Here is a 224,204-nt window from a genome sequence, read left to right as displayed (position 1 = left end):
GCACGGAGTCGGTGAGCGTCTTCGAGAGCGTCGCAGTGTCTGTGTCGGAAGATGCGCCGAGCGTCAGCACGGGGAGCGCATCGAGCGAGAACGTGTTGAGCTCTGCCGTGGAGGACTCGGGGCGGAGCGACTTCGTCGACTCGACGGCGGATCGGAGCTCGGCCTCGACCTGCGTCTTGTCAGCGTCGAAGCTCCAGGCGACGATGATCTGGGCGAAGCCCTCCGATGTCGTCGACGTCACGGACTGCACCTCGGAGACGCCGCGGAGTGCGTTCTCGATCGGCTCGGTCACCTCGGTCACCATGACGTCGGGCGAGGCCCCGGTCAGTGTCGCCGTCACGAACCCCTGCGGGACCTCCACCGACGGCATGAGCTCCTGCTTGAGCTGCGCCGTCGAGATGATCCCGGCCGCCGCGATTGCCGCGGTCAGCAGTCCGATCAGAATTCGATACTTGAGACTCAGACGGGTGAGCACAGACACAGAGGGACCTTTCGACGCGACAGGGCGCCGGGTGACAACCCGGCGCCCTCCCATACTGTCGACCGTGAAGATCCTCGGAATCACCCGAAAGGACTGGTTCCGGGAGTTTCATGCCCTACTCGAGACTGATCTTTGCTCGCAGAGCTGTCTTCTCGCGACGAGGTCAGCGCCTCGTCTCGATCACGTGTTCACGACGACGAGACGTCAGCCGTTCGGCCTGGGTTCGCGAGTGTCACGCGGTGTACCGCCCACATCTCTCGAACGCGCTCGACGATGCTCCTGCCGTCGTTCAGGTCCTGCATGAGCATCTGGATGCCGACCAGGTTCGCGAGCACCTGCCAGGCGGCCGCGTCGACGTCGATGTCGTCGCGGAGCACCCCCGATTCCCGCGACGCCTGCAGGGCTTCCTTGGTCACTTCGAGCCAGGCGTCGAACGGCCTCGGAAGCTCTTCCTCGATGAGCTCGCGCTCGCGCACCAGACGGATCGTGGCCCGCATGAGCGAATCGGACTGGAACCGCTCTGCGATCCGGATCATCAGGGACTCGAGCTCGTCGAGCGAGAGCCCGCGGTCGCGGGAGCGAGCGATCTCCGCATCCCACATCTCAGTCCAGGTCGCCGAGACGGCCTTGGCGAGGAGCGCCTTGGTCGGGAAGTGGAAATAGACCGTTCCCTTGGTCATGCCGAGTCGGTCCGAGATATCACTGAGGACCGTGGCGGCATAGCCATTGGCCTCGAACTCGAGCGAAGCCGCTTCGAGCAGCGCCTGCCTCGTCTGGGCTCGCTGTTCAGCTCGCTTCATCATCCCCTGCTTTTCATGCATCCGAGGTCGGCTCCGACCCCGCTTCTGGGGCATCAGTCTAGACCTGCGCCCGCCGAGCCCGTCGCCCACCGCACGTGTGCGCGAATTCTGGATACAATCGACAGCGCTTGGGGCGGTAGCCAAGCTGGTTAAGGCATCCGGCTCATAACTGGACGATGCGTGGGTTCGAGTCCCACCCGCCCTACTCACGTCTCGATTGCAGGCCAGTTCGAGGCCCCCTCGTGGCACGATGGTCAGCATGATCGTTGCCTTCTCCGTCGCTCCAAGCGGCACCCCGAGTCCAGACGCCCCCTCTCCGGGAGAGGGCGACGCCTCACTGCACAACGCGGTCGCCGCGGCGGTCGCCGTCGTGCGCGCCTCCGGCCTCCCGAACCGCACCGATTCGATGTTCACGACCATCGAGGGCGAGTGGGACGAGGTGTTCGCCGTCGTCAAGGCCGCAACCGATGCGGTCGGGCAGTTCGGGAGCCGCGTCTCATTGGTTCTGAAGGCCGACATCCGCCCGGGCCACAGCGGCGAGCTCGACGGCAAGGTCGAGCGTCTGGAATCCGCGCTCGAAGCGCGTTCCGCCCAGTCGAGCTAGGAGCCGTCAGCCGGCGGCGCGGATCTGCACGCCCGTGTCCGGTGCGTCGCCCGCGGCATCCGGTGCGCTGATCTGAGCCCAGACGTCGTCCAGCGAGACGCCGAGCACACCGGCTATCGCGGCGATCGTGGAGAACGCAGGCGTCGCGACTCGTCCGGACTCGATCTTCCTCAGGGTCTCGGGCGATACGCCCGCGTCGAGCGCCACGCGCAGCATGGCGCGGTCGCCTCGTGATCGTCGGAGGAGGAGACCGAGGCGTTCCCCTCGTTCGATCTCCTCGGGGCTGAGCGGGAGTCTGACCATGACCCGATACTAATCCGGTATATCTTTACCGGGATACTTATTGGCAGAGTCAGCACCTCCGGAAGGACGTCCCCCGATGATCGAGATCCTCAACGAGGCTGAAGTCGAGCGCGCCGCACGAACGGGCCGACTCGTCGGCACGATCCTGCAGGACCTGAAGGCTCGCGTCCGAGTCGGCACCGATCTGCTCGAGATCGACAGCTGGGCCAAGGCGATGATCCTCGACGCAGGCGCCACCTCCTGCTACGTCGACTACGAGCCGTCCTTCGGGCGTGGCCCATTCGGCCATTACATCTGCACCGCGGTCAACGATGCGGTCCTCCACGGCAAGCCTCACCACTACCGCCTCGCAGACGGCGACCTCCTGACGCTCGACCTCGCGATCATCACCGAGGGCATCGCCGCGGATGCCGCGATCAGCTTCATCGTCGGGCCCACCCGCGACGCTCGCGATGAAGCCCTCATCGAGACCACCGAGCGTGCACTCGAGGCCGCCATCGCCGTCGTGAGACCCGATGCTCGCATGGGCGACATCTCGCACGCGATCGGCTCGGTGCTCTCGAGCGCGGGCTACGCGATCAACATGGAGTTCGGCGGGCACGGAATCGGCTCGACGATGCATCAGGACCCACACGTCGCGAACGACGGCCGCCCCGGCCGCGGCGTTCGCCTCCGCCAGGGAATGCTGCTCGCGATCGAGCCCTGGGTCATGGCCGACACTCGCACGCTCGTCACCGACGACGATGGCTGGACGCTTCGCAGCGCCACCGGATGCCGCACTGCGCACACCGAGCACACCATCGCGATCACGGCGAACGGGGCGCGCATCCTGACCCTACCCGCGCAGCAAGAGGCCCCGGCGCCGGAAACGGCGTGAGGCAGACGGGCGTCGACGGAGAGCCGTCGCCCCGGGTCAGTCGAGCGAGTGGTCCTGCTCGTTGACGGAGTCGCGGGCGACGTCCTTGACCGAGGCCCCGCGGTAGAGGCGCTCGAAGAGCTCGAGCGTGCGGTCGATGTCGTGCATGCGCACGAGGTCGAGTCCGGCGCGTCCCAGCTCTTCCCGCTCGGAGTGGGAGAGGGAGAGCACTCTCGAGAGCTTCTCCGAGAGGTCCCGCTCGTTGTTGGGCTCGAACAGGAAGCCGTTCTCGCCATCGTGCACCAGGTGGGGCAGCGCCATCGCGTCGGCCGCGACGACCGGCAGCCCGGAGGCCATCGCTTCCATCGTCGCGATCGACTGCAGCTCGGCGATCGACGGCATCGCGAACACGGAGGCGCGCGTGTACATGCGGCGAAGCTCCTTGTCGCTCAGGTAGCCGTGGAATCTCACCCGGTCGGCGAGCCCGAGCTGCTTCGCGAGCGACTGCAGGTTCTTCTTCTGGTCGCCGCCTCCCACGATGTCGAGGTGCACGTCGCCAGGGAGCAGCGTGAGGGCACGCAGGAGCACGTCGATCTTCTTCTCACCGGTCACACGACCGACGAAGAGGATGCGCTTCGCCTCGCGCGGTGAGAAGTCGAAGGTGTAGTCGGAGGTTCGGATGCCGCACGAGATCGCGAGCACATCGGAGATGCCGCCGTTGGCCTCGAGGAAGTCCGCGGCGCGACGTGTCGGCGTCGTGATGGCCGTCGCACGGCCGAGCGTGGAACGCGCGTCCTTCCACCAGATGCTCGCGGCGAGCCCGCGCAGGGCCTGCGGGAGGAGCGAATGATCGACGAGGTTCTCGATCATGAGGTGATTCGTGCCGATGATCCGGATGCCGCGCTTCTCAGCCTCGATCGCAACACCGCGGCCGATGATGACCGCCGACTGGAAGTGCACGACATCGGGGCGCACATCGTCGACCACCCGCTGCGACTCTGCGCGGATGCGCCACGGCGGCGCGTAACGCAGCCAGTCGTGTGCCCACCAGCGGTGCGAACGGAGACGGTGGGCGGTGATGTTCTGGCCGTCGTACTGCTCGGTCCACGTGCCGTGACGCCTGCTGGCGGCAGGGACCATGACGTGCACGTCGTGCCCTCTCGCGGCCATTCCGGAGGCGAGGTGCTCGGTGAACTTGGCGGCACCGTTGACGTTGGGCGTGAAGGTGTCCCCCGCGATCAGGATCTTGAGCGGCCGCTCGCCATCTGCTGCGACGGCGGTGCTGCTTGGTGAACGACCTTCATTCGGCACGGGGTGGTGACCTCGATCTCATCTGGGCTCGCGACAGGTGGTGGTCGTCGCTCACGGAATCTCACGTCATGCTACTGGCCGAGCGCTGAGGCGGAGCCGCAGCACACGCTGAAGCTCTGCTATTGGTCGATGGTGCGTGCGGGCCCGTGCTTCGAGGCCGCGCCACGGCCCGGCGCCTCGATCCGCTGCTCGACTCGGTCCCCATCGTCGGACGGCGTGCCCGCAGCTCGGCCCTCGGCGTCGTGGCGGCGACCCTCGAGATCGAGTGCACCACGGCCCTCCACTGCGCTCCGACGGACCGCCTCGACCTCATCCTCGGTCTGCCCCCGCTCGAGCACGAACACACCAGTCACGGCGATGGCGCCAGAGACGATGAACATCACGAAGGCGTACCAGGGTGCAGCGCTCGCCTCGCCAAGCACGGCGATGGCGATGGCCACGGCGATGATCGGGTCGATGACCGTGAGTCCCGCGATGACCATGTCCGGCGGTCCCGAGGCATAGGCGTTCTGCACGAAGTAGCCGCCGACGCCCGTCGCGACGAGCAGCGCGACGAGGCAGATGAGCGTGAGCCACTCGAAGTTGTCGTGCTGGATGCGGTTGATCGTGATCTTGGCCAGCGTCGCGACGAAGCCGTAGATGATGCCGGCGCCCAGCACGTAGATGAGGGCCTTGAAGCGCTTGCGGAGCAGGAAGAACGCCGTGCCGAAGACGACCACGACGACCGCGAGGAGCACAAGCACCGTCGAGACCTGCTCATCCGAGATCGCCCCCTCCTTCGCGAAGAGCGCCGCCACGGTGACAAACGCGCCGACGCCGATGATGCACAGCGCCACCGCGAAGATCTTCACGTTCGGGAGCCGCTGGCGGATCGCCCGCGCCGTCAGCAGCGTCGTCAGCAGCAGGGAGACGACTCCGAGCGGCTGCACCACGATGATCGGCGAGAAGACGAACGAAGCGAGTTGCATGACCACTGCGAGACCGAGCATCACGGTGCCGATGACCCAGGAGGGTCGGCTCAGCAGCGCCAGGAGGTGCTGCAGGTTGAGCCCAGCGGCACCGCTCGTGCCGCTCGCGGCCTCGACCTTGCTGACACCGCGGTGCTGGTACATGGCGCCCAGCGACATGAAGACCGCGCCGACGAGTGCAAGGGGGATGCCGATCATCTGGACCGGGGAGAGCCCCGGAAGCACTGCCAGATCACTGAGGGGTGCGATGGTCATGATGGGCAATCCTATTGTGCGGCGCGCGTCGTGAAGGGATGTTGCCGCGAAGATACGCTGATGGGATGACAACTCTCCCAATTCGCATCTACGGCGAGCCGGTCCTCCACGAAGCTGCAGACCCGGTCGACGAGATCACCGAAGAGATCCGCCAGCTCGTCGCGGACATGTTCGAGACCATGGATGCGGCCCCCGGTGTCGGCCTCGCGGGCCCCCAGGTCGGCGTCGGCAAGCGCCTCTTCGTCTACTCCTACGAGGAGGCGGATGGCACGATGCGCCGTGGCGTGGCCATCAACCCTGAGTTGTACGTGACGCCGGCCGAGCCCGAGTCCCTGCTCGAGCTGGACGACGAGCTCGAATCGGAGGGGTGCCTCTCGTTCCCGGGTGAGCGCTACCCCCTCCGCAGGTCCGAGCGTGCGCTGCTGCGCGCCTCCGACCTGGACGCCGAGCAGTACGAGATCGAGGCAGAGGGCTGGTTCGCGCGCATCCTGCAGCACGAGTACGACCACCTCAACGGCATCATCTACGCCGACCGCCTCGAGCATCCCTGGTACAAGGATGCGTTCAAGGTCATGCGCAAGCGCAGCTGGGGCGGGCCGGGAAAGAGCTGGCTGCCCGGCGTGGACGACCTCGAGGGCTGAGCCGCCCGGTCATTGTCGGTGGCTCCTGCGAGGGTTCCGACATGACCACAGCGCTTGACGACCCCATCGAGGTCGAACTCGTCGACGAGCTCCCATCCGTCTTCTGGTGGGAGCGCTTCGCCTACATCGTGCATGGCCTCCCGCAGTCGTTCTACCGGCGGGTCCAGCAGCGTTGGTGGGCTGGCGAGGGCGACCCGTCGCGCCTCGACACCGAGTTCTGGCGGGTCAGCGCGAGTCGCGACGGGCACGTCGGGGACGCGTGCCTGTACGACCTGCGCAGAGACCCGGACGGCTGGCGGCTGGTGCTCCGATGGGAGTGAGGCCTGTTCCTCCCCGTACGGAGCCGCGCAGCTCAGACGAGACGGACCCCCGCCTGCCAGACCTCCTGCGTCAGCTGCATCCCCGGCCGATACGCCAGGTGCGTGACCGAGGGAGCGTCGAGCACCTGGAGGTCTGCACGGAAGCCGGGCATGAGCGCTCCGATCGGCAGCTCCCCCTCGTGACGGCGCAGCGCGACGGCACCACCCATCGTGGCCGACCAGACCGCCTCCTCGACGCTCAGATGCATCTGCAGCACCGCCGTGGCGACGCAGAAGGCCATGGACGTCGTGTACGAGGTTCCCGGGTTGCAGTTGCTCGCCAGTGCAACCGTCGCCCCGGCGTCGATGAGGCTCCGAGCCGGCGGGAACGGCTGGCGAGTCGACAGGTCGCAGGCGGGAAGCAGCGTGGCCACGGTGCTCGACGCTGCGAGCCGGTCGATGTCCTCGTCGTCCAGGAAATTGCAGTGGTCGACGCTCGCCGCCCCCAGCTCGACCGCCAGCCTCACCCCGGGGCCGGGGCCGAGCTGATTGCCGTGGACCCGCAGTCCGAGACCGGAGTCGAGGCCGGCCTGCAGCACCGCCCTCGACTGCGCCTCGTCGAAAGCGCCTCGTTCGCAGAACACATCCATCCAGGCCACGTACGGACGAACCGCCTGCAGCATAGGGCCCGTCACGAGGGCCACGTAGTCGTCTGCGTCCCAGCCGTCCGGCACGACGTGCGCACCGAGGAACGTCACATCCTGACCGAACTCCGCCGCGAGGCGCGCGGAGCGCTCCTCGGTCTCGACATCGAGGCCGTATCCCGTCTTGGTCTCGAGCCACGTGGTGCCGTTGACGTTGGCGGTGCGGATGCGCTCAGCCATGAGCGAGCGCAGTTCGTCACCGCTCGCTGAGCGCGTGCGTTCGACGGAGACCTTGATACCACCCGCCGAGTACGTCTCCCCCGCCATCCGCGCCGCGAACTCCGTCGACCGGTCCCCCGCGAAGGCGAGGTGGGTGTGGGAGTCGACCCACCCAGGCAGCACGGCTCGGCCGCCCACGTCGAAGCTGCTATCGGCCGCTGGCGCATCCACGTCCGCGCCGACCCACACCACCCGCTGGCCGTCGAGCACAAGCGCCGCGTCGCGCAGCACCCCGAGGCCTCCGTTGGTCGTGAGCTCGCCGATGTTCCTGAAGACCGTCGCGCTCATGTGCTGCTCCCTGCTGAGATTCCGTCTGCGCTGGATGTTGGGTCCGCCGAGAGCACGGCGAGCTCGGCGGCCGCCTGCGCCATCCGCGCCACGTCGACCTCGCGGTCGTAGACGACCCGGCCTGCGACCACCGTGCGGAGCACGTCGCTCGACGTTCCCGTGAGCACGAGCGGTGCGGGGTGCGAACCCGCGGTCCGCACGGAGGCGGCGTCGACCTCGACCAGGTCGAACGGCCCGCCAAGCGTCGCGGGTGGCGCGAAGCCGAGCGACGCGTACCCGGCTATCGTGCCGATCTCGGTGAGCTCACCGGGCGAGAACCGTCCCCTCGTCTGCGAGCGCAGCCGTTCGCCGGCCTCGAGGCCGCGCAGTTCGAGGAGGGGATCGACAACCGCGTTCTGGTCCGAGCCGATCGCCAACCGAGCGCCGGCGGCGGCGAGCTCGATGCCCGGGCCGATGCCGTCGCCGAGATCGGCTTCCGTGGTCGGGCAGAAGACCGCGTGCACGCCAGCTGCGCCGAGGAGCGCGATGTCGTGCGCGCTCAGGTGCGTCGCGTGGACGACGCTCAGGCGGCGGGTGAGCGCCCCGGCGTCGGCGAGCAGCTCGGTGGGCGTGCGCCCGTAGGCCGCCAGGCTCTGCTCGTTCTCCGCGACCTGCTCTGACAGGTGGACGTGCAGGGGAACGTCGTCCGGGAGAGCGCGGGTGATCTCTGCGATCGCGGCCGCCGGCACAGCCCGCACGGAGTGGAGGGCCGCACCGAGGACAACCTGCGGATGATCGACCCTGAGACGTTCCCTGAGCGAGAACCACCGCGCGATCCACTGCGTTGCGCGGCCATCCCCGAACCGACGCTGCTGCGCCGAGAGCCCGGTTCCTATCGAACCGGCGAGGTAGCACGTGTCGAGCAGGGTCAAGCGGATGCCAGCGCTCTTGGCAGCACGCGCGAGAGCCAGCTCCATGTCGTGGTCGGGGTACGGTGTGCCGTCGGGCTGATGGTGGACGTAGTGGAACTCGCCGACGGCTCCCCATCCGCTCGCCACCATCTCGGTGTAACAGGCCGTGGCGATCCGCTCCAGCGATTCGGGCGTGAGCTGCTCGGCGATGGCGTACATCTTGTCGCGCCAGGACCAGAAGTTCCCGCCGTCTGCGTGCGTTCGCCCGCGGAGCAGGCGGTGGAAGACGTGCGAGTGCGCGTTGCCGAAGGCGGGGAAGACGGTGCCGAGGACCAGGTCGCCATCGGCGGCGGGCACCCCGAGCTGCTCTTCGACGACCTCGCCGGATTCGCAGCCGAGCCTGACAGCGCGCAGGACCACATCGCCGCGGACGAGGGTCTCGATCCAGACCCACTCCACGCTCATGGGCGGACCTCGCTGCCGGAGGACTCCTCGGTGATGGCGACCTCGAGGAGCGCGGTGCGCCGCTCGGTCATTCGCCCTCCCACATGGGCACCCGCAGTCCACGTTCCCTCGCGATATCGGCGGCGTGCTCGTAGCCAGCGTCCAAGTGCCGCATGACGCCCGTGCCGGGGTCGTTGGTGAGCACGCGCTCGATCTTCTGCGCGGCGAGGTCGGTGCCGTCGGCCACGATGACCTGACCGGAGTGGATCGACCTGCCGATCCCGACGCCGCCGCCGTGGTGGAGGGAGACCCAGGTCGCCCCCGAGGCTGTGTTGAGGAGCGCGTTCAGGAGAGGCCAGTCCGCGATCGCGTCCGAACCGTCCTTCATCGACTCGGTCTCGCGGTACGGGGAGGCGACGGACCCCGAGTCCAGGTGGTCTCGGCCGATCACGATGGGCGCGGAGAGCTCGCCGGACGCGACCATCTCGTTGAACTTGAGCCCTGCGAGGTGGCGTTCCTTGTATCCGAGCCAGCAGATGCGCGCCGGAAGGCCCTCGAAGTGCACCTTCTCGCCAGCGGCCGTCACCCAGCGGTGCAGACGCTCGTCGTCGGGGAACAGCTCGAGAATGGCACGGTCCGTGGCGGCGATGTCAGCCGGGTCGCCCGAGAGCGCGGCCCACCGGAACGGGCCACGTCCCTCCTCGAACTGGGGACGAATGTGCGCTGGCACGAATCCCGGGAAGTCGAAGGCCCGCTCGTATCCTCCGAGTTTGGCCTCAGCGCGGATGGAGTTGCCGTAATCGAAGACCTCGGCCCCCGCGTCCTGGAACTCGACCATGGCCTCGACCTGCTTGGCCATGGACGCACGGGCGCGCTCGGTGAAGCCGACCGGGTCGCGCTCTGCTTCCGCCTTCCACTCCTCGACGCTCACACCCTCGGGGAGGTAGGCAAGCGGGTCGTGCGCGCTCGTCTGGTCGGTGACCATGTCGATGGCGACGCCACGCTCGAGCAGCAGCGGGAAGATCGTCGCCGCGTTACCGACCACGCCAACGGAGCGAGGCTCGCGCGCTTCCTTCGCGGCAAGCACTCGCTCGACCGCGTCGTCGAGGTCGTGGGTCATCTCGTCGAGGTAGCCGTGCTGCACGCGGCGCTCGAGCCGGCTCGCGTCCACGTCGACGATGAGGACCACACCTTCGTTCATCGTGACGGCCAGCGGCTGCGCACCGCCCATGCCACCCGCGCCGCCCGTGAGCGTCAGGGTGCCCGCCAGTGTGCCGCCGAAGCGCTTCTCGGCGGCGGCCGCGAACGTCTCGTAGGTGCCCTGGAGGATGCCCTGTGTGCCGATGTAGATCCAGGAACCCGCCGTCATCTGCCCGTACATCGTGAGGCCGGCAGCCTCGAGTCGTCGGAACTCGGGCCAGTTGGCCCAGTCCCCGACGAGGTTCGAGTTCGCGATGAGGACCCGAGGCGCCCACTCGTGGGTGCGGAAGACGCCGACGGGCTTGCCTGACTGGACGAGCAGCGTCTCGTCGTCCTCCAGGGTCGTGAGGGTGCGGACGATGGCGTCGTACGCCTCCCAGCTGCGCGCCGCCTTGCCCGTGCCGCCGTAGACGACCAGGCTCTCCGGGTGCTCGGCCACTTCGGGGTCGAGGTTGTTCATGAGCATGCGGAGCGGTGCCTCGGTCTGCCAGCTCTTCGCGGTGAGCTTCGACCCGCGTGGGGCCCTGATGTTCTCGTGTGCGTTCATGTGCGTGATCCCTTGGTGACCGGAGAGAGTGAGGAATGGGGACGAGTGCTGCCCGGGACCGCTCAGGCGGGGCCGGAGCGCGCTGACGTCGTCGCGCTGACTGAGTGCTCGATGCTGGCGGCCGCGCCGCTGAGGAGGGCGCCGTAGCGCTCGACCTTGCTCGTCGTGATGCGGTAGCTCGGAACCAGGACGCTGAGCGAGCCGATGATGCGCTCGTGGAGCACGATGGGGGCGGCAACCGCGGTGACGTCCTTCTCGACGCCGCTCTCGAGCGTGACGTAGCCGACGGCGGGCGTCTCACCTCGAAGCACCCGGCCGGTTGCCGAGCCCTCGAGCGGAATGGTGCGTCCGACCCAGTTGGTGTGTCGGACGGAGTGGGTGCCCTCGTGGATGGCGATGTAGAGAGCCTGGTCCGCGTGACCGGGCACGCTGAGGTAGACCGACTCGCCGGTCGACTCTGCGATGTCGCGCAGAGCTGGCGAGCAGAGCAGCGCGAGGTTGTCGTTCGAGAGCGCTCGCGCCCCGAGCTGCATGATCCTGCTCCCGGCGTGGAAATCACCGGCTTCGTCGCGGCGCACGAATCCGGAGGATTCGAGCGTGCGCAGGAGCCTGAGCGACGTGCTGGGTGAGAGTTCCGCGAGGCGCGAGCTCTCGGCCAGGCTCAGGCTGCCGTGCTCGCAGACGATCGCGAGCAGGGAGAGCGCCCGTTCGACTGTTCGAGTCGAGGGTTCGGCCATCTTGCCTCCTTCATTGCAGGCAACCGTAGACGTGGAGCGTTTCGCGGAACGACCGCGTTTGTTTCCACCTAGTAAAACGCGCCTGCCATCAGATGGCAAGACTCCTTTCAGTTTCGAGACGCTGCTCGAACGACCGCGAACAGCCCGCGCCCACCGGAGACCGCCGCTGTCGCACGTCCCTCGAGCACCGCGGTGTCGAAGTGGCCGAGGATGAGCGGTCCGCAGATCAGCTCACCGACGAGAACGACGACTGCCACGGAATCGAGCGACAGCTCCCGTGCATCTCGGACCAGGGCCATTTCGAGAGCGGGACTCGCATGCGAGTACATGAGATTCAGCACTTGCGAGCTGCCAGCGACGGATGCCCCGACGACGTGCTGCGTGCCGTCGAACCGCGCCTGCTCCCCCGGGCCGAGCGTCACCTCCCGGCGGTCGATCTCGAGACGTACCGCGTCGATCGCGAGCTGCACACGCTGCGTTCGCGGAATGATCGAGAACTCGGCTCGCTGCTCGATCGTCGCGATGCTCAGCGACCAGCCACCTCCTGCCGGCATGGCTCTGATGGTGCGCGTCACCCCCTGACCGTTCTGCCAGGGCGCGGGCTGGAGCTCGTCGTAGCGGATCACGTCGGCGGAGGTCATGCCGCTATTCTCCAGCCCGTGACCGGATTGAGCGGGGTCAGCCACCCGTCGAGCTGCCGCTCCCGCCGCCGCCCTTCACCGTCGAGCCGAACCCGGACTTCCCCGTCGCCCCGAAGCCGCTCTTCAACGGCGCCCTCGACCCGACGGTCGCTCCCGCTGGGGCCTTCTGCGCGACGTCGGAGTGGGCGGACGAACCGGGGGCCGCGAAGCCGCCGGAGGTGACGGGCGCCCACGAGCTCACGCGAGTGCTGTTCCAGCGAGAGGAGGCGAAGAGCACCGGCCCCAGCCAGAGCGCGGAGCTGTAGTGGGTTCCGTAGCTGCTCGACGACTCGCACAGCGACTCGGCGTCTCCCTCGACCTGCTCGCCCTGCTGCTCGAGAAGCTGGATCTGCTCGTTCACGTCGGCGAGGCAGTCTTCCTTCGACGTGTAGGTCGGGCGTTCCGCACCATCGGGCAGCACGTAGTTCTCGCCGTCGGCTCCTTCGACGACGACGCCATCATCTGGGACGGTGCTGCAGCCAGCGAGAAACATCATGGCGGCCGCGACTCCCATCGCCCCGACGGTCTTCGTCGTCGACGGGCGGGCCACTCCGGACAGGGTCACGCCACGGCTGCGACGCAGCTTCGGTTCGTACGTCATGGTCGCTCCTCATGATCGGTGATGTAGTGGGGCACGAACTCAGCCAGGTCGCCCGTGATGGGCCCGCTGGTCTCCCGAACGTCGATGCCGGCAGGCGTCTCTCCCACGACCCAGGAACCCACGATGACCGTCTTGCCATCGATGTTCGCGAGCGTGGCCCGCTCCTGGTACACGAAGCCCTCCGCGCCGTAGTCGCCGCCGTTCTCGGCCGTCTTGCGCCCCACGAGGTCGTACATCGTGACGTTGGCCCCCTCGCGTCCGAGCTTCGGCTTCTCGACGTACGCCCTGCCACGGAGTCGATCGGGGGTCTGGTACGCGGCCAGCAGCAGCGGATGCTCGGGGAAGAGCTCCCAGAGCACGACCAGGAGCTGCTTGTTGGAGAGCATCATCTTCCAGATCGGCTCGACCCAGGCGGTTGTCGCTCGCGTGGTCGGGAAGTACTGCGCGAACTCCTCCCGCACCATCCACTCCCAGGGGTACAGCTTGAAGATGCGCTCGATGCGCTCCCCGTCGCCATCGATGAAGCCGTGGGCGTCCTCGTCGAACTGCACATCCTCCATGAAGATCTGCTTCACCTCGAAACCGGCGAGACGCGCCGTCTCCGCCATGTAGCCGACGGTGTCGGCATCCTCGACGATGAGCTGCCCGTCGCCGCCGTCGTGCAGCGACGCGAGATGGAGCCGCGCGCCCTGCGGGAGGAACCAGCGCTGCACTCGGAGGTGCACCCACTGCTCCACGAGCAGCTCGTGCAGGAGGTTGAACTGGTCGGCGCCGTCGCCCCGTGTCTCGACGAGCCACTGCCATTGCGCGGCGGCGGACTCCACGAGCGACGTCGGTGTGTCCGCGTTGAACTCGAGGAGCTTGATCGTGCCTGCGGCGTCGTACGCGAGGTCGAATCGTCCGTACACGGTGGGATCGTCCTCGTCCCAGGACTTCTCGACGAGGTCCCAGAGTTCGACCGGTATGCCGAACTCGGCGAAGCGACGATCGCGCACGATGCGCTCGCACGCCTCCATGCAGAGCCGGAACAGCTCAGTCGTCGCCTCCTCGAACGCATCGATCTCGGCACCGGTGAAGCCGTAGGCCGCTTCTTCTTGCCAGTATGGCCGTCCACCCTCGGACTCCATGTCGTAGAAGGTGAAGCCGATGGAATCGAACCTCGCTCGCCAATCGGCTCGCGGAGCACTGTACGTGCGAATCACAGCTCGTCCATCCTCGGATCTCTCCACTCACCGACTGAACTGCCGATGAGCATCCCCAGCAACAGTAGGGCCAGAGGGTCGAGAATACCCGGAGAAATGGCGCTGACGGGATGCCCTGGCCCGGCCAACTCCGGGCCGTGGCCCGCCTCCGTGTCTAGGGAGCCGTCGACGGGTCCGGTGCGGCCGACTCGGACTCCGTCGGCGACGTCGGGGACGTCGGCTCCTGCGATTGCGAGGGAGCTGGACTGGGAGACTCGGGCTCCTGGCTCGGCGACGTCGATGGCGGCGGCGTGGACGACTCGGTCTCCGTGGGAGACGGTGCCGGCGACGTCGTGTTCTCCGGGGGCGTCGAGGGCTGGGCGGTCTGCGCTGGCGCAGGCGTGTCGGGCACCTTGTCAGCCGGCGGCTTGAGCGTCTGCTCGTTCTCCTCCCAGAACTCCTTCTCCGACTGGTCGTTGGTCGGCGGGTTCCACGTCGGTGCCTCGCCGAAGATGTCCACGGCAGCCCCGTCCGCGTACTTGTTGAGGAACTTCTGCGGGTCGACGTGGGTCCCATCGACGATGGTCTCCAGGTGCAGGTGCGGCCCGGTCGACGCGCCAGTGTTGCCGAGCAGGCCCACGAGCTGTCCGGTCTTGACCTCGTCCCCGACCTTGACCGCCGGCGAACCTGCGACGAGGTGGGCGTACACGGAACGCACCTGCAGGCCATCGATGCGGTGCTCGACGACAACGTGGGCCCCGAGGCCGCCGCTGTCGGTCGGAACGGACTCGATCACAATGCCGTTGGCGATTGTCCCGACCCGCGTGCCCTGTGGGCCGGCCATGTCGAGGCCGCGGTGGTTCGAGGAGCATCCAGAGCACGGTGAGGTGCGCGGCCCGAAGCCATCGCTGATCCGCACGAGGCTCATGTCGACGGGCCATTGGACGCCCGGCACCACGGTGCCGTCAGCGGATCCCGCGGCGGCGCTCTGCACGGCAGGAACATCGCGGGTGTCGATGAGCTGACCGGGAACGCTGCCGGAGACGGTGTAGGTGACCCCTTCGTGCTCCTTCGAGCTCACGACCGGCACCGTCGACTGGCCGTCGTCAACCGCTCCCGTCACGGCAGCTGCGCCGATCGATGCGGCGGCGATGAGGCCGAGAGTCGCGGCGACGACTGGAACGGCGAGGAGCCTGGCGCGACGGCGTTCCTTCGCTCTGCGCGCGCGCCGACCCGGGACGTCGAGGTGGGTGTCTGACGTGGCGGTGGATGACTTCGGCAAGGGAGTCTCCTGCAATTCTGCAAGTTGGTGCTTCACGGGCAACGTGTCCGAGTCTAAGGAACCTCGCGCGAATGGGGAAGTACCGATTCAGGAAGAAGTGGACTATAGCCCGCATTCCGACACGATTTCCCGACCGTGAACGTCGCGAATGCCCTTAGATATCAAGAAGGCGCTCGCTGAACGTGGACACGAATTTCCGATCTGCATCCGTCTCTGAGACAAGCCGCCGGAATGACGGCAGGCGCGGGTAGAGATCGTTGAATTCAGCGCGGCCGAGCGAGGTGAGCTTCCCCCAGTGGGGCCTCGCCTCGAATGGGCTGAGCCCGCGCTCGATGACGGACAGGAGTTCCAGGACGGGCGCCGCGAGCTTCTTCCACGTGAAGGCCACGCAGAGGACGTCCTCGCCCTGGGTCGGACTGAGCCACAGCTCATCCCCCGCCATGGTCCTGAGTTCGCAGACGTGCAGCAGCGGTTGTATGCGCGCGGAATGCGCACGGACCGCCTCGAGCGCTGCCGCCGCATGTCGGAGCGGCACGAAGTGCTCGCTCTGCAGCTCCGAGCCGACGCTCGGTGCTGAGCCGATCGGAAAGTGGGGAAGCCGATCCCACCAGGGTCCCACCGAGCCGTCCCGGGCCGTCACGGTCTCGGAGTCTGGAGCGCCCGGAACGCGCGGCGATCCGAACAGATCATCCTCGACGTCGACGTCATTCTCGGACTCCGGGATTCGGGACTTGACGAGCACCTCGCTGACGGCACCATTGAAGGTCGTGAATGCGCTGACCGAATACCCCGAGCGGTGGACCTGATCCAGGTTCTCGAGATAGGTGCACCACGGCATCGGCCCGTAGGCGTCCTGTCGCATGCTGTAGCGCGGCTGAACATCCAAGGTGACCCGCGTGACTATCCCGAGCAGGCCGAGGTTGAGAACTGCGCCATTGAAGTCTGCGGAGGCCCGCTCGATCGTCCGAAGCGAACCGTCTGGACCGAGGATCTCGAGAGCACGCACCGCGGTGCTGAGAGAGCCGAGTGCGGTCCCTGACCCGTGCGTGCCGGTGGCGACGGCTCCGCCGACGGAGATGTGTGGCAGCGACCCCTCGTTGTGGAGCGCGAATCCTGCCCGGTCTATCTCGGGCGCAATCTCCCCGTAGGTGGCCCCGGCGCTCAGCGTGACGGTCATTGCGCGCGCATCGATGACCAGATCCGTGCTGAGGCCACTGAGGACGACGAGGACACCCGAGGAGTCAGCGACATCGCTGAACGAATGGCGAGTGCCGAGTGCGTGCACACGGTCGCTCTCGGCCACGATGCCTGCCGTCTCGTCGATCGACCGGGGCGCGACTATCGCTCGTGCCGAATAGGTCAGCGACTCAGCCCAGTTCAGACTGCGCTGTTCTGGACTGTTCCTGGTCATCAGCTGCACGCCTTCGTGAGTCTTGTTGCTGGGCGTCTCAAGAGGACCACGTGTCGACGTGTCCACGCAAGTCCGTGGACCAGACCTCCATTGCCTCGGACACCAAGTCCCCGCGGCACCCGAGGACTGCCGCGGGCTATTCGACCGTCACGCTCTGGCAGGGCGGGAGATAGTCCCTGCCTGCACCGAAGTTGATACCCACCGTGCAGATGGAGTATTCGCCGGGTTGCAGGTCGAAGGTCATCGAATAGGTGTGTCGCCCTGGGATGCCGTACTCGTACAGATGCGTTGAGGCGCGAGAGGCCATGGTGGTCCTCCAGACTCCATTCACGGTGACACCGACGGGGATCGACGTGAAGAGGTCCGAGGAATCGAATGCGTGGCCGGAGACCGTCGTCGTGCTCCCATCGACCGAGATGCTCACGGTTGACCGTGCGTCGAACTGCCTGATCGCGGTGCTGTAGGTGTTCCCGTCTCGCACGAACGTCGAGAAGTACCTTGCCGCGACCCCCTGTCCGGTGCTGTTCATGTGCGTCAGGTCGCTCTCCGACATCCAGAACGAACGGGGATTGAGGCCACGGGCGATGCTGTCGCGGTCTGCCTGAGTGGGGACAAGACCGGCGTCGTAGAGCGCCCCGTTGGAGAGGTAGTCGGCGAGGGGAATGACGCGTTGTCCATAGTTTTGCCTGATCCAGGCGTTGATGTCCTTGCGGTGCGCCGTGAGCGGATGCTCGTTTCCTCCCCAGGCCGGTGGGAGCTCGACAACGTAGAACGGCGCGTTCGAGGTGGCCTGGTGCAGCTTGATCAGACGGGCTGTGTCGTCCTTGACACGCTCGGGGTCGCCGAGGTCGTTCGACCCGAGCCAGAAGATCGAGACGGCACCGGGGCGGGGCTTGTCGAGCGAGACGATGGGGGTGTTCTTCGCGACTGACACTGCGTTGCCGGCCTCGTCTCGGGTGAACACCCAGAGCTGGCTCGGGTCATCCAAGTCAGGTCGGGTGCTCAGCTTGCCCTTGATACCGCCGATCTGAGCGTCCATCACAACCCGCCCGAGCTTCTCGTCGCCGGACGCCTTGCCGACGGGGATGCCGAGCTGCACAGAACCGGATGACGGGATCGTGACGTCGCGGCCCAGGTACATCTGGTGCACGCCTCCGGCCGTGGCGATTGCAGTCGAGGTCATTCCGCCAGCGGAGTTGTTGATGACGTTCCACCCGGGCATGGCGTCCTGGAGCGCACCGTTGCAGATCCAGTTCAGGCTCGAGGAGCCGTAGCACTGGACGCTCTGCGGACTCGCACCAAGCGCGTGCTGGACATCGACAGCAGTGCTTTCCGCGGATGTGATGACCGTTGGGGGCGTCGGTGGCAGCGATGCGGAAATCGCCGAGTTCAAGGCCGCACCCAACAGGGCGGCACTCAGCACCAGAGCGGAGAGCCGGCGGCGAGTTGCGGTTCGCATGTCGGGTTCCGTTCATTTCGTCTGGGGAGGGTCCCCCAGACTGCGCGTCTTCGTCGTCTCGGCCAGGCGCACGACAACAGGCAGCGGCGGGAACCTCATGAGAGATCCGAGCCGCAGCGGAGCACCCACTGGGGATAGTCCTGAACCATAGCGCCCGTTGCCAGCGACTCGCGAGGTCGGCTGTGCTGGGTCTCTCCCCCTCTTCTTCCTCCACACAGCCGCTGGGGGGCGGGTCAACTCGGCCAAGGGCATGAAGCTCGCATCCGAGTGGACCCCGTCCAGCACGGCCGTGCACTGCACGTCCCTGGCACAGCTGACGAACGTCCTCAAGACCTTCGGCCTCGCGGTCACCCTGATCGACCAGGAAGCGGTCATCGACGGCAGCACCGTCTCCCGCGACCGTCTTCGCTTCTCATGCGTTGAGGTGCGTGATACGGCGCATCGCGAGCCTCGGCAAGTATCCGAACAGGACACGCGCGTCCGCCGAGACCACGTCATGCTCGGCTTCGCCGACATTGATGAACCCGGCGGCGGCGAGTTTCCACATCCATCAACGAGAGGGGGCACGAATTACGCCTCACAGCCTGAGGCTTGGGAGTAAGAACTGGCGGACAATTCCCATTTGATCGCGCCATCGAATGAGTCCCCAAAGTGGAGCGGCAACAGGCTCATGCCTCAGAACGCCTACGGCATCGAATGTGCTAGCAGACGCGATGCAGCTGTGCCGAGATAGATCATGTCGTCTGAAACCGCGATCGCGGTTGGTGCTGGGGCATCTACGGTTACTATCTGCTGGAAGGTCACCCCTCCATCTGCCGACCGGAACACTGCGCCCTGGGTAAGGGTGAACAGTTCACTTCCGCGAACGTACAGATCAATGACACGTAGGCCATTTGGCATGACGACCACGCGCAGCGATCTGGTCTCCGTGGAGAATATGCGCAGTCCAGCACCGCTCGCACTCACGATCTGTGTCCCGAGCACCTGAACGTGCTGCGGATTACCAGAGGCGTGCAGTTCGCCTGAGAATTCAGAAACGGAGAGCCATGTCCCGCTCGTCGGGTCGAAGGACCTCAGCGGTTTGACTGCTGCCGAACCCCGCGCCTGGACATAAGGCAAACCACCGACGACTGCCAGCCAGTAGTAGCGGTCGTTGGCGACGGTCGGGTCATTGTCACCTTGGAACGAAACCTGCCAGGATTCATCGCCCGTGCGCCGCCAGATGGTGGGGGCAGCGCTACCGCTCGCCGAACTCGCGCCCACGGCCCATGGCCCGGACGACGACTGGTCACTGAAGTCGTAGACGTGGTACGAAGGACCGACGGCAGCCTGGTTCCAAGTCTTGCCGCCATCGTCCGTCCAAGAGAATCCTCCGTTGGGATCGAGAGGGTCGAGCGGTATGTCTTGCAGTGGGTCGATGTTCGGAGCGACGAGCCCCCAGGCAGTGGGTCGATATACAGCGATTTGGTGGGTGTAGGCGTCTTGACGGTTCCCGAGAAAGGTGCCGGACGAGAGATCGAACGGGTTGATGGCTATCGGTCCGGTGTTCGCGTTGTAGTCGCCGTAGCCGGCGTAGAGGGCACCTGCGAAGACCTCGAGTTCGATAATTCGCCGACCAGGCTGGGTTGGTTGAGCCGCCGCCTCCGGGTGAACTCCAAGAAGAGTCCACCCCGAAGCCGACTCCGACGCCGACGCCATTGGGGCGGCAGTTGCGGACATGAGGATCGGGGCAGACCAGATCGCCAAGCCCGCAAGGCCGCGACGCGTTACGAGACACCGATCATTCTCAAGCCCCGGTTCAGCGACACGAGCCCCGGTTTCGACCTTTCGATTGACCACCACGTTAGCTGCACCAAGCCGCACGTACGTACCCAGGGTGGCCGCGATTGGGTCCCGAGGCGAAGCCGGCAATAATCAAGCTCTCCTGCGTCACGCTGAGCGTCCCACCGGTACCGGTCGAGTGGTTTCCCGGCCGCGCGAACGACGATCCGCCCGCACCGGTGGATCCGTTGCCTCCGCCAGCTCCGCGCACCTCGAAATCGAGCAATTTCGTACTTGCACTGACGCTCAGATCATGGATTCCTGGCTGATTCCATTCGATCGAACCTTCGGTGCAATTCGAAGATGCGGCTGCAAATAGCGCCGCCGCGGCCGTGGCGGCAAACGGCACTGACCAGGCCGATCTCTGCAGCACAACTCTTCGGTCAAGCTCTCGCACGCTGCGCGCCATAGTAGTGCCTACTCACATATCGCTCGGAATCACCGCGAATGCGGCGCTGGCAAGGAAAGATGAAGTTGCTCTCAGTGGACAGAAAATGTGTTGCGCAATGAGGAGCAAGTTCTGCTCGAGCGTAGAAGATCGGAGTTCATTGACGAGCAGTACGAGGCTCCCTGTCGGAAAATGCAGCATTAGTGACGGATTCTGGGCGCGTCGGCATCCGTCGATTGCTCGGCCGACGCGCAAACGGTAGTTTGCCTCGGCGAGCACGGTCGACCGAGCCCGTCGCCGGGCCTGCTCGGGAGTTGGGTTGCCGCAAGACGCGCGCATGCGCGGACACCGCCGTCGCCTGGCAGCTGGGAATGCCGGCCTGGTGGCAGCAGTACGGCAGCTCACGAAGCAGCAACGCTCGGCCAAAGGGTGAAAGAACTGGTGGTCCCATGTCCCGCTCCGCAACCACAGCCACAGCGGCATGAGCGAGTCCCATCTGAAACACGCCGCAGGATGAGTTCCTCTTCACGCGCGAGCTCATCCACACGTTTTGTCCTTCAAGCCAGGACCACGAGTTGCCTGACAACGAAAGAACCCCAGCGCCTGAGGCGCTGGGGTTCCGATTGCTCCCTGAGATGGACTCGAACCATCAACCTGCCGGTTAACAGCCGGCTGCTCTGCCAATTGAGCTATCAGGGATTGGCAACTCGAAGAGACTAGCAACACCTTCGCCCGAATGCGAAATCGAGCCGCTGGCGTGTCGCGCGCACCCCGGAACCGCCGTCGTCGAGCCCTCCTCAGTAGCCCCGAACCGGATCCGCGATGCCCACGAACCGGCCAGTGGATACGAACGCCTCCACGTTGCGGCGCACACGCTCCTGGAGCAGCGGCTGCACCATCTCAGGCGTATCCGCCGCGTGCGGCGTGATGATGAGACGCGGCGTGGTCCACAGCGGGTGCCCGTCCGGCAGCGGCTCGGGCGAGGTGACGTCGAGACCGGCCCCGGCGATCCAGGACTCCTCGAGCGCCACCTGGAGCGCGTCAGGGTCGACCAGAGGCCCCCTGGCGATGTTGACAAGCACCGCGGTCTCCTTCATGGCACGCAGGCGCGGCTCGTTGATGAGTCCGCGAGTCTCGTCGGTCGCCGCCGCGGCGACGATGACGACGTCCGCTTCAGGCAGCACCTCATCGAGCCTGTCTGCGGTCACCGTGTGAGTGGAACCGTCAACCGGCAGGTTACGAGCCCGAACGATCGTCGTCGTCACGCGGAAGGGCTTGAGCAGGTCGAGGAGCTCGAGCGCGATGCCGCCAGCACCGATGATGACGACGTGCCTGCCGTACAGCGAGGTGCCCGTCTTCTTCTCCCACGTTTGTGCGGAAAGGCGCCTAGGGAACTCGCGGAGCAAGCCGAGCGTCAGCGCAAGCGCATGCTCCGCGACGGGCTCGGCGTACGCCCCCTTCGCCGAGGTGAAGAGCACCCCGCGCTCGGCGTGCGGCTTAAGCCTGGCCGCGAAGTTGTCGATGCCGGCGAAGGGCAGCTGCACCCAGGTGACCTGCGGGTTCGCATCGAGGGCGTCGATGAGTCCCTGCACCTTGGATGCGGACAGGTAGACGATCCCTCGCGTCTCCGGGCCGAGGTCCACAAGTCGTCCGCCGTTCGCGACGACCGCGTCAGCGAAGGGGGCAGCATCCCCCTCTGGGAGCAGCGTCACTGCCCCGGATTCAGGACGAGCATCCCCCTCGAGCAGGGTCGCCTCCTCAGCCAACCTCGCCGTGTGCTGAACCTGCGTGCTGCTCGCGCTCATCCGCTGCTACTCCTTCTCGGTGCCGTCTTCGTCAGTCTGGAAGCGCGCGAACTCCGCGCGCTGGGACACAAGCTGCTCGCGGGCGGTGCGCTCGGCATCCGCGCTCTGCTGCTCCACGTCGGGGTCGCCGAACAGGCCATCCGCAACGAGATCCATCGCAGCGAGCGTCTCGCGCTCGACGAGCCCGGGCAGGGGCGTCAAGGCGTACTCGCGTGCCTCCCGCATGCGCTTCAGGTAGGCGTGATGCGGGTCGGCGAGGACCTCGTCGATGGTGCCACGGGCAAGAACGAAGCCGCGATCGAGCACCAGTACGTTCTTCGTCAGACGCTCGATCGCGCGGAGATCATGGCTCAGCAGGATCATCGTGCAGTTGCGGGCCACGTTGATGCGCTCGAGCAAGCTGAAGAGCGCCGGCCTCGCGATGATGTCGACGCCCTGCGCCGGCTCATCGACGACCAGCACGCTCGGCTCCACGATGAGGGCCTGCGCGAACGCGACGCGCTGCCGCTGGCCTCGAGACAGCTCGAACGGGAACTTGCCCAGCATGCCGAGCTCGAGGTCGACCGCGTCGATGAGCATGGCCGCAGCTCGCCCGAGACGCTTCCGGTCGAACGAGCGATCACGCGACAGGATGGGCTCCGCGATGTTCTCGGCCACCGTAAGGTCGTTGCGCAGCTGGTCGCCGGAGTCCTGCGCCAGGTAGCCGATGTCCAGATCGATGCGCCGGCGGTCGAGTCGCGACGGGTGGCGCAGGTCCATGCCGACGACCTCGAGCGTGCCACCCGTGATGAACGGCCACTCCCCCTTGCCGGGGCGGCGACGGCCGGACAGGATGCGCCCCAGGGCGGACTTGCCGGACCCGGCGGTGCCCACGACGCCCAGGATCTCACCGGGCTCGAGCTCGAACGAGATGCCGCTGACGGCCTCGTGCTTGCGATTCGACCCGTGCTCGATGTAGGAGATCGACAGGTCGTCAGCGACGACGGCCCGTTGATGATCTGCGCTCGTTGCCATGCCTGGTCTCCCCTTTTGTTCTCCGAACCCACCGGAACGCCCGTCGCTCGGCCTTCGAGCAACGAGCCCACCGTGCGAGCCTAGCCTTCGCGCAGCTCGCGCTTCTGATTCTCGATCGACATGAGCTGCTCGTTCAGCGACCGGAAGCGCTCCGGCTCCGCACGCCCATCCGTTCGCTGCAGCGCACCCAGCAGCTCGGCCTTCCTCCGCAGGAGGTCGCGTTCCACCAGCGATGCGCTCAGCGACCGGACGTACAGGTCGATCTGCTCGTCCTTGCTCCCCGCGGGAATCGACGCCATGGCCAGCTCGGTCACGAGCGTCGTGAACGCCTGGGGCACTTCCTCCCCGATCCGCGTGATCCATTCCATCGAACCGAGGGAGTCTCGTGTGGCGACGATGCCATCGCGCACCGTCGAGAGCGACGCGTTCGTGAAGCCCGCCGCCATGACCTGCTGGAAGCGCTCGTCGGAGAGCCGCCTCGGATGCTGCAGCACCGCCATCAGCGTGTCGCGCTCGAGGCGAGTGACGGGATCGTTCGGCAGGTCGCTCATGCGCACCGCGCGCACTGCGCCGCCGCCGAAGTCGCTTGTGTCCGGCGGGAAATCGTAGCCCTCACCGTCGGGGAACGGCGGCTCCTCCTCGAAGTGACCGGCGGACGGACCGCGCTGCCCGCCCGGTCGAGAGCGCTGGTCGGGCACACGAGCCGGAGCCCGGGTCGCCGCCTGCCCGCGCGGCGCGTTCTTGCTGGCCCCCCTCGCCGCGCGCACGGCCTGCTCCACCTGCACGAGGTCGATCCCGAGCATTCCCGCAAGGCGCCTCGAGTAGCCGGGCCTCATCGCAGGGTCGCGGATGCCTGCGACCACGGGAGCCGCCTGCCGAAGGGCAGCGACCCTCCCCTCGACGGTGTCGAGGTCGTGCCCGAGCAGCTGCTGCGAGATGACGAACTCATACATCGGCATGGGATGGTCGATGAGCTCGCGCACGGCAGCATCACCCCGCGCGAGACGGAGGTCACAGGGGTCGAGCCCGTCGCGCGCGACGGCGACGAACGTCTGCGCCACGAACCGCTGCTCCTCCGCGAACGCGCGCATCGCGGCCTTCTTGCCCGCCTCGTCTGGGTCGAACGTGAAGATCACCTGTCCGCCGGCTGATTCATCGTCCATGATCCTGCGCAGCACCTTGATGTGGTCGACGCCGAACGAGGTTCCGCACGTGGCGACCGCCGTCTGGACACCCGCGAGATGAGCGGCCATGACGTCGGTGTACCCCTCGACCACGACAACCCGGCGCTGTTTGGCGATCTCGCGCTTCGCGACGTCGAGTCCGTAGAGGACCTGCGCCTTGTGGTAGATCGGGGACTCGGGGGTGTTGAGGTACTTGGGCCCCTTGTCGTCGTCATAGAGCTTTCGCGCCCCGAACCCCACCGTCTGACCAGAGGTGTCGCGGATGGGCCACATGACCCGGCCTCGGAAGCGGTCATAGCTCGAGCCGCGCTCGTTGGTCGAGAGCAGCCCCGACTCCTTCAGCTCGGGCATCGTGAAGCCGAGGCCCGCAAGGTGCTTCGACAGGGAGTCCCACCCCTGCGGCGCGTACCCGACACCGAACATGGCCGCGGCACTCGGATCGAACCCCCGACCGCCCAGGAACTCACGAGCGGCCTCCGCCCCGGGTGCCTGCAGCTGCTCGCGGTAGTAGGACTCGGCGGCAGTGTGCGCCTGCAGCAGCCGGAGACGCTTCGAGTGGTCCGGTGCATGACCGCCGTCTTCGTACGTGAGGGCGTACCCGAGGCGACCGGCGAGGCGCTCGACGGCCTCGGAGAAGGTGACGTGGTCGATCTTCTGCAGGAACGTGAAGACGTCACCGGACTCCCCGCACCCGAAGCAGTGGTAGTAGCCGAGCTGCGGCCGCACGTGGAAGCTCGGCGTGCGCTCGTCGTGGAACGGGCAGAGCCCCTTCTTCGACCCGATCCCCGCGTTCTTGAGGGTGACATGGTCGCCGACGATCTCGGAGATGTCCGTGCGAGAGCGAACCTCCTCGATATCGCTCTTGCGGATCAGTGCCATGAAGCCACCCTAGACGGCACCTCCGACGCCGCAGCGAGCCGGTCGTGCCAGACGAGAGCGCCCTTGTCGGTGAGGTTCGCGACCTGGTCGACGACGACCCGCTTGCGCTCGGTGTCGTCACCCGCCGCCCGGAAATCGGCGGCGAACGCCGCGTCGAGATGCTGATCGCCGGTCTGCCAGAACATGTCCGACAGCTCGACCAGGATCTTCCGCTGGTGCTCGTAGATCGGCCGACGCGCATCCAGCGACATGACGAAGCCCGCGACGATGCCCTTGAGCAGCGCGATCTCGGCGCGGATCTCACGTGGCACGACCAGCGAGGCCCGGTACCGGATGAGCGACTCCCCCGGCTGCGCGGCCCAGGTGGCGGCTGTAGCGGCCTTCGCGAAGCGACCGATGAGCTGCGACGTCAGGTTCTTGAGCCCCGCCTGCGCGACCCGCGACCCGTCGTACTCGCGCATCCAGTAGGGCTGCGCCTGCAGGCGAGTGAACGCCTCGTCGAGTTCCTCCTCGGAGAACTTCGACCCCGACCAGTCGGCGGCCGCGTACAGGATCGCCGGACGGTTGGCGAGGTCGTCGAGTTCAGGGAGCGAGACGAACGACTCCACGATGGCGTCTTCGAGGTCGTGCACCGAGTAGGCGATGTCGTCGCTCAGGTCCATGACCTGGGCCTCGATGCTGGTTCGCCCTTCAGGCGCGCCCTGCCGCACCCAGTCGAAGACCGGGCGGTCGTCGGCGTACACGCCGAACTTTCCAGTGCCGCGCTCTGCCCCCGCCTCCCGAGTCCACGGGTACTTGCAGCTCGCGTCGAGGCTCGCCCGAGTGAGGTTGAGTCCGTAGTGCTGGCCGTCGGGGCCGAAGACCTTCGGCTCGAGGCGGGCGACGATGCGGAGGGTCTGCGCGTTGCCCTCGAACCCGCCGATGTCCTGCGCCCACTCGTTGAGCGCCTTCTCGCCGTTGTGCCCGAACGGCGGATGCCCGAGGTCGTGGGCCAGGCAGGCCGTGTCAACGATGTCGGGATCGAGTTCGAGCGTGCCGGCGATCTCGCGTCCCACCTGTGCGACCTCGAGCGAGTGCGTCAGGCGGTTGCGTGCAGCGTCGATGCCCGCCGTCGGCGAGAGCACCTGCGTCTTGGCCGCCAGCCTGCGCAGCGCACTCGAGTGCACGAGCCGCGCCCGGTCCCTGGCGAACGTCGAACGTCGACGGTTCTCGTGGTGCTCGGGAAGGAATCGCTCTCGATCGTGATCGCCGTAGGGACTCCGATCGATCGGCTCAGGGGGAAGCGTCACCCTCAGCCTCCCGAGTGGGACAGCTCGGCGGCGGAGATATTCGCCTTCTGGTCCTCGTTGAGCTCGCGGGACTCGAGCCAGCGGTCCGGCAGCGATGGCCGCTTGGGGGTTCCCGCCCGCCCGCGAGGGCCCTCGGCGTCCTGTCCAGGGTAGGCCTGGTCGCGATCGAGCTGAGCCAGAAGCCCGTCGAGTTCCTCGAGCGTCGACATGAGAGCGAGACCGGAGCGGACGTCGGAGCCCACCGGGTAGCCCTTCAGGTACCACGACATGTGCTTGCGCATCTCGCGGCAGGCGCGGGCCTCCTCCTGGTGGAACTCCGCGAGGAGCTCGGTGTGTCGACGGATCGCGTCCCCCACAGCCCCGAGCGTCGGCTGGATGCGCGTCGGGTCGCCGCGGAAGGCGGCAGCGAGGTCGCCGAAGAGCCACGGGCGCCCGAGGCACCCGCGCCCGACGACGACGCCGTCGCATCCGGTCTGCTCCATCATCCGCAGTGCGTCCTCGCCCGCCCAGATATCGCCGTTGCCGAGCACCGGGATGCTCGTGACGGTCTCCTTGAGCTTGCCGATGGCATCCCAATCGGCCTGCCCCGAGTAGAACTGCGACGCCGTCCGCCCGTGGAGCGCGACGGCTGCGACGCCAGCACCCTCCGCGATGCGGCCGGCTTCCAGGTAGGTCAGGTGATCGTCGTCGATGCCCTTGCGCATCTTGATCGTGAGCGGGATGTCACCGGAGGCCTCCGCGGCCCCCTCGACGATGGCTCGGAAGAGGGAGGTCTTCCACGGCAGCGCCGCCCCGCCTCCACGCTTCGTGACCTTGGGTACCGGGCATCCGAAGTTGAGATCGATGTGATCCGCTCGGTCCTCGGCCACGAGCATCGTGACGGCCTCTCGGACGGTCTTGGGGTCGACCCCGTAGAGCTGGATGCTCCGGACCTCTTCCGACTCGTGGTGCTCGATGAGGCGCATGGTCACTGGCGTCCGCTCGACGAGCGCGCGCGAGGTGATCATCTCCGAGACGTAGAGGCCCGCGCCGTATTCGCGGCAGAGGCGCCGGAAGGCGGAATTCGTGATGCCCGCCATGGGCGCGAGCACAACTGGAACGTCGAGAACCAGAGGGCCGATGCGCAGCGGCTTCGAGTCGAGTGCAGTCAAGGTCATAACCGATCAATTCTCGCAGGTCGAGGCGACTTTCGCACGCACGCCCCGACACGTTGGGACAGGAACCCCTCGTCGGTTCAGATGACGATCTTCAGCTCCGGAGCAGGCTCGAACCGCAGCTCCATCGGACCGGCCGCCGAGGTCGAGACATCGAAGACCAGGTGGACACGGGTCGAGGCGGATGGTGGGAGCTGCTTCTCCTCCGCGGGTCCAGCAGGCAGGTCCGTGCCGTAGGCGGTGGTCTCCTCGTCGGCGATCGACGTCTGCCCCGCCGCGTCTACGAGCTCGAAGAGGTCCGGCGCGAGAGAGATCGACTCACCGCTCCCATTTCGTAGCTCGACGTCGACGACGCAGAACTGGCCAGCGGCGCTCGCGCTGCCACCCTGCCAATCGTGCCGGGGCAGACCGCACTGGATCCCGGTTGCCGACAGCTGCACGCCACCGACGCTCACCGAGCCGCGTGAGAGCAGCTCCGACGTCGGGCCCCGCCAATCGGGAACCGCCGCCGGTGCATCCAGGGTGGCGTCTCCTCGGTCGGTAGCTCGGGCCGAGATGAACACATAGCTGATCACCGCGAGCAGGACAAGCGCTGCCGCGATCGCCAGGAGCACAGGCCGGAACGAGCGACCCGCCCGCGTTCTCGCGGACGGGCGCTCGCTGGTTCCCACGGCGTCCTGCTTCACTCGGAAGGCGCGATCAGGCTCCGAGCAGACGACCCGCGAGGTACGACTCGAGCTGGTCCAGGGCTACTCGCTCCTGGGCCATCGAGTCGCGTTCGCGGACCGTCACGGCGTTGTCCTCGAGTGTGTCGAAGTCGACGGTCACGCAGAACGGGGTACCGATCTCATCCTGGCGGCGGTACCGGCGGCCGATCTGGCCCGCATCATCGACGTCGATGTTCCAGTGCTTGCGGAGCTTGTCGCCCAGCTCGCGAGCGACAGGGCTGAGGCGCTCGTCACGACTCAGCGGGAGCACCGCGACCTTGATGGGCGCGAGGCGCGGGTCGAGCCGCAGAACGGTGCGGATGTCCACGCCGCCCTTGGCGTTCGGTGCCTCTTCCTCGACATAGGAGTCGACGAGGAACGCCATCATGGATCGCGTCAGACCGAAGCTCGGCTCGATCACGAACGGTGTGTAGCGCTCTCCCGAGGCCTGATCGAAGTAGTTGAGGCCGGTACCCGACGCGGTCGAGTGCGACGTCAGGTCGTAGTCGGTGCGGTTCGCGACACCCATGAGCTCGCCCCAGCCGGTTCCCTTGAAGCCGAACTGGTACTCGAAGTCGATCGTTCCGGCCGAGTAGTGCGCACGCTCTTCCTTGGGAACGTCGAAGCGCCGCATGTTGTCGGGGTTCAGCCCGAGGTCGGTGAACCAGTTCCAGCACGCCTCGACCCAGTCCTCGAACCACTTCTGCGCCTCATCCGGGTGCACGAAGAACTCGATCTCCATCTGCTCGAACTCACGCGTGCGGAAGATGAAGTTCCCTGGCGTGATCTCGTTGCGGAACGCCTTTCCGACCTGGCCGATGCCGAAGGGAGGCTTCTTCCTCGACGTGGTGAGCACGTTGTTGAAGTTCACGAAGATGCCCTGCGCGGTCTCGGGACGCATGTAGTGCAGTCCCGCCTCGTTGTCGACAGGACCGAGGTAGGTCTTGACGAGGCCGGAGAACAGCTGAGGTTCGGTCCACTGCCCCTTGGTCCCGCAGTCAGGGCAGACGATGTCGGACATGCCTTCCGGCGCGCGGTTCTTCTTCGCCTCGAACGCCTCGATGAGGTGGTCCTGGCGGTGGCGCTTGTGGCAGCTCAGGCACTCGACCAGCGGGTCGGTGAAGGTCGCGACGTGGCCGGATGCCTCCCAGACCGCCTTCGGCAGGATGATCGAGGAGTCGAGTCCCACCATGTCAGCACGGCCGCGGACGAACGTCTGCCACCACTGCTTCTTGATGTTCTCCTTGAGTTCGACGCCGAGGGGGCCGTAGTCCCATGAGGCGCGAGTGCCTCCATAGATCTCGCCCGCTTGGAAGACGAAGCCCCGCCGCTTCGCGAGAGCGATGACCTTGTCGAGCGTGGTTTGCGCCATTGAGAGAAACTCCTGCTGAGGTGTCGAAGGCGAACCCAGGGTCGTGTCCGCCGCAAGTCGTCAGTCTAGTCAAGCACCAGGCCCGTGAGCGGCTCCATGCCGGAAGGCCGCCCGAGAGACGTTCTCCACAGATCCCGCTCCGCGGCGTTGCGCCTGCTCGGAGGTCTGCAACGATGTCGCGAATCATCTGAACATTCGAATGGCGTTGTCCCCCAGGACGTCGCGCATCCGAAGGGCACCCTCCGTGACTCCCACATCAACGCCGACCAGCACTGTCGACAAGAATCTGATCACCTCGAGTGCGCTGCACACCGGAGCCTGCGCCGTCGCCGCGCTCTTCAGCGGAGCCGGTCTGAGCTCCGCGTCGGCTCTCCTTCTCAGCGATCTGGGGCCGGGCGGTCAGCCGGGCCCCTCGAACGCAGCGTCGGGATTCGAGCTGCTCTGGCAGTTCATCCTCCTGTTCACGGCGCTCCCCTTCTCCGGCCAGCTCAGACTGGGCGTCGAATCGGTCGGCGGCATGTCCCTGACCGACGACAGCGGTCTGACGCTCGGACTGTGGCCGCTCGCGTCCCTGGCGTTCGTCCTGGCGGTGAGCCTCGCGACTGCCTACGGGCTCGAGCGGCGCGGGGTGGATCGAGGCAGTCGCGGGGTGGATCGAGGCAGGCGCGGCAGGCTCGCAGCGACCGCAGTCTCGAGTGGCACGTTCGCGGTCCTCCTCCTCTGCGTCGCAGCGCCCGGCCTGCGTCTCGATACCGCGGGCGCGGCTGCCACCGTCACAGCCCTGAGCCCGGCACTCGCGCCTGTCGCGTTCACGTCGGTCTTCCTGAGCGGATGGCTCGGTCGTTCGCTTGCCGCACGAGGCCGTCCTGGTCGCGCACCTCAGACACCGCTGCTCGGCTCGTGGGCACGGGAGCTGCGCCTCCTCGGCACGGAGCTCGGCATCTACACCGGGATGCTCGCGGTGGCGGGTACGCTCCTCGGCATCGTCGCGATGATCCTCGGCGTCGCACAGTCGGAGAGTCCGTGGACATCGATGCCGGTACTCCTCGCCGCGGCACCGCACCTCGCCCTCACCACCCTGATCCTCGGGCATCTGGGTGCCATCGCCGTGAGCATCCCCTTCGGGCCCAGCACAGTCGCGTCGGTCTTCTCGCCTGAGCTCCCCTACACGTGGCTCGGCCTCCTCCCGGTTGTCGCCGCGACGGTCGCGAGTGCCGTGCTCATCGGGGTCGGTCGGCCCGAGACACGCTTCCCGCAGTGGTCGAGCCTCTGGCGCCTGCCGGCCGCCGCGTTCCTCGTCTGGACGGTCCTCACGTCCGTGCTCCTGCCGGTGGCGCTCACCGGATCGGCATCGGCACTCGGCTTCTCGCTCGGCGACCTCACGATCAGCGTCAGGCCCGCGTTCTGGACTCCGGCGCTCTTCGCGATCTGGGCCCTCGCAGTCGAGCTCCTGGCCTGGGCCCTGCCGAGCAGACTCGCGATCATCGCGCCGCGGCTCTGCTCGCGCTCGGTTGGCTTGCGCGCGCTTCTCGACCGGGGGCATGCGCCGGCAGCCGCCGGCTCGGAGACATGCCCGCGGGTGTTCGCGCAGTCCTCCGCATCCACCCCACCTGCGCCCACTGCTCGGCAGCTCGGGGCCACAGCGCGCCGAAGGCTGCGTCGCGCTGGCGCCGCTCTCGCGATCACGGGGGTCATCTTCGCGGCAGCCGCCATCTCGGTCACCGCCGTCAACGACCAGCGTGGCGCGATCGCGGAAACCCGCCGCTACGTGCAGGCCATCGCCGACGGCAACGCGAGCCTGGCCGGCGAACTCGTCGACCCCGACATCGAGAGCGCTCAGCGGCAGTTCGTGAGCGACGAGATGCTCGCCGCCGCGACCGAGCGGATCATCGTCCTCGACATCATCGAGCTCGAAGCCGCCACGACACCCGCCGCAGAGGGCTGGCTGACTCCGTCGACGCCCGCAGCGGTGGGGTCAACCCGCGAGACCAGGAACGTGCAGGTCACCTACAGGCTCGGAGGGACGACGGAGACCGCCGTGCTCGTTGTCGAACGCGTCGACAACGAGTTCCTGGTGCTCGAGCACTGGCGGATCCTCACACCCCTGGTCTTCGCCTCGGCCGTCGGCACGAGCCACGCGATGGACCTCACGATCGGCTCCGTCACGGTGAACCCCGACCCCGTCGACTCCCGGACCTGGGAAGGCAGTCAGCCGGTGAGCTGGGTGCAGTTCGACGCTTACCCGGCCATCTACCCCGTCACGGGAGCGACCTCCGAGTTCTACTCCACCTCGAACCAGCCAGTGCGAGTCAGCACCGTCGAAGATGACCACGCCGCAGACCGCAACGTCGTCTACACGCCGACCGAGGCGTTGCAGTCCGCGGCGGAATCCGCGGTCACCGCCAAGATCGACGAGTGTGCCTCCTCGACGGACGCGGCCCCCGTCGGATGCCCCTTCAGCACCTACGTCTACGGCGCGAATCGAAGCGTGGACTGGAGCATCGCCATGTATCCGACCGTGACCGTCAGCGACACCTCCGACTCCTTCGAGATCGAGGGAGGAATCGCGACGTACGCCACGACAGGAGAGAGCGGGCGAACGACCAAGGGATCGGACACGATCTGGGAACAGGGCACCTTCACCGTCGACGGAGAGAAGGTCACCGTCGAATTCCGCTGACCTCGCGGCGCGCCCGCCCCGCCGTCTCAGCTGACGTCGGTCGGGGTGGGGGCGTCGACGCGAGTCGGCGCATCCACAGCGCCGCCGAACCTGCGCTCTCGGCCCGCATAGCGCTCGATCGCCTCCCAGAGGTCGGTGCGAGAGAAGTCCGGCCAGAGCGTGTTGAGGAAGCACATCTCGGCGTAAGCAGCCTGCCAGAGCAGGAAGTTGCTCGTCCGCTGCTCCCCGCTCGATCGCACGAAGAGGTCGACATCCGGCATCTCCGGGTCGTACAGGTACTTGGCGATGGTCTGCTCCGTGACGCGCTCCGGTCGCAGCCTCCCCTCTCGAACCTCTTCCGCGATGCGCTTCACGGCGTCGGCGATCTCGAGACGCCCGCCGTAGTTCACGCACATCGTGAGCGTCATCCGCGTGTTGTCCTTCGTCAGGCGCTCGGCAAGCTGCAGGTCCTTGATGACCGACTTCCACAGGCGCGGCTCACGGCCAGCCCAGCGGATGCGCACCCCCCACTCGTTCAGCTGGTCCCGCTGCCGATGGAGGACATCGCGATTGAAGCCCATGAGGAAGCGCACCTCCTCGGGTGAGCGCTTCCAGTTCTCCGTGGAGAACGCGTAGGCGCTGAGGTGCTTCACCCCCACCTGCAGCGCGCCCGCGACGACGTCGAGGAGGGCAGCTTCACCCGCTCGGTGGCCCTCGATCCGCGGAAGACCGCGCTGGTTCGCCCATCGGCCGTTGCCGTCCATGACGACCGCCACATGCGACGGGACCTCGGACGCCTCGAACTCCGGCGGATAGACACCCGTCCAGTCGACCGGCTTGAACGTCTGCGCCTGCCTGCTCCGGCTCATGCCATCTCCTCCGTGCCGGGCTCCGTGCCCGGGTCGCTGTCTCTGTTGGTTGCCGCGCTCGCCGGCTCCAAGCGGCCGAGCAGGCGGTCGTGTTCGAGGACCTGCATCGACCTGAGCTTCTTGTCGAGGTAGTGCTGCGAGTACGCCGAGACGATTCCACTTGCACGTGCCCTGGCCGAGACCTCGATGTCATCGATCATGGCCCAATCGCCGGACAGCAGCGCGCGCACCGCCCGCACCGTCGGCTCGTCCACTCGCACGATCCCCGCAGGAGTGCATCGTTGGCACACAACTCCGCCGAGCTGCACGCTGAATCGCTCGTGCGGCCCCGGGGCCCCGCACCTCGCACAGTCATCGAGCGCTGGGGCCCAGCCGGCGAGCGAGAGCGAGCGGAGCAGATACGAGTCGAGGACGTCCTGAGACGCCCTCGCGCCGAGGGTGAGCGCTCGCAGGGCCCCGATGACCAGCGTGTACTGCTGGGGCGACGGCTCAGCCTCTGCCACCCGCTCGGCGGCCTCGACGATGACGGACGCGGCCGAGTATCTGGAGTAGTCCTCGACCAGGTCCCGACCGTACGCGGCGAGCGTCACAGCCTGCGTGACGGTGTCCAGGTTGCGACCCGCGTAGCACTGCACGTCCACGACCATGAACGGCTCGAGCCGAGCGCCGAATTTCGACGACGTCCGACGGACCCCGCGGGCCACGGCCCGCACCTTGCCACGTTCCTTGCCGAGCAGTGTGACGATGCGGTCGGCTTCGCCGAGGCGCTGGGTTCGAAGGACAACCGCCTCGTCACGATAGGTGGGCATCACCCCAGTATGGCCCTCCGAGCAGGGAGAGCCGGGAACCACGCGTGACTCGGCCCATCGCGGCGCTGTGGGAGCATTGAGACCATGGATTCGCCCGCCACGACGCTCCCCCTCTGGCTGGACCTCACGGCCATCGCCATCGGCGCGATCACCGCGGCCATGGTGGCCGAGCAGTTCCGAGACAAGAAGCTCGACTGGCTCGGCGTCGTCATCATCGGCATCACCGTCGGCCTCGGCGGCGGCATCATCCGCGATCTCCTTCTCGGCATCCGGCCGGTGAGCATGGAGACGGAATGGTTCCTCTTCACAGCTGGGGCGGCGGCACTCGGCGGAATGCTCCTGCAGCGACTGCTTCGACGCATGGACGGCCTGGTCTCGGTCCTCGACGCCGCGGCACTCGGCTTCTTCTGCGCGGTCGGCACGCTCAAGGCCATGAACTTCGACCTCCCGATCCTGCCCACGCTGCTCGTGGGAACCGTGACCGCGGCCGGCGGCGGCGTGGTGCGAGACATGCTGCTCGGGATGCCCGTCGGCATCCTCTTCGTCGGCTCCCTCTATGCCGTGGCCGCGACGGCAGGCAGCGCAGCGTTCGTCCTAGCAGACGCGTTCGGCGTCTCCCAGATCATCGGCATCGTGATCTGCGTCGCGGTGACCTTCGCCGTGCGCATGGCCAGCGTCTGGTTCGGGCTCAGTCTGCCCGAGCAGATCGCGCTGAAGATGCCGCGAATCCGAAGGTCGCCTCGAACGGGCAGGCCCGAGCGGGAGCTGCCCTTCACCGACCAGGAGATCCTCGAGGCGTCGGGCCTGCACGCCCCCGACACCCGACCGATCGACATCATCGAACAGAAACGGGCGGGCAACCCGAGCTCGGAGTGACCTCCGGCCGGGTGCCCGCCCGTTGAACGTGACGGTTGCGCCTACGCGACCGTCGTCAGCTGAGCGTCCAGCTCGGCTTCGGTCTCGCCGCGCAGCGCACGATTCACGCCGGAGACGATCGCCTTGAGCGACGCCGTCGAGATGTCGCTGTCGATACCGACTCCCCAGAGACGCACGCCCGCGACGTCCAGCTCGATGTAGGCCGCGGCGCGTGCGTCGCCGCCGACGGACAGCGAGTGCTCGACGTAGTCGAGCAGCTCGACCTGCAGTCCCTGCTGCCCCAGCAGCTTCATGAAGGCGTCGAGCGGCCCGTTGCCCTGCGAGGCGTGCTCGGCCACTCCCGAACCGTCGCGCAGCGAGACGCTCAGGTCGACGGCCCCGTCGAGCGCTGAGCTCGTCGCCGTGCGGAACAGCTCGAAACGACCCCACTTGTGCTGCTCGCTCTCCGCGGGCAGGTACTCGTCGTTGAAGATGCGCCAGATGGCGTCGGTCGAGACCTCGCCGCCCTCCGAATCGGTCTTGTTCTGCACGACCCCGGAGAACTCGATCTGCAGACGTCGCGGCAGGTCGAGGTTGTGGTGCTCCTTGAGCAGGTAGGCGACGCCGCCCTTGCCGGACTGGGAGTTCACGCGGATGACGGCTTCGTAGCTCCGGCCGAGGTCGCGAGGGTCGACGGGCAGGTAGGGAACCTCCCACGTGAGCTCGTCGACGGACACGCCGAGCGCGTCGGCCTTCGCGGCCATGGCCTCGAAGCCCTTCTTGATCGCGTCCTGGTGCGAACCCGAGAAGGCCGTGTAGACCAGGTCGCCACCCCAGGGGGCGCGCTCCCCCACGGGCAGCTGCGTGCAGTACTCGACCGTGCGGCGGATGCCGTCGATGTCGGAGAAGTCGATCTGCGGGTCGATGCCCTGGGTGAACATGTTCACGCCGAGCGTGACCAGGTCGACGTTTCCCGTGCGCTCGCCGTTCCCGAAGAGGCAGCCCTCGATGCGGTCTGCGCCGGCGAGGTAGCCGAGTTCGGCGGCAGCGACACCCGTGCCGCGGTCGTTGTGGGGATGCAGGGAGAGCACGACGCTCTCTCGCCGAGTGAGGTTGCGATGCATCCACTCGATCGAGTCCGCGTAGATGTTCGGTGTGGACATCTCGACGGTCGCCGGCAGGTTGATGATGACGGGACGCTCCGGGCTCGCGTCGAAGCCCTCGATGACCTGGTTGCAGATATCGACCGCGAAGTCGAGCTCCGTGCCCGTGTAGCTCTCAGGCGAGTACTCGTAGTAGACCTTCGTGTCGGGAACGATCGCCTCGGCTTCACGGCACAGACGGACGCCCTCGAGGGCGATGTCGATGATGCCCTGGCGGTCCTTGCGGAACACGACCTCGCGCTGCAGGACGCTCGTCGAGTTGTACAGGTGCACGATCGCCTGCTTCGCACCCTTCAGCGACTCGAAGGTGCGGGTGATCAGGTGGCCGCGCGCCTGAGTGAGCACCTGGATCGTCACGTCGTCCGGGATGACGTTCTCTTCGATCAGCGAGCGGACGAAGTCGAAGTCGGTCTGGCTGGCCGAGGGGAACCCGACCTCGATCTCCTTGTACCCCATGCGCACCAGGAGGTCGAAGAGCGCGCGCTTGCGTTCCGGGGACATCGGGTCGATGAGCGCCTGGTTCCCGTCGCGCAGGTCGACGGCACACCAGCGAGGTGCGCGCTCGATGCGCTTGGAGGGCCAGGTGCGGTCGGGCAGGTCGACGGCGATCTGCTCGTGGTGCGGGACGTAGCGGTGCGCTGGCATCGATGACGGCTGCTGCATGTTCTTCATTTTTTAGCTCCGGATCACTTCTTCTTGTCGTGCTAAGCCGACAGCAGACTCCGCGGCGAGGGGGCTTAGAGCGAAGCCTCGCCGCGGCAACGAAGAAGGAGGGTGCCGAACAGCATTGGGCAAGCGTAGCACCGAGGCGCGGAGTTCACCCGCGCGGTCAGTTGAGGCCGTGCTCGTAGGCGAAGACGACCAGCTGCACACGGTCGCGGAGCCCGAGCTTCGCGAGCACACGTGAGATATGCGTCTTGACGGTGGCCTCGCTCAGGAACTCCTGACGGGCGATCTCGCCGTTCGAGAGACCGCGGGAGGCGAGCGCGAACATCTCTCGCTCGCGCTCGGTGAGCGTCGTGAACCGCTGCGGCACGGCCCGCGAGGCCGGAACGGCGGCCGAATAGCGCCTGATCAGGTCGGCTGTGGCCTGGGCGGCGAAGACCTCGGCACCTGTCGCCACGGTCCGGACCGCCGCGAGCAGGAACTCCGGATCTGCGTCCTTCAGCAGGAACCCGCTCGCTCCCGCTCCGACCGCCTTGGCGACTGCCTCGTCGAGATCGAAGGTCGTGAGCACCAGGATGCGCGTTGACGACCCGCTCGCGACGATCTGCTTCGTCGACTCGAGGCCGTCCTGCCCCGGCATGCGCACGTCCATGAGCATCACGTCGGGCTTGAGCGCCTTGGCCAGCGAGACCGCCGCGACTCCATCGCTCGCCTCCCCGATGAAGCGCATGTCCTCCTGGCTGTCGATGAGCATCCGGATTCCGCTGCGGAAGAGAGGCTGATCGTCGACGAGCGCGACGGTGATCTGGGAACTGGTCAAAATGTGTGCCTCTCGGTTGTGGAGCGAGTGCCGTCGCTGTCGAGCTCGGCCACAGCGGCCCCCTGCGGCGAGGCTATGGGCAGCCACGCGTGCACGCGAAACTGCGCACCAAGCCGTTCAGCCTGCACGTTACCGCCTGCGATGCCGACACGCTCCGCCATGCCGACGAGTCCGTGCCCGCCCTCGCCTCGCAGGTGCGGAGGCTCCGCGACGGAGTTGAGGATCGTCGCCTCGAAGACCTGCCCCCAGCTCAGTCTCACGACGACGGGCCGCGTGGCATCACCGTGCTTGAGCACGTTGGTCAACGACTCCTGCACCAAGCGGAACACTGCTCCCTGCGCCTGAGTCGTGAGGGACCGGGGCTCGCCTCTCGTCTCCAGCTGCAGGTCGAGGCCGGCCGCGCGCATCCGGGAATACAGTGCGGGCAGTTCCTCGAGGCCCGGTTCCGGCCCGGCCTCCTGGCTGTGCCGGAGCTGCCCGAGAAGGCCACGGACGTCGACGAGCGCGCTCCTGGCCGTCGACGAGATCGTCCCGAGCGCGGCCTCGGCCGAGTCGGGGTTGCTCTTCATCGCGTACCGGGCACCGTCGGCCTGGGCGACGACCACGGCAAGGGAGTGCGCGACCACGTCGTGCATGTCTCTGGCGATCTGCGTTCGCTCCTGTTCAGCGGCCAGCTGCTCCTGCGCTCGGATGCGCTCGAGTTCCACGATCGCCGCCCGGTTCTTGACCTCCTGGGCTCGCAGATGCGCCCGGCGGAGGAGCCCGGCGAGCCAGGCCACGACTCCAGCACCCACGAAGAGCAGCCAGATGAGGGCCGCCGCGAAGAGGAACGCGTCTCGGCTGCCCTCGACGTTCGTGGCGATGGACTCCCAGGTGAAGCTGGTCGGGTTCCAGTGCGGGATGAGCGCCACGATGATCGTCGGCGCCACGACGCCGTACACGGCGGAGCTGATGACAAGAGCACGGCTCCCGTAGGCGACCGCTGCGTAGATGCTGAGGTAGATCGCGACATCCTGCGGATGCGGACCGAACGCGAAGACCGACTTCAGCAGTGCCGCGAGCACGACGATCAGGAAGCTCGGCCATGGCGCATAGCGCCGGATGATCATGGCGACCGTGAAGAGCACCCAGGAAGGCAGGAGCAGCCAGGTCAGCGTCGTGCCGTCTCCCCCGTCGTAGTCGAGGGGCAGGCCGAACGTGAGCGCGAAGAGGAGGCCGAGGATGATGTCGGTCACCCACTGCAGCCACGTCAGGCGGTGGGTGTGCGCCTTCCACAGCATGCCAACTGCCGCGAAGAAGGACTCCCGCGGCTGTCCACCAGCCGCGAGAGCATCGACGGACCGCGACTCAGAAGCCGAGGCGTCCGAGCTGCTTCGGGTCACGCTGCCACTCCTTCGCCACCTTCACGCGGATGGAGACGATGACACGTCCCTCGGTGATCTGAGAGATCTCACGCTGCGCCTGCTCGCGGATGCGCTTCAGCCGCTCGCCGCCGCGCCCGATGATGATGCCCTTCTGGCTGTCGCGCTCGACGACGATGTTGACGTACAGCTCGCGCGTGACGCCGTCGTCCCGGGTCACGATCTCCTCGACCGTGACCGCGATCGAGTGCGGGAGCTCGTCGTGCACACCCTCGAGCGCCGCCTCGCGAACGAGTTCCGCCGCACGCTGCTCGAACGACTCCTCGGTCTTCATGTCGCTCGGGTACAGGGGCTCGGACTCCGGGAGCAGTCCGAGGATGATTCCCGTGAGCGTGTCCAGCTGGATGTCCTCAGCTGCCGAGACGGGGATGATGTCATCCCATTCGCGGAGACCCTGGACGTCGACGAGGCGAGAGGCCAGGACGTCCCGGCTCACGGTCTCAGCCTTCGTCACGATGGCGATCTTGCGAGCCTTGGGGGCCTCATCCAGCTGCTCGTTGATGAAGCGATCGCCCGGACCGACGGGCTCGTTGGCTGGCACGCAGAACCCGATGACATCCACTTCCGCGACCGTCGCGTGCACGACGTCGTTGAGTCGCTCCCCCAGGAGCGTGCGCGGACGGTGCATGCCGGGGGTGTCGACGATGATGATCTGTCCGTCCTCGCGGTGGACGATGCCTCGCACGGCACGGCGAGTGGTCTGCGGCTTGTCGGAGATGATCGCGATCTTCTCGCCGACCAGCGCGTTCGTCAGAGTGGACTTGCCCACGTTCGGGCGACCGACGAAGGTCACGAATCCTGCTCGGTAGTTCGTCATGCTTCGATTCCTGACTCTTGAAGTGGTTCCAGGCGACGCGCCAGGACAGTGAGAATGCGCTTGCGGGGTCCGACTCGCTCGGCGACGAGCTCGATGCCGTCGACGACCGCCCTGTCCCCTCGTTCGGGGATCTTGGACAGCGACTTCGCGAGCAGCCCGCCCACCGAGTCGACGTCGTCGAACTCGAGCTCGATGTCGAAGAGATCCCCGAGCTCCCCGGTCGCGAGGCGAGACGACACCCGGTACCGCCCGTCGAGCAGCTTGCGCGGCTCGTCATTCGGTCGATCGTACTCGTCGCTGATCTCCCCCACGAGCTCTTCGATGAGATCTTCGAGGGTCACGAGGCCCGCTATGCCGCCGTATTCGTCGACAACCATCGCGAGGTGGGTCGCGGACGCCTGCATGCGGCGCAGCAGCAGATCGGCGCGCAGCGACTCCGGGACGAAGTCGGCGGGCCGGGCGAGCTCGACGGCCGGGCTCGACTCCGCCTCGTCCTGCAGCGAATGGCGAACCAGGTCCTTGAGGTAGAGGATCCCGAGGATGTCGTCGCTGTCCCGGCCGATGACCGGAGCACGAGAGATGCCGGTCTCGAGGAACTGCTCGAGCGCTTCTCGCACCCCCGCGTCGCCGTCGACCGTGACCATGTCCGTCCGAGCGACCATGACTTCCCGCACGAGCCGGTCGGAGAACTCGAAGACGGAGTGGATGAGCTCCCGATCGCCGTGCTCGAGCACCTTGAGGTCGGCTGCCTCGTCGACCATGCTGAGGAGCTCCTCCTCGCTCGAGACGGAGCCGAGGCGCTGCGGACGGCCAGGGGTGACTCGATCGCCGAGCACCACGAGCAGGTCTGCGACCGGCCCGATGACGAGCCGAACTCCGCGCGCGATGGGTGCCGCGAACGCCATCACCTGCTGGGGATGCGCCCGTGCCACGCTTCGCGGACTCGTGCCGGCGATGATGAACGAGACCAGGATCATGATCGCCACGGAGACGAGGAACGCCTGCCACCTGACATCGAACAGATCGGTCAGGATGAGCGTCACCAGGACGGCCGACATGCTCTCGAAGAGCACGCGTGCGAACGTCAGCGCGTTGCTGTGGGCACCGGGGTCGGCGGCGATCGCCTCGATCGAGCGCTTCGCGCGGCTCCCCGCGGCGAGGTGCTCGAGCTCCGGCTTGGAGAGACGCGCGATGACCGCTTCCGTCGCGGCGAGCAACCCGCTCATCGCTACCATCAGGACGATGGCGGCGACGAGCAGAGCCGCGGTCATCTGGCGCGCTTCCTCTCCTGAAGGTGGAAGCCGACGAGGAGATCGCGCTGGAGCCCGAACATCTGCTTCTCTTCCTCGGGCTCTGCGTGGTCGAAGCCCAGCAGGTGCAGGACTCCGTGAGTCGTGAGCAGCAGGAGCTCGTCCATCATGCTGTGCCCGGCCGCCTTCGCCTGGTCGGTCGCGACCTGCGGGCAGAGCACGATGTCTCCGAGCAGTCCAGGAGGCGTCTGCCGATCGACGTTGCCGGGCCGAAGCTCGTCCATGGGGAAGCTGAGCACGTCCGTGGGGCCGGGTTCACCCATCCACTGCACGTGCAGCTCCTCCATGGGGCCCACCTCGACGAGCACGATCGCGAGCTCCGACTCGGCGTGCACGTGCAGCTGGTCGAGCGCGTAGGCGGCGACGCGCTGGAGGGCGCCTTCGTCGACCTCGTAGCTGGCCTCGTTGTTGACCTCGATGCTCATCGGCTTGCGTTCCTGTCCTGGCGTCGGTGATCGTCCGCCTGCTTCTTCTGGTCGTACTCGGTGTAGGCGTCGACGATGCGGGCCACGAGGGTGTGCCTGACGACGTCATCGCTCGTGAGGTGCGAGAAGTGCACCTCGTCGATGCCGCCGAGCACGTGGGTCACGAGCTTCAGTCCCGAGGCGCCCATCGGCAGGTCGAGCTGCGTGATGTCCCCCGTGACGACCATCTTCGATCCGAACCCGAGCCTCGTCAGGAACATCTTCATCTGCTCCGGCGTCGTGTTCTGCGCCTCGTCGAGCACCACGAAGGCGTCGTTGAGCGTGCGCCCGCGCATGTAGGCGAGTGGCGCGACCTCGATCGTCCCGCTCGCCATGAGCTTGACCACGACCTCCGGGTCGAGCATCTCGTTCAACGCGTCGAAGAGGGGCCGCAGGTAGGGGTCGATCTTGTCGTTGAGGGTCCCTGGCAGGTAGCCGAGGCGCTCGCCGGCTTCGACGGCCGGGCGAGTCAGGATGATCCGCGTGACCTCCTTGCGCTGCAGTGCCTGCACGGCCTTCGCCATCGCGAGGTAGGTCTTGCCTGTTCCGGCGGGTCCGATGCCGAAGACGATCGTGTTGTCGTCGATCGCATCCACGTACTGCTTCTGGCCGAGCGTCTTCGGGCGGATGACCTTGCCACGGGACTGCACGATGGACTGGCCGAGCACATCCGTTGGGGTCTCCTCGCCACGGTCGATGAGCCGCTGGGAGCGCTCGACCTGAGCCGGCTCGAGGTCGACGCCGCTGCGCGCCATCGCAGTGATCTCGCGCAGGAGCGCCTCGGCCGCGACGACGTCGTCTCGCTCGCCGCTGAAGGTGATCTCGTTGCCGCGTGCGAGCACGCGCACGCGTGGGTGCTCACGCTCCACGGACTTGAGCAGCCGGTCGCCTGGCCCGAGGAGCCGCACCATGGCGACGCCTTCGACCGTGGTGGTCTGCTCGACGAAATCTGTCCAGGTGCCGGACTCCCCGGGACCGTGGGACGGTGAACTGTCTTGACTAGGCAAGGGATCCTTCCGAGAGTCCTCCGCCGAGGACGTGTGCGTGAACGTGGAAGACGGTCTGACCTGCTGCCGCCCCCGAGTTGAAGATGAGCCGGAATTCGCTGTCGGTGTGCTGATCGGCGAGACCCTGGGCGACCGCGATGACCTCGGCGAGCAGCTCCGGATCGCCGGCCGCGAGCTGGGCGACGTTCGCGTATTCCTGGGTCTTGGGCACCACGAGAAGATGCACAGGCGCCTTCGGGCTGATGTCCTTGAAGGCGATGACCCGCTCGGACTCGAACACGATGTCGGCTGGGATCTCGCGGTTGATGATGCGCGTGAAGATGGACGGCTCTGAACTCGACATGAGACCAGCCTACGACTCGGCACTCGCGCGGGACCGAGAGTCCCACGTGCCGCTCAGCGCCAGGATCGCAGCGATCGCGGCGGGAGCCGCGCTCGAGGTTCGAAGAACGCCAGCGCCGAGGTGCACGCGCCTGGCGCCGGCCGCCTCGAAGGCCTCGAACTCGCTCTCGTCGATGCCGCCCTCTGGGCCGACGACGAGCGTCAGTCCGGAAGCGCCTGCCGGGACCTGCTCGGCGAGGGCCTGGCGCAGCGAGGTGTCGCCCGACGGGTCGAGGACCAGCATCGGCGCGTGACCGGCGAGCGATGCGACCTCCCCCGTCGAGTGCAGCGGGGCCACATCCGGGACCCACGCGGAGAGGCTCTGCTTGCTGGCCTCTCTGGCGATGGATGCCCACCGCTCGCGGCCCTTCTCAGCCTTCTGATCCCAGCGGCTCACGCTGCGCTTCGCCTGCCATGGAACGAACGCCGCGGCTCCGAGCTCCGTCGCGACCTGCACGGCCAGGTCGTCTCGCCCGCCCTTCGCCAGCGCCTGCACAACCGTGACACGCGGAGCCGCCTGCGCCACTCGCCGCGCGGCGACGACCGTGACGAGTGCGCGCTCGCGCTCAGTCAGAGCGAGCTCGCCGTCGACGATGAAACCGCGACCGTCGCCGAGCTGCACACGTTCGCCGACTCGCATCCGCGCGACCGCCATGTGCTTGGCCTCAGCGCCGCGCACCTCGACGACGTCACCGACGCGCAGCGCCTCGTCGAGGTCCTCGACGAGGTAGAGCCACGCCACGTCAGCGACCGAAACGGTCGCGGAGCTTCGAGAACATGCCCTGCTTCTCCCGCGCGAGGCGGGGGGCCTCGTGGCGGTGACGGGCAGCGAACTCCTCGATCAGCTTGCGCGATTTGCCGTCGAGCTTCGCCGGGGTCACGACCTGGACGGCGATGTCGAGATCGCCGCGATGGGTCGAGCGAAGCCGCGTGATGCCCCGACCTCGAACGGTCAGCACCTCGCCCGACTGCACGCCCGCGGGGATCTGAAGGTCGACGTCGCCGTCGAGCGCACCGACCGTGGTCGAGGTGCCCAGGATCGCGTCGGCCATCGACACCTCGACGACGCACTGGAGGTCGTCGCCGTCTCGTGAGAAGACCTCGTGCGGGCGCACGCGGATCTCGAGGTAGAGGTCACCGTTCGCTCCCCCGGCTGGTCCGGCTTCGCCTCGACCGGGAAGGTGGATGCGCAGCCCGGAGTCCACACCGGACGGGATGTCGACCGGGATGCTCACGTTCGCTCGGACACGGCCCTGGCCGTGGCACGTGTCGCACGGGTGCTCGATGACCGTGCCGTAGCCGCGGCACTGGGCGCACGGCTGGTTCGTGACGACCATGCCGAGGATCGAGCGCACCTGTCGCTGCACGGACCCGGCCCCACCGCATGCCGAGCATGTCGTGGGCGAGGTACCCGGCGCGCAGCACGTGCCCTGGCAGTTCTCGCAGGCGATCGCCGTCGTGACCTCGAGGTCCCGGTGCGTGCCGAACATGACCTCGTCGAGGTCGAGTTCGACGCGCACGAGCGCGTCCTGGCCGCGTTCCGCACGCGAGCGAGGCCCGCGGGAGCCCTGCTGGCCGAAGAAGGTCTCGAAGATGTCGCCGAAGCCGCCGAAGGACTGCCCATCTGGGCCGCCCTGGTCGTACTGCCGGCGCCGCTCGGGGTCGATGAGGGTGTCGTAGGCGTGCGTGACGGACTTGAAGCGCTCCGCGGCATCTTCGGACGGGTTGACGTCCGGGTGCAGCTGGCGTGCCAGCTTGCGGTAGGCCTTCTTGATCTCGTCCTGGGACGCCTCACGGCTCACGCCGAGCACGTCGTAGTGGTCTGCCAAGAGTGGCGACTCCTTCTTTGCATCTGTGTGTGTCACGCCTGCGTTGTCAGGCGCCGGGTGCATCCGCCGAGTGATGTGGCGGTGTCGGTCAGTCGTCCGAGTGCTGCTCGTCGAGCACCCGTGACAGGTAACTCGCAACCACTCGAACGGCCTGGATATTCCTCGGGTAGTCCATTCTCGTCGGCCCGACGACGCCGAGACGCGCGTCGCTCCCCGAGCTGCGATAGCCGCTCGTCAAGATAGCCGTCTCTCCGAGGCCAAGGTCGACGTTCTCCTGGCCGATGCTGACCGAGTAGGCCTCGGGGCTGGAGTGGAGCTCGTCGAGCAGCCGCAGGAGGACCACCTGCTCCTCGATGGCCTCGAGGACGGGCAGGATGCTCGAGGGGAAGTCGCGTTCGGTCCGGGCGAGGTTCGCGGTGCCCGCCATCACGAGGCGCTCCTGGCGGTGCGCCAGGACGAGCTCGAGCAGGTTGGCGATGACGGGAGCGAAGAGCTCCGCGTCTCGCTCCCCCATGATGCCGCTGACGTCCCTGAGCTCCGTCGACGCGCGCGCGACCGTCTTCCCGACGAGTCGGCCGGCCAGCCGGTCCCGGAGCACATGCAGCTGTTCGACGCTCACCTCGGCGCGGAGATGCCCGATGCGCTGCTCGACGCGGCCCGAGTCGGTGATGAGGACGGTCAGGACGCGCATGCTGGACAGCAGGACGAACTCGACGTGCTGGATCGCGGCGTTCGCGAGCGAGGGGTACTGCGCGATCGCGACGGAATTGGTGAGCTGCGCCAGCAGTCGCACCGACCGTCCGAGCACCTCGTCGACGTCGTCGCTGCCCTCGATGAAGGTCTCGATCGCCCGGCGCTGCGCTCCGGAGAGCGGCCTGAACTCGGCGAGTCGGTCGACGAACAGTCGGTAGCCCTTGTCGGTCGGGATGCGCCCGGAGGATGTGTGCGGGGCCACGATGAGCTCGGCGTCTTCGAGCTGTGCCATGTCGTTGCGGATGGTCGCCGCGGAGACGCCGAAATCGTGACGGTCTGCGATCGACTTGGAGCCCACCGGCTCACGACTCGTCACGTAGTCGGTGACGATGACGCGGAGCACCTGCATGCTTCTGTCTGAAACCACGATGCTCCTCCCTCGACGAGCTGCTGCGAGTCGGACTGGCACTCCGAACCTGAGACTGCCAATCCTACCGCTTTCCGCTCGCGCCACCAGCAGGATGCCAGGCCCTCGCAGGGCACGCGCAGTAGCGTGAGCGAAACCGACGAGAGGAACCCCGTGTCAGATCAGAACGCACCGACCCCGCCGCCAGGACACCAGGATCTGCCTCAGCAGCCGCCATACGACCAGCCGGGACCCTACGGGCAGCAGCCACCGTACGGGCAGCAGGCTCCCAACGGTCAGAAGGTTCCGTACGGCCAGCAGGCCCCCTACGGACACCCGCAGGGCGGGCAGTACCAGCAGTCGGGCCCGCAGAATGTGACAGAACCGCCCCTGACCCGAGACGGCGACCGCCTCGTCGGGACCTTCGATCACCTGCTCAACATCGTCGCCCCCGCCGTTGGGCCGCTCATTCTCTGGCTCGTCACACGGCGCAGGGGGCCTCTCGCCGACAGCGAGGGCCGCGAGGCGCTCAACTTCGGCATCACCGCTGCGATCGTGTACCTCGGCATCGGCGTCATCTCGCTGCTCTCGCTGATCGGCGGCCCCCTGGCGCTGATCGTCCCGCTCCTCTACCCGCTGCTCTGGGTTGCCGTCGTCGTCTACGCGATTCTCGGCGCGGTCCAGGCGAGCAAGGGTCTCCCCTACCGGTACCCGGTCACCTTCCGGTTCGTGAACTGAGCCGGCTCAGGCGGCGATTCGGCGCACGATCGCGTCTGCCATGAGCCGCCCTCGGAGCGTCGGGACGAGCCTGCCCTTCAGCGCGGCCCTCCCGTCGACGAGCGACTCGGCGATGAGCTCGGCGACGACACTGGAGTCGCCCAGCTCTGAGATCGCGAGGCCCTCCCGCAGACGCGAGCCGAGCATGATCCGCTCGAAGCGCTTCGTCTCCTCATCAAGCACTTCGCGCCCCATGGCCGGCGTGATGCCCTCAGCCAGCCTCGACGCGTAGGCGCTCGGATGCTTCGCGTTCCACCAGCGCACGCCGCCCACGTGGCTGTGCGCCCCCGGGCCGAATCCCCACCAGTCCGCGTCTCTCCAGTAGGAGAGGTTGTGGCGAGACGCGTGCTTGCCGTCGAGCGACCAGTTGCTGACCTCGTACCACTCGAACCCGGCCGCTGAGAGTCGCTCCTCAGCGAGCTCGTACATGTCGGCCTGCAGGTCGTCGTCCACGGCGGGCACCTCGCCGCGGCGGATCTGCCTGGCCAGCTTCGTACCCTCCTCGATGATGAGCGCATACGCGCTCACGTGCAGCGGCTCCTGAGCCAGCGCCATGTCGAGCGATCGGCGCCAGTCGTCGATGGACTCGCCGGGAGTGCCGTAGATCAGGTCGAGGCTCGGCTCGAGCCCGACTCGCTTCGCCGCGGCGACCACGATCGGGATGCGCGCCGGATCGTGGGTGCGCTCGAGGACGCTGAGGACGTGCGGGACGGCGGACTGCATCCCAAAGCTCACTCGGGTCACGCCCGCAGCCCGGAGCTCGGCGAGCTCACGCTCGCCAACCGAGTCGGGGTTCGCCTCGACGGTGACCTCCGCGTCTGGGGCGAGGCCCCAGCGACTGCGCACTCCCTCGAGCATCGCCGCAAGGTCGCTGACGGGCAGGAGGGTCGGAGTCCCGCCCCCGAAGAAGACGGTGGATACCTCGCGAGGGGCACCGCTCAGCACCCGCTCGGCGATGACCATCTCCTTCTCGACCTCGCCTGCGTAGCTGGAACGCGAGACCCCTCCGAGTTCCTCCGCCGTGTAGGTGTTGAAGTCGCAGTAGCCGCACCGCACGCGGCAGAAGGGCACGTGGATGTAGACGCCGAAGTCTCGCGACTCGGCGCCGACCAGTGCCTGCGCGGGGAGCTCGCCGCTCGGGGGCACCGGCTCACCGAGCGGCAGGGCGCTAGGCGCCAAGATGGCCGTTCGGCTGGGCCCTGTTCGGGGCGAAGTTCACGTGATGCACCCGCACAGCCTAGGCGCAATCAGGCGCGCGATCAGCCGAGCACGGCCTCGCGTTGCGCTCGCGTCCAACTGACACGACTACCTTCGAGGTCATGAGCACTCAGGCGACCTCCCCAAAGCACGTTCTCGTCTCCGGCGCATCCGGAATGATCGGCCACCGTCTCATCGAGGAACTGCATGCGCACGGCCACCGCGTCACTCGGCTCGTCAGGCGCGACCCGAAGGACGCCAGCGAGTTCCGGTGGAACCCCGCCCAGCGAACCCTGGACGCGCGGGTCCTCGACGGCGTGGATGCAGTCGTGAACCTCTCCGGGTCACCGCTCAGCAAGCTGCCGTGGACCTACAACGTGAAGAAGGAGATCCTGCGTTCCCGCGTCAACGCGACGCTCACGATCACCGGTGCCATGGCGGCCTCCTCCACGCCTCCGGCGCTCCTCATCAACGGTTCAGCGTCGGGCGCGTACGGCGACCGGCCGGGGCAGGTACTCGACGAGGACTCGGCACTGCCCGAGACCGACGAGTTCCTCCCTCGTGTCGTCGACCGCTGGGAGCGCGCCGCGCAGACAGCCCCGGAGGGCACCAGGGTCGTCCTGGCGCGCACCGGTCTCGTCCTCGGGCGCGGCGGTGTCCTGACCGTCCTGAAGACTCTGGCGAGCGTCGGGTTGCTCTCGCAGCTGGGTGACGGCACGCAGCACTGGCCGTGGGTGAGCCTGCGCGACGAGGTGCGGGCGCTCCGCTTCCTGCTCGAGTCCGACGACGCGCAGGGGCCATACAACCTGGTCGGCCCCACGCCCGCGACCGCCGACGAGATCCAGCAGCAGCTGGCCGACGAGCTCGGGCGCCCCTACAAGCTCAAGGCGCCATCGACACTCATCGACCTCACCCTCCAGAAGGCGGGCCGTGAACTGTTCCTCGCCGACCAGCAGATCCGCCCGAAGCGGCTGCTCGACGCTGGCTTCAGTTTCAAGGACCGCACCGCGGGTCAGGCGGTCGAGCTGGCTCTCAAGTCGCCGGAGTTCGAGCCAGAGCCTGGCGCCGGGGTCTGACCCTTCGAGTCAGGCCGCTCACGCCCTGGCGCGAGCGGCCTTCTCAAGGCGGATGCCCTCACGCAGAGAAGCCCTGGCTCGCTTTCGGTCCCCCGAGGCCGAGTACGCCAGACCGAGGCGCATCCACGTCCTCCAGTCTTCAGGAGCGGCCTCGACCTCAGCTTTCCACCTCGGGAAGTCCTCGTCGGCCGCCTCGCGGACGACGCGTCCGCTCGGCCGCTTGGGCAGGTCGTCCTCCGGCAGCTCGCCGGCGTCCGCCATACGACCGAGCAGTCGTTCCGTCTGCATCCCGAAGAGCAGCTCACGGGCCACGAAGACGACCGCGAGGACCGGGAACACGATGAGTGCGGCGCCCATCACCTTGGCGACGATATCGCCCGCGAACAGCGAGACCGCCATGCCCGAGACGAAGACGATGTAGAGCAGGAGGAGCAGGGTCACGGCGGCGACGCCGAGCTTCGTGGCGAGATTGCTCTTCACGAGCGACCCGACAGTCCCGCGAGGCCGAGCACGCCGTCGAGCCCGACTGTCGTGCCCCGCGTCTCGACCGCACGCGTGATGGCGAGCTTGATGCCCTGCACGTAGGCCTCCTGCGAGATGGTCTCGTGGCGAATCGTCAGCACCTCACCCTCTCCCCCGAAGATCACCTGCTGATCTGCCACGACTCCGCGCAGCCGCAGACTGTGGATGGGCACGCCCGAGACGAGTTGCCCCCGAGCGTCCTGCTCGCTGTTCGCAGCGGCGAGCGGCAGTTCCCGCGAAGCCGCGATGCGCTCCGCAGTCCGCACGGCGGTCCCTGACGGCGAATCCACCTTCTTGTCGTGGTGCGCTTCGACGATCTCGATCGATTCGAAGAAGCGCCCTGCGACACTCGCAAGCGCGGTGCCGAGCACCGAGCCCAGAGAGAAGTTCGGGACGAAGACGACGGCACGCTCCGGAGGCACCAGCTCAGAGATACCGGCGATCCGCTGCTCGTCCCAGCCGCTCGTGCCGACGACGACGTCGATGCCATGCTCGAGGGCGAAGGGCACCGCCGCCTCCGACGCCTCGAGCCGCGAGACGTCGATGAGCACGTCGGCGCCGAGCATCTCATCGAGTGAAGAAGAACTCGTCAGCCCCGAATGGAGGCAGAGCCCGTCGGTCGTCTCGAGGATCCGTGCGATCAGTGTTCCCATGCGGCCGGAAGCGCCCAGCACGGCGACCTTTGTTTCCATGTCCACAAGCGTACGGCCATCGGCCGGCGGAGCAGACGCCGCGGAAGGCTGCCAGCAGGCCCGACGACCTCAGACGGCGATCGAGGTGCTGACCCCCGTGCGGAGTTCCGGGGTCAGGTGCGAGAGGTCGTTGAAGAGCAGCAGCTCGGCCGGCTTCCTGGTTCGCACCCGAACCACCGTGAGTCCGGTGTTCACGGAGTTGAGGCCGAGCCAGCGCCAGTCGGGGGCGTCGAGCACCCGACGCACGAATTCGCCGATCACGAAGTTGTGGGTCACGAGCAGAGTGTGGCGGTCATCGCGGCTCTTGCTGAAGAACGTGTCGTACGCGTCGTTCATCTGCGCCATGCCAGCGTCGACGACCTCGTCAGCGATGCCGCCGAAGAAGCTGTCGTACGTCGACGGCGCGCCGTCCTGACCTGTGGGGATGCAGTCGAAGAGCAGCGTCGACTCGAGCGCGGCGGGACCGCTCGTGTACTGGTCGATGACCGCACTCGTCTCGACGGCGCGATCCAGCGGCGACGTGTAGGACTCGCTGAGCGGCACGCTCGCGAGTCGGCGGCCGATCAGATGAGCCTGAGCCCGACCCCGCTCCGACAGCGGGCCGTCGGTGATTCCGTGCTCGGCGTTCTCCTGCTCGCCATGCCTGACGAGGTAGAGGTAGTGCGACATCAGCGGCGCTCCAGTTCGGTCCTTGCTTCCGAGGAGAGCTTACCGACCGCAGATGCGACGAGCTCCCCACTGAACATGTCGGCCGCGACCGACTGCACCTCGTCGAGCGACACCGCTTCGACCCGCGAGAGCGCCGCCTCGAGGTCGTAGAAGCGACCTGTGTGGATCTCCGCGCGTCCGAGGCGAGACATGCGGGTGTCGGCGTCCTCGATCGCAAGAGCGGAGCCGCCGGCACTCGCGCTCTTCGCGTCGGCCAGCTCCGTCGCGGTAACCCCGTCCTGGACGAGCTTCTCAGCCTCCTGGCGCAGCACTCTGACCGTCTCCAGCACGTTGTCGGGAGCGCATCCCGCGTACATGCCGGTCACTCCCACGTCGGAGTGGCTGCCGCCGAACGAGTACACGGAGTAGGCGAGACCACGCTTCTCGCGGATCTCCTGGAAGAGGCGGGACGACATGCCACCACCGAAGATCCGATGCATGAGGCCGAATGCCTCCCTGCGCGGGTCGAGCTGTGTGATTCCCTGGCCACCGATGACGAGTGCCAGCTGCTCCAGCGGGCGCTCGATGGCCGAGAGCGGTCCCGTCGGCACTGCGGACCCAGGCTCCAGCGTCGAAGCCCTTCGGGAGACGGGAACGGCGTGTGCGTCGAGGTCCCACCCGCCGGCTCGGAGGTTGCGCTCAAGCTGCTCGCGGACGACGTCGTGGTTGACGGCCCCCGCGATGGTCACGACGAGCTCCTCCGGGCGGTAGTGCTGGCGGTACGAGCTCCACACGGCGTCGCGGTCCGCGGCCCTGATCGAGGCCGGTGTGCCGCCGATGGGCCTCGCGAGCGGATGCGCGCCGAGGAGCGTCTCGTAGAACCGCTCCCAGACCACGTCGTTCGGGTCGTCGTCCGCCATCGCGAGCTCCTCGATGATGACGCCGCGCTCGATCTCGAACTCCGCGGCGTCGATCACGCTCGAGGTGATCATGTCGCTCAGGACCTCGACGGCCATCGGGAGGTCGGCATCGCGGACCTTCGCGTGGTAGAGGGTGTGCTCCTTCGCGGTCTGCGCGTTCACTTCTCCCCCGACGCGCTCGAAGGCCGCCGACACCTCGAAGGCAGACCGTGTCGGCGTGCCCTTGAAGAGCAGATGCTCGAGGAAGTGCGTGGAGCCGTACTCATGCGGGAGCTCGTCGCGGGAGCCGACCGGCACCCACAGGCCGATGCTGGTGCTCGCCGCGCCGACGACTTCCTCGGTCAGGAGGCGCACCCCGCTCGGCAGCACCGAACGGCGGAAGAGACCGCCGTTCGACACTCGTGCTTCGATCTCGGGAAGGTCAAGTGGCAGTTCAATGGCATCGCGCATAACCAGTCAAGCCTAGAGCGTGTTGACCGTCCCGGCGTCAGCCGCGAGACAACTCCCAGCGGCTCGAGACCTCGCGAGACGCCGAAGGGCCCCGCGCACGGATGCGCGGGGCCCTTCGGAGCAGAGGTGGGCTGAGCTACTCAGCGCCTGCCTCGAGAGCGACGCCCTCTTCAGCGGCTGCCTCTTCGAGCACAGGTGCGAGCGACAGCTTTCCGCGGTCGTCGACCTTCGTGATCTCGACGAGGATCTTCTGGCCGACGCCGAGCACGTCTTCGACGTTCTCGACGCGCTTGCCACCGGCGAGCTTGCGCACCTCGGAGATGTGCAGCAGGCCGTCCTTGCCCGGGAGCAGGGAGACGAAGGCACCGAAGGATGCGATCTTGACGACCGTTCCCAGGTACTGCTCTCCGACCTCAGGGTTCGTCGGGTTCGCGATGGCGTTGACCGCAGCACGAGCGGCCTCAGCGGACGGACCATCGACAGCGCCGATGTACACGGTGCCGTCGTCCTCGATCGAGATGTCGGCTCCGGTGTCGTCCTGGATCTGGTTGATGACCTTGCCCTTTGGCCCGATCACCTCGCCGATCTTGTCGATCGGAACGCGGACCGAGATGATGCGCGGTGCCGTGGCAGCGAGCTCGTCCGGAGTGTCGATGACGGCGTTGATGGCCTTGTCGAGGATCTGGATGCGAGCATCGCGAGCCTGCGTCAGAGCGCCGTCGAGGACCGACGTCGGGATTCCGTCGAGCTTCGTGTCGAGCTGGATGGCCGTGACGAACTCCGCGGTACCGGCGACCTTGAAGTCCATGTCGCCGAGCGCGTCTTCTGCGCCGAGGATGTCGGTGAGCGCCGCGTAGCGCGTCTCGCCGTCGACCTCGTCGGACACGAGACCCATGGCGATGCCCGCGACAGGTGCGCGCAGCGGCACACCGGCGTTGAGCAGGGACAGGGTGGAGGCGCAGACGGAGCCCATCGACGTGGAGCCGTTGGAGCTGAGCGCCTCCGAGACCTGACGGATCGCGTAGGGGAACTCCTCGCGGCTCGGGAGAACCGGGACGATTGCGCGCTCGGCGAGGAAGCCGTGCCCGATCTCGCGACGCTTCGGCGAGCCGACGCGTCCGGTCTCACCCGTCGAGTACGGCGGGAAGTTGTAGTGGTGCAGGTACCGCTTCGACGTGATGGGCGAGAGCGAGTCGATCTGCTGCTCGAGCTTGAGCATGTTCAGCGTGGTGACGCCGAGGATCTGCGTCTCGCCGCGCTGGAAGATCGCCGATCCGTGCACGCGTGGCACGACGTCGACCTCTGCATCGAGCTGACGGATGTCGGCGACGCCGCGACCGTCCATGCGCTTGCCCTCACGGAGGATGCGTCCGCGGACGACGTCCTTCGTGACGGTCTTGTAGGCGGCCGACACCTGACCGGCGACGGAGGCGTCGAGCTCTCCGCTTTCGATCTTCGCCGCGATCTGCTCCTTGACGCTGGCCTTGAGCGCGTCGTCGGCATCCTGGCGCTCGATCTTGCCGGCGATCTGGTACACGTCGACGAGTCCGTCGTGCGCGATGGCGGTGACCGCGTCAAGGGCTTCCTGCGTGTAAGGCAGGAAGACCGGGTACTCGACGACGGGCTTCGCGGCCTGGTCGGCGAGCTCCTGCTGTGCCTTCACGAGCTGCGTGAGGAACGGCTTGGAAGCCTCGAGGCCCTGTGCGACGACAGCCTCGTCGGGCTTCTGCGCGCCGGCCTGGATGAGGCCCCACGCGTGCTCGGTGGCTTCGGCCTCGACCATCATGATGGCGATGTCCTCGGTGCCGTCGGCCTTCGTGACGAGGCGGCCGGCGACCGTCAGGTCGAAGACGGCGTCGGCGAGCTGCTCGAACTTGGGGAACGCGACCCACTGGCCGTCGATGAGCGCGAGGCGGACACCGGCGATGGGGCCGGAGAACGGCACACCGCTGAGCTGCGAGGACAGCGAAGCCGCGTTGATCGCGAGAGCGTCGTAGAACTCGCCAGGAGCGATCGAGAGCACCGTCACGACGACCTGGACCTCGTTGCGGAGGCCCTTGACGAACGAGGGGCGCAGCGGCCGGTCGATGAGGCGGCAGACCAGGATGGCCTCCGTCGACGGACGGCCCTCACGACGGAAGAACGATCCGGGGATCTTGCCGGCAGCGTAGCTGCGCTCTTCGACGTCGATCGTGAGCGGGAAGAAGTCGAAGTTCTCCTTCGGGTTCTTCGAGATGCTCGTTGCCGACAGCAGCATCGTCTCGTCGTCGAGGTAGGCGACGGCAGAGCCCTGCGCCTGCTGGGCGAGACGCCCTGCTTCGAAGCGGATCTTGCGCTGGCCGTGCTTGCCGTTGTCGAGAACGACTTCAGAGAACTTGATTTCGGGACCTTCCAAGAGGTCTCCTCCTTATGCGTGTGTGCACGCGAAGGGCAAGCGCGACCGGGTCTTCCCGGGCTGATCGTCAGTAGAAGACCACTGCCGCATGAGCGCCTCTAGCGCTGCGACAGGAACCCACCACCGAGGACCAGCTACTCGCCGCCCCGCGTATCTTGAGTGATTGCGCTGCTGACTCTACCAGCGGAGGGCGGCGAGCAGCTGGAACCCGTGCGGCGAGTGCCGCGCGGGCGCCCCTACTTCTTGCGAGACGCGCGAGGGAGCTCCTTCAGGAGAGGGAACTCGCCCGTCGGCTTCTCCCCCTCGTCGTAGAGCTTGCTCGGCGACCCGACGATCTTCTTGTCAGCAGTGTGAGCGATGCTCTCGTCCTTCGAGGGGTAGTCGAACTGGGAGAGGACGTAGCGCATGGCCTCGAGCCTCGCCCGCTTCTTGTCGTTCGACTTGACGACCGTCCACGGCGATTCGGCGGTGTCCGTGTAGAAGAACATCGCCTCCTTGGCTTCGCTGTACTCGTCCCACTTGTCGAGTGACGCGAGGTCGGTTGGGCTCAGCTTCCACTGGCGCACCGGGTCATCGCGACGAGCAGCGAAGCGCGCAAGCTGCTCCGCCCGGCCCACCGAGAACCAGAACTTGATGATCGTCGTGCCGGAGTTGACGAGCATCCGCTCGAACTCAGGAGCGGAACGCGTGAACTCGAGGTACTCGGTCGGGGTGCAGTACCCCATGACCCGCTCGACGCCCGCGCGGTTGTACCAGGAGCGATCCAGCAGGACGATCTCGCCCCCAGAAGGCAGATGCTCGACGTAGCGCTGGAAGTACCACTGCGTCTGCTCCTTCTCCGTCGGCTTCTCGAGCGCGACGGTGCGCGCACCGCGGGGGTTCAGGTGCTCCATGAAGCGCTTGATCGCGCCTCCCTTGCCTGCCGCGTCCCGACCCTCGAAGATGATGACGACCTTCTGCCCCGTCTCCTTGATCCAGGTCTGAAGCTTCAGGAGCTCGATCTGCAGCGCGCGCTTCTGCTTCTCGTACTCCTTGCGCGGCAGCTTGGCGTCGTAGGGATAGCCGTGGCGCCAGGCCTCGCCAAGTGGGTCCTCGTCGCGCAGCTCTGCGAGTTCGTCCACCTCCGGGGTCATGTCCGGGATGCCCGCACGGTTGAGCCGGTACGCGGCCTGAGAGCCAGCACCCTGCTTTCGAGCGCGACTCGTCGAGGTGGAGTCCGGTGCGCCGGCTTTCAGGAGGGCGTCATTGCCTGCTTCCGAGGCCTTCGTCTGGCCCTTGGCGTCTGCGTGCGGCTTTGCTGGAGTTCGAGGGGCTGCCATGTCGCTCAGCCTAACGCCGCGCCCCGACGCCTGGGCCCCCATGTGGCTGACCAGCCACCACTGGACGCGAAAAGAGCCCCTGCCGATGGCAGGGGCTCTTCGCAGAAAGTGCTTAGCGGCGAAGGCCGAGTCGCTCGATGAGCGAACGGTAACGCGAGATGTCGACGTCGGCGAGGTAGCCGAGCAGACGACGACGCTGACCCACAAGCAGGAGGAGACCACGACGCGAGTGGTGGTCGTGCTTGTGCTCCTTGAGGTGCTCGGTGAGCTCCTTGATTCGCGTGGTGAGGATGGCAACCTGAACTTCAGGGGAACCAGTGTCACCCGGGTGCGTTGCGTACTCTTCGATGATGGCCTTCTTGCCCTCAGCGCTTAGTGCCATTGACAGACCCCCTTCTCTTTCGTTGCGCGGCGCTCGGCACACAATGTGCGAGCTCTCTTCATCCGCGGCCGTTTCACGGCAACCGAAAGAGCATAGCAGATCGGGAGCGGTCAGCTCACGCCCAGCAGGTCGATGATGAAGACCAGCGTCTTGCCGGAGAGCGGGTGCCCTCCGCCAGCGGCGCCGTAGGCGAGGTGCGGCGGGAGGACGAGCTTGCGGCGACCGCCGACCTGCATGCCCGGGATGCCTTCCTGCCAGCCGCGCACAAGCGCCTTCAGCGGGAAGTTGACCGACTCGCCACGGTTCCACGAGGAGTCGAACTCCTCGCCGGACTCGAACTCGACGCCGAGGTAGTGCACGTCGACCGTCGAAGACGGCTCCGCGACTGCCCCGTCGCCCACGATGATGTCCTCGATGACCAGCTCTGCTGGTGCCTCTCCACCCGGGAAGTCGACTTCTGGCTTGGTGCGATCAGTGTTTGTCATGCTCTACATCCAAGCGCCGGAGCCTGGACGAGTCCCGGATGACGCGCCGTGCGGCTGTGTCTGCGGCTGCATCTGCGGCTGTGCCTGTGCCTGTGCCTGGATCAGCTCGCCTCGGAGCTCCCCGAGATGCCGGAGCAGCAGCCGTTCGTCGAGCAGCTTGCTCGTGCGATTCGGGTCGAGGACGACCTGGTGCCGGACGCTCGCGAGACGCGTGGACTCGGTGATGAAGTCACGCATGGCCTTGTCCGCGCGCTTCCCGGAGCGGCGCGCCCAGGACCTCGCGCTTGATCGGCCGCGCATGGTGGAGAGCATCCTGATCTCGGCCTGCGAGTACCAGCCGACAGCCGCGTACTCGGACAGGCGCTCCACGATGATGCGGGCGTCCTTCCTTCGCAGGAGCAGGATCGTCACGATCCAGGCGAGGAAGATCGGCACCATGACCAGCGCGAAGAACGCGATGAGCCCCAGGATCCCGGCAGACTGCTGGACGAGACCCGAGCCGACGTTCCAGAGCGCGTGAAGAGCCATCGCGGGGATGAGACCAAGTGCGAAGCCGCCGAGCGCCGAGCCCCAGCCACCGCGACGGGCGCCGATGCCCATTCCGATGCCGGTCAGCGAGACGCACATCGGGTGCAGCAGCGGCAGTGCGATGCCGCGGATGAAGTACTGGGCGACGAAGCCCCCGACCCCTGCTTCCTGCCACATCGAGGAGAAGTAGAGGATGTTCTCCGTGAACGCGAAGCCCGCGCCGAGCAGAGCTCCGTAGACGAGGCCGTCCGTCGGTCCGTTGAAGTGACGACGCGCGACTGCGTAGATGACGACGAGACCGAGGCCCTTCCAGATCTCCTCGCCGACGGGCGCCTCGACAGATGGGCCCCACCAGGCGGGCAGGGCTCCCGGAAGAAGGACCTCACGGACCAGGCCCGTGAGCAGCGCGCCACCGACCGCGATGCCGCCTCCCCAGAACACGGCGCCGATGAGCAGGATGCGCGGCTCGGGCTCCCATCGGTCGATGAGCCACACGACCATCCACACGACGAAAAGCGGGACGAGCGCGGCGAGCACGCTGCCGAGGAGCACGACGTCGCTGCTGCCGAGATACGCGAGGAACAGGACGACGGCGATGATGAGCGCGGCCAGGCACATGACGACGATCGTCGTGATGCGCATCGCCAGCTCGCCCTTCGTCGGGGCCTGCGGCAGGACGAACTGGGGGTCGATCTGGCGCTGACCGGCTGGTGCACTCCAACGCCCGTCCGCGTGCATGGGTCCGGTCACGAGGTGGCCACCCTTGGCCCGGCCGCGCCGAAGGCCGCGAGCTGCGACCGGTGCTCCTTGACTCGGTCGAGCATGCGCTTCTCCACGACTCTCCGATTCGGGTCTCGCTTGTTGACCCTGGCATGCTCGCGGGCGAAGGCGAGCCTCGACGCGTCCTGGACGAAGCCGCGCATCGCGCGGTCGGCCTCGGGGCTCACGGACTTGGCCCAGGCGAACGCCTGCTCGCGCGCGCTCCAGTCCCCGATCATCGCGACCTCCGACGTCGTGAACCATCCGGCATCCGCGTACTCGCCCAGACGGTCGACGATGATGAGGCGGTCACGGTCGTGCAGCTTGACGAGGAACCAGGCCAGCAGCAGGAAGATCGGCAGCTGCACGACGAGGTAGAAGATGAGCCAGCCGAACTGATTGCTCGGGTCGACCCCGAGCAGCGGGAGGATGAGGAGGCTTCCGCCGTTCCAGAAGGCATGCGCCAGGATCGCGATGACGAGCCCGCCGAGGCCCATGAGGATCGGCCGCCGCCAACCGCCTCTTCGGGCTCCCCAGCCGATGGCCATGCCGGTGATGCCGGTGAAGAGCGCGTGCGCGAATGGCGAGAGGATGCCGCGAACGATGAACGTCGATGCGAAGCCCGACGCCGATTCCGCGGCCTGCGAGAAGTAGATGATGTTCTCCGTGAAGGCGAAGCCGGCGCCGATGACGGCCGCGTAGCTGAAGCCATCGAGCGGGCTGTCGAAGTGCCTCCGCGCGAAGATCAGGATAAGGAAGAGGCCGACGGCCTTGATGGACTCCTCGGAGATCGGCGACTGGATCAGCACGGAGAACTTGCTCACGTCGCCTTCGGTTGCCAGGTATGACCGGGCGACGTCGAGCATCATCCCGCCGGTGACGAGCGTTCCGACAACCGAGGCCCCTGCACCCCAGAACAGTCCGAAGGCGAGCAGGATCCGCGGCTCGGGCTCCCAGCGGTCGAGCCACCAGACAGCTGTGAGGACGAGCCCGAGCGGCACGAGAGCGGGTATCGCCATCGTGAGCGCGGCGAAGCGCAGCTCGCTGAAGAGCCAGGCGACGACCCCGACGGAGAGCAGCACAGCGAAGCCGAGCAGAAGCAGCCAGGTGAGCCTGCCCCGAGTCAGCCTTCTGCGCCGCTTCGGCGCGACTGACGTGGCACTGCTCATCGATGGTCCTCCGTGCATTGGGGTGGCTGCCCGAAGCAGAGACATTCGGGCCTCGCGGCGCGCACGGGGCTCCCCGCCTCGTCGGCTCGCTGCGGTCAGCATAGCCAAGCGGACGCGGGTCAGGCGAACGACCAGTCGTCCGGGCTCAGCGCACGGTAGATTAGGAGCATGATGCGTCTCGGATTTCTTCTCGGTGCCACTGTCGGCTTCATCGCTGGGATCAGCACGAGTCGAGTGCACGCGGAAGAAGTCGCGAAAGACATCGGCGATAGGTCGAAGGCCTTCGCAGAGCGGATGACGGTGTCCGCCGAAGACCTTCGGCGCCGCAGCGATACCCAGCTGGACGACATGCGTCGGCGCGTCGACGAGCAGCTCGACGAGATGCGGAAGCGGGTCGACGATGGTCTCGACGACGTCAAGCGTCGGGTCGAGGAAGAGGTCGAGAAGAGCATCGAGTCGCAGGTGCAGACGCTGGTGCGCGCTGGTCAGGCCCGCGAAGATGTCCTCGAGACGTTCGAGGACGACGACGCAGACGCCATGTTCTCCCCCGGTGACACGAGCTCGCCACGCCATGCAGCCGCCGAGGGCGAGTCGACGCCGGAGCAGGACTCCGAAGGCAAGCGCCCCGAGTAGCTCGGGCCAAGTCGAGCTCTGAGGCTCACGCGGCCCTCGACCGACAGCGCGGGGAACGAATCGGCCCCTCCGGTGCACTGCGCCGGAGGGGCCGATCTGCTGTGGTGACGCCCTCTACGGGCGCGCGCCAGCAGCGCTAGGAGAAGTCACGCAGATCGGCTCGGTCGAGGCTGTCCTCGAGAGCCGTGGCCTGGGCCTGCGTGATGATCGGGATCGCGCTCGTGACGGCCTGGATGCCGGAGAGCCGTTCGGGCGAGAGGATGCTCGTGACTTCCTCCCGGCTCAGGAGCCCGCGTTCGACGACCAGATCGGCGATGGTCGACTTGGTGTTCAGGGCCTCCTTCGCGAGCTTCGACGCCTCCGAGTAGCCGATGTAGGGCGTGAGCGCCGTGACCACGCCGACGGAGCTGGAGACGCGGGACGCGAGCAGCTCCTCGTTGGCGGTGATGCCGTCGATGCAGTTCACGCGCAGGGTGCGCGCGGCGCGGCGGAGCCAGGCGGAGTTCTGCATGAGCGTGTGGAGCATGACCGGCTCGAATGCGTTGAGCTGCAGCTGCCCAGCCTCGGATGCCATGGACACCGTGACATCCGCCCCGGCGATGACGAACGCGACCTGATTGACCGCCTCGGGGATGACCGGGTTGACCTTGCCGGGCATGATCGAGGAGCCAGCCTGTCGCGCGGGCAGATTGATCTCGCCGAGGCCAGCCTGCGGCCCAGACGACAGCAGCCGGAGGTCGTTGCAGATCTTCGACAGCTTCATCGCGGTGCGCTTGATGACGCTCGAGAGCGACATGAACACGCCGGTGTCGCTGGTGGCTTCGATGAGGTCGTGCGCCGTCTGCAGGTCGTTGTAGCCCGTGATCTTGCGGAGCTGACGCATGACGGCGGACGCGTAGCTCGCCTCAGCCGTGATGCCGGTTCCGATCGCCGTGGCACCGAGGTTGAGCTCGAGCAGGAGCGGCAGCACGTCGCGGAGGCGCTGGATATCCTCGCCGATGGTCGTGGAGAAGCCGCTGAACTCCTGGCCGAGTGTCATCGGCACGGCATCCTGAAGCTGCGTGCGGCCGATCTTCAGGATGTGCTTGAACTCGCTGCCCTTCACGCGGAACGCGTTCTGCAGCAGCGTGAACTCGTCGATGAGACGCTCGGTCGCGTGGACGAGCGCGACCTTGACCGCACTCGGGTACGTGTCGTTCGTGGACTGCGATCGGTTCACGTGGTCGTTCGGCGAGAGGAACTCGTAGTCTCCGAACTCGCGACCGGCAAGCTCCAGCGCGCGGTTCGCGATGACCTCGTTGACATTCATGTTGGTGCTCGTCCCGGCACCGCCCTGGATGACACCGACCACGAACTCCTCGTGCAGCTTGCCGTCGATGATGTCCTGGCATGCGCGATCGATGAGCCACGAGCGCTCCTGGTCGAGCACGCCGATCTCGAGGTTGGCGCGGGCCGCGGCCTGCTTGACCTGCGCGTAGGCGACGATGAAGTCCGGGTACACGCTGATCTGACGTCGGCTGATCGAGAAGTTCTCCAGCGCGCGGGCGGTGTTCACACCCCAGTAGGCACCTGCGGGGATCCGCATCTCGCCGAGCGAGTCGCGTTCGACACGGAATTCCTGCGTTTCTGACATGACCTGATGGTCCTCCAACTTCGTCGTCTGAGTTTCCGCGCTGACCTCAGCCTACTGCCGACGCACTCCTCGGATCGCCGACTCGAGAAGACTCGCAAGCGCATCCACCTGGATGCTGTCAGCCGACAGCTCGCCCGCGTCGATTCCCTCGAGGGCACGCAGGGCGAGGCCCTGCTTGTTGTCGATGAGCTCGGCGATGCGCGCGTCGATGGTCTGCGCCGCGACGATGCGCCACGCGGTGACCGGCTCTTCCTGGCCGATACGGTGCACGCGGTCGATGGCCTGGGTCTGCTCCGCGGCAGTCCAGCTGAGCTCGGCGAGCACCACGTCAGACGCAGCCTGCAGGTTCAACCCGACTCCAGCGGCCAGGAGCGAGCAGACGACGACCTGCACGCTCGGGTCGTTCTGGAAGGCGTCGATCGCGGCCTGTCTCGCTGCCGGGGTCTGGTCGCCTCGGATGGAGACCGAGGAGATCTCGTTCTCCGCGAACGTCCGCTCCGCCGCATCCATGACCTCGATGTGCTTGGCGAAGAACACGACCTTGCCAGCCGAGCGAGCGATCTGACCGGCGTACTCAGCCGCGAGCCGGGCCTTCGCCGCGCCGATGGTGCGGAGCATCGTGAAGATACTGGCTCCCGTCGATGAGGCCTTCGACTCCTCGACCTCCTGGCGGGCGATCATGCGAACGCGATCCAGGTCGACGGCGCCGGGCTCGAGCCCAGCAGCGGCTGCCATCCGGCGGTACCGCTCGAGCAGACGCGAGACGAGTGCCGCCTCGGCTGCGCGAATGCTCCTGCCCTCGTCCGAGTCGAGCTCGACGGGCATGTCCACGACGCGCTTCGCCGGGAGATCCGCGGCCACGTCGATCTTGCGCCTGCGGACGATCCCGAGATCGATGACCGTCTGCCGGGCCGCCGCCAGGAAGCCGGGATCGCTGGGCACGAGTCCCGTCTCGTCGAGACGGTCGAGCAGCAGCTGCGAGGGCCGGTCGCCTTCGAGCCACCCCAGGAACTGCCAGATCGCCTTGAAGTCATCCACGTCGTTGATGAGCGGCGTTCCGGTGAGCGCCATGAGCAGCGGGTCGGCACCGGGCACGCGAGCCCTGATGCTGTTCGCGAGCTGCATGACGAGCCGCGACCGCTGCGACTGCAGGTTCTTGATGAAGTGCGCCTCGTCGAGCACCATGCCCTTGAATCCGAGCGACGTGAGCCAGCCGAGGTGGCGGTCGAGGATCTCGTAGTTGACGACGAAGACATCGGCGAAGGCGTCGATGCCCTGACCGTCTCCGGAGATGACCGTGACCCGACGGTTCGGGGTCCACCGCTGGACCTCTCGAGCCCAGTTCGTCTTCACGACGTTCGGGACGACGCAGAGCAGTGGGTAGGCCTCGGCGACCGACGCGGCGAGCAGCGCCTGCGCCGTCTTGCCGAGCCCGGGCTCGTCCGCGAGCAGGTAGGCCCGGTGTCCGTCGGCGACGCTCGCAAGCAGTCTCGCCTGGTGATCCATGAGCTCCTGGCCGGGAGGCGAGATGCGGTCCCAACGCGGAGCCGGCGGCAGCTCCATCGATGCAGCGTTCCCGCCTGCGCCCGTCTCGAACGCGCGGAGGAGCGGACCGAGCAGCTCCCAGTTGGACAGTCTCGAGTAGTGCGGAGCCGTGGAGTTGACGCTCGTGAGCACTGGCGCCAGGAACGGGTTCGATCGGGTCCGCGCCTTGACGGAGCCCGGGAGGACCTGTCGCTGGGCGATCTCCGGCGGCAGCTTCTCAGCCTGGGCCTCGGGCTCGGGCTGCTCGTCGACCACCATCTCGATGCCACCGGCGAAGAGCATCTGCTTGCGCAGCGCCTTCGCGGCTTCACTGACCGGAGCGCCTGGCTCGAGGAGACTGATGAGCGAGGTGTCGCGCGCGGCGGTCTTGGCGAGGATCGAGGCGAGGCCGTCGAGGCGCTTGAGCGCCTCCGCCCGGTCGTGCTCGCTGAGCTCGCTCGTCTCCTTGGCCTTCGCGCGCTCCTCGCGCATCAGCAGCGCGATCACCTGGAACTTGGTGCGGTTCGACGGCGAGACCTTGCCTCGCTGCGCCGAGGCCTCGACCTCCCGCGCCGCCTTCGCGAGCTGTGGGATGACACCGGTGTTATCGACCGGCTTGCGGTTCCGCGGCGGCGTGTGAACGCCGGCACGACCGCCGGCTTGGGCGCGTGTCCTACGAGACATGCCCCTCCTTATGCAACGTGGCAGGGATCGGGAAGTTGAGCCGGGCGGAGGTCGCAGCATCGGCGCCGAACGCGGCGACCGGCAGTGAGGCGGGCGTCGGCCCACTCGAGTGACGAGCTCCCGGATGTCATGCAGGTGACGAGGAGAGTTCAGATTCCCTCAGGCACCGGCGATCACAGTGTACGCCAGGCGACCCGCAGGTTTCGACTCGGGAACGACGTGTCGTTGCCCCGCACAGACTCCGCTCTGGTGCGATAATCGTCAGGTGCCTCAACGCCCCTTCCCAGATCCCGACCGGCCGTACTTCACGCCGTCGAAGCGGGTCGCAGGCGACTGGAGCGCTCACATCGCGACGACGCTCGACCGCACTGCTGCCCTCCTCGCCGGCCTGACCGCTGAGCAATGGGATTCGCCGAGCAAGTGCGAGGGGTGGAGCGTCCGTGACGTCGCGGGTCACCTCACGTGGCGACTCGGCTCCCCCACCTCGACGCTCCTCCGCGACGCCTCCCGAGGCGTGATCCGCAACGGGCTGCGTGTGGACTCCTACCTCGACGACGTCGCCAAGCGCGAGGGCGCGGCCCCGACCGACGAGCTCGTCGCCCGCATCCGTGCGATCGCCGCCGAGAAGGTGGTCTCGCCGAACCGCGCGGGAATCTCCGAGCTCACGGAAGCCGTCGTCCACACCTACGACATGACCGAGGCGCTTGGCCTGCGCATCCGCCTCAGCCCGCGGTCGACGAGCGCGGTCGCACTCGTCCGAACACGAGTTCCGCTGACCTCGGCGGCCTCGCTCGCCAAGCGCAACCGCCTCCGCGCCACGGACGCCCGCTGGCAGATCGGTGACAAGGGCCCCGTGCTCGAGGCCACCGCCGCGCGGATCGTGCTGAGGCTCTTCGGTCGCGAGGTCACGCTCGACGAGCAACCGAGTCAGACGACGTAGCTCCCGCCGAGCGTCTCGGCAGCCTCTTCGACGTCGAGGGCCATGCGGTCCTTCAGCGCTTCGATGCTGTCGAACTTCTCCATGCCTCGGATGCGCTCGACGAACTCGAGCTCTGCGACGAGCCCGTAGAGGTCGATGCTCTCGCCGATGAGGTGCGCCTCGACCTGCTTGCGGGGCACCCCGTCGAACGTGGGGTTGTTGCCGATGGAGATCGCGGCTGGGGCCTCGACGTCACCGCCTCGGAACCACCCCGCGTACACGCCGTCTGCGGGGATGAGCCCCTCGAGCTCCGGGGACAGGTTGGCGGTCGGGAACCCGAGCTCGCGGCCTCGCTTGGCGCCGTGGACGACCTCGCCGACAAGCGAGTGATGGTGGCCGAGCACCTCGGCGGCCCCGCGGACGTCGCCGAGGGCGAGCAGTTCCCGAACCCAGGTCGATGAAGCGCGCCGTTCGAGGTGCGAGCGCTCGTCCTCGGCCGTCTCGTCGTCGGCGATGACGATCTCGAACCCGCTCGTCGCGGCGAGCTCACGCAGGAGATCGACATCTCCTGCGCCCTTGGCCCCGAAGCGGAAGTCCTTGCCCACGACGATGAGGCGCATGTGCAGAGCACCGACGAGCACCTCGCGCACGAACGCCTCGGGGCTCATCCCGGCGAGCTCGTCGTCGAACGGCAGGACGAGGGTCGCGCTGAGGCCTGTCTTCTCGAGGAGCTCGATCTTCTGTGAGAGCGAGGTGATCGGCTCGGGCTCGACGCCGGGCTTGATGAGCGAGAGCGGGTGCCGGTCGAAGGTGACCGCGACCGGTTCGATTCCGCGCGCGGAGGCCTCTTCGACGAGCCGCGAGAGCAGCCAACTGTGGCCCCGGTGGACTCCGTCGAACTTGCCGACCGTCACAGCGCTCGGCGTCGGCTCCGCTGGCAGCTCGGCCAGGTCAGTGAACAGCCGCACGTTCCCTCTTTCGTCTCGATCGTCCCGTCTCGAGCCATGCAATGCCGAGGATCGGGAGCACAAGAGGAATATACGCGTAGCCGACCCCGAAAGCCGACCAGACGGTATCCGAAGGGAACAGTTCCGGGTGGAACTCGGTGAGCGACCCGACCACGAGGACGCCGACGAGTTCGAACACGATCGTGCACCACGCGACGAGGTTCCACGCCCGCCCGTGCCGCACGAGCGCGATGGTCGCGAGCAGGTAGACGAGGGCGGCCGCGGCTGACAGCGAGTAGGCGAGGGGCGCCTCGTCGAGCTTCGACAGCAGCTGGTAGGAGCTGCGTCCCATCGATGCGAGCGCCAGCACCGCGTAGACCACGACGAGCACACGACCGGCGCCGTGGGCGCCGCGGTAGGCGCTCCCCGCAGCGTTCGATCCACGCGCGCGCATCATGACGCGACTCCGATGAACGGGCTGGCGCCGATCCAGATCTGGTGCATGCGGAACACCATGACGCCGATCGTGAGCGCCGCGACTCCCAGAATGATGGTCGACCACTTCGTGCGCTCGACGAGCCCCCAGAAGACAGCGGCCGGGGGGATGATCACGGCCACAACCCAGTACATCCAGAACTCGAGCGCGTCGCCGACTGGCTCGTTGCCGGTCGCAGGCGCGATGAGCGCCATCACGAACTGCACCACGAGCAGCAGCTCCACGAGTGCGACGGCGCCGACCGTGACGTCTCCCGGCTTGCGACCGCTCGCACCGGCGATGAGGCACAGGATGCCGGCCCCGGCGCTCACGAGGCAGAGGACCCACGTGAACCACTCGATCACGAGCCGGTTCCTGTCGGCATGTTGAACTCGGTCTTGAGCACGCCGGCGGATGCCCTGGCGATGCCGATGAGGCTGCCCTCCGGGTCGATGGCCGCGAGGAGGCCGTCCTCGGTGCCGTCTGCCACCCGGAGCTTCTTGCCGTTGCGAAGATCCGTGGCCTGCTGAGCGGTCGCCTCGAAGGCTGGGAAGCGCCGGAGGGCGGCCGCTGCGGGACTCAGCAGCCGAAGCTCGAGGTCCTGGGCGTCCGGCGCGACCGCGTCGGCGATGCCGAAGTCCCCCACGCGAGAGCGCCTGAGCGCGGTGAGATGCGCCCCCGTGCCCAGTGCGTCGCCGAGGTCCCGTGCGAGGGCGCGAATGTAGGTGCCCGATGAGCAGGCGACCCGGACCTCGAGGTCGAGCACCGGGGTCTCTCCGGCAAGCCCACTCCGCGAGGCCAGCAGCTCGAGCTCCGAGATCGTCACAGCTCGCGCGGCCAGCTTGACCTCCTCGCCGTCGCGCACCCGCTTGTACGCGCGAACCCCGTCGACCTTGATCGCGCTGACGGAAGACGGGATCTGACTGATCGGGCCTCGCAGGGCGGCCATGGCCGCCTCGATGCGCTCGGGGGTCACCGCAGCGACTGTTCCTGCCGGCGCTGTCGCCGTGAGCTCGCCTTCGGCGTCCTCGGTATTCGTCGACACGCCGAGACGAACCGTCGCGAAGTACTCCTTGTCGTCGCCGACGAAGTAGGTGAGCAGGCGGGTCGCTCCCCCGACGCCGAGGATCATGAGTCCGGATGCCATGGGATCGAGCGTGCCCGCGTGGCCGACCTTCCGCGTGCCGAGAGCCCGCCTGGTCATCGCGACGAGCGTGTGGCTGGTCGGGCCCTGCGGCTTGTCGAGGAGGAGGATGCCGTTCGGGCCAGGAGGTGGAGTCGTCATGTCCCCAACATTCTATGGTGCCCGTAGGCTCGTTCCCGGTCGTCGAGCGCGGCGACGACCGGAGGATGCGACTGGTTCGGGACGGGCGAAGGAGAGAACAGGATGCGAGTGGCGGTCATCGGGGTCGGTGCTGTTGGCGGCACGTTGGCCCTCCTCCTGGAGAGGGCGGGCCACGAGGTCGTCCTCGCCTCACGGCGGTCTCCGGCTGAGCCCGCGTCAGCCGAGCTGGCACATGAACGCCGACTCGTGCTCCGGGGCGCCTTCGGGGAACACAGCGCGACCTTCGAACAGGTCTCCGTTCTCCGCGGAGCATTCGACCTGGTGCTCGTCGCGGTCAAGGCGCAGGACACTCAGCACGCCGTCAGGCCCCACCTGCCAATCGTTGCCGCGACCACCACCGTGCTCGTGCAGAACGGCCTCGACGGAGTGTCGACGCTCGAGCGGATGCTCTCGGTCGTGCCCGACGAACAGCGGTCGGGAATCGTCGTCGGCGGCCTCGCCACCTTCGCCGTCAACAGGCCGGCACCCGACGAGATCGAAGCCACCGCGTCCGGACTGCTCATGCTCGGAGCCGCATCCCCCGACGACACCCACGGGCTGACAGCGGCGTCACAAGCGCTCGAGACAGCCGTCCACTGCGTCGTCACCGGAGACCTGCGCTCGGCGCAGTGGAGCAAGCTGCTCATCAACCAGGTCAACGCGATCCCGGCCGTGACCGGCGCCAGCGTGCAGGAGACCGGCCTGGACGGCGATCTGTCGGCGGTCCTCGCCGCGAGCATCGGCGAGCTGCTCGCCGTGGCAGCAGCCGAGGGTGCGCACCTCGAGGCCCTCGGGCCGCTCGACGAGACGCTGGCGACACTCGCGCGTTCCGTGCCGAAGGACGCCGAGGCCACCATTGCTCGCAACACCCGGCTCGCCGTGGAGCTCACCGCCGCGTTCGGAGCGACCCCCAACTACGCGTCGACGCTGCAGAGCATCCGCCGCGGTGAGGCGACGGAGATCGACGCGCTCAATGGTGCCGTCGTCGCCCACGGGCTCGCCCAGGGCGTCCCCACCCCGGTGAACGCGGCGCTCACCTCGCTGGTCCACGGGATCGAGCAGGGCGAACCGAGCCTCTCCCCCGCCGAGCTGCGGAGGACGGTCCTGACGTCGACGGTCAACGACTGGTTCGCTCGCGAGCAGCGCGCTCTCGCGTGGCGGGCGCCGGCGACCACCCCGTGGGGAGTGCTCGTGAGCGAGACCATGCTGCAGCAGACTCAGGCCGCGCGCGTCGAACCCAAATGGCTCGACTTCATGGAGCGGTGGCCGACGCCAGGCGCGATGGCGGAGGCATCCGAGGCTGAGGTTCTGAGGTTCTGGGACCGCCTCGGCTACCCGCGGCGAGCGCTCTGGCTCCTCGCCTGCGCACGCGCCATCACGGCCGAGCACGCCGGCGCCGTGCCGAGCACACGGGATGCGCTCCTCGCCCTTCCCGGCATCGGCCCGTACACGGCTTCGGCCGTCATGTCCTTCGCCCACGGTGTGCCCGAACCCGTCGTCGACACGAACGTGCGACGAGTGCTGTCCCGCGCCTTCCTCGGCGAAGAGACCCCGTGGGGTCCGTCGGCCGTCCGAGACGCGGCGGAGATGACAGCCGTCTCCCCGGGCGAGACGCGGTCAGCGAACCTCTGGAACGCGGCATCGATGGAACTCGGCGCCCTCGTGTGCACGGCCAAACGGCCGAACTGCGAGGTGTGCCCGATCGTGGCCGGCTGCGCTTGGTTCGCGGCCGGGCGACCACGCTCCAGCGCGGTCAGGAAGCGCCAGGCGAAGTTCGCTGGCTCGGACCGCGAGATGCGCGGCCTCGTCCTCAGAGAGCTCAGGGCCATCCCCGGTGGCGTGGAGATCGAGTTCCTCCGCGGCCACCTCGCCCCGGGAGGTCTCGATGAAGCCCGCTTCGAACGCGCCATCTCCTCACTGCAGAGCGACGGCCTGATCGTGCGCAGAGCTGAGGCGCAGATAGCGCTCGCCGGCGACTGATCGTCCAGTCGCCGGCGAGCGCCCAAGCTGCGGAGCTGAGGGTCAGGACTCCTCTGGCTCGTCCTTCTTCTCGTAGGGGTCGGCGTCGCCAGCGTAGCTCGCGGTCTTCGCCTGCTGCGCCGACGCCACATCACGATCGTGCGCCTCGCGGAGCAACGCAGCGATGGCGTCGGCGTTCTCGGGGATCGCGTCCGGAACGAACTCGAGGCTCGGCGTCAGGCGAGAGGTGATGTTCTTGCCCACCTCCGTGCGCAGCATGCCCGTCGCGCTCCGGAGAGCCGCCGCGGTGTCGCGGCGTTCCTTCTGGTCGCCGTAGACCGTGTAGAAGATGGTTGCGTGCTGGAGGTCCCCGGTGACGCGGACGTCGGTGATCGTGACGAACCCGAGTCTCGGGTCCTTGACGCCGCGCTCGAGCGTCTTCGCGACGATGACCTTGATGCGGTCTGCGAGTCGCAGTGCCCGTGAATGATCGACCATGATGGCTACTTTCTCGTGTGCTGGTGCAGAGCGTCAAATGCGTCTGCGGTGTCGAAACTGCTCAGCAGCTGAAGGCGGGGCCCCGGCCAGTTGGCCAGGACCCCGCCCGCGAGTCCGTGCTGAGACCAGCTCAGCGCAGCGACTCGGTCAAACAGCTAGACGCGAGGCTTCTCGACGAGCTCGGTCGTCTCGATCTCGTCACCGATCTGGATGTCGTTGTACTTGCCGAGCCCGATACCGCACTCGAAGTCCGTGCGGACCTCGGTGACGTCATCCTTGAATCGACGAAGCGAGTCGATCGCCAGGTTGTCCGCGATGACGATGCCGTCGCGGATGACGCGAGCCGTCGCGTTCCTGGTGATGGTTCCGCTGCGCACGATACATCCGGCGATGTTTCCGAACTTGGAGGAGCGGAACACCTCGCGGATCTCCGCGACACCCGACTGGACCTCTTCGAACTCGGGCTTGAGCATGCCCTTGAGCGAGTTCTCGATGTCCTCGAGTGCCCCGTAGATGACCGAGTAGAAGCGGACATCCACACCTTCACGAGCGGCGCGCTCGCGCGCCTTCGTGTCGGGGCGCACGTTGAAGCCGATGATGATGGCGTTGTCGACCGTGGCGAGGTTGACGTCGGACTCCGTGATGGCGCCGACACCGCGGTGGATGATGCGCAGCTGCACCGAGTCGTCCACATCGATCTTGAGCAGCGACTCCTCGAGTGCCTCGACGGCACCGGAGACGTCACCCTTGATGATGAGGTTGAGCGACTCGACCTTGCCCTCTTCGAGTGCACGAGTGAAGTCCTCGAGGCTGATGCGCTTGCGGGACTTCGCCAGGCTGGCGTTGCGCTCCACGGCTTCACGCTTCTCGGCGATCTGACGCGCGGTGCGGTCCTCTTCCGTGACGATGAAGGTGTCGCCTGCACGAGGAACGCTCGAGAGGCCCTGCACCTGGACTGGGCGCGACGGCTCAGCTTCGGTGACGACCTGACCGTTCTCGTCGAGCATGGCCCTGACGCGACCGTAGGCCGTGCCGGCCACGATCGGGTCTCCGACTCGGAGCGTTCCCGACTGGATGAGCACGGTCGCAACCGCACCGCGTCCCTTGTCGAGCTTCGCCTCGATCGCGATACCGCGCGCTTCCTTGTTGGGGTTGGCGCGCAGGTCGAGACCAGCATCTGCAGTCAGCAGGACGGCCTCGATGAGGCTGTCGATGTTGACGTTGTTGCGGGCAGAGACGTCGACGAACATCGTGTCGCCGCCGAACTCCTCGGCAACGAGTCCGTACTCGGTCAGCTGTGCGCGGACCTTCGACGGGTTCGCGTCTTCCTTGTCGACCTTGTTCACTGCGACGACGATCGGCACGTTGGCGGCCTGAGCGTGGTTGAGCGCCTCGACCGTCTGCGGCATGATGCCGTCGTCCGCCGCGACCACCAGGATCGCGATGTCGGTGACCTGGGCACCACGGGCACGCATGGCCGTGAAGGCCTCGTGACCTGGCGTGTCGATGAACGTGATGGCGCGTTCGATGCCCTCATGTTCGTGCCAGACCTGGTAGGCACCGATGTGCTGCGTGATGCCGCCCGCTTCTCCGTCGACGACGTTCGCGTTGCGGATCGCGTCGAGGAGGCGCGTCTTTCCGTGGTCGACGTGACCCATGACGGTGACAACCGGCGGCCGGATCTCGAGGACGTCGTCGCCTTCGTCCTCGGCTTCCTGGTCGAGGTCGATCGAGAAGCCCTCGAGGAGCTCACGGTCTTCGTCTTCCGGGCTGACGATCTGGATGCGGTAGCCGAGTTCCTCACCGAGGACCTCGAACGTCGCCTCGTCGAGCGACTCCGTCGCCGTGGCCATCTCACCGAGGTGGAACAGCACGGTCACGAGGTCGCCGGGGCTGGCGTCGATCTTCTCAGCGAAGTCCGAGATGGAGGCGCCACGACGCAGACGGATCGGCGTGCTGCCGTCTCCGCGACGGACCTTGACGCCGCCGACGCTCGGGGCTTCCCGCATCTCGAATTCTGCGCGCTTCGTCCGCTTGGACTTGCGTGCCTTCGACTTTCCGCCACCGCGACCGAACGCACCAGCGGTCGAGCCGCGACCGCGACCGCCACCTGGGCGACCGCCGCCGCCACCTGGGCGTGGAGCGAAGCCGCCACCTGCACCGGGGGCGCCACCTGGACGTCCGCCGCCGGCGCCGCCGGCACCCGGACGGCCGCCTGGCCGACCTGCACCTGCTGGCCGAGCTCCGGGGAGCACGCGGGGCTGACCTGGGCGCGGAGCTGCCGGGCGGGGTCCGCCTGGGCTCGCCGGACGAGGCCCGCCTGCGCCACCGGGGCGGGGTCCGCCGCCTGCTCCGCCACCTGGGCGCATGCCCTGGTTGGAAGCGAACGGGTTGTTGCCCGGGCGCGATCGGCCCATGCCCTGGCTCGACGCGAAGGGGTTGTTGCCCGGACGCGGTCCTGGACGAGGCCCACGGGGACGCGGGATCGAGGGGCTTGCGCCACCGTCGGCCTGAGCCGGCTTCGCGTCGCCGGGGGCAGCGGGACGCTGCGCGCTCGGCTTTGCGTCACCAGCGTCTGCCGCGGGTGCGGCCGGCGCGGCGGGAGCCGCTGCAGCGGCAGGCGCGGCGGGAGCTGCCTGAGCCGGTGCGGGAGCTGGCTCGGGCTTGCGCTTGGGCCCGGGAGTCGGGGCCGACGAGCCTGCTGGAGCAGCCTTCTTGGCCGGCTCGGCGGGGGCTGCCGGTGCAGAGGGAGCTGACGGGCCTGGCTTGCTGCCCGGACGCACGCTCGACGGCGTCGCTCCGCCGGGACGCGGAGCGCCCGGCTTTGAAGCCGCGGGAGCAGCAGCCTGAGGCTGCGCGCCGCCTGCGGCGTTGGACTTCAGTGCCTCGCGAAGGCGACGGGCCACGGGGGGCTCGACGCTCGACGAAGCGCTCTTAACGAACTCGCCCATGTCCTGAAGAGTCTTGAGGGCGGTCTTCGAATCGACGCCCATCTCGCTGGCGATTTCGTGTACGCGTGGTTTTGCCACTTTTCTCCTGTCTGGGGCCCGCCCAGATAGGAGCGGACCATTAAAAAAGTCGGATGTGCCTCATCGTGAGTCACTCATGAGTTGTCCATGGTCCGATCAGCCTTTTCTCGTGGTCGGAGCAGTGCGTTCGCCCTGCTCCAATGTGCTCGCGTGCCTGCTGAGCGCCTCGGTGTCCACCTTGCCTGTCTTGAAGGCCCGCAGGAATGCGCGCCGCTCAATCGCCAGCTTGGTGCACTCCGCGGTCGGATGGATCCAGGCTCCGCGCCCGGGGAGACTCGCCGAGATATCGACTTCGAGGCTTCCCTGACGAAGCACAACCCTGAGGAGCTGACTTCGTTCTGAGCGCGAACGGCACCCAACGCACGTTCGTACAGACGACATACTACCCCTCTGCGCGCGCTTCGTCTCCGTCTTCGAGGATCGAGTCGGGCTGGATGTCGATTCTCGCCCCCGTGAGCTTGGCGGCGAGGCGCGCATTCTGCCCCTCCTTGCCGATCGCGAGCGACAGCTGGAAGTCGGGAACGAGGGCACGAACTGCCTTCGTCGCGCGGTCGATCACGAACGCGCTCGACACCTTGGCCGGGCTGAGGGCGCTCGCCACGAACGTCGGCAGGTCGTCGGAGTAGTCGACGATGTCGATCTTCTCCTCGCCGAGCTCGTTGGTCACGGCACGAACGCGGGCACCGAGCTCGCCGATGCAGGCCCCCTTGGGGTTGATCCCCTCCTGGGTGGCGCGCACGGCGATCTTCGAGCGATGTCCGGCCTCGCGCGCCAGCGAGACGATCTCGACGACGCCGCTCGCGATCTCCGGCACCTCGAGCGCGAAGAGCTTGCGCACGAGCGACGGGTGGGTGCGCGAGACCGTGATCTGCGGCCCCTTGCTGCCACGCTCGACCTTGGTCACGAAGACGCGGAGGCGACGCCCGTGGGAGTAGTCCTCGCCTGGCACCTGCTCCTCAGGCGGCAGGATGGCCTCGACCGTTCCCAGATCGACGTGGATCATGCGGGGATTCGGCCCCTGCTGGATCACGCCAGCGACGATGTCGCCCTCACGCCCCCTGAACTCGCCGAGGACCTTGTCGTCGCCGATGTCGCGGATGCGCTGGTTGATGACCTGCTTGGCAGCGAACGCGGCCACTCGTCCGAAGTCGTCGGCCGGAAGCTGGGCCTCGCCGATGATCTCGCCCTCGTCGTCCATCTCCGGCACGAAGACGTTGACCTCACCGCTCTTGCGGTCGAGGTGCACGCGGGTCGAAGCCGGCGGCACGTCCTGGCCGAGTTCCTGCGACACGTGCTTCTCGTACGCGGTCAGGATCGCCTGCTCGAGAATGCTGGCAAGCTCCTCGAATGGAATCTCACGCTCTCGCTCGAGAATCCTCAGGACAGCAAGGTCGATCTTCATGGCGCTCCCTCTATTCAGATGAAAGAACGAGTTTACCGCATGCTGGCGCACAGAGCTCCCCGTCGGGCACGCGGGATGGGGCGAGCCGAGGCCCCATCCCGCAGTGAGCTCAGTTGCCGCGCTTGGACAGCAGCAGTTCGAGCACGTCGTCCTTGGAGACCGCGTCGCGCTCGTTCGTCCGGCGGTTCCAGAGCTCGACCTGCCCGTCGACTGCGCCCTTGCCCGCGATGACGATCCATGGCACGCCGAGCAGCTCGGCGTCACCGAACTTCACGCCGGGCGAGACCTTCTTGCGATCGTCGTAGAGCACGTCGAGACCAGCTGCATCGAACGCGGCCGAGAGCTCCTCCGCCACGGCGAAGGGCTCTTCGTTGCGTCCCGTCGCGACGATCTGCACGTCGAACGGAGCCACCTGCTCCGGCCAGATCAGGCCACGGTCGTCGTGGTTCGCCTCCGCGATGAGCGCGAGGTTGCGGGTCACGCCGATGCCGTAGGAGCCCATCGTCACGGTCGTGAGCTTGCCCTGCTCGTTGAGCACCTTGAGCCCGAGCGCCTCCGCGTACTTGCGGCCGAGCTGGAAGACGTGCCCGATCTCGGTGCCGCGCGCCGTCGTGATGGGGCCGCTGCCGTCGGGGGCCTGGTCGCCATCGCGGACCTCGGCGGCCCCGACCCGTGCATCTGCCGTGAAGTCGCGACCGGCGACCAGCGAGTGCACGTGCTTGCCCGCGACATTCGCGCCGGTGATCCAGCTCGATCCCTCGGCGACCGTCTCGTCGAGGAAGTAGGCCAGACCCGTGCTCGACTCCTCGCCGAGCACCTGCCCCTCGGCGGCCCACGGGCCGATGTAGCCGCGGACGAGACCGGGGTGCTTTGCGAAGTCCTCCGCCGTCGCGGCTTCCACCTCGGCAGGCTGCAGTGCGGTCTCGAGGCGCTTGAGGTCGAGCTCTCGATCACCGGGGATGCCGACGACGACGACGTCCCGGCTGCCATCCGTGTTCAGGCGGGCGATGACGACGTTCTTGAGCGTGTCCGCGGAAGTCCAGTCGCGGCCGTCGATCTTCGGCACGGTCTCATTCGCATGCGCGACGAGCGTCGCGATGGTCGGCGTATCGGGCGAATCGAAGACCGTGGCAGGGCCGACGGAGGCCGCATCGAGCGGCGCGGGGGTCGGTGCCGCGTAGGCCTCGACGTTGGCCGCGTAGCCGCCCGGCGAGCGCACGAAGGTGTCCTCCCCGACGGGCGTCGGGTGCAGGAACTCCTCACTGCGCGAGCCGCCCATGGCTCCTGCGTTGGCCGCGACGATGACGTACTCGAGACCGAGGCGGTCGAAGATGCGCTCGTAGGCATCCCGCTGCGCCTGGTAGCTCACATCCAGCCCGGCATCGTCGATGTCGAACGAGTAGGCGTCCTTCATCGTGAACTCGCGGCCGCGCAGCAGGCCGGCGCGGGGCCGTGCCTCGTCGCGGTACTTGTCCTGGATCTGGTAGATCGCGAGGGGCAGATCCTTGTAGGACGAGTAGAGATCCTTGACCGCGAGGGTGAAGGCCTCCTCGTGGGTGGGCGCCAGCACGAGCGGTGCGCCCTTCCGGTCCTCGAGGCGGAAGATACCGTCACCGAAGTCGTCGAGGCGCCCGGTGGCCTCGTAGAAGTCCGCGGGCAGGATCCCAGGGAAGTGGACCTCCTGGGCGCCGGCGGCCTCCATCTCCTCGCGGACGATCTGCTCGATGCGCCGCTTCACCTTCAGGCCGAGCGGCAGCCACGCGAAGACGCCAGGCGCCTGACGACGGATGTAGCCGGCGCGGACGAGGAGCCTGTGGCTTGCGACCTCGGCGTCGACGGGGTCTTCGCGGAGGGTGCGGACAAAGAGCTTGGAGAGGCGAGTAGTCACCCGGCCAATGCTAGTCGTGCACGAGGCCGTGCGCTGGCTCGTCGGTCGGGGGCATGGCCGCGCCGAAAGCGGCGCGGCCATGCTTCACCACGGCTTGTCGTACGACGAATCGCCCTCGGTCTCGCCGCGCTCCTGGTCGAGCTCATCCTGCCGATCCTGCTGGTTCTGCTCCAGCTTCTCCTCGAGCTCGGTCATCTCGGGCGACTGCGTCGACTCCGGGGGCTTGTCCCCCTCGTTCGGCTCCTGCGCCTCGGACTGCTCTTGCAGCTTCTGCTGGATGCGCTCGGTCGACTCGGTCGTCGGAGGCTCGAACTCGGTGGAGGCGCAGCTCGGGTCACGCGCATCCACGACGGCAAGCGCCTCCTGCCAGAGGGCGACGGCGCCGGCCTTGTCGTCTGCCGCAAGCCGCGCGTCGCCCAGGCGTTCGATCGTGATCGCGAGGTTGGCGCGGATCGGGCACTGCTGAGGCGGCTCTGCCATCGGGAGCGCTGTCTCGAGCTCGCTCCGAGCCTCATCGAGCAGCCCCAGTTGCAGCATCGAAGTGCCCGTGTTGTATGGGGCCTTCCAGCTCTCGAGGATGTTGACGAACTTCTGCTGCTGCGCCGAGTTCATGCTGCCCTCGTAGTCGGCCTCCGAGTAGAGGGACACCGTCCGATCAGCGATCACCGACATGCTGATGAGCTTCGTCGCGAACGCGGCCGCGAGGAGCGCGAACGGGATGCTGAACACGATGAAGCGCCGACGGCGCCTCGCGGCTCTGGCCGCGTCCGGAAGCGCAGATCGCGGGGTCCTGGTGCGTCGACTCATGCGGAACCTCCCCTTGCCCTGCTCAGTTCGATGAAGTGGCGAATGGACTCCCAGACGTCACGGAGCAGCAGGAGGAACGCCGCTGCCGCGAGCATCCAGTACACCTCGAACGCGGTCTCCGCGCTCCCACCCGTCTGCGTCACCCGGCTGCTGTCGATATCGGCGGCGACGACCTCGGTACCCGGTTCGCGGATCTCGAGCGGCACCACGAGATCGTCGGCGATGGTCTGCAGAGCCGCCGGGTCGATGACCGAGAGCGCCTGCTGGCCCTGCGCATCCACGATGTAGCTCGACTCACCGGTATCCAGCGTGCCTGCGGTCTCCTTCATCGGACCACCCGCCTCCGTCCCGTAGCCGAGGACCGCACCCCCCGCGAGATACCCGGCCAGCCCTCGGAAGGAGTCCGGCTCGGTGTCGGCGGTCTGCTCGCCGTCGCCCAGGTAGTAGACGATGCGTGCCCGCTCGGGTTCGGCCTCAGCCGCGGCCTTGAGGACGTCCTCGACCAGCGGCTCCGCAATCGAGATGGAGCTGCCACGCGAGTACTGCGTCACCTCAGGACGAAGCGTCTGCACAAGCGAGTCGAGCGCCGTCGTATCCGCGGTGAACGGCAGTCGCTGCACGGCGGCGGCATCGAAGGTGACCACCCCGAAGCGCGCGCCCTCGTGAGCCGCCGCGAGTGCCGAGATGTCCGCCTTTGCCCCGTCGAGCCTCGGCGCGCCGTCCCAGTCCTCAGCGACCATGCTCGCCGTCGTGTCGACGACGAACAGCACGTCCACGTCGCTCTCGAGGTTCGGCGCCGAGGCGCTCCCGATGCCCGGACGGAACGCCGCGAGCACGACGAGCGCGCACGCAGCGAGCCGGAGCGCCCAGTTTATTCGCCGACGTCGGTCTGCTGCCCGGACGAGCGCGAAGACGCAGAAGCCGAGCAGCGCCATGCCGAGCAGGACCAGGACGAACGCGGGGAGGATCGGATTCCAGGTCATAGTCGGAGCCTCCAGGCGAGCACGACGTAGATGGACGCGAACACCAGCATGAGCATGAGCCACACATTCGGCCGGTCGGTGATGAGCAGCTGGGGCTGACCGACCATGAGCGAGGTCTGCTCGCTCGTGATCTGGTCGACGATGCCGGACACGCTCGCGGGGTCGGTGAGCTTGAAATAGCTCCCGTCCGCCTGCAGGACCGTCGTCCGGAACTGGTCCGCGAACGCGTCCTCGAACTGGTTCGCGTCGAGCGCGTAGATCGTGATGCCACGCGCCTCGGTGTACTCCGCCGCCTCGGGGAACGAGACGAGCGGATCCCCGTTGACGGCGTTGTCCGTCGCGAAGATGATCGACCGCGACCGGCCGTCATCGGCCGCAGGATCGAACTCGCCGAAGGTCATCGCACAGGACGCGAGTCCGTCTCCCACGAGCGACGCGCCTGCCGCACTCTGCGTGCCCTGGGCAAAGGAGTACTCGGCGTTGGATCCGCCCGAAGCGGACTCCATCTCATCACGGACCTGCTGCAGCTGCGTCTCGACGAAGGCGTAGTCATCGGTCAGGGGAAAGAGCTGGACCGCGGTTGCATCCCACAGCATGAGCGACATCCGCTCCCCGTCGAAGCCGGGAAGCATCTCGAGGTACCGATCGAGGACCTCGACGTCGTACTCCACCATCGAGCCCGAGATGTCGAGGCAGAGGACGATGTCCCTGTTGAACTTCTCCGGGGACTCGACGCGCTGGTAGACCCAGCGGCCCGCTGCGACGCTCGTCACCGCCAGGAGGATCGCGAGCACGACACCGACCGCGGTCATGAGGCTCGAGTACCGAGCCACCGCGCGACGGTAGGCCGGGAGTCTCGTGAGACGCCGGGAGTTCGCGACCGGGATCGCGTTGACCTGGCCTTTCCTCCGCATCCTCCACCAGGCGACACCCGCGACGATCGCCGCGGCCGCGATCAGGGAGAGACTCAGCCACCACATCGCTACCGCCACGTCGCGATCACCTCCCGCGCCGCCGCCACGCCGGCCTCAGCACCACTCGGATCGTGCGCCCCGAAGACCATCGGGTAGTACTGGCCGACCGTGTGGGAGACACCGCGCAGCTCCGTGCGCCTGAGGTCGGTGAGCGTCATCTTGTCTGCTGGCACGGTCGAGACAGCCGCGACGAAGCCGCGGACCAGCACGCTCAGCTCGGCGTGGGCTCGGCGGGGAGTGAGCTCCCCCGCTGCCGCCCTCGCAGCCACCTCGTCCACACGTTCCAGGTACTCCTGCTGCAGCGCACGCACGGGAGGCCTGGCCGGCGGGAGCACTGGCGCGGCCTTGGGCGGCCTCGGACGCGTCAGGTAGACGGCGAGGAAGTAGTAGGCGACGATGGCCGCGAGGATCAGGAACCCGAGCACCAGCCAGAACTGGGCATAGTCGATGACGGGGATGACGGTCCCCTCTGGCGGTTGCACATCAGCGGCGAACATTCGCCCTCGCTTTCAGGAGAGCCAGGAGGACCGGAGCGACCTGCTGCTCGCTCGCGACCTCGGCGTAGGAGACCGCGTTCGCCTCGAACGTCTGCTCCATCTCGATGGTGCGCTTCTGCTCCGCGTACTCGAACTCTCGCTCGAGCAGCCGGTCGCCGCCGAAGAGACTCGGCATGGCCCAGTTGCCCTCGACATCGAATGCCAGCTCACCGCGCCTCCCTCGGAGGTGCGGCTCGGCATCCGTGATCTGGAGCCAGACGATCTCATGCTGCGCGGCAAGACGACGGACGAGGGCAGCTCGTTCCTCGTCCCAGTCGAACTCGTCGGCGATGACGACGAGGAGCGCCCGATGACGAACCGTGAGGCGGACCCGCTCGAGGATCGCATTCATATCGCTCGTGGCCGCGCCGAGGCCCACGCCGTCGTAGACCGCGTGCAGCATCCGCTCGAGCGCCGACGACGTGCTGCGGAACGGCAGCTGCCTGATGCCGTCAGAGCTGCCCGTGACGAGCCCCACCTCGTCGCCGTGCCGGATGGCGAGGTAGCCGAGGATGCCGAGGGCGGAGACGAGCACCTCGCGCTTCGGCTCGCCACTCGCCGAGAGCGCCGCCATGTTGCGCCCGCCATCGACTGCGAAGAGCACCCGGTGCCGCCGCTCGGCGACATAGCGCTTCACGAGCGGCTGACCCGTCCTTGCGCTCGCCTTCCAGTCGATGTCCTTGATCTCGTCACCCGGGACGTACTCCCGCAGGTCGTCGAAGTCCATGCTGCGGCCACGCAGGTGCGACGAGTACTGACCGTCGAGCATGTGCAGCACGCGCCGTCGCGCGTGCAGGAACATCTTCGACTTGACCTTCGAGAGGAGGGGTCGCTCGCTTGCCATGGTCACGGAGTGCGGACAGCCCCGAGCACGGCGTCGATGATCTGCTCGACGCGGACACCCGTGGCATCCGCCTCGAAGCCCAGGATGATGCGGTGGCGGAGGATGCGGTGCGCGAGCCTGCGCACGTCCTCTGGGACCACGTGGTCGCGCCCCTGCAGCAGCGCGACGGCTCGCGCGCCCTTGGCGAAGTTGATTGAGGCGCGTGGGGAGGCGCCGACCTCGACCAGGCGTGCGAGCTCTGGCGCGATGTACTCGCCTGCGTGGCGGGTGACGTAGACGAGGCCAACGATGTACTCCGTGATCGCCTTGTCGACGTAGACGCGGGAAGTGAGGTCCTGCAGGCGAGTGACGTCCTGCAGATCGACAGCGGCGGGCTCGCCGTGCTCGAACACACCCTCATCGATGCGCCTCAGGATCTCGGACTCCTCTGCGGGATTCGGGTACTCGAGCACATCCTTGAGCATGAACCGGTCGAGCTGCGCCTCTGGCAGGACGTAGGTTCCCTCCTGCTCGATCGGGTTCTGCGTCGCGATCACGAGGAACGGGTCCGGCAGCGGGTAGAGCGTGCCGCCGATGGTGGTCTGGCGTTCCTGCATGGCCTCGAGCATGGCCGACTGGGTCTTGGCGCTCGAGCGATTGATCTCGTCGAGGAGCACGAAGTTCGCGTGGACGGGCCCGAGCTGCGTCGAGAAGCGGTGCTCGGCCGCGTCGTAGATCTGGGTGCCGACGATGTCGGACGGGAGCAGGTCGGGGGTGCACTGGATGCGGCTGAAGGAACCGCGCACCGACTGCGCGAGCGTCTGCGCCGCCGTCGTCTTCGCGAGGCCGGGGACCGACTCCAGCAGCACGTGTCCGCCAGACATGAGCCCGACCAGCAGCGTCTCGCGGAGCTGCGTCTGGCCCACGACCTTGTGGGCGAAGGCCCGCGAGACGGCACCGATGGACCTGCCCGCTTCCTGGAGCTCCTGCTGGCTGAGCTTGAGCTGCTGACCGCCGACAATCGTCACGGATCCTTCTTCCTGCGGCGGGGTCTGCCTGCCGACTCTTGTGATCTCGCCTCGTGCACTTCAGTGTTTTCCAAGGGAAAGCGTAATGATCTCGCCCATCCCCCGCGTTCAGCTATCCGGAGGCTACTCGAACAGCCGGATCGGATTGACGATGTCAACGTAGATGAACAGCGCGCTCATCGCCATGAGGCACCCCGCGATGACCAAGGTCACCGGCAGGAGCTTTGCGGTGTCGAAGGGGCCAGGGTCTGGGCGTCCGAAGAGCTTCGCGAGGCGACGACGGATCCCGTCGATGAGGGCTGCGAGCACGTGACCGCCGTCGAGCGGCGGCAATGGCACCAGGTTGATGACGCCGAGCGCGATGTTGACGGATGCGACCAGCTGGACGATCGTCGCGACCCTGTCCACGACCGGGATGCTCGTCTCCGCGGCCACCTCCCCCGTGATGCGTCCGACTCCGACGACGCTCATGGGCCCGTTCGGGTCTCGTTCGGCGCCCCCGAATCCGGCGTTCCACATCTCGACGATGCGCTCCGGGATGGTGATGAGGAAGTTCCCGACGGCGCGCACGTTCGCCTCAGCCATCGTGAACGCGTAGAGCGGCGACTGACGGGTGCGCTCCTGCGTTGGAGTGATGCCGACGAACCCGACCTCCTCGGTCACGTAGGAGCCATCTGCGGCTTCGACGCGCGCTCCCGTCAGCTCGTCGAGCTCGTAGACGGTGTTCACCCGGGGAGTGAGCTCGAGCTGCAGCTGCTCACCGGCCCGCTCGACGCCCAGCGAGATCGAGGCCCCTGGACTCACTCGGATCGCGTCCTGCAGCACGTCCCAGTTGTCCGCGGGCACGCCGTCGACGCTCGTGATCGTGTCCCCAGGCAGGAGCCCGGCCTCGAACGCTGGCGCGGGCGTCTCGCAGGGCTCCCCCTCGGCCGGCGCCACCGCGCCGGCGGCGACGACGCACTCGTACACCGAGCCGACCGTGGTCGATGGCTGGTAGAGACCGAACCCCGAGCACACGATCATGAATCCGAGGATGGCGATGACGAAGTTCATGGCGGGCCCGCCGACCATGATGACGATGCGCTTCCAGACGGGCAGAGACGCATAGGTGCGCGCCTCCTCGCCGGGTTCGACTCCCTCGGCGGAAGCCAGCCTGGCGTCGTCGATCATGCTCGACATGAACCCGGTGCCGCCCGTGCGAGCGGCCTCGCCTGCCTTGGCGGGCGGGTACATGCCGATCATCGCGACGTAGCCGCCGAGCGGGATCGCCTTGACTCCGTACTCCGTCTCGCCACGTCGACGGGAGAACAGCGTCGGCCCGAAGCCGATCATGTACTGCGTGACCCGCACGCCGAAGCGCTTGGCGGGCACGAGATGGCCCACTTCGTGCAGCGCGATCGACGCCGCGAGGCCGATGACTGCGGCCAGCACGCCGACGATGAAGAGCAAGACAGATTCCACGGGGGTCAAGCGTAGACCTGCTGAGCCGCCCTCTTGCTGTCGATCCGCCTTGGCCGCCGGGCCGGGGGCTGCCGTCGATGCGGGTCATGCACCCCGTAGGCTTGCCCGATCATGAGCCAAGCATCATCCCTGCCGGCTGAAGCCGCCGTCGAACTCGCCATCGTCACTCGATCAGGCTTCGTGGAATCCAGGCATATCGGAGCCGCGGTGGTCACCAATGCGGACGCCACCCTCCGGGCCGAGCTCGGCGACGGGCACCAGCCGGTGTTCCCTCGATCGACCCTCAAGCTGTTCCAGGCGCAGACTGCACTCGCGCTCGGCGCGCAGCTGACGGATGAGCAGACGGCGATCGCATGCGGGAGCCACTCGGGCTCCCCGGCTCACGTCGCGCACGTGCGCGAGATCCTCCATGCCTCGGGCCTCGACGACCGCGCGCTCGCCTGTCCGGCTTCCTGGCCGAGAGACCGCGCCTCGAGGGACGCCCTCGTTCGAGCGGGCGAGGCATCGGCGGCCGTGTACATGGAGTGCAGCGGCAAGCACGCGGCCATGCTGGCTGCCTGCGTGGCGCAGGGCTGGCCGGTCGAGGGCTACCTCGCCGCCGAGCATCCCCTGCAGCTCGCCGTCAAGGACACGATCGAGCGGATGACCAGGGAACGCCCGAGCGCGGTGGGCATCGACGGCTGCGGCGCGCCAGTCTTCGCTGTGAGCCTCGTCGGGTTGGCGTCCGCCGCGAGCCGCCTCGCCACATCGAGCCCAGCTTCTCCGTTCCCGCTCTTCAAGGCCGCGGCGTCCGTCTGGCGTTCGGTCCTCGCGAACGGCTGGCTCATCGAGGGCCACGAGCGGCCGAACTCGATCGTCGTGTCGGAGTTGGGCGTCCTGGCGAAGTCCGGCGCCGAGGGTGTGCTCGTCATGGCCGCCCCCGACGGCACGGCAGTCGCCCTGAAGATGCTCGACGGCTCCAGCCGCGCCAGCACGCTCGTCGGCCTGCAGCTGCTCGTGGCGGCTGGGGCGACCGATGTGACCCGTGTGCAGCAGCTGCTGCCGCGCCTCGGCCTCGAGGTCCTGGGTGGGGGCGTGCTCGTCGGCGAGATCATGGTGGGGTCGGCGGTCCCGACGAGTCTCTAGCTCGAAAACCGCTGGGCCCGTCGACGCGCGCCTCTTCATCAGTCCAATGAACCCGGGTCATCTCACCGGTGAGACTTCGGAGAACGGCGCCCCGCCGGGCATCCAGGACCGGTGGCGGCAGCGGATCACCCCGCAGCAGCGTCCGGTGCTCCCCCGTGCTCAGACCTGAGAGCAGGACCGGATGCTCTGCGGCCAGTCGAGACAGCAGTCCGAACTGCGCCTGCCAGTCGTCGACGACGCCGAGGACGGCGCGCCTCGGCGCGGCATCCGTGTTCCGCGCCGGCGCCGGTCCCGCGTCAGCTGCGCGATCGGCGAGCCAGGCACCGAGAGTCGTGCAGGTGAAGCCCCGTGCTTCGAGGATGCGGCGAAGGGGTTCGATACGGCGCGCAGCAACCAGCAGGTTCTCAGTCCCGGTCTGTGCAAGGGCATCTCGTTGGTCTCCCGAGTCATCGGAGCGTGCTCGATGCGCTCGGAGGGGTCGTGTCGCACGCGCGACCTGGCAGGGAAGACCGTGCCAGTTCGCTCGCCCCGGTCCGGCATGGCTGCGGTGATCTGAGGGCTCTCCCCCTGCCATGACGTAGGCGGCGCGATCGCCGCCGACCAGACGCAGCGTCTGAGCTGCGGCAGCCACCAGCACCGAAGCATGACCCGTTGCTCTGCTCGCGGTGAACACGACGGCGGGGAACCCGGTGGCTGAGCGGCGAAGGAGCAGCGTCAATCGCTCGGCGAAGGCGGAGCGATACGGCTCATCGACCTGCGACAGGAACAGGTCGACGTCGTCGGCGAGGAGCAGCCCGTGGCGAGACGTGAGCTCGGGGCTCCAGAGCTGGTCCCAAGCCGTCTCCGGATCATCGCTGAGCACGACGACAGCGGGCGATTCGGCGCCATGCACGGTCCGTGCCGTCTCGGCGAGCATCGCGAGGCATCCGGTCTTGCCCGTGCGCGGCCCGCCGATGACCAGCATCGCCCCGAGCTCCGGAGAGAAGACGGCGGTCGGCTGACGTCGGAGCTCCGTGTCGTCCGCGATACCGAAAGCGAGGCCCCGTCCGCTGGGTTCATCGAGGGTGCCGGACGCATCGAGGGTGCTGGCGGCGATCTCCGCCGGCAGCGCGGGGAGCCAGGGAGGCCGCGGGAGCGCCCCGCCGAGATGCGCCTCGCGCTCTGCGCAGGCTCGGATGCACGCCGCGATCGTGTCCGGTGAGGATCGCCGCACCTGCACCTGCGCCGCCCCCTCGCCCGCCACGACGATCGCGAGTCCGGGCGTCGACACGGGCAGCTTGGCCGCGGCCCCGGTGCCGATGACGGCTGTGCTGTCCGCCTCTGCGATGACGCGCAGGCTGATGCGGACGCTGCAGTTCGCGAGCGTCGCTCCCCTGACCGCGGATGCAGGCTGCTGGGCACAGAGGATGAGGTGGACGCCGAGGCTCCTCCCGCGCGCGGAGATGTCGGAGAACACGGCTTGGAGCTCGGCATCCGAGTCGACGAGCGCCTGGTACTCGTCGACGACGACGACGAGCCGAGCAAGGCTCGGCACCTCGCCCACATGCTTCGCACCGGCAGCACGGATTGCCCGCTCACGGAAGCGGATCTCGGCGCTGAGACTCGTCGCCGCCCTCCGCGCCTCGTCGTCGTCGAGATCCGTGACCACGCCAACGCAGTGCGGGAGGGTGGCGATCGGGTCGAAGGTGGCGCCGCCCTTGAAGTCGAAGCAGAGCACCTGCACGTCACGAGTGGACCTCGTGGCCGTCATCGCGAGGACCCAGGTGACCAGCAGCTCGCTCTTGCCGGATCCGGTCGTCCCGCCGACAACGGCATGGGGTCCGGCCGCGACGAGGTCGACCTCGAACGCCACACCGTCCTGGGTGCCGATCGGTGCCGCGAGCGATGCGTGATGGGGTGCCCTCCTCAGGCGAAGCGTCGACGATGCAGCGGCGTCACCGACCGGGCCCTCGATCAGCTGGCCGGACTCGGGCCGCGCGCTCCGTTGGGCGAAAGCGCGCAGCTCCTCGACGGTGACAAGCTCCGGTCTCACCGTCTGAGACTGGCCGTCAGCGAGCTCCACGCTCGCCCGCACCGGGCTCAGCATCCGGATGCGGAGCTCACGAGGCGGGGTGCGCTGACGCGGCGAGGGGCCAGGGCCATCGGCGCGGGAGTCGAGGTCGACGCCGAAGTCGAGGAGCATCCCCGGGCCGCGATCCGCCGTGAGGACCGGGCGCCAGTCTCCTCGGAGCCCTCGGATTTCACCGTTCAGTGCCTCCCCGACCGCGCCGGCGCCGATGGTGACGCGGCCGGCGGCGCGCTGGGTCAGCAGCGCGCGACTGGCCGCCAGAATCAGGTGCCGATTGCCGGTGAGTCTGACCCTCTCGCTGTCGGCCACGACGGGAGCATCATCGAGGACGAGGAACGGCTCGAGGCGCGCCTGAGCCTCGTCGGGCAGCTCGCGGAGCTGTCCGTGGATCTTGAACCGGGCGCGCACACGCCCGAAGCCCAGGATCAGCTGCGACTCGCGGGCAGCGGAGCACCCCGAGATGAGCCTCCGAGCTCCAGGCGCGGAACGATGGAGTTCTCGGAGGTCACGGTGAGCGAGCCCCCGGGCCTCACGCACGCAGACATCGAGTTCGCTCTCGAAGACCGCCTGAGCTCGCCCGTGCTCTGCTCGCGACTGACGTCTCGATTCCGCGTAGCTGGCCACCGCCATCACAGGTCCCAGCACCGCGAAGGCCAGCATCACGGGCGAGGACAGCAGCGCCCAGAGGGCGAGTGCGACGACAACCGGTGCGACGGCCATGAGCGTGGGAAAGACGACCGTGCGTGCACCGGGGACGCTGGCGGGCAGGTGGACGACTCCGTCTGCCGGTGCTGACCCCTCGCCGACTGCGAATCCGTCGGGGGGCGTCGACCCGACCTGTTCGCTAGCCTTCACGCCAGACCGCAGACCCGCTCTCGGTCTCGGTCTCTGTGTCGGCGTCTGTGTCGGCGTCTGTGTCGGTATCGGTGTCGGCGTCGGTGAGCCAATCCTGGACATCCGAGAGCCACGGCGGCAGCACGCAGCGCTCGACAAGCCAGACGACGCTCGCGGCCACCCGGTCATCCGGGCGACGAGCAAGAGCGCGCTGAGCGAACGCCGCCCCGGCGCTCGCACGTCCCGAAGCCCACTCGAGCCAGGCGATGCCCGCGAGCAGACCGGGTTCCTCGTCGAGGTCCACGAGCGCGCCGAGATCGCGGAGGCAGGCGACAGCCGTGCGAACCCGTTCTCGCGAGAACGCCGGCAGTTGCGGCCCTGTGCTCTCCCCCGGCAGCAGGCTCGCCCAGATCGGCGACAGCGACAGGAGCTCGTCTCGATCACCGAAGGCGACCGTTATCAGGAGGAGCTCGGACGTCCGACGCCCGCGCAGCATGCAGAGCAGCCCTGCGAGCTGCGCGTCGCTCAGTCCGGAGCCGCCGCCCTCGGGCGTGAGCGCTGCGAGCCACCCCTGGCGCATCCCGGAGAAGTCGTCCTCGCCCTCGTGCACCTGGGCGTGCCGTTCGTCGGCCTCCGCGAACGCCCTCCTGCGTCCGGCCGGGGCCGATGCGATCTCGGCGTGGATCACCGGCTCTGCCGCCTCACGCCACGCGTCCTGAGCGCCGAGTGCCCTCGGCCCGACATCGCAGCAATCGGGATCATCGCAGCCGTACACGCCCCAGGCGTCCAACGCTCTGCAGAGGCAGAGCACAACCTCGATGCCCGCTCGGTCACCGAACTCGACAAGAGCTTCTGCCAACTCCGAGTGCGGTGGCATCGGGCCGCTGCCGAACGGGAGGTTCGGGCTCAAGACGAAGACCACGCGCTCGATGTTGCTGAGATATGCCAGGTGCCCGATTACGGCACTCGCGTACGGTGCTGCGTTGACCGCACGCGAGTTCGACAGACTGGGCAGGTCGAATCGCAGAACCACACCCCCTCGTCGGCCGCTGAGCGGGATGGCTACGAGCGAGCCGACCGGCGAGTACCCCAGGAGCTTGGGGACCGCGTCGAGGATCTGCTTGGGCGTGCTGAGTCGAATCCGTTCCATAGGCAGAAGCTAGGTGGATACCAGTCTGCCGCGATCCCCGAGACATCAGGCTGTGGAGAACGACACGAGTCGAGGCGCAGGAACACCGGAGAGAGAAGAGCACGCCACGTGGAACCGAATCCACGTGGCGTGCTCTCTGAGACGACTTGCCCGCCTATCAGTGCTGGGGCGGGTTCTGCTGACCGTACGGCTGCTGGTTCCCCGGGTTCTGCCCGAGGGGCGGCTGCTGCGTCGGGGCCTGGCCGTATGGCTGCTGCGCGGGCGGCTGACCGTACCCCTGCTGGGTCGGGGCCTGGCCATACGGCTGCTGCGCGGGCGGCTGACCGTACCCCTGCTGGGTCGGGGCCTGACCATACGGCTGCTGCGCGGGAGCCTGCCCGTACCCCTGCTGAGCAGGAGCCTGGCCGTATGGCTGCTGGACGGGAGCGCCCTGCTGCGGGTATCCGACGGCACCCTGAGGCTGGCCGTAGGCCTGCGAGCCGAGGTTCATGAGCGCGGGGTTCCAGCGAGAGCTGTCGAACCCGACGATGGCGAACCAGACGATGGGCAGGAAGATGTAGAGCACGACCCACGCGCCGCCCTTGCCGAAACCCTGTCCGATTCGGTACGCCGCGATGGCGAGCAGCACGACCAGGGCGATGTTCACGCCGGGAATGAAGCCGACGAGCACCCACCATCCGGGGAAGCCCGCTGCTTCGACGAAGGTCCACTGGTTGTAGACGGGGACCCAGGCCTTCCAGGCCTCGATTCCCATCTTGGTGAACACCTTCGACATCAGCCACGAGGAGAGGGCGTAGGCGCCGAGGAGAATGACGAAGTAGAGCAGGATTCCTAGCGCGCCGATTCCTGCTGCGGTCTGATCGCCGTAGGAGAAGATTTCCATGGAGGAGTCACTTTCTGATATTCAGTCGACGTCTGCGTCGCGTGCTCGATGTGCACGCGAGTCAGCGTAGGCAGACTTGGTACAAAGTAGCGGCGTTTCGAGCCCCTTGTCGATGGGGAGACCTCCCCGGGGCTCGTATCTGCTCGCCTGGGCGGGCGGAGGCGTCTCGTCGTCAGAGGCCCTCTGGCACGATCAGGCGGGCGCATCCGGGCTCGGTGGGTTCAAGATCCCAGCCGGCGTCACGACAGAAGTCAGCGAGTTCGTGCGCATCGCGAATCGCGTCGGCTCGCTTCGCCTGCTCGGCGGCGAGCACGATGAGACCGCGCGTGAAGAGGCCCTTGCCGCGTTTGTTGAAGTGGTTCAGCGAGCGAACCTCGCCGTCCGGAGTCCGGGAGACGACGTCGATGGTGACGTGTCGCTCGGCAGATCCCACCGGGCCGAGGGCGGAATAGGCCTTCGAGCGCAGATCGATCACGAGCCCCTCGTGCTCGGCGAGCGCCTGAGCTGTCGCCTGAGCCCAGCGATTCGCGGGGGCGACCCCTCCGAGGCGCGACCCTGCGGAGAGACGATAGGCGGGAATGCCCTCTCCCCCGCCGACGAGCCCGAAGAGGGCCGAGTGAACGGCGACGTGGTGCGCGGCCCAGCCGAGCTGATGGTCGCTCAGTGAGGACGCGTCGAGAGCGTCGTAGAGGACGCCCGTGTAGCGCAGCAGCGCCGCCATCCGAGGGCTGGAGCGCAGGCTTCTGTTGCGTTCCAGTTCCAGCGCGGCCTGCTTCTCTGAGATCTTCAGTACCTTGCGGGCGGCATCTGCGTCGTGGGAGAGCCGCTGCAGCTCGCTGGCGGCGGCCTCTCGCACCTCCGAGAAGGTCTCCGCCCAGCTCAGTCCGCCTGCCTCCGGTGTCTGCACCAGATCGTCGCTGAACGCAGCGTTGCCGCCGTCCCGTTTGGTTTCGGACGGCGGCAACAACAGCAGGAGACGTTCGGTCACTCCCCGGAGACGAGTTCAGCCTCGCCGGCGACGACCGTGACGACGTCGCTGTTCACCGAGAGGAACCCGCCCTCAGCGTTGGCGACGATCTTCGATCCGTCGGTGGTCGTGATGCGAACCTGGCCGGACCCCAGGGACGCGAGCATGGGCTCGTGGCCGGAGAGGATTCCGATCTCACCTTCGGAGGTGCGAGCGACGACCATGGTCGCGCCGCCTTCCCAGACGAGCTTGGTTGCTTCGACGACCTTGACGGTCAGTTCGCCTTTGCCTGCCATGACTATGCGTTGTCCTTCTGCATCTGCGCCCACTTCTCTTCGACGTCGTTGATTCCACCGACGTTGAAGAAGGCCTGCTCGGCGACGTGGTCGAAGTCACCCTTGGCGATGGCGTCGAACGACTCGATGGTCTCCTTGAGGGGAACCGTGGAGCCCTCGACACCGGTGAACTTCTTCGCCATGTAGGTGTTCTGCGAGAGGAACTGCTGGATGCGGCGGGCGCGGGAGACGGTGATCTTGTCTTCCTCGGAGAGCTCGTCGACACCGAGGATCGCGATGATCTCCTGCAGTTCCTTGTTCTTCTGGAGGATCTGCTTGACCTCGGTCGCGACCCGGTAGTGGTCGGCACCCAGGTAGCGCGGGTCGAGGATGCGGCTCGTGGAGGTGAGCGGGTCGATGGCCGGGTAGAGGCCCTTCGACGCGATCTCTCGCGAGAGCTCCGTGGTCGCGTCGAGGTGGGCGAACGTCGTCGCGGGGGCCGGGTCGGTGTAGTCATCGGCAGGCACGTAGATGGCCTGCAGGGACGTGATCGAGTGGCCACGCGTCGACGTGATGCGCTCCTGGAGCACACCCATCTCGTCGGCGAGGTTCGGCTGGTAGCCGACGGCGGACGGCATGCGGCCGAGCAGCGTCGAGACCTCGGAACCCGCCTGCGTGAAGCGGAAGATGTTGTCGATGAAGAGGAGCACGTCCTGCTTCTGCACGTCACGGAAGTACTCAGCCATGGTGAGGGCCGAGAGGGCGACGCGGAGTCGCGTTCCCGGCGGCTCGTCCATCTGGCCGAACACAAGCGCCGTCTTGTCGAAGACGCCTGCTTCTTCCATCTCGTAGATGAGGTCGTTGCCCTCACGGGTGCGCTCGCCGACACCGGCGAAGACCGAGACGCCGCCGTGGTCCTGCGCGACTCGCTGGATCATCTCCTGGATGAGGACGGTCTTGCCGACGCCGGCTCCACCGAAGAGACCGATCTTTCCACCCTGGACGTACGGGGTGAGGAGGTCGATGCTCTTGATGCCGGTCTCGAAGAGCTCGGTCTTCGACTCGAGCTGGTCGAAGGCCGGGGGCTCGCGGTGGATGGGCCAGCGCTCAGTGATCTCGTAGGGCTCGGAGAGCATCGTCTCGTTGAGCACTTCACCGGTGACGCTGAAGACCTTGCCCTTGGTGACGTCGCCGACGGGCACCGAGATCGGAGCTCCGGTGTCGCGAACCTCCTGGCCGCGGACGAGTCCGTCGGTGGGCTTGAGCGCGATGGCGCGGACGAGGTCGTCGCCAAGGTGCTGTGCGACCTCGAGCGTGAGCTTGAGCGACTGGTCGCCAAGGCTCACCTCGGTCTCGAGGGCGTGGTAGATGCCGGGGATGGCGTCATGCGGGAACTCGATGTCGACAACGGGACCCGTGACACGGGCGATCCGGCCGACACCGGCCGGAGCCGTCGTGTCTTCCCTGTCGGAGACGATGTGCGTCGTCATGTCTTGTCCTTTTCTTGCGTGTTCGCGCGGTTATGCGGTTGCGAGCGCGTCCGCGCCGCCCACGATCTCGGAAATCTGCTGCGTGATCTCTGCCTGGCGCGCGTTGTTCGCGAGCCTGGTGTAGTCGCGCACCAGGGTGTCTGCGTTGTCGGAAGCCGCGCTCATGGCGCGCTGGCGGGCAGCGTGCTCGGATGCGGCGGAGTGCAGCATGGCGTTGAAGAGACGCGCCTGGATGTAGTCCGGAAGCAGTGCGTGAAGCACGGTCTCCGCATCCGGCTCGAACTCGTACAGCGGGAGCAGCGGGGCCTCGTCGGCTTCGGCGACGTCTTCGCTGTCGACGACCTCGAGCGGCAGGAGCCGGACGACGGTCGGCGTCTGCGTGACCATCGACTGGAACCGGTTGTAGACGTAGTGGATCTCCTCCACGCCACCCTCTTCGAACGGAATCGTGAACCGTTCGACGAGGGCTTCGCCCAGTTCCTTCGCGGTCTGGAAGACCGGAAGGTCGGTGGCACCCGTCCACTGCTTCTCGCTGGCACGCTTGCGGAAGGCGAAGTAGCCGACCGCCTTGCGCCCGACGAGGTAGTGGACAACTTCCTTGCCCTCGGCCTCGAGCGTGTTGGTGAGGCCCTCGGCCTCGCGCAGAACGCTCGAGGAGAAGGCTCCGTTGAGGCCTCGGTCGCTCGTGAAGACGACAACCGCGACGCGGCGGACCTCTTCGCGCTCGGTGACGAGGATGTGATCGATGTCCGTGTAGCTGGCGACTGCCGAGACTGCCTCGGTGATCGCCTGCGCGTACGGGTTCGACTCGGCCATGCGTTTCCGCGCCTTGGTGATGCGCGAAGTGGCGATCAGCTCCATGGCGCGGGTGACCTTCTTCATCGTCTGGGCAGACTTGATCTTCTGCCGGTAGACCCGAAGTTGTGCTCCCATGCTTCTCCTGTGCTCGTCGTCGAAGTCGTCGAGGGCGCCTAGCGGCGCTTCTTGACGATCTTCTCCTGCTCGATCTCGTCAGCGGCGACCTGTTCGGCGCTAGCGACGAGCGGAGTTCCGTCGTTCTTGAGGTACGTCTTCGAGAAGCCGTCGACGCCTTCGGCCATGGCCTTCAGCGTGTCGTCTTCGAGCTTTCCGCTGTCGCGGAGGCGGGCGAGGACGTCGGTGTTGCGCTCGAGGTACTCGAGGAGCTCGTTCTCGAAGCGCAGGATCTCGTCGACTGGCACGAGATCGAGCTTGCCGTTCGTTCCAGCCCAGATCGCGACGACCTGCTGCTCGACGGGGTACGGCGAGTACTGCGGCTGCTTGAGGAGCTCCGTGAGGCGCGCTCCACGTTCGAGCTGACGGCGCGTCGTCGCGTCGAGGTCCGACGCGAACATCGCGAAGGCCTGCTGCGAGCGGTACTGCGCGAGCTCGAGCTTGAGCGTTCCCGAGACCTTCTTGATGTGCTTCTGCTGAGCGTCGCCACCGACTCGCGAGACCGAGATTCCGACGTCGACCGCTGGACGCTGGTTGGCGTTGAAGAGGTCGGACTGGAGGAAGATCTGGCCGTCCGTGATCGAGATCACGTTGGTCGGGATGTACGCCGAGACGTCGTTCGCCTTGGTCTCGATGATCGGAAGCCCGGTCATGGAGCCGGCACCCATCGCATCGGAGAGCTTGGCGCAGCGCTCGAGGAGGCGGGAGTGCAGGTAGAACACGTCACCTGGGTAGGCCTCGCGTCCCGGCGGGCGACGCAGGAGAAGCGACACGGCGCGGTAGGCCTCAGCCTGCTTCGACAGGTCGTCGAAGACGATCAGGACGTGCTTGCCCTCGTACATCCAGTGCTGGCCGATGGCCGAGCCCGTGTACGGGGCGAGGTACTTGAAGCCGGCAGGGTCGGAGGCAGGGGACGCGACGATCGTCGTGTACTCCATCGCACCGGCGTCTTCCAGCGCACCCTTGACGGAGGCGATGGTCGAGCCCTTCTGGCCGACGGCGACGTAGATGCAGCGAACCTGCTTGTTGACGTCTCCGGACTCCCAGTTGGCCTTCTGGTTGATGATCGCGTCGATCGCGATCGCCGTCTTGCCGGTCTGGCGGTCGCCGATGATGAGCTGACGCTGGCCACGGCCAACGGGGATCATCGCGTCGATGGCCTTGATGCCGGTCTCGAGCGGCTCGTGAACCGACTTGCGGTCCATGACGCCAGGTGCCTGGAGCTCGAGGGCGCGGCGTCCGGACGTGGCGATCTCGCCGAGTCCGTCGATCGCGTTGCCGAGGGGGTCGACGACACGGCCGAGGTAGCCCTCGCCGACGGGCACGGAGAGGACTTCACCGGTGCGGCGGACTTCCATGCCCTCGACGATGCCCTGGAACTCGCCGAGGACGATGACGCCGATGCTGCTCTCGTCGAGGTTCTGTGCAAGACCGAGCGTTCCATCGGCGAAGGTGATGAGCTCGTTGGCCATGACGCCAGGAAGACCCTCGACGTGCGCGATGCCGTCCGAGGCGTCAACCACGGTGCCGACCTCGGTCGCCGTGGCGCCTTCCGGACGGTATGAGGAAGCGAACTGCTGGAGAGCGTCGCGGATCTCATCCGGATTGATTGTGAGTTCTGACATGTTCTTCCCTTGTCGTCCGGGGCCTCGCCCCGAGAGTTTCAGTGCGTGAGGCTCAGGCGAGCTGCAGGCGGAGGTTGTTGAGTCGAGCGGCGACGCTGTCGTCGATAACGTCATCGCCAAGCTGCACGCGCAGACCGCCGATGATCTTCGGGTCGATGATCGTCGTGACGGAGACTCGTCGGTTGAATCGACGTGTCAGACCGGCCTCGAGCTTCGCGAGCTGCTCGGGGGCGAGCGGACTTGCGACGGTCACCGTTGCGACGGAGCGACCTGCCTGATCGGCAACCACTTCGCCTGCCCAGGTGAGGAGGCGACGGGTGCGTCGACCGAGCGGGTTTCCCACGAGCTCTCGGAGGATCAGCAGGCTGGGCGCGCTGATCTTGCCCGCGAAGAGACGCTCGATGAGCTTCGACTTCACGGCCGAGTCGCCGAGACGAGACCCGAGGGTGAGCTCGAGCTCCGGGTTGGCGCTGATCGTGTCGGCAACCCTGGTGAGCTCGGCGGCGATAGCCGACTGCTCCCCTGCGGTCTGTGCCGTCGCACGGACTGCGAGTTCCTGCAGGCCGAGCGCGAACTCATGGTTGCTCGACCAGGTCTGGCTGACAGCGTCCTGAAGGAGCTGCAGCGCGCGCGGGCTCAGGTGAGATCCGAAGACCCTTCCCGCGAGCTCGCGCCTGGCGCTGACGTCGGCGGCAGGGTTCGACAGTGCAACGAGCAGGTGCTGGTTGGCAACCGCAGCGTTGACCGCGGCGAACACCTGCTCAGCATCTTGCAGCTCTGCCTGGCCCCAGCCGTCGACGCTGTTCTTGAGGGCTGCCAGTGCGTGTCTGGTCGCGCTTCCCATCAGCTGTGCGTTCCTGCCTTCTGGTCGTTGTCGAGCTCGCTCAGGAACCGGTCGACGTAGGCCGTCGAGCGGTTGTCCTCGCGCAGGCTCTCCCCGACGACGCCGGAGGCGAGGTCGAGTGCAAGCGTGCCGACTTCGGCGCGGAGCGAGACGATCGCCGTCTGGCGCTCCGCCTCGATCTGAGCCTTGGCGGAGGCGGTCATGCGGTCGAGCTCAGCCTGCGTCTCGGCCTTCTTCTGGACCTTGATCTGATCTGCATCGACTCGAGCCTGCTCGCGGATCTCCGCAGCTTCGGTTCGTGCCGCAGCGAGAAGCTTCTCGTTCTCGTCGCGCTTGGCAGCAGCCTCGGCCTGAGCGATCTCCGCCTTGCGGATGCCGCCCTCGATCTGCGCTTCGCGCTCGTCGAGAACCTTGCGGAGCGCCGGGATGGCGAACTTCCAGAAGAAGAATCCGAGCACAACGAAGACGACCGCCGACCAGACGATGTCATACGTAGCGGGAAGGAGGACGTTGCCCTCTTCCGCTGCGAGAGTCGACGTAACCGCCGACAGTGCGAAAGTGCTCATGTGCGGACCCGCTTACTGGAAGATGAAGAACGTTGCGACGCCGATGAAGGCGAGCAGCTCGGTGAAGGCGATACCGAGGAACATGGTGACCTGGAGGCGGCCAGCCATCTCGGGCTGACGTGCCATGGCCTCGACGGTCTTGCCGGCGACGATACCGATGCCGATGCCGGGGCCGATTGCAGAGAGGCCGTAGCCGACGGTAGCGATGTTGCCGGAGATCTCGGCGAGCGTGGTGGTTTCCACAGGGGTTTCCTTCCGTATGGGTGGTGAAGCAGGATGCTTCGCGTGAGTCAGGTGGGTCTTAGTGGCTCTTGGCAGCGGCCTGCTGGATGAAGACCGCGGTGAGGAGCGTGAACACGAAGGCCTGGAGGACCGACGCGAGGATCTCGACGAGCGTCATCACGAAGCCGCCGAGGAGCGTGGGGATGCCGAACAGCATGTCGAGCGGGCCGCCTGGGCCCTGCATCGAGTAGGTGATGACGAAGAAGTTCGTCGCGCTGAACGTGAGGACCAGCAGCAGGTGGCCGACCATCATGTTGAGGAAGAGTCGCAGAGCGAGCGAGACCGGGCGCACGATGAAGATGTTGATGAACTCGATCGGCGTCAGCAGGATGTACATGGGCCACGGCACACCGCTCGGGAAGAGGGCGTTCTTGAAGAACGTGCCGGGGCCGGCTTCACGGAAGCCTGCGTAGATGAAGGCGATGTACGAGACGACGGCCAGCACGAGCGGCATGCCGATAAGCGCGGTTCCGGCGATGTTCAGTCCGGGGATGATGCCCGTGATGTTCATCGCGAAGATGCCGAAGAACATTGCCGACAGCAGCGGCAGGTACTTGTGGCCGAGCTTCTCGCCGAGAATGCCGTCTGCGATCTGCGACTTCACGAAGCCGATGGCGATCTCGGCGAGGGACTGACCCTTGCCTGGGATGACCTTCGGGCTGCGGAGGGCAAGCCAGAAGAGCAGCAGCAGGACGGCGATCGCGAGGAGTCGGACCAGGATGATGCGGTTCAGTTCGAACGGCGTGCCGGCGAACGCCACTGCCTCGAGGAAGAACTCGTGGTCAAGCGACGGCGGGTGGAAGATGCTGTTGTCCTCCGCGGCAGCGATGAAAACTGGCAGATTCAGGGCTGAGGCGAACAGAGCACTCTCCTGTCTCGGGGCGCAGCTGTCGTTGCTGCGCTTCGATGAGTTCGGGCGGGTGCACACACGGGAAGGACCCCTTCTCGGCGCACCTGGATCAGCCTATCAAGAAATCCCCAGGCAGGAGTGCACTTCGGGCCTCCCGGCGGAACTTTTCTACTATTTGTCGTCGCCGGGCAGGCGAACGTCGCTGACGTTCCCCATGCGGCCGCGCACGACGCACACCACATCGACGACCACGGTCGCGATCACGGCGACGACCAGGCACAGCCAGAGAGTGAAGAGGTGCACGATCGGCAGGTCCCTGATGAGGAAGAGCGCGCCGAGGAAGACGATGAACTTGAGGATCCAGGCACCGAGGATCGTCGCCATGAAGAAGATCTGATCGAGGTGGGATGCGAGGATCACGGAGACGACGGTGATGCCGGTGAAGAGGAGCGTTATGGCAGCAGCGAAGAGCGCGCTCCAGAGTCCGTTGATGCCGACCGCGAGGAAGCCGATGGCGCCGCCGAGGACGGCGACGGCGATCGCGACGACGACGGACCACTTCAGGATGCTCTTGAAGATCGGCACGGAGGTGGGGGTCGTGGAGGAGTTCATGCGTCCATTCCGGATTCGGGTGCTGCTTTGAGCAGCGAGGCGTTTGCGTCGGCAAGCTCGTCGTGGGCGTTCTCCCCCGGCGCCTTCTGCGCGCGACGCTCGAGGGACTTCCGTCGACTGAGCGGTGCCATGGTGACAAGCGTGCAGGCGACGAAGCCGACGACGACGAAGCCGATGACGAGGCCGATGGGGATCGAGATGAGATCGGCGGCGAACGCCATGAGCGCTCCCACGGAGACGACCGCGGTCCAGGAGTAGAACACGACGACCGCCCATCGCTGGGAGTGGCCCATGTCGAGCAGCCGGTGGTGGAGGTGCTTGCGGTCGGCGGTGAACGGCGACTTGCCCGCCCTCATCCGCCGGAACACCGCGAGAGAGAAGTCGAGCAGCGGCACGATCAGGACCGCGAACGGGATGATCATCGGCAGGAAGGCCGGCCAGAGCTCCGTCCGACTGATGGTCTGCGGGTCGACCTCTCCGGTCACGGCGACCGCGCTGGCTGCCATGAGGAGGCCGACGAGGAGCGCGCCCCCGTCCCCCATGAACATCTTGGAGGGGTACCAGTTCAGCACGAGGAAGCCGAGGCAGATGCCGATGACGATGGCGGACAGCAGCGCCCCCATCGTGAAGCGGCCGGTCTGGCCGGCGAACTCGCTGAGCACGTAGCTGTACACGAGGAAGACGCCGTTGGCGATGATGGCCACGCCTGCCACGAGGCCATCGAGGCCGTCGATGAAGTTGACCGCGTTCATGACGAGGACGACGGCGAGCACCGTGATCGCGATCGACATCCACTGCGAGCCGACCGTGATGCCGCCGATCGGCAGCGACGTGATGGCGACTCCCTGCCAGGCGAGGAGGATGGCTGCGAGGATCTGCCCCGCGAGCTTCGTCATCCAGTCGAGGTCGATGAAGTCGTCGATGACCCCGATGAGCACGATGAGGGATGCGGCGCCGACAAGCGCCCAGATGCGCCCCGGCTGCTCGAAGACGAGAGAGAAGAACGGGATCTGGGATGCGGCCGCCAAGGCGAGCAGCATGCCGATGAACATCGCGACACCGCCGAGGCGCGGCTTCGGGGTCGTGTGGACGTCACGCTCGCGCACCGGCGGGTACCACTCGAACCGCATGGCGAGTCGCCAGACCACGTAGACGAGCACAAGCGTGACGAGCGCTGTGCCGACGACGAGGGCGAGATAGATCCGCACGCTAGGACTCGTGCCCCGCTGCCGGCTCTGATCGCGACGGGGTCTCCTCGGCCGGCTCGGCTGCAGGCGAGCTGAGAGCGACGGTCTCCTCGCTCGGGCCACCAGCAGGCTCGACGGCATCGACCGGTGCCAGCTTGTCGCCGAGCACCTCCTCGATGAGTGCCCTGGAGAGAGCCCCCTGGCGCACGATGCGCGCTGGCTCGCCGCGCGTGAGCGGCGTCGCATCGACGATCGTCGATGCCTCTCCCCCTGCGGGGCCGCCGTCGAGGAAGACTCCAACGGCATCCCCGAGCGCTGCCATCGCCTCTTCTGCTGTCGTGGCAGCCGGCTGTCCGTGCTTGTTCGCGCTGGAGACAGCGAGCGGTCCCGTCTCCTTCAGGAGTTCGCGAGCGAGCCTGCTGTCGGGGATCCGGAGGGCGACGGTCCCGTTCGTGTCGCCGAGGTCCCACTGCAGCGACCCTCTGGCCTGCAGGATGACGGTCAGCGGCCCCGGCGCGAAGCGCTCGAAGAGCTGACGAGCGAGCGGGTGCACGTTCTCAGCGAGCGCGTCGAGCGTCTCGTGGTTCGCGACCAGCACTGGCGGCGGCGTCGCCCTGGTGCGCCCCTTGGCGTCGAGGAGACGCTGGACCGCTTGCGCCGAGAAGGCGTCGGCGGCTATGCCGTAGACCGTGTCGGTCGGCATGACGATGACCTCGCCGCTCGCGATGGCCGTGCGTGCCGCACGGACCGCTGCCAGGAGGTCGAGTGAGTCTGTGGTGGCGTAGATCTGTCCCATTCTTCGTCACATGATAGCCGGGCGACCGGAGTCACCCTCGTTCGACGCGGAGCGGATGGCAGATGTGATCCGGTCGCGGCCGGTGAGGTCTCTGGCGGTGGCTGCGCGACGGAAGCCAGCGCTGCCGAAGATCTCACGGATCTCTGCGCCCTGGGAGTCCTCGTGCTCGATGACGAGGACACCTTCCGGGCGGAGGGCACGGGCAGACCAGATCGCAAGCTCCCGGATGAAGTCGAGGCCGTCGCGGCCCGAATAGAGCGCCGCCTCGGGGTCGTGGTGCCAGACCTCCCTGCTCTCTGGGCGGTTCGCCGCCGGCACGTAGGGAGGGTTGGAGACCACGAGGTCGAGCGACCCCGACGGGAGCGCGGCGAACGCGCGCGCGGCGTCCCCGAAGAATGTGGCCACCGCTCCCTCGCCGTAGCTCGCGACGTTGGACCGCAGCCAGGGCCACGCGGCACTGGAGCGCTCGATCGCCGTCATGGTGATGCCTCCGTGGAGGCGAGCCACGCCGAGCGCGACGGCCCCGGTCCCGGATCCGACGTCGACGCCCGTGAGCTTCGCCCGCGTCGACTCGGCGCCGCCGAGAAGTTCGACCGCAGCCGTGACCAGTGATTCCGTCTCCGGGCGCGGGACGAACGCCCCGGGTCCCACCGCCAGCTCCATGTCGATGAACGGAGCCCATCCGGTGACGTGCTGGAGCGGTTCGTGCCGTGCACGACGCGACGCCGCCTTGGAGACGGCCTGAGCGTCCGCCTCGGACACCGCTCGGCCGAGAAGCGAACGCATCTGCACCTCGCCTCGTGAGACGCGCAGGACCGCTGCGAGGAGGACGTCCGTCTCGGTGCGCTCGTCCGCGATACCGGCCGCCTTCAGCTGTTCGCGAACCCGCTTCCGCAGCTCGTCCATGTGCAAGATCATGGGTAGAGTCTTCCGCACATCGACTCGCGGCGTCATCCACAGCATTCGCGAGGCAGATGATTGGGACGATTGCCGCGGGCGGACGCAGCCAGCGACTCCCACGAAGTTCACACAGCATCCCAGAAGGGCACGAAGTGACTGGAAAGATCTACAACGACATCACCGAGGTCGTCGGCCGCACCCCGCTCGTCAAGCTCGGCCGCATCAACGACACCGGCGCGAACATCCTCGCCAAGCTCGAGTTCTTCGGTCCTGGCTCCTCCGTCAAGGACCGCCTGGGCCTTGGCATCATCCGCGCAGCTGAGCAGAGTGGCGAGCTGCAGCCCGGTGGGACGATCGTCGAGGGCACGTCGGGCAACACGGGTATCGCGCTCGCCATGCTCGGCGCCTCCCGTGGCTACCGCGTCATCCTGGCGATGCCCGAGACCATGTCCGTCGAGCGCCGCCAGCTCCTGAAGGCCTTCGGCGCGGAGCTCGTGCTCACGCCAGGCCCAGAGGGCATGCGCGGAGCCGTCGCACGCGCCAGGGAGATCGTCGCCGAGACGCCTGGCGCGATCCTCGCCCGACAGTTCGAGAACGAGGCCAACGTGCAGATCCACCGCGAGACGACGGCGGAGGAGATCTGGGCGGACACCGACGGCGAGGTCGACATCTTCGTCGCCGGCGTCGGCACTGGCGGCACCATCTCCGGTGTCGGGCAGGTGCTCAAGGAGCGCAAGCCCGACGTCAAGATCGTCGCCGTCGAGCCCAAGGACTCGCCGCTCCTCACGGAGGGCAAGGCTGGGCCGCACAAGATCCAGGGCCTCGGCGCGAACTTCGTTCCCGATGTGCTCGACCGCGACGTCATCGACGAGGTGCTCGACGCGACGCTCGAGGACAGCATCCGCGTCTCCCGCGCGCTGACCTCGACCGAGGGCATCTTCAGCGGCATCTCGAGCGGAGCGAACCTCTGGGCCGCTCTCGAGATCGGAAGGCGTCCGGAGAACGCCGGGAAGAACATCGTCGTCATCATCTGCGACACCGGCGAGCGCTACCTCTCGACGGTGCTCTTCGACGACCTGCGCGACTAGCGAGTGGCAACGGCAGCACCTCGTCGAACGCCGGCACCGCATGGTGTCGGCGTTTGGCGTCGGGTCAGGGAGGACATCGCGGCGACGCGTAAGAACGACCCGGCGGCCCGCTCGAAGCTCGAGATCGTCGTCAACTACTCGGGACTCCACGCCCTGTGGCTGCACCGTGTGGCCCACACTCTCTGGATGCGCCCGGGCACGAAGCTCCTCGCGCGCACCCTTTCGCAGTTCAATCGCTTCGCGACGGGTGTCGAGATCCACCCCGGCGCCCGGATCGGCCGCAGAGTCGTGATCGACCACGGCATGGGCATCGTCATCGGCGAGACGGCGATCGTCGGGGACGATGTCCTCATCTACCACGGCGTCACGCTCGGCGGCACTTCGGGTCATCGCGTCAAGCGGCACCCAACGATCGGCAGCCGCGTCCTGATCGGGGCTGGCGCGAAGCTCCTCGGCAACATCACGGTGGGTGACGACTCGCGAGTGGGTGCGAATGCGGTCGTCACGCGCGACGCACCGCCCAACTCCGTGCTGACGGGGGTTCCGGCGCGCATCCGCCAGCGGACCTCCGCCGAACAGGATCTGGTCGGATACTACGAGATCTAAAAGATCTCAAAGGTCTGACCAGTAGCCAGGGGTGAAGCGGGCCGCGGAGGCCCTCGCAAAAAAGAAGGCTCCGCGCTGCAGACGATGGGACAGAAAGACAGAAAGAAAGACAGAGAGACGGCGACCAGCAGATCTGCTGGTCGCCGTCTCGCGCTGTGGTGGAGCTGCGCTTAGTCGTCGTTGCCCGCGAGTGCCGCGAGGCGGGCTTCCTCGTCGGCAGCGATGGCCGACTGGATGACCGGACCGAGGGCCCCGTTCATCACGTGGTCGAGGTTGTACGACTTGTACCCCGTCCGGTGATCCGCGATGCGGTTCTCCGGGAAGTTGTACGTGCGGATGCGCTCCGAGCGATCCATGGTGCGGATCTGGCCGGAACGTGCTTCCGACTCAGCAGCGGCGATCTGCTCCTGCTGGTGCGCGAGCAGCCTCGCGAGCAGCACTCGCATGCCGGCAGCGCGGTTCTGGATCTGGCTCTTCTCGTTCTGCATGGACACGACGATGCCGGTCGGGATGTGCGTGATGCGCACCGCCGAGTCCGTCGTGTTCACCGACTGGCCGCCAGGGCCTGAGGAGCGGAAGACGTCGATCTTGAGGTCGTTCGGGCTGACCTCGATCTCCTCGGGCTCATCGACCTCGGGGAAGACGAGCACGCCCGTCGTCGAGGTGTGGATGCGGCCCTGCGACTCGGTCGCCGGCACCCGCTGGACGCGGTGCACGCCACCCTCGTACTTCAGGCTGGCCCAGACGCCGAGAGCCGGGTCGTTCGCGTTGCCCTTGATGGCGACCTGGACATCCTTGAAGCCGCCGAGGTCGCTCTCCGTCGAGGAGATGATCTCGGTCTTCCAGCCGCGCTGCTCCGCGTAGTGCGAGTACATGCGCAGGAGGTCGGCGGCGAAGAGCGCCGATTCCTCACCGCCCTCACCGCCCTTGATCTCCATGATGACGTCGCGTCCATCGTCGGGGTCGCGCGGGATGAGGAGGCGGCGGAGCTTCTCCTGCGCAATGCGCAGGTTCTCCTCCAGCACGGGAACCTCTTCGGCGAACGACTCGTCTTCCTTCGCGAGCTCTCGCGCCGCCTCGAGGTCGTCCTCGAGCTCAGCCCTCGAGGCGTCCGCCGCGAGGATCTGCGCGAGCTGCGCGTAGCGCCTGTTGACCTTCTTGGCGCGCGCCGGGTTGGCGTGCAGCTCCGGGTCGGCGAGCTGCTCCTGCAGGTCTTCGTGCTCGGCGCGAAGCTGCCGAACGGAGTCGGCCATCTCGTGTCTGGCCACGACTACGCCTTGGCTGCGCGGATGGGCTGCTTCGCGACGGAAGCGAGGAACTCTGCGTTGGTGGTCGTGCTGGCGACTCGTGCCAGGACTGCTTCGAGCGACAGGAGCGCGTTGCCTCCCGTGAGCCCACGGCGGATGCTCCAGGTCGCTTCGACTTCCTGCGGGGTGAGCAGCTGCTCCTCGCGGAGCGTCTGCGAGTGCGAGATGTCGATGGCCGGGAAGACACGCTTGTCGGCGATGTCGCGCGAGAGGCGAAGCTCCATGTTTCCGGTTCCCGCGAACGACTCGAGGATGGTGTCCTCGGTCTTGGAGCCGGTGCCGATCATCGCCGTGGCGAGGATCGTGAGCGAGCCGCCGTTCTCGACGTTCTTGGCCGAGCCGAAGAAGCGTCGAACGGGGGTGAGTGCGGATGCGTCGACGCCGCCGGGCAGGATGCGTCCGGATGCGGGTGCCGCGAGGTTGTAGGCGCGGCACAGCTGGGTGACGCCGTCGAGCAGCACGACGACGTCGTGGCCGAGCTCGACGAGGCGCTTGGCTCGCTCGATCGCGAGTTCCGCGACGGTCGTCTGGTCGTCGGCCGGGAGGTCGAAGGTGGCCGCGACGACCTCGCCCTGAATGGTGCGCTGCATGTGCGTCACCTCTTCTGGGCGCTCGTCGATGAGCACGACCATGAGGTGCACGTCCGGGCTGTTCTTCGCGACGGCAGCTGCAACCTGCTCGAGGACGATCGACTTGCCCGACTTGGGCGGGGCGACGATGAGGCCGCGTGTGCCCTTGCCGATGGGCGCGAAGAGGTCCATGAGTCGAGTCGCGACGCGATCTTCGCTCGTCTCGAGACGGAGGCGCTCCTGCGGGTAGAGCGCGGTCAGCGAGTCGAAGTCTGGACGCTGGCGCGGCTCCTCCGGCGACTGGCCGTTGATGGCGTCGAAGCGGACGATCGCGTTGAACTTCTGGCGGCCGTGCTGGTTCTCGCCCTCGCGCGGCTGGCGGATGGCTCCGACGACGGCGTCGCCCTTGCGGAGCTGGTACTTCTTGACCTGCGCGAGCGACACGTAGACGTCGTTGGGTCCCGGGAGGTAGCCGCTGGTGCGGACGAAGGCGTAGTTGTCGAGGACGTCGAGGATGCCGGCGATGGGCAGGAGAACGTCGTCGGCCGCGATCTCCGGCTCGGTGTCCTCAGCGCCTCCGCGTCCGCGCTTGCGGTCGCGGTAGCGTCCGCCGCGGCTGCGACGCTGCTCGTCGGTCTCGTCGTCGGACTGCGCGTCCTGGGCCTGCGGGGTCTCTGTGCGGCCCTGGGCCTGCTCGCCGCCACGTCCGCGAGAGCGTCCGCGCTGGCGGCGTCCGCCCTGCTGCTCGTCGTCCTGCGCGTCGCTGCTCTGCTCTGCGGGCGCCTCTTCCTGCTTGGCGGCCGGCTCGGCGCTGTCCGTGCTCTGCTCGTTGTCGGCTCCGCGACCACGGCGTCCGCGTCCGCGTCCGCGCTTGCGCTGACCGGCGCGGCCCTGGTCCTCGTCGCGTGCGTCGTCCTGCTCGGAGGCTTCGCCGCGTGCGGGCGGGAGGACGAGGTCGTCGAGGGAGAGCTCGGGGACGCTCGGGGACGAGGACTGCTCGGCTTCGGTGGCCTCGGGTGCCGGCGCCTCGGATGCTGCCGCCTCGGTGCGGTCGTCCTCGGTGACGGCCGGGGTCTCGTCGACGGCGAACGCCGGCGCTTCAGCCTCGGGGGCGGAAGGCTCGACGGGCGCCGACTGCTCCTCAACCGCTTCGGCCGGAGCCTCTGCGGCGACAGCCTCGGGCTCGGCGCTCGTCCGTGCGGCCTCGATGGCCTCGATGAGCGCTCCCTTCCGCAGGCTGCGAGCGCCGCGGATCTGGAGTCCGGCGGCAAGCGCCTGGAGGTCGGCGACCTTCATCGAGGTGAGCGGAGCTTCCTGCCCCGCAATTGGTGTTGTGTCAGTCATCTGCTGTGAGTCCTTACCTCTACCGCGTTCTGCGGTGTTCAGATCGAGCGAGCGGGACTTCTCACACACTCTGAACCACATCGACAGAAATCGAGGGGGGTGCGTACTCCGCTGCTCGGAGAGTTGAAGCTGTCGCGCTGTGCCTACACCGAGAGTGTGGCCGCGTCGCCCGACAGCACCTCAACTGTAGCACCGAGGAAATCAACGGCGGGCATGATGGCATTCCACTTCGTCTGCGTGTTGGCCTCGGCGACCGCGGCTGCCTGCAGACGCTGCTCGGGGCTGGAGCACAGCACGAGGACGCTCGGGCCCGCGCCGGAGACCACGGCGGGCAGTCCAGCAGCGCGCAGCTCGGCGACGAGGCCGCTCGTGAAGGGCATCGCGGATGCGCGGTAGCTCTGGTGGAGCCGGTCTTCCGTGGCCTCGAAGAGCAGCTCCGGGCTCTGCACGAGCGCGGCGACGAGCAGCGCCGAGCGGGAGAGGTTGAAGATCGCGTCGGCGTGCGGGACGCTCTCCGGCTGGAGGCTCCTGGCGAGCTTCGTCGACATCGTCTCCGTCGGGATGAGCACGATGGGCGAGACGCCGCGGTGCACGAGCAGCTGCTTGGAGCGGGGGCCGTTCTCGCCGACCCAGGCGATCGTGAGGCTGCCGAAGAGGCAGGGCGCCACATTGTCGGGGTGCCCCTCGAGCTCGGTGGCGAAGCGGAGCAGCGTGTCGGCGTCGACATCGACGTCGTTCGACACGAGCGCTGCAGCCGCCATGACGCCGGAGACGATGGCGGCACCGGATGAGCCCATGCCCCGCCCGTGCGGGATCGTGTTGACGGCGCTGATGCGCAGACCGGGCAGCTCGTAGCCCAGTCCGTTCAGCGTGTGCTCGATGGACTGCACCACGAGGTGGGAGGCGTCGCGGGGCACGCTCTCCGCTCCCACTCCCTCGACCTCGATCTCGAGCACGCCCGCTGGCGCGCTCTCGACGACAAGCGTGTCGTACACGGCAAGCGCGAGTCCGAGGGTGTCGAAGCCCGGACCGAGATTGGCGCTCGTCGCGGGGACCTTGACTTCGACGCGACGCGCCTGTTCGACCTGCTTCATGCTGCGACTCCTAGGCAGAGGACTGTTGCGATTGGATTGATATCGATGGGAACGACGGCCGACGCGGTGCCGTCGAGCCGCCCTGCGCTAGAGCGCGCCCTCGACACGGAGCACCCCGGTGACCCGCCGTGATGCCTCGTGCGCGGCGAGGGCCTCTGCGAGCGCTGAGAGCGCTCGCTCGGTGGCCGAGTGCGTGCCGATGACGAGGGTGGCACCCTGCTCGGCCTCACCGGTCGATGGTGCGCCGGAACCGGCCGTCGCATCGCTCATGTCGGCGCTGCGCTGCTCCAGGGTCGAGACGGACACGCCGAAGTCGCTGAAGACCTTCGCGATCTCGGCGAGCACACCTGGACGGTCGTGCACCTCGAGGATGATCTGGTAGCGCGTCGTGATCTCGCCGACGTCGAGGACGGGCAGGTCTGCGTGCGTCGACTCACCGAGGCCAGGGCCACCGTTGACGCGTCGACGGGCGGAGGAGACGAGGTCGCCGAGCACGGCAGATGCGGTCTCCACTCCCCCGGCGCCAGCGCCGTAGAACATGAGGTCGCCAGCAGCCTGCGCCTGCACGAAGACGGCGTTGTTGCCGCCGTGCACCGACGCGAGCGGGTGCTGCGCGTCGACGAGCGCGGGGTACACGCGCGCTGAGATGCCCTCGACCCCATCTGCCGTCGTGACGCGCTCGCAGATAGCGAGGAGCTTCACGACGAACCCCGCCGCCTTTGCGCGCTCGATCTGCTCGATCGTGATCTCGGTGATGCCCTCGCGGTGGACGAGCTCGACGGGGACCTCGGTGTGGAAGGCGATGGAGGCGAGGATCGCCGCCTTCTGCTGGGCGTCGTAGCCGCCGATGTCGGCCGTCGGGTCGGCTTCCGCGTAGCCGAGATCGGTGGCGATGCGCAGCGCTTCCTCGAGCGAGTCGCCGCGAGTGTGCATCCGGTCGAGGATGAAGTTCGTCGTGCCGTTCACGATGCCGAGGATGCGCTCGACCCGGTCGCCCGCGAGGCTGTCGCGCAGGGGGCGGATGATCGGGATGGCGCCGGCGACGGCGGCCTCGTAGGTCAGCTGAGCGCCGACGCGCCTTGCCTGATCGAAGAGCTCGGGGCCATGCGCCGCGACGAGCGCCTTGTTCGCCGTCACGACGTCGGCACCCGTCGACAGCGCCAGGGAGATGAGGCCCTTCGCCGGGTCGATGCCGCCCATGAGCTCGATGACGATGTCGGAGCCGAGGATGAGCCGCTCCGCGTCGTCGGTGAAGAGCTCCTTCGGCAGGTCCACGTCGCGCTTCGCATCGACGTTGCGGACGGCGATACCGGTCAGCAGCAGCGGGGCGCCGACACGAGCGGCGAGCTCGTCGGCGTTCTCGATCAGGATGCGGGCGACCTGCGACCCGACGGATCCCGCGCCGAGCAGGGCGACTCGGATGGGTCGGTTCTGGTTCATCGGTTCTCCTCGGTTACGGGCGCTCATCGGTCACGGCAGCTGGGAGTCCCGCGTCTCTGGCAAGCAGATCGGCCACGGACTCCGCACGGATCAGCGTGCGCGCCTCGCCGTCGCGAACCGCGACGACGGCCGGTCGGCCGATCATGTTGTAGTTGCTCGAGAGCGACCAGCAGTATGCGCCGGTCGCTGGCACGGCGACGAGGTCGCCAGGGGCGACATCGCTCGGAAGATAGTCTGCCAGAACGACGATGTCGCCGGACTCGCAGTGTTTTCCAACGACACGAACGAGCGCCGGGTCGGCCGTGGAGGCCCGCGAAGCCAGGCGAACGCTGTACTCGGCCTCGTAGAGGGCCGCCCTGACGTTGTCGCTCATGCCTCCGTCGACGGAGACGTAGAGGCGCTCGGCGCTGCCGCCCTCGTCGAGCGGGACGCGAACGGACTTCGTCGTCCCGACCTCGTACAGGGCGGTCCCGGCGGGGCCGATGATGGTCCGACCCGGTTCGAAGGCCATGTTCGGCACTGCGACGCCGAGCCTCGTGCAGGCCGCTGCCACGTGGGAGGCGATGTGGGAGGCCATCGTGCGGATGTCGGTGGGCGTCTCGCGCGGCAGGTAGGCGATGCCGTAGCCGCCGCCGAGGTTCAGCTCCGGAACCGGTCCCCCTTCGAGGAGGCGAGCGTGGACCTCGACGAGGCGGTCGGCGGCCTCGCCGAACCCGTCGGCGTCGAAGATCTGCGAGCCGATGTGCGAGTGCAGGCCGAGGAACTCCACGGAGTCGTGCTCGCGGATGCGCGCGACGAACGCATCCACCTCATCGAGGGGGATGCCGAACTTCTGGTCCTCGCGGCTCGTGGCGAGGAACTCGTGTGTCGAGGCGTGCACACCCGAGTTGACGCGCAGCCTCACTGGCTGCCGAACGCCCGCGGCCAGGGCGGCCGCTGCGACACGGTCGAGCTCCTGGGCGCTGTCGAGCACGATCGCCCCGATACCGGCGCCGACGGCGATGCCGATCTCGCGCGTCGACTTGTTGTTGCCGTGGAAGCCGATGCGTGCGGGGGGCGCGCCCGCGGCGAGCGCGAGGGCGAGCTCGCCCTCGCTGCACACGTCGATGGCGCAGCCCGCTTCGAGCATCCAGCGGACGACGTCGGCGCTCAGGAACGCCTTGCCCGCGTAGTAGACCTTGGCGGTGACGCCGAGCGGCTCGAAGGCGTCGGCGAACGCGGCGACGGTCTCCGCTGCACGCGAGCGGGCGTCGGCCTCGTCGACGACGTACAGCGGCGTCGCGAACCGCTCCGCAAGCGCTCGGACGTCCATGCCCGCGATCTCGATCGCGCCGTCCGCCGCTCGAGCAGCGTTCCTCGACCAGACGTGGGAGTCGAGCTCGTCGAGATCCGACGGAACTTCGAGGTCGGCTGGCGCCAGCGGGCTGGCAGCCGTCTGGCTGGTGGCGTGGGGTTCGTGGAGAGCTTCAGGCACCAGAGCATGCTATCTGCTGGCCCCTCGCCGGAACAGGCGAGAGGCCAGAGCACGCACGCGGGCGGATTACAGGCAGTCGGCCACCGCGGGCAGCTCGCTCAGCCGCGCGCCGTCGACCTGCCAGGAGAACGAGATCGCGTCGCTGGTGACGGCCGCCTCGGTGACCTTCGCCTCGAGCTCCGAGTCCGCACAGGTCGGCACCTCGACCTTCTCGTTCGAGCCGAACGGGATGCTCGTCCCGAAGAGCGTCATGCTGCTGTCGCTCGTGACGAAGAGCTTGCCGTCCGTCGCCTCGTAGCCGAGCTCGGACTCGACCTTCACCTGCCACTCGCCGGTGCCGCTGATGGCCTCGATGTTGATCACGTTGTCGCCGTAGCTGATGGTCGTGTCGTAGGAGTCGGTGTTGATCTCGCTCTCCTCGCCCTGGAGCGCGGCCGGAACGCCGTCGAGGACCTCGGTCGAGACGGCGAGATCGACCGTGGTCGAGTCGACGGGACCTTCGAGCGACGCGTCGATGCCCGTGAGGTCGATGCCGACGGTGATGTCGCCGTCGCCCTGCGACGTCATGGTGGCGTGCTCGATCTTGCCGGTGAGGAGCTGCGCGAGGACGCTGAAGCCATCCACCGTGACGGCGTACTCGCTCGGGGCCGCCGCCTCGCCGTAGTTGTCGATGACGATCTTCCCCGCCTGCTCCTCGAGCGCGCTCGTGACGTTCGCCCGCGCCACGGCCTCGCCCACGACAAGACCAACGGCGATCACGACGACGCCGACGCCCGTCCAGAGCCACCATTGCGCGTACCAGGGCCGCGGCTTCTTCCCCTGCGGGGGCTGGCCCCCCTGCCACGGGCCCGGCTGCTGACCGTGCGGCGGCTGACCGCCCGACTGCGCGTACTGCTGTGGGGCCCCGCCGTGCTGCGGCTGGCCGAACTGCTGCGGCTGCTGTGGCTGGCCGTAGGCAGGTCCTTGCGGCTGCTGGCCGTAGCCAGGCTGCTGCGACGAATGCGGGTACCCGGAGCCCTGGCCGTATGGTGGCTGCTGCTGCTGGGGACCCCGGCCCTGTCCGGGCTGCTGCGGCTGTCCAGGCTGCTGTCCGTACCCGGGCTGCGATGCCTGCTGACCGTATCCGGGATGCTGGCCCTGCCCCGGCTGCTGACCGAAGCCCTGTCCGTTCGGCGGCATGCTCATCTCAGTTCTCCAGTTCTTCGGCGGCCGGCCGACGTCGCGCGGAGTGCGATCCATCGAGCGCGTCGGGGCGGCCTCGTCGGCATGGACCCCATCGTCGCAGCTCGAAACTAGTCGCGACAGGTGGAGAACTCCCCGGAATCCGGGATCTCAGCGGAGAGCGCGATGTTCCTCGCCTCGACGCCGACCGTGAGCATCCCCTCCGCGATGCGCAGCTCGGACACGTGCAGGCCGGCAGGGAGGTAGTCGGCGGTGCAGATCGGCACCGCGAACTCGGCGATGTCAGGGAGCGCCTGCGTGAGGGCCTGGCCGAACGCCGTCCCTGACACCTCGACATCCGTCGGATCGATGATCACCTCGCCGTCGACGAGGCGCAGCTGCGCGTCGACGGTGAGCGTACCCGTGAGGCCCAGGATGGAGACCGTCGAGCGGTAGGACAGCTCGTCGTCGCCGAGCTCCAGCGACGCATCGGTTCCGGGGAGCGCGGCAACGCCCTCGAGGGTCGCCTCCGGCACGTTGAGCGTGCCCGCGAGCATCTCGGTCCGCATCCCGTCGAAGATGTGCACGCCGTACGCGTCCACGGTCGCCGCCAGGTTCAGGCCGTAGGCGGTGAGCTCATCCGCTGAGACCGTGACGTGGCTCGCCCGACCGGTGGCGAGCTGCCACAGCGTCGAGAAGCCGTGCACACGCGCGCTGACCTCGCCGTCCACCCCGGGCGGGAGCGTGTCCTGCACCTGCTGGGCGATGCGATCCTGCGCGACGAGGCGAACCCCGACGTCGAGGCCGACGAGCAGCAGCAGGGCGCCGAGCAGCCAGAGCGAGGCCTTGACCCAGCTGCGTGCGCGCGACTCCCGCAGGAGCTGGATGCGCTCCTCCGGCGGACCGAGCGCGGTCACGTCCGACTACATCCGCTCGGGAGCCGAGACGCCGAGCATGGTGAGTGCCGAGCGCAGGACCGTGCTCGTGGCGTCGTTCAGCCACAGGCGGGTGCGGTGGAGGTCGGTGATCTCGTCGTCCCCACGCGGGATGACACGGCAGCTGTCGTACCAGCGGTGGTAGAGGCCTGCGAGCTCCTCCGCGAAGCGGGCGACGCGGTGCGGCTCGCGCAGCTCGGCGGCGGCCGCGACGACGCGCGGGAAGTCCTGCAGCGCCCCGAGGAGCGCCGACTCGGACTCGTGGTCGAGCAGCGACGGCTCGAAGACCGAGCGGTCGACTCCGGACTCGGCGGCGTTGCGTCCGACCGCGCAGGTCCGGGCGTGCGCGTACTGCACGTAGTAGACGGGGTTGTCGTTGGTGCGCTGCGCGAGGACATCGAGGTCGATGTCCAGCGTCGAGTTCGCCGAGGATCGCACGAGCGCGTAGCGGCCCGCGTCGACGCCGACGGCGTCGACGAGGTCGTCGAGCGTCACGATCGTGCCGGCGCGCTTCGACATGCGCACGGGCTCGCCGTCCTTCACGAGATTCACCATCTGGCCGATGAGGATCTGCAGGTTGACGCCCGGCTGGTCGCCGAACGCCGCGACCATCGCCATCATGCGCGCGACGTAGCCGTGGTGGTCGGCGCCGAGCATGATGATGCACTGGTCGAAGCCACGCTCGCGCTTGTCGAGGTAGTAGCCGATGTCGCCGGCCATGTAGGTCGGGCTGCCGTTGGATCGCACGACGACGCGGTCCTTGTCGTCGCCGAACTCGGTGGTGCGCAGCCACTGCGCGCCGTCCTGCTCGAAGATCTGGCCCTGCTCGCGGAGGCGCTCGATGGCTCGCGAGACCGCACCGGACTCGTGCACCGAATCCTCGTGGAAGAACACGTCGAAGTCGACGCCGAAGTCGTGGAGCTTCTGCTTGATCTCGCCGAACATCTGCTCGACGCCCTTGGAGCGGAAGACCTCCTGCTGGGCCTCCCGGTCGAGCTCGGCGATGCCGTCACCGTAGGCCGCGGCAACCTGCCCGGCGATGTCGCTGATGTAGGCGCCGCCGTAGCCGTCCTCCGGAGTGCCCTCGCCGAGGTAGGCCGCGAGGAGCGACCGAGCGAAGCGGTCGATCTGCGCCCCGTGGTCGTTGAAGTAGTACTCGCGCGTCACGTCGGCACCTGCCGCCGTGAGGACGCGGGCCAGGGAGTCGCCGACGGCCGCCCAGCGGACACCGCCCATGTGGATGGGGCCCGTCGGGTTGGCGGAGACGAACTCGAGGTTGAGCTTGACGCCGGCGAGCGAGTCGCCATTGCCGTACGCCGATCCGGCGTCGACGATCACCTTGGCGAGCGCGCCGGCCGTGGCCGTGTCGAGGGTGATGTTGATGAAGCCGGGTCCCGCGACATCTGCACTCGCCACCTGGGGGTCGAGGATCAGCTGCTCGACGATGCCTGAGGCCAGCTCACGCGGGTTGGTGCCGACGCGCTTCGCAAGGCGCATCGCGATGTTCGATGCCCAGTCGCCGTGGTCGCGGTTGCGCGGCCGTTCGAGAACGATGTCCGTCTCGGGGACGGTGATGCCCTCAGCGCCTTCTAGGGGCGCGAGCGCGGCGTTGACAGCGGTGGTGAGTGCCGTGACGAGAGCTGGAGAAGTCATAGGCCTCCCATCCTAGAGCCGCTCGAGGGCCGTCGGCGGCGCGTGCTCGCGCCACCGTCAGCCCAGCTGCACCCGCTCCGTCCAGTCCTCGAGGATGAGCTCGCTCGAGGTCGCGTCGACGTGCAGCTTGGACAGGCGGAGGTTCGCGATCGTGTTGCTCAGGAACGCCGTGTCCGCGGCATCCCTGCCGCTGGCGATGCGCTGCATGAGGCGGCGCGGCGCGAGGTGCGTCGAGTCGACGACGTACCAGGCTCCGTCGACCAGCACCTCGACGACGGCGTGGAAGTCCATGGGCACGAGCCCCGGCGCGTACACGGAGACGAGGCGCGCCGGGAGGTCGTTGGCGCGCAGGAACGCGATCGTCAGGTGAGCGAAGTCGCGGCAGACGCCCTGCCGCTTCAGGAAGGTGTCGCGCGCGCCGTCGGTCGGGGCGCTCGAGCCCGGCACGTAGCTGATGTTCCTCGACACCCAGTCGACGACCGCGTCGACGAGCTCGAAGCCCTGCTTGCCGCGGAACATCGACCGCGCGGTCGGTCCGAGCAGGTCCGACTCCGCGTAGCGGGACGGGCGGCGGAACTGGATGAGGTCCAGCTCCTCCGGCTCGTTCGGCTGCGCGCGGTCGAGCACCGTCGCGGAGTAGCGCATCTCGATGTGCTTCGCGGAGGTCGTCACGCGGTGCAGCCGGCACTCTGAGCGGTCGATGGATTCGATGACGTCGAGCGGTTCGCCGTCGCCCGTGATCGTGAAGGACTCGCTCTCGAGGTTCGCCAGCGTGTGGGCAGCGATCGAGAACACGAGGTCGGCTTCCCCGTCGAGTTCGAGGTCAATGGCAGATTCGATCTTTCGCATCACCAGCGGATTGTGTCACGCTCCCGTGGCCTTCCCCCACAGCCGCGCGCGGTGGCGACCAGTGGCGTTCGGGCACCCTCGCGCCCTGTTAGTATTGGCTCCGCGTTGCTGAAAGCTCAGTTCCGCATCCGCCTCCGTAGCTCAGTGGATAGAGCACCGGTTTCCGGTACCGAAGGTCGCAGGTTCGACTCCTGTCGGGGGCACATCTCGATGTCTGGTGACATCGCAAGGGCCCGGCGCTGCTCAGCAGCTCCGGGCCCTTCCGCATTCGCAGCGTGCGGACGCTCGTGCTCCCGCGCCGGGATCTGTTCACCGACGCGCAGGACGCGTGCCCGAGAGGACATTGACACTCTCGACGCACCACCGCTACGGTCGGCAGTACCTCGACGAGGGGAGGCAAGGATGCCCACCTACACGTATCGGTGCGAGAGCGCGCACCGCTTCGACGAGGTGCACACCATGCACTCGGTACCGGAGAAATCCGTGTGCCCAGAGTGCGGGCAAGATGCGAGGCGCCGCCCGGCTGCTCCGCATCTCTCCGTCGCAGGCTCTTCCGCCTACGGCCTCATCGATGCCGCCTCGAGGTCCGCGCATGAGCCGGACGTCGTGACCTCGCTCCCCGGAGCTCCTCGGAGACCCGGCGGCGGCATCACTCGCAACCCACTCCACGCGAAGCTGCCGCGACACTGACGTCGCGGGGCTCGCACCGACCGAGGCTGCCGCCACGCAAGGGATGGCTGTTCGGTCACCGACGACCGAGGCTGCCGCCACGCAAGGGATGGCTGTTCGGTCACCGACGACCGAGGCTGCCGCCACGCAAGAGACGGTGAATCGGTCACAGACGAAAGGACCGAGCCATGCCCGACGTGCTGTTTCCACTCGACTCGACGAAGAAGTTCGAGGACCAGGAGAAGATCGGCCACAACCGGTGGCATCCGGAGATCCCACCGGTCGCTACGGTGAAGCCCGGCGACGAGTTCCGCGTCGACTGCCGGGAGTGGTTCGACGGGGCGATCGTCAACGACGACTCCGCGGAGGACATCCTGAACGCGCCGCTGCTGACGGTGCACAAGCTGAGCGGGCCGTTCCGGATCGAGGGTGCGAAACCTGGCGACCTCCTCATCGTCGACATCCTCGACGTCGGCCCGATTCCCCAGGAGAAGGGGCCGCTCGCGGGCCAGGGGTGGGGCTACACGGGAATCTTCGCGAAGGAGAACGGCGGAGGGTTCCTCACCGATCAGTTCCCGGACGCCTACAAGGCGATCTGGGACTTCAGCGGTCAGACGGCGACGTCCCGTCACGTGCCAGGGGTGTCCTTCACGGGCCTCATCCACCCGGGCCTCATGGGGACGGCTCCGTCGGCGGAGCTGCTCGCGAAGTGGAACGCACGGGAGGGAAAGCTCATCGCGACCGACCCCGGCAGGGTTCCGCCGCTCGCGCTGCCGCCGGAACCGCAGTTCGCCGTGCTCGGCTCGCTCCCGGATTCCGAGTTCGATCGTGTCGCTGGCGAGGCCGCCAGGACGGCTCCCCCGCGCGAGAACGGCGGCAACCAGGACATCAAGAACCTCTCGAAGGGCACCCGCATCTTCTACCCCGTCTTCGTCGATGGGGCGAACCTGTCGATGGGCGACCTGCACTTCTCCCAGGGCGATGGGGAGATCACCTTCTGCGGCGCCATCGAGATGGGCGGCTTCATGGATGTGCGCGTCGACCTGATCAAGGGGGGCATGGAGACGTACGGGGTCTCGGAGAACGCCATCTTCATGCCGGGCAATGTGGAGCCCGACTACAGCGAGTGGATCGCGTTCTCCGGCACGTCGGTCACGCTCGACGGCGAGCAGCGCTACCTCGACTCCCATCTGTCCTACCAGCGGGCGTGCCTGCACGCGATCGACTACCTCACGAAGTTCGGCTACGCACCGGAGCAGGCCTACCTGCTCCTCGGCTCGGCCCCCATCGAGGGTCGCCTCTCCGGCGTCGTCGACATCCCGAACTCGTGCTCCACCGTCTATCTCCCCACTTCGATCTTCGACTTCGACGTGCGGCCGTCGGCGAACGGCCCGCACCAGATCGATCCCGGTATGGGGGCACCGAGGGCGGTCGCCTCCTAGTCGCGGGGAGAGGACCGGGAGGCCGGTGGGTGGGCGCGTGTGGCGCGCCTGCCCGCTGGCCTCTACAATCTCGTGTGCCTTCCGAGACCCCAGACGAGACGCCCACGGTGACGCCAGCAGAGACCGACGGCGCGGAATTCGCGCAAGAGCGCATCGCCGAGGCCGACCTCGCGACGACCCTGCGCGTCCTCGAGCAGCTCTCCGCCTACGACCGCGAGGACCCGGACTTCATCACGGTCCGTCGGGCGACGGCGCAGTTCTTCAAGGACGTGAAGCGCGTCGGGCGCGCCGCGAAGCGCCAGCGCATCGCAGACGCCGACAGGGCTGTCGTCGCCGCGACCGCCACGGGCGCACCCGATCGCATCGACGACGAGACTCGCGGCATCCCGATCTCGACCTCGACGACCGCTCCGACGGCCGGCGAGCTGCTCAAGCCACGCGCCTGCTACATCTGCAAGCAGCCGTACACGGTGGTCGACGCCTTCTACCACCAGCTCTGCCCAGAATGCGCCGCCTTCAGCCACTCGAAGCGGGATGCACGCGCCGACCTGACCGGCAAGCGGGCCCTGCTCACGGGCGGTCGCGCGAAGATCGGGATGTACATCGCGCTGCGGCTGCTCCGCGACGGCGCCCACACGACGATCACGACGCGCTTCCCGCGCGACGCCGTCCGCCGATTCTCGGCCCTGCCTGACTCGCCGGAGTGGATCGACCGACTCAAGATCGTCGGCATCGACCTCCGTGATCCCGCACAGGTCATGGGCCTCGCCGACTCCGTCACGGCCGCTGGCCCGCTCGACATCCTCATCAACAATGCCGCCCAGACGGTTCGCCGTTCCCCCGGCTCCTACGCGCCGCTCGTCGAGGCGGAGCTCGCGCCGCTGCCGGACGGGCCACTTCCCGAGCTCGTGACCTTCGGGCACACGAACGACGCGCACCCGCTCGCCCTGGCGGAGTCGGTCGCCGCGCACCCGATCCTGTCCTCGGCGGCGGGACGCACGGCCGAGGAGCTGACTGCAGACGCCATGGCTGCCGGCTCCTCGTCGCTCGAGCGGCTCGCGGCTGGCACCGCCATCGACGCAGGCGGCCTGCTCCCGGACGAGCTGCACATCAACTCGTGGACCCAGCACGTCGACGAGGTCGAGCCCCTCGAGATGCTCGAAGTGCAGCTCGCGAACATGACGGCACCGTTCCTGCTCGTGAGCAGGCTCCGTGGCGCGCTCAAGGCGTCATCGGCGCGCCGCACCTACATCGTCAACGTCTCCGCGATGGAGGGGGTCTTCGGACGCGGCTACAAGGGCCCGGGCCACCCCCACACGAACATGGCGAAGGCGGCGCTGAACATGCTCACGCGCACCAGCGCTCGGGAGATGTTCGAGAGCGACCGCATCCTCATGACCGCCGTCGACACCGGATGGATCACGGACGAGCGGCCCCATTTCACGAAGATCCGCCTCGCCGAGGAGGGATTCCACGCCCCCCTCGACCTCGTCGACGGTGCAGCCCGCGTCTACGACCCGATCGTGCGCGGTGAGTCGGGCGAGGATCTCTTCGGGGTCTTCCTCAAGGACTACAAGCCCGGCTCCTGGTAGCGGGAAGGCGAGCTCGCGGGATCAGAAGATCTGACCGACGGGCTCGCGCTTCTCGCTCTGGAAGGCGTCTTCCGTGCGTCCTGCGGCCCAGTAGCCGGAGAGGGAGAGCTGCGAGCGCTCGACGCCACGGGCGGAGAAGATCTTCCTGAGTCGCTTCATCTGCTCGCGCTCGCCGTGTGCGAAGACCTGCACGAGCCCATCAGGGAACGCCAGGTCCTCGACGGCTGCCGCGATGAGCTGCTGGTCGAACCCGCCATGCTCGCCTCGGTGGAGCCACTGCACGCTGACCCCCGTCGGGGCCGCGAGCTCGATGTGGTCCTCGTCCCCGGCTACCTCCACGAGGACCGCGCCCTGCGCGTCCTCGGGGAGCGCTTCGAGGGTCCGGGCGATCGCCGGGAGTGCGGACTCGTCGCCGCAGATGAGATGCCAGTCGCTCTCCGGGAGCGGCGAGTAGGCACCGTGCGGTGTCGTGGCCACGATGACGTCCCCTGGCTTCGCGTCGCGAGCCCACGGGCCGGCCACGCCGGCGTCGCCATGGACGACGAAGTCGACGAAGACCGTGCTGCTCGCGCGGTCGATCCCACGAACGGTGTAGGTGCGCCGGACGGGGACCTGCTCGTAGGGAAGCGTCGCGCGGAGCTCCTGGAGATCGAACGGGAGCTCGAGCTCGCCGACGCCTCCGCCGAAGTGCAGCTTCAGGTAGGTGTCGGCGTGCTCGAGGTCGAAGTCGTCGAGGTCTGCCCCGAGGAAGTGGACCCGGACCAGCGAGCGACTGAGTCGCTCGGTGCGCTCCACGCTCAGGCGGACGGTGGGTCCCCGCTTGCGGGGCTTCTGGGCAACGACGTCTGTCACGGTGATGGGCTCCTCGTTCGGGGTGAGTTAGGCCAGCCTAACAAGCCCTCCTGAGGCGCGCCTGTCGCTCAGCGCTGCGCGCGCCCCTCGGCGCCGGAATCGGTCTCGTAGCTTCCCAGCGCCTCTGCGAGCTCCTCGAGGAAGACATCCACTTCCTGAGCGGAGTAGCCGCGCTCGTAGACGCGCGACGTGAACTTGACGGCCTCGACCTCGTGGGACCTGACGATCTGCGCCTGCTCGCGCAGGCCCCTCTCGTGCGCCTCGAGGGCGGCGGCGGCCTGGTCGAGGAACTGGTCGACCTCGCGGACGTCGTAGCATCCGTCGAACTTCAGCGCGTTGAAACGCTTGGTGCGTACATCTTCACTTCGCACGTTGAACCTCCGGTGTCTCATGTGAAAACCGGACAAGGAGTGCTTGTCCGGTGCACGACAATTCTACGGAACTCCATGTGGAATCACACATCGACGCCGGATCGTCACCAAGCGCTCACCTGCGAAGGGCACTGTTCGCCGCCTGTTCACTCGTGGCGTCACCACGCGCACAACAATCACGTTCTTCACGGCTACACCCCGCTAGCGTTACGGAGAAGGCCGATGACCGGCCAGAAAGGGGTCTCCGTGCGTCGTGCGCTCGCTCTGCTCGGCATCGCTGCCGCAGCACTCCTCGGAACGAGTGCGCCAGCATCCGCCGAGGTCTCTCCGATCACTTCCTCCGGCTCCTCCACCGCCATAGCCCCGGCCAAGAGCCCCGGCTCGCCGCAGGGCCACATCTTCGACCCCAGTGGGCTCGTCACCGGCGACACCTCAGACATCGAGCAGGCGATCTCGACACTCGAGGCCGAGACCGACTACACGATGTACTTCGCGATCGTCGATCGCTTCTCCAACCCGAGCTCGGGCTTCGACTGGGCCAGCGAGTTCGCTTCGGCCAACGACCTCGGCTCCGAGGCCGTCATCCTGTACGTCGGTGTCGACCAGCTCGACTTCGGCCTCAACACCGACAGCGCCTTCCCCCTGGGCGACGGTGCGCTGCGCGACATCGAGACGCAGTCGATCGCCCCGAACCTCGACTCCGGGCAGTACGGTCAGGCCGCTATCTCGGCGGCGGACTCGCTCCGCCAGGAGCTCACCGGTGCCGGCACGACCACCGGCGGCGCGGGTGGCGGCGAGCTCGTCACGGGTGCCGCAGTCGGCACGATCTTCCTCTTCGTCGGCGGGTTCATCGTCGTGGTCGCCCTCATCATCCTCTTCGTCGTGCTCAGCGCTCGGCGCAAGAAGAAGAAGGGCCAGCAGGCGACGGAGGCCGAGCAGAAGGCGCAACTCGAGCAGCTCGCGCAGCGCGCCGCCGGGGAGCTCGTCAGAGTCGACAACCTGGTGAACTCCGCCGATCAGGAGGTCAGCTTCGCCGAGGCGCAGTTCGGGCCAGAGCCGGTCGCCGAGTACCGAGCAGCGGTGGCGGATGCCCGCGAGCAGCTGCGTCGTGCGTTCGGCGTCCAAGGCCAGTACCTCGACACCGAACCCGAGCCGCTGCCAGCACAGGTGCAGATGAACGAGGCCATCCTCGGCTTCGTGAACCTGGCCGAGCAGCGCGTCGCCGAACAGGCTGCACGCTTCGAGAAGCTCCGGGACATGGAGCGCAACGCGCCAGAGCTGCTCAGGCAGGTCCGCGGCGAACTCGACCGACTCGAAGGACAGATGCAGGGCGCCGAGTCCCAGCTCACGGCGCTCCGCGCCCGCTACAGTCCGCAGGCGCTCTCCACGGTCGACGACTCGACCAGCCACGCTCGCGAGCTGCTTGCGCTCGCGCGCACCGAGACGCAGAACGCCGATAGCGGTCTCCGTGAAGGACGGACGGGGCCAGCCGCCGTCGATATCGGCGACGCGCAGCTCGCGCTCTCGCAGGTGACCTCGGTTCTGGGCTCCATCGGCGCCGCCGCGAGCGACCTCGAGAACGCGGAGCAGCTCATCCGCCAGGAGATCGGCGAGCTGGAGGCCGGTCTCGCGCGCAGCACCCAGCTCGTCCAGCAGGCATCGCTGCAGCCGGACGTCGCAGCAGCTGCCGCCGCGGCGCAGGCCACCGCCCAGGAGGCGATCGCCACGGCCCGCTCCGGCAGCGCCTCGGCCGCGGATCCGCTCAGGACGCTCGGGGGTCTCAGGGAGGCGGACGAGGCCCTCGACGCAGCGATCGCGTCGCTCCTCCAGGAGCACGAGCGCCTGGCGGGACTCCGCAGACAGCTCGACGTCGCCCTCGCTCAGGCCCGCTCCGCCGTCACGGGCGGACTCCAGTTCATCGACGCGCGTCGAGGCGCCGTGGAGAGCGAGCCGCGCGCGCGAATCCAGCAGGCGGAGACCGAGCTCCGCACGGCGGAGCAGCTCGCGGCCACCCAGCCCGAAGAGGCGATGCAGCGAGCCAAGAGCGCGATAAGCCTCGCCGAGCGGGCCACAGAGCAGGCGAGAAGCCAGGTGCAGATGCAGCGCAGCGGCTACGAGCAGAGCTGGGGTGTGTCCTCGGGTTCGAACTCCAACAGCAGCTTCAACTCCGGCCTCCTCGGCGGCATCCTCGGCGGCCTCATCAGCAACAGCGGCTCCTCCAGCCGAAGCTCGTGGGGCGGCGGCAGCTCGTGGGGCGGCAGCTCGGGCCGCCGATCGGGCGGCGGCTCGTCGGGCTTCCGCTCATCGGGCGGCTTCCGCTCGTCGGGAGGGGGCTTCCGCTCATCGGGCGGCGGCAGAAGGCGCTGACGCGCACCCAGCGCGAAGACAGCGCTCCACAAACACTCCGACACATCACGGCACTCCGACACATCACGGCCATTCATCACGGATCACCAGCGAAAAGGAAGCACTCGATGTCCAACAAGCAGTCCATCTTCGGACGAATCAGCCAGCTCGTCCGCGCCAACATCAACTCGCTCATCGACAACGCGGAAGACCCGCAGCTCATGATCGACCAGCTCATCCGCGACTTCAGCTCGAACATCAAGGAGGCGGAGGCGGCGATCGCGCAGACCATCGGCCAGCTCCGCATGCTCGAGGACGACTACCGGGAAGACGTCCAGGCCGCGTCGGAATGGGGCAACAAGGCCCTCGCCGCCAGCCGCAAGGCCGACGAGCTGCGCGCGGCGAACGACGAGGTCGACGCGCAGAAGTTCGACAACCTCGCGAAGGTCGCCCTGTCGCGCCAGATCGAGTCCGAGACGGAAGCTCGCACGGCCGAGCCGCAGATCCGCACCCAGACGCAGGTCGTCGAGCAGCTCAAGGGCGGCCTCGACGGCATGCGCGAGAAGCTCCGCCAGCTCGGCGCGAAGCGCGACCAGCTCGCGGCCCGCGCCAAGACGGCCGAGGCGCAGCAGAAGGTCAACGAGGCTCTCGGCAGCATCAACGTGATGGACCCGACCAGTGACCTGGGTCGCTTCGAGGAGAAGGTCCGCCGGCAGGAGGCGCTCGTGCGCGGCCAGCAGGAGCTGCAGACCTCGAGCCTCGACTCGCAGTTCAACCAGCTCGAGGACCTCGGCAAGCTGACCGAGGTCGAGGCACGGCTTGCCGCACTCAAGCAGGGCCAGCGCGCACCTGCCGCCATCGACGCGCCGGAGCAGAGCTTCTAAGCCTCCCAGCGCAATCGTTCGCCGCTGGGACCCGTCTCACACGGTCGGGTCTCAGCGGCGTCCTCTCTTTCCAGCCGCCAACGCACCAGCGAACGAAGGTCCTCACCCATGAACCTCTTGAAGAGCGTGTTCCTCGACTCGCCGTTGTCACGGCTCGGCTACCACGCGGCGACCGCCGTCGGGCTCGCGGTCGGCGTGCCGCTCTCCACGGGCAGAGTCGAGGACCACGACGGGCTCATCGTGTGCAGTGGCCTGCCCAAGTGGGCGTTCCGGAGGGGCGGGACGTGCGTCGGCCGGGTCTACCTCACTCGCGACACCGTCGGCGAGCGGGTATTCCGCCACGAGCGCGTGCACGTCGAGCAGTGGAAGCGCTACGGCTTCCTCTTCCCGCCGCTCTACTGGCTGGCCGGTTTCGACCCGCTCAAGAACCGCTTCGAGATCGAGGCGGGACTCGAGGACGGCAACTACCTCCCGGCCCGCCGACGCCCCGCGTCGAAGAGCTGAGCAGCTTCAGGGACGCGCTGCACCATCCCAGGAGGGCGGGTACCGGCTGGGCCAATCGATCTCGCGCTCGAGCTGCAGCGACAGCCGAAGGAGCGTCGCCTCGTCGCCCGGCCGACCGATGGCCTGCACCCCCGCCGGCAGGCCGTTCGCGAACCCGACGGGCATGGTGATGGCAGGCAGCCCGGTGACGTTCACGTAGGACGTGTACGGCGTGTACTGGCACTGCTGCTCGAAGTTTCGCTCCCCGTCGCCCGCGTCGAACCAGCCGAGCGGCCGAGGCGTCATCGCGAGCGTCGGTGTCAGGACGACGTCGACGTCCGAGTACTGGCTGATGATCGAGCGCTCGAACGCGGCGAGCGACGCGAGCGACGCGGCCAGCTCCGCGGCCCCCTTCGTCCGTCCGACGCCGACGAGCCACCGCGTGAGTGGTTCCAGGGCCTCCAGCGCGGGCCCTTCCAGGGGGATCGTCGAGGCGCCGGCCTGCCACACCGTCCGGAACGCGTCGAAGTAGTCGGGCGCGTCCGTCGGCGTGACCGGGACGAGCTCGTGTCCGAGGCGCGAGAGCTGCTCCTTGGCGGCGTCGAAGACCGCGGCGACCTCATCGTCGAGCGCGATCTTGTACTCGGTGGACCACGGCGACCAGCAGTTGAAGCCGATCCGCAGCTTCCGAACAGGCTCGTCAAGAGCGTCGAGGTAGGAACGCTCCCCCGCTGGTGCCGTGAGGGCGCTCCGGTCGGCCTGGCTGCCGTCCCCGCGCCGGGCGATCATCCCGTCGAGCAGGAGCGCCGCATCCGCCGTGCTCCTCGCGATGGGGCCCGAGACGGGCAGCCCCGCGAGAGAGCCGACGCCAGACCCGTCCGGTACTCGGCCCCGGCTCGGCTTGAGACCGACCAGACCGCAGGCGGAAGCCGGGATGCGGATGGACCCGCCGCCGTCCGACCCCGGCGCGAACGGAAGCAGGCCGGCAGCGACAGCTGCCGCCGCACCTCCCGAGGAGCCGCCAGCCCCGAGCCCGGCACCCCACGGAGTGACTGCTGGCGGGGCCACGGCGTTCTCGGTGTAGGCGGGGAGACCGAACTCGGGCGTGTTCGTCTTCCCCAGGCTGATGCCGCCGGCCGCGTCCATGGTCTCGACCAGCGGAGAGCTCTCCTCCGGCACATAGCCGGCGAAGGCGCGAGAGCCGAAGGAGGTCGGCACGTCGGCGCGCGGTTCGAGGTCTTTGTCAGCGAAGGGCATCCCCCAGAGCGGAGCCTGGTGCCGGTCTCCGCGGCGAGACGCGGATGAGGGTTCCCGCTCGAGCGCTCGAGCGCGCTCCAGCGCGCGATCCGCGGTGACGGTGATGAAGGCTCCGGCGGCACCCCCATCCGCTTCCAGACGTGCCAGGTAGGCGCTCGTGAGCGCCACCGGCGAGAGCTCGCCGCTCGCGAGCAGCTGCCTCTGCCTGACGGCGCCGAGGTTATGCAGCTCTTGACTCATGATGTGCCTCTCTGAAGCTCGTGTCGGATGGTGCTCGGTCTGGCGCAGCTAGAACAGGGGTGGCTGCGTGGCGCCCTGGGGCGTCTCGACGACCCGCCAGTCGACCGGATCCGCACCCTGCTGCCGCAGCAGCTCGTTGGTCCGCGAGAACGGACGGGAGCCGAAGAAGCCGCGGGACGCGGAGAGCGGGCTGGGGTGCGCGCTCACGATGGTCGGGGTCTCGCCCAGCAGCGGGGCGAGGGCCTGCGCGTCCTTGCCCCAGAGGATCGCAACGAGCGGTCGCTGGCGGGCCACGAGCGCCTCGATCGCCAGATCCGTGACCGACTGCCAGCCGAGGGCGCGGTGCGAGCCGGCCGCACCGGCACCGACCGTCAGGACACGGTTCAGGAGGAGGACCCCCTGCTCGCTCCAGCGCGAGAGATCGCCGGTGGTGGCCGCTTCGATGCCCAGGTCGTCGTGCAGCTCCCGGTAGATGTTCGCGAGGCTTCGAGGGAGCGGCCGGACGTGGCCATCGGTGGCGAAGGACAGTCCGATGGGATGGCCGGGCGTCGGATACGGGTCCTGGCCCACGATCAGGACCCGGACGTCGTCGAGTGGGGCCTCGAATGCCCGAAGGATGTGCTCAGGAGCCGGCAGGAAGCCGCGGCCAGCATCCTCCTCCAACTTCAGCCGCTCCGCGATCTCCTCCAGGCGGCCGGCAGCAGGCTCGAGCGCCCGAGCCCACCCGGGGTCGAGCCGATGCAGATCGCCGAGCCCGCGCAGCTCCGTCATTCCGAGGCTCGGCTGGAGGAGACCGTGACGCCGCCCTCCCCCGCGGTCAGCTGCCAGACGCTCCCTGACCCGAGGATCTCCAGCGCGCCCTCACCGACCTTGAGGACGGTGTCCTCGTCGACGGCGAGGATGCGCTCCGCGAGTCCCGCTTCGATGCTCGCCGCGCACAGCGCGACGAGACCCCACTGAGCGGCGTGCGCCTCGATGGTCAGATCGACCAGCCCGAGGCCGGCCTCGAACGTCACCTCGTCGAGTCCCTCGCCGGATTCCTCCGGGGCAACCGGCACCCCGCCGATGCGCCACCCGCCGATGATGGCCTCGTCCGCGGCGATGGCGGCGCCAGCCGAGTAGCCGAGGTAGGAGACGCCCTCGGCCACCAGGCGGCGGATATCGGTCGCGAGCGGCGCCAGTGCGGCGAGATACGCGGGGGTGTGGCCCCCGCTGACGAGGATGCCGTGGGCCGTCGAGAAGCTGGCGAGATCGATCTCGTCGAGCGGTTCACCGCCCGCGGTGCTCCGGGCGAGCACGGGAGTCGCCAGGACGCCAGGGTCGACCGATCGGAGTCGGTCCGCGAACCAGTCCGCGACGGGCTCGGGGTTCTCCCCGACCGCGATGACGGCGATGACGGGCGTCGCTCCGGCGGCGCGGCTTCGAGCCTCGCCCGCGAGCTGGGCGAGTGCTAGCTCGACCCCTGGCCCGTCTCCGCCGCCTACCAGGAAGATGCTCACTCGCCGGCCTCCTTGCTGGCGCCCTTCATGACGAGGGGGCCGCGGTGCAGCTGGAACTGCTCCCGCTGCGCCACCGGACGCACGACGAGCTCGTCGACGTTGACGTGACCGGGAAGCTGGAGCGCGAGCTGGATCGTCGCCGCGATGTCCTCCGCGGTGAGCGGATGATCGACGCCCTCGTAGAGCTTGTCGGCCGATGCCCCGTCGCCCCGCATCCGCTTGAGCGTGAACTCCTCCGTGTGCACCATCCCCGGAGCGATGTCGATGACCCGGATGGGCTCACCGCCGAGCTCGAGGCGCAGCACCCCGATCATCGCCGCCTCCGCGGCCTTCGTCGCGACGTAGCCGCCACCGCCCTGGTAGATGACGCGTCCGGCAGTGGAGGTGACCGTGACGATGTCCGCGTGCGGGAACTCGTCCGTGCTGCTCGCGGCTGATGCACGCAGCAGCGGCAGGAACGCCGTGATGACGCGCTTCGTGCCGAGGACGTTGAGCTCGAACATCAGCTGCCAGTCGGCGATGCTGCTCTCCTCGACGCTCTCGGTGCCGAACGCTCCCCCGGCGACGTTGACCAGGGCCTCGACCTCTCCGAGCCGGCTCGCGGTGTCTCGGAGCTCGGCCACGAAGGCGTCATCGGTGATGTCCCCCGCCAGCACCTCCGCGCCGGTCTCGGCGGCGAGCTCCTCGAGCCGGTCGGCACGGCGGGCAGTCGCGAGCACCACCCTGCCCTCTGCGCGCAACGACCTGACCGTCGACCGGCCGATCCCGCTGCTCGCTCCCGTCACTACGACAACACGCGTTCTCTGTTCTACAGGCATGCCTCCATCGTGGCATGCGGCCGCGCGCCGCGCCTGGCACGCGTGACGATTTGTGTCCCGCTCCGTTGCCCGCGCCAGCGCCCACTGCCACACTCGGTGCCACCCGACTGTCCAGTCGGGTCGCGGCCGACACGGAGGCTACCCATGACCCAGAGCTTCGAGACCAGGCAGATCCACGCAGGCTCTGCCCCCGACCCCACGACCAACGCGGTCGTCACCCCGATCTACCAGACGACCTCGTACGTGTTCGATGACGCACAGCACGCGGCCGATCTCTTCTCCCTCTCGCGCGCCGGGAACATCTACACGCGCATCACGAACCCCACGACTGCGGTGCTCGAGGCGCGCATCGCCGACCTCGAAGGCGGCAGCGGGGCGCTCGCGCTCGCCTCCGGCCAGGCGGCGGAGACGTTCGCGATCCTGAACATCGCGGGAGCCGGCGACCACATCGTGTCCTCGACGTCCATCTACGGCGGCACGTTCAACCTCTTCAAGTACACGTTCGCGAAGCTCGGCATCGACGTCACCTTCGTCGAGGACCAGAACAACCCGGACGCCTGGCGTGCAGCGGCGAAGGACAACACGAAGCTGTTCTTCGGCGAGACGATCGGCAACCCGGCCGTCAACATCCTCGACATCGAGACGGTCGCCACGGTCGCCCACGAGGTCGGCGTGCCCCTCATCGTCGACAACACCATCGCCACCCCCTTCCTCATCCGGCCCTTCGAGCACGGGGCCGACATCGTCGTCCACTCCGCGACGAAGTTCCTCGGCGGCCACGGGGCCGTGATCGGCGGCGTCATCGTCGACGGCGGCACCTTCCCCTGGGATGAGCACAAGGACCGCTTCCCTGGCCTGTCCGAGCCCGACCCGAGCTACGACGGCCTCAGCTACACGGGTGCCCTCGGCAACGCCAATGCGTTCCACACCAAGGCCCGCGTGCAGCTGCTGCGCGACATCGGCGCATCCATCGCGCCCGCTTCGTCCTGGCAGATCCTGCAGGGCGTCGAGACGCTGAGCCTCCGCATGGAGCGCCACGTCTCCAACGCGACCGCGATCGCGTCGTGGCTCCAGGGCCACGCCGAGGTGCAGAACGTCAACTACGCGGGCCTCGAGACGAGCCCCTGGAATGCCCTGGCGAAGCGCTACGCACCGAACGGCGCAGGTGCCATCCTGTCGTTCGAGCTCCGCGGCGGCGTCGAAGCTGGCCGCAAGCTCGTCGAGCGCGTGCAGCTCTTCAGCCACCTCGCGAACATCGGCGACGTGCGCAGCCTCATCGTCCACCCGCCGTCGACGACGCACTCGCAGCTCACCCCAGAGCAGCTCCTCGCATCCGGCATCAACCCCGGACTCGTGCGCCTCTCGGTCGGCCTCGAGAACGTCGACGACCTCATCGCGGACCTCTCGCAGGCCCTCGACTCGCTTCGCGCCTAGGCGCGGGGTAGCCGCTAGCCTGGCGCTGATGGACTGGACAGATCACGGCATCTCGCCGCCGAGCGGCAGAATTCCGAACGACGAATTGCGGGCGGTCTCGCTGAGGCCGCCCGCCTCGGGCGCGTGGCGCGACGGCGACGACGTCGGCCACCGCCAGTTCGCCTGGCTCGGGGCGTTCAGCCCCGAGCACGGCGGCGAGCTCCCGCTCATCCGGCTCGCCTACGAGACGTGGGGCACGCTCAACGCCGACCGCTCGAACGCGATCCTCGTGCTCCACGCGCTCACCGGCGACTCGCACGTGGAGGGGCCGCTCGGGCCCGGGCATCCGACCGCGGGCTGGTGGCCGGGCATCGTCGGTCCCGGGGCGCCTCTCGACACGGACCGCTACTTCGTGATCGCCCCCAACATGCTCGGCGGATGCCAGGGCTCGACGGGACCGGCGAGCCTCGATGCTCGCGGGAACGCGTACGGATCCTCCTTCCCGGTGCTCACGATCCGCGACCAGGTGCGAGCGCAGGCGCTGCTCGCGGATGAACTCGGCATCGCCTCGTTCGCGGCCGTCATCGGCGGCTCCATGGGCGGCATGCACGCGCTCGAGTGGGGCATCATGTACCCCGACCGCACACAGCGGCTCGTCGTGATGAGTGCCCCCGCGGCGTCCGACGCGCAGACCATCGCGCAGAACACCCTGCAGATCGATGCCATCAGGCTCGATCCGAACTTCAACGGCGGCGACTACGCGGACGAGCCCGCCGGCTTCGGGCCGCACCGCGGCCTCGCCCTCGCCCGGCGCCTCGCCATGCTCAACTACCGGTCGGGCACCGAGCTCGACGACCGCTTCGGACGCAGCTGGCAGTCCAACCTCAGCCCGGAGCAGGACGAAGGGCGCTACGCCGTCGAGTCCTACCTCGACTTCCACGGCAACCGCTTCACGCGTCGCTTCGACGCCAACAGCTACATCACGCTGCTGACGGCCATGAGCTCGCACAACGTCGGCCGCGACCGCGGAGGCCTCGATGCTGCGCTCGCGCGCGTCACCGCATCCACCATGGTCATCGGCATCTCGACGGACGTGCTCTTCCCGCCCGAGACGCAGCACCGCATCGCCGCAGGCGTGCAGAACAGCTACTCAGGCGACAGAGCCGTCACGATCAGGTCGAACTTCGGCCACGACGGGTTCCTGCTCGAGATCCACCACGTCGGCGACGCCATCCGCTCCATGCTCGCGAACGGCTGAGCTCGCCGAGGTGCGAGCCCCCGAGCTGTCGCTCGGAACTCCGCGCACGGCCCGCCTGCTGCGCGGCCACATCGCCCAGAGCGCCCAGACGAGCAGCACGACCAGCAGCCCGTTGCGACCCGCGAGGAGCGCGACGCCGGCGGAGTGGGCGTCGGTCACGAAGTTGTAGTTGCCTGGATAGATGATCTGCGTGAGCCAGGCGATGCAGAGGGCGATTCCGGCTGGCAGCGCGAAGCGCCTGATGTCGACGATGAGCCCGAACACGATGACCGGCGCGAGCCACGTGATGAACTGCGGCGAGCCGACCTTGTTGAAGACGATGAACGAGAGCACCAGCGCGAGCGATAGGGCTGGGAACAGGCGCGTGAACGGCATGCCGCGACGTTTGGAGATAAGTGCGAGCAGCACCACGCCGAGCACGGCCAGGCCCAGCACCGGCGTGAGCAGAGCGCTCACGAACTCCGTGCCGGGACCGTCGACCTGGAAGGTCAGGATCTCCATCGAGTAGTAGGCGTCGTAGCCAGGCACCTGCATCGACGCGAGCCACATGGGCACGGTCGCGGCGACCGCCTCGACCTGCAGCCCTCGCCCCGTCTGCTCGGTCACGAAGGAGAACACGTTCGACCCGCCACCGAGCGCGAGGGCGGGGATGAGCACGGCAGCGCAAACGACGACGGCACCCGCAACGAGCCAGAGCCGGTGGCGCAGCACGATGAAGGCCGCCGCGAACACGGCAGCTGGCCAGATCTTCAGCCACGCGCCGAACGTGAGCAGGGCTCCCGCGATCTCGGGACGACGCCGAAGCGCCAGCAGCGCGAGGATCGCGATCGGCACGCTCACCGCATCGATGCGGCCGAGCGCCACCGGTCCGAGCAGGGCCATGAGCACGAGCCACCACCAGGCGGCGATCTGCCGCAGCCTGGCGTCGCGAGACGAGGGACGCCAGAGCGTCAGTGCCGCGAACGCGACGGCGTTGCCGGCCGCGACCACCAGCAGCCAGCCCAAGCCGTAGTTCGCCTGCCCCCCGACCGCGTCCGCCACCAGCATCGGCAGGAGCGAGGGCAGCGGGTACACGAAGGTCGTATCGATGCCGGGCACCTGCCCCAGCTGGGCCTGGTCGACCCACCCGCGGTAGACCTGGAACACGTCGCCCATTGGGTTCGAGAGCGAGTAGAGGTTAACGAGGATCAGCACGTAGTGGACGCCCGCGAAGGCAAGCCAGAGCGTCACGATCGAGAGAGGGCCCGGCCAGTGACGGGCGATCCACGACGAAGTCATGCGGGACAAGCTACCCCAGGTCAGGCGCGCAGCTTGGACGCCACGAGCGCTCCGACGAGGCGCGGCAACGCGGCAGTCGCGTCGCTCGCCCTGATCGGCGCACCAGGACCGAACCTCGTGAGCTCGTCGATGGGGGAAAGCAGCGCGGAAGCCGCCTCCGAGTTTCCTGCGTTCAGCTGCGACGCGAGCCAGCCGGCTCGCGCGTGCAGCCAGACGGCCGCCGCCGCGAGGTGCTGCGGCTCCGGCTGCTCGGCCACGTCGCGCTTCGAGGCGACGGCGCTCAGCGCACCCATGGCCCCGGCCAGCACATCGCCGGTCCCAGCCGTGGCGAGCCACGCTCCAGGAGCATCCACGACGATCGTCGGACCGTCCCCCGCGATGTAGGTGCGGTGCCCCTTGAGCACGAGCGTGCAGCCGAGACGATCGGTCACGAGGCGAACGGCCTGCTCCGGCTCCTTGATGACGTCAGTGGCATGCACCTCGGTGTCCTCGAGCTTCGTGATGAGGGCGGCGAGCTCGGCCGCGTGGGGCGTCAGGATGCATCGGCGCACGTGGTGGCCTCCCAGCACGCGCTTGGCGATCTGCCCGAGCGCGCCGGAGTCGGCGATGACCGTCGCGTCGAGCTCCCGGGCCCGGTCGAGCGCTTCACGCGCCTCGCTGGTGCGCCGCACGTCCTTCGGATCCACTCCGGACCCGACGACAAGCGCATCGAACGACGCGAGATCGGCGACGACCTCCGGACTCTGCCACAGCACCGCCTTGGTCTCCGCCTCGCCCCCGGCGTAGCGCACCATCCCGATCCCGGTCGCGAGGGCTGCCCTCGTCCCCAGGACGGCGGCGCCCGGGTAGTGCGTGGAGCCCGTCACGAACGCCGTGACACCCCGGCGGTACTTGTGGTCGTCCTCGCGCGGCGCGAAGACGCTGGCCGCGGCATCCTGAGCATCGAATTCCCTCACCCGGCCATACTGGTCGCTCTTCGACGACACGCCAAGTCGCCACCGCGCTCCGGCGAGGAGACCGGCGATCAGTGGCGAGCAGTCGCGTCCCGGATCTCGCCGACGAGCTCCTCGATGATGTCCTCGAGGAACAGCACGCCGAGCGTATTGCCCTCTCGGTCGAGGACCCGCGCCAGGTGGCTCCCGGTGCGCCGCATCGTGGCGAGCGCGTCCTCGAGGTCGGCCTCGTCGTGCATCGAGTCGAGCGAGCGGATGCGCTTGACCGGGATGGGCTGGTCGAACTCGTCCGGCTTGTCGAGGTCGAGCACGTCCTTCAGGTGCACGTAGCCGGAGAATTCGCCCTCCTCGTCCAGGATGATGTAGCGCGAGTACCCGTGCTCGGAGACCGCGCGCTGCAGCATCTCCGGCGTCGCGTCCGGCGGCAGCACCACGAGCTGCTCGCCCGCGATCGCGACCGCGGCGACCTTCTTCGCCGTGAACTCGAAGGTGTTCGAGAGCGTGCCGGCACGATCCATGAGCACCCCCTCGCGCTTGGACTGCTCGACGATGCCCGCGACCTCGTCGAAGGTGAACGCACTCGTCGTCTCGGCCTTCGGCTCGACGCCGAACAGGCGCAGCGTCGTGTTGGCGATGCCGTTCAGCGCGCAGATGACCGGTGCGAAGAGCCGCGAGAAGAACACGAGCGGCGGGGCGAGCAGGAGCGCCGCGCGGTCAGGCACCGAGAAGGAGATGTTCTTCGGGACCATCTCGCCGAGCACGACGTGCAGGTACGAGACGACGATGAGCGCGATGACGAACGCGATCGTCGAGATCATCTCCTCGCCGAGCCCCGTCGCGGAGAGCGGGATCTCGAGCAGGTGATGCAGCGCCGGTTCCGAGACGTTGAGGATCAGCAGCGAGCAGACGGTGATGCCGAGCTGGCTCGTCGCGAGCATGCCGGTCGCGTGCTCCATCGCATAGAGCGTCTGCTGGGCGGCCTTGCTGCCGCGCTCGGCTCGGGGCTCGATCTGCGATCGCTTCGCGGAGATGACGGCGAACTCCGCGCCGACGAAGAAGGCGTTCGCGGCGAGGAGGACCACGAGCCAGGCGAGTCCAGACCAGTACTCAGCCACGGTTCTCCTTCTCGGCGTGCTTGTCGGCGAGGCGCTGCATGAGCGCCTCCCTCGACTCGTACGACTCGTTCGGTGTGAACGCGACGCGATCGACCCGGCGACCCTCCATCCGCTCGACGCGGAACGTGCCGACGGGAACCTGCACCTCGTCGCCGACCGCGGGGATGCGCTCCAGCGCGTTCATCATGAAGCCAGCGACGGTCTCGAAGGGCCCGTCGTCGTCGAGCTCGATGTTCAGGCGGTCCCGAACCTCGTCCGGCCGGAGCATCCCGTCGAACGTGGTGCGGCCCTTGGCGCGCACGACGTCGAGATGCGCTCGGTCGTGCTCGTCGACGAGCTCGCCGACGATCTCCTCCACGAGATCCTCGAGGGTGACGACTCCGTTCGTGCCGCCGTACTCGTCGAGGACGACTGCGAGCTGGAATCCGCCCGAGCGGAGCTCCGCGAGCAGAGCATCGAGCCCCAGCGTCTCCGGCACGAGCAGCGCATCCGTCTTGATCGCGCCGACCGGCACGGAACGGCGGCGGTCGAGCGGCAGCGAGACGGCGTTCTTCAGGTGTGCGACGCCGACGATCTCGTCGATGTCCTCACCGGTCACCGGGAATCGGGAGTGGCCCGTCGACTTCGCGAGGTCGATGAGGTCCTGGACCGGCGCGTCGACCGCGATCGACTGCACACGCGGCCTGGGCGTCATGACGTCCGCCGCGATGTGGTCGGAGAATCGCAGCGTGCGACTCAAGAGCACCGCCCGCTCCCCTTCGAGCAGCCCGACGAGCGCGGAGCGGCGAACGAGACTCGAGAGCTCCTCCGCCGTGCGGGCGCCGGAGAGCTCCTCCTTTGGCTCGATGCCGAGAGCCCGGATGAGGCCGTTGGCGCTTCCGTTGAGCACCGCGACGGCGGGCCGGAAGACGGTCGTGAACGCGACCTGCAGCGGGATGAGGAACTTCGCCGTCGCGCGCGGCACGGCCAGCGCGAAGTTCTTCGGGATCAGCTCTCCCATGACCATCGAGAGCCCCGTGGCGATCACGATCGCGAGCACGGCGCCGACGGGGCGCACGGCGTCCTCCGGCAGCCCCACGGCGCCGAGCGGCGACGAGAGCAGCGACGAGATGGCCGGCTCCATCGTGTAGCCGGTGAGGAGGGTCGTCAGCGTGATGCCGAGCTGCGCGCTCGAGAGGTGCGTCGACGTGTGCTTGAGCGCGTTGATGGTCGGGGTGAGGCGCTTCTCCCCGCGTTCCCGACGCTTCTCGAGGTCGTTGCGGTCGAGGTTGACGAGCGCGAACTCCGACCCGACGAAGACGCCGGTCCCCACGGTCAAAAGGACGCCGATGCCGAGCATGACCCACTCGTTCACGAACCCTCACCCCTCGATACGGGGACGGTTCGGGGATGCCGAGCCGGAGAGGAGGAAACGCTCAGCGCAGGCAGAGCTGCGGCGCGTGAGGGTGCGGATCGCGGAGGATGGTCATCGTCCATAGTTGCCACGAAGTATAGCGAAGACCACCCTCACGCGACCGCGACTACCAGGACACCGGGAGGGCCTTGCCCTCTTCGTAGCCGGCGGCCGACTGGATGCCGACCTTCGCGCGCTGGCGGAACTCGGGCAGCGAGTCGGCGCCCGCGTAGGTGAAGGACGAGCGAACGCCCGTCGTGATCATGTCGATCAGGTCGTCGAGACCTGGACGCTTCGGGTCGAGCATGATCTTCGAGGACGAGATCCCTTCCGCGAAGAGCAGCTTGCGGGCGCGCTCGTAGGGCTCGAGGTCGCCGAACCGAGCCTCGACGGCCTTGGTCGACGCCATGCCGAACGACTCCTTGAACCAATTGCCCGACTCGTCCGTCCGCACCGTGCCAGGCGCTTCGACGGTGCCGGCGAACCACGAGCCGATCATGACGGCGGAGCCTCCCGCGGCGAGCGCGAGCGCGACGTCGCGCGGGTAGCGCACTCCCCCATCCGCCCAGACGCGTGCCCCGAGCGCGTGCGCCGTCTCCGAGGTCTCCAGCACGGCCGAGAACTGCGGACGCCCCACGGCCGTCATCATGCGGGTCGTGCACATCGCACCCGGTCCGACGCCGACCTTGATGATGCTCGCCCCGGCCGACACGAGGTCGTGGACTCCGCTTCCGCTCACCACGTTCCCGGCGACGATGGGAACGCCGAGCTCCGCGCCGCGGACCGCCTCGATGGCGCGCAGCATGCTCCCCTGGTGGCCGTGCGCCGTGTCGAGCACGAGGACGTCGGCACCGGCTTCCACGAGTGCCCGAGCACGCTCGAGCGCGTTGCGCGACACGCCGACGGCGACCGCGACACGCAGGCGTCCCTGCGAATCGAGCGCAGGGCGGTAGATCGTGCTGCGGAGGGCGCCGCCCGAGGTGACCGTCGCGACCTCGCCGGCCTCGGTCCGGACCGGGGCGAAGTTCGACCCGGTCTCGGCGAACGAGTTGAAGACCGCGCGCGAGTCGCGCGCGAGCGAGACGGGGATCTCGTCGACGAAGTGGTGGCTGAGGTCGGCGAGCACGGCGTCGCTCGGGACACGCGCGAGGGTCGAGGCCTGCAGGACTCCCAGCACGTCTCCGGTGGGATCGAGTACCGAGACGCCGAAGCCGGCCACCGGCGGCACGAGCTCGAGCACGTCGCCGACCGTCGCCTCGCCCTTCGCCGTGAACGGAGTGTCCAGCACCGGATCCTGCGACTTCACCCAGCGGATGGCGGCTTGCAGCTCCTCCAGAGACATGTCCTGGGGAAGGACTCCGAGCCCGCCGCGGCGCGCTATGGCGGCTGCCATGCGGGGCCCGGTGACCGCGTTCATGTTCGAGGCGACCAGCGGAATCGTCATGCCGGTCCCGTCGTCCGGGGCGAGCGAGACGTTGAGTCTCGAGCCCACGTCGGAACGACTCGGAATGAGGAACACATCGGAGTAGGTGAGCTCGTGGTGAGGGGCAGGACCAGAGAAGTGCATGGCCTCCAGATTACTTTGCGGAGCCCCCTCCTCACCCCACTTTCGCACAGAGCGCTCGCCAAGGGCGTTAGGCTTGTCACTCGATGGGGTCGCCGCCCAGATTCGGCGCGTCCCGCATCACTAGACGAACGCGAGACGAACTCAGGTGGCGAGTCATTTGACCAGTGCGGGTACAGACGAAGCAAAGTCCGATTTCGGAGCCAATGACTGGCTCGTCGAGGAGATGTACGAAAAGTACGTCAAGGACCCGAAGAGCGTAGACGAGGCCTGGTGGCCGACGCTCGAGCAGTACGCGAAGCAGCAGGGCGCTGCTCCCGCGAAGACGGCGCCAGCGGCTCAGCCCGCCAAGGCGGCTCCGGCTCCCGCGGCCGAGGCGAAGAAGCCAGCGGCCGACGGTGAGGCTCGCAAGCAGGCGAAGACGACTGCAGCAGCCCCTCAGGAGAAGCTCATCCCAGCGGATGCACCCGCCGCTGACAAGGAGAAGGCCCCGTCGCGCGAGAACATCGTGTCGCCGCTCAAGGGCATGGCGAAGGCCATCGCCAAGAACATGGACATCTCGCTGCAGGTGCCGACGGCCACGAGCTACCGCGAGATCCCCGCGAAGCTCATGATCGACAACCGCATCGTGATCAACAACCACCTCCGGCGGACCCGCGGTGGCAAGGTCTCGTTCACGCACCTCATCGGCTGGGCGCTCGTGAAGGCGCTCATCAAGTTCCCGAGCATGAACGTCTACTACGACGAGATCGACGGCAAGCCATCCGCCATCGAGCCAGCGCACGTCAACCTCGGCATCGCGATCGACGTGCCGAAGCCCGACGGAACCCGCGCCCTGGTCGTGCCGAGCATCAAGCAGGCCGAGACCCTCAACTTCCGCGAGTTCCTCGGAGCGTACGAGGAGCTCATCAAGCGCGGACGCCAGAACAAGCTCAGCGGAGACGACTACGCGGGCACCACCATCTCGCTCACGAACCCCGGCGGCATGGGAACACTGCAGTCCGTCCCGAGGCTCATGAAGGGGCAGGGCGCCATCATCGGTGCCGGCGCCCTCGACTACCCGGCTCCCTACCAGGGCATGGCGCAGCACGTCCTCGACGACCTCGCCATCTCGAAGCGCCTCACCATCTCGAGCACCTACGACCACCGGGTCATCCAGGGCGCCGGCTCCGGCGAGTTCCTCAAGATCGTGCACGAGCACCTCACGGGCAAGCACAACTTCTACGAGGAGATCTTCGCCTCGCTGCGCATCCCGTACAAGCCCGTCGTGTGGTCCCAGGACGTGCACGTCGACCTCGCCGCCTCCATCAACAAGACGGCCCGCGTGCAGCAGCTCATCAACATGTACCGCGTCCGCGGCCACATGATGGCGGACATCGACCCGCTGCAGTACGTGCAGCGCACGCACCCCGACCTCGAGATCGAGAATCACGGACTCACGTTCTGGGACCTCGAGCGCGAGTTCGTCGCGGACGGCTTCGGCGGCAGCCAGCGGATGCTCAAGCTCCGCGACATCCTCGGCATCCTGCGCGACTCCTACTGCCGCACGATCGGCATCGAGTACATGCACATCCAGGACCCGGAGCAGCGCGCCTGGTTCCAGGACGAGCTGGAGCACCCGTACACGAAGCCCACGCACGAAGAGCAGATGCGCATCCTCAACAAGCTCAACGAGGCTGAGGCGTTCGAGACCTTCCTGCAGACGAAGTACGTCGGCCAGAAGCGCTTCTCGCTCGAGGGATCCGAGTCGGTCATCTCGCTGCTCGACACGATCATCCAGGGTGCAGCGGAGGAAGACCTCGACGAGGTCGCCATCGGCATGGCCCACCGTGGTCGCCTCAATGTCCTCACGAACATCGCGGGGAAGACCTACGGGCAGATCTTCCGCGAGTTCGAGGGCGTGCAGTCCAGTTCCGGACGCGGCAACTCCGGCGACGTGAAGTACCACCTCGGCATCGAGGGAACCTTCACGGCGGCATCCGGCGCGACCATCCCCGTCTACCTCGCCGCCAACCCCTCGCACCTCGAGGCCGTGAACGGCGTGCTCGAGGGCATCGTGCGCGGCAAGATCGACCGCAAGTCCGACGGCCGCGACGCCGTGCTGCCGATCCTCATCCACGGTGACGCGGCGATGGCCGGCCAGGGTGTCGTCTACGAGACGATGCAGATGTCGCAGCTCCGCGCCTACCGCACGGGTGGCACGATCCACGTGAACATCAACAACCAGGTCGGCTTCACGACCACCCCGCGCGACGCCCGCTCGTCGATGTACTCGACCGACGTCGCGAAGGCCATCTCGGCTCCCGTCTTCCACGTGAACGGCGACGACCCCGAATCGGTGGCTCGCGTCGCCGAGCTCGCGTTCGCCTACCGCCAGCGCTTCAAGCGCGATGTCGTCATCGACCTCATCTCGTACCGTCGCCGTGGCCACAACGAGGGCGACGACCCGTCGATGACGCAGCCGCTCATGTACAACCTCATCGAGGCGAAGCGCTCCGTCCGCAAGCTCTACGCGGAGGCCCTCGTCGGCCGTGGTGACATCACACAGGACGAGTTCGACGCGGCGCAGAAGGACTTCCACGACCGCCTCGAGCGCGCCTTCGCGGAGACCCACCAGGCGCAGACGCAGTCGACGCCCATCTCCGCGGCCGAGCTCTCGGCCGTCGGCTCTCGCGAGGAGAACCACCGCTCCGAGCCGGACTCGACCGCCGTCGCACGCGAGGTCGTCGAGATCATCGGCGACGCGCACGGGAACCCGCCAGAGGGCTTCTCGGTGCACACCAAGCTCAAGGCGGTGCTCTCCAAGCGGGAGCAGATGAGCCGAGACGGTGGCATCGACTGGGCATTCGGCGAGCTCCTCGCGCTCGGCTCGCTCCTCATGGAGGGCACGCCGGTGCGCATGTCGGGCCAGGACTCGCGTCGCGGCACGTTCGTGCAGCGCCACGCGCTCTTCCACGATCGCCTCAACGGCCAGAACTGGCTGCCGCTGTCGAACCTCAGCGACAACCAGGCACCGATCTCGATCTACGACTCTTTCCTCAGCGAGTACGCGGTGCTGGGCTTCGAGTACGGATACTCGGTCGAGCGACCAGACGCGCTCGTGCTCTGGGAAGCGCAGTTCGGTGACTTCGTCAACGGCGCGCAGACCATCATCGACGAGTTCATCTCGGCGTCCGAGCAGAAGTGGAACCAGCGCTCGAGCGTCGTGCTGCTGCTCCCCCACGGCTACGAGGGCCAGGGCCCCGACCACTCGTCGGCCCGCATCGAGCGCTTCCTGACGCTCGCCGCGGAAGAGAACATGACGGTCGCGATGCCGTCGACGCCGGCGTCGCACTTCCACCTGCTGCGCCGCCAGGCGTACGCGCGTCCCCGCAAGCCGCTCGTGATCTTCACGCCGAAGTCGATGCTGCGTCTTCGCAGCGCAGTCTCGCCGGTCGAGGACTTCACGAACGGCTCGTTCCGCCCCGTCCTCGACGACGAGCGGATCACGGACAAGGCGGCCGTGCGCCGCGTCGTGCTGCACGCTGGCAAGCTGCACTACGACCTGCGCGCGGAGCTCGACAAGCGCGAGGACACGAGCGTCGCGCTCGTGCGTCTCGAGCAGTTCTACCCGATGCCAGGCGAAGAGATCAACCGCCTCCTCGCCGAGTACCCGAACGCGGAGATCGTCTACGCGCAGGACGAGCCGGAGAACCAGGGAGCGTGGCCGTTCATCCGCACGCATCTCGCCCCCATGCTCGAAGGGCGCACGATCCGAGCCGTCACACGACCGGAGTCCTCGGCGCCTTCCGTGGGCACCATGAAGGCTCACCAGCGCCAGCAGGCTGAGCTCATCGAAGGCGTTCTCGCCGAGTAGGCTGCGCGCCTCGTCTGCACGACGAAGACGCCCGCTCCGAGCAATCGAGCGGGCGTCTTCGTCGTGTGCGTGTATTTGCGCGTGTGCGGCTAACGACCGGTGAGGAGCGCCACGGCGTCGTCGAGGTACGCGGCGAGCGCGCTCGAGCTGCCGGCGCCGAGACCCGCCTGGGCGCCGGGCACGGCACCCCAGTGCAGCACGACTTCGCCGCCGACGACCTCCAGCCCAGGGTGCGCGTCGACACCCAGGCCGTCGGAGAGCTGGATCGGCGTCGCGCCGTAGTTGACGGTCTCGCCCACCTCGAAACCCGAGCGCAGCGCGGCCAGCTGGACGCGGCGGCGCTCGGCGGCGAGAGCCGACTGCTCGCTGTAGTGGTCGGGCTGCTTGGCGACGCGAATGACCGAACCGACCCGGTACAGCCCGCCTTGGTGGTCCAGCAGCAACTCGCGCAGGCGCCAGACGCTGGACACGCGTCGCATGACGGGCCCCCGACGGATCCCGAGCACCGGACGGCGCTCGACGAGCTCGCCGAGCGTCTCACGCCTGGCAGCCCGCGCGTCCAGTTCAGCTGCCACTTCGCGGACGCGCTCCGACAGGGCGCGCCAGGCGTCATCGTTCGGGTCCGCAGTCATCTGCAGCGCGGGCGTCTCGGTGCTGCTCGGCTCAGTTCGCGACGGGCGTGCCGTGCGAACGCTGGATACTGCGGAGCTGGTCGAGCACGTGCAGCCGCAGTTCCTCCGGAGCGCGTTCCTTGCAGGCTCGCTGCACGACCTCCATGAGCGAGCGGTTCACGTGCAGCTCGCTCTCGCAGTCCTTGCAGTGCTCGAGGTGCTCGCGAATGTCGCTCGCATCCGTACTCGCGAGCTCGTTGCGCAGGTACTCCTCGAGGGCGTCCTTCGCTTTCTCGCAACCGCAATCGGTCATTTCTTGCTCCCTGTTTCCTGCTCGTCCCCGTCCAAGGGCGGAATGATGCCGTTCTCCCTCGCGTAGCCGGTGAGGCGATCGCGAAGCAGACGCCTGCCGCGGTGGAGCCGCGACATGACGGTGCCGACGGGGGTCTTCATGATGTCTGCGATCTCCTTGTAGGAGAAGCCCTCCACATCCGCGAGGAAGACCGCGAGGCGGAAGTCCTCCGGGATCGCCTGGAGGGCGTCCTTCACCGTCGAATCGGGAAGGTGGTCGATCGCCTCGGCCTCAGCCGACCGCGACGACGTCTGCGCGGTCGCCGACTCGGCGCCGCCCAGCTGCCAGTCCTCGAGGTCCTCCAACGCATTCGCGTACGGTTCCCGCTGCTTCTTGCGGTACGAGTTGATGAAGAGGTTCGTGAGGATGCGGTACAGCCACGCCTTGAGGTTCGTGCCCTGCTCGAAGCGAGCGAACGCGACGAAGGCCTTCACGAAGGTCTCCTGCACGAGATCCTGCGCATCCGCGGGGTTCCGAGTCATGCGCATGGCCGCCGCGTACAACTGGTCGATGTACTGCAGCGCCTGCTCCTCGAACAGCTGCCGGAGTTCGTCCTGGTCTGGGGTCGCCTGAGGCGACTTCTGCTCACTCATTACGCGTGAGTGTACTGCCGTGCGCCGCTCAGCGGCTTGACGCCTCGGCGGCGCGAGCGTTGTCGGCAAGGGCTGCCCTCCTCTTCGATGTCGGGTGGAAACGCATTTCCGGGTGGTGCGCGCGTGTGTGGCGGTATCGTTGTCAACCAATGGAGATCTTTGGCTATTCCGGACCACGCTTTGACCTGTACCGAGATGACGAGGGCAGCGAGCCGCTGACCCTCGGCGACGGTCCGTGGGAGGCTCCGACGGCGACTTCGCCGATCGACGCGCGCCTGCAGATCCCCGGGTCGAAGAGCCTCACGAATCGCGAGCTCGTGCTCTCGGCGCTTGCGGAGGGGCCATCGAAGCTCCGGCATCCGCTCTGGGCCAGGGACACGGAGCTCATGATCGACGCGCTTCGGCAGCTCGGCACCCAGATCACCGAGGTGCCAGGCGACGGGCGGTTCGGGAACGATCTCGAGATCACGCCCGGTGAGCTCGAAGGCGGCGTCTCGATCGACTGTGGTCTCGCGGGCACGGTCATGCGGTTCGTTCCCCCGCTCGCATCCCTCGCGCTCGGCCCGGTGGCTTTCGACGGCGATGAGGCCGCACGCCGACGCCCGATGAAGGGCACGGTGGATGCGCTCAAGGCGCTCGGCGTGGAAGTGCGCGACGACGGCAGGGGCGGCCTGCCCTTCTCGCTCTACGGCACCGGCGAGGTCGCCGGCGGCGAGATCACGATCGACGCGGGAGCCTCCAGCCAGTTCGTTTCCGGACTGCTCATGGCGGGCGCGCGCTTCACGGACGGGCTCACGCTCATCCACTCCGGCGACCGGGTTCCGAGCCAGCCGCACATCGACATGACGCTGGCGGCGCTGCGCGAGCGCGGCGTCGACATCGACGACTCGACGCCAGGCACCTGGCGTGCCGAGCCAGGCACCATCGACGGGCGCGAGCTGACGATCGAGCCGGACCTCTCCAACGCAGAGCCGTTCCTGATCGCCGCGATCGTCGCCGGCGGCAGCGTCTCGATCGAGGACTGGCCGGAGTCGACCACGCAGGTCGGTTCGCACCTCCAGCATCTCCTCCCCTTGTTCGGCGCGCGCATCTCGGTCGAGGACGGCGTGCTCACCTGCTCGGTCGAGCGCGGCATCGCCGAGGGAGCCGAGGTGCCAGGTGTCGACCTGGATCTCTCCGAGGCCGGAGAGCTCGCCCCGAACCTCGCAGCGCTGTGCGGGCTGTGCACGACCACGAGCCGCATCACGGGAATCGCGCACCTCCGCGGTCACGAGACCGACCGGGTCGCGGCCATCGCGGCGGAGCTGCGCGGCATCGGCTGCGAGGTCACGGAGCTCGAAGACGGCCTCGAGATCGTTCCAGGAGCGCGCACGGCGCACGAATGGCGAAGCTACGAGGACCACCGCATGGCCACGTCGGGCGCCATCGTGGGTCTCGCCATCGCGGGAGTCACAGTCGACGACATCCACGCGACGAACAAGACCCTGCCCCAGTTCGTGCAGCTCTGGCAGGACATGCTCGACCAAGGCACCCACAGCGACCCGGATGAGGGCGAGGACGACGGCAGCGTCGACCTCGCGGCCTTCGCCATCTGACCGTGTCCCGCTCACTCGGCGATGCGTTCGACGCCTACGGCGACTGGGACGAGGAGGACATCCGTGTCCGTCCGAACCCCAAGGCGAACAAGCCCAGGTCGAAGCAGCGCCCGAAGCACAGCGATGCGGTGACGGGGCGCGTCGTCACCGTCGACCGTGGCCGCTACACGGTGCTCCTCGACGAGGGGACGCCAGAGGAACGCACGGTCACCGCCGCGAAGGCGCGAGAGATCGGCCGCACGGCGATCGTGACGGGCGACCTCGTCGACCTCGTCGGCGACACGACCGGCGACACCGGCAGCCTCTCCCGCATCGTCCGCATCTGCGAGCGCAAGACGCTGCTCCGACGCAGCGCCGACGATACCGATCAGGTGGAGCGCGTCATCGTCGCGAATGCCGATCAGATGCTCATCGTCGCCGCGACGGCCCAGCCCGAGCCGCGGCCTCGACTCATCGACCGCTACCTCGTCGCTGCGCTCGACGCCGGCATCCAACCGCTCCTCGTGCTGACGAAGACCGACGTGGCGCCGGCGGATGAGCTCCGTGCGCTCGTCGAGCCCCTCGGCGTGAAGGTCTTCGAGTCGCGTCCCGGCGGAGAACCCATCGACGAGCTCCGCGCAGCCCTCAGCGGGCACACGACCGTGGCCGTCGGCCACTCCGGCGTCGGCAAGTCGACCCTCGTCAACGCCCTCGTGCCTGGCACGCTTCGAGAGACGGGTGTCGTGAACGCGGTCACCGGTCGTGGTCGGCACACGTCCTCTTCCACGCTCGCGGTCCGCGTCGAGGACTCGGACGGGCACACGGGCTGGATCATCGACACCCCTGGCGTCCGTTCCTTCGGCCTCGGACACGTGAACCGCGACAACGTGCTGCAGGGCTTCACCGAGCTCTCCGCGATCGCCGAGGAATGCCCTCGAGGCTGCACGCACCGGGCCGACGCCCCGGACTGCGCGCTCGACGACGCCGTGCGCGACGGGGAGCTCGACGAGGCGGGAATCGCCAGGCTCGACTCTTTGCGACGGCTGTTCCTCTCCCTCGATCAGGCGGCGGACACCGCCTACTGATCACCGGGCTGGCCTAGGCTGAGCTGGTGGCCACCGAACTCCTGCATCCGCTCTCCTCCGACCTTCGCCTCGCGAGAGAGCTCGCCGACATCGCCGACGCGATCTCGATGAAGCACTTCAACTCTCGCTCGCTCGGGGTGTACGAGAAAGAGGACCGCACGCCGGTGACGGACGCGGACCGCGCTGTCGAGCAGGCGCTGCGCTCGCGTCTCGCGGAGACCCGCCCGAGCGACGCCATCCTGGGCGAGGAGTACGGCTCGCACGGCACCTCCCGCCGACAGTGGATCATCGACCCGATCGACGGCACGGCGAACTTCATGCGCGGAATCCCGATCTGGGCGACGCTCATCTCCCTCGTCATCGATGGCGTCCCCGAGGTGGGCGTCGTCTCGGCACCTGGCCTCAACCGCCGGTGGTGGGGCGCGACAGGCCAGGGCGCTTACCTCGATGACGACCTCAGCGACAGCGACGTCGCGACGGACCGGCGCATCCAGGTGAGCGCCGTCGACGAGCTCGAACGCGCCTCCATCAGTTACAACAGCCTCAAGGGCTGGGACGAAGCAGGGCGTTCAGCGCAGCTGCTGGAGTTCAGCCGTGCCGTGTGGCGCACGCGCGCGGTCGGCGAGGTCTGGTCGTACATGCTGGTCGCCGAAGGCGCGATGGAGGTCGCCGGCGAGTTCGATCTCCAGCCGTACGACATGGCCGCGATCGTGCCGATCGTCGTCGAAGCCGGCGGCACGTTCACGAGCATGGATGGCGAGGAGGGGCCGTGGCACGGGAGCGCCCTCGCCACGAATGGGCTCCTGCACGAGCAGGCGCTCAAGGCGCTCGCCGCGCGCTGATCTCGGCCCGCTGATCTCGGCCCGCTGATCTCCGCCCGGGTCCCGGCCCGCGCGGTTCACTCCCCGGCTGGCTGAGCGCGCTGGCGTCTGCGGTGGCCGACGAGGTCGATGATGGCGACCACGAGCGTGATGCAGGACAGGCCGATGACGACGATGAGCCCGCCCGCGACGGACGCCTTGTACGCCTCCTGCACCACGGGCGAGCTCGTGTCCGGGCCCGTCCCCGCGACCTGCAGTGCCGCGACGCCAGCGAAGAAGACGGAGCTGCCGATCGCGAGCCCCATCGCGTTCCCGAGGCGCTGACCGACCTGCGCGAACGAGCCTGCGATGCCGGCCTGCTCGACGGGAACGTGCAGCAGCATCCGCATCTGGTTCGCCCCCATGACGAGCCCCGCCCCCGCTCCGGAGATGATGAGGGCGGCGCTCACCAGGTACGGCGAGAGCTCCGGTTCAGCCAGTTGGGTGACAACGAGCACCACGGCGTAGCCCACCGCGAAGAGGGCGACGCCGACAGCGACGAGCGTCGCACCGTGGTGGAACGTCCACTTGCCCGACACCGCGGCGACCACGGCGGACGTGAGGGCGTATGGCACCGAGACTGCTCCGACCAGCACGGCCGGATGTCCGAGTCCCTGCTGGAGGAATAGCGTCACGAGCAGGAAGCCGACCGGCATGGCCGCGAAGAAGAGCGTCGTGATGAGCACCCCGTAGCGATACGAGGGCGTGCGGAAGAGCGCGAAGTCGACGACGGGGGTCTTGCCGAGACGGAGGTAGCGCCGTTCCCAGAGGATGAAGCCGACGAAGAGGGCGACCGCCGGTGCGAGCAGCCACCACCGTGCGGGGTTGTCGCTGTCGCGTCCCGAGGTGAGGACGAAGGGCAGCATCGTCGTGAGCACGGCCAGGCCCAGAAGGGCGACGCCGAAGAGGTCGAGGGTCTGCCCTCGGGCGACCTCCTGCTTCGAGGGCAGGAGCCGCCAGGCGAAGGGGAGCACGATGAGCGCAAGGGGAACGTTCATCGCGAAGGTCCAGCGCCAGCCCGCCTCTTCCCCGAGGAGGCCGATGAGCAGCCCGCCGATGGTCGGCCCGAACGCCGTGCCGAGGCCCACGATGGCGCCGAAGATGCCGAAGGCCCTGCCTCGCTCCTGCCCCGTGAAGAGCTGCTGGATGAGTCCGAGCACCTGGGGCATGAGGATGCCGGCCGCGAATCCCTGCAGGATGCGCCCGCCGATGAGCATCTCCGTCGTGACGCTCAGCGCGCACACGAGCGAGGCGAGTCCGAACGCGACGAGGCCGATGAGGAACAGGCGCTTGCGATTCCAGAGGTCGCCGAGCCTGCCCGAGGGGACGAGGAGGATGCCGAACGCGAGAACGTAGCCGGCCACGATGAGCTGCACGTCGGATGAGGCGGCCCCGAGGGTGTGCTCGATCGGCCCGAGGGTCACGTTGACCTTGGCGAGGTCCAGGATCGTGAGGACCGCAACCGCCGCGCACACGGCGAAGGCTGGCCAGCGCGATGCCTCCTGCGTGGATGGCGACGACGCGGACGACGGTGAGGTCGCATCGAGCTGTTCGTCTGACCGCTGCTTGGGGGAAGTCGCGTCTCGTGGCATATGGAGCACATGCTACGCCGCTCTCGGGAACCGCATGGGCCGCTTCGCCGGTCGGGGCCTCAGTGGTGATCTTCGGGAATGCGGCAATAGACTGGTCCAGTCGCGACTCCGGGAGCGGCATGGAGCTCTGGACCACGTACACCCCCACGAGGAGCAACGATGCGAACCGCCGCCGTACGAAGCGCCGCAGGCGCGTCCCTTGGGCTCAGCGCCCTCCTCCTGCTCAGCGGATGCACGCTGGTCACGACCCTCGCGGGTGGCGGCTCGGACCCGGTGGTGACGACCTCGTCCACCGCAGAGGCGACGGAGTCGTCGACGACCACGCCGACGGAGAGCGAGACCGCCACGCCAACGCCGACGGCGGTCGCAGGGACGATGACCGGCATCGAAGATCTTCAGGTGGGCGACTGCTTCGACCTCGAGTCCGGTGCCGACGACGCCGAGCTGTTCCCGAACTGCGACTCGCTGCACACCTTCGAGGCGTACCACACGGAAGACATGCAGGGTGGAGCTGACTTCCCGGGCGACGCCGCGGTGGACACAGCCCTCCAGGACATCTGCTCGGCAGCCTTCACCGGATTCATCGGCGCCGAGCCCTTCCTGACGAGCTGGAACTACACCGGCATCGTCCCCAGCGCGGAGTCGTGGGGTGGCGGCGACCGCGAGGTCCTCTGCATCGTGACTCCCGTAGACGGCCAGCCGACGGCTGGCACGGCAGCGGGCTCAGCCAGCTAGCCTGGGAGCGTGGCTCACCGACTCCCTGCAACGCTCCTGACCGCGCTCCTCGCGGGAGTCGCTCTGACGGCCTGCGCCGCCTCGCCCGATGCTCCGCGGATGGTGCCGATCACGGAGCTGTCTGCCGGTGACTGCTTCTCGTCGAACGCGGACCAGACGGTCGCCACGATCGCTGGGGCCTGCGACACCCCGCATCTCTACCAGGTGCTGTCCGTCACGCCATCGGAGCTGGGCGAGGACTTCCCCGGCGAGGAGGCTCTGACTGCCGAGGCCGATGCACGGTGCGCCGCAGATTTCGCCGGGCTCGGCTCCGATGCCACGGCGGGGCTCACCGCCCTGCACCTCGTGCCGAGCGAGGCGAGCTGGGCCGAGGGAGACCGCGACCTCGCCTGTCTGGTCGCGAGCAGCGACGGCGCGGAGCTGACCGGCTCGCAGGTGCCAGCGGGGAGCTAGCTGTTCCGCTCGGTCGGCTGTGGACAGGCGCGGCGGGTGTCGGAGGCTCCGGGTACCGTTCTCGACACAGCAGGTTCTCGATCAGTGCCGTTCGCGTCCGTCCCGGTTCGCGGAGATTGCAGGATTCCGCGTCCAGAGAGGAAAGACCCATGCCAGCATCCACCAAGCCGACCGCAGCGCTCCCGTCGGCGAGTGCCTCGACGGAGCTCGTGATCGGCGAAGATGGGCTGGCCCGCCCGCCCTGGGCGAGCCAGGATCAGCTGCTGATGGACTACTACGACACCGAGTGGGGCATGCCGATCGCCGACGAGCGAGGCGTGTTCGAACGACTGTGCCTGGAGATCTTCCAATCGGGGCTCTCGTGGCGACTCATTCTGCAGCGTCGCCCACTTCTCCGCGCCGCATTCAGCGGCTTCGACGTCGATGCCGTCGCCGAGTTCGGTGACGACGACGTCAAGCGGCTGATGCTCGACGCGGGTGTCATCCGCAACCGCCTGAAGATCTCGTCGATCATCAAGAACGCACGCGCGACGATCGCCCTTCGCGAGAGCGAACCGCTGCACGAGCTGGTCTGGAGCGCGAAGCCGCAGGTGACGCCGAGGCCGGAGACCGTTGCCGAGGTCCCGAGCAGCAGCGAGGAGTCCAGGTGGCTCACGAAGCAGCTCAAAGCGCGCGGCTTCAGCTTCGTCGGACCGACCAACCTCTTCGCGCTCATGGAAGCCATCGGCGTCGTGGACACGCACCTGGTCGGCAGCCACAGGCGCGGCAGCTCCGGCGTGTGGCCGGAGAGCTGAGCGGCATCACCCGCGGAGACAACAGTGCCCCGGCTGCCGAGTCGATGACCTGGCAGTCGGGGCGTTGCTCATGACGTGGGTTTCGTGGAGATGGGGGGAATCGAACCCCCGTCCACAACTACGAAACCGCGGCTTCTCCGGGTGCAGTCTGTCTACTGTTCTACTTGGCTCCGATCATGGGGACAGACACCTTGATCGACGAGCCCAGTTCCAGTGCAAGTCCCGTGGTGCCCTGAAACACAACACCACAGCAAGTTCCCTTAATGACGCCAGCTACCGGAGCGGGAACACCCCCGGGCTGACGGACTATCGGACTCGCTTAAGCAGCGAGGGCGAAGTCGGTGCGCTTAGCGTTAGCACCTATGTTTTGCGAGGGGCGTTTACGAGATAACCCCGCATCCTCGACCCGCTTCACGCCGATTCACCAGTCATGTCGAAACCGATCATCCCCGTGAGCCGAGTCTCCTCGGCGGCGTTCCACGTCATGAGCACTGTTGAGTTGCAGCTGCCAGAAGAACTGGCAGCTCCTAAACATACGTCAAGTCGGCCGAGAAATCCACGTCCTGGGCTGCTCAGGGCAAGCCTGAAGGCGATTCCCGGGAGGACCAGTAACCTGAACCCCATGAGCGGCAATGACTTTGAAGGATTCGGGCGCCCGAATTGGCAGAAGCCCGAGAACGGCGACGAACACGCCCCGGAGTCTGGGGGCGAGTCTCAGGAGACGCAGGCGGGTGAACCACCGCAGCAGGACCTGCCAGAGGTGACCGAGCAGTCCGGGAACGCCGACGCGGCCTCCGGGCACGAGGGTTTCGGCGCCCACTTCGGCCGACCCGCTGAGCAGCAGCCCGACACGCCTGCCCCGGATGCGACCGGGTACGAGGCCCCTGCGGCCCCAACCTGGCCGCAGTCCCCCGAGCAGGACGTGCCGTCTGCACCCGTGACCCCCGTCGCGGACTCCTCGCACGAAGAGACGGCACCGCCCGAGCAGAACAGCACCGAAGTCCTCGGCTTCGGCGAGGGGAACCAGACGGCGGTTCTCGGACGCGGCGACAGCAACCAGACCGAGATCCTCGACTCGGGCGCGCCTGCCGCACCGAGCTGGGACCAGTCCCCCGCCCAGGACCAGGGTGCTTGGAACGACCAGGGCGCAGCGGCGCCCGGCGCAGCCTGGGACCAGCAGGCGTCAGCTCCCGTCTGGGGGCAGTCTGCCCCGGAGGCACAGGACGCACCGACGACGCAGACACCAGCCTGGAACGCACCCGCTGGCCAAGACGGCCAGGGGCAAGGCCCAGGTCAAGGCGGCTTCGACGCCCCGGCGTTCGGCGACCAGAACGTCCCGCCCGCCTACGGTGGCGGGAATGAGGCACCGGCGTACGGCTCCGCCGCGTCGGCCGCGGCGGCGCCCGCCTTCGGCGCGGCCTACGGCGCACAGCAGCAGGCCGGCGCGTGGAACGGCACGCCGGACAACCAGACCCCAGCCCCCTACGCGCCGGGTCAAGCACCCGGCCAGGCTGTCGGCGCGCCGGCGTTCGGCGACAACGGAGGCGGCGGCTTCCAGGGCGGCGGCCCCGGTGGCCCGAACGACTTCGGCAACGGCGCCCAGCGGAAGAAGCCCTGGTTCCGCAAGCCAGCCATCCTGATCCCTGCGATCATCGGAGTTGTTGTCCTCGTGGGCGCGGCCGTGGCGATCCCCGTGACCATCCACAACAACAACGTGAACCGCGGCGACGAGCTGGCGGCGGCGTTCCAGACCGATCTCGACGCGCACTACGCGGACTGGACGACTGAGAACCTCGACCTCGCCGCGAACGTCACGATCTCCGCATCCCTCGGCGAGAACACCGACTTCTTCTCGCAGTCCGCGGCGCAGATGTCGGACTTCTCGACCCGTTGCGGGAACGTGGCGACAGCCGAGACGACGATCACCGACCTCGCGAGCTCGACCGTGCCCGCGCTCACGGTCGAAGAGGGCGCAGACGCCTCCGAGGCGTACAAGGCGGCGCAGACCGAGAGCGATGGGCTGAGCGAGCGACGCGACATCGTCGCGAACTTCGCCGACACGGCCAGTGCAGACGTCGCCGCCCTGCAGCAGTTCTGCGAGGCGTTCCCGAAGTACAACTCGATCTACAACACGTTCGGAACGCAGCTCGCGGCGCTGTCCAGCACCGTCTTCACGATCCCGGACGGCCAGAACATCGACCTCGGGAACAACCTGTACTACCCGTGCAACGTGTCGACGGGCTGCCCGGACTACAGCGACCCGAACATCGGCACGAAGATCGCCGATTCCATCAAGTCGACCTACGTCGACTTCTACCGCGGCATCGCCGACCTGGCGGCGTCCGAGTGCTTCCTCGATGAGCTCAGCGACGTGTGCACGAGCTACAGCACCGAATTCGGCAAGGCAGCGGATGCGGCGCAGGCGGCTTCCGACTCGTACCGCTCGGAGACGCTCAGCCTCACCGTCGGCGCAGTGCCCTTCGCGAACTCGGCACCGCTGTTCACGGCGATGTTCGACTCGTTCGATGCGGCTGATGCGGCCGTGCAGACGGCCTGGTGGAGCGCTGATCCTTCCTCCAACGGGCAGAGCGATCGGGGCTGGCAGTCGCGCAGCCTGAAGACGCTCCTCTCGGCGCACGAGAGCTCGATCGCGACGCTCGTCGAGAGCGTGCGCTGACCTCCTGAAGCGCGGACAGCGATGCGGCCCCCGATCCATTGGATCGGGGGCCGCATCGCTGTTGCCGCTCGTCGTTCGAGGAGCTTCGGGGTCACTCCCCCATGTACTTGCGGGAGGCCACGGCCCTGTCGGCCTCGCGTTTGTCCTGACGCTCGCGGAGGGCGTGGCGCTTGTCGAACTCGCGCTTGCCCTTGGCGACGGCGAGTTCGACCTTGGCCCGACCGTTCAGGAAGTACAGCGTGAGCGGGACGAGCGTGTACCCGCCCTCCTTGGTCTTCATCGCGAGCTTGCGGATCTGCTCCTTGTGCAGCAGGAGCTTGCGCTTGCGGCGCGGGGCGTGGTTGTTCCAGGTGCCCTCGAGGTACTCGGGAATGTGCACGGCGTCGAGCCACGCCTCACCGCGGTCGATGTACGCGTATCCATCGACGAGGGAAGCTCGCCCCTGACGCAGCGACTTCACCTCGGTCCCGTTGAGCACGATGCCCGCTTCGAGGGTGTCCTCGATCAGATAGTCGTGCCTGGCTCGACGGTTCGTCGCGACAGGCTTTGTCCCTTGCTCCTTTGGCATGGCCTCTTCCTCTCTCGACGGCAGACGATGGACAGCCCGCTATCTTACGACACGGGCTGTCCATCGGTCTACTCTGCGGGTTTCGTGCGGGTCAGACCTTGAGGTACTTGTTGATCGCGATGCGCGCCGACGCCCAGGCGAGCAGCACGCTCACCACGAGCAGCACGGGGAGGGCGAGCAGCGCCTCCGGCACTCCGATGAGGGAGACGAAGGGCAGCTGGCGCCCGAGGTAGCCCTGCACGAAGAAGTGGGCGATGGCCAGCGTCGCCCCCGACGCGAGGACTGCGCCGATGAGGGCGGCCACGATTCCCTCGAGGATGAAGGGCGCCTGGATGTAGCGGTTCGAGGCGCCGACAAGACGCATGATGCCGATCTCGCGTCTGCGGCTGATGGCCGAGAGGCGGATCGTGGTCGCGATGAGCAGGGCGGCCGCGACGAGCATGACGACGGCGATGCCGATGGCGGAGAGGCTCGCGACGTTGAGCAGCTCGAAGATGCTCTCGAGGTACTGCCGCTGGTCGGTGACCGCTTCGACCCCGTCGTAGCCCTCGAGCTGCTGGATGATGATGTCGGCCTGGTCGGGGTCGGTCAGCGTGATGAGGAAGCTCTCGGAGAGGTACTCGGGCTCGACGAAGGAGACGATCGGGTCGCCGGCGAACTGCTGCTGGAAGTTCGCGTAGGCCTGGTCCTGGTCCTCGAAGACGTACTCGTTGATGTACGGCGTGAGGACGGCACCCTGCAGGGCCGCTTCGACGGCCTCGCGCTGCGATTCGCTGGCCTGCCCACCGGCGCAGTTCGGGGCGCTCGAGACGGAGGAGCACAGGTCGACCGAGACCTGGGCGCGGTCGTACCAGAACGACTTCATGCTGCTGATCTGCTGCTGCATGAGGATCCCGGCGCCGACGAACGTCAGGGAGACGAAGGTGACGAGCACGACGGAGATGACCATGCTCGAGTTGCGGCGCAGTCCCTGCCACATCTCGGCGAATACGCGGCCGATCATTTGACGTCTCCAGTGTTCTTCGTGGTCGATTGGCCGGCGACGCGGGAGGCGATCGAGTCGGCGATGGATGTGGGTGCCTGTGACTCGACTGCGGCTTCGTCGTCCTGCTCGAGCTGATTGGCGGCTGCCGTCTCGGCTTCGGTGAGGGGGACGATCCCGGGCTGGTAGACGCCGTCTGACTCGTCGCGCATGATGATGCCGCCGTCCAGCTCGATGACGCGTCTGCGTTCCTCGTCGACGATGGACACGTCGTGGGTGGCCATGACGACGGTCGTGCCGTTGGCGTTGATGCGCGCGAGGAGGCGCATGATGCCGCGGCTCGTGACGGGGTCGAGGTTTCCGGTCGGCTCGTCCGCGAGGAGGATGTCCGGCTTGTTGACGACCGCGCGCGCGATCGCGACTCGCTGCTGTTCCCCGCCGGAGAGCTCGTGCGGGAACCGGTTGGCCTTGTCGCCGAGGCCGACGGTCTTGAGCACGTCGGGGACCGCCTTCGCGACGTGCCCGCTCGACTTGCCGAGCGCTTCGAGCGCGTAGGCGACGTTCTCGAAGACGGTCTTCCCAGCGAGGAGGCGGAAGTCCTGGAACACCATGCCGATGCTGCGCCGGTAGTACGGCACCTTTCGGTTGGAGATGCGGCGCAGGTCCTGGCCGAGCACGTGCACCTGGCCTCGGCTGGGTGCGTCTTCTCGGAGGATGAGGCGGAGGACGCTGGACTTGCCGGAGCCCGAGGGACCGACGAGGAACACGAACTCGCCGCGCAGCACCTCGAAGGTGATGTCGTCGAGTGCGGGGGCGGCGGTGCCAGGGTAGACCTTGGCGACGTTATCGAATCTGATCATGGCGCTAACAGGGTAGGCACCGGACTGGCGTCAGCCCGGCGCGACATGCAGAAGTGGTCAGACGCGATGGTCGGCGACCCGAGCTAGGCGGCGTCGGCCTCTCCGCGCTTGCGCCAGCGGATGCCGGCGGCGATGAAGGCGTCGATGTCGCCGTCGAAGACCTTGTCGGTATTGCCGGTCTCGTGCTGGCTGCGGAGGTCCTTCACCATCTTGTAGGGGGCGAGGACGTAGGACCGCATCTGGTCGCCCCAGCTCGCGGTGATGTTGCCGGCGAGCTCCTTCTTCTGTGCGTTCTCTTCCTCGCGGCGGAGCAGGAGCAGACGCGACTGGAGGACGCGGAGCGCGGCGGCGCGGTTCTGGATCTGGCTCTTCTCGTTCTGGCAGCTCACGACGATGCCGGTGGGCAGGTGCGTGATGCGGACGGCAGAGTCGGTCGTGTTGACGGACTGGCCACCGGGGCCGGACGAGCGGAAGACGTCCACGCGCATGTCGTTGTCTGGGATCTCGATCGACTCGGTCTGCTCGATGAGCGGCACGACCTCGACGGCGGCGAAGCTCGTCTCGCGGCTGCCTGCGGAGTTGAAGGGGCTCATGCGCACGAGGCGATGCGTGCCGGCCTCGACGGAGAGCGTGCCGAAGGCGTACGGGCTGTCGATCTCGATGGTGGCCGACTTGATGCCCGCCTGCTCTGCGTAGCTCGTGTCGAGGACGGAGACCTTGTAGCTGTGCTGCTCCGCCCAGCGGAGGTACATGCGAAGGAGCATCTCTGCGAAGTCGGAGGCGTCGACGCCGCCGGCGCCGGCGCGGATGGTGATGACGGCGGGGCGGGGGTCGAACTCGCCGTCGAGGAGGGTCTGCACTTCGAGGTTGCCGATGACCTTGGTGATCGACTTGAGCTCGGCTCGGGCTTCCTCGGCCGTGTCCTCGTCTTCCATCTCGACGGCCATCTGCGCGAGCACTTCGAGGTCGTCGAGGCGCTGCTCGATCTCGTCGAGGCGCTTGAGGTCGGACTGGGCGTGGCTGAGGGCGGAGGTGACCTTCTGCGCGTTGTCCGTGTCGTTCCAGAGGTCGGGGACGGACGCTTCAGCCTCGAGCTCCACCACCTTCGCGCGGAGCTTGTCGGGGTTGAGCACGGCGCTGATGTCTCCGAAGGTGCTGCGCAGGGCAGTGATCTCCGAGGCGAGGTCAAGGTTGATCATGATCCCCCAAGACTAGCCGTCGGGGCTGGGCGGTGCTGTCCGGCGCGCACCGTGTCAGCTCAGCACGACTCTGGCGTCGCTGGAGACGGTGATCCGAAGTCCGGTCGGGAGGAGCGCGTGGGCGAGGGGTGGCGACCATGCGCCGGTGATGACGATGTGCGCGGTGACACCGTCGGGCGCACTCGCGGAGTCCAGCGTGATGCTGTCGGTACGCGCCGCGGAGAGGTCCTCGAGGGTCGCGAGGGCGCGATCTTCCACGCGCGTCTGGCTGAGGACCGGTTGGAGTTCCCCGTCGCTGAAGACCACGTCGGCGGCGGAGAAGCTCTCGGATGCGGAGAGCGCGACGGCGTCGGCGATCGTGAGGAGGCGCTTGCGCTCGATGGACAGCGAAGTGGCCGAGACGAGCACGTAGGCCGCGGTGAGCCCGATCATGAGGAACACGAGGATGAGCGGGAGAACGCTGCCGCGCTCCCCGCGCATCCAGCGCAGGCCCGCTCGTGATCGCGCGCGCATCCCGCTCATGTGGACAGGCCGAAGCGCGTGACGGCGAACGAGGAGGTCGCGCTCGTGGGGACCGAGATAGGCGTCGCCGAGTCGGTGAGGCTGGATGCGAACGGCAGCGGCACGGCGATCGTGACGGTGACCGCGAGCACCGAGCCGGGGGCGGTGCAGCTGGGGTCCGGGCCGCGGCACTCCACCGTCTGCTCGACGAGCTTCGCGTCGAATCCGTGGTCGGCGGTCGCAAGTGCGATCGTGGCCTCGGCAAGGGCCTGGGTGTCGGCTGCGGCGGGTTCCGCTGCGAGCAGTCTCGCCGCGTTGCGTGCCGCAGACTCGGCGGCGATGCTCGCACCCTGGAGCGAGGACAGCGTCAGCATGAGGTAGGCGAGCGGCACGATGAGCAGCGTGCCGAGCGTCAGGAATTCGAGGGAGGCCGAGCCCCGATCCTCACTCAGTCCCGAGCGTCTCGGTCGGCGCATGTCCGGTCACCTCCAGCGCGTCGGGGAGGCCGATCAGCCCGATCAGCGGCAGCGGTGAGCGCACGGTGACCGCGATGGTCGGGGATCCGTCGGTCTCGGTTGCCGTGGCCGTCACGTCCTGGGCGTAGCCGGCACCGATGGCGACCGTGATGAGGTCTGCCGCTCGGGTCTCCCCCGCTTCGAGGCCGCCGCCGAAGAGCCCGGCGTGCCTCGCACCTTCCCCGGCGGCGTCGAGGAGCGTGGTGCGAACGTGCAGGGCGAAGCCGATCTGCAGGACGGTGAGCATGAGGAGGAGGAGCATCGCCGACACCATGACCCATTCGGCGACTGCCGAACCGGTCTCGTCGCGCATCACGCCGCGCGGGTGGGGGCGGTTAGCTGAAGTCACTGACGCGACTGATGGCGTTCTGGAACACGTCGACGAGGAGGTCGCCGGCGACGGTCCAGAGGAGGATCACCAGGCCCGCAGACATGATCGTGATGAGGACCCAGCCAGGGACGTCGCCGCGTTCGGAGCTGGCTCGGGTTCGGAGTGCGTACAGGAACTGCATGGTGTGCCTTTCGGGTGGCGGTCAGAAGCTCGTGCGGAGCACGAAGACGGCGGGGTAGAGAGCGAACAGGATGGTCGTGGGGAGGATGAGGAAGATGAGGGGAACGAGCATCTGCACTTCCTTCCGGCCGGCGGATTCCAGGAGGTCGCGTTTGCCGAGTTCCCGTGCGTCGCTCGCTTGCGCGCGGAGCACTTCGACGAGCGGCGCCCCACGTTCGAGTGCGGAGATCATGTGCTCGACGCAGCGGTCGAGCGGCAGATAGCGGACGCCCCTGGTCATCTCGTGGAGTGCATCGGACAGCGAGACGCCGGTGTTGACGTGGTGGACGACTCGCGCGAATTCCTTCGCCAGCTCGCCGGTGCTGACGCTGGCGATGCGCTTCAGGCTGTCGAAGATGCCCTCGCCTGCCGAGAGGCTGAGGGAGAGGAACTCGACGACGGTGGGGAACTCGCTGGCGATGCGTCGGTGACGGCGCTGCGCGGCGCGTCCGAGGGCCCGGTCGCGGAGGAAGATGCCGACGCAGCCGAGGAGGAGAGGCAGGAGGATCTGGGCGAGGACCGGGATTCCGCGGGTCGCGCCGAGCAAGAGGCCGGCGCTCAGGCCCAGGCCAGCCGAGACGAGTCCCCAGGTGAGCTGTTCGGCTCGGAACCGTTCGAGCCTGGTCGTGGAGCCCGATTGGCGCAGCTGCGCGGTGATGCGGTCGCTGCCGCCGAGCACTTCATCGAGGAGGGCTCTGCCTCTCGCGGCGAATGGGGCGGCGAGTGTCCCGAGGACGGGGAGCGGGTCGCTCGCGGTCTTCTGCACGTCGGCTCGCGCCGCCGCCGAGATGTCCAGGAGGTGCGGGGCGAGACGCTCCGCGAGGTTGGGCTTGGAGAGGCGTGGGACGGCGGCGAGCAGCGTCCAGAGGCCGATTCCGAGGCCGAGGCCGCAGAGCACGGCCCAGCCGAGTGTCTCGTTCATGCGAACCACCTGCGGTCGTCTTTGAGTTTCGCGATGCGGAGCATGAGCAGGTAGGCGGCCACGGTCACGCCCAGGCCGATGAGGATCACGATCGCCCCCTCTAGGCTGTTGAAGGCGCTCGCCGCCTCGGGCCTGGTTCCCAGCATGAGCAGGACGATCCAGGGTGCGGCCGAGCCGAGCTTGGCGGCGTTCATGACCCAGGACTGCTTGGCTTCGACTTCGTGGCGCACGGCCTGCTCTTCTCGCAGGTAGCTGCCGAGGCTCTTGAGCACCGTGGGGAGTTCTGATCCGCCGACATCTCTGGACATGCGAAGTGTGCTCAGTACTGCAACTTCGCGTAGGTTGGGCACATACGAGCAGCGATCTACGTCCGTCAGAGCCTCGACGTGCAGGAAGGCGTCGACCGACAGCTTGAACGCTGCAGCTCCCTGATCTCTGCACGTGGCTGGACCGAGGCCGCACGTTACGCCGACAACGACACGAGCGCCACCAAGGCCCGCGGGCCTGGCACCGGCTGGGCGCGCATGCTCGCCGACGCCGAGACCGACACATTCGACGTTGTTGTGGCTGTCGACATGGATCGCCTGCTTCGCTCGGTCAACGACCTCTTCACCCTCACAAAGGCGGGCGTCCGGGTTCTCACTGTCGACGGTGAGATCGACCTGACCTCCGCTGACGGCGAGTTCCGAGCGCTTATGCTGGCCGCGATTGCGCAGTTCGAGACCAGACGCAAAGGCGAGCGTCAGCGACGCGCCAACGCCTACCGAGCCGCTCAAGGCCGACCCGCGGGCGGGCGCCGCCCGTTCGGCTTCGAAGCTGACGGGATGACCGTCCGCGACGACGAAGCGAGTGCGATCTGCGCCGGCTACCGCGCGATCCTCGCCGGCGACTCGCTCCGCCAGGTGGCACGTGACTGGAACGCGCAGGGCTTCCACACCGGACAGCCTCGGCAGGCCCGCACGGGGCGCGCTGGCGAGCCTTCATCTTGGATCGGGAGTACCGTTGGCGCCGTGCTGCGCAACGCGCGCTACAAGGGCGAGGCGACCTAGAAGGGCGAACCCGTCGGCGCGGCCCTGTGGCCTGCACTCGTGGACGCAGAGACATGGCAAGCCGCGAACCTTGTCCTCATGGACCCGAACCGCCGAACGCCACGGCAGAACACCCGGCATCTGCTCAGCGGTCTCGCTCTGTGCGGCATCTGCGGTGCGACGGTGCACGGCGGTGCCTCGCGGCGCCCCGGCCAACGCGCCTACCGCTGCAGCGGCTCGAGCGGTCACATATCTCGCAAGGCGGAGCCGATCGAGCAGTTCGTCGTTGCGACGCTCGTCGAGCGGCTCTCGCGCCCCGACGCTGCCGTTCTACTCCGTCCCGACGACTCCCCCGATCTCGACGCACTGCGCAGCGAGGCCGCGGGGCTGCGGTCGCGGCTCGACTCGCTCGCGGTCGACTTCGCGGACGGTGCGCTGACTTCGAGCCAGCTGCGAGCGGCTACCGCGCGGATCCGCTCGAGGCTCGAGGAAGTCGAGAGGCCCCTCGCTGCGGCGATCGGAGGCGACATGCTCTCGGATCTCCTCGGCGCGGACGACGTCACTGCGGCCTGGGAAGCACTGAGCCAGGACCGACAGCGCGCTGTCATCGCCGCGCTCGCCAGGGTCCGGATCAAGCCTGCGGGACAAGGGGCTCGACGCTTCGACCCCGCGACGGTTGGAATCGAGTGGCGTTGACGCCGTCGGCGCGGCGGTGGCCTGGGTGAAGAGTTTACGTTTCTGCACCAGTTCATCTATCTCCCTATTCCCCCCTCTAGTGTTCTCTCTCTCAAGGGGGGAATAGGTAACAGGATGAATCGGTGCAGAAACGTAAACTCTGCATCTCCTCGCCCCCCTACCTGCAGAGTCGCACTAGGAGGTCGGACATGGGCGTCGTCGGCGCTGGACAGGAAGTGGCGCGCACCGCGCGCACCGCTCGAGCAGCAACCGCTCCCCGGCGCCGCGCGGTGCTCTACTCGCGGCTGAGTGTCTCCGACGACACGTCGACGTCGATCGCTCGGCAGCTCCGCGACCTCCGCGCTCTCGCCGAGCGAGAGGATCTCGAGGTCGTCGCTGAGTTCGTCGACGACGGAGTCTCCGGCCGCACGTCGCGTGCCAATGCGACCGGGGCGCTGCAGTTCCTCCGAGAACGCCGCGCCGACGTGCTCGTCGTCTGGAAGTTCGACCGCTGGTCGCGTCAGGGCATGCGCTCCCTGGCCGACCTCATCGACACCCTTGACGAGATCCCGACCACCGAGTTCGTCGCCCTACAAGACGGCCTCCGCTCGGCGCAGCCGGCGTGGCGCATCGTCGCCTCGGTGCTCGCAGAGGTCGCCCGCATGGAATCGGAGAACACCGCCACACGCGTCCGCTCGAGCATCCAATGGCGCGTGGAGGCTGGCCTCTGGCGGGGCGGGCAGATCCCCTTCGGGTATCAAGCTGCCGAGGGCAAAGAGCCGAACACCCGCACACTCATCCCCTACCCACCTGAGGTGGCCGTCATCGAGGAGATGGCGAGCGCGCTGATCACTGGACTCTGGACCCCGAACCGCGTCACGGAGGAACTCAACCAGCGGCAGGTGCCGACGGGCCGATCGGCGTACCGCACCGCGCGCAACCGAGGGCACAACCCCGACGGCCTCGACCGCGGCATCTGGCGCCCCGGTACGGTCATGCAGCTGTGGACGGCGTCGCATCTCATCGGCCGGCAGGTGCACCGCGGCGAGCTCGTGCGCGACGATGCCGGCATCCCGAAGACTGTCTGGCCCCCGCTCGTTGACCGCGACACCTACGAGGCGCTGCGTGCCGCCGTGCGCGACCCACGGCTGGCGGCTGGCACGACGACGCAGGCGAACCGCCGACGCTCGCAGTTGCTCAGCGGCCTGCTCTTCTGCGCCGAGTGCGGGTCGATCGCCTACAGCAACCGTGCGTCCCGCGGCCAGCGAGCCTCGGTCTACACCTGCTCGCGGCGCAACGACCCGACGTGCCCGAAGCCGACAATGTCACTCGAGCTGGTCGACGCGATGGTCACCGAGCGGTTCCTCAAGGACTTCGGCGCCTGTCAGCTCACGACGCTGCGAGAGCCGGACGCCGCTCGTGTTGATCGAGCTCGACTTGCGGACGTAGAGCAGGCAATCGACCGCACGACAGACGAGCTCAGGTTCGACGGCGCCGATCTGGAAGTCCTACTCCCTCGCCTGGCGGAGCTGAAAGCTCAACGCACACAGGCGCTGGTGTCGCAGCACGCGGCCACTACGGAAGTCGTCGTGACCGAGGAGACCTATGCCGAGCGCTGGGGAGTGCACCCGTCGATCGAGGCTCGCCAGGGCTTGCTAAGGCTGGCGTTCGACCGCATAGTCCTATCGAAGCTGGCGCCGGGTGCGGCAAGGAAAGGTAGCCATCCCGAAAGGCTCGCGTACTCTCCGAGGGTGTCGGGCCATGCGGCACTACTTGGCGGCCCAGAACTCAGAGGTGGGCGCGACCACCTCTGAAACGGCGGGGAAGCGCGGATCTTGAGTCTGCGGCGAGCCGCCGCAGAGACTAGCTGCGACGATCCGCGAAGTAATCCTCAGCACAGACATCGATGTGCTCTTTCGCGCGTCTGACAGACTCGAGAAGCTCGGTGCTCCAGCCCCCTTCGGATGTCAACCGCCCCGTCTCGCGTACGAGTTGCGCGAACACGCGCCGCTGTTCTGGGAACGGTTCGTCAGGATCCTCTCCCATGCGGGGCGGGATCCAGAGACCCTCTACGACATCTAGGGAGAGCTCAACGAACTCTCGGAAACCAGAGTCGACAAGCAAGCGTGTTGCTCGCTCGATGGCCCTCCGCTGGTCCCTTGGAATCGAATATGTATCGAGAAAGTTCTCCCTCTTGTAGTTCTCAAGCGGAACGAGGTTCAGTTCGAGCAGATCCAAAAGATCTTTGGTGAGCCGCGACTGTTCCACTCTCAGTGCCTCGAGGCGAGCGGCTTCTCGCTCATCGACGATGAGCGACACCCGCCGATCGAACTCGACCTGTTGGTCTCGGCGGGCCTCTTCACGTTCGCTCGCTCGGATCGTGGCTTCGTGTGCTCGCTGAGACGCAACTCGAACTTCTTCTCGCTCATGCTCAGAGTCTCGATCAGCGCGGGACGCTGAGCGTTCCTCCGCCCGTATCTTGTCCTCGCGCTTCGCGTCGACGAGTCGGATCACGAACGTCACAATTCCACTAACCAACGCTGCGACGACGACGCTCCCCCAGAACTCCATGCGCTGACCCTAACTCGTCGAACTTTTCCACCTAAACAGCAGGGTGGGTTCATATGGAATTCACAGATCACTGCTTCCAGTCCGCGCATGGCCCGCATCATCCGCCTATCAGGCGCACCCTCAGCCGAGCACCTCGTCCGCGCTGACGCTCGCATCGCCGAGGGCTTCGCCTCGCGCATGACGACGCTCGGCACGAACCTCTACCTCGCCGCCATCACTCACCTGCTGTTCGCGATCGTCGAGCTGCTGAAGCCGATCACCACGGCGCCCAAGCCCACGCGTGCCCGCGTCGCCAAGAAGGCAGACGCCGCATGAACGCGCAGGACTTCACCGACGCCGTCGTCAGCGGCGCGACCGTGACCGTGCATATCACCGAGAAGGCGCCGATCACCGGCCAGCTCGCGCGGCACGCGAACCCCGACATCGTCGTGATCGTCGACCCGGCGACCGACAAGCCCATCGCTGTTGTCCATGTGGACGACGTCGACTACCTCGAGACGGAGGCGTGAGGGCGCTGACCGCGCTCTGAGCTACTCACGCTCCGCAAACAACGTCGCGAGCTTCGCGAAGTTCGCTTCGGTGAGCGCATCTCGCACCGTGGACGCCGGCTGGCCGACCGTATAGGCGTCGCTCGCGTTATCGCGATCCTCTTCGGGAAGCGACGACTCGAACGCTTCGACCGCAAATCGCGTGTTACCCATGTCTTCGCCGTAATCGAAGACGTTCACCGTTACCTCGACACTGTGAAGCCAGAGCGAGTAGGTCTGTGAACGGGCTACGCCGGTGAAGCCAGTCATCGATTTAAAGTAGCTCAAGACATCGTTATCCATGCACCGAGCTTACAGACTCGACACCCGCGCCGTGCACACCCCCGCCGCTGGCCCGCTCGCCCCGTACCTGCGCAACCTCCGCACCGACGAGCACCCGCTCGACGAGGATGCGCCAGTCCGCCTCGATTGCACTCGTGCTCAGTCACGCCGGGATTGACATCACGGCTTAGAGACGGGAGCTAAGTCAAGTCGAAGAGTGTCGCTCCGCGACCGGCACTTGCGGTCACCTCAGTGGAGTTCATTGGGTTTGTTTTGCGCGTGTCGACCTGCGTCGGCGCGGACTCGCCTCGTCCGCACTCGACGTAAGTCCTACCTCGCGACTCGACCAGTTGGAGCCCTTCGAGACCCGGTAAAGCGGCCATGCTCCTGTGAGCCTCTTCTATCTCGAACTGCCCCTCATCAGGAGCGCGCAGCACGAAGTGGTCACTCTGGTGCGGCAGCGCTCGCCAAGCACTAACTCGCCTGAGTTCTGCCCCAACAAATGAGCAGGAACCGAGGAAGAGAAGATCTTCGAAGCGCACGTCAGCGAGCTTGCTATCGTCGAAGTTAACGCTTCGCATGAGCTGGCCATCGAAAATGACATTCCGAAGGGTAGCTCCCTCGAACTTGACGCGGTTTAGACCGATCTTGAACTCAACAGAACTCAGGAACGCCCCCGCGAACCCCGCTCCTTGAATAGTCTGAAGGATACGTGGTCTTGGTAAACCGGACGATGCTTCCTCGCTTGGCGCAAGGCCGAATTTCACATCGAGAATCTCGGAATTGTCGAAACATGCCCGCGTCAGTTTTGTCCCGAGGAACTCCACCCCCCGCAATCGGCGGCGGGGATCGTTTTCGGATGAAAAGACCGCATCACTCAGATCCCCTCCCTCAAAACGCACCCCGTCAATGTCCGCAAATCGCCAATCGCTGTTCGGCGCTACGAGTCCTCTGAGCACCACGCCCTCAAAGTCGACCCGGTGCCCTGTCAAGACCGAGATCTCGAGAGCCGACTTGATCGCCTGAGTCGAGCTCGCGGCGAAGCGGTTCTTCGGCCGACTCACCACGGACTCTCTGCCTGAACGAGTCTGCTTTCTCTTCGAAAGCAACGTCGGGCGCCTGACATGAGCGGCAAGCACGTCCAAGATCATAGGAACGTCTTTGGCGTTCTCAGGAACGATCGCGTGTTCACGCAGGATGGCCACAGCCGCGGTTCGCTTCGGAGCACTGTCACTATCGAGCAACGAGATAGCGTCGACGACTGTGCCGCGAGCGGCCTGGCTGGTTTCGCGCTCGTGCGCACTTTGAGCGCGAACGTTCGCTTCGCGCTCGAGTTGCCAGCGACGCACGGTGACAATGAGACCGACGATTGCAATCACGCCGCCGAGCGACAGCAGAACAGCTTGCCGCGCATCAGCAATGGCGCGTTGGCAGTCCAGCGGACCACCGCTCCTGCATTCGGCGCCCACTGTGCCCTCGACGATTAAGTGCGGGGCACCAACCATGAGAAACGGGAATCCGAACCCGGCCGCGAGGGCAAGTCCCACCACCGTCACCAAAGCTACAAGCGCCCGCCACGCGTAGGACCACCAACGCCTGCCTCTTGCCTTCGGCGGGAGGACGTACAGCCAGCGAAGGAACCGGGCTGGGGGTGTCCAGATTGACGTCACAGCCAGATTATCCATCAATCCGACGAGCGCGGCGGACCCGTGCACACCGGCCCGCTCTCTATATGAGAGAAGAATACCTATACCTCGCCCCGACGGGGACGAGGAAGTCGACCCCGGACTCGCCGATCACACAGCGGCGTCGGGTCTCGGCGAACCGCGAAGCCCGGAGGTGTTACTAGCCCACGAGGCAAGTAACACTTCCGGGATTTTCGTGTGCCTTGGAAGATGAAGCGGCAGCGGTGCCGCACCGGCTTCGAAATCCGGCGACGGTAACACGTAGGGGTTCGACTCCTCCTTCTTCCGCTGGAAGCGTGGCAGAGCGGCAATGGAGCGTCTTGCTACGGCGTAGCGCCTCACGGCGTCGCGGGTTCGATCCCCGCCGCTTCCGCTGATCCAACGAATCGAGGCGACATGGACGACACCGACGAGCCGAACATCGGCCGCTCGAGCGACTGACTTAGTCGGCCTGACGTGCTCCAAACAGGCGGTTCGCGTCGACGGCGATCTCGGCCGCGAGCCCCTTGGGACTCGACCAGTGAACACGGTACGCAGGAGTGAGCGTCCAGAGCGGGTCTGCTTCTTCGTCTCGGCGCGCTTCCGGACCGGTCACTACCCCCTTGCTCTCACCCGGCTCGACGCGTTCGAATTCGAAGAGACGCTCGCCCCCTGGCAGTCTGACGACGAGCGAGACCTGCTGCGCCGTCGTTAGGCCGGTGTTGCGCAGCGTGAAGACCTCGCCGACGTCCGAGACTCGGTTGCTGGTTGCTTCCCAGACCACGTCGCGGAACTCCCGCGCTCGATCGTCCTGCAGGTGTTGCAGGTCGAGCGCCTCCTTGGCACGCTCGTTCGCGACATCTGCACGCGCATTGGCGGCGCGCGCAACAACGACTGACCAGATAGCGGCGCACACGGACAGGGCGGCGAGTGCCGCGCTGAAGATTTCCATGAGTTGATCGTACAAAGGGGCCGAGCTTTGACTTCCCCATCCCACGGCTGGCACACCAGCACCCGACGCGACGAGCTGCCTGCTGACTGGCAGTCTCGCAGGGTGCGCGTGCTGCGCCGTGATGGGTACAGGTGCCGCGCCGCGGACAGCACTGGCGCTGTCTGCGGCGCACCTGCGAACCAGGTCGATCACATCGAGCGCGGCAGTGACCACTCGCATGACAACCTGCAGTCGCTGTGCCGCTGGCACCACGCTCGCAAGTCGAGTGCCGAAGGCGCTGCTGCTCGGCGCCCACGGCTGACGCAGGCACGTGCTGCTGAGCGTCATCCTGGCCTCGTGCACTGAGCACGCCCACGGCCCGCTGTGCAGGTATGGAAATCAACTACACCTGCACCGCATGCGACTCGACGTGGACGCGCCTTCGCCGCCGTGGATCGTCGCAGCCTGGCTGCCCGAATGGCTGCAGCTCAGCCTCACTTCGCGAGGTCTGGACCTGCGAGGCGTGCGGCTCCGACTGGACCCGCGTGCCTGTCCGCGGGCAGCGGCCGAAGAGCGGCCCGTGCTGCCGCACCTCGAACGGCGCGCGCAAGATCGAGCATCGTTGCTGGGTCTGCTCAACGCCGGTCATCAAGGTTCAGCGCGAGGCTGGACGCAAGACCACCTGCTCGACCTGGTGCCACGCCGTCACGATTGTCGGGCTCGGCCACTATCCGAGCCGGTCCAGCTTCGAGCTCGCTACCCGACGCCGGCCGCTCGTGACCATCGAAACCGGCCAGTGCGAGGAGTGCGAGCTCTGGTTCGTGCGACGCCGCACCGGGCTCGACCCCAGTGTCTGTTCAGTCCAGTGCCTGCGTGTGCGCGGACTGCATGAAGCACGCGCTGTGCTCGAGACAAAGATGTCGCCTTTCGATCTCGGATGGATCGTAGGCGCACTGTCCTCGAGCGGCGGAATCTACTTCCAGAAGTCAGCGTCTCAACCGGCCGGCTCGGTAGTGATCGAGATGCAGACGACCAATCGCGAGCACGCCGTGAGCTTCGCGCAGGCGATCGGCGGACGCGTCTCTCGGCCCATCGCAGCGACGCCGACGCACTGCATCGAGTGGCGTCAGCCGATCTACCGTGTTCGCGCGAGCGGACATCGCACCGCGGCGCTGCTGGACCTCGCTGAGCCTTACTTCACTCCGACACTACGTCGCCGAGTGCAGCGTGTGCTCTCTGAGGCTCGGTTCCGCCCGGAATGACCTGCCCCTGGACTCTAACCGGAAACGGATTCCCTTCCGGAAGCGCATAGCGTCTCGCTGTGCGTACGGGCATACAGGTTTCACCAGGCCCGCAGGTCGACCTCTTGACGCTCGCTCGAAAGCCCTCCTGACCTGCGTTTTCTCCGTTCTGAGCTCAGATTCGCCGGGCCGGAATCCTGAAATGCACTTTGGAGGTGCCGAAGATGACTCGAGGCACCACCCACGCGCCGAAGTCTGAGGCGACCCGCCACCGGCACGCGCGACCCGCGCACGGCGAGAAGGTCATCGTCCGCGACAACCGCACCCGCGGCCCGCGGCTCGAGGGCGAGTGGTCCTCGGAGACGCAGACCTGGTACGAGACGTGGCGCAAGTCGCCGCAGTCGCAGCTCTTCGAGGCGACGGACTGGCAGCGTCTGCGCCTCCTCGCCCCGCTCGTCGAGGCGAACTTCATCAAGCCGTCGGCCGCTGGCCTGTCGGAGATCCGGCTCAACGAGGAGCGCCTCGGCGCGACCGTCGTCGACCGCATGCGCGCTCGCATCGCAATCACCGAACGCGATCCCGGCGCGAGCAACGCCCCCGCCAAGAAGAAAGCTCCGCGAGCCGACATCTAGGCGCTGAGGGTTCGAAGGAGTCCTCTTGGCCGCTGTCGTATCCGTCCCCCTCTTCCCCGCATCCCAGCCGACGATCGGCTGGGGCGTCATCGAGTTCGTCGAGTCGAACCTCGTCCAGCCTGACGGCGACGAGGCCGGCGAACCGTTTCGGCTCACGCCCGAGCAGAAGCGCTTCCTCCTCTGGTTCTACGCCGTCGACCCCAATGGCCGCTTCGTCTACCGCCGCGCTACGCTGCGCCGCGCGAAGGGCTGGGGTAAGTCGCCCTTTCTGGCGGCGATCGGTATCGCCGAGCTCCTCGGCCCCGTTCGCTTCGCAGGGCTCGACGCCGACGGCGACCCGTTCGGCGAGGTCCACCCAATGCCGTGGATCGTCGTGGCCGGCGTCTCTGAGACGCAGACCGAGAACACCATGGCGGCGATCCGCTCGATGCTCGAGGGCACCGAGATCGTCGACGACCTCGGCGTGGACGTCGGCAAGACCCGCATCCTGCTTCCTTCGGGCGGCAAGATCATCCCGATCACTGCGAGCGCGAGCACGCAGGAAGGTGCACGTCCGTCGTTCGCGATCCTGGACGAGACGCACCACTGGACGAAGGCCAACGGCGGCGCCGAGCTGGCGCGCACCGTACGCCGAAACCTCGCCAAGTCGCGCGACGGCTCCGCCCGAGCAATCGAAACCACGAACGCGCATGCACCTGGCGAGGAATCGGTGGCTGAGTCCAGCTACCTGGCCTGGCGCGCTGTCGCCGAGGGCCGCTCGAAGGCGTCCGGCATCCTCTACGACAGCCGCGAGGCCGCTGGCGACATCGTCCTCGCCGACGACGTGCAGCTGCGCGCCGGTCTCATCGACGCCTACGGCGACGCGACCTGGATCGACATCGACCGCATTCTCGCGGAGGTCCTCGACCCGGATACGCCGCCCGAGGAAGCTCGACGCTTCTACCTGAACCAGATCGTCGCCGCCGCTGACTCCTGGGTGTCTCCCGCCGAATGGCACGAGACGCGCAGCGAGCAGATTCCGCTCCTCGCCACTGGCGACGTGCTGGGCTCTGGCAAGCGGCAGCGACACTCCGGCGACACGGTCACGCTTGGCTTCGACGGCTCGCTCACGGACGACTCGACGGCCCTCGTGGCCGTCCGCGTCGACGACGGCGCCCCGTTCCTGCTCGGCGTGTGGGAGAAGTCCGAAGGCCCGCAAGGCGCCGGCTGGGAGGTCCCGAAGGACCAGGTCCGCGACGCGGTCGACAACGCATTCGCGACGCTCGACGTCGTCGCGTTCTTCTCCGACGTTGCCTACTGGGAGACCGACATCGACGCCTGGCGCGACGAGTACGGCGAGCGGCTGGTCGTGAAGACCACGACGCGGCACGCCGTCGGTTGGGACATGCGCGGTCACCAGATGGACACCGTCCGCGGTGTCGAGGCTGTCTGGCGCGCGATCGTCGACAAGACGCTCCCCTGGCGTTCGCATCTCCTCGAGTACGGCCCGGCGACTGGTGCCAACGCCGAGGAGATCATGACGCGCCACGTCCTGAATGCTCGCCGCCGCCCGAATCGCTGGGGCGTGAGCTTCGGCAAGGAGTCGCGCGAGTCGCCGAAGAAGGTCGACGTACTCGCCGCCCTCGTCCTCGCTCGCATGGCCCGTTCTGCGGTTCTCGCATCCGGCGCGCTCAAGAAGCGCAGCCGTTCGACTGGCCGCGTGGCCGGCTTCTAGTTTCGCCCGAGGAGGGCCATGACAGACATCACACCGGCCCTCGCGACGGAGCTCGTCGGCGAGCTGGATGCCGACCTCGCGGAAGCGGGTCGCCTCGGCAAGATCGCCCGCTACCTCCGCGGCAAGCACGACAAGCCGTACATGCCGAAGGGCGCCAAGAAGGAGTACGAGCACCTCGCCGATCGCGCGGTGACGAACTGGCTCCCGCTGGTGTCTGAGACGTTCGCCAAGGGCCTCTTCGTCGACGGCCTCCGCCTACCGAAGGCCACCTCGAACGCCGAGGCGTGGGCCTTCTGGCAGCGCAACGGCATGGACGCCCGCCAGACGATCGCGCACCGCGGCGCCCTCGAGTACGGCACGAGCTATGTGCTCGTCCTGCCTGGTGACACCGCTCCGGTGATCCGCCCGCTGTCGCCACTGAAGTCCGCTGCCTGGTACGCCGAGGACGACGACGAGTACCCCGAGGTCGCGATCTCACTCGACGGCACGACCCGTGACAAGAAGCGGCTCCTGTCGGTCTACTCGGCGACGGAGCGCGTGCGCTTCGAGCTCGCCTCGGGCGACGGTGCGAAGTGGGTCGAGATCGAGCGCACCGACCACGGCATCGGCTTCCTCGACGCCCGCCTGATCCGCGTCCTCGATGCAGCCGGCGTCGGCGATCTCATCCCTGCCGCCTGGCGCGGCAACGAACCGACTCCGAAGGAGCCCGCATGACTCTCGAAACCCACGGCGAGCACAACGAGCGCACCGCGAAGCTCGCAGCTGAGCAGGCCGACGGCACCCTCGAGGTGCCCGGTCGCTTCATCCCGTCCCCGACAACTCGCCGCTGGCTGTACGCCGTGGCCGTGGCGGTCGTGCCGCTGCTCGTCACGCTCGGCGCTGTGACGCCCGACGTCGCCGGCCATGTGCTGACGATCGCCGGCGCCGTGTTCGGCCTCGCCGTCCCGGCGCTGGCCGTGGCGAACACCCCGAAGTGACCGAAGCCCCTCCCCTGCCTGACGGCGGCGGGAGGGGCTTTCGTCGTTCAGCGCGCTACGATTTGTCGGCGCGTCATGACGGTAAGGCGAAACGACTTCGCAGGGTTCGTAGCTAGCTGTATCGGCATTTTCCTCTATGACCCCCGCGTCACAGCTTTCGTTGTTACGATCAGCACCGTAACAGGCGAAAAGCCGCTACTTGGTGTACGCACAGCGAGAAGGAGGCAACCAGCATGACGACAGCGATGACTGCCGCCAGTTACCTCCTCACCAAATCGCTCACCGGCGACATGCAGCTCCAGAAGCTGCTCTACTACTCACAGGCTTGGCACCTTGCTTGGACCGGTCGCCCACTGTTCGACGACACGATTGAGGCGTGGCAGAAGGGCCCGGTGGTGCGTTGCGTTTGGATCGACAACAAGCGCGGGCACATCCAGCCCGACAAGGACGGCACCGGACTCAGTGCCTACGAGACGGACGTCATCAACGCCGTGTACGAGACGTACGGTCGGCATGGAGGGGCTGCGCTCAGCGGGTTCACCCACGTCGAATCACCTTGGATCGAGGCACGTGAAGGGTTGGACGCAAACGCAGCGTCCCGTCGTCCCATCTCGCGCAAGACGATCCTCAAGTGCATGACGCGGAAATCGATCCACGGCGACAAGCTCACTCCGAAGCCGCCCGCGCCGCAACGCGACGCTTCTGATGCACAGAGGTTCACGGCGGCGGCCGACAGGCAGGGTGCGAAGTGGGCCGAAACGTTCGCTGAACTCCGCCTCAGGTGACGTCGTTCCTCAGCACTGGGGAAGTGATTGAGCTGCACGATAGGGAAGCTCCTCCTTGCCTCATGGCGAACAAACGGGCAGACCTGGAATCTGCCGTTGCTCAGCCGGCCGCCTCATTCAACGGTGACTTCTACCCGACTCTGCTCGAGAAGGCGGCGGTGCTCTTGAGAGGGATTGCAGCCGCGCATGCGTTCGTCGATGGCAACAAGCGAACAGCTTGGTACTCCATGACGACGTTCCTGGATCTGAACGGAATCCAGATCGATTGCGACGTCCGGGAAGCTGCGGACTACGTAGAGGCCATGGCCCAGTCGGTGCCACCGTTTGAGTCCGGCGATATCGCTGAGTGGTTGGCCGATCACATTGAACTCTGACTCTAGAACGGCCCCGTCTCCCGTGCGAGGCGGAGCCGTTCCTCGTCGTTGATTGCGGACTTAAACACCGGCCGTTTCCGGAGTAGCACCCCAATGGGGCTAGGTTCGCGGACGAGACGCGAGGGATCCCTGGCGTCGCGCGCGCAGCGGTGCATCTGCCCGATACCTGTCCTGCGCACGCCGCACCGCCGCTCAACTCCTCTCGCCGGGGTGTTCCGGGCGAAGCTGCGACAGTTCAGAGATCCAGGTATCGAGCAATCTGCGAGTAGCGGCGTGTCAGCGGCCATCTGCCGTTCCCGCCCACTACGCTCTCCACAAGCGACGAGCGCGGAGCGTAGTGGTCGGGACCGGCAGGTAAGAAAACCCCTGGTCAGAAGCCTTTTTAGTGCGCACTCTTGGTCCACGGCGCGACCCCCTCGGCACATGAGCCAAACTTACAGTTAGGCAACATGGCATAGACATGGCACCTGCCCGCAGCAACGAGATGCCCACCGTCGACGGCTTGACCGAGTTATCCACAGTTGGTCAAACGGTGTCCATTTTTGACATTGCAGCGTCGTGCGCTGCCCGTTTGATCAAGTTATTCACAGTTGGTCATTTAGGACACTAGTCTGACCATCATGGATCTCGAAGTACTCGGGCAGTCGCCGGTCGGAACTCTTACCCCCATAGAGGGATACGACCACCGGTATGAGCGCGGGTACAACCACTTCGCGTTCGTACCGGCACCCCTACCTTCGGAGTTGCTCCTGAACGGAGCGACCGTTTACGAGATGTCCGAAGCCGACCGCGCCCTGGGAAATCTTAACTCGAGAGTCAATTTTCTCCCCAATCCGCGCCTTCTGGTTCGTCCGTCGCTCATGACAGAAGCAAAGGCGACAAGCGCCATCGAAGGCACCTTCGCGACCCTGGACGAGATCCTCGCAGCTGAGTACGTCGCTCCAAGCCGGCCGACCGACATGCGGGAGATCCTAAACTACGTTCAAGCCGCGACCCGGGGCATCCAACTTATCGATGAGCTACCAATTTGCAAGCGTCTGGTGGAGGAGCTGCACGGCATCCTAGTCGCAGGCACTCGCGGCGACGGCAACGACCGAGGCTCGATTCGAGCGACTCAGGTCTTCATCGGCGAAGAAAATGCACCAGTCGAAGACGCCAAGTTCGTGCCTTGCCCGCCTGGCGTGCAGTTGCGCGACGGTTTCTCCGACTGGGAGACATGGGTGAACGAGCCGCACAAGCTTCCCCTGCTTGCAAAAGTGGCCCTGGCGCACTATCAGTTTGAGACGTTGCACCCGTTCTCCGATGGTAACGGGCGCCTCGGTCGCCTCCTCATCACCTTGCAGCTAATGTCGGCTGAGGCTTTGCGCTATCCAGTGCTGAACTTGTCCGCGTGGTTCGAGCCGCGTAAGAGCGAGTACACCGACGCACTCATGCGGGTGAGCATCTCCGGAGACTTCAACGAGTGGGTCCAAGTGTTCTGTCGTGCTGTGAGAGCCAGAGCCCAGGCCGCGTCCCGGACCGTGGACGGTCTCTTCAAGTATCGCGATTCGATCGTTGAGCGCGCAGCACTCGAGAACTTGCGCAACGTCAAGACCGAACTCGCCGACTTCGTGATTGGTAACCCTGTCTTCTCGATCGAAGACGTTCGCGCCGCGCTAGGGGTGGCGAAGAACACGGCTGCTGCGCGCGTGGTCGATTTGGAACGCCTCGGGGTCGTACAGGAGATCACCAAGCAGAAGTACGGTCGCGTGTACTTTGCAACCGAAGTGGCAAGGCTATTGGACGAGCCAGGCAATCGCTAAAACGGCACGCCGCCCTGCATGTCGGCGGGGCGTGCCACACTCCACGCATGAACGAACCAGTCCAGAAGGTCGTCGCCGAAGTCGCCATCGAGTCGTTGACACTGCGGTGCGAAACAGTCGCCGAGCGGGTCGACTCGAAGTGGACGAAGCGCATCGTCTGCTGGCGGCCCCTCGCCACCCGACCAGTCGACGGCATGTCCTGGCTCATCTGGGGCGAGACTCCCCCGCTGCGCGACGTTGACGGCGCGCTCGTGCCAACACCCGTGGCCGTCGACGGTTCCACGTACGAGCCGATCCTCCTCGAACCGCTCGCCGTGTTCGACGCGTGGCTCGAGCTGCTGCAGTGGGTGACCGAAGGCGACGTGCGCGCAGAGGTGCGCCAGGCGCTCGAGGTCGGGACGATGAGCGAAAAGGAGTGGGCGATCTCCCACGGCAACTCGCAGATCCGCGGCACCGTCACGCTCGAAGGTGACGCCCTCGCCGCCGAGCGCCTCGCGTCGGAGTTGTCGATCGCGCTGCTCTACATGGCGCAGCGGGCGACGAGGAAGAAAAGCTGGTGACCTCTCCGGAGGCCGGTTGCGGACTGGCCAGCGCGGCTCCCGACTAGAACGGTGCCGAGGCGCACCAGTGGTTGTAGGTGACCGTGCAGTCCCCGGCAGTCAGAACGATTTCTGAACTAGGCGTGCACCCGTCCGACTCCATGGTGTCTGACCACATCATCAGACTTCTCATCGGCGCAAGCGTGGCAGTCGTGACAGCAGACAGCGTCCCTGTCTTGCGGAATCTGAAGTGGCTCTCCCCTCCATCGATCCCGTACTCCACAGTGCCGTCGTGGTCGTCCGCAAAGTTCAGCCCTAGCCCCGAACGATCGCCTGTAAAGCCTACGGACAACGGCGCAAGATCCCAAATACCCCCAATATCGAGCGTGATCGTTCGCGCGGTTAAGTTCCTCACCCGCGCCATTTGGTTCCAGTCAAGCGTCAGTTCGAAGTCGCGACCGCACTCGAGCACGGCTAAAACGCTGGCAGCCCGGGCGGGTGCCGCCGCAGCCAGCGCCAACGTCGGAACAGCCCAAGCTGTTGTTTTCAGGAGTGTGCGGCGGCTGGCTGGCTCGTGACTCATGAATCTCTCCTTGTGTTTTGGGTAGAGGCGGATCTGCCGTGACAAGCTTCGGCTGTGGCGCGGTCCGAGTCGGGCTTAGGTGGACGCTCTGCTACGGGCGGCGGACGGTGCACGCTGAAGCTTGACTTTGAACCGCTACAAGCTAGTTTCGCGATCGACCAGATCGAGCGCTTGAACATCGCTCCGCGCAGCCCAGATCTTGAATCCCGCGAGCACGTTTCGTGTCGCGAGCACGATGAAGATCGCGCTCGAGATCGACGCGATGCCCGCGATGATCGTCGGTGTCGTGTCGTAGGCGCTCGCACTATATGCGCCCAGCACGATCGCAACTACGCCGGCAAGAACCGCGAAGCCGACCTGCGACGCAGCTGCCGCGAAGCTGGCCGAGGCCGCTTCCTGAGACCACGCTACGATGCGCTTCTTGTCCATGATGTCCATGTCTCGAGCTTGCCAGCTGCGCTGGCGCGACGCTTCCCCGGGGAAACATCGAGGCGCCCCGGGCTGTGCAAATGAAGAACTTTCGGCCCGCTCTCCTCATGCCCCCTTCCCGAGCGCCGCGGCGCCAGCACGAGATGAGACGAGATGCCCCACCAGATCACCGCCGCCTGTGACGCGACAATCTCCGCATCACACACCCTGGACGCAGACTCCATCCAAAAACTCATGCGCTCCGCAAGCGCTCAGGACCTCATCGAGCCGAAGTCGTTCGCTCGCGAGATCGTTCCAGCCTTTCCTCACCTACGACGAGGCCCTAGGTACGGCGGCGAGCTCATCGTCAACGTTGAACACTCCCCCACACCGCTGCCACGTCCTGAGCTCATCGCGGCAGTTCGGGCAGTCGCTGTCCAGGTGGCACAGAGACTCCGGGAGAGCTATCCAAGCAGTGCCGTCGGAGAGCAAACACTAGCTGCGCTCGAACGCAGCTACAACTATCCCACTCGCATCACGGATGCGGTCCGAAGTCTGCTGCCCCAAGCCTCCCCCGTCGAATCGGAAGTAGTGCTCGCCAAGGCACGAGATAACCGCTCCCTCTCAGCTCACGCTCAGTGGGCACGCCCGCGGAAGACCAACGGAGGCTACATCGGGGCTCAAACCCCGATCGGAAGCGCCCGAAGGCTGCTGCCGGAATGGCTGGCCGACCAGCAGCCTGCCCGCTACAAACTGCAAGATCTTCACACCCAATTCCTTGCCTTCTGCGCCGCACAGCACTCAGACCTCGAGGCCAGACGGCTCGAGGCAGCAACAGACATCACTCGCAACCTGTTCTACGAACTCGTGCGCGAGATGCGACACACCTCGCGCTACCACGGCAGGGAATCTCTGCTGATTCCAGCAAAACCGATCGGTGCCTACTGACCCCGACCGGCACCTAGCCCGCTCACTTGCGCCGAAAGGAATCCGCATGCCCTCACCGAAGTACCTCCATGAAACGAGCATCACGCGCAGCGGCCAGGACGTAGTCTCTGCCACGGCTGTCGCCTACCAGATCCGTGAACGCCTCGCGGGCGACGGATTCCGAGGTGATGACCTCGAAAACTCCTACGGCGAGCCGTACCAGGTGACCTACCGACTCAACTCCGAGGGTGTTCCCAAGCGTGTGACCCTCACTCAACTCCGACCTCTCATCCGAAGTTCTCTGCTCCAACATCTATACGAGGTGCTCCGCCAGGCGTACTCGCTGGAGCTCGACGCTTGGCAGGTCAAGCGAGTCCGCGACACCTGCGAGCTCCTCGAGCGAAACAGGCCAGGCGCGACTCGCTACGTCGAGCGTGCTGTCGCTGAGGCCCGCGACAACTTTCCGGACCTGAGCGCGGAGGAGCGTCAAGGGCTCGCGAGATCAGAAGCGGCGACTCACGCTCAAGAAGCAGCCAAACGCCCACGAATGTCCACGCAGGACCGGAACCGTAAGCGGCGCCTGGAGTACCAAGCCATGAGCCCGCTCAGTGACCAGCGCGCGCAGCAGCAGGCAGCCAGGTTCTACGCGCTGAAACTCTCAAAGTTCCAACATTTCGGCCGGCGCGAGCGAGTGGAGCTCTGGCGAGCATTCGAAGACGCACGGGACGAGCACCCAGAAGTTGTCGCCAGGGAGCTGCCAGAGCTACTGCACCTCAAGCGAACAACGTTCTACGGATTGCTCGCGCCTCACCTGGACGATCTCAGGCGCCGCGACGTGGGCTGGACGTACAAGCCCGGCGCGGGTGCGCTCCAAGCACTCGTCAGCCACGGTTACACCGAGGCAGCGAACCGCTTGCAGAGCGCTCTCAACGCCGACCAGCCCGACCGAAGCAACTCATGAACAGTGGCGCTCTTCAGACGAGCGCCCACAGCCTGCCCGGACTCGTGCGACAGCTCGAGCAGGCACGCGACGCGCAGTGGCGCCGCTCGAGCGTCCCCTCGCCGCGCGATGACACCACCGAGCCGAGCCAGGGCGTGCGCAGCGACCCGACGGCCGACACTGCGCTCGACCCTCGCCGCCTCCGCCTGCGGGCTGCGGTGCTGCGGTGCTGCGGGCCGCGGGCAACCTAGAGCGGTTCGCCGAGGCCGTGCAGGCGAACACCGCCGAGCTCGAGGCGACCTACAGCGCCTGGGCTGGCGAGGCGGCAGCGTAAAGCCGGCTGGCAACGGCGCGTCGCCGCGGTGCCGCCGCTCCCGCCCACTACCCTCTCCAAAGGCGACGAGCGCGGAGCGTAGTGGACGGGATCGGGCAATCCAGGAAACCCCTGATCAAGCCAAGGTTATGAGGGGCCGTGCCTACCGAAAGTAGACACGACCCCCGTCCGGTTAGCCGAGCAAGTCAGCGATGAAGCGACCAACTGTGGCGACAACGTAAATTGTCAACCTCAGCCAGGCTTGCTTCTCGCGCTTGCGGCTCGAGGGGGCTTTATCACCCATCCTCATCACCTCCAAGTGAGACCTGGCGGACACTATGGAGGTTGTGCCGGGCACTGACACTCAGACTTGCTGCGAGACACCCTGAGATGCCCTACAACACCCTGCGACGTCTTGCAACGCCCTGCGTCACCGCGTAAGGTTCCAGTTAGCTGCACGGGATCCTTTCACCACGTATCCCACGCACTTCCTCTGGAAGGGCGAGCACTGACCCCTACCCGTTGGCGCGGGTGGGGGTCGAACACTTTCCCCGGTCGACGAACCAGGTTTCGTCTTCCGGGTCTAATTCTGCCATTCCGAGGCACCCGGAGCCGCAGATGATGAAAAACAGGGCTAGATTCGACCCCGCCTACCGGCCCCGAAGCCTCTAACCAGGGCTTTTTCGACCGCCATCCAGGTAGCCACCGAGTTATCCACAGCTCTGTGCACAGACAAGCCCCTCTTTCGTTCACGAAGAAGGGGCTTCACGTCGCTCACGGGCGACGCGCCTGCACGACTGCACCCCGCCACCTACCCCTCGCGGCGGAGCAGCTCGCGGAGCATCGCGGCGGCGCTCACATTCTCCAGAACGGGCGCAGCCTCGCCCCCTGCCTCGGCGGCGTCGAGCACGCCAGCGGCGACAAGCCCTCCGAGCACGGACGCTCCGACGCCGCGGCAGATCCCCACCACCGTTTCAGCCGCGAGCACCTGCGTCCCGGACAGCTGCCGGCTTATGACTGACTGCGACAGCCCCGAGCGAGCAGCCAGCTCACGCTGGGGCAGCACCTGCCCGGTCTCCCGCGCCAAGTGCTGACGAAGGGCTTCAACGTGGGCGGTTCGCTTGTCGTCGGTCATGTGCTCAGCCTGCCACAGTGATGCAGGAGCAGATCAAGATTTGCGCCTTCGCATACTCCGATGCATACTTGAATCATTGAGCAAAGGAGCCATCCGATGAGTCACAACGAGAACCCCCAGCCAGCGCAGTTCCCCGCGAAGCGACGCCACTCAGGCTACGAGTGCCAGACCGCGCAGTGCGGCAGTCACGTCGGCGCGCATGACGTCTGCATCCTCCGCCCCACCGACGCGATGCTCGAGTTCGGCCTCGAAGTCCTGCAGCGCCCAGACGCACCCACCTGGGCGGTCAACTGCGGCGGGATCGACTACGACCTCGAGAAGCTCGAGCGGCTCGTCAACGCCCTCGAGGAAGCACAGCAGCTCGTCGCACTGGCCGACGCTGGGATCCGCCGCAACGTCGCCGCGTAAGTTCACCGTGAACCCTTCCTGATAGTTCCAAGAGGGGCTCCATGAGCGCCGAGCTCACGCAGGTCGGCTCGGGACGGTCAGCGCTCTCTTCACGAGAGCGGACTACTTCGGGAGCGTGTAGTGGAGGTGAGTGGGCCGGAGTGAGCGATCGTCCGGCGACCAAGAGGCCCAAAGCCGTTCACGACCCCCGCTCGTCCGGATTTCTCCGCCGGCGGTGACCTCCGCAACGATCTCATCGACGACGAACAAGTCAGTCGGCTGATGCCGGCGCGCATGCTCAACTTCACCCTGGGTGAGCTGCACCGCGCCGACGGAGAGACCAACCGAGCCCTTCACCTCCACATGCCTTTCTTTTCCATCGAGCCAGACCCTCAGGTCATAAGGCTTACCAAGCTCCTCCACGTCGGAGGCTCCTTGCCGTCGGTAATGCTTGATCGCCGCGTCGACTGCATGCCTCTCGATAGCCGCCCGCTTCACCGCGTCAGACATGTACCCCTGAGCTGGCTCCGGCTTAGGGGCGTCGGACCGTTCGGTCCCTGATATCTGATCAGCTCGTCGCAGAAGAAGGTCGACTAACGCTGCGGGGAATTTTGTCAGATAAGCCTGTGATGCGCGGAGGTCCCTAGCTCCGTGCGGACTGAACGGTGGATACGTTGGTCTGCCAACCCTTTGTGCGACCTCCCGCATCGTCTGCACAATCTCTCGCCGGCGACCTATCACGTCTGCTCGGGTGATGGGTTGGTCTAGCAGGGTGAACTCTGCGAGAGGCATCAGCCAGGCATCCCCGACCGTGGGCTCGGACCGTGCGCGTCCGCGCGTGCCCTTGGCCTTCCAGCTGAAGCTGGGGAATGTCTGCAGCGGCCCGACTGCGATAGACCAGCCGACAAGAGACGGCTGCCCCTTCTTGGGTTTGAGCCAATGGAACACCCGGTCGCCGGGCTGCACATGCGATGTCATTTCGTATGTCCACCGCGCGGTACCCGGCTCCTCGCGCTTAGGGCTGATGAGTCGCTGGCCGACGGTTTCCGGATCGTGGGTGACCTCCATCCAGTAGATCTCGTCCGGATCGTCATGCCACCAGGTGTTGATCGCCATCTCAGCACCTTCGCACATACGAGCGGTCAAGACGGCGGTTCGTGCGCTCATCAATCCTTTGGCCCGCTCTCCTTCCGAACCCCTCGGAAGGACCACCATGAGCGACGACCTCGCGGACTACATTCGGGCGCTCGTCGACGACGCGCCTCCTCTCTCTCAACAGCAGCGCGACACGATCGCTCTCGCGTTCGGAAGCTGACGAAAGCCCCCTCACCTCGAGGGGGCTTTTTCGTGTCTCAGCAACCTCTGCTAACTACGCGTGTTGAGCGTCTCGAGGATGCGGTCTGCGGTCGGGTCGGCGAGCCGCTCCTTCAGCTCGTCGAGAGCGACCCGGAAGCTGCCCGTCAGGCGGTACTGGCGGGTGTAGGCGGCGAAGTCCTCCCGCAGCACCGATGGCCCCGATTCGGCCAGCCCCGCGACCCCCTCGGGCAGGGCCACCCCGGAACGGATGGACGCCACCAGGTGATCGACCACGTCCGGCCACACGAGCCGGTTCCGGTTTCGCCGCTGCACGGACCGCACCCGCACGATCGTGACCGGAGCCGCCGAGCCACCGACGAGAGCGATGAGGGCGACCGCGACCACTCCCGTGAGGGCGAGCGCCACGGCACCCAACGCGAGCCCGAGCGCGAAGGCAGCACCCGCGAACACGCCGATGGGCACCCGCTCGAACCCGGCCCGCCGGAGATCTGCCTCGAAGTCGGCAACCTTGGACTGACGTCGGTCGCGTCGCTCGCTGCTCTGCGGCCACAGCCTCGCGCTCACGACGCTCGAGACTCCCGCCCCCATCACCAGCGCCAGCAGAACGGTCACAGGGACCGCCGAAGGACACGCGCCGCATCCAAGCCGTGCGCCTCGAACTTCGCGGTTCGCGGCGGCGGGGATCCTGTCGATTCGAGTTGCGCCCGTCCACGGTTGAAGAGGGTGGCCGCCTCGATGACCTGGCCGGTCACCGTTCCGGTCGGGGCGAGGATCTCCCCCACGTGTCGTGTTCCCGATGCGGTCATCTCGAGGTGCACGACGAGGTCGATGCAGCTGGCAACGGTGGGCACCACGAACGCACTGTCGATGTTGCGGCCTGCGAGGAGCGGTAACGTGGAGAGCTTGACGAGAGCATCCCTCGCCGTGTTCGCGTGAATGCTGGAGATTCCTGGCATTCCGCTGTTGAGGGCGATCAGGAGGTCGAGGCTCTCCGCTTCCCGCACTTCGCCGACCACGAGCCAATCGGGTCTCATGCGCAGTGCCTCCTTGATGAGGCGGCGCAACGTAATCTCACCGGTGCCCTCGAGGCTCGCCTGCCGGCACTGCAGCGCGACGACGTCGCGGGCGACGAGATCGAGTTCGAAGGTCTCCTCCACGGTGACGATGCGTTCTTCGCTGCGCACCGAGGAGAGGAGCGCGTTGATCATGGTGGTCTTGCCGGTGTGGGTCGCGCCCGAGACGAGGATGTTGCAGCCGGCGCTGACCGCGAGCTGCAGGAACTCTGCTGCCTGCGCGGTGAGCGCCTCCCGCTCGACGAGGTGGGAGAGGTCTCGGATGCGGCGGGAGAACTTGCGGATGTTCACGGACGGGTAGCGCCTGGTCACCTCGGGAACGGCCACGTGCAGCCGCTCGCCGTTCGGGAGCGAGGCATCCACGAATGGCGAGGACAGGTCGACTCGCCTGCCGCTCGACTGGAGCATCCGCTCGATGAGATCGCGCAGCTCGGTCTCCGGGACGACCGTCGACGTGAGCTCGGGTACGCCGCCCCGAGCAACGAAGACCCGGCTGGGTGCGTTGATCCAGATCTCCTCGATCTCCGGATCGTCGAGGTAGGGCTGGAGCGCGCCGAAACCGGTCACCCGGGCCAGCACCTCACGCGTTGTCGACTCCTCATCGTGGACCAGCGGCAGCGACGAGCCAAGCGCTTCCTCCGCGTATCCCGCACCTCCTCGCGCGCGATGTCGGCGGCCCGCGCGCGATCGCCCCCGAGGTCGATGCCCTCCAACAGGACGCGACGACGGATTCGGTCAGTGATAGTGCTTACCGCGATGCTCACGGCCACAGAATGGCCAAGACTCGAAAACGCTGCAGAAGTTATCCACAGGTCACTTCAACAGTCACTTGCGCGGCGGCCGATTCCACCGTGACTCGCGAAGACTCGGAAGACTCGGAAGACTCGGAAGACTCGGAAGACCAGGGCCCTGCTCGCGCCTGGATCTACCCGGCATCCAGGTACAGCGTCATCCAGTTGACGCTCCACGTGCCCGACTCAGCCCCACCGCCCACATAGATGCCTGGCTGCCAGACCAGCTTCCCGTTGAAGTACTCGGCTTTCGGGAAGCAGTAGTACTGCGCATCGTGCTCAGTAAAGAACGACGCACCATACTCACTGTGCAGCTCGTGATCCGTGGGCAGACAGATGGCCCTGCTCTCGGGCACCCACTCTTTCGTCAGGAGCCGCTGCGGTGTCTCGTGGTCGCGGATCTCCGCGGAAATCTCCGGCGTTGCGGACAGCATCTCAACGAGCCCCCAGTCCTCATCCTGGATCGTCGTGAAGAACTTCCCGGCGAAGACACTCACTTGGATGAGCTCAGGCATGCGCAGTTGCAACTCGTAGGTGGTGGACTGGCTCTCGGCTTCGTCGATTCCGTCCCAGTCAGAGACCTCCGTGTATTCGACAGTCCCCGACAGGCGCATGGTGCCGCAGCAGCTTGCCTCACCGGGGTACTGACTCGACCAGTCGAACGTCGCGGCTTCGTTCTCTCCATCCCAGGCGAGGTTCCAGACCAAGTCGCGTTGCCCGCCTGTCTCTCCAGCAGGATCGACGGTCCCGAGGATGTTCAGGTCAGCGTCGTAGCCGACGAGTTGGTCTGGCCACTCGACGCCACCCTGATCACAGGTGAATGCAGCGACCGCGGCGAGCTCGCCGACGTGCGGGTCTGGGTTTAGCGCGACGAGGGTCAGCGGGTCACGGCCAGTGCCGTCGAGCATGGCGACGTGAGCCTTGAGCTCGACGATGCCCTCAGACCGATCGAGCCCAGGAAGCACACCGTCGACGAGACGTCCCGCCTCGAGACCGCACAGACTCGGCACGCCGACCGTGAGCAGCTGCTCCATCGTCACGGCTGGCTGGGCTACCGGATCCGCCAGCGGAGTGCCCGTCTCGGACTGTTGAGGGCTCGGCGGCCAGTCTTCACCGGTATCGACGCTGCAGCCGACCAGCAGCAGGAGGGCCAGCGATGCAGGCAGCAGTCTCGTGCCGCGAGAGATGCTCCGAAGTGGCATGTGAAGCTCCCGTCGTCGGTGCCGGAGTGACGTTCGCGCACAACGACACTGCCACGGTGATGCGGTCCAGCGTAGTGTCTGAAAACGGGCTCGAACACGCTTGCCTCTCGTCCAAAAAATGAGATTGTCGGGCTCACTCGACCAGGAGCGGATCCGGCCAAGAGTGCCGACGTCGGCGACACGCCTCTCGCTCGCCGCCGTGGCAGATGCACCCGAGCAGGACCCCACCGGGGATCCGCTCGGCGGTCGTGCCTCGAGCGCGACCAGCGCCGCCCTAGACTGGCTTGAGCACACGGGTTCGCTCGTGCTTGCGGGAGTGGTGAAATTGGCAGACACGCAGGATTTAGGTTCCTGTGCTTTCGAGCGTGCGGGTTCAAGTCCCGCCTTCCGCACTGTTCTTGATCTCGGATCCCTGCGTCCAGCTACCCGCCTGCGTGCGAGCGCGACTCAGGCGCATGAAGCTCCTCCGACTCGACAGTCTGTCTGTTCCGGCGCTCCCGACCAACGGGTACGGTTCCAGTATCAGCACTGAGAAGGAGCATCGACGATGACCGAATTCAACGAAGCAGACCTGCAGCAGAAAGCCAAAGATCACCTCTGGATGCACTTCTCGCGCCAGTCCGTGATGGAAGACGGCGCCGGGGTGCCGATCATCGTCAAGGGCGACGGTCACCACATCTGGGATTCGAAGGGCAACAAGTACTTCGACGGCCTCTCCGGCCTCTTCGTCGTCAACGCCGGCCACGGCCGCCAGCGCCTCGCCGAGACCGCCGCCAAGCAGGCCGCAGAGCTCGCGTTCTTCCCCATCTGGTCGTACGCCCACCCGAACGCCATCGAACTCGCCGACCGCCTCGCCGACTACGCGCCAGGCGACCTCAACCGCGTCTTCTTCTCCACGGGCGGCGGCGAAGCCGTCGAGACCGCCTTCAAGCTCGCCAAGTACTACTGGAAGCTGCAAGGACAGCCCACCAAGCACAAGGTCATCTCCCGCTCGGTGGCGTACCACGGCACGCCGCAGGGCGCCCTCGCCATCACGGGTATCCCCGCGATGAAGGCGATGTTCGAACCGCTCACCCCCGGCGGCTTCCGCGTGCCGAACACGAACTTCTACCGCGCTCCCGAGCACGGCGACAACCTCCTCGAGTTCGGCCAGTGGGCCGCGAACCGCATCGAGGAGATGATCCTCTTCGAAGGACCAGAGACCGTCGCGGCGGTGTTCCTCGAGCCCGTCCAGAACTCCGGCGGCTGCTTCACGCCTCCCCCGGGCTACTTCCAGCGCGTGCGCGAGATCTGCACCAAGTACGACGTGCTGCTCGTCGCCGACGAGGTCATCACCGGATTCGGCCGCATCGGCGACATGTTCGCATCCACCACGTACGACATCCAGCCCGACATGATCACCTGCGCCAAGGGCATGACCAGCGGCTACTCCCCGATCGGCGCCACCATCGTGAGCGACCGCATCTACGAGCCCTTCAAGCACGGCCAGACGTCGTTCTCGCACGGCTACACCTTCGGCGGCCACCCCGTCTCCGCAGCCGTCGCCCTCGAGAACCTGAACATCTTCGAGGAGGAACGCCTCACGCAGAACGTCAAGGAGAACTCGCCGCACTTCCGCGCGGCTCTCGAGAAGCTCCTCGACATCCCCATCGTCGGCGACGTCCGCGGCGACGGGTACTTCTTCGGCATCGAGCTCGTCAAGGACAAGGACACCCGAGAGACCTTCAACGACGAGGAGTCCGAGCGCCTCCTGCGCGGCTTCCTCTCCAAGGCCCTCTTCGACGCGGGCCTCTACTGCCGGGCCGACGACCGAGGCGACCCCGTCATCCAGCTCGCCCCGCCCCTCACCATCGGGCAGGCAGAATTCGACGAGATCGAGCAGACACTGCGCGGCGTGCTCACCGAGGCCAGCTCACTCCTCTAACGCGGTCGGCTCCCGGCCCCGCACGCGAGGTCTGGACCCGCTCCTCAGCTTCGGGATGGGTTCCCTGCGTGGAATGGGGATGGAAAAGTCGCTTCGTGCTGGAGAACTTTCCAGCACGAAGCGACTTTTCCATGCCGAAGCTCAGGTGGGTGTTCGGGGCGAGATGCCAGGACCGGGACAGGGATCAGCGCAGCCCAGGTTGAATCCGGTTCAGCGCAGCTCCGGTTCAGCCCAGCCGGCCCGGCTACAGGCCGAGGGCCGCGCGCAGCTTCGGCGCGAGCGCGTCGAACGCGCGGCGGCGGTGGCTCGAGGCGTCCTTCTCGGCGTCAGTGAGGTCAGCGGCTGAGCCTTCGGCACCGTCGGGCTGAAAGATGGGGTCATAGCCGAACCCGTGGTCCCCGCTCCGCTGCTCGAGGATGCGGCCGGGCCACACGCCGAGCACGGCCTCGCTCAGCTCCTCGCCCGTCGCAGACGCGGACGCCGGCACGACCAGCGCCGCCGCCGCGACGAACTGCGCCGCGCGGTTCGGATGCGACACGTCGCTCAGCTGCCACAGCAGCAGCTCGAGGTTCTCCTTCGCGTCCTTCGCGGGCCCGGACCAGCGTGCGGAGAAGATGCCGGGCGAGCCGCCGAGCACGTCCACCGAGATGCCCGAATCGTCGGCCAGCGCCGGGAGCCCCGTGTGCTCTGCCGCGGCGCGCGCCTTGAGGAGCGCGTTGCTCTCGAAGCTGAGACCGGTCTCGCGCGGCTCGGGGCCGTCGTAGGCGACGAGCTCGATGCCGTCGAGCTGCGCACCCAGGATGCGTCGCAGCTCGATCAGCTTGTGCGCGTTGTGGGAGGCGAGGACAACCCGGACCGGCTCGCTCATGCCTTGAGGGCCTCGTTCTGCAGCTCCGTGAGCGTCGCCGTGCCCGCGAGGGCGATATCGAGGAGACGGTCGAGCTCCTCGCGGTCGAACGGCGCGCCCTCGGCCGTGCCCTGCACCTCGATGAGCTTGCCGTCGCCCGTCGCGACGACGTTCATGTCCGTGCCGGCGCGGACGTCCTCGACGTAGGCCAGGTCGAGCAGCGGGACGCCGTCGACGATGCCCACCGAGATCGCGGCAACCGAGCGCGTGAGCACGTTCGCCTTCGCCGGCACGTGCTTGTTGGCCTTCGCCCACTCGATCGACTGGGCCAGCGCCACGTAGGCGCCAGTGATCGCCGCGGTGCGCGTGCCGCCGTCGGCCTGCAGCACGTCGCAGTCGATGACGATCGTGTTCTCGCCGAGCGCCGACATGTCGACGGCGGCGCGCAGCGAGCGGCCGACGAGGCGGGAGATCTCGTGCGTGCGCCCGCCGATCTTGCCCTTCACGGACTCGCGGCTGTTGCGGTCGTTCGTGGCGCGCGGGAGCATCGCGTACTCGGCCGTGACCCATCCCTTGCCCTGCCCCTTGAGCCAGCGCGGCACGCCGGGCGTGAACGAGGCGGTGCAGAGCACCTTCGTCTTCCCGAACGAGATGAGGGCCGAGCCCTCGGCCTGCTCGCTCCAGCCCTTCTCGATCGTCACGGGGCGAAGCTGGTCGTGGGTGCGGCCGTCTGCGCGTGCTTCGGTCATTGGTCCTCCAAGGGGTCGGATGCGGTGCTGGAAATCGGGGCGCGGCGCGTCAGGGGCGGCGCATCGACGGCGGCAGGTTGATGGCCTCCGTCATGAGTCGCTCCACGTGACGCACATCGGGGCCGAGGAAGCGACCGGCGAGGTTCACGAACGCCTCCGTGTTCTCGCCCGTCGCCCGGTAGGAGTACTGCGGGGCTCGCCCGCTGGCGTTGAGGAGGCCGTTCGAGGCGAGCACGCGGTACACGTCCTGCGCCGTCTCCACGTCGCTCGAGACGAGGCGGACGTCCGGGCCGAGCACGTAGCCGAGTACGCCCTTCAGGAACGGGTAGTGCGTGCAGCCGAGGACGACGGTGTCGACGCCAGCCGCCTTGATGGGCGCCAGATACTCCTCGGCGTGCTGCACCAGCTCTGGGCTCGTCGTGTCGCCTCGCTCCACGTACTCCACGAACAGCGGGCAGGCCTGCGAGAAGATCTCGAGGTGGGGGGCCGCCGCGAACGCGTCGTCGTACGCACGTGACGACAGGGTCGCCTCGGTGCAGAGCACCCCGATGCGGTTGTTGTGCGTCGCGCTCACGGCAGCTCGCACGGCCGGCGCGATGACCTCCACGACCGGCACGTCGTAGCGTTCACGCGCATCCCGCAGCACTGCGGCGGACGCCGTGTTGCAGGCGATGACGAGCATCTTGACGTCCTGCTCGACGAGCTCGTCGAGGACCGCGAGCGACAGACGCCTGACGTCGGCGATCGGCTTCGGGCCATACGGCGTGTGCTCGGTGTCTCCGACGTAGAGAAGCGACTCCCCCGGCAGCTGCGCCCGGATCTCCCTCGCGACCGTCAGCCCGCCGACACCAGAGTCAAATACGCCGATCGGTGCCTCGCTCATGAGTGCCGAGTCTACTCCCAGGCATCAGCCGAGGGCGGATGCGCACGCCGAGCACCCTTGCGCGCCCCGCGGCTGCGCCTAGGCTGGGGCGGTGACTTCCGAACGGCCGTCTACCGGCTTCCTCACCGACCAGTACGAGTTCACGATGATCGATGCCGCGGTCAACGCCGGCACCGCCGATCGTGACAGCGTCTTCGAGCTCTTCGGGAGGCGCCTGCCGAGCGGGCGCCGCTACGGAGTCGTGGCGGGGGTCGGGCGCGCGCTCGAGCTGCTGCGCGACTTCCGCTTCGGGGACGCCGAGCTGGCGCACCTCCGCGAGCACTCGATCGTCTCCCCCAAGACCCTCGACTGGCTCGCGGACTACCGCTTCTCTGGCACCATCCGCGGCTACCGCGAGGGCGAGATCTACTTCCCCGGCTCCCCCATCCTCGAGGTTCGCTCGAGCTTCGCCGAGGGCGTCATCCTCGAGACGCTCCTGCTGAGCATCTACAACTACGACTGCGCGGTCGCCTCCGCCGCCGCACGCATGGTCTCCGTCGCCCGGGGTCGTCCGCTCGCCGAGATGGGCTCGCGCCGCACCGGCGAGCGCTCAGCGGTCGCGGCAGCCCGAGCCGCCTACATCGCAGGCTTCAAGGCCACGAGCAACCTGGAAGCCGGACGCAGCTGGGGGGTGCCGACGATGGGAACCGCAGCGCACTCGTTCACGCTGCTGCACGACTCCGAGCGCGAGGCGTTCGCCTCGCAGGTCGCCACCCTCGGCGCCGGCACGACGCTCCTCGTCGACACGTACGACGTTCGCGAGGGCGTGCGCCTCGCGGTCGAGGTCGCCGGCCGAGAGCTGGGCGGCGTGCGCCTCGACTCCGGCGACCTGCCGACGCTCGTCGCGGAGGTACGCGCGCAGCTCGACGAGCTCGGCAACACCGCGACCAGCATCACGGTCACGAACGACCTCGACGAGTTCGCCATCGCGGGACTCGGTGCGAGCCCCGTCGACTCGTTCGGCGTCGGCACGAGCGTCGTCACTGGCTCGGGCTCCGTCGCCTCCGGCATGGTCTACAAGCTCGTCGCCCGCCGCGGCGAGGACGGCGAGTGGGTGTCGGTCGCCAAGCGTTCCACGGGCAAGGTCAGCGTGGGCGGCGAGAAGTTCCCCGTCCGCCGCCGCGACGAGCACGGGATCGCCGAGGCCGAGGTCGTCGGCATCGGCGCTCCCCCCGTCTCTGACAAGAGCGACCGCTCGTTGCTCGTCGACCTCGTCGTCGACGGTGTCATCAACGAGGAGTACACGGGCCGGGCTGGCGTGCAGAGCGCCCGAGAGCACCACCGCACCGCTATCGACGAGCTGCCGATCGGCGCGCTCCGCCTCCACGCGGGCGAGGCCGCCCTCCCGACGGTCTTCGTCGAGCAGGACGGCCGCGAGACCGTCTGGGTCTGACAGCCCCACCCGGCACCTCGACGCCGGACAGCACAACGGCCGCGAACCCATCTCGGGTTCGCGGCCGTCGCGCGTGCGGGTGAGCCTCGTGCATCCGGTGGATGCGCGGCTCAGCCCTTCATCTTGTCGTACACCGCCTTGCAGTTCGGGCAGACGGGGAAGCGGTCGGGGTTGCTGTTCGGCAGCCACTTCTTGCCGCACAGTGCGCGCACCGGCTTGCCCGTCACCGCCGACTCAAGGATCTTCTCCTTGCGCACGTAGTGCGAGAACTTGTCGTGGTCGCCCGGGTCGTCGGTCTGCTCCTCGTTGAGGAGCTGCTCGAGCTCGCGATCGAGGATCGCCGTGCCGCCGCCGGTCTCGTCTGGCCCGCCGGGGCCCGTTGGGGTGCTGGAGAACGTCATGCCGATCATCTTAGAACGCAAACCGCAGGCCCCACCGGATGGCTACGCGCTCTGCGCGAACGCCATGATCTCGCTGGAGCGGCGCTCGAACTGCCTGGCGCCCGCGTTCAAGCCCACGATGAGGACGATGAGCCCCACCACGACACCCCAGCCGAGGGCGACGAAGTTCCACCAGGACTCGCCGCCGTTGAGGGCGACGAGGCCCGCGTAGACGGACGGGCCCATGAGGAGGATCGCGATGAAGCCGGTCGTGGGGTGCCAGAACACGCCGGATCCCCAAGACCGCACGGGCTGGCTGAACGGCGAGTCGCCCGGTCGCGCCACCGGATACGGGTGCAGCACGCTGCCGATGCTCGAGAAGCCCGTCGCCGCGAAGAGCAGGCCGAGCGACAGGCCGACGAGGGCGAGGATCGTGCCCCACTCGCCCACGATGAGCCAAGTCACGAGTGCGCCGAGAACGACGACCACCGTGCCGAAGACGAGCGTCGGGAGGGCGCGACCGAAGCGGTCGGAGAGCCCGGACATGCCGCTCGTCACGTGCATCCACACCGCGGAGCCGTCGAAGGCGAGGTCGTTGTGGAGGGTCCACCCGATGAAGAACGCCAGCAGCGGTAACGGCAGCAGCGCCAGGTGCCGCGGCTCGACGCCGACGACCGCCAGCGGGATCAGGGCGAGCAACGGGATGAGGATGATCGACACGTTGACGACGACGTACCGCGGGTCGCGCATCCAGTACGTGACCGTGCGCGCCGCCACGACAAGCGCAGGCGAGCGGCCGAACGCGCCGAACGCGCCGAGATCGACGAGCTCGGTCTCGTCGCCGCCGAGCGCGGCGGAGGCGACTCGGCCGGCGACGACCTGCCAGAGCACGAGCAGCACGACGAGCGTGACCGCACCGATGCCGAGCTGCCCGAAGGCGAGCTGCAGGTCTCCGCCTGTCGCACTCGCCGCTGCAGCCCACGGGGCCGCGATGGGCGAGAGCGAGAGCACCTCGAGCGCGGCGCTGACGGCTTCGTGCTCACCCAGCTGCCAGTCGACGGACACCGCGACGAACACGATGGGCGACGCGAGGAGCAGGAGCACGAGGACAAGCGCTGCGCGGGCGTCGCTCACGAGCCGCCTGGCCCGCAGGTCCTCGCCGACGAGGCCAGCGAGGCGCGACAGCACGACGAGCGTGGCGAGGACGAGGGCGGCACCGACGATCGCGACGAGCAGCCCTGTCGAGTCGCCGGTCCAGAGCAGGAGTCCCGCCAGCAGGACGATCGTGATCGCGAACGACGGCACGCTGACAAACGCCGTGCCGAGCGCCAGCCAGGCCGACCGCCGGGGCGAGAAGCCCATGACGGCGAGCGAGCGCGGATCGATCGCGGCGATCGGCGTCACGAAGACGCTCACGAGCCCGGTCGCGATGGTCACGAGCGAGCCCGCGATGATGGCCCCCTCGCGTTTCGCCTCGATGTCGGAGTCGAGCAGCGACAGGACCGCGAAGACGGCGAAGACGGCGGCGAGGATCGACAGCAGGAGCGTGCCGATCCACGCCCCCCGATGCTGCGAGTCGCGCCGAGCGCCGTTGCGGATCGACTGCAGCTTCAGTTGAAGGAGATGTCCAGCCAATCGAGCCCCTCCATCTGTGGCGTGCCGCGCACGAGGTCGCGGAAGCGTTCTTCGAGTGTGATGCTGCCGCGCACTTCGCTCACCGTGCCGGAAGCGAGGAGCTCGCCCCGAACGATGACGGCGACGTGGTCGCAGACGCGCTGCACGAGGTCCATGCTGTGGCTCGAGAGCAGCACCGTTCCCCCGCGCTGCACGTACTCGAGCAGGATGTCGATGAGCTGCCCCGCCGACACCGGGTCGATCGTGTCGAACGGCTCGTCGAGCACCAGCAGCTCCGGCGAGTGGATGAGGGCGGCGGCGAGCGAGATCTTCTTCGTCATGCCCGCCGAGTAGTCGACGACGAGGCGGTTGGCGGCCGATTCGAGCTCAAAGGCGTGCACGAGCGACTCGGTTCGCGACCGCGAGTCCGCGGGCGAGAGGCCGCGGAGGAGTCCCGAGTAGTAGAGGAGCTGTCCGCCCGTGAGCTGGTCGAAGAGACGCAGCCGGTCCGGGAGGATGCCGATGTGGGGATGCGCGGCCTTCGGGTTCTTCCACACGTCGAGGCCGAGCACCTCGACGGTGCCGCTCGTCGGCTTGAGCAGCCCCGTCGCCATCGACAGGGTCGTCGTCTTGCCAGCACCATTCGGCCCGACGATGCCCGTGAAGGAGCCACGACGGACCTCGAAGGTGACGTCGTTGACGGCGACGTCCGCGCCAAAGCGCTTCGTGAGGCCAGTGACGGACAGCACGGTGTCGCCGAGTTCACGGTCGGGTGCCTCGGTGACACGCGTGACGGGCGTCATCGTCGAGAGGCCCTCTGCCGTCGCGGCACCCAGAACCGGGTTCCTGACGGCAGCCGGAAGGCCGGACTCCTGCGCCGCGGCCTCCTCCTCTGCAAGCGATGAAGCGGTCACGCTGTCGTCGACGACGATCGCCTCGACCATGATCGCCTGGGGTCGACTCGCGTCGCCCTCCGGTACGTCTGGGCTGGCAGCACTCTCGTTCACATCGTCGGCGGCGCCATCGCCGACGTCTGAGCTCTTCGAAGACATCGCTCAACCGTACCAACGATCCGGCGTGCCGCGCCGCTCCTGCGACTCCAAGCTCCCCCCAGGCGTGTCCTCATACACTGCTCGCGTCGCCATGCGCTCCGCGCTCGGCCGTGCCATCACGAGGAGGTCCAGTGTCAGATTCCAGCACTCCGCGCGTCAACGAAGGTGCCGACGCGGCGAGCTACGCCCCGTTGCCCCCGCGCGACGAGCAGCAGGCTGCGGCAGCCGGAGAGCAGGACAAGATCTGGCTCGACCGGCTCATGGCCATCCAGCGCCCGATCGTGCTGCGACAGATCCGCATCCTCCGCGGAAAGTACCCGGATGCGACCCCGAGCGAGCTCATCAAGAAGATCGAGCAGCAGTACCTCAACGCGACGACCGTGAGCGGGGGCGCAGCTGGCGCCGCCGCCATGGTGCCGGGCGTCGGCACGGCGGCGTCCCTCGCCGTGACGGGCGTCGAGACCGCCGGCTTCCTCGAGATGACCTCCCTCTTCGGCCAGGCGGTCGCCGAGATCCACGGACTCCCCATCTCGGACCCCGTGCGCGCGCGGACCCTCATCCAGTCCCTCATGCTCGGCAAGGCCAGCAAGAACCTCATCCAGCAGTTCGCGGGTCAGGCCTTCGGCAAGGGCCCGGCGAAGCAGGTGTTCTGGGGCGAGATCGTGACGAAGCGGCTGCCGCGGGCGATGGTCGGCGAGCTGTCCGGGCGCATCCAGTCGATGTTCCTCAAGCGCTTCGTCGTTCGCCAGTCGGCGAGCACGGTCGGGCGGCTCGTGCCGTTCGGCATCGGCGCCGTCATCGGGGGCGCCGGCAACCGGATACTCAGCAACGAGGTCGTGCGCACGTCTCGCGAGGCGTTCGGTGTGGCCCCCGCGAGCTTCCCCATCGAGCTGCACCCGCAGTTCGCCAGCTCCAAACCGGACGACGGGGAGGACCACAAGGCGCTGACCCGCGGGCCGTTCAGCTTCTTCCGGGTGCCCCTCGCGCTCACGCGGGGCAAGGGCAAGGAGACCGACGGGGTGTCGTAGGCCGATGCAGCCTAGGCCGCCGCGTCGAGGGACACCTCGACCTCGATGACCTCGCCCTGACGGACGACGGTGAGCGTGGCGACCTCCCCCGCCTCGTAGACGCGGACGTGCGCGATGAGGTCGTTGGCGTTCGAGACGGGGACCGTGCCGATGTACGTGACGATGTCTCCCCTGCTGAGGCCAGCGATCGAGGCGGCGCCGTTTTCCACGACGCTGTCGACGTAGGCCCCCACGATGCTCTGGCTGCTCGTCGCGACGGTCGCCGCGTTGCGCACCGTCGCCCCCAGCGCGCCGTGCGACGGCGTCTGTCCGTCCGCGAGCTGCGCGGCGATCTGGACGGCGTAGTTCGCGGGCAGTGCGAAGCCGAGGCCGATGCTGCCGCTCGAGGCGGCCTGCCCCTGGCCACCGGACTTGGTGCCGGCGATCGCCACGTTGATGCCGATGACCTCGCCGTTCGCGTTCAGCATGGCACCGCCAGAGTTGCCCGGGTTGATGGCGGCGTCCGTCTGGAAGACGGGAAGCTGGACGATGCTCTTGCCCGGGTCGGTCGTGGAGCTGAGGGGCGAGTCGGTCGCGGCGTTCTCGTCGACCGTCGGCGGCACCGCGGCCGACGCGATCTCGATGCTGCGGTTGACCGCGGAGACGACACCCGTCGTCGCGGTGCCTGCGAGACCGAGCGGAGCCCCGAGCACGATCGTGGACTGGCCGACGACGACCTGGTCGGAGTCGGCGAAGGAGGCGGGCTGGAGCCCGCTTGCGTCGGTCAGCCGCAGCACGGCGACGTCGGCGAGCACGTCCAAGCCGACCCGAGTGGTCGTGTAGACCCGACCGTCGCTGGTCGTCGCCGTGATCTGCGCATCCGAGACCGTGCCGTCGAGCGTCACGACGTGGGCGTTGGTGATGACCAGCCCGTCGCCCGAGTAGATGACGCCAGACCCCGTCTCGGTGCGGGTGGGCGTGGAGACCGTGAGCGTGACCACGCTCGGGGCGGCCCCGACGATCGCCGCGCTGGCCTCTCCCGGCAGCGGAGCGGTCGGCTCGCTCGGGGAGCCGAGCGGCTGCGTGAGACGTTGGGCGTCCTGGTTGGGCTGGTTGATCACATTGGCCGTGATGAGCGCCCCGCTCAGCCCGCCGATGACCGCCGCGACCACCGCGATGCCCGCGACGACGAGGAGGCCGGTGCGCCGGGTGATCACGGGTGCATCGTCGTGGATGGAGTGCAGGTGGGCCCCAGCCCGGTGGCGACCGTGCTCCTCAGCCCGCGCAGCGCTCGACTGGGTCTGCGCGCTGTTCGCGTCGGCGCCCGCAGCGGGGGATGAGTCGAGCATGAGGATCCTGACGTTCTCTCGATGCGTCGGGGCGCATCCGTGGCGCAAGTCTAGGGAGCGAACGGAGCGATCGCTCTGGTTTCGGCGGCACGTCGCGGTTCGAGATTCGATCGTGACCGGCCGATGACAGACTGGATGCATGCGCAGAGACGGACCATGGCTCCGGGCGGCCCAGGGGGCTGGCCTCCTCTCCCCGAGCGGCGAACTGCAGGGCACGGTCTTCGGTGAGATGAGCGAGCTCGCCCGCACCACGGGATCGGTGAATCTGGGGCAGGGCTTCCCTGACTACGCGGGACCGCGGGAGCTGCTGGATGCGGCGATCGAGGCGATCGCGCGGGGCGAGAACCAGTACCCACCGCCCCGGGGGACCGCAGATCTGCGCGCCGCGATCGCCGAGCACCAGCTGCGGTTCCGCGGTGTCGTGCTCGACCCCGACCGGGAGGTGCTCGTCACCGTCGGCGCCACCGAGGCACTCGCGGCGACGGTGCTCGGGCTCGTCGAGCCGGGCGAGGACATCGTGGTCCTCGAACCCCACTACGACGCATACGGGGCGCTCGCTCGCCTCGCCGATGCCCGCCTCGTGACCGTCCCGCTCAGATGGCCCGCGTTCCGGCCAGATCACGATGAGCTGCGGCGCGCGGTCTCCGACCGGACTCGTCTCATCATCGTCAACACGCCGCACAACCCGACGGGTACCGTCCTCCCCCGCGAGACGCTCCAGCTGATCGTGGAACTGGCCGCGCGCCACGACGCGATCATCGTCACCGACGAGGTCTACGAGCACCTCGTCTTCGACGGATCGCATGTCGCCATCGCCAGCCTCCCGGGAGCGGCCTCACGCACCCTCAGCATCGGCTCGGCAGGCAAGACCTTCAGCGTGACCGGCTGGAAAGTCGGCTGGGTCACCGGCCCCGCCGCCCTCATCGAGGCGGTGCTCGCGGTCAAGCAGTACCTCAGCTACGTCGGAAGCGGGCCGTTCCAGCCAGCCGTCGCTGTCGGGCTCAGGCTTCCTGAGCGTCGTTTCGACGAGGAACGCGATCGGCTCCGGGCCAAGCGCGACCTGCTCGTGACCGCGCTGCGCAGCCGCGGCCTGGAGACGGCCACTCCGGCGTCCGGCTACTTCGCGATCGCCGATGCGGCGAGCATCGGCTACACGGATGCGACGGAGCTGTGCCGACGGCTGCCTCGCGAGATCGGGGTGGTCGGCATCCCAGTCGCCGCACTGTGCACGCCTGAGCGCCAGGGCGACTACCGCTCGCTGGTTCGCTTCGCGTTCTGCAAGAGCGACGAGGTGCTCGAGGAGGGCATGCGCAGGCTCGACCGGCTGGGCGAGCTCAGCCGGTAGCGGCTCAGTCCCTCGGCGCCGCCTCGACCGGCACGACCCGGTATCTCCGGAGCTGGAGCGCCGGGTTCTGCTCGCGAACCGAGTCGAGCACCTCGAGCGACACCCAGCCGATGGAGAGCCCCGCCTCGATGCCCCCGCCCGCGATCGTCGCGCCCCTGGGGTCGATGACGGCACTGTGGCCGACGCCGATGGGGGCTGGATGGTCGGCCGCGGCGAAGTAGACCGTGTTCTCGATGGCGCGGGCCGCGAGCAGGGTCGTCCAGTGGTGCTCCTTCAGCGGGCCGCGCACCCACTCCGCGGGGATCGCGATGAGCTCGGCCCCCGCATCCACGAGGGTCCTCGAGACCTCGGGGAACCGAAGGTCGTAGCAGGTCTGCAACCCGACCCGGACGCCGCCGACCACGAACGTCTGCGGCGCGGCCGTGTCGCCGGCCACGACCCAGTCGCTCTCCTTCGCCCCGAACGCGTCGTAGAGGTGCACCTTGCGGTACTGGGCGACCACTTCGCCCGTGGTGTCGACGGCGACCAGCGTGTTGGCGAAGCGCTGCGGGTCCTCCGACGTCGCCACGAGCCCCGCGACGATCGTCACGCCGCGCTCCGCGGCAAGCGAGCGCATGAGCGAGACGAAGGGCCCATCGAGGTCCTGCGCGTTCCGCACGAGCTCTGGCCCGAGCTCCGGCAGGAAGAAGCTCGCGTACTCGGGCACGACGACCAGCTGGGCCCCGCGGTCCGCCGCGAGAGCGACGTTCTCGCGCAGCAGCCGCTCGTTCTCCGCGAGATCCGAGCCTGGGGAGTACTGAGCGACGGCGACGGCGAGCGGAGAGCGCTTGGCCGCGCCGCCGTGTGCACTGGCGGTCGCATCGATGGGGGCAGGCGCGTCGAGTGGCATGACGCGAGCCTACGTCGAGCACCGGGACGCGGGAAACTCTTCACCAAGGTGTCATCCGCGACGCACCGGCCTCAGCTTGTCTGGGCGCTCGGTCACGAGTACCTTCATTCTGCGAGCGGTGCGCTCGCAGTCACGAGGAGTCGCCCCATGCCTACCTACGCCGTGCTCTTGAAATACGAGGTCGTCTCGGCGCTCGTCATCGAAGCCGAATCCGAAGACGAAGCGGCGAAGATCGCCAACGAGTTCGAGTCGGAGGCACATGACGCCGTCGAGGACACCGACGACGTCCGCGTCTCCTCCCGCCTGTGGGGCGACGGCACCCTCGAGGTGCAGTCCGCCTCCGACGACGAAGCAGCAGAGGACCTCCTCGACGAGTGGATCGACGAGATCGAGAGCGAGCTCGAGGACTCCGACGAGGACGACGACCTCGACGAGGTCGAAGCAGAGCTCGACCCGGCCGGCGACGACGAGGTCGACGACTTCGACATCACGTCCGACGACGAAGACAGCGCAGCCAAGAAGGCCTAGCCTCAGCTGCACAGAAGAGGGGCCGGATGCATCGCATCCGGCCCCTCTTCTTCGTCTGAACGCGCGGTCCGCAGCCCGCCGCTGTCCAACTTCAGTGCAATATTCGGCCAATGGCACCGAAACCGCGGCGTTCGACGCCGTTCTGCACTGATGTTGGACAGCCGCGCCCCGCTACACGCGGGCGATCGCCGAGATGTCCTCCTCGAACTCGCGCTCGACCTCACTCGACACGGTGGTGCGCGTCGAGGAGATAGCGGCGAGGAAGTCGTCGGTGGTGGGGCCGAGCGGCACCACGTCGCCGGAGTTGCGGGCCGCGACGGCACGCTCGAGCGCGACCTGCGAGGCACGCCGTGCCGCGAACTCGATGTCGGCGGGCGAGTATCCGCTCGTCTGCTCGACAAGCGCGGGGACGTCGACGGAGTCGCTAACCGACTCGGGCACGTACCGCTCCCAGATCGCGCGACGCGCGGCGGCATCCGGCAGCCCGATGGGGATGACGTAGTCGAAGCGGCCGTGACGCAGGAACGCCTGGTCGAGGGCACGGATGAAGTTGGTGGCGCAGATGAGGAGTCGCCCTGGCTTCTCCCGGAAGGCGGGGATGATCTTCAGGAGCTCGTTGGTGACGCCCTGCGTGGGCGACGGTGGCTCGCCGCCTCGGTGCGACGCGATCTCCTCGACCTCGTCGATGAAGACGACGGCATGCTCGAGCGACTCGACCTGCTCGAACGTCTCGCGCAGCTCGCCGGCGAGGCCACGCGGCGACGCCGACAGGCGGGACGGGAAGACCTCGACGAACGGCCAGCCGAGACGGGAGGCGATGCCCTTCGCGAAGGTCGTCTTGCCCGTGCCCGGAGGGCCGAAGAGCACGATCGCGCGAGGCGGCACGACGCCGTACTCCTCGGCGAGGTCAGGGTCGCTGAGCGGCAGCACGAGTCGTCGCTCGAGCACGTCCTTCTCATGCTGCATGCCGCCGATCGCGTCCCAGCGGTCGGAAGGCAGGATGCGGCCGCCGAGCTCGCGAAGGGCCACCATCTCCTGCTGCTTGACGCGGATCTCCCGTTCGAAGTAGCGAAGGTGGCGCTTGTCGGCGAACCCTGCCTTCGTGAGCGCCCCCACCTGCGTCTGCTCGTCAGGGACGAGGATCGTGAGCTTCTGCAGCCCGTGCTGCGCCATCCGCTGCTCGAGGGAGGCGAGCAGCGCCCCGCCGATTCCGCGTCTGCGCCACTCGTCGTCGGTCCCGAAGAACACGATCCAGCCCTGGTCGTGGGCCGCCCGCGCAACCGCGACGCCGACGATCTTCTCGCCGGCGACCGCGACGACGGCGGTGTCCTTGCGGGTCGAGGCGATGACCTCGCTGAGGCCGTACACGGGTTCCGTGCCGGAGCGGCGGTGCTGCTCCCAGAGGCGGAGCAGCGCGTCCATGTCCGTCGGCTGGAAATCACGGATGCGCCAGGTGCTCATCGTGTCGCCTCCTGTCTGACTCCCGCGAGCGCGGCGAGTGCACGGCCGTTGGCTTCCGGCGAGCCGATGGTAATGCGGATGCCTTCGCCGGGGAAGGCGCGGGCGAGCACGCCGGATCCGGTGAGTCCGGCGTCGATGCGCTCGGTGTCGTCACCGAGCCTGAGCCAGACGAAGTTCGCCTGGGATTCGCCCACGTTCCAGCCCTGGGCCCGGAGCTCCTCGGTGACGCGGGTGCGTTCGCTGACGATGTCGTCGATGCGCTCGCCGAGCTCGGCTTCGGCGTCGAGGGAGGCGAGGGCGGCGGTCTGGGCGAGGGCGGAGACGGCGAAGGGCACGGAGACCTTGCGGAGGTTGGCTGCGACGTCTGCCTGGGCGACGGCGTAGCCGATGCGGAGGCCTGCGAGGCCGTAGGCCTTGGAGAAGGTGTGCAGGACGGCGACGTTGGGGAACTCCCGGTAGAGGTCGATGCCGATGGCGGTCTCGGCGTCGCGGTTGAAGTGCTCGTAGGCCTCGTCGATGACGACGAGCACGTCGCTGGGGACGCGTGTGATGAACGCACGGACCTCGGCGTGGGTGAGGGTCGCCCCCGTGGGGTTGTTGGGGTTGCAGACGAAGATGATCGCGGTGCGGTCGGTGATGGCGTCGACCATGGCGTCGAGGTCGTGGCGTTCGTCGGCGGTGAGGGGCACCTGCACCGGCGTCGCTCCTGCGCCGATCGCGATGATCGGGTACGCCTCGAAGCTGCGCCAGGCGAACATGACCTCGTCGCCTTCTCCCGCGCTGGCCTGGACGAGCTGCGTGGCCACCTCGACGGAGCCTGCTCCGAAGACGATGTTCTCGGGTTCGACGCCCTGGAGCGTCGCGACGCGCGAGGTGAGCTCCGGTGCCGCCATCGACGGGTAGAGGTGGATGCGCTCGAGCTCTTCGGCCACAGCGGCGCGGACGGAGGCGAGTGGCGGGAACGGGTTCTCGTTGGAGGAGAGCTTGACGACGTCGCTGGTGCTCGGCATGGCACCCTGCTTGTAGGCGGGGATGCTGTCGAGGGCGCTGCGCTGCTTGACCATGCACTGAGCGTACAGAGAATCCGAAGCTTGCAGCGCGCGCCGTGGGCGGCGCTATCGTAGCGTTGGGCCATGTGCGGTCGCTACGTCACCCCAGCAGTCGAGCACGTCGAGGCGCTCTTCGATATCGAGGCCCTCGGCGCTGATCTGCCGGAGCCGTCGTTCAACACTCCCCCGACCGACCCGGTCCCCGTGGTGGTGGAGCCGGAGCCCAAGGGCGGTGGGGCTGCGGTTCGCCGCGTCGAGCGTGCGAGGTGGGGGCTGCTGCCGCCGTTCGCGAAGGATCCGAGCTTCTCGTCGAAGGCGTTCAATGCGCGCGTCGAGACGGTGCTGGAGAAGCCGACGTTCCGTGGGCCGGTGAAGCAGCGGCGAGCGATCGTGCCCGCTGTCGGTTACTACGAGTGGCGCAAGAAGGCAGATGGCACGAAGTCCGGGTCGAAGACGCCGTTCTTCATCCACCCGGAGCACGACGACGAGCTCATCGCGTTCGCTGGCCTGTATTCCTGGTGGGCGGACCCCACGAAGCCCGGCGATGATCCGTCCAGGTGGCTGCTGACGACGACGATCCTGACGCGGGGGTCGACGGGTGAGCTGGCGAGCATCCATGACCGCATGCCGCTCATGTTGCCGCGCGCGCTCTGGGATGCGTGGCTCGACCAGTCGGTGGTGGGCACGCAGGGGCTGCTCGACGAGGCGAGCCAGGCGGGTGTCGAGCTGGCGTCGACGCTCGCCATGCACGAGGTCGGCTCCGAGGTGGGTCGGGTGTCGAGCACGGGGCCGCAGCTGATGGCCCCCGTCAGCACGCCGGGGTAGTCAGCGAGGAGTCAGGAGCCGGTGCCGCGGGCGGCTCGGCGCGCGGTGGACGCCGCGAGGTGGGTGCGCACTGCCGCTGCGGCAGCGACGGGGTCGGCGAGGCGGATGGCGTCGGCGACAGCCCGGTGCTCGGCGAGGACTGCGGCAGCCTCGGCCGCGTTGCGGTCCACGTCGGAGATGCGCGCGGGAGGCAGGATGATGGCGCGCGCGCCCATCCGGTCGAGGGCCGTCAGGAAGTAGCGGTTGCCGGACGCGGCGGCGATCGCACGGTGGAAGGCGAAGTCCGCGTCGACGGTCTCGCTCGGCAGGCTCGCCTTCGCGAGGGAGGCGAGGGCCGCGTCGATCTCGGCGATCTCCTGCGCTGACGGGGAGCGGGCCGCGAGCGCGGCGGCCTCGACCTCCACGGCGATTCGGAAGGCGTGGAGCTCTGCGCGCTCCGCTTCGGAGTGCGCGCCCAGCCAGTCGTCGCCCGTCGTCGCGACGGGAGGGGTGAGGGCGTAGCTTCCCGATCCGACACGCGTGCGCACGAGGCCGCGCGACTGCAGGCGGTGCAGCGCTTCGCGGACGACGCTCCGGCTCGCCCCGAACTCCTCGACGAGGCCGCCCTCGCTCGGCAGCCGGTCGCCGGGAGCGATGCTTCCCTCGACGATGCGGTCAGCCAGGACCTTGGCGATCTCCTCGGCGCGCGTCATGCTCATGCACACATCGTGCCATCCCTCGCCCGGGCGTCGCGCGGGGCGGGCGGGGGCCTCGGGGAGGAAGCTCCTTGGGGCGCAGTCTGCGACGGTGCGCGTCCGACGCGCGTCAGTCAGCGCTGAGCCGCAGGGTCGGCACCCGGAGGATGCCGGAGCGCACCCCGTCCCGCCTTCGGCTCGCATCCTGCACTCGGAACCTGACGCCGTTCGCGGCTCGCGCCGCGGGGCTCGTCCCATCGATCGCCCGCGCCGCGGCCACTCGAACCCCGAGCGAGGAGACCGTCACCGTGATCGTGTGGCGCCCCTCGGCGAGCCGTCCGAGCTGGACGGAGTAGGGCGCCCGCCAGACGCTCCCCAAGGGCAGGCCGTCCACCTCGACGCTTGCAGCCGCGCCGACAGGCGGGTCAGCCGGGAGCGCGAAGGAGTTCTCGCGACGCTCGGCCCTGACCTCGGGCACGCTGGCGTCGCCGAAGTCGAGGGCAGCGGAGGCGGGGCGCACGAGCTCCACCGTCGTCTCGTACACCAGCTGCTCGTCGCCGTGGGCGACTTCCGGGTCGTCCTCCCACGTGTGGGGCAGCGTGACGGGCCGACGTCCGCTGGATGTGCGCACGAACCAGCCTGCCGCGAGGGGCTCCTCCTGGTCTTGGCCCAGCACCGGGCCGGTCGTCTCCAGCTCGTCGACACCCACCTGCCCCGGCCCCACCGTCTGGCCGACGAGCACGGCCTCGTAGGAACCGAGGCGCACGGTACGGCTGGCGTCGTCCCTCACCACCGCTCGTCTCCGCCCGGAGACGGCATCCCACACGGTGAGCGTGCTGTCGTCGCAGGGGTCCAGCACGACGTCGGCCGAACGCTCCCCGGTGTTCACCAGCAGGGAGATGCGCGAGCCCTCGAGCTGGCGGGTCGTGACCCCGACGGTGTCCGGTGCGCTCGTCGCGAGCGGCGGGACCATCCCGTGCACGGCGGCGCGTATCTCCGCCCGCCGCTCCTGGCCGCGGGACGCCGAGAGGTGGACCACGCGAACACCCGCCGACGACAGGAGCTGCGCCGCGGCGGCGGAGAGCACGCAGCCCGCCGGCACGAGCAGCACCTCGAAGCGGTCTGCGCCGCCGACCTCGAGGAGCGCGTCGTCGACGAGGTCGTAGTCGAGGCCGGTGGTGCGCACCGCAGAGACGAACTCGTCGTCCACGAAGCGACGCGTCTGCCGCCACAGGTCGAACGGGCGTTCCCCCTCGGCACCCGCCAGCAGCTCGGCCACCGGATGGTAGATGGCGACCTGCGCGATCCGCTCGCCCAGCTGGAGGACGGCGCTCACGCGAGCGAGCCCAGAGAACAGCTCACGCGCGACCGGCCACCACGGGTTCCTCGAGTCGAGAGCACCGGACGCGTAGAACACCGGCTGTCCGTGACCGAGCGCTCCTCCGAGCGGCCAGCCGTGGCCGACGAGGAGGTTGACGCCACTCAGCAGATGCTCGTAGGCCTCCCCCAGGAGGTCGGCCGGCCCCGCCCGGAACGATGGGGAATGCACCCAGGTCCACGTCTCCGAGGACACGGGCGACCTGCCGTAGGCGCCGGCCGCGGAGACCGCCCACGCGTTCTTCGTCCATCGCTGCCATCCCCACCCCTCACCCTCGATGAGATCCACGTCGCGATAGCTGCTCATGAGCATGGGCGGCTCCCCGTAGCACTGCGCGCGGAAGAGCAGGCCGTGTCCGTGCGCCCATTCTCCGAACGCCTGCACGAAGTGCTCCTCGAACAGCTCCCTGAGCGTCGTCATGACGTCGGTGCGCACTCGAGCGGTACCGGCGCCGTCGATCTCCAGCTGCCAGAGCTCCGGGAGCAGGTCGTAGCCCCGTCGAGCGAGGAACTCCCGGGGAAGCTCCGCCGTCCAATCGGACTCGTACACCTCGAAGCTGTCACAGAACCCCGCGTGCACACGCGTGGCCTCCGCTGCGGCCAGGAGCGGCGTCGCGACCGCCTCCAGGTGCGCCTGCACGGCGACCGCCGAGTAGTGATCGAGCACCAACCCCTCGGCACCGCGGGGCGCGCGCTTCACGTTCTGGCCGGTGAGGCGAGAGACCGCGACCAGGAGAACACGCGGGCCGCCGCCCAGGGCCGGAATGTGGATGCGCTCCCCGCATTCGGCGAGCACCCACTCTGCGGGCAGCTCCTGGATGGAGCCGGCGCCCACGTAGGCGCTCACCAGCGCATCACCGTCGAACGAGGGCCGGAAGACGAGCTCGGTCGCGCCGGGTGCGAGCTCGATCCGCTCCCAGTGGAGCCCCCGAGCTGCCGTCGACGCGTCGATGTGCGGCCCGCCGAACGGCCATCCCGCGCCGAGCGTGAGATCGAAGCGCAGCCCCCGCCGCTGCGCCCCTCGCGCGGCGAAGCCCACGAGCGAGAGGAACTCCGGATCGCCGAAACGCAGCCCGCCCTCATCCACCGGGTACACGAATGCGAGCTCGACCCCGCCGATCCCAGCGGCCAGCATGGCGTCCAGGTCGGCGTCGATCGCCGCCTCGCTCACGTGCGTCGAGAACCACCACCAGCGCATGAGCGGTGCCGCATGACCGGTCTCGCCCCGGAGCGCCTGCACGGCCTCCTGCATCGTGCCGCTCATCCCCGCACCTCGAGGCGCGCCCGGTCCGCGGATGCGCTCTGCTCGGCGGCGGCGTCCGCCTCCTCCTGGTCGATGACGGTCGTGCGCTGGCGCGCGAACACCACGAAGGCGAGGACCACCGCGACGAGGCAGGAGCCAGCGAGGAACCCGAAGAGCGCCCCGGGGCCGGTCGCCAGGACGACCGGAGTGACGAGCACGAGCGCAGACGAGCCGAATCGCGCGATGGCGATGATCGCGCCCTGCGCTGAGGAACGCAGCAGGGTCGGGAACGACTCCTGGGTCCAGATCTTCATGATGCCCTCCCCAGCGAACACGGTGCCGATGAGCCACAGGAACATCATGATGTTCAGCGTCGACTCGGTCACGCCGAAGACGAGCGGAACGCACATGGCCGTGATCGTGCAGATCGCGCCTCCCACGAACCAGCTCATGCGCCACCGTGTCCCGACGATCCGCATGAACAGGAGGACGAGGATCGCGCCGAGGAACATGGTGATGAGCTTCACCGTCGAGTAGACCTGGACCGTGGAGTCGGCAACCTCCGTGTACATGTAGGCCCCGTACTGGCTCACCGTGTTCGAACCGAGGTTCATGAGCGTGTAGAAGACGGCGAGCACGATGAAGTACTTCGCGAAGGGCGCCCTGAGGAGCGTCTTCAGCGTGCTCCACCCGAGCGCCGCATCCGAGCGGCTCGTGGCACCCGCCTTCTCCGCCTCGCGCTGCTCGAGCCACAGTGTCGACTCCGGAACCGCGAACCTCGCGACGAGCGTCAGCAGGGTGACCACGAGGATGTGCCCGAACAGGATCTGAGCCCCGAGCTGGCCCATGCTGCCGACGATGGTGGCGAGCCCGAGCGCGACCATGCTGCCGATCTTCCAGAGGAAGTGGGTGAAGCCGATCATGCTGCTGCGCAGCCCGGACTTGGCCATCTCCGAGATCGTGGCGAGGGAGACCGGCAGGTCAGCGCCCGCGCCGAGCCCGACGAGGATCATGCCGGCGAGCAGCCCGGGGAACACCTCGACGAACACCAGCAGCGCCGAACCAGCGGCGATCATGACCATGGTCGCGATGAAGACCGCCTTGCGGCCGAGCAGATCGCCGAGCCGCCCGCCGAAGAGCGCGCCGATGGCAACCGAGAACGTGAGCGCCGATGACAGCACCCCGATGGTCTCCGGGGTCAGGGCCAGGGTGTCCTTGAGGAGCACCAGGGCCGTCCCGCTCGAGGTCATCGCGGCGGCGTCGATATAGGACGCCATTCCCGAGATGAGTGCGATCCACCACATCTTGCGGGTGGACATTGGCTTCTTGGACATGTTCGAGGACCTCTCTGTCAGTATCGCCGACGACATCGTCGGCAAGCGCACGGCTCAGGCCGCGCAGTCGAACTCATGGCCTCGGCGACGCGCGCCGAGGAAGTGGTGGTGTCCGCTCAGGCGGTCAGGCGGTCAGCGTGACGCTCTCGGTCGTCCAGGCGCGGGCCTGCCCGCTGAAGGTGAAGCCGAGCCCTGGGCGGTCGGGGACGAGCATCCGCCCGTCGCGCGTCTCGAGGCGCTCCTCGAAGAGCGGGTCGAGCCAGTCGAAGTGCTCGACCCACGGCTCTCGCGGGTAGCACGCGGCGAGGTGCAGGTGAATCTCCATCGCGAAGTGCGGGGCGAGGTCGAGGCCCGCCTCGTCGGCGAGGGTCATGAGGCGCAGGAAGTTCGTGATCCCGCCGATGCGGGGCGCATCCGGCTGGATGATGTCGCAGGCCCTCGCGGCGATGAGCTGCCGGTGCTCGGCGACCGACGCGAGCATCTCCCCCGTCGCGATCGGGGTGTCGAGCGCGCGTGCGAGATCGGCGTGCCCTTCGGCGTCGTAGGCGTCGAGCGGCTCCTCGATCCACGCGAGGTCGAGTTCCTCGAAGCGCCGCCCCATGCGCAGCGCGGTCGCGCGGTCCCACTGCTGGTTCGCGTCGACCATGAGCGGCACGCTCGCGCCGATGTGCTCGCGGACGGCGCGGACTCGGCGCAGGTCCTCGGCGGCGTCCGGCAGCCCGACCTTGACCTTGATCCCGCCGATGCCCTCTGCGATCGACTGCGTCGCACGCTCGCGGACCTCGTCGAGGGACGCGTTCAGGAACCCGCCTGACGTGTTGTACGTCCGGACCGAGTCGCGGTGCGCACCGAGCAGCTTCGAGAGGGGCAGACCGGCCCGCTTCGCCTTGAGGTCGTAGAGCGCGATATCGAGTGCCGCGAGCGCCTGGGTCGCGACGCCGGAGCGGCCGACGGATGCTCCGGCCCAGAGCAGCTTCGAGTACAGCTTCTGGATGTCGTTCGGGTCCTCGCCGAGCGCGGCCTCGGCGACCTCGCGGGCGTGGGCGTACTGGGCGGCGCCGCCGGCGCGCTTCGAGTAGCTGAAGCCGTGGCCGGAGAAGCCCTGCGCTGTCTTGATCTCGGCGATGAGGAAGACGACCTCCGTCATGGGCTTCTGCCTCCCCGTGAAGACCTTCGCGTCGGAGATCGGAGTGGCCAGCGGGAGGCGGAGCGTGGACAGCTCTATGGAGCGGATGGAGTCTGCCGAGCTGGTGGCGTCTGGGGTGTGAGTCATAGTCCTTCGTCCTTGAGGGTGACGTTCTTCCCGAAAGCTATCAGACAGATTTGGAATCTGTCTAGCTTGAACTCCCCACCTTCATCCTGTGACTGAGGCTTGCGGTTGCCACTGTCGGTGGTGCGATTTACGCTGGATACACGTTCGAATACAGATTCGAAGAAGCGAAGGGGGAAACCATGCCGACCGTCATCGACGACACCATCGAGGTCGCCATCAGCGGCGACGGGCAGCCGACCTCCTTCGTGTGGCAGCGCTTCCTCTACATCGTCACCGGCCAGCCGCAGGCCTACTTCCGCAGACTCCCGCCGTGGTGGCACGGAGACTCCTCCCCCACTCGCATCGACCAGGAGCTGTGGCGCGTCACCGCCGTTCGAGACAGCCCCCGTGAACAGCACGGGGAACACCTGTACGACCTCTGTCGCGCCCCCGGCGGCTGGCGACTCGCCCTGAGCTGGGAGTGACGACGCGATGAGCTTCCCGCACCTGCACGTCTCGTCGGGCTTCAGCGCGCACTATGCGGTCTCCCCTCCCGAGGTGCTGGCCCAGGCAGCCGCCGAGCGAGACCTCGACACGCTCGCACTCACCGACCGCGACGGCATCTCCGGCGCGGTCAAGCACCTCCTCGCATGCCGGACCGCGAACCTTCGGGCTGTCCTCGGCAGCGAGCTCGCCGTGCACGACGAGCGAGGCGAGCCCCTCGGCCGGGTCGTCGTGCTCGCAGCCGGCGGTGACGGCGGTTCCGGGTACGCATCGCTCTGTCGGGCCGTCTCAGCCGCCCACGAGACCACCGCGAGCGCCGCCACGCGCATCCACGAGCCGAGCATCCCCCTCGCCCGCCTGGCCGAGCTCGCCTCCACCGACGAGGGGGCGACGAGACTCACCGTCCTGCTCGGCCCGACGAGCGACGTCGGCACGGCGGCCTCAGCTGCCCAGCTGGGTCTGGCCAGAGAGCGTCTGCGTGCTTGGCGACATGGGCTCCCCCGCGCCTCGCTCGTCGTCGAGATCGTCTGCCATCTCGCCGAGCCTGGCACCCCGGGGTCGGTCACGGTCGCGACGCGAATGCTGGGCCTCGCAACAGAATCCGGGCTGCGGGCAGTGCTCACCAACGCCGTGCGCTACGCCTCCCCCGAGGAGGCGGCGACGGTCGACATCGCCGATGCCGTGCGGGCGAGGCGTGCACTCGACGACATCGAGCTGGCCCCGACGGCGCAGGCCTGGCTCAAGCCGGCGAACCTCATGCGGCAGGTCGCGCGCATGGTGGCAGATGCCGGCGGGCACGCAGCCTCGGCCGCCGACGACCTCCTCGCCCAGACGAGGCTGCTCGCCGAGAGCTGCATCATCGACCTGGAGCGGGATGCGGGTATCGGCACCCCGCGCATGCCGGAGGTCACCCGCTTCGGCATCCACGGCGACCCATTCGAGGTGCTCAGGGCGAAGGCGGAAGCCGCGATCCCGGCCCGCTACCCGGGTGCATCCGCCGCCCACGAGCGGGAGCTGCAGGAGCGCCTCGCCCACGAGCTCAGGACGGTGCGGAAGCTGGGCTTCGCCCCCTACTTCCTCACCGTCTCGCACGTCGTCGAGCTCATCAAGGAGATGGGGGTCCGGGTGCAGGCCAGGGGTTCAGGCGTCGGATCGCTGCTCAACTACCTCCTGTACACGAGCCACGTCGAGCCCGTCTCCCTCGGGCTCATCTGGGAGCGCTTCCTCTCCGATGAGCGACGCACGCTCCCCGACATCGACCTCGATGTGGAGAGCGCGGAGCGCCACCGCGTCTACCACCGCATCTTCGACGAGTTCGGGGGGCAGCGGGTCACCCTCATGTCGATGGTCAACACCTACGGGTCGAGGGGCGCAGTCCGCGACGCGGGCCTCGCCCTCGGGCTCGCCGACGGCGAGGTCGACCGCATCGCCAAGGAGCTGTGGCGCTTCTCCGCGAAGCGCTTCAGGCAGGCCCTCGCCGAGAAGCCCGAGCTGCGCGAGTTCGCGGAGGAGGTGCGTCGCTCACGGCAGCTCGAGGTGCTCGTGGAGGCGACGGAGCGGCTCGACTCCCTGCCGAGGCACATCTCCGTGCACCCGTGCGGGGTCATCCTCTCCGACGTCTCGCTCCTCGACCGCACTCCCGTGCAGATGTCGGGGATCGGCCTGCCCATGAGCCAGTTCGACAAGCACGACATGGACCCGATGGGGCTCATCAAGCTCGACATCCTCGGGGTGCGCATGCAGAGCGCCATGGCCCACGCCGTGAAGGAGTTGAAGCGCACCCGCGGCGAGGAACTCGACCTCGATGCGCTTCCCCTCGACGACGAGGCGACCTACGAGACCATCCGCTCGACGAAGACCCTCGGCATCTTCCAGGTCGAGAGCCCGGGGCAGATGGAGCTCGTCGGCAAGCTGCAGCCAGAGGTGTTCAACGACCTCGTCATCGACATCTCCCTGTTCCGCCCTGGCCCCATGCAGAACAACATGCCCCTCCACTTCCTCAGGGCCCGCCACGGGGAGGTGATGCCCGACTACATCCATCCGAGGCTCAAGCCGATCCTGCTCGAGACGAAAGGCGTCGTCGTCTTCCACGAGCAGGTCATGCGCATCTTCGACGAGCTCACGGGGTGCGGCCTCGAACTCGCCGACGTGTACCGTCGCTGGCTCGCGAAACCCGAGCTCGTGCCGCGCATCGAGGAGCTCGTGCGCGGAAAGGCCGCAGAGCGTGGGTTCCCGCCAGAGATCATCGACCGGTCATGGAAGGTGCTCGCCGGCTTCGGCAGCTTCGGCTTCGCGAAAGCCCACGGCGCCGCGTTCGCCCTGCCCACCTTCCAGAGCGCCTGGCTCAAGACCCATCGAGCCGCGCACTTCTGGGCGGGCCTCCTCACTCACGACCCCGGCATGTGGGGCAAGGACCTCATCATCGCCGAGGCGAGGCATCTGGGCATCCCGCTCCTCCCGATCGACGTGCAGCGCTCAGGCCTCGAGTACACGGTCGAGCCGCTCCCGGATGGACGCGACGGGGTTCGCATGTCCCTCGCGGATGTGCGCGGTATGTCATCGGCGGAACGCGACAGGGTCGCCGAGCACCAGCCGTTCGACTCGCTCGCCGACTTCCGCGCTCGTGTCCGACCACGCCGAAGCACGCTCGACTCCCTCGCCAGAGTGGGGGCGCTCGACGTGTTCATCGACTACGAGCCGCGCAGGCGGCACGAGCTGCTCGCGTTCATCCGCTCGCTCACGAGCACGCCGACGCGAGTGCCGGAGCACCAGCAGGCGTTCGCGTTCCCCCTGCCCATCCCGGAGCTTCGCGGGGTGACCACCATGGACCTGCATGGGAAGACGCAGACCGACCTGGAGCTGCAGGAGCTCGGCCTGGGCGTGAGCCGGCACCAGATGGAGCGCTTCTTCCCGCTCTTCCGCCAGCTCGGAGTCACTCCAGCGAGCTCGCTCATGGACCTGCCAGGCGGCACCGACGTGCTCATCGCGGGGGTACGGCGTGCCACGAACACCCCGCCCATGCGTGGCGGGCGGCGCACGGTGTTCGTCTCCCTCGACGACAGCACCGGACTCTCGCAGATCGTGTTCTTCCACGACGCGCAGGAGCGTGCAGGCAACCGGGTGTTCCGCACGCACTACATGCTGGCGCGGGGAAAGACTCGCCGATCGGGCGCCAAGGGCATCTCCGTGACGGGCGACATGGCGTGGGACCTCCTCGAGGTCGCGCAGCTCATGTCCGCGTCCGGTGCCGCGGGAACCACTCAGACGAGGTCGAGCGCCGTGGTCCTCGAGTCGTCCGAACGGGAGACCTCCGCCAGCCCGAGGCGCCTCGCGAGCGCGTAGGACGCCTCGTTCTCCAGGTCCATGACCGCGAGCACGCGCTTCACGCCGACGTAGTCGCGCAGATACTCGACCAGCGCATCAGCCGCCTCGGTGGCGAAGCCCTGCCCCGCGCATCCCGGGTGCATGATCCAGCCGAGCTCCGCAGAGCGGTGCTCGGGCTCGACGTCGCGCAGGTGCACCGACACGTCCCCGATGAGCTTGCCGTCGTGCTCGACGGCCAGGGCCATGAAGTCGCCCGCCTGCCAGAGGCGCGTGTGCGTCGTGCGGCGGCTCAGATGCTCGGTCGCCTCCGTCAGGTCGCGCTGCTTCCAGTGCAGGTAGCGGACGACCTCGGCGTCGGACACGATCTCGTGCCAGGCCTCCGCGTCACGCACGTCGTGGGGGCGAAGCACCAGGCGCTCCGTGAACAGCTGGGGCGCGTCGAACGGACGCTCGGTGCGTGGGCCGCGGAGGAAACGGGGACGGTGGAAGAGGCCACCCTGCAAGTCCTTCTTGACGCCCGGCGCACGGCTCCCGAGGTCGGGCTGCTGGATTCGCTGGAGTGTCATGCGTCGCAGGTTACGAACTCCTCTCATGCTCCGCGTGAGAGAAGATTTGAGCTTCCTATGAGGAGCAGCGAACACCGCGCCACGACCCCGTTCCCATGACACGATGAAGGAATGCCCGATTCCGCCGCCGCTGACCCGATCATCGAGCCCGGTCGCCGTCGGGCGGTCCTCGCGCAGCTCCCCCGACTCCACCGCCCAGACGGCACCCCCATCCGCGTGCTGCTGGTCGACGACGAAGAGACCCTGACGAACCTCGTCAGCCTCGCGCTCTCCTACGAGGGGTGGCAGGTCGACGTCGCCAACAACGGCCGGGATGCGCTCGCGAAGTTCACCGCCGAGCGGCCGGACGTCGTCGTGCTCGACATCATGCTCCCGGACATCGACGGCCTCAGCATTCTCAGGAACCTCCGAGGTCAGGGACACGCCACACCGGTGCTCTTCCTCACCGCGAAGGACTCCATCGACGACCGCATCATCGGGCTCACCGCCGGCGGCGACGACTACATGACGAAGCCCTTCAGCCTCGAGGAGCTCGTCGCCCGACTGCGCGGTCTCATCCAGCGCGCCGGTGAGGCGGTCGCCGACGACGCCTCCCAGCTGCGGGTCGGCGACCTCTTCCTCGACGAGAGCAGCTACGAGGTGCGCCGCGGCAGCGACCCCGTCGCGCTCACCACCACCGAGTTCGAGCTGCTGCGCTACTTCATGCGCAACCCGAAGCGGGTCCTCAGCAGGGCCCAGATCCTCGACCGCGTCTGGAACTACGACTTCGCCGGCAAGGCGAGCATCGTCGACCTGTACGTGTCCTACCTGCGCAAGAAGATCGACGCCGGACGCACCCCCATGATCCACACGGTGCGCGGCGTCGGCTACGTCATCAGGCCAGCAGAATGAGGCCGTGGACGCTGCGCGCGCGCATCATCGTCGGCGTCACCCTCGTCGTCGCCTTCGTGATGAGCGCGATCGGCATCATGAACGTCGTCACCCTCAACTCCGCCATCACGAGCGTCGTCAACACGCAGCTCGCCGCCTCCATGTCGGTGCTGGAGAACTCCGTCGACAAGTACCGCGTCGACGTCCCGGGCACGCATCCGCACCCCTCGAAGATGGGCGACTCGGCGGCACCGAAGGTCAAGCCCCTCGTCAACTTCGTCGGCCACGCGCCAGGCACCATCATCGCCCTCGCCCACGACGGCGAGATCATCGACTCCGCATCGTTCAGCGAGACCTCCGCGGTCGAATGCGACCAGACCATCAAGAACGAGCTCACGGCACTGGTCCAGTCGCCCGGCTTCGCGACCCAGCACTCGCTGCTGGAGACGATCAAGCTCGATGACGCCGCCGGCGACTTCCGCGTCATGATCCACGAGTGGGACGGCGACCCGAGCTACGCGCTCATCTCCGCCGTCTCCCTCGACACCGCCCGTGACGCGACCTTCAACCAGACCGTCCTCACGCTCGTGCTCTCCTCGCTCGGCATCGGCCTCATCGTCCTCCTCGTCGCGCTCGTCATGCGAGTCGCGATGCGTCCCCTGTCGCGCGTGGTCACGGCCGCCGAGAACGTCGCGCAGATGCCCCTCGCCTCTGGCGAGGTCGGTCTCCGCAAAGCCGTGAAGCTCGACGACATCGACCCCCGCACCGAGGTCGGCAAGGTGAGCGAGGCACTCGACAAGCTCCTCGCGCACGTCGACGAGGCCTTCGCCGTGCGCACCGCGGCAGACCAGCGGATGCGTCGCTTCGTCACGGACGCGAGCCATGAGCTGCGGACTCCGCTCGCCGCGATCCAGGGATACGCGGAGCTCACCCGGCAGGATTCGGCGTCGCTGCCCGACACGACCGAGCGGTCCCTCGCCCGCATCGAGTCCGAGGCGACTCGCATGAGCTCGCTCGTCAACGACCTCCTCCTGCTCGCCCGCCTCGACGAGGGGCAGGACCTGCAGTTCGACACCGTCGACCTGTCCGAGCTCGTCATCAACGCCGTCAGCGACGCGCAGGCGAGCGACGCCGACCGCCACTGGAGCGCGACGGTGCCGCCCAGCGAGGTCTCGGTGCTCGGCGACTGGGAGCGCCTCCACCAGATCGTCGTGAACCTGCTCTCCAACGCCAGCCTGCACACCCCGAAGGGCACGCACGTCAACGTCTCCGTGCGCTACGAGCTCGCGGCCGCGTCGGCGACGGGGCGCGAGGCGGTCCTCATCGTTCGCGACGATGGGCCGGGCATCCCCCAGACGCTCCGCCAGGATCTCTTCTCGCGGTTCGCCCGCGGCGACTCCGCGAGGACCCGCGCGTCCGGCAGCACTGGCCTCGGACTCGCGATCGTGAAGTCCATCGTCGAGGCGCACGGCGGGCAGATCGCCGTCGAGTCCGAGGACGGCGCCGCCTTCATCGTGCGGATCCCCGCAGCCAAGGCCTGGGACTAGCCGGCCACCTCGCGAGACACGGGCTCAGCGCCCTCCCCGCCACCTGGCGGCCTCGGCGGGTACGCGAGCGTGACCATCACCACGGAGATGATCATGAGCAGGAACCACGAGAGGAGCTTCGCGATCGACACGAGCTCCCAGCCGTGCTCCTGATTCGGGTACACCCACGCACCGGCGAAGGTGCCGATATTTTCGGCGAACCAGATGAACAGGGCGACGAGCAGGAACGCGACGAGCAACGGCATCCGGAGCGTCCTCCGGAACACGCGGAAGTGCATCCACGTGCGGCCCCACAGCACGGCAACGAACACCAGGAGCACGTACCGGAAGTCGTAGGCGTAGTGGTGCGTGAAGAAGTTCACGTAGATGGCCACGGCCGCGACCACGGTGAGCCAGATGCGCGGGTACCTGGAGAACCGAAGGTCGAAGAGCCGGTAGACGCGGCACATGTACGAGCCGACTGCCGCGTACATGAAGCCCGTGTAGAGCGGCACGGGGCCGATGTGCAGCACTCCCCCTGACGCGTAGCTCCACGAGCCGACGCTCGTCTTGAACAGCTCCATTCCCGTGCCGACGACGTGGAAGGCGAGGATGACCAGCAGCTCGCGGCCGGTCTCGAGCCTCGCCAAGACCATGAAGATCTGGATCGCGACGGCGGCGATGACGAGGGCATCGTTGCGTGCAAGCAGCGCATCGTCCGGATACCAGAGTCTCGCGGCGAGGATCACGACGAGCATGAGCGCCCCGAAGACGCACGCCCAGGCTTGCTTGAGCCCGAAGACCAGGAACTCGACGAGGCCGGCCCTGAGGCCGTGTGCGGGGGCACGCTCGAGGAGGCGCCCCGCGACGTCGTCGATGCGCTGCTCGAGGCTCGTGAATCTGGCCACCCGGAACCGCCGTTCTCCTCCAGCACCAACGATCGGCGCACGTCGAATGGCCGACACTAGCGGCACGTGTCCGCGAGCCCCCTGAGGCTGGCCATGACGCCCGGGAACCGTCCGCGTCGACGGGGACGGGGAGAGGGGAAGGGAATTATCTGCTGAGACCGGGATCTCGAGCCGGTCAGTGGACGCCTCTTCGCGCGGTGGTAGGGGAATGCGAAAGGCCCGCTTCCTCGAGAGGAAGCGGGCCTTGTGCCGCAGTTACATCTTGCTCTTTCGAGGGATCCCAACTTGTGCGGATCTGGTTGCGGGGGCAGTGTCCTGGTGCAGTGTCCTGGTGCAGGACATGAACCTACGACCTCCGGGTTATATGACGCCGCACCTGCGTTGCCCAGCAAAACCGACACTTATCCCAGGTCAGCCAGCAGTTTCGAACCGAATGAGCGGCAGTGGCGGGATCACTCAGGACCTACAAGGTTCGGAGCCTTTGCGTACTTTTGTGCGCCTTCTTGGGCTCGGAAATCCCTGCTTCGGCGTGGAGTTCTTCGGTTCTACTCCGGAGGCCTGAGAGGTTGGCCGGGTCCGTGTCGCGCTTCGCACGGACCTTCTCCTGGTGCCAGCGATCGCGTCGTCGAGCGCGCGGTTCCTCGAGGAGCCCGCAACGGAGGCGAGGCCGCCCCCTTATCCAGCTCGTCATGTGAGCCAAAAGCAGTTCCCCCAGCTTTGCCCCATGGAGATGTCCGCACTGGTCGTGGTAGCCGATGCCCGGTACGTGTGTCAGGCAACCAATACCGAATCCGGGGCACCTGTGTAGGAGACTCGGCGAATCCGTTCGGCTCTCACCGCTGCGCTTAGCTTCGGTACCAGGCCAGGTCCGCCTCGCCCAGTGCAGTTTGAGCCACGGCACCTCGGTATCCCGCCCGTTCCAGCCTCTGTACATCGAAGACATGGTCAATCCCGAGCAGTGTCGCCGAGCTATTGAGGGACTGATCCCCCGACAGGATCCCGTGAGCTTTCCCCAAAGACACAGACCCCTCGGTCGGCTTCAATAGACCCGCGGCCTCAGCCCAGACGCTGAACTCTCGAGCCGTGATCGGCGCACTCGCACCCACGTGGTACGGCCCGGGCTCGATGTCTGGTTGTGTAGCAAGCCAGGCTACGGCCCTTCCGAGTTCCTGGACATGAACCGCTGAGTGCAACGCGACGCCATTGTCGATGTGTGTGCCGAGGGTCGAGAGCAGCCGAGCAACCGTGGGGAGCACCCAGCGATCGCCGGCACCGAGCACCAGGTGTGGTCGCACAACGATGCCGCCTTCTTCCAGGACCGCCTGCTCGGCCGCGGCCCGCGTGGCGCTCAACAACGACGAGGGAGCAACCACGCTCTGCTCTTCGGTGAGACCTCGGAATGGGCCCCGCCCGTAGACCGCGGCCGTACTGACGTACACAAAGCGACGCACTCCTCGCTCCCGAGCCACGGTCAGAAGGTTCCTGGTTCCTTCAACGTTCGCGGCGAGAGCCGCCTCGGCGTCCCTGCCCACATACGACGCAGCATGAACGACTACCGAAGGCCAACCCAACACCGCGGTGATCGACGAACGGTCGCGGAGATCGAATCCGGACGGTTGTAAGTTATGAGAACGCCGCACGAGTTCGACGACGTGGCAGGCCCTGGTTTCCTTCAGCGCTCTCGTGACGTGCCGTCCCGTAAAACCATTCGCACCGGCTACTGCGATTTCTAAGGCCATTCGGTTGTAGAGTCCCTCAGGGTGTCGAGGGCCTGGTGGCCCAGGAACGGAAAGGAAGTTGAATGCCTCGCCAAGATCGGGCCGTGCGGACTCGAGCAAGGATCCTTGAGGCAGCAGCCGTGTTGATCCAGTCCTCGGGGTACTCGGACATGAGCCTCGCTCGCGTCAGCGAAGACGCGCACGTCACGAAAGGCGCGTTGTACTTCCATTTCCCCTCGAAGGAATCGTTGGCCGTCGCGCTCATCGAGCAGCAGCATGCTGTCGTCCAGACTGACGCCCTGGTTATTCTTGCTTCCGCTGCGGATCCGGTTACCAAGATGGTTCGCCTGTGCGAAGACCTGGCACGAAAACTAATGTCGGACCCCATCGTTCGAGCCGGCATTCAGCTCACGACCGATTCCGGAACACTCGAGACGCCGGTGCGAAAGCCGTACGAGGATTGGATCAACACCTTCGCTGTCCTCGCGACGGAGGCGGTCGCGGTCGGGGCGTTCACGTCAGGCACAAAGCCGGAGACGTTCGCCAATCTCCTCATCCCGTGTTTTACGGGTCTGCAACTCGTATCGGAGTCCTTCAGCGGGCGGCAGGATCTACCGGGCCGCATTGCGGATCTCTGGGAGGTCCTCATCCGAGCGTCTGTCCCGACGCAGCAAGTGGACGAGCGTCTGCTTGAGGCGCAGAGAATACTCCTGCGGACCGGGTGACCTTGGAGCGCTCGACGTCCCGAAACTGAGCTGTAGCCCGCACGCTGACTGACCCGCGCTGGACGACGAGGAACTCATCCTTGGCGTCGGGGTTATTTTCGACCGTCGCCAGTGGCGCATGCTCGACGATCTTCAGAAATGTCGCGTCGAATTGCCGGAAGTCGAGGTGCGGCTGACCTCGATCTGCACAGGCGTGTTGCCGGAGCGCCTCGATCAGAGCTACCCCCGGTACGTGATCAAGCGCATGGTCGAAGAAGTACGGCTGGTTGAGATCTGCCTGGACAGCGCGTGGCGCGCCGAGATCTGCGTTCGAGACCAGGACGTCGCTGGAGTTCTGACGCCCCACAAGGTGCGGTTCAAGCCTGCTGATGTGTGTGGTCTCTCCCATCATGTCTGCCTGTTCGCTGCGGCGGAGCCGAGCGTAGGCCGAGGCCGTGCAGACTCGCGCGACACCATATCCCTCGGCGACGAGGTCTCCGGCCGTCGTGACGAGTTCGACGTCGACGCGTGCTCCGCGAAGCAGACTGTCTGGTCGTCGAACGTCGGACTCCCTGATGCGGGCGATGAGCTCCACCGGCGCTGCCCGTCGCACAAGACGCGGCGATGTGTGAGGTATCCGAAAGCCGAACCCGGACATGAGGAACTTGTGATCGAGGGGGACGCCGAGCCCTTCATGGAGGGTCAGTACCGTGATCTGTCGAATGGTCTCGGCGACGAGCGCTGAGTCCAGACGCTCCGGCTGGTAGAAGCAATGGCGACGCGGCCACTGCAGACCAGCAACGAAGGCGTTTTTCCCGAGCCTGGAGAACGAGGTGGGTAACACCTCCGCCGTCGATGCGCGATGAACCAAGGCCCGGTCGACCGTTGAGTCGAACCCCGGGCTGTGTTGTTGGACAGACATGGTGATCCCCTATTCGAGTGCCTGCACACTAATATACCGGGCGGCCGGTTTTGAACAGCCCGCCGCCTCTGATGCTGAGTCGCGATCATTCGAGCACGGGTGATCGAAGAGACAAGACATCAGCAACTCGCAGGCCTAGCTGGCATGTCAAAGGAACGTCACAGTAGCCGAGCGGTGGCCCGATGTACCACCACGATCATCCAAACCAGGTCGTGGAATCGGTTTTGAGTGTCCTCGAGACTCGACGACAAGCGAAGTGGAATACTGGTCAAACTGCACCAGTGTGAAGGAGTGTCACGCCCTATCTCGGAAGCTACGGTAGAGCACTCGCTCGTTCACGACGAACGCGCCCAGGAGCGCCCCGAGCATGCTGCCGTCGAACGCCCCAGTTACGACCTTCAGAAGAGGCCCGAGGAGCACCCACGGTTCCAGCAGGTCAGCGTGCGAAGCGAATAAGACGCACCCCACGGAGAGGAGACACGCGGCGGGGGTCGTGACAATGACAGTCTCGATTAGCGTCTGCAGCAGCAGTGCGGGACGGGATACCCCGACGTGCAGCACCGACGCCATCTGTACCCGTCGGAGACGCACTACGACAAGGGAGACGATGCCCGCAAGAAGCAGTGAGAGCCATGGTGCAATCCTGGTCGGTCGTTCCTCAAGCCGCACCTCGAGATCGAAGTGCCCTCCGAGTGTGGAGTTCAGCTGCGCAACGCTCACGTCCGCAGATTTCCCTGCCTTTCCGGCGGCGAGCGGGAGCAGAGCAAGCGAGGGCTCCGACGAGGGGATATCGACCCAACACTGATCGAACTCGCCGACCGCTGGCACGATCGACAGGACGGCCCAGCCGAAGCCGGGGATTCGTCCGTCATCGGGATACTGGTAGCGCGCACCGATGCTTGCAGCCCCTCCACTGACTCCTACCGTGTCGCCAGGACCTCGACCGATCGACTCTGCAACTTGCTCCGCGAGCAGAAGACCAGACGTCGGGACGGTGACGTCGCCAGTCAGCAACCGGGCAAATCCAGGGGTTACCTCCCAGAGCGGTACGGGGTTCGACGGCATGAGGTCAAAGGTCACTGTGCCGTGTTCGCGCGCTGCGCCGGAAATGCGTACCGAGTCAAGGTCCGAAATGATCTCGCACTCGCGTCCGTCGAACGAGCCCTCTCCTGTCGCAGTGGCGACGGTCGCCCCGGAAGCGATGAACGCGCGGTATGCACCCACGGCATTCGCAACACTCAGTCCGTCCAGCGCACCGAGCAGGCCAACCACGAGAAGCAAGGACACAAACTGGGCCACGGGGAGACTCGTCCGGGACCGCGTGTTTCGAAATGCCTCGCGGAGGAGTTCACGCGTGCGCATCGTCACGGCAGCCTCAGCCTGATTTGCTCATCGCATCGGTCCGCGGTGTGCGGGTCGTGCGTCGCAACGATCACGACGCTGCCGCCTGAGCTCACTTCGGAGAGAATGTCGTTGACCCGCTGTGCTGATCGCAGGTCAAGCTGCGCGGTTGGCTCGTCGACCAACAACACGTCCGGTGCGTAGGCAACTGCACGCGCGAGCAAGAGGCGCTGAGCCTCTCCTCCGGAGAGGTGTCGGAACTCCGTTCGTGCCTGCTTGAGCAAGCCGAACCGAGCGAGCAGTCTCAGCCCCTCGGCATTGGAAGCCGATCGACGCTGGCCGCGAGCAAGCATTGGCAGTGTCACGTGGTCCAGCGCCGACCGCCCGGCCGCTCCCGATGGGTTCTGGAACACCCACCCCACGGAGAGGTTCTCACAACCCACGACCCTGCCGCGGGCAGGACGCACCTGCCCGGCGATAATTCCGAGCAGCGTGGACTTGCCCGATCCGGACGGCCCGAGAAGTCCGTACACACGGCCGGCTGCGAACTCTAGGTTCAAAGGACGGAACAGCGGCTGGTTCGGTTGGAAGCTGTGGGAGACGTCAACGAGCTCGAAAACACTCGCTGGTTGCAAGTCGGAGCTCACTGGCATGCGCGCGTCACGTCGGGTCGAACCTCAACAGAAGAAGGAACGGAGTCCGGATCGCCTTCGAACCCCACGAAGACCTTTCCGAGCTGCGAGAGGACAATATGAACCGGATACCCCTGCCCGTCACTCCAGACGCATCCGTTCATGCCCTCGAGCCCCGTCACCGACGTGGCAGGCACTCCCCAGGCTGTCTGAGGCTCGGCGAGCTGCAACGCGACGTCGATCTGGATGCCGTCCGCTCCGGCGGTTTGCGTCTGAGCTGCCTTCGCCGATTCGAGCGCAGCAATCACTTCAGGGGTCGACGCCAAGGTTCCCAAGGATTCCGCGCTAAAGGATCCGCCGTCGACCGCAACGCTCTGCTCCCCCACCACCACGACACGATCGCCCGCAACCATGTCAGCGGGGACGTTATTGAGTCGCGCCGTCGACAAACCCGCGACCGTAGACATCAGGGGTTCAGCTTCTGTCAGCGTCTCTCCGACTTCGACGGCGCACTCCCCCACGGCGACTGAGTCGCTCGGGAGCCACACGATACTGGAGCGAGGAATAGTGGTCATCTGCGCAGCTTCGGCCGTTCCTAGATCGAGAAGGGCCGCAACGGCTCGAACTGACTCTCGTCCAAGGACACCGTCACTTGTGATGTTGTATCCGAGCCCTGCCAACGCGGTCTGCACGGCCGTGACGTCGTCGCCGCGATCCCCGACTTGGAGGTCGCGCCACAGCGGTACGTCTGTGTGGAGGCTGAGAAGCGGATTACCGCTGATGTGAACCAAGACTGTGCCGGTGGTGGCTCGATCACCGGGCGCGCACGTCGACCCAGTCACAATCCCGCCCACGGGGGCGCGAACTTCCTGCGCACTCCCAGCACTGAGGACAAGTCCCACCGTTCGTGTGTCCGTGACGGCCGTCTCGCTGAGCTGCACAACTTGCTGTTCGTCAGGAGGCCCAAGAACGGCACCCGCCGGCAGCTGGTCAGGAACAAGCAACATCCCGGCGACGAGTCCGACCGAAAGCGCGATGGCGAGTCCGAGTCCAACGAGAATCCACAGCCCACGAGGCCGTTTGGGCCTCTGTGAACCGCTTCGTGTCACTTTCACCGACTGAGGCCGAGCGGATCAACCTGACATTCCACGAGGAGATCGGGGCCTTGTTCGGTGTCAACATATGGGAATGAGTCGCTCATGAGTGCTGCGTCGTAGTCCGCTGCCGTGAACCCGTTCTCGACAGTGCCCCGAGCAACGAGACATTGAGCAACGATCTCAGATTCGTCAAGGCGTTCGGGATTGCGATTTATCCAAGTGTAGAGCGAGCCAACTTGCGCTTCGCCACTGGATTTCGAGCAGTCGTTGACTCGACTGTTCACCAGCGCTGTATCCTCACCGTCCGCAAAATCAACACCATAAGACCCGTCGAATTTGTAGTCGCGAATGTCATATCCGAAGTCACTGACGCAGTGTTTGAATGATATCAGCACCTCGTTAAACTCGATTTCCGTGATATCACTGTCGGACAGGATCGCCCTGATCTGATCATTTGGCGCAGTCGACGAGTTGTATGCGAATTCTGCAGCGTAGGCCCCCCTGAAACCATCTGTACTGACGGACGCAATATCCTCTGGAGCTTGTTCGCTTACTTGAGTCGCAGTGCAGCTAGCCAGGAACATAGCTGTACCGGCGCAAAGCACAGCAGCTATTTTTCGTCGCATGTAGGTCATATATCCCCAAATTGATCGTGCCCGACACAGCGAGGCGGTGAAGCTGATCTACTCCACCGCCTCGCTCATTCGAGATTACTGAACGTCCCAGTGGGCAGTGTTGCCAGAGATCTTCACCGGTTGGTTGGCGATCGCCGCCACACCGCGCGTCTTCCACCCCGAGTACTCGCACCAGCCGGAGGCGTCGTAGGCCCCGCAGGCCGTGGCCTTGTGGGTTTTCGTGTTGTTGTAGTAGTGCGAGTAGGACTTCGTCCCGTCGGCACCGTAGTACCAGGTCCCCCCTGACGGGTACTCCACCGCGGCGTTGGCCACGGTCGCGACCGACCCAACACCAGCCACCGTGCCGAGCACCAGCGCTACGGAGAGTGCCACTTTCCTGATTTGCATGTTGTTCCCCCTTTGCCGAGAATCGACTAGTCGATTCATTTCTGAACAGACTCCTGAGGCATGCCGCGCAGAAAACCGCGCCTCAATCGCCCCAGAATCAGGACGCTAGCAGGCGGGGGATCGCCATCCTGTCACTGTGAAATAACATCACGAGAGGCAGGTTGACCATTCGTTACACAACCGTGATCCTTCCCGCAAGGGCAGTACCTTGATGTCAATCCGTTATAAATACCTACCGGTCGACTGGTGTCCCAGCTAACCGAGAATCCCCAGAGCATTGGCGGCGTCTCGCACGAGGATGACGATCTGTCGTGCACCTCCACTCACCACGAGCACACCGAACACGAGAAGTACGGCAGTGGTGACCAGTGCGAACATCTGCACTTTGCGCCTCTTTGCCCTAGGCGTTTCCATTGGGAGTTGTGATTCATCCATGATCGCGATGCTACTTAATGTTCACGACGAGCGTGGCGAACGACAGACCGAGCGTGTCGCGCAGCGAGTTGATCTGAAGCAGGAAGATCAGGTGCGCATGGTCATGGTGTTCGTCGCGCAGGTCACATCCTCACCTGATGCCGGTCGAGTTTCGGGACGCGATGGCAGCGCCCCCAACCTCTTTAGAAGAGCCGAGAAGACCCAGCGATTCGTATTCTCTGAGCAGGACTCACCACACCCGGAGGGTGCCTCTGCGAGAACCGCTGCCTCCGAGGTCAAGGCAACGACGACCTGTAAGCAGCGATTGCCGGGCCCGGTGGCACTCATGCATTTGGCCCGCGACAGGCGCTTGGAGATGAAGGACGCCGCGTGGCTGTAGTGACCCCATCGTGGAGTCGTCCGCCTTCCGACTTCCGACTGCGGTCTGGACCCAGTCAACTCGTCGCTGGGGTTGCGAGCGCGCCAACGGGCCTCAGCCAACGACGGCAACGCCTATCGTGCCGATACCCAGTGGGCACCTCACTGAGTGAAACATCATTCACCATTCTCCGAGATGAGGTGAAGGGCCTGACCCCGCAGTCGACCAGCAGCGCAACGGCACCGCCGCGATCGCACCTCCGACAGCGCCGGAGATGACACCGGTGGTCATGGCCGCGCTGACGCACTGGTCCCAGCTGCCTTCTCAGCCCTCGACAGCGCGCTGGTATTGGTGCGGTCGCTGTTGCTCTGAGGGGATGATGCAGAGGGTTCTGGCGTGATGACTCGCGCCTGATTGTTCTGCACCCGCCCGATGCGACTCGAAAAAGAAGAAGCCCCGACGCGGTGGATTTCTCCATCTCACGTCGGGGCTCAGGGACAGCGGATCAAGCTGTCCCCCACGGTCTGCATCGAGCGCTTGCTGCCCGCTCTGCGGGTCCACAACTCTCTGCTCGGTCCAGGGCGGCGCAGCGCGTTCTGGTCCCACTTCTGTTCGTGTCGAGGGCATCGGGACCTGTAACCGGTCTGCGCAACTGCCATCGCTGTCTCAGCGAAGCCGAGTCCAGGATCGAAGTGTCCTTCCGGATCTCCTTCTCTCAATCCCTTCCCCGGTGGGAGCTCTGCTTCCGCTGCTCTTCAGTCAGTAATGACCCTCGCCAGCACCATCCGTCCAGGAACTGAATCTTCAGCTATAGAGCACGATCATGTCGGGAAACCCGAGAGCACGCAGCGCTGATGCGGCTGCGCGGCCGCGAAGCGCCGCGCTCGTGGTCGGAGTCCCCTGCTCCTCCAGCGCACGCCGGGCATCCTGGATGCCACGGGCGATCTGGTCGAGCGTGACCTGTGCCGGGGTGTCGAAGACGACGTAGCTCTGGTAGTCGGCGATCTCGGTGAGGATCGCCGGGAGCGAGCGCATGTCGACCGCTGCAAGCAGCGAACCCAGCTCTGCGCTCAGGTGAGTACGGTCCATGATTTCCATGCTGGTGAACCTGCTTTCGGGGTGGCGGCTATTCCTGAGCCTGAGCTGGGCACGCAGCGCAGTGCCGGTCCGTGCGCTGGCAGGAGTTCTGAGCGCGGCCCACTTCGCAGTTCATGGCAGCCGGTTCAGGCTGGACTGGGGCTCCGGCAGCTGCTGAGAGCACGATGACGTCGTGCGGCTCGATCGGCATCGACTCGCCGCCAACGTTGATGCGCACGCGGAGCGAGACCTGGGGTGCGACCGGGCTGGTTCCTCGAGTGATGATGTCGAGAACCGTGGCGACAGCGAGCTCCGGGAGGCCCATCAGGCCGTGACCCAGAACAGCCATGATGATCTGGTCGTCGATCGTGCCCGCGTTGCCGAGCTTGTCGATGAATGCCGTGGTGCGCATGATGAGGGTGCCACTCCGTGAGGTGGTGGTCTGAGCGCCAAGGAGGTGCCGCTCTCGAAACAGCCATGGGCCAGCTGCGCTGGCCGTTGGCTGCTTCATGTTGGTGTTGGTGTTGGTGTTGGGAAGAACAGCGACGCGCCGATACCGAAGTACCGGGGCGTTGTGGTTGTGCGTGCCTTGTCGTTGATCAGGTGCCGTCCAAGCCACAGAATTGGCACCGGAGCACCGTGCCGTCAGCCTCCCACGCAGTCTTCTCGTGCAGGCAATAGCTCTAGATGAACGAGCAGACTTCGCAGATCTCGAGCTGAAAAGTGCCGAGCTCGTTCGTGAAGAAGTGCACGCGGGAGCCGTGGCCGCCGTCGCGCGGCGAGTGAGCGTTGTGGAGTTCGAGCGATGGAGAGGGTCCAGCCATGGCGAATACCGTGCCTTTCGGAAGTTTGATCTCGCAGTGGGTCTGCACCTGCGTCTGAGGTCCATGTCTCTGTCGAAGAAGCTCCCGAGCCAGCTGTGCTGGCAGGCTCCCCTCCGCAAAAGAGGGTTATGGGCCAGAACGTGTGTATGGGATCTTGATCTAGGCCCGCCGTTGCAGGCGTGTCGAGGGGTGGTCTCAGTCCGGGACCCTCAACCGTGGCGAACGACACCAACACGACGACTTGTTTGATAGGCGGGCAACGGCTCGTGAAGAACGGGAAGACCGCGGCAGGACCCAGCGGTGGCGGTGCCTGAGCTGCGGATCTTCATCGGTCAGGAGACGAGCTGACCTCGCGCGCATGAACGAGCTGCGTGAGTTTCTCGAGTGGATCCTCGGGAAGCGATCCCGGCAGGAGATCACGAACACGAAGGTCGGCCGCTCGCTGCGCCGGGAGACGTCCTGGTGCTGGGAGGTCGAGCCAACACTCGGCCCGGTCGAGACACACCATCGCGTTGTCCTGGTCGATGGGATCGATATCGGCTCATGGTGTCTGCTGATCGCAGTCACCGAGAACCTGCAGGTACTGGCGTGGCAGTGGTGCGCCCGCGAGTCAGCGGCCGCTTGGACGGCGCTCCTAGCGCGCATCCCCGCTCCTCTGGTGGTGGTCTGCGACGGCGGGGCCGGGTTCGCGTCGGCCGCTCGCTCCTGCTGGCCGGACACGAAGATCCAGCGCTGCATCTTTCACGTGCAGATGAACGTGCGTCGTCATCTCACGTTGCGCCCGAGAACCCATGCCGGCCGGGACTTGCTGAAGCTCTCCAGGGCGCTCTCCCGGGTCGTCGACGCGGACACCGCCGTTGCTTGGCAGCTGGGGTTGCAAGCCTGGTGGCAGCAGCACGGGCAGCTCACGAAGCAACGCTCCACCGACGGGTGGAGCAAGTGGTGGACCCACGACCGACTCCGCAAAGCATGGCTGCTGCTGAGCCGCCTCTCCGGCAGCGGGCATCTGTTCACGTTCGTGTCCCACGGGAACGCGCGCACCACGAGCCCGCTCGAGGGCGGCATCAACAACGGCATCCGCACCACGTTGCCGGGCCACCGCGGGATGAGCGAGGCCCACATGAAACGCGCCGCGGAATGGTTCCCCTACACGCGCGAGCTCACCACCGAGCAGGCCTACACGCTCATCCCGAAGACCGTCCACTCCGTGATCCCTGCGCCGGGCGCCGCGGCCGATGAGGCTCCCGAACAGGGCGCCCTGGTCGCGTTCTACGACACCACCCTCAGCGCCGAGGAAGGCCTCTGGAGCCGGACAGGCTGGGCCGGACGATCATGACACGCGCAAACTCATCCACACGTTTTGTCCCATAAGCCCCTCTTCGCGCAGTGGCGGGGGCATGCGAAAGGCCCGCTTCCTCGAGAGGAAGCGGGCCTTGTGCCGCAGTTACATTTTGCTCTTTCGAGCAATCCCAACTTGTGCGGATCTGGTTGCGGGGGCAGGATTTGAACCTACGACCTCCGGGTTATGAGCCCGGCGAGCTACCGAACTGCTCCACCCCGCGGCACAAGAGAAAACATTACCAGCGGTCCTAGCGTCGTGCAACTCCGGCCCCTACTTCCGCGGAAAAACCGGCGTGTCGGGGGCACGAGACACCTGCCGCAGGCTCCTCCGCAGGCCGACATCAGGGCCGAAATGGCTCGGATTCGCGCGAATTCTCGCTGCCGCGTCCGCCACGAGATGCATCCCGGGCGCGTCGCGCCCCGCGCGAGAACCACCCGCTCGCGACACAGCCCAACCGCGCATCCCAACCCCGCATCCCAGCCCCGAGCCGCCGCCCCGCCTCGTCGGCCCCACCACCGGGCAGAGAGTTGTGGGTAAGTGCTGTTCAGGAGTCCCCTGACG

The 224,204-nt window shown here is 67.4% G+C and carries 217 protein-coding genes, 6 tRNA genes and 1 other RNA gene (1 of these 224 running past the window's edge); 68 read left to right on the top strand and 156 right to left on the bottom strand.

Translation table 11 applies throughout. From position 1 onward, the window contains the following. Positions 1-481: the 5' end (the start) of an efflux RND transporter permease subunit gene (locus C5E10_RS06125; protein ID WP_258071012.1), read on the bottom strand. Its footprint begins 3,245 nt before the window's first position; only the first 481 of its 3,726 coding nucleotides appear in the window; the start codon lies at positions 479-481; its stop codon lies beyond the left edge, outside the window. Between the two features lie 188 nt (positions 482-669). Beyond that, positions 670-1,281, bottom strand: a complete 612-nt coding sequence (locus C5E10_RS06120) for a ScbR family autoregulator-binding transcription factor (protein WP_181062670.1) — start codon at positions 1,279-1,281, stop codon at positions 670-672. A gap of 130 nt (positions 1,282-1,411) precedes the next feature. On the opposite strand from C5E10_RS06120, the gene C5E10_RS06115 reads away from it, so the two are divergent. Both C5E10_RS06115 and C5E10_RS06110 read left to right on the top strand, forming a co-directional pair. Continuing rightward, positions 1,412-1,486, top strand: a tRNA-Ile gene (locus C5E10_RS06115). A gap of 54 nt (positions 1,487-1,540) precedes the next feature. Beyond that, positions 1,541-1,885, top strand: coding sequence for a thiamine-binding protein (locus C5E10_RS06110; RefSeq protein ID WP_104330920.1), 345 nt, complete (start codon positions 1,541-1,543; stop codon positions 1,883-1,885). A 6-nt stretch (positions 1,886-1,891) separates the two neighbouring features. Here C5E10_RS06110 and C5E10_RS06105 read toward each other — a convergent pair whose 3' ends face one another. Continuing rightward, positions 1,892-2,188 carry a helix-turn-helix transcriptional regulator gene (locus C5E10_RS06105; protein WP_104330875.1) on the bottom strand — a complete coding sequence of 99 codons (297 nt, stop codon included), beginning with the start codon at positions 2,186-2,188 and terminating at the stop codon, positions 1,892-1,894. A 76-nt stretch (positions 2,189-2,264) separates the two neighbouring features. On the opposite strand from C5E10_RS06105, the gene map reads away from it, so the two are divergent. Beyond that, positions 2,265-3,065: a type I methionyl aminopeptidase gene (map, locus tag C5E10_RS06100; RefSeq protein ID WP_104330874.1), complete on the top strand. Its 801-nt coding sequence runs from the start codon at positions 2,265-2,267 to the stop codon at positions 3,063-3,065. A 36-nt stretch (positions 3,066-3,101) separates the two neighbouring features. On the opposite strand, the gene C5E10_RS06095 is transcribed toward map, so the two are convergent. After that, on the bottom strand, positions 3,102-4,355 hold the full coding sequence (locus tag C5E10_RS06095; RefSeq protein WP_258071011.1) for a glycosyltransferase: 1,254 nt from the start codon (positions 4,353-4,355) through the stop codon (positions 3,102-3,104). Positions 4,356-4,474: 119 nt separating this feature from the next. Beyond that, a complete protein-coding gene (locus C5E10_RS06090) occupies positions 4,475-5,578 on the bottom strand; it encodes a DMT family transporter (RefSeq protein WP_104330873.1) in 1,104 nt (367 codons plus the stop codon). 65 nt (positions 5,579-5,643) lie between these two features. On the opposite strand from C5E10_RS06090, the gene def reads away from it, so the two are divergent. Then, on the top strand, positions 5,644-6,219 hold the full coding sequence (gene def / locus C5E10_RS06085) for a peptide deformylase (RefSeq protein WP_104330872.1): 576 nt from the start codon (positions 5,644-5,646) through the stop codon (positions 6,217-6,219). A 41-nt stretch (positions 6,220-6,260) separates the two neighbouring features. Then, positions 6,261-6,539 carry a hypothetical protein gene (locus C5E10_RS06080; RefSeq protein WP_104330871.1) on the top strand — a complete coding sequence of 93 codons (279 nt, stop codon included), beginning with the start codon at positions 6,261-6,263 and terminating at the stop codon, positions 6,537-6,539. A gap of 32 nt (positions 6,540-6,571) precedes the next feature. On the opposite strand, the gene hutI is transcribed toward C5E10_RS06080, so the two are convergent. The 10 genes from hutI to C5E10_RS06030 form a co-directional block, all read right to left on the bottom strand. Further along, entirely contained in the window at positions 6,572-7,729 is a 1,158-nt protein-coding gene (gene hutI / locus C5E10_RS06075) for an imidazolonepropionase (protein WP_104330870.1), read from the bottom strand. Next, complete coding sequence (locus C5E10_RS06070; RefSeq protein ID WP_104330869.1) at positions 7,726-9,084, bottom strand: formimidoylglutamate deiminase; 1,359 nt, start codon at positions 9,082-9,084, stop codon at positions 7,726-7,728. The genes hutI and C5E10_RS06070 overlap by 4 nt, the downstream gene beginning before the upstream one ends. Positions 9,085-9,151: 67 nt before the next feature. Continuing rightward, positions 9,152-10,810 carry a urocanate hydratase gene (hutU, locus tag C5E10_RS06065; RefSeq protein WP_104330868.1) on the bottom strand — a complete coding sequence of 553 codons (1,659 nt, stop codon included), beginning with the start codon at positions 10,808-10,810 and terminating at the stop codon, positions 9,152-9,154. A 62-nt stretch (positions 10,811-10,872) separates the two neighbouring features. Then, positions 10,873-11,547, bottom strand: coding sequence for an IclR family transcriptional regulator (locus C5E10_RS06060; RefSeq protein ID WP_104330867.1), 675 nt, complete (start codon positions 11,545-11,547; stop codon positions 10,873-10,875). Positions 11,548-11,654: 107 nt separating this feature from the next. After that, on the bottom strand, positions 11,655-12,188 hold the full coding sequence (locus C5E10_RS06055; RefSeq protein ID WP_104330866.1) for a HutD family protein: 534 nt from the start codon (positions 12,186-12,188) through the stop codon (positions 11,655-11,657). Positions 12,189-12,225: 37 nt separating this feature from the next. Then, positions 12,226-12,828, bottom strand: coding sequence for a hypothetical protein (locus tag C5E10_RS06050; protein WP_104330865.1), 603 nt, complete (start codon positions 12,826-12,828; stop codon positions 12,226-12,228). Further along, entirely contained in the window at positions 12,825-14,030 is a 1,206-nt protein-coding gene (locus tag C5E10_RS06045) for a glutathionylspermidine synthase family protein (RefSeq protein WP_219820328.1), read from the bottom strand. Before C5E10_RS06045 ends, C5E10_RS06050 begins: the two co-directional genes overlap by 4 nt. 154 nt (positions 14,031-14,184) lie before the next feature. Beyond that, positions 14,185-15,291 carry a M23 family metallopeptidase gene (locus tag C5E10_RS06040; RefSeq protein ID WP_104330864.1) on the bottom strand — a complete coding sequence of 369 codons (1,107 nt, stop codon included), beginning with the start codon at positions 15,289-15,291 and terminating at the stop codon, positions 14,185-14,187. Between the two features lie 154 nt (positions 15,292-15,445). Beyond that, positions 15,446-16,702, bottom strand: a complete 1,257-nt coding sequence (locus C5E10_RS06035; protein ID WP_146080175.1) for an FAD-binding protein — start codon at positions 16,700-16,702, stop codon at positions 15,446-15,448. 136 nt (positions 16,703-16,838) lie between these two features. Next, on the bottom strand, positions 16,839-18,161 hold the full coding sequence (locus C5E10_RS06030; RefSeq protein WP_104330862.1) for an SGNH/GDSL hydrolase family protein: 1,323 nt from the start codon (positions 18,159-18,161) through the stop codon (positions 16,839-16,841). A 250-nt stretch (positions 18,162-18,411) separates the two neighbouring features. Here C5E10_RS06030 and C5E10_RS06025 point away from each other — a divergent pair, with 250 nt between their 5' ends. Continuing rightward, positions 18,412-18,762, top strand: a complete 351-nt coding sequence (locus C5E10_RS06025; RefSeq protein WP_104330861.1) for a hypothetical protein — start codon at positions 18,412-18,414, stop codon at positions 18,760-18,762. A gap of 83 nt (positions 18,763-18,845) precedes the next feature. On the opposite strand, the gene C5E10_RS18825 is transcribed toward C5E10_RS06025, so the two are convergent. From C5E10_RS18825 to C5E10_RS05985, 9 genes are all read right to left on the bottom strand, one after another. Beyond that, entirely contained in the window at positions 18,846-19,880 is a 1,035-nt protein-coding gene (locus tag C5E10_RS18825) for a hypothetical protein (RefSeq protein ID WP_146080174.1), read from the bottom strand. A 1,116-nt stretch (positions 19,881-20,996) separates the two neighbouring features. After that, positions 20,997-21,069 (bottom strand) — tRNA-Asn (locus tag C5E10_RS06020). A 98-nt stretch (positions 21,070-21,167) separates the two neighbouring features. Beyond that, positions 21,168-22,175 (bottom strand): D-isomer specific 2-hydroxyacid dehydrogenase family protein, encoded by a 1,008-nt coding sequence (locus C5E10_RS06015; protein ID WP_181062669.1) that lies wholly within the window; start codon positions 22,173-22,175, stop codon positions 21,168-21,170. Positions 22,176-22,181: 6 nt separating this feature from the next. Then, on the bottom strand, positions 22,182-23,189 hold the full coding sequence (locus C5E10_RS06010) for an ATP-binding cassette domain-containing protein (protein ID WP_104330860.1): 1,008 nt from the start codon (positions 23,187-23,189) through the stop codon (positions 22,182-22,184). 80 nt (positions 23,190-23,269) lie between these two features. Continuing rightward, on the bottom strand, positions 23,270-25,252 hold the full coding sequence (dnaG, locus tag C5E10_RS06005; RefSeq protein ID WP_104330859.1) for a DNA primase: 1,983 nt from the start codon (positions 25,250-25,252) through the stop codon (positions 23,270-23,272). Next, a complete protein-coding gene (locus C5E10_RS06000; RefSeq protein ID WP_236558441.1) occupies positions 25,243-26,541 on the bottom strand; it encodes a deoxyguanosinetriphosphate triphosphohydrolase in 1,299 nt (432 codons plus the stop codon). Before C5E10_RS06000 ends, dnaG begins: the two co-directional genes overlap by 10 nt. Before the next feature lie 2 nt (positions 26,542-26,543). Then, entirely contained in the window at positions 26,544-27,698 is a 1,155-nt protein-coding gene (gene dusB / locus C5E10_RS05995; RefSeq protein ID WP_104330858.1) for a tRNA dihydrouridine synthase DusB, read from the bottom strand. 77 nt (positions 27,699-27,775) lie between these two features. After that, on the bottom strand, positions 27,776-28,366 hold the full coding sequence (locus C5E10_RS05990; RefSeq protein WP_181062668.1) for a DUF4352 domain-containing protein: 591 nt from the start codon (positions 28,364-28,366) through the stop codon (positions 27,776-27,778). Between the two features lie 28 nt (positions 28,367-28,394). Further along, positions 28,395-29,774: a glycine--tRNA ligase gene (locus tag C5E10_RS05985; RefSeq protein WP_104330856.1), complete on the bottom strand. Its 1,380-nt coding sequence runs from the start codon at positions 29,772-29,774 to the stop codon at positions 28,395-28,397. Positions 29,775-30,018: 244 nt separating this feature from the next. Here C5E10_RS05985 and C5E10_RS05980 point away from each other — a divergent pair, with 244 nt between their 5' ends. Further along, positions 30,019-32,454 carry a hypothetical protein gene (locus tag C5E10_RS05980; protein WP_104330855.1) on the top strand — a complete coding sequence of 812 codons (2,436 nt, stop codon included), beginning with the start codon at positions 30,019-30,021 and terminating at the stop codon, positions 32,452-32,454. A 26-nt stretch (positions 32,455-32,480) separates the two neighbouring features. Here the strand turns inward: C5E10_RS05980 and C5E10_RS05975 are convergent, their stop codons facing one another. After that, positions 32,481-33,302 (bottom strand): isoprenyl transferase, encoded by an 822-nt coding sequence (locus C5E10_RS05975; protein ID WP_104330854.1) that lies wholly within the window; start codon positions 33,300-33,302, stop codon positions 32,481-32,483. Further along, complete coding sequence (gene recO / locus C5E10_RS05970; protein WP_104330853.1) at positions 33,299-34,111, bottom strand: DNA repair protein RecO; 813 nt, start codon at positions 34,109-34,111, stop codon at positions 33,299-33,301. Before recO ends, C5E10_RS05975 begins: the two co-directional genes overlap by 4 nt. A gap of 84 nt (positions 34,112-34,195) precedes the next feature. On the opposite strand from recO, the gene C5E10_RS05965 reads away from it, so the two are divergent. Further along, on the top strand, positions 34,196-34,987 hold the full coding sequence (locus C5E10_RS05965; RefSeq protein ID WP_104330852.1) for a trimeric intracellular cation channel family protein: 792 nt from the start codon (positions 34,196-34,198) through the stop codon (positions 34,985-34,987). Positions 34,988-35,028: 41 nt separating this feature from the next. Here C5E10_RS05965 and leuA read toward each other — a convergent pair whose 3' ends face one another. The 11 genes from leuA to hrcA form a co-directional block, all read right to left on the bottom strand. Next, on the bottom strand, positions 35,029-36,801 hold the full coding sequence (gene leuA / locus C5E10_RS05960) for a 2-isopropylmalate synthase (RefSeq protein ID WP_104330851.1): 1,773 nt from the start codon (positions 36,799-36,801) through the stop codon (positions 35,029-35,031). A gap of 157 nt (positions 36,802-36,958) precedes the next feature. Beyond that, on the bottom strand, positions 36,959-37,615 hold the full coding sequence (locus C5E10_RS05955; protein ID WP_104330850.1) for a response regulator transcription factor: 657 nt from the start codon (positions 37,613-37,615) through the stop codon (positions 36,959-36,961). Next, entirely contained in the window at positions 37,612-38,997 is a 1,386-nt protein-coding gene (locus tag C5E10_RS05950) for a histidine kinase (protein WP_104330849.1), read from the bottom strand. Before C5E10_RS05950 ends, C5E10_RS05955 begins: the two co-directional genes overlap by 4 nt. Beyond that, positions 38,963-39,853: a GTPase Era gene (gene era / locus C5E10_RS05945; RefSeq protein WP_104241446.1), complete on the bottom strand. Its 891-nt coding sequence runs from the start codon at positions 39,851-39,853 to the stop codon at positions 38,963-38,965. The genes C5E10_RS05950 and era overlap by 35 nt, the downstream gene beginning before the upstream one ends. Continuing rightward, positions 39,850-41,124 (bottom strand): hemolysin family protein, encoded by a 1,275-nt coding sequence (locus C5E10_RS05940; protein ID WP_104330848.1) that lies wholly within the window; start codon positions 41,122-41,124, stop codon positions 39,850-39,852. The genes era and C5E10_RS05940 overlap by 4 nt, the downstream gene beginning before the upstream one ends. Then, positions 41,121-41,588: an rRNA maturation RNase YbeY gene (gene ybeY / locus C5E10_RS05935; RefSeq protein WP_104241448.1), complete on the bottom strand. Its 468-nt coding sequence runs from the start codon at positions 41,586-41,588 to the stop codon at positions 41,121-41,123. The genes C5E10_RS05940 and ybeY overlap by 4 nt, the downstream gene beginning before the upstream one ends. Next, positions 41,585-42,634 carry a PhoH family protein gene (locus C5E10_RS05930; protein WP_374953486.1) on the bottom strand — a complete coding sequence of 350 codons (1,050 nt, stop codon included), beginning with the start codon at positions 42,632-42,634 and terminating at the stop codon, positions 41,585-41,587. Before C5E10_RS05930 ends, ybeY begins: the two co-directional genes overlap by 4 nt. Continuing rightward, entirely contained in the window at positions 42,627-42,977 is a 351-nt protein-coding gene (locus tag C5E10_RS05925; RefSeq protein ID WP_104330847.1) for a histidine triad nucleotide-binding protein, read from the bottom strand. The genes C5E10_RS05930 and C5E10_RS05925 overlap by 8 nt, the downstream gene beginning before the upstream one ends. Before the next feature lie 9 nt (positions 42,978-42,986). Continuing rightward, positions 42,987-43,757, bottom strand: coding sequence for a 16S rRNA (uracil(1498)-N(3))-methyltransferase (locus C5E10_RS05920; protein WP_104330846.1), 771 nt, complete (start codon positions 43,755-43,757; stop codon positions 42,987-42,989). A 1-nt stretch (position 43,758) separates the two neighbouring features. After that, the gene (dnaJ, locus tag C5E10_RS05915) at positions 43,759-44,844 is read right to left on the bottom strand and encodes a molecular chaperone DnaJ (protein ID WP_104330845.1); all 1,086 of its coding nucleotides are present in this window, start codon (positions 44,842-44,844) and stop codon (positions 43,759-43,761) included. Positions 44,845-44,932: 88 nt separating this feature from the next. After that, a complete protein-coding gene (hrcA, locus tag C5E10_RS05910; RefSeq protein ID WP_104241452.1) occupies positions 44,933-45,964 on the bottom strand; it encodes a heat-inducible transcriptional repressor HrcA in 1,032 nt (343 codons plus the stop codon). 153 nt (positions 45,965-46,117) lie between these two features. Here hrcA and C5E10_RS05905 point away from each other — a divergent pair, with 153 nt between their 5' ends. Next, complete coding sequence (locus tag C5E10_RS05905) at positions 46,118-46,681, top strand: DUF4870 domain-containing protein (protein ID WP_181062667.1); 564 nt, start codon at positions 46,118-46,120, stop codon at positions 46,679-46,681. Between the two features lie 6 nt (positions 46,682-46,687). On the opposite strand, the gene hemW is transcribed toward C5E10_RS05905, so the two are convergent. Next, entirely contained in the window at positions 46,688-47,899 is a 1,212-nt protein-coding gene (gene hemW, locus C5E10_RS05900; RefSeq protein WP_104330843.1) for a radical SAM family heme chaperone HemW, read from the bottom strand. 140 nt (positions 47,900-48,039) lie between these two features. Here hemW and C5E10_RS05895 point away from each other — a divergent pair, with 140 nt between their 5' ends. Then, a complete protein-coding gene (locus C5E10_RS05895) occupies positions 48,040-48,993 on the top strand; it encodes a TIGR01777 family oxidoreductase (RefSeq protein ID WP_104330842.1) in 954 nt (317 codons plus the stop codon). 18 nt (positions 48,994-49,011) lie between these two features. Here the strand turns inward: C5E10_RS05895 and C5E10_RS05890 are convergent, their stop codons facing one another. The 10 genes from C5E10_RS05890 to C5E10_RS05845 form a co-directional block, all read right to left on the bottom strand. Beyond that, positions 49,012-49,473, bottom strand: coding sequence for a hypothetical protein (locus C5E10_RS05890; RefSeq protein ID WP_258071010.1), 462 nt, complete (start codon positions 49,471-49,473; stop codon positions 49,012-49,014). Then, complete coding sequence (gene dapB, locus C5E10_RS05885; RefSeq protein ID WP_104330841.1) at positions 49,470-50,207, bottom strand: 4-hydroxy-tetrahydrodipicolinate reductase; 738 nt, start codon at positions 50,205-50,207, stop codon at positions 49,470-49,472. Before dapB ends, C5E10_RS05890 begins: the two co-directional genes overlap by 4 nt. A 69-nt stretch (positions 50,208-50,276) precedes the next feature. Next, complete coding sequence (locus C5E10_RS05880) at positions 50,277-50,876, bottom strand: histidine phosphatase family protein (RefSeq protein WP_104330840.1); 600 nt, start codon at positions 50,874-50,876, stop codon at positions 50,277-50,279. Continuing rightward, positions 50,876-52,225 carry a pitrilysin family protein gene (locus tag C5E10_RS05875; protein WP_104330839.1) on the bottom strand — a complete coding sequence of 450 codons (1,350 nt, stop codon included), beginning with the start codon at positions 52,223-52,225 and terminating at the stop codon, positions 50,876-50,878. Before C5E10_RS05875 ends, C5E10_RS05880 begins: the two co-directional genes overlap by 1 nt. 136 nt (positions 52,226-52,361) lie before the next feature. Beyond that, on the bottom strand, positions 52,362-54,620 hold the full coding sequence (locus tag C5E10_RS05870; RefSeq protein WP_104241459.1) for a polyribonucleotide nucleotidyltransferase: 2,259 nt from the start codon (positions 54,618-54,620) through the stop codon (positions 52,362-52,364). A gap of 236 nt (positions 54,621-54,856) precedes the next feature. Further along, positions 54,857-55,939 (bottom strand): polyphosphate kinase 2, encoded by a 1,083-nt coding sequence (ppk2, locus tag C5E10_RS05865; protein ID WP_258071009.1) that lies wholly within the window; start codon positions 55,937-55,939, stop codon positions 54,857-54,859. A 112-nt stretch (positions 55,940-56,051) separates the two neighbouring features. After that, entirely contained in the window at positions 56,052-56,321 is a 270-nt protein-coding gene (gene rpsO, locus C5E10_RS05860) for a 30S ribosomal protein S15 (RefSeq protein WP_104241461.1), read from the bottom strand. Between the two features lie 110 nt (positions 56,322-56,431). Continuing rightward, positions 56,432-56,806: an FKBP-type peptidyl-prolyl cis-trans isomerase gene (locus tag C5E10_RS05855; protein ID WP_068480291.1), complete on the bottom strand. Its 375-nt coding sequence runs from the start codon at positions 56,804-56,806 to the stop codon at positions 56,432-56,434. Between the two features lie 3 nt (positions 56,807-56,809). After that, positions 56,810-58,084 (bottom strand): PrsW family intramembrane metalloprotease, encoded by a 1,275-nt coding sequence (locus C5E10_RS05850; RefSeq protein WP_181062666.1) that lies wholly within the window; start codon positions 58,082-58,084, stop codon positions 56,810-56,812. Continuing rightward, positions 58,081-59,262 carry a PrsW family intramembrane metalloprotease gene (locus C5E10_RS05845; RefSeq protein WP_160072139.1) on the bottom strand — a complete coding sequence of 394 codons (1,182 nt, stop codon included), beginning with the start codon at positions 59,260-59,262 and terminating at the stop codon, positions 58,081-58,083. Before C5E10_RS05845 ends, C5E10_RS05850 begins: the two co-directional genes overlap by 4 nt. 168 nt (positions 59,263-59,430) lie before the next feature. Between C5E10_RS05845 and C5E10_RS19105 the strand changes: the two genes are divergently transcribed. After that, a complete protein-coding gene (locus tag C5E10_RS19105; protein ID WP_181062665.1) occupies positions 59,431-59,895 on the top strand; it encodes a hypothetical protein in 465 nt (154 codons plus the stop codon). 136 nt (positions 59,896-60,031) lie between these two features. On the opposite strand, the gene C5E10_RS05840 is transcribed toward C5E10_RS19105, so the two are convergent. Together C5E10_RS05840 and C5E10_RS05835 are read right to left on the bottom strand one after the other, a co-directional pair. Then, complete coding sequence (locus C5E10_RS05840; protein ID WP_104330836.1) at positions 60,032-61,528, bottom strand: aspartate ammonia-lyase; 1,497 nt, start codon at positions 61,526-61,528, stop codon at positions 60,032-60,034. 51 nt (positions 61,529-61,579) lie between these two features. Further along, positions 61,580-63,736 (bottom strand): DEAD/DEAH box helicase, encoded by a 2,157-nt coding sequence (locus C5E10_RS05835; RefSeq protein WP_104330835.1) that lies wholly within the window; start codon positions 63,734-63,736, stop codon positions 61,580-61,582. A gap of 265 nt (positions 63,737-64,001) precedes the next feature. On the opposite strand from C5E10_RS05835, the gene C5E10_RS05830 reads away from it, so the two are divergent. After that, the gene (locus C5E10_RS05830; RefSeq protein WP_181062664.1) at positions 64,002-64,676 is read left to right on the top strand and encodes a maleylpyruvate isomerase family mycothiol-dependent enzyme; all 675 of its coding nucleotides are present in this window, start codon (positions 64,002-64,004) and stop codon (positions 64,674-64,676) included. On the opposite strand, the gene C5E10_RS05825 is transcribed toward C5E10_RS05830, so the two are convergent. Genes C5E10_RS05825 through truB form a run of 4 tightly spaced genes read right to left on the bottom strand, consistent with a single transcriptional unit; the run spans position 64,664 to position 67,362 of the window. Beyond that, positions 64,664-65,623, bottom strand: coding sequence for a bifunctional riboflavin kinase/FAD synthetase (locus C5E10_RS05825; RefSeq protein ID WP_104330833.1), 960 nt, complete (start codon positions 65,621-65,623; stop codon positions 64,664-64,666). The two genes, C5E10_RS05830 and C5E10_RS05825, sit on opposite strands and share 13 nt — an antisense overlap. Then, positions 65,607-66,059, bottom strand: a complete 453-nt coding sequence (locus C5E10_RS05820) for a hypothetical protein (RefSeq protein WP_104330832.1) — start codon at positions 66,057-66,059, stop codon at positions 65,607-65,609. Before C5E10_RS05820 ends, C5E10_RS05825 begins: the two co-directional genes overlap by 17 nt. Next, positions 66,056-66,442 (bottom strand): hypothetical protein, encoded by a 387-nt coding sequence (locus C5E10_RS05815; protein WP_104298639.1) that lies wholly within the window; start codon positions 66,440-66,442, stop codon positions 66,056-66,058. The genes C5E10_RS05820 and C5E10_RS05815 overlap by 4 nt, the downstream gene beginning before the upstream one ends. Further along, positions 66,439-67,362: a tRNA pseudouridine(55) synthase TruB gene (gene truB, locus C5E10_RS05810; RefSeq protein WP_104330831.1), complete on the bottom strand. Its 924-nt coding sequence runs from the start codon at positions 67,360-67,362 to the stop codon at positions 66,439-66,441. Before truB ends, C5E10_RS05815 begins: the two co-directional genes overlap by 4 nt. Positions 67,363-67,464: 102 nt before the next feature. On the opposite strand from truB, the gene C5E10_RS05805 reads away from it, so the two are divergent. Then, positions 67,465-69,381, top strand: coding sequence for a 2-dehydropantoate 2-reductase (locus tag C5E10_RS05805; RefSeq protein ID WP_104330830.1), 1,917 nt, complete (start codon positions 67,465-67,467; stop codon positions 69,379-69,381). Positions 69,382-69,423: 42 nt separating this feature from the next. Here the strand turns inward: C5E10_RS05805 and rbfA are convergent, their stop codons facing one another. From rbfA to C5E10_RS05745, 12 genes are all read right to left on the bottom strand, one after another. Beyond that, entirely contained in the window at positions 69,424-69,858 is a 435-nt protein-coding gene (gene rbfA, locus C5E10_RS05800; protein ID WP_104330829.1) for a 30S ribosome-binding factor RbfA, read from the bottom strand. Positions 69,859-70,013: 155 nt separating this feature from the next. Next, a complete protein-coding gene (gene infB, locus C5E10_RS05795) occupies positions 70,014-72,887 on the bottom strand; it encodes a translation initiation factor IF-2 (RefSeq protein WP_104330828.1) in 2,874 nt (957 codons plus the stop codon). Between the two features lie 96 nt (positions 72,888-72,983). Next, the gene (locus C5E10_RS05790; protein WP_104241475.1) at positions 72,984-73,268 is read right to left on the bottom strand and encodes a YlxR family protein; all 285 of its coding nucleotides are present in this window, start codon (positions 73,266-73,268) and stop codon (positions 72,984-72,986) included. Position 73,269: 1 nt separating this feature from the next. Continuing rightward, positions 73,270-74,289: a transcription termination factor NusA gene (gene nusA / locus C5E10_RS05785; RefSeq protein WP_104330827.1), complete on the bottom strand. Its 1,020-nt coding sequence runs from the start codon at positions 74,287-74,289 to the stop codon at positions 73,270-73,272. 109 nt (positions 74,290-74,398) lie between these two features. Next, positions 74,399-76,177 carry a proline--tRNA ligase gene (locus C5E10_RS05780; RefSeq protein ID WP_181062663.1) on the bottom strand — a complete coding sequence of 593 codons (1,779 nt, stop codon included), beginning with the start codon at positions 76,175-76,177 and terminating at the stop codon, positions 74,399-74,401. A gap of 84 nt (positions 76,178-76,261) precedes the next feature. Then, positions 76,262-76,984 (bottom strand): tetratricopeptide repeat protein, encoded by a 723-nt coding sequence (locus C5E10_RS05775; protein ID WP_104330825.1) that lies wholly within the window; start codon positions 76,982-76,984, stop codon positions 76,262-76,264. Continuing rightward, entirely contained in the window at positions 76,981-77,967 is a 987-nt protein-coding gene (locus C5E10_RS05770; RefSeq protein WP_104330824.1) for a VWA domain-containing protein, read from the bottom strand. The genes C5E10_RS05775 and C5E10_RS05770 overlap by 4 nt, the downstream gene beginning before the upstream one ends. Further along, positions 77,964-78,959, bottom strand: a complete 996-nt coding sequence (locus tag C5E10_RS05765) for a VWA domain-containing protein (protein ID WP_146080172.1) — start codon at positions 78,957-78,959, stop codon at positions 77,964-77,966. The genes C5E10_RS05770 and C5E10_RS05765 overlap by 4 nt, the downstream gene beginning before the upstream one ends. Further along, the gene (locus C5E10_RS05760) at positions 78,950-79,438 is read right to left on the bottom strand and encodes a hypothetical protein (RefSeq protein ID WP_104330822.1); all 489 of its coding nucleotides are present in this window, start codon (positions 79,436-79,438) and stop codon (positions 78,950-78,952) included. Before C5E10_RS05760 ends, C5E10_RS05765 begins: the two co-directional genes overlap by 10 nt. Beyond that, positions 79,425-80,321, bottom strand: coding sequence for a DUF58 domain-containing protein (locus C5E10_RS05755; RefSeq protein WP_104330821.1), 897 nt, complete (start codon positions 80,319-80,321; stop codon positions 79,425-79,427). Before C5E10_RS05755 ends, C5E10_RS05760 begins: the two co-directional genes overlap by 14 nt. A 2-nt stretch (positions 80,322-80,323) precedes the next feature. Then, positions 80,324-81,328, bottom strand: coding sequence for an AAA family ATPase (locus C5E10_RS05750; protein ID WP_374953485.1), 1,005 nt, complete (start codon positions 81,326-81,328; stop codon positions 80,324-80,326). 123 nt (positions 81,329-81,451) lie between these two features. Further along, positions 81,452-82,789 carry an RIP metalloprotease gene (locus C5E10_RS05745; protein ID WP_181062662.1) on the bottom strand — a complete coding sequence of 446 codons (1,338 nt, stop codon included), beginning with the start codon at positions 82,787-82,789 and terminating at the stop codon, positions 81,452-81,454. Between the two features lie 111 nt (positions 82,790-82,900). Between C5E10_RS05745 and C5E10_RS05740 the strand changes: the two genes are divergently transcribed. Further along, positions 82,901-83,914 carry an asparaginase gene (locus tag C5E10_RS05740; protein WP_104330819.1) on the top strand — a complete coding sequence of 338 codons (1,014 nt, stop codon included), beginning with the start codon at positions 82,901-82,903 and terminating at the stop codon, positions 83,912-83,914. Here the strand turns inward: C5E10_RS05740 and C5E10_RS05735 are convergent. From C5E10_RS05735 to prmC, 16 genes are all read right to left on the bottom strand, one after another. Next, the gene (locus C5E10_RS05735; RefSeq protein WP_104330818.1) at positions 83,880-86,837 is read right to left on the bottom strand and encodes an FtsK/SpoIIIE domain-containing protein; all 2,958 of its coding nucleotides are present in this window, start codon (positions 86,835-86,837) and stop codon (positions 83,880-83,882) included. The genes C5E10_RS05740 and C5E10_RS05735 overlap by 35 nt on opposite strands. Beyond that, positions 86,827-87,966 (bottom strand): DUF4192 family protein, encoded by a 1,140-nt coding sequence (locus C5E10_RS05730; protein WP_104330817.1) that lies wholly within the window; start codon positions 87,964-87,966, stop codon positions 86,827-86,829. Before C5E10_RS05730 ends, C5E10_RS05735 begins: the two co-directional genes overlap by 11 nt. Positions 87,967-88,123: 157 nt before the next feature. Continuing rightward, positions 88,124-88,849: a DUF5684 domain-containing protein gene (locus C5E10_RS19100; protein WP_181057798.1), complete on the bottom strand. Its 726-nt coding sequence runs from the start codon at positions 88,847-88,849 to the stop codon at positions 88,124-88,126. Positions 88,850-89,021: 172 nt separating this feature from the next. Then, positions 89,022-89,837 carry a YaaA family protein gene (locus C5E10_RS05720; protein WP_104330816.1) on the bottom strand — a complete coding sequence of 272 codons (816 nt, stop codon included), beginning with the start codon at positions 89,835-89,837 and terminating at the stop codon, positions 89,022-89,024. Continuing rightward, entirely contained in the window at positions 89,834-90,112 is a 279-nt protein-coding gene (locus C5E10_RS05715) for a F0F1 ATP synthase subunit epsilon (RefSeq protein WP_104241488.1), read from the bottom strand. Before C5E10_RS05715 ends, C5E10_RS05720 begins: the two co-directional genes overlap by 4 nt. A gap of 2 nt (positions 90,113-90,114) precedes the next feature. Next, positions 90,115-91,581, bottom strand: coding sequence for a F0F1 ATP synthase subunit beta (gene atpD / locus C5E10_RS05710; protein WP_104241489.1), 1,467 nt, complete (start codon positions 91,579-91,581; stop codon positions 90,115-90,117). A gap of 30 nt (positions 91,582-91,611) precedes the next feature. Beyond that, positions 91,612-92,514, bottom strand: coding sequence for a F0F1 ATP synthase subunit gamma (locus tag C5E10_RS05705; protein ID WP_104241490.1), 903 nt, complete (start codon positions 92,512-92,514; stop codon positions 91,612-91,614). Positions 92,515-92,552: 38 nt separating this feature from the next. Next, complete coding sequence (gene atpA, locus C5E10_RS05700; RefSeq protein WP_104241491.1) at positions 92,553-94,178, bottom strand: F0F1 ATP synthase subunit alpha; 1,626 nt, start codon at positions 94,176-94,178, stop codon at positions 92,553-92,555. A gap of 52 nt (positions 94,179-94,230) precedes the next feature. Then, entirely contained in the window at positions 94,231-95,022 is a 792-nt protein-coding gene (locus C5E10_RS05695) for a F0F1 ATP synthase subunit delta (protein WP_104330815.1), read from the bottom strand. Continuing rightward, positions 95,022-95,588, bottom strand: coding sequence for a F0F1 ATP synthase subunit B (locus C5E10_RS05690; protein WP_104241493.1), 567 nt, complete (start codon positions 95,586-95,588; stop codon positions 95,022-95,024). Before C5E10_RS05690 ends, C5E10_RS05695 begins: the two co-directional genes overlap by 1 nt. Before the next feature lie 12 nt (positions 95,589-95,600). Next, positions 95,601-95,831 carry an ATP synthase F0 subunit C gene (gene atpE, locus C5E10_RS05685; RefSeq protein ID WP_104241494.1) on the bottom strand — a complete coding sequence of 77 codons (231 nt, stop codon included), beginning with the start codon at positions 95,829-95,831 and terminating at the stop codon, positions 95,601-95,603. A 58-nt stretch (positions 95,832-95,889) separates the two neighbouring features. Further along, positions 95,890-96,717, bottom strand: coding sequence for a F0F1 ATP synthase subunit A (gene atpB, locus C5E10_RS05680; RefSeq protein WP_104330912.1), 828 nt, complete (start codon positions 96,715-96,717; stop codon positions 95,890-95,892). Positions 96,718-96,891: 174 nt separating this feature from the next. Beyond that, positions 96,892-97,332 carry a hypothetical protein gene (locus tag C5E10_RS05675; RefSeq protein ID WP_104241495.1) on the bottom strand — a complete coding sequence of 147 codons (441 nt, stop codon included), beginning with the start codon at positions 97,330-97,332 and terminating at the stop codon, positions 96,892-96,894. Beyond that, positions 97,329-98,540 carry an MraY family glycosyltransferase gene (locus C5E10_RS05670; RefSeq protein ID WP_104330814.1) on the bottom strand — a complete coding sequence of 404 codons (1,212 nt, stop codon included), beginning with the start codon at positions 98,538-98,540 and terminating at the stop codon, positions 97,329-97,331. Before C5E10_RS05670 ends, C5E10_RS05675 begins: the two co-directional genes overlap by 4 nt. 1 nt (position 98,541) lies before the next feature. Then, positions 98,542-99,315, bottom strand: a complete 774-nt coding sequence (locus tag C5E10_RS05665) for an L-threonylcarbamoyladenylate synthase (protein WP_104330813.1) — start codon at positions 99,313-99,315, stop codon at positions 98,542-98,544. A 6-nt stretch (positions 99,316-99,321) separates the two neighbouring features. Beyond that, the gene (gene prmC / locus C5E10_RS05660) at positions 99,322-100,233 is read right to left on the bottom strand and encodes a peptide chain release factor N(5)-glutamine methyltransferase (RefSeq protein WP_181062661.1); all 912 of its coding nucleotides are present in this window, start codon (positions 100,231-100,233) and stop codon (positions 99,322-99,324) included. A gap of 134 nt (positions 100,234-100,367) precedes the next feature. Between prmC and cysK the strand changes: the two genes are divergently transcribed. Both cysK and cysE read left to right on the top strand, forming a co-directional pair. Further along, positions 100,368-101,303 (top strand): cysteine synthase A, encoded by a 936-nt coding sequence (gene cysK / locus C5E10_RS05655; protein WP_258071008.1) that lies wholly within the window; start codon positions 100,368-100,370, stop codon positions 101,301-101,303. Positions 101,304-101,306: 3 nt separating this feature from the next. After that, positions 101,307-101,909, top strand: a complete 603-nt coding sequence (gene cysE, locus C5E10_RS05650; RefSeq protein ID WP_104330810.1) for a serine O-acetyltransferase — start codon at positions 101,307-101,309, stop codon at positions 101,907-101,909. Between the two features lie 170 nt (positions 101,910-102,079). Here cysE and prfA read toward each other — a convergent pair whose 3' ends face one another. From prfA to C5E10_RS05605, 9 genes are all read right to left on the bottom strand, one after another. Then, entirely contained in the window at positions 102,080-103,162 is a 1,083-nt protein-coding gene (gene prfA, locus C5E10_RS05645) for a peptide chain release factor 1 (protein ID WP_104330809.1), read from the bottom strand. A 17-nt stretch (positions 103,163-103,179) separates the two neighbouring features. Then, entirely contained in the window at positions 103,180-105,129 is a 1,950-nt protein-coding gene (gene rho, locus C5E10_RS05640) for a transcription termination factor Rho (RefSeq protein ID WP_104330808.1), read from the bottom strand. A 143-nt stretch (positions 105,130-105,272) separates the two neighbouring features. Continuing rightward, positions 105,273-106,223 (bottom strand): homoserine kinase, encoded by a 951-nt coding sequence (gene thrB, locus C5E10_RS05635; protein WP_104330807.1) that lies wholly within the window; start codon positions 106,221-106,223, stop codon positions 105,273-105,275. 87 nt (positions 106,224-106,310) lie between these two features. Continuing rightward, a complete protein-coding gene (locus tag C5E10_RS05630; RefSeq protein WP_104330806.1) occupies positions 106,311-107,663 on the bottom strand; it encodes a homoserine dehydrogenase in 1,353 nt (450 codons plus the stop codon). Between the two features lie 13 nt (positions 107,664-107,676). Beyond that, positions 107,677-109,137, bottom strand: a complete 1,461-nt coding sequence (gene lysA / locus C5E10_RS05625) for a diaminopimelate decarboxylase (protein WP_104330805.1) — start codon at positions 109,135-109,137, stop codon at positions 107,677-107,679. 66 nt (positions 109,138-109,203) lie between these two features. Then, the gene (locus tag C5E10_RS19515) at positions 109,204-110,322 is read right to left on the bottom strand and encodes an LmeA family phospholipid-binding protein (RefSeq protein WP_104330804.1); all 1,119 of its coding nucleotides are present in this window, start codon (positions 110,320-110,322) and stop codon (positions 109,204-109,206) included. A 107-nt stretch (positions 110,323-110,429) separates the two neighbouring features. Then, positions 110,430-111,215: a DUF2993 domain-containing protein gene (locus tag C5E10_RS05615; protein ID WP_104330803.1), complete on the bottom strand. Its 786-nt coding sequence runs from the start codon at positions 111,213-111,215 to the stop codon at positions 110,430-110,432. Between the two features lie 6 nt (positions 111,216-111,221). Further along, positions 111,222-112,886, bottom strand: a complete 1,665-nt coding sequence (argS, locus tag C5E10_RS05610) for an arginine--tRNA ligase (protein WP_104306900.1) — start codon at positions 112,884-112,886, stop codon at positions 111,222-111,224. A gap of 57 nt (positions 112,887-112,943) precedes the next feature. After that, entirely contained in the window at positions 112,944-113,735 is a 792-nt protein-coding gene (locus tag C5E10_RS05605) for a transglutaminase family protein (protein ID WP_181062671.1), read from the bottom strand. A 130-nt stretch (positions 113,736-113,865) separates the two neighbouring features. On the opposite strand from C5E10_RS05605, the gene C5E10_RS05600 reads away from it, so the two are divergent. From C5E10_RS05600 to C5E10_RS05585, 4 genes are all read left to right on the top strand, one after another. After that, a tRNA-Arg gene (locus C5E10_RS05600) sits at positions 113,866-113,938 on the top strand. A gap of 199 nt (positions 113,939-114,137) precedes the next feature. Further along, on the top strand, positions 114,138-114,425 hold the full coding sequence (locus C5E10_RS19095; protein ID WP_181062660.1) for an FmdB family zinc ribbon protein: 288 nt from the start codon (positions 114,138-114,140) through the stop codon (positions 114,423-114,425). A 167-nt stretch (positions 114,426-114,592) separates the two neighbouring features. Continuing rightward, positions 114,593-115,846, top strand: coding sequence for a formamidase (fmdA, locus tag C5E10_RS05590; RefSeq protein WP_104330800.1), 1,254 nt, complete (start codon positions 114,593-114,595; stop codon positions 115,844-115,846). 107 nt (positions 115,847-115,953) lie between these two features. Further along, a complete protein-coding gene (locus C5E10_RS05585; RefSeq protein WP_374953487.1) occupies positions 115,954-117,438 on the top strand; it encodes an SDR family NAD(P)-dependent oxidoreductase in 1,485 nt (494 codons plus the stop codon). Between the two features lie 21 nt (positions 117,439-117,459). Here C5E10_RS05585 and C5E10_RS05580 read toward each other — a convergent pair whose 3' ends face one another. Both C5E10_RS05580 and C5E10_RS05575 read right to left on the bottom strand, forming a co-directional pair. Next, on the bottom strand, positions 117,460-118,290 hold the full coding sequence (locus C5E10_RS05580; protein ID WP_104330799.1) for a siderophore-interacting protein: 831 nt from the start codon (positions 118,288-118,290) through the stop codon (positions 117,460-117,462). A gap of 68 nt (positions 118,291-118,358) precedes the next feature. Further along, positions 118,359-118,661 (bottom strand): DivIVA domain-containing protein, encoded by a 303-nt coding sequence (locus C5E10_RS05575; protein ID WP_181062658.1) that lies wholly within the window; start codon positions 118,659-118,661, stop codon positions 118,359-118,361. Between the two features lie 222 nt (positions 118,662-118,883). Here C5E10_RS05575 and C5E10_RS05570 point away from each other — a divergent pair, with 222 nt between their 5' ends. From C5E10_RS05570 to C5E10_RS05560, 3 genes are all read left to right on the top strand, one after another. Further along, positions 118,884-121,028, top strand: coding sequence for a TPM domain-containing protein (locus tag C5E10_RS05570; protein ID WP_181062657.1), 2,145 nt, complete (start codon positions 118,884-118,886; stop codon positions 121,026-121,028). A gap of 107 nt (positions 121,029-121,135) precedes the next feature. Next, entirely contained in the window at positions 121,136-121,891 is a 756-nt protein-coding gene (locus tag C5E10_RS05565) for a PspA/IM30 family protein (RefSeq protein ID WP_104241515.1), read from the top strand. 108 nt (positions 121,892-121,999) lie between these two features. Then, positions 122,000-122,395 carry a Fe-S oxidoreductase gene (locus C5E10_RS05560; RefSeq protein ID WP_104330796.1) on the top strand — a complete coding sequence of 132 codons (396 nt, stop codon included), beginning with the start codon at positions 122,000-122,002 and terminating at the stop codon, positions 122,393-122,395. A gap of 6 nt (positions 122,396-122,401) precedes the next feature. On the opposite strand, the gene C5E10_RS05555 is transcribed toward C5E10_RS05560, so the two are convergent. Genes C5E10_RS05555 through C5E10_RS05540 form a run of 4 tightly spaced genes read right to left on the bottom strand, consistent with a single transcriptional unit; the run spans position 122,402 to position 126,188 of the window. Then, positions 122,402-123,871 carry an amidase gene (locus C5E10_RS05555; protein ID WP_104330795.1) on the bottom strand — a complete coding sequence of 490 codons (1,470 nt, stop codon included), beginning with the start codon at positions 123,869-123,871 and terminating at the stop codon, positions 122,402-122,404. Positions 123,872-123,919: 48 nt separating this feature from the next. Then, positions 123,920-124,642, bottom strand: coding sequence for a uracil-DNA glycosylase (locus tag C5E10_RS05550; RefSeq protein ID WP_104330794.1), 723 nt, complete (start codon positions 124,640-124,642; stop codon positions 123,920-123,922). After that, complete coding sequence (locus C5E10_RS05545; RefSeq protein WP_104330793.1) at positions 124,639-125,370, bottom strand: Type 1 glutamine amidotransferase-like domain-containing protein; 732 nt, start codon at positions 125,368-125,370, stop codon at positions 124,639-124,641. The genes C5E10_RS05550 and C5E10_RS05545 overlap by 4 nt, the downstream gene beginning before the upstream one ends. Continuing rightward, entirely contained in the window at positions 125,367-126,188 is an 822-nt protein-coding gene (locus C5E10_RS05540) for an SDR family oxidoreductase (RefSeq protein WP_104330792.1), read from the bottom strand. The genes C5E10_RS05545 and C5E10_RS05540 overlap by 4 nt, the downstream gene beginning before the upstream one ends. A gap of 144 nt (positions 126,189-126,332) precedes the next feature. On the opposite strand from C5E10_RS05540, the gene C5E10_RS05535 reads away from it, so the two are divergent. Beyond that, positions 126,333-127,622, top strand: a complete 1,290-nt coding sequence (locus tag C5E10_RS05535; protein ID WP_104241521.1) for a bifunctional o-acetylhomoserine/o-acetylserine sulfhydrylase — start codon at positions 126,333-126,335, stop codon at positions 127,620-127,622. 28 nt (positions 127,623-127,650) lie between these two features. After that, positions 127,651-128,859 (top strand): homoserine O-acetyltransferase, encoded by a 1,209-nt coding sequence (locus C5E10_RS05530; protein ID WP_104241522.1) that lies wholly within the window; start codon positions 127,651-127,653, stop codon positions 128,857-128,859. Here C5E10_RS05530 and C5E10_RS05525 read toward each other — a convergent pair. The 5 genes from C5E10_RS05525 to C5E10_RS05505 all read right to left on the bottom strand — a co-directional run bounded on the left by C5E10_RS05525 (position 128,752) and on the right by C5E10_RS05505 (position 135,165). Then, positions 128,752-130,137, bottom strand: coding sequence for a glycosyltransferase 87 family protein (locus C5E10_RS05525; RefSeq protein WP_104330791.1), 1,386 nt, complete (start codon positions 130,135-130,137; stop codon positions 128,752-128,754). The genes C5E10_RS05530 and C5E10_RS05525 overlap by 108 nt on opposite strands. A 20-nt stretch (positions 130,138-130,157) precedes the next feature. Then, entirely contained in the window at positions 130,158-131,093 is a 936-nt protein-coding gene (locus tag C5E10_RS05520; protein ID WP_181062656.1) for an ADP/ATP-dependent (S)-NAD(P)H-hydrate dehydratase, read from the bottom strand. A 68-nt stretch (positions 131,094-131,161) separates the two neighbouring features. Continuing rightward, positions 131,162-132,205: a hemolysin family protein gene (locus C5E10_RS05515; RefSeq protein ID WP_104330789.1), complete on the bottom strand. Its 1,044-nt coding sequence runs from the start codon at positions 132,203-132,205 to the stop codon at positions 131,162-131,164. Beyond that, positions 132,198-133,544, bottom strand: coding sequence for a hemolysin family protein (locus C5E10_RS05510; protein WP_104242103.1), 1,347 nt, complete (start codon positions 133,542-133,544; stop codon positions 132,198-132,200). Before C5E10_RS05510 ends, C5E10_RS05515 begins: the two co-directional genes overlap by 8 nt. A 181-nt stretch (positions 133,545-133,725) precedes the next feature. Beyond that, positions 133,726-135,165, bottom strand: a complete 1,440-nt coding sequence (locus C5E10_RS05505; RefSeq protein WP_104330788.1) for a GuaB1 family IMP dehydrogenase-related protein — start codon at positions 135,163-135,165, stop codon at positions 133,726-133,728. A gap of 145 nt (positions 135,166-135,310) precedes the next feature. On the opposite strand from C5E10_RS05505, the gene C5E10_RS05500 reads away from it, so the two are divergent. Then, the gene (locus C5E10_RS05500; RefSeq protein ID WP_104330787.1) at positions 135,311-139,018 is read left to right on the top strand and encodes a multifunctional oxoglutarate decarboxylase/oxoglutarate dehydrogenase thiamine pyrophosphate-binding subunit/dihydrolipoyllysine-residue succinyltransferase subunit; all 3,708 of its coding nucleotides are present in this window, start codon (positions 135,311-135,313) and stop codon (positions 139,016-139,018) included. Positions 139,019-139,107: 89 nt separating this feature from the next. Here the strand turns inward: C5E10_RS05500 and C5E10_RS05495 are convergent, their stop codons facing one another. The 3 genes from C5E10_RS05495 to C5E10_RS05485 are packed head-to-tail and all read right to left on the bottom strand — an operon-like array spanning position 139,108 to position 140,574. Then, the gene (locus tag C5E10_RS05495; RefSeq protein ID WP_104330786.1) at positions 139,108-139,650 is read right to left on the bottom strand and encodes a hypothetical protein; all 543 of its coding nucleotides are present in this window, start codon (positions 139,648-139,650) and stop codon (positions 139,108-139,110) included. Between the two features lie 31 nt (positions 139,651-139,681). Continuing rightward, entirely contained in the window at positions 139,682-139,942 is a 261-nt protein-coding gene (locus C5E10_RS05490) for a zf-HC2 domain-containing protein (RefSeq protein WP_104330785.1), read from the bottom strand. Beyond that, entirely contained in the window at positions 139,939-140,574 is a 636-nt protein-coding gene (locus C5E10_RS05485; RefSeq protein ID WP_104241530.1) for a sigma-70 family RNA polymerase sigma factor, read from the bottom strand. The genes C5E10_RS05490 and C5E10_RS05485 overlap by 4 nt, the downstream gene beginning before the upstream one ends. A gap of 149 nt (positions 140,575-140,723) precedes the next feature. Here C5E10_RS05485 and aroA point away from each other — a divergent pair, with 149 nt between their 5' ends. The 3 genes from aroA to C5E10_RS05470 are packed head-to-tail and all read left to right on the top strand — an operon-like array spanning position 140,724 to position 144,075. Next, positions 140,724-142,169 (top strand): 3-phosphoshikimate 1-carboxyvinyltransferase, encoded by a 1,446-nt coding sequence (aroA, locus tag C5E10_RS05480; RefSeq protein WP_104330784.1) that lies wholly within the window; start codon positions 140,724-140,726, stop codon positions 142,167-142,169. Between the two features lie 2 nt (positions 142,170-142,171). Beyond that, positions 142,172-143,233, top strand: coding sequence for a ribosome small subunit-dependent GTPase A (rsgA, locus tag C5E10_RS05475; protein ID WP_104330783.1), 1,062 nt, complete (start codon positions 142,172-142,174; stop codon positions 143,231-143,233). 26 nt (positions 143,234-143,259) lie between these two features. After that, complete coding sequence (locus C5E10_RS05470; RefSeq protein ID WP_104298600.1) at positions 143,260-144,075, top strand: inositol monophosphatase family protein; 816 nt, start codon at positions 143,260-143,262, stop codon at positions 144,073-144,075. 56 nt (positions 144,076-144,131) lie between these two features. Here C5E10_RS05470 and C5E10_RS05465 read toward each other — a convergent pair whose 3' ends face one another. Further along, on the bottom strand, positions 144,132-145,685 hold the full coding sequence (locus C5E10_RS05465; RefSeq protein WP_104330782.1) for an MFS transporter: 1,554 nt from the start codon (positions 145,683-145,685) through the stop codon (positions 144,132-144,134). Between the two features lie 159 nt (positions 145,686-145,844). Between C5E10_RS05465 and C5E10_RS05460 the strand changes: the two genes are divergently transcribed. From C5E10_RS05460 to C5E10_RS05450, 3 genes are all read left to right on the top strand, one after another. Further along, positions 145,845-146,420 (top strand): septum formation family protein, encoded by a 576-nt coding sequence (locus C5E10_RS05460; protein ID WP_104330781.1) that lies wholly within the window; start codon positions 145,845-145,847, stop codon positions 146,418-146,420. Between the two features lie 9 nt (positions 146,421-146,429). Continuing rightward, positions 146,430-146,873: a septum formation family protein gene (locus tag C5E10_RS05455; RefSeq protein ID WP_146080169.1), complete on the top strand. Its 444-nt coding sequence runs from the start codon at positions 146,430-146,432 to the stop codon at positions 146,871-146,873. A 149-nt stretch (positions 146,874-147,022) separates the two neighbouring features. Continuing rightward, entirely contained in the window at positions 147,023-147,667 is a 645-nt protein-coding gene (locus C5E10_RS05450; RefSeq protein ID WP_104330779.1) for a DNA-3-methyladenine glycosylase I, read from the top strand. Positions 147,668-147,749: 82 nt separating this feature from the next. Here the strand turns inward: C5E10_RS05450 and ssrA are convergent. Then, positions 147,750-148,118: a transfer-messenger RNA gene (gene ssrA, locus C5E10_RS05445) on the bottom strand. A 171-nt stretch (positions 148,119-148,289) separates the two neighbouring features. Between ssrA and C5E10_RS05440 the strand changes: the two genes are divergently transcribed. Next, on the top strand, positions 148,290-150,344 hold the full coding sequence (locus C5E10_RS05440) for a hypothetical protein (RefSeq protein ID WP_104330778.1): 2,055 nt from the start codon (positions 148,290-148,292) through the stop codon (positions 150,342-150,344). A gap of 91 nt (positions 150,345-150,435) precedes the next feature. Here C5E10_RS05440 and smpB read toward each other — a convergent pair whose 3' ends face one another. The 10 genes from smpB to C5E10_RS05395 all read right to left on the bottom strand — a co-directional run bounded on the left by smpB (position 150,436) and on the right by C5E10_RS05395 (position 156,749). Then, the gene (gene smpB, locus C5E10_RS05435; RefSeq protein WP_104241539.1) at positions 150,436-150,912 is read right to left on the bottom strand and encodes an SsrA-binding protein SmpB; all 477 of its coding nucleotides are present in this window, start codon (positions 150,910-150,912) and stop codon (positions 150,436-150,438) included. A gap of 91 nt (positions 150,913-151,003) precedes the next feature. Continuing rightward, on the bottom strand, positions 151,004-151,915 hold the full coding sequence (gene ftsX / locus C5E10_RS05430) for a permease-like cell division protein FtsX (protein ID WP_104241540.1): 912 nt from the start codon (positions 151,913-151,915) through the stop codon (positions 151,004-151,006). Next, entirely contained in the window at positions 151,912-152,754 is an 843-nt protein-coding gene (ftsE, locus tag C5E10_RS05425) for a cell division ATP-binding protein FtsE (RefSeq protein ID WP_104330777.1), read from the bottom strand. The genes ftsX and ftsE overlap by 4 nt, the downstream gene beginning before the upstream one ends. A gap of 83 nt (positions 152,755-152,837) precedes the next feature. Further along, complete coding sequence (gene prfB, locus C5E10_RS05420; RefSeq protein WP_104241542.1) at positions 152,838-153,953, bottom strand: peptide chain release factor 2; 1,116 nt, start codon at positions 153,951-153,953, stop codon at positions 152,838-152,840. A 54-nt stretch (positions 153,954-154,007) separates the two neighbouring features. Continuing rightward, positions 154,008-154,475: a hypothetical protein gene (locus C5E10_RS05415; protein ID WP_146080168.1), complete on the bottom strand. Its 468-nt coding sequence runs from the start codon at positions 154,473-154,475 to the stop codon at positions 154,008-154,010. Next, positions 154,472-154,930: a pilus assembly protein gene (locus tag C5E10_RS05410; protein WP_146080167.1), complete on the bottom strand. Its 459-nt coding sequence runs from the start codon at positions 154,928-154,930 to the stop codon at positions 154,472-154,474. The genes C5E10_RS05415 and C5E10_RS05410 overlap by 4 nt, the downstream gene beginning before the upstream one ends. Beyond that, positions 154,899-155,318, bottom strand: coding sequence for a TadE/TadG family type IV pilus assembly protein (locus C5E10_RS05405; RefSeq protein WP_258071007.1), 420 nt, complete (start codon positions 155,316-155,318; stop codon positions 154,899-154,901). The genes C5E10_RS05410 and C5E10_RS05405 overlap by 32 nt, the downstream gene beginning before the upstream one ends. After that, positions 155,305-155,481 (bottom strand): hypothetical protein, encoded by a 177-nt coding sequence (locus C5E10_RS19090; protein ID WP_181062655.1) that lies wholly within the window; start codon positions 155,479-155,481, stop codon positions 155,305-155,307. The genes C5E10_RS05405 and C5E10_RS19090 overlap by 14 nt, the downstream gene beginning before the upstream one ends. Positions 155,482-155,502: 21 nt before the next feature. After that, positions 155,503-156,441 carry a type II secretion system F family protein gene (locus C5E10_RS05400; RefSeq protein ID WP_104330773.1) on the bottom strand — a complete coding sequence of 313 codons (939 nt, stop codon included), beginning with the start codon at positions 156,439-156,441 and terminating at the stop codon, positions 155,503-155,505. Further along, on the bottom strand, positions 156,438-156,749 hold the full coding sequence (locus C5E10_RS05395; protein ID WP_104330772.1) for a type II secretion system F family protein: 312 nt from the start codon (positions 156,747-156,749) through the stop codon (positions 156,438-156,440). Before C5E10_RS05395 ends, C5E10_RS05400 begins: the two co-directional genes overlap by 4 nt. Before the next feature lie 42 nt (positions 156,750-156,791). Between C5E10_RS05395 and C5E10_RS05390 the strand changes: the two genes are divergently transcribed. The 3 genes from C5E10_RS05390 to C5E10_RS05380 all read left to right on the top strand — a co-directional run bounded on the left by C5E10_RS05390 (position 156,792) and on the right by C5E10_RS05380 (position 159,958). Then, positions 156,792-157,490 carry a recombinase family protein gene (locus C5E10_RS05390; protein ID WP_308471706.1) on the top strand — a complete coding sequence of 233 codons (699 nt, stop codon included), beginning with the start codon at positions 156,792-156,794 and terminating at the stop codon, positions 157,488-157,490. Positions 157,491-157,529: 39 nt separating this feature from the next. After that, positions 157,530-158,165, top strand: coding sequence for a zinc ribbon domain-containing protein (locus C5E10_RS05385; RefSeq protein WP_104330770.1), 636 nt, complete (start codon positions 157,530-157,532; stop codon positions 158,163-158,165). A 188-nt stretch (positions 158,166-158,353) separates the two neighbouring features. Further along, a complete protein-coding gene (locus C5E10_RS05380; protein WP_104330769.1) occupies positions 158,354-159,958 on the top strand; it encodes a recombinase family protein in 1,605 nt (534 codons plus the stop codon). A 49-nt stretch (positions 159,959-160,007) separates the two neighbouring features. On the opposite strand, the gene C5E10_RS18820 is transcribed toward C5E10_RS05380, so the two are convergent. After that, positions 160,008-160,715: a hypothetical protein gene (locus C5E10_RS18820; RefSeq protein WP_146080166.1), complete on the bottom strand. Its 708-nt coding sequence runs from the start codon at positions 160,713-160,715 to the stop codon at positions 160,008-160,010. 87 nt (positions 160,716-160,802) lie between these two features. Here C5E10_RS18820 and C5E10_RS05370 point away from each other — a divergent pair, with 87 nt between their 5' ends. After that, a complete protein-coding gene (locus tag C5E10_RS05370; protein WP_104330767.1) occupies positions 160,803-161,030 on the top strand; it encodes a hypothetical protein in 228 nt (75 codons plus the stop codon). Further along, positions 161,027-161,224 carry a hypothetical protein gene (locus C5E10_RS05365; protein WP_104330766.1) on the top strand — a complete coding sequence of 66 codons (198 nt, stop codon included), beginning with the start codon at positions 161,027-161,029 and terminating at the stop codon, positions 161,222-161,224. The genes C5E10_RS05370 and C5E10_RS05365 overlap by 4 nt, the downstream gene beginning before the upstream one ends. Before the next feature lie 21 nt (positions 161,225-161,245). On the opposite strand, the gene C5E10_RS05360 is transcribed toward C5E10_RS05365, so the two are convergent. Next, positions 161,246-161,545 (bottom strand): hypothetical protein, encoded by a 300-nt coding sequence (locus tag C5E10_RS05360; protein ID WP_104330765.1) that lies wholly within the window; start codon positions 161,543-161,545, stop codon positions 161,246-161,248. Between C5E10_RS05360 and C5E10_RS19085 the strand changes: the two genes are divergently transcribed. Continuing rightward, complete coding sequence (locus C5E10_RS19085; protein WP_181062654.1) at positions 161,544-161,702, top strand: hypothetical protein; 159 nt, start codon at positions 161,544-161,546, stop codon at positions 161,700-161,702. The genes C5E10_RS05360 and C5E10_RS19085 overlap by 2 nt on opposite strands. Before the next feature lie 22 nt (positions 161,703-161,724). Here C5E10_RS19085 and C5E10_RS05355 read toward each other — a convergent pair whose 3' ends face one another. Beyond that, positions 161,725-163,071 carry a pentapeptide repeat-containing protein gene (locus tag C5E10_RS05355; protein WP_181062653.1) on the bottom strand — a complete coding sequence of 449 codons (1,347 nt, stop codon included), beginning with the start codon at positions 163,069-163,071 and terminating at the stop codon, positions 161,725-161,727. Between the two features lie 428 nt (positions 163,072-163,499). On the opposite strand from C5E10_RS05355, the gene C5E10_RS05350 reads away from it, so the two are divergent. Beyond that, positions 163,500-163,582: transfer RNA gene (locus C5E10_RS05350), tRNA-Ser, on the top strand. Positions 163,583-163,651: 69 nt separating this feature from the next. Here the strand turns inward: C5E10_RS05350 and C5E10_RS05345 are convergent. Then, positions 163,652-164,140, bottom strand: coding sequence for a hypothetical protein (locus C5E10_RS05345; RefSeq protein WP_104330763.1), 489 nt, complete (start codon positions 164,138-164,140; stop codon positions 163,652-163,654). 1,001 nt (positions 164,141-165,141) lie between these two features. Between C5E10_RS05345 and C5E10_RS18815 the strand changes: the two genes are divergently transcribed. The 9 genes from C5E10_RS18815 (at position 165,142) to C5E10_RS05295 (ending at position 172,204) form a co-directional block, all read left to right on the top strand. Next, positions 165,142-165,381, top strand: a complete 240-nt coding sequence (locus C5E10_RS18815; protein WP_146080165.1) for a hypothetical protein — start codon at positions 165,142-165,144, stop codon at positions 165,379-165,381. Between the two features lie 203 nt (positions 165,382-165,584). Further along, on the top strand, positions 165,585-165,992 hold the full coding sequence (locus tag C5E10_RS05330; RefSeq protein ID WP_104330760.1) for a hypothetical protein: 408 nt from the start codon (positions 165,585-165,587) through the stop codon (positions 165,990-165,992). Positions 165,993-166,017: 25 nt separating this feature from the next. Next, entirely contained in the window at positions 166,018-167,706 is a 1,689-nt protein-coding gene (locus C5E10_RS05325; protein WP_104330759.1) for a terminase, read from the top strand. Between the two features lie 18 nt (positions 167,707-167,724). Beyond that, entirely contained in the window at positions 167,725-168,420 is a 696-nt protein-coding gene (locus C5E10_RS05320) for a phage portal protein (RefSeq protein ID WP_104330758.1), read from the top strand. Then, positions 168,417-168,683 carry a hypothetical protein gene (locus tag C5E10_RS05315; protein ID WP_104330757.1) on the top strand — a complete coding sequence of 89 codons (267 nt, stop codon included), beginning with the start codon at positions 168,417-168,419 and terminating at the stop codon, positions 168,681-168,683. Before C5E10_RS05320 ends, C5E10_RS05315 begins: the two co-directional genes overlap by 4 nt. Before the next feature lie 233 nt (positions 168,684-168,916). Next, a complete protein-coding gene (locus C5E10_RS05310) occupies positions 168,917-169,468 on the top strand; it encodes a Panacea domain-containing protein (protein WP_104330756.1) in 552 nt (183 codons plus the stop codon). A gap of 62 nt (positions 169,469-169,530) precedes the next feature. Further along, the gene (locus C5E10_RS05305; protein ID WP_104330910.1) at positions 169,531-169,842 is read left to right on the top strand and encodes a type II toxin-antitoxin system death-on-curing family toxin; all 312 of its coding nucleotides are present in this window, start codon (positions 169,531-169,533) and stop codon (positions 169,840-169,842) included. Between the two features lie 620 nt (positions 169,843-170,462). Beyond that, positions 170,463-171,644, top strand: a complete 1,182-nt coding sequence (locus tag C5E10_RS05300; protein ID WP_104330755.1) for a Fic family protein — start codon at positions 170,463-170,465, stop codon at positions 171,642-171,644. A 47-nt stretch (positions 171,645-171,691) separates the two neighbouring features. Beyond that, on the top strand, positions 171,692-172,204 hold the full coding sequence (locus C5E10_RS05295; RefSeq protein WP_104330754.1) for a hypothetical protein: 513 nt from the start codon (positions 171,692-171,694) through the stop codon (positions 172,202-172,204). A gap of 43 nt (positions 172,205-172,247) precedes the next feature. Here the strand turns inward: C5E10_RS05295 and C5E10_RS05290 are convergent, their stop codons facing one another. Further along, positions 172,248-172,766 (bottom strand): hypothetical protein, encoded by a 519-nt coding sequence (locus tag C5E10_RS05290; protein WP_104330753.1) that lies wholly within the window; start codon positions 172,764-172,766, stop codon positions 172,248-172,250. A 135-nt stretch (positions 172,767-172,901) separates the two neighbouring features. Then, positions 172,902-173,204, bottom strand: a complete 303-nt coding sequence (locus tag C5E10_RS05285) for a hypothetical protein (protein ID WP_104330752.1) — start codon at positions 173,202-173,204, stop codon at positions 172,902-172,904. 144 nt (positions 173,205-173,348) lie between these two features. On the opposite strand from C5E10_RS05285, the gene C5E10_RS05280 reads away from it, so the two are divergent. From C5E10_RS05280 to C5E10_RS05270, 3 genes are read left to right on the top strand one after another with little or no spacing between them, the layout of a single operon-like run. After that, the gene (locus tag C5E10_RS05280; RefSeq protein WP_104330751.1) at positions 173,349-174,122 is read left to right on the top strand and encodes a hypothetical protein; all 774 of its coding nucleotides are present in this window, start codon (positions 173,349-173,351) and stop codon (positions 174,120-174,122) included. A gap of 46 nt (positions 174,123-174,168) precedes the next feature. Next, positions 174,169-175,062: a hypothetical protein gene (locus C5E10_RS05275; RefSeq protein ID WP_104330750.1), complete on the top strand. Its 894-nt coding sequence runs from the start codon at positions 174,169-174,171 to the stop codon at positions 175,060-175,062. After that, positions 175,059-175,292: a hypothetical protein gene (locus C5E10_RS05270; RefSeq protein WP_104330749.1), complete on the top strand. Its 234-nt coding sequence runs from the start codon at positions 175,059-175,061 to the stop codon at positions 175,290-175,292. Before C5E10_RS05275 ends, C5E10_RS05270 begins: the two co-directional genes overlap by 4 nt. Before the next feature lie 873 nt (positions 175,293-176,165). On the opposite strand, the gene C5E10_RS05265 is transcribed toward C5E10_RS05270, so the two are convergent. After that, positions 176,166-176,489 carry a hypothetical protein gene (locus C5E10_RS05265; protein WP_104330748.1) on the bottom strand — a complete coding sequence of 108 codons (324 nt, stop codon included), beginning with the start codon at positions 176,487-176,489 and terminating at the stop codon, positions 176,166-176,168. Positions 176,490-176,585: 96 nt separating this feature from the next. Here C5E10_RS05265 and C5E10_RS05260 point away from each other — a divergent pair, with 96 nt between their 5' ends. Next, positions 176,586-176,897: a hypothetical protein gene (locus C5E10_RS05260; protein ID WP_104330747.1), complete on the top strand. Its 312-nt coding sequence runs from the start codon at positions 176,586-176,588 to the stop codon at positions 176,895-176,897. A gap of 102 nt (positions 176,898-176,999) precedes the next feature. On the opposite strand, the gene C5E10_RS05255 is transcribed toward C5E10_RS05260, so the two are convergent. The 4 genes from C5E10_RS05255 to C5E10_RS05235 all read right to left on the bottom strand — a co-directional run bounded on the left by C5E10_RS05255 (position 177,000) and on the right by C5E10_RS05235 (position 180,965). Next, a complete protein-coding gene (locus C5E10_RS05255; RefSeq protein WP_181062652.1) occupies positions 177,000-177,992 on the bottom strand; it encodes a protein NO VEIN domain-containing protein in 993 nt (330 codons plus the stop codon). Positions 177,993-178,241: 249 nt separating this feature from the next. Further along, positions 178,242-178,805 (bottom strand): type II secretion system F family protein, encoded by a 564-nt coding sequence (locus C5E10_RS05250; protein ID WP_104330745.1) that lies wholly within the window; start codon positions 178,803-178,805, stop codon positions 178,242-178,244. Continuing rightward, on the bottom strand, positions 178,802-179,833 hold the full coding sequence (locus C5E10_RS05245; RefSeq protein ID WP_258071006.1) for a CpaF family protein: 1,032 nt from the start codon (positions 179,831-179,833) through the stop codon (positions 178,802-178,804). The genes C5E10_RS05250 and C5E10_RS05245 overlap by 4 nt, the downstream gene beginning before the upstream one ends. 358 nt (positions 179,834-180,191) lie before the next feature. Then, positions 180,192-180,965 carry a hypothetical protein gene (locus C5E10_RS05235; protein WP_146080164.1) on the bottom strand — a complete coding sequence of 258 codons (774 nt, stop codon included), beginning with the start codon at positions 180,963-180,965 and terminating at the stop codon, positions 180,192-180,194. Between the two features lie 6 nt (positions 180,966-180,971). Here C5E10_RS05235 and C5E10_RS18810 point away from each other — a divergent pair, with 6 nt between their 5' ends. From C5E10_RS18810 to C5E10_RS05225, 3 genes are all read left to right on the top strand, one after another. Then, positions 180,972-181,289, top strand: coding sequence for a hypothetical protein (locus C5E10_RS18810; RefSeq protein WP_146080163.1), 318 nt, complete (start codon positions 180,972-180,974; stop codon positions 181,287-181,289). A gap of 280 nt (positions 181,290-181,569) precedes the next feature. Then, positions 181,570-181,651, top strand: a tRNA-Leu gene (locus tag C5E10_RS05230). Between the two features lie 155 nt (positions 181,652-181,806). Beyond that, positions 181,807-183,183 (top strand): aspartate aminotransferase family protein, encoded by a 1,377-nt coding sequence (locus C5E10_RS05225; protein ID WP_104330741.1) that lies wholly within the window; start codon positions 181,807-181,809, stop codon positions 183,181-183,183. Between the two features lie 244 nt (positions 183,184-183,427). Here C5E10_RS05225 and rdgB read toward each other — a convergent pair whose 3' ends face one another. From rdgB to murI, 3 genes are read right to left on the bottom strand one after another with little or no spacing between them, the layout of a single operon-like run. Further along, positions 183,428-184,051 carry an RdgB/HAM1 family non-canonical purine NTP pyrophosphatase gene (rdgB, locus tag C5E10_RS05220; RefSeq protein ID WP_104298586.1) on the bottom strand — a complete coding sequence of 208 codons (624 nt, stop codon included), beginning with the start codon at positions 184,049-184,051 and terminating at the stop codon, positions 183,428-183,430. After that, entirely contained in the window at positions 184,048-184,779 is a 732-nt protein-coding gene (rph, locus tag C5E10_RS05215) for a ribonuclease PH (RefSeq protein ID WP_104241552.1), read from the bottom strand. The genes rdgB and rph overlap by 4 nt, the downstream gene beginning before the upstream one ends. Positions 184,780-184,828: 49 nt before the next feature. After that, a complete protein-coding gene (gene murI, locus C5E10_RS05210) occupies positions 184,829-185,662 on the bottom strand; it encodes a glutamate racemase (protein WP_104241553.1) in 834 nt (277 codons plus the stop codon). Positions 185,663-185,753: 91 nt separating this feature from the next. On the opposite strand from murI, the gene C5E10_RS05205 reads away from it, so the two are divergent. Then, positions 185,754-187,094, top strand: coding sequence for a nicotinate phosphoribosyltransferase (locus C5E10_RS05205; RefSeq protein WP_104330740.1), 1,341 nt, complete (start codon positions 185,754-185,756; stop codon positions 187,092-187,094). A gap of 110 nt (positions 187,095-187,204) precedes the next feature. Here C5E10_RS05205 and C5E10_RS05200 read toward each other — a convergent pair whose 3' ends face one another. The 3 genes from C5E10_RS05200 to C5E10_RS05190 are packed head-to-tail and all read right to left on the bottom strand — an operon-like array spanning position 187,205 to position 190,140. Beyond that, positions 187,205-187,495 carry a DUF3039 domain-containing protein gene (locus C5E10_RS05200; protein ID WP_104242105.1) on the bottom strand — a complete coding sequence of 97 codons (291 nt, stop codon included), beginning with the start codon at positions 187,493-187,495 and terminating at the stop codon, positions 187,205-187,207. A 42-nt stretch (positions 187,496-187,537) separates the two neighbouring features. Then, the gene (locus tag C5E10_RS05195; protein ID WP_104330739.1) at positions 187,538-189,109 is read right to left on the bottom strand and encodes a hypothetical protein; all 1,572 of its coding nucleotides are present in this window, start codon (positions 189,107-189,109) and stop codon (positions 187,538-187,540) included. Further along, positions 189,085-190,140, bottom strand: coding sequence for an ABC transporter ATP-binding protein (locus tag C5E10_RS05190; protein ID WP_308471704.1), 1,056 nt, complete (start codon positions 190,138-190,140; stop codon positions 189,085-189,087). Before C5E10_RS05190 ends, C5E10_RS05195 begins: the two co-directional genes overlap by 25 nt. A gap of 131 nt (positions 190,141-190,271) precedes the next feature. Here C5E10_RS05190 and C5E10_RS05185 point away from each other — a divergent pair, with 131 nt between their 5' ends. Then, on the top strand, positions 190,272-191,168 hold the full coding sequence (locus C5E10_RS05185) for a hypothetical protein (protein ID WP_104330738.1): 897 nt from the start codon (positions 190,272-190,274) through the stop codon (positions 191,166-191,168). Between the two features lie 11 nt (positions 191,169-191,179). Here the strand turns inward: C5E10_RS05185 and C5E10_RS05180 are convergent, their stop codons facing one another. Then, the gene (locus C5E10_RS05180; protein ID WP_181062651.1) at positions 191,180-192,496 is read right to left on the bottom strand and encodes a S1C family serine protease; all 1,317 of its coding nucleotides are present in this window, start codon (positions 192,494-192,496) and stop codon (positions 191,180-191,182) included. Positions 192,497-192,635: 139 nt separating this feature from the next. On the opposite strand from C5E10_RS05180, the gene C5E10_RS05175 reads away from it, so the two are divergent. Continuing rightward, complete coding sequence (locus C5E10_RS05175) at positions 192,636-193,841, top strand: aminotransferase class I/II-fold pyridoxal phosphate-dependent enzyme (RefSeq protein WP_104330736.1); 1,206 nt, start codon at positions 192,636-192,638, stop codon at positions 193,839-193,841. A 4-nt stretch (positions 193,842-193,845) separates the two neighbouring features. On the opposite strand, the gene C5E10_RS05170 is transcribed toward C5E10_RS05175, so the two are convergent. Next, positions 193,846-194,730, bottom strand: coding sequence for a carbon-nitrogen hydrolase family protein (locus C5E10_RS05170; RefSeq protein ID WP_104330735.1), 885 nt, complete (start codon positions 194,728-194,730; stop codon positions 193,846-193,848). Between the two features lie 147 nt (positions 194,731-194,877). Between C5E10_RS05170 and C5E10_RS05165 the strand changes: the two genes are divergently transcribed. Then, on the top strand, positions 194,878-195,258 hold the full coding sequence (locus C5E10_RS05165) for a hypothetical protein (protein ID WP_104298579.1): 381 nt from the start codon (positions 194,878-194,880) through the stop codon (positions 195,256-195,258). A gap of 171 nt (positions 195,259-195,429) precedes the next feature. On the opposite strand, the gene C5E10_RS05160 is transcribed toward C5E10_RS05165, so the two are convergent. Next, on the bottom strand, positions 195,430-196,719 hold the full coding sequence (locus C5E10_RS05160) for an ATP-binding protein (RefSeq protein ID WP_104298578.1): 1,290 nt from the start codon (positions 196,717-196,719) through the stop codon (positions 195,430-195,432). Continuing rightward, on the bottom strand, positions 196,716-197,783 hold the full coding sequence (gene hisC / locus C5E10_RS05155) for a histidinol-phosphate transaminase (RefSeq protein ID WP_104330734.1): 1,068 nt from the start codon (positions 197,781-197,783) through the stop codon (positions 196,716-196,718). Before hisC ends, C5E10_RS05160 begins: the two co-directional genes overlap by 4 nt. 69 nt (positions 197,784-197,852) lie before the next feature. On the opposite strand from hisC, the gene C5E10_RS05150 reads away from it, so the two are divergent. Next, positions 197,853-198,593 carry an SOS response-associated peptidase gene (locus C5E10_RS05150; RefSeq protein WP_104330733.1) on the top strand — a complete coding sequence of 247 codons (741 nt, stop codon included), beginning with the start codon at positions 197,853-197,855 and terminating at the stop codon, positions 198,591-198,593. A gap of 11 nt (positions 198,594-198,604) precedes the next feature. Here the strand turns inward: C5E10_RS05150 and C5E10_RS05145 are convergent, their stop codons facing one another. From C5E10_RS05145 to C5E10_RS05130, 4 genes are all read right to left on the bottom strand, one after another. Further along, positions 198,605-199,291 (bottom strand): FadR/GntR family transcriptional regulator, encoded by a 687-nt coding sequence (locus C5E10_RS05145; RefSeq protein ID WP_104241564.1) that lies wholly within the window; start codon positions 199,289-199,291, stop codon positions 198,605-198,607. Positions 199,292-199,397: 106 nt separating this feature from the next. After that, complete coding sequence (locus tag C5E10_RS05140; RefSeq protein WP_104330732.1) at positions 199,398-201,908, bottom strand: glycosyl hydrolase; 2,511 nt, start codon at positions 201,906-201,908, stop codon at positions 199,398-199,400. Beyond that, positions 201,905-203,221, bottom strand: a complete 1,317-nt coding sequence (locus C5E10_RS05135) for an MFS transporter (RefSeq protein ID WP_181062650.1) — start codon at positions 203,219-203,221, stop codon at positions 201,905-201,907. The genes C5E10_RS05140 and C5E10_RS05135 overlap by 4 nt, the downstream gene beginning before the upstream one ends. 124 nt (positions 203,222-203,345) lie before the next feature. Then, a complete protein-coding gene (locus tag C5E10_RS05130; protein ID WP_104330730.1) occupies positions 203,346-204,494 on the bottom strand; it encodes a mandelate racemase/muconate lactonizing enzyme family protein in 1,149 nt (382 codons plus the stop codon). A gap of 179 nt (positions 204,495-204,673) precedes the next feature. On the opposite strand from C5E10_RS05130, the gene C5E10_RS05125 reads away from it, so the two are divergent. Continuing rightward, positions 204,674-204,958 (top strand): hypothetical protein, encoded by a 285-nt coding sequence (locus tag C5E10_RS05125; protein WP_104330729.1) that lies wholly within the window; start codon positions 204,674-204,676, stop codon positions 204,956-204,958. Between the two features lie 7 nt (positions 204,959-204,965). Then, complete coding sequence (gene dnaE / locus C5E10_RS05120; protein ID WP_104330728.1) at positions 204,966-208,319, top strand: DNA polymerase III subunit alpha; 3,354 nt, start codon at positions 204,966-204,968, stop codon at positions 208,317-208,319. Here the strand turns inward: dnaE and C5E10_RS05115 are convergent. Next, positions 208,238-208,867, bottom strand: coding sequence for a GNAT family N-acetyltransferase (locus C5E10_RS05115; RefSeq protein ID WP_181062649.1), 630 nt, complete (start codon positions 208,865-208,867; stop codon positions 208,238-208,240). The genes dnaE and C5E10_RS05115 overlap by 82 nt on opposite strands. A 111-nt stretch (positions 208,868-208,978) precedes the next feature. On the opposite strand from C5E10_RS05115, the gene C5E10_RS05110 reads away from it, so the two are divergent. Together C5E10_RS05110 and C5E10_RS05105 are read left to right on the top strand one after the other, a co-directional pair. Beyond that, positions 208,979-209,758: a response regulator transcription factor gene (locus C5E10_RS05110; protein ID WP_104298569.1), complete on the top strand. Its 780-nt coding sequence runs from the start codon at positions 208,979-208,981 to the stop codon at positions 209,756-209,758. Continuing rightward, complete coding sequence (locus C5E10_RS05105) at positions 209,755-211,284, top strand: cell wall metabolism sensor histidine kinase WalK (protein ID WP_104330726.1); 1,530 nt, start codon at positions 209,755-209,757, stop codon at positions 211,282-211,284. The genes C5E10_RS05110 and C5E10_RS05105 overlap by 4 nt, the downstream gene beginning before the upstream one ends. On the opposite strand, the gene C5E10_RS05100 is transcribed toward C5E10_RS05105, so the two are convergent. Next, the gene (locus tag C5E10_RS05100) at positions 211,281-212,171 is read right to left on the bottom strand and encodes a DUF817 domain-containing protein (protein WP_104330725.1); all 891 of its coding nucleotides are present in this window, start codon (positions 212,169-212,171) and stop codon (positions 211,281-211,283) included. The genes C5E10_RS05105 and C5E10_RS05100 overlap by 4 nt on opposite strands. An 845-nt stretch (positions 212,172-213,016) precedes the next feature. Next, the gene (locus C5E10_RS19540) at positions 213,017-213,910 is read right to left on the bottom strand and encodes an NAD(P)-dependent oxidoreductase (RefSeq protein WP_104330724.1); all 894 of its coding nucleotides are present in this window, start codon (positions 213,908-213,910) and stop codon (positions 213,017-213,019) included. A 62-nt stretch (positions 213,911-213,972) separates the two neighbouring features. Between C5E10_RS19540 and C5E10_RS05090 the strand changes: the two genes are divergently transcribed. Beyond that, positions 213,973-214,614 (top strand): ScbR family autoregulator-binding transcription factor, encoded by a 642-nt coding sequence (locus C5E10_RS05090; protein WP_104330723.1) that lies wholly within the window; start codon positions 213,973-213,975, stop codon positions 214,612-214,614. On the opposite strand, the gene C5E10_RS19535 is transcribed toward C5E10_RS05090, so the two are convergent. The 7 genes from C5E10_RS19535 to C5E10_RS18800 form a co-directional block, all read right to left on the bottom strand. After that, the gene (locus C5E10_RS19535; protein ID WP_104330722.1) at positions 214,535-215,515 is read right to left on the bottom strand and encodes a ScbA/BarX family gamma-butyrolactone biosynthesis protein; all 981 of its coding nucleotides are present in this window, start codon (positions 215,513-215,515) and stop codon (positions 214,535-214,537) included. The genes C5E10_RS05090 and C5E10_RS19535 overlap by 80 nt on opposite strands. Before the next feature lie 294 nt (positions 215,516-215,809). Continuing rightward, on the bottom strand, positions 215,810-216,883 hold the full coding sequence (locus C5E10_RS05080) for a hypothetical protein (RefSeq protein WP_146080161.1): 1,074 nt from the start codon (positions 216,881-216,883) through the stop codon (positions 215,810-215,812). Beyond that, positions 216,880-217,509 carry an ABC transporter ATP-binding protein gene (locus C5E10_RS05075; RefSeq protein WP_104330720.1) on the bottom strand — a complete coding sequence of 210 codons (630 nt, stop codon included), beginning with the start codon at positions 217,507-217,509 and terminating at the stop codon, positions 216,880-216,882. Before C5E10_RS05075 ends, C5E10_RS05080 begins: the two co-directional genes overlap by 4 nt. After that, the gene (locus tag C5E10_RS18805) at positions 217,500-218,063 is read right to left on the bottom strand and encodes a hypothetical protein (RefSeq protein ID WP_146080160.1); all 564 of its coding nucleotides are present in this window, start codon (positions 218,061-218,063) and stop codon (positions 217,500-217,502) included. Before C5E10_RS18805 ends, C5E10_RS05075 begins: the two co-directional genes overlap by 10 nt. 536 nt (positions 218,064-218,599) lie before the next feature. Continuing rightward, entirely contained in the window at positions 218,600-219,220 is a 621-nt protein-coding gene (locus C5E10_RS05065) for a hypothetical protein (RefSeq protein WP_146080159.1), read from the bottom strand. A gap of 75 nt (positions 219,221-219,295) precedes the next feature. Continuing rightward, the gene (locus C5E10_RS05060) at positions 219,296-219,607 is read right to left on the bottom strand and encodes a lactococcin 972 family bacteriocin (RefSeq protein WP_181062647.1); all 312 of its coding nucleotides are present in this window, start codon (positions 219,605-219,607) and stop codon (positions 219,296-219,298) included. 255 nt (positions 219,608-219,862) lie between these two features. Then, positions 219,863-220,042 carry a hypothetical protein gene (locus tag C5E10_RS18800; protein ID WP_146080158.1) on the bottom strand — a complete coding sequence of 60 codons (180 nt, stop codon included), beginning with the start codon at positions 220,040-220,042 and terminating at the stop codon, positions 219,863-219,865. Here C5E10_RS18800 and C5E10_RS05055 point away from each other — a divergent pair. Next, positions 220,041-220,421, top strand: a complete 381-nt coding sequence (locus C5E10_RS05055; protein WP_104330716.1) for a hypothetical protein — start codon at positions 220,041-220,043, stop codon at positions 220,419-220,421. The genes C5E10_RS18800 and C5E10_RS05055 overlap by 2 nt on opposite strands. A 783-nt stretch (positions 220,422-221,204) precedes the next feature. On the opposite strand, the gene C5E10_RS05050 is transcribed toward C5E10_RS05055, so the two are convergent. The 3 genes from C5E10_RS05050 to C5E10_RS19080 all read right to left on the bottom strand — a co-directional run bounded on the left by C5E10_RS05050 (position 221,205) and on the right by C5E10_RS19080 (position 222,301). Then, positions 221,205-221,489: a hypothetical protein gene (locus C5E10_RS05050; protein WP_104330715.1), complete on the bottom strand. Its 285-nt coding sequence runs from the start codon at positions 221,487-221,489 to the stop codon at positions 221,205-221,207. A 37-nt stretch (positions 221,490-221,526) separates the two neighbouring features. Then, entirely contained in the window at positions 221,527-221,988 is a 462-nt protein-coding gene (locus C5E10_RS05045) for a hypothetical protein (RefSeq protein WP_146080157.1), read from the bottom strand. 172 nt (positions 221,989-222,160) lie between these two features. Next, positions 222,161-222,301 carry a hypothetical protein gene (locus C5E10_RS19080; protein ID WP_181062646.1) on the bottom strand — a complete coding sequence of 47 codons (141 nt, stop codon included), beginning with the start codon at positions 222,299-222,301 and terminating at the stop codon, positions 222,161-222,163. A gap of 241 nt (positions 222,302-222,542) precedes the next feature. Between C5E10_RS19080 and C5E10_RS05040 the strand changes: the two genes are divergently transcribed. After that, the gene (locus C5E10_RS05040) at positions 222,543-223,637 is read left to right on the top strand and encodes an IS1249 family transposase (protein ID WP_146080156.1); all 1,095 of its coding nucleotides are present in this window, start codon (positions 222,543-222,545) and stop codon (positions 223,635-223,637) included. A 149-nt stretch (positions 223,638-223,786) separates the two neighbouring features. Here the strand turns inward: C5E10_RS05040 and C5E10_RS05035 are convergent. Continuing rightward, positions 223,787-223,863, bottom strand: a tRNA-Met gene (locus C5E10_RS05035). Between the last annotated feature and the right edge of the window lie 341 nt (positions 223,864-224,204).

Origin of the sequence: Pseudoclavibacter sp. RFBG4 (genome assembly GCF_002931515.1) — a bacterium.
Taxonomy (GTDB): Bacteria; Actinomycetota; Actinomycetes; order Actinomycetales; family Microbacteriaceae; genus Pseudoclavibacter.
Note: the sequence above shows the minus strand (reverse complement) of the source record. Positions and strands in the feature narration are given on the sequence as shown.

Excerpts from the sequence above, each read along its gene's own strand:
- C5E10_RS05415 (WP_146080168.1), bottom strand. The coding sequence starts at position 154,475 with ATGAGCGGGATGCGCGCGCGATCACGAGCGGGCCTGCGCTGGATGCGC.
- C5E10_RS06120 (WP_181062670.1), bottom strand. The coding sequence starts at position 1,281 with ATGAAGCGAGCTGAACAGCGAGCCCAGACGAGGCAGGCGCTGCTCGAA.
- recO (WP_104330853.1), bottom strand. The coding sequence starts at position 34,111 with ATGCCCACCTATCGTGACGAGGCGGTTGTCCTTCGAACCCAGCGCCTC.
- C5E10_RS06060 (WP_104330867.1), bottom strand. The coding sequence starts at position 11,547 with ATGGCCGAACCCTCGACTCGAACAGTCGAACGGGCGCTCTCCCTGCTC.
- prfB (WP_104241542.1), bottom strand. The coding sequence starts at position 153,953 with ATGATCAACCTTGACCTCGCCTCGGAGATCACTGCCCTGCGCAGCACC.
- C5E10_RS05880 (WP_104330840.1), bottom strand. The coding sequence starts at position 50,876 with ATGTCGCACTACCTCTACCTCGTCAGGCATGGCGAGCAGGAGAACGCC.
- C5E10_RS06010 (WP_104330860.1), bottom strand. The coding sequence starts at position 23,189 with ATGGCAACGAGCGCAGATCATCAACGGGCCGTCGTCGCTGACGACCTG.
- rho (WP_104330808.1), bottom strand. The coding sequence starts at position 105,129 with ATGACTGACACAACACCAATTGCGGGGCAGGAAGCTCCGCTCACCTCG.
- C5E10_RS05540 (WP_104330792.1), bottom strand. The coding sequence starts at position 126,188 with ATGCCTGTAGAACAGAGAACGCGTGTTGTCGTAGTGACGGGAGCGAGC.
- C5E10_RS05440 (WP_104330778.1), top strand. The coding sequence starts at position 148,290 with ATGAGCGGCAATGACTTTGAAGGATTCGGGCGCCCGAATTGGCAGAAG.
- C5E10_RS05985 (WP_104330856.1), bottom strand. The coding sequence starts at position 29,774 with ATGGCGCAAACCACGCTCGACAAGGTCATCGCTCTCGCGAAGCGGCGG.
- C5E10_RS05110 (WP_104298569.1), top strand. The coding sequence starts at position 208,979 with ATGCCCGATTCCGCCGCCGCTGACCCGATCATCGAGCCCGGTCGCCGT.
- ftsX (WP_104241540.1), bottom strand. The coding sequence starts at position 151,915 with ATGATCGGCCGCGTATTCGCCGAGATGTGGCAGGGACTGCGCCGCAAC.
- ppk2 (WP_258071009.1), bottom strand. The coding sequence starts at position 55,939 with ATGGCAGCCCCTCGAACTCCAGCAAAGCCGCACGCAGACGCCAAGGGC.
- C5E10_RS05150 (WP_104330733.1), top strand. The coding sequence starts at position 197,853 with ATGTGCGGTCGCTACGTCACCCCAGCAGTCGAGCACGTCGAGGCGCTC.
- C5E10_RS05305 (WP_104330910.1), top strand. The coding sequence starts at position 169,531 with ATGGCGAACAAACGGGCAGACCTGGAATCTGCCGTTGCTCAGCCGGCC.
- C5E10_RS05330 (WP_104330760.1), top strand. The coding sequence starts at position 165,585 with ATGACTCGAGGCACCACCCACGCGCCGAAGTCTGAGGCGACCCGCCAC.
- C5E10_RS05895 (WP_104330842.1), top strand. The coding sequence starts at position 48,040 with ATGAGCACTCAGGCGACCTCCCCAAAGCACGTTCTCGTCTCCGGCGCA.
- fmdA (WP_104330800.1), top strand. The coding sequence starts at position 114,593 with ATGCCCGACGTGCTGTTTCCACTCGACTCGACGAAGAAGTTCGAGGAC.
- C5E10_RS06025 (WP_104330861.1), top strand. The coding sequence starts at position 18,412 with ATGAAGCTCGCATCCGAGTGGACCCCGTCCAGCACGGCCGTGCACTGC.
- C5E10_RS05450 (WP_104330779.1), top strand. The coding sequence starts at position 147,023 with ATGCCAGCATCCACCAAGCCGACCGCAGCGCTCCCGTCGGCGAGTGCC.
- C5E10_RS05065 (WP_146080159.1), bottom strand. The coding sequence starts at position 219,220 with ATGACCTACATGCGACGAAAAATAGCTGCTGTGCTTTGCGCCGGTACA.
- C5E10_RS06030 (WP_104330862.1), bottom strand. The coding sequence starts at position 18,161 with ATGCGAACCGCAACTCGCCGCCGGCTCTCCGCTCTGGTGCTGAGTGCC.
- C5E10_RS18820 (WP_146080166.1), bottom strand. The coding sequence starts at position 160,715 with ATGGAGTTCTGGGGGAGCGTCGTCGTCGCAGCGTTGGTTAGTGGAATT.
- C5E10_RS05555 (WP_104330795.1), bottom strand. The coding sequence starts at position 123,871 with ATGAGTCAAGAGCTGCATAACCTCGGCGCCGTCAGGCAGAGGCAGCTG.
- C5E10_RS05175 (WP_104330736.1), top strand. The coding sequence starts at position 192,636 with ATGCGCAGAGACGGACCATGGCTCCGGGCGGCCCAGGGGGCTGGCCTC.
- C5E10_RS05790 (WP_104241475.1), bottom strand. The coding sequence starts at position 73,268 with ATGTCGTCTGTACGAACGTGCGTTGGGTGCCGTTCGCGCTCAGAACGA.
- era (WP_104241446.1), bottom strand. The coding sequence starts at position 39,853 with ATGACGAACTACCGAGCAGGATTCGTGACCTTCGTCGGTCGCCCGAAC.
- C5E10_RS05170 (WP_104330735.1), bottom strand. The coding sequence starts at position 194,730 with ATGCCACTCGACGCGCCTGCCCCCATCGATGCGACCGCCAGTGCACAC.
- C5E10_RS05300 (WP_104330755.1), top strand. The coding sequence starts at position 170,463 with ATGGATCTCGAAGTACTCGGGCAGTCGCCGGTCGGAACTCTTACCCCC.
- C5E10_RS06110 (WP_104330920.1), top strand. The coding sequence starts at position 1,541 with ATGATCGTTGCCTTCTCCGTCGCTCCAAGCGGCACCCCGAGTCCAGAC.
- dapB (WP_104330841.1), bottom strand. The coding sequence starts at position 50,207 with ATGGAAACAAAGGTCGCCGTGCTGGGCGCTTCCGGCCGCATGGGAACA.
- C5E10_RS05925 (WP_104330847.1), bottom strand. The coding sequence starts at position 42,977 with ATGTCGAGTTCAGAGCCGTCCATCTTCACGCGCATCATCAACCGCGAG.
- C5E10_RS19100 (WP_181057798.1), bottom strand. The coding sequence starts at position 88,849 with ATGGAAATCTTCTCCTACGGCGATCAGACCGCAGCAGGAATCGGCGCG.
- C5E10_RS05045 (WP_146080157.1), bottom strand. The coding sequence starts at position 221,988 with ATGAAGCAGCCAACGGCCAGCGCAGCTGGCCCATGGCTGTTTCGAGAG.
- C5E10_RS05285 (WP_104330752.1), bottom strand. The coding sequence starts at position 173,204 with ATGGACATCATGGACAAGAAGCGCATCGTAGCGTGGTCTCAGGAAGCG.
- C5E10_RS05145 (WP_104241564.1), bottom strand. The coding sequence starts at position 199,291 with ATGAGCATGACGCGCGCCGAGGAGATCGCCAAGGTCCTGGCTGACCGC.
- nusA (WP_104330827.1), bottom strand. The coding sequence starts at position 74,289 with ATGAAGATCGACCTTGCTGTCCTGAGGATTCTCGAGCGAGAGCGTGAG.
- C5E10_RS05665 (WP_104330813.1), bottom strand. The coding sequence starts at position 99,315 with ATGGGACAGATCTACGCCACCACAGACTCACTCGACCTCCTGGCAGCG.
- C5E10_RS05200 (WP_104242105.1), bottom strand. The coding sequence starts at position 187,495 with ATGACGTTCTCCAGCACCCCAACGGGCCCCGGCGGGCCAGACGAGACC.
- C5E10_RS05345 (WP_104330763.1), bottom strand. The coding sequence starts at position 164,140 with ATGGAAATCTTCAGCGCGGCACTCGCCGCCCTGTCCGTGTGCGCCGCT.
- rdgB (WP_104298586.1), bottom strand. The coding sequence starts at position 184,051 with ATGAGCGAGCCGGTCCGGGTTGTCCTCGCCTCCCACAACGCGCACAAG.
- C5E10_RS05235 (WP_146080164.1), bottom strand. The coding sequence starts at position 180,965 with ATGCTCGACGGCACTGGCCGTGACCCGCTGACCCTCGTCGCGCTAAAC.
- rbfA (WP_104330829.1), bottom strand. The coding sequence starts at position 69,858 with ATGGTCGATCATTCACGGGCACTGCGACTCGCAGACCGCATCAAGGTC.
- C5E10_RS19515 (WP_104330804.1), bottom strand. The coding sequence starts at position 110,322 with ATGAGCATGCCGCCGAACGGACAGGGCTTCGGTCAGCAGCCGGGGCAG.
- C5E10_RS19095 (WP_181062660.1), top strand. The coding sequence starts at position 114,138 with ATGCCCACCTACACGTATCGGTGCGAGAGCGCGCACCGCTTCGACGAG.
- C5E10_RS06055 (WP_104330866.1), bottom strand. The coding sequence starts at position 12,188 with ATGACCTCCGCCGACGTGATCCGCTACGACGAGCTCCAGCCCGCGCCC.
- C5E10_RS06050 (WP_104330865.1), bottom strand. The coding sequence starts at position 12,828 with ATGACGTACGAACCGAAGCTGCGTCGCAGCCGTGGCGTGACCCTGTCC.
- C5E10_RS05490 (WP_104330785.1), bottom strand. The coding sequence starts at position 139,942 with ATGACCGATTGCGGTTGCGAGAAAGCGAAGGACGCCCTCGAGGAGTAC.
- C5E10_RS05715 (WP_104241488.1), bottom strand. The coding sequence starts at position 90,112 with ATGGCAGGCAAAGGCGAACTGACCGTCAAGGTCGTCGAAGCAACCAAG.
- C5E10_RS19090 (WP_181062655.1), bottom strand. The coding sequence starts at position 155,481 with ATGCAGTTCCTGTACGCACTCCGAACCCGAGCCAGCTCCGAACGCGGC.
- C5E10_RS05550 (WP_104330794.1), bottom strand. The coding sequence starts at position 124,642 with ATGACGGAGCTGCGCGGGCTCGGCGATCTGCATCGGCTCGACCCCGGG.
- prfA (WP_104330809.1), bottom strand. The coding sequence starts at position 103,162 with ATGGCCGACTCCGTTCGGCAGCTTCGCGCCGAGCACGAAGACCTGCAG.
- C5E10_RS05290 (WP_104330753.1), bottom strand. The coding sequence starts at position 172,766 with ATGAGTCACGAGCCAGCCAGCCGCCGCACACTCCTGAAAACAACAGCT.
- C5E10_RS05365 (WP_104330766.1), top strand. The coding sequence starts at position 161,027 with ATGAACGCGCAGGACTTCACCGACGCCGTCGTCAGCGGCGCGACCGTG.
- C5E10_RS05225 (WP_104330741.1), top strand. The coding sequence starts at position 181,807 with ATGACCGAATTCAACGAAGCAGACCTGCAGCAGAAAGCCAAAGATCAC.
- aroA (WP_104330784.1), top strand. The coding sequence starts at position 140,724 with ATGGAGATCTTTGGCTATTCCGGACCACGCTTTGACCTGTACCGAGAT.
- C5E10_RS05075 (WP_104330720.1), bottom strand. The coding sequence starts at position 217,509 with ATGCCAGTGAGCTCCGACTTGCAACCAGCGAGTGTTTTCGAGCTCGTT.
- C5E10_RS05270 (WP_104330749.1), top strand. The coding sequence starts at position 175,059 with ATGAACAGTGGCGCTCTTCAGACGAGCGCCCACAGCCTGCCCGGACTC.
- C5E10_RS05125 (WP_104330729.1), top strand. The coding sequence starts at position 204,674 with ATGCCGACCGTCATCGACGACACCATCGAGGTCGCCATCAGCGGCGAC.
- C5E10_RS05395 (WP_104330772.1), bottom strand. The coding sequence starts at position 156,749 with ATGTCCAGAGATGTCGGCGGATCAGAACTCCCCACGGTGCTCAAGAGC.
- C5E10_RS05560 (WP_104330796.1), top strand. The coding sequence starts at position 122,000 with ATGAACCTCTTGAAGAGCGTGTTCCTCGACTCGCCGTTGTCACGGCTC.
- C5E10_RS05295 (WP_104330754.1), top strand. The coding sequence starts at position 171,692 with ATGAACGAACCAGTCCAGAAGGTCGTCGCCGAAGTCGCCATCGAGTCG.
- atpA (WP_104241491.1), bottom strand. The coding sequence starts at position 94,178 with ATGTCAGAACTCACAATCAATCCGGATGAGATCCGCGACGCTCTCCAG.
- C5E10_RS05380 (WP_104330769.1), top strand. The coding sequence starts at position 158,354 with ATGGGCGTCGTCGGCGCTGGACAGGAAGTGGCGCGCACCGCGCGCACC.
- ybeY (WP_104241448.1), bottom strand. The coding sequence starts at position 41,588 with ATGAGCATCGAGGTCAACAACGAGGCCAGCTACGAGGTCGACGAAGGC.
- smpB (WP_104241539.1), bottom strand. The coding sequence starts at position 150,912 with ATGCCAAAGGAGCAAGGGACAAAGCCTGTCGCGACGAACCGTCGAGCC.
- def (WP_104330872.1), top strand. The coding sequence starts at position 5,644 with ATGACAACTCTCCCAATTCGCATCTACGGCGAGCCGGTCCTCCACGAA.
- C5E10_RS05410 (WP_146080167.1), bottom strand. The coding sequence starts at position 154,930 with ATGCGCCGACCGAGACGCTCGGGACTGAGTGAGGATCGGGGCTCGGCC.
- C5E10_RS05275 (WP_104330750.1), top strand. The coding sequence starts at position 174,169 with ATGCCCTCACCGAAGTACCTCCATGAAACGAGCATCACGCGCAGCGGC.
- C5E10_RS06035 (WP_146080175.1), bottom strand. The coding sequence starts at position 16,702 with ATGACCAGGAACAGTCCAGAACAGCGCAGTCTGAACTGGGCTGAGTCG.
- C5E10_RS05940 (WP_104330848.1), bottom strand. The coding sequence starts at position 41,124 with ATGACCGCGGCTCTGCTCGTCGCCGCCATCGTCCTGATGGTAGCGATG.
- C5E10_RS05730 (WP_104330817.1), bottom strand. The coding sequence starts at position 87,966 with ATGGAACGGATTCGACTCAGCACGCCCAAGCAGATCCTCGACGCGGTC.
- C5E10_RS06080 (WP_104330871.1), top strand. The coding sequence starts at position 6,261 with ATGACCACAGCGCTTGACGACCCCATCGAGGTCGAACTCGTCGACGAG.
- C5E10_RS05570 (WP_181062657.1), top strand. The coding sequence starts at position 118,884 with ATGACCGGCCAGAAAGGGGTCTCCGTGCGTCGTGCGCTCGCTCTGCTC.
- C5E10_RS18805 (WP_146080160.1), bottom strand. The coding sequence starts at position 218,063 with ATGACCACTATTCCTCGCTCCAGTATCGTGTGGCTCCCGAGCGACTCA.
- C5E10_RS05060 (WP_181062647.1), bottom strand. The coding sequence starts at position 219,607 with ATGCAAATCAGGAAAGTGGCACTCTCCGTAGCGCTGGTGCTCGGCACG.
- map (WP_104330874.1), top strand. The coding sequence starts at position 2,265 with ATGATCGAGATCCTCAACGAGGCTGAAGTCGAGCGCGCCGCACGAACG.
- C5E10_RS05055 (WP_104330716.1), top strand. The coding sequence starts at position 220,041 with ATGATCGCGATGCTACTTAATGTTCACGACGAGCGTGGCGAACGACAG.
- C5E10_RS05775 (WP_104330825.1), bottom strand. The coding sequence starts at position 76,984 with ATGAGTCGACGCACCAGGACCCCGCGATCTGCGCTTCCGGACGCGGCC.
- C5E10_RS05400 (WP_104330773.1), bottom strand. The coding sequence starts at position 156,441 with ATGAACGAGACACTCGGCTGGGCCGTGCTCTGCGGCCTCGGCCTCGGA.
- prmC (WP_181062661.1), bottom strand. The coding sequence starts at position 100,233 with ATGATCTTGCACATGGACGAGCTGCGGAAGCGGGTTCGCGAACAGCTG.
- C5E10_RS05965 (WP_104330852.1), top strand. The coding sequence starts at position 34,196 with ATGGATTCGCCCGCCACGACGCTCCCCCTCTGGCTGGACCTCACGGCC.
- C5E10_RS05260 (WP_104330747.1), top strand. The coding sequence starts at position 176,586 with ATGAGTCACAACGAGAACCCCCAGCCAGCGCAGTTCCCCGCGAAGCGA.
- C5E10_RS05605 (WP_181062671.1), bottom strand. The coding sequence starts at position 113,735 with ATGCGAAAGATCGAATCTGCCATTGACCTCGAACTCGACGGGGAAGCC.
- C5E10_RS06105 (WP_104330875.1), bottom strand. The coding sequence starts at position 2,188 with ATGGTCAGACTCCCGCTCAGCCCCGAGGAGATCGAACGAGGGGAACGC.
- C5E10_RS19535 (WP_104330722.1), bottom strand. The coding sequence starts at position 215,515 with ATGTCTGTCCAACAACACAGCCCGGGGTTCGACTCAACGGTCGACCGG.
- C5E10_RS05695 (WP_104330815.1), bottom strand. The coding sequence starts at position 95,022 with ATGGGAAGCGCGACCAGACACGCACTGGCAGCCCTCAAGAACAGCGTC.
- C5E10_RS05180 (WP_181062651.1), bottom strand. The coding sequence starts at position 192,496 with ATGCTCGACTCATCCCCCGCTGCGGGCGCCGACGCGAACAGCGCGCAG.
- C5E10_RS05320 (WP_104330758.1), top strand. The coding sequence starts at position 167,725 with ATGACAGACATCACACCGGCCCTCGCGACGGAGCTCGTCGGCGAGCTG.
- rpsO (WP_104241461.1), bottom strand. The coding sequence starts at position 56,321 with ATGGCACTAAGCGCTGAGGGCAAGAAGGCCATCATCGAAGAGTACGCA.
- C5E10_RS05495 (WP_104330786.1), bottom strand. The coding sequence starts at position 139,650 with ATGACTGCGGACCCGAACGATGACGCCTGGCGCGCCCTGTCGGAGCGC.
- C5E10_RS05835 (WP_104330835.1), bottom strand. The coding sequence starts at position 63,736 with ATGTCTCGTAGGACACGCGCCCAAGCCGGCGGTCGTGCCGGCGTTCAC.
- rph (WP_104241552.1), bottom strand. The coding sequence starts at position 184,779 with ATGACCGAAGCACGCGCAGACGGCCGCACCCACGACCAGCTTCGCCCC.
- C5E10_RS05105 (WP_104330726.1), top strand. The coding sequence starts at position 209,755 with ATGAGGCCGTGGACGCTGCGCGCGCGCATCATCGTCGGCGTCACCCTC.
- C5E10_RS05770 (WP_104330824.1), bottom strand. The coding sequence starts at position 77,967 with ATGACCTGGAATCCGATCCTCCCCGCGTTCGTCCTGGTCCTGCTCGGC.
- C5E10_RS05530 (WP_104241522.1), top strand. The coding sequence starts at position 127,651 with ATGGACTGGACAGATCACGGCATCTCGCCGCCGAGCGGCAGAATTCCG.
- C5E10_RS05160 (WP_104298578.1), bottom strand. The coding sequence starts at position 196,719 with ATGAGCACCTGGCGCATCCGTGATTTCCAGCCGACGGACATGGACGCG.
- C5E10_RS05510 (WP_104242103.1), bottom strand. The coding sequence starts at position 133,544 with ATGCTCGGCATCGGCGTCCTTTTGACCGTGGGGACCGGCGTCTTCGTC.
- C5E10_RS05165 (WP_104298579.1), top strand. The coding sequence starts at position 194,878 with ATGCCTACCTACGCCGTGCTCTTGAAATACGAGGTCGTCTCGGCGCTC.
- C5E10_RS06015 (WP_181062669.1), bottom strand. The coding sequence starts at position 22,175 with ATGAGCGCGAGCAGCACGCAGGTTCAGCACACGGCGAGGTTGGCTGAG.
- C5E10_RS19080 (WP_181062646.1), bottom strand. The coding sequence starts at position 222,301 with ATGGCTGGACCCTCTCCATCGCTCGAACTCCACAACGCTCACTCGCCG.
- dnaE (WP_104330728.1), top strand. The coding sequence starts at position 204,966 with ATGAGCTTCCCGCACCTGCACGTCTCGTCGGGCTTCAGCGCGCACTAT.
- C5E10_RS19540 (WP_104330724.1), bottom strand. The coding sequence starts at position 213,910 with ATGGCCTTAGAAATCGCAGTAGCCGGTGCGAATGGTTTTACGGGACGG.
- C5E10_RS05675 (WP_104241495.1), bottom strand. The coding sequence starts at position 97,332 with ATGAACTCCTCCACGACCCCCACCTCCGTGCCGATCTTCAAGAGCATC.
- hutU (WP_104330868.1), bottom strand. The coding sequence starts at position 10,810 with ATGAACGCACACGAGAACATCAGGGCCCCACGCGGGTCGAAGCTCACC.
- C5E10_RS05525 (WP_104330791.1), bottom strand. The coding sequence starts at position 130,137 with ATGACTTCGTCGTGGATCGCCCGTCACTGGCCGGGCCCTCTCTCGATC.
- C5E10_RS18815 (WP_146080165.1), top strand. The coding sequence starts at position 165,142 with ATGCAGACGACCAATCGCGAGCACGCCGTGAGCTTCGCGCAGGCGATC.
- C5E10_RS05740 (WP_104330819.1), top strand. The coding sequence starts at position 82,901 with ATGAGCCAAGCATCATCCCTGCCGGCTGAAGCCGCCGTCGAACTCGCC.
- C5E10_RS05460 (WP_104330781.1), top strand. The coding sequence starts at position 145,845 with ATGCGAACCGCCGCCGTACGAAGCGCCGCAGGCGCGTCCCTTGGGCTC.
- C5E10_RS05565 (WP_104241515.1), top strand. The coding sequence starts at position 121,136 with ATGTCCAACAAGCAGTCCATCTTCGGACGAATCAGCCAGCTCGTCCGC.
- C5E10_RS05485 (WP_104241530.1), bottom strand. The coding sequence starts at position 140,574 with ATGAGTGAGCAGAAGTCGCCTCAGGCGACCCCAGACCAGGACGAACTC.
- C5E10_RS05845 (WP_160072139.1), bottom strand. The coding sequence starts at position 59,262 with ATGAGCAGTGCCACGTCAGTCGCGCCGAAGCGGCGCAGAAGGCTGACT.
- C5E10_RS05135 (WP_181062650.1), bottom strand. The coding sequence starts at position 203,221 with ATGTCCAAGAAGCCAATGTCCACCCGCAAGATGTGGTGGATCGCACTC.
- C5E10_RS05690 (WP_104241493.1), bottom strand. The coding sequence starts at position 95,588 with ATGAGCACTTTCGCACTGTCGGCGGTTACGTCGACTCTCGCAGCGGAA.
- C5E10_RS05465 (WP_104330782.1), bottom strand. The coding sequence starts at position 145,685 with ATGCCACGAGACGCGACTTCCCCCAAGCAGCGGTCAGACGAACAGCTC.
- ftsE (WP_104330777.1), bottom strand. The coding sequence starts at position 152,754 with ATGATCAGATTCGATAACGTCGCCAAGGTCTACCCTGGCACCGCCGCC.
- C5E10_RS05050 (WP_104330715.1), bottom strand. The coding sequence starts at position 221,489 with ATGGACCGTACTCACCTGAGCGCAGAGCTGGGTTCGCTGCTTGCAGCG.
- C5E10_RS05280 (WP_104330751.1), top strand. The coding sequence starts at position 173,349 with ATGCCCCACCAGATCACCGCCGCCTGTGACGCGACAATCTCCGCATCA.
- C5E10_RS05875 (WP_104330839.1), bottom strand. The coding sequence starts at position 52,225 with ATGCGCGATGCCATTGAACTGCCACTTGACCTTCCCGAGATCGAAGCA.
- C5E10_RS05090 (WP_104330723.1), top strand. The coding sequence starts at position 213,973 with ATGCCTCGCCAAGATCGGGCCGTGCGGACTCGAGCAAGGATCCTTGAG.
- C5E10_RS18800 (WP_146080158.1), bottom strand. The coding sequence starts at position 220,042 with ATGGATGAATCACAACTCCCAATGGAAACGCCTAGGGCAAAGAGGCGC.
- C5E10_RS19085 (WP_181062654.1), top strand. The coding sequence starts at position 161,544 with ATGCACCGAGCTTACAGACTCGACACCCGCGCCGTGCACACCCCCGCC.
- C5E10_RS06090 (WP_104330873.1), bottom strand. The coding sequence starts at position 5,578 with ATGACCATCGCACCCCTCAGTGATCTGGCAGTGCTTCCGGGGCTCTCC.
- C5E10_RS05755 (WP_104330821.1), bottom strand. The coding sequence starts at position 80,321 with ATGGCAAGCGAGCGACCCCTCCTCTCGAAGGTCAAGTCGAAGATGTTC.
- C5E10_RS06070 (WP_104330869.1), bottom strand. The coding sequence starts at position 9,084 with ATGAGCGTGGAGTGGGTCTGGATCGAGACCCTCGTCCGCGGCGATGTG.
- C5E10_RS18825 (WP_146080174.1), bottom strand. The coding sequence starts at position 19,880 with ATGTCCGCAACTGCCGCCCCAATGGCGTCGGCGTCGGAGTCGGCTTCG.
- leuA (WP_104330851.1), bottom strand. The coding sequence starts at position 36,801 with ATGAAGAACATGCAGCAGCCGTCATCGATGCCAGCGCACCGCTACGTC.
- hutI (WP_104330870.1), bottom strand. The coding sequence starts at position 7,729 with ATGAGCGCGACGGTCTTCAGGAACATCGGCGAGCTCACGACCAACGGA.
- C5E10_RS05360 (WP_104330765.1), bottom strand. The coding sequence starts at position 161,545 with ATGGATAACGATGTCTTGAGCTACTTTAAATCGATGACTGGCTTCACC.
- dusB (WP_104330858.1), bottom strand. The coding sequence starts at position 27,698 with ATGACCTTGACTGCACTCGACTCGAAGCCGCTGCGCATCGGCCCTCTG.
- murI (WP_104241553.1), bottom strand. The coding sequence starts at position 185,662 with ATGAGCGAGGCACCGATCGGCGTATTTGACTCTGGTGTCGGCGGGCTG.
- C5E10_RS19105 (WP_181062665.1), top strand. The coding sequence starts at position 59,431 with ATGATGCGTCTCGGATTTCTTCTCGGTGCCACTGTCGGCTTCATCGCT.
- C5E10_RS05115 (WP_181062649.1), bottom strand. The coding sequence starts at position 208,867 with ATGACACTCCAGCGAATCCAGCAGCCCGACCTCGGGAGCCGTGCGCCG.
- thrB (WP_104330807.1), bottom strand. The coding sequence starts at position 106,223 with ATGAAGCAGGTCGAACAGGCGCGTCGCGTCGAAGTCAAGGTCCCCGCG.
- C5E10_RS05855 (WP_068480291.1), bottom strand. The coding sequence starts at position 56,806 with ATGACAAACACTGATCGCACCAAGCCAGAAGTCGACTTCCCGGGTGGA.
- C5E10_RS05505 (WP_104330788.1), bottom strand. The coding sequence starts at position 135,165 with ATGCACTTCTCTGGTCCTGCCCCTCACCACGAGCTCACCTACTCCGAT.
- C5E10_RS05630 (WP_104330806.1), bottom strand. The coding sequence starts at position 107,663 with ATGAACCAGAACCGACCCATCCGAGTCGCCCTGCTCGGCGCGGGATCC.
- C5E10_RS05535 (WP_104241521.1), top strand. The coding sequence starts at position 126,333 with ATGACCCAGAGCTTCGAGACCAGGCAGATCCACGCAGGCTCTGCCCCC.
- C5E10_RS05840 (WP_104330836.1), bottom strand. The coding sequence starts at position 61,528 with ATGTCAGAAACGCAGGAATTCCGTGTCGAACGCGACTCGCTCGGCGAG.
- C5E10_RS05255 (WP_181062652.1), bottom strand. The coding sequence starts at position 177,992 with ATGGCGATCAACACCTGGTGGCATGACGATCCGGACGAGATCTACTGG.
- argS (WP_104306900.1), bottom strand. The coding sequence starts at position 112,886 with ATGACTTCTCCAGCTCTCGTCACGGCACTCACCACCGCTGTCAACGCC.
- C5E10_RS05130 (WP_104330730.1), bottom strand. The coding sequence starts at position 204,494 with ATGACTCACACCCCAGACGCCACCAGCTCGGCAGACTCCATCCGCTCC.
- C5E10_RS05140 (WP_104330732.1), bottom strand. The coding sequence starts at position 201,908 with ATGAGCGGCACGATGCAGGAGGCCGTGCAGGCGCTCCGGGGCGAGACC.
- C5E10_RS05760 (WP_104330822.1), bottom strand. The coding sequence starts at position 79,438 with ATGTTCGCCGCTGATGTGCAACCGCCAGAGGGGACCGTCATCCCCGTC.
- C5E10_RS05805 (WP_104330830.1), top strand. The coding sequence starts at position 67,465 with ATGCGAGTGGCGGTCATCGGGGTCGGTGCTGTTGGCGGCACGTTGGCC.
- C5E10_RS05820 (WP_104330832.1), bottom strand. The coding sequence starts at position 66,059 with ATGATGCGCGCGCGTGGATCGAACGCTGCGGGGAGCGCCTACCGCGGC.
- C5E10_RS05190 (WP_308471704.1), bottom strand. The coding sequence starts at position 190,140 with ATGTCTTCGAAGAGCTCAGACGTCGGCGATGGCGCCGCCGACGATGTG.
- C5E10_RS05310 (WP_104330756.1), top strand. The coding sequence starts at position 168,917 with ATGACGACAGCGATGACTGCCGCCAGTTACCTCCTCACCAAATCGCTC.
- dnaG (WP_104330859.1), bottom strand. The coding sequence starts at position 25,252 with ATGGCACTGATCCGCAAGAGCGATATCGAGGAGGTTCGCTCTCGCACG.
- hisC (WP_104330734.1), bottom strand. The coding sequence starts at position 197,783 with ATGGTCAAGCAGCGCAGCGCCCTCGACAGCATCCCCGCCTACAAGCAG.
- C5E10_RS05265 (WP_104330748.1), bottom strand. The coding sequence starts at position 176,489 with ATGACCGACGACAAGCGAACCGCCCACGTTGAAGCCCTTCGTCAGCAC.
- C5E10_RS05370 (WP_104330767.1), top strand. The coding sequence starts at position 160,803 with ATGGCCCGCATCATCCGCCTATCAGGCGCACCCTCAGCCGAGCACCTC.
- C5E10_RS05975 (WP_104330854.1), bottom strand. The coding sequence starts at position 33,302 with ATGAGCCGGAGCAGGCAGGCGCAGACGTTCAAGCCGGTCGACTGGACG.
- C5E10_RS05315 (WP_104330757.1), top strand. The coding sequence starts at position 168,417 with ATGACTCTCGAAACCCACGGCGAGCACAACGAGCGCACCGCGAAGCTC.
- atpD (WP_104241489.1), bottom strand. The coding sequence starts at position 91,581 with ATGACGACGCACATCGTCTCCGACAGGGAAGACACGACGGCTCCGGCC.
- truB (WP_104330831.1), bottom strand. The coding sequence starts at position 67,362 with ATGACGACTCCACCTCCTGGCCCGAACGGCATCCTCCTCCTCGACAAG.
- C5E10_RS05705 (WP_104241490.1), bottom strand. The coding sequence starts at position 92,514 with ATGGGAGCACAACTTCGGGTCTACCGGCAGAAGATCAAGTCTGCCCAG.